General features: G+C 59.4%; 155 protein-coding genes and 45 pseudogenes (2 of these 200 only partly in view). 135 read left to right on the top strand and 65 right to left on the bottom strand.

What is annotated here, in order from left to right:
• From P6U29_RS34920 to P6U29_RS34900, 5 genes and pseudogenes are all read left to right on the top strand, one after another.
• Window positions 1–560 carry the 3' portion of an amino acid adenylation domain-containing protein gene (locus tag P6U29_RS34920; RefSeq protein WP_407119503.1) on the top strand. 3,847 nt of this gene lie to the left of the window's left edge, so the window shows 560 of its 4,407 coding nt (coding positions 3,848–4,407); its start codon lies off the left edge, out of view; its stop codon occupies window positions 558–560.
• A gap of 29 nt (window positions 561–589) precedes the next feature.
• Window positions 590–2,661 (top strand): annotated as a pseudogene (locus P6U29_RS34915) (condensation domain-containing protein); the annotation flags it as partial.
• A gap of 15 nt (window positions 2,662–2,676) precedes the next feature.
• Window positions 2,677–10,623, top strand: coding sequence for an amino acid adenylation domain-containing protein (locus tag P6U29_RS34910; RefSeq protein ID WP_407119502.1), 7,947 nt, complete (start codon window positions 2,677–2,679; stop codon window positions 10,621–10,623).
• 23 nt (window positions 10,624–10,646) lie between these two features.
• Window positions 10,647–11,825: a thioesterase domain-containing protein gene (locus P6U29_RS34905; RefSeq protein ID WP_407114733.1), complete on the top strand. Its 1,179-nt coding sequence runs from the start codon at window positions 10,647–10,649 to the stop codon at window positions 11,823–11,825.
• Window positions 11,826–12,019: 194 nt separating this feature from the next.
• Window positions 12,020–12,490: pseudogene (locus tag P6U29_RS34900) on the top strand (integrase core domain-containing protein); the annotation flags it as partial.
• Window positions 12,491–12,591: 101 nt separating this feature from the next.
• Here P6U29_RS34900 and P6U29_RS34895 read toward each other — a convergent pair.
• Window positions 12,592–12,807: pseudogene (locus tag P6U29_RS34895) on the bottom strand (IS66 family transposase); the annotation flags it as partial.
• A gap of 76 nt (window positions 12,808–12,883) precedes the next feature.
• On the opposite strand from P6U29_RS34895, the pseudogene P6U29_RS34890 reads away from it, so the two are divergent.
• The 5 genes and pseudogenes from P6U29_RS34890 to P6U29_RS34870 all read left to right on the top strand — a co-directional run.
• Window positions 12,884–13,510, top strand: a pseudogene (locus tag P6U29_RS34890) (transposase); the annotation flags it as partial.
• Between the two features lie 572 nt (window positions 13,511–14,082).
• Complete coding sequence (locus P6U29_RS34885; protein ID WP_407114732.1) at window positions 14,083–15,753, top strand: hypothetical protein; 1,671 nt, start codon at window positions 14,083–14,085, stop codon at window positions 15,751–15,753.
• A gap of 450 nt (window positions 15,754–16,203) precedes the next feature.
• On the top strand, window positions 16,204–17,517 hold the full coding sequence (locus tag P6U29_RS34880; RefSeq protein WP_407114731.1) for a Fic family protein: 1,314 nt from the start codon (window positions 16,204–16,206) through the stop codon (window positions 17,515–17,517).
• Between the two features lie 46 nt (window positions 17,518–17,563).
• Window positions 17,564–17,723 (top strand): annotated as a pseudogene (locus P6U29_RS34875) (IS66 family transposase); the annotation flags it as partial.
• 1,081 nt (window positions 17,724–18,804) lie between these two features.
• Window positions 18,805–20,424: an AAA family ATPase gene (locus P6U29_RS34870; RefSeq protein WP_407114730.1), complete on the top strand. Its 1,620-nt coding sequence runs from the start codon at window positions 18,805–18,807 to the stop codon at window positions 20,422–20,424.
• A 289-nt stretch (window positions 20,425–20,713) separates the two neighbouring features.
• Here the strand turns inward: P6U29_RS34870 and P6U29_RS34865 are convergent.
• The 11 genes and pseudogenes from P6U29_RS34865 to P6U29_RS34815 form a co-directional block, all read right to left on the bottom strand.
• Window positions 20,714–21,588, bottom strand: a pseudogene (locus P6U29_RS34865) (IS481 family transposase); the annotation flags it as partial.
• A 57-nt stretch (window positions 21,589–21,645) separates the two neighbouring features.
• Complete coding sequence (locus P6U29_RS34860; protein WP_407114729.1) at window positions 21,646–24,324, bottom strand: DUF5695 domain-containing protein; 2,679 nt, start codon at window positions 24,322–24,324, stop codon at window positions 21,646–21,648.
• Window positions 24,325–24,824: 500 nt separating this feature from the next.
• Window positions 24,825–25,025: pseudogene (locus P6U29_RS34855) on the bottom strand (IS630 family transposase); the annotation flags it as partial.
• 1,139 nt (window positions 25,026–26,164) lie between these two features.
• The gene (locus P6U29_RS34850) at window positions 26,165–26,341 is read right to left on the bottom strand and encodes a PilZ domain-containing protein (protein ID WP_407119501.1); all 177 of its coding nucleotides are present in this window, start codon (window positions 26,339–26,341) and stop codon (window positions 26,165–26,167) included.
• A 60-nt stretch (window positions 26,342–26,401) separates the two neighbouring features.
• Window positions 26,402–26,698 (bottom strand): hypothetical protein, encoded by a 297-nt coding sequence (locus P6U29_RS34845; protein ID WP_407114728.1) that lies wholly within the window; start codon window positions 26,696–26,698, stop codon window positions 26,402–26,404.
• A gap of 468 nt (window positions 26,699–27,166) precedes the next feature.
• Entirely contained in the window at window positions 27,167–27,367 is a 201-nt protein-coding gene (locus tag P6U29_RS34840) for a hypothetical protein (RefSeq protein ID WP_407114727.1), read from the bottom strand.
• A 413-nt stretch (window positions 27,368–27,780) separates the two neighbouring features.
• On the bottom strand, window positions 27,781–28,779 hold the full coding sequence (locus tag P6U29_RS34835) for a hypothetical protein (protein ID WP_407114726.1): 999 nt from the start codon (window positions 28,777–28,779) through the stop codon (window positions 27,781–27,783).
• Window positions 28,780–30,217: 1,438 nt separating this feature from the next.
• A pseudogene (locus tag P6U29_RS34830) lies at window positions 30,218–30,487 on the bottom strand (IS3 family transposase); the annotation flags it as partial.
• A gap of 40 nt (window positions 30,488–30,527) precedes the next feature.
• Window positions 30,528–31,902 (bottom strand): annotated as a pseudogene (locus P6U29_RS34825) (IS30 family transposase).
• The gene (locus P6U29_RS34820) at window positions 31,817–32,476 is read right to left on the bottom strand and encodes an IS3 family transposase (RefSeq protein ID WP_407114725.1); all 660 of its coding nucleotides are present in this window, start codon (window positions 32,474–32,476) and stop codon (window positions 31,817–31,819) included. Before P6U29_RS34820 ends, P6U29_RS34825 begins: the two are co-directional and overlap by 86 nt.
• A gap of 49 nt (window positions 32,477–32,525) precedes the next feature.
• Complete coding sequence (locus tag P6U29_RS34815) at window positions 32,526–32,840, bottom strand: transposase (RefSeq protein ID WP_407114724.1); 315 nt, start codon at window positions 32,838–32,840, stop codon at window positions 32,526–32,528.
• A gap of 992 nt (window positions 32,841–33,832) precedes the next feature.
• Between P6U29_RS34815 and P6U29_RS34810 the strand changes: the two genes are divergently transcribed.
• The 3 genes from P6U29_RS34810 (at window position 33,833) to P6U29_RS34800 (ending at window position 36,727) form a co-directional block, all read left to right on the top strand.
• The gene (locus tag P6U29_RS34810; RefSeq protein ID WP_407114723.1) at window positions 33,833–34,324 is read left to right on the top strand and encodes a hypothetical protein; all 492 of its coding nucleotides are present in this window, start codon (window positions 33,833–33,835) and stop codon (window positions 34,322–34,324) included.
• A 951-nt stretch (window positions 34,325–35,275) separates the two neighbouring features.
• Window positions 35,276–35,584: a hypothetical protein gene (locus P6U29_RS34805; protein ID WP_407114722.1), complete on the top strand. Its 309-nt coding sequence runs from the start codon at window positions 35,276–35,278 to the stop codon at window positions 35,582–35,584.
• Window positions 35,585–36,352: 768 nt separating this feature from the next.
• Window positions 36,353–36,727, top strand: a complete 375-nt coding sequence (locus P6U29_RS34800; protein ID WP_407114721.1) for a hypothetical protein — start codon at window positions 36,353–36,355, stop codon at window positions 36,725–36,727.
• Between the two features lie 174 nt (window positions 36,728–36,901).
• On the opposite strand, the gene istB (P6U29_RS34795) is transcribed toward P6U29_RS34800, so the two are convergent.
• Window positions 36,902–37,645 (bottom strand): IS21-like element helper ATPase IstB, encoded by a 744-nt coding sequence (gene istB / locus P6U29_RS34795; protein WP_407112755.1) that lies wholly within the window; start codon window positions 37,643–37,645, stop codon window positions 36,902–36,904.
• A gap of 11 nt (window positions 37,646–37,656) precedes the next feature.
• On the bottom strand, window positions 37,657–39,195 hold the full coding sequence (gene istA / locus P6U29_RS34790) for an IS21 family transposase (protein ID WP_407119246.1): 1,539 nt from the start codon (window positions 39,193–39,195) through the stop codon (window positions 37,657–37,659).
• Window positions 39,196–39,368: 173 nt separating this feature from the next.
• Between istA (P6U29_RS34790) and P6U29_RS34785 the strand changes: the two genes are divergently transcribed.
• The 6 genes and pseudogenes from P6U29_RS34785 (at window position 39,369) to P6U29_RS34760 (ending at window position 42,397) form a co-directional block, all read left to right on the top strand.
• Window positions 39,369–39,584, top strand: a complete 216-nt coding sequence (locus tag P6U29_RS34785; RefSeq protein WP_407114720.1) for a hypothetical protein — start codon at window positions 39,369–39,371, stop codon at window positions 39,582–39,584.
• Window positions 39,585–39,919: 335 nt separating this feature from the next.
• The gene (locus tag P6U29_RS34780; RefSeq protein ID WP_407114719.1) at window positions 39,920–40,228 is read left to right on the top strand and encodes a zincin-like metallopeptidase domain-containing protein; all 309 of its coding nucleotides are present in this window, start codon (window positions 39,920–39,922) and stop codon (window positions 40,226–40,228) included.
• Between the two features lie 314 nt (window positions 40,229–40,542).
• Window positions 40,543–40,752 carry a hypothetical protein gene (locus tag P6U29_RS34775; RefSeq protein WP_407114718.1) on the top strand — a complete coding sequence of 70 codons (210 nt, stop codon included), beginning with the start codon at window positions 40,543–40,545 and terminating at the stop codon, window positions 40,750–40,752.
• A gap of 495 nt (window positions 40,753–41,247) precedes the next feature.
• Window positions 41,248–41,511, top strand: coding sequence for a HipA N-terminal domain-containing protein (locus tag P6U29_RS34770; protein WP_407119500.1), 264 nt, complete (start codon window positions 41,248–41,250; stop codon window positions 41,509–41,511).
• Between the two features lie 17 nt (window positions 41,512–41,528).
• Window positions 41,529–41,891 (top strand): annotated as a pseudogene (locus tag P6U29_RS34765) (HipA domain-containing protein); the annotation flags it as partial.
• A 35-nt stretch (window positions 41,892–41,926) separates the two neighbouring features.
• Entirely contained in the window at window positions 41,927–42,397 is a 471-nt protein-coding gene (locus tag P6U29_RS34760) for a HipA domain-containing protein (protein WP_407114717.1), read from the top strand.
• Window positions 42,398–42,545: 148 nt separating this feature from the next.
• Here the strand turns inward: P6U29_RS34760 and P6U29_RS34755 are convergent.
• Together P6U29_RS34755 and P6U29_RS34750 are read right to left on the bottom strand one after the other, a co-directional pair.
• Window positions 42,546–42,921 (bottom strand): annotated as a pseudogene (locus P6U29_RS34755) (helix-turn-helix domain-containing protein); the annotation flags it as partial.
• 361 nt (window positions 42,922–43,282) lie between these two features.
• Window positions 43,283–43,516 carry a hypothetical protein gene (locus P6U29_RS34750; RefSeq protein ID WP_407114716.1) on the bottom strand — a complete coding sequence of 78 codons (234 nt, stop codon included), beginning with the start codon at window positions 43,514–43,516 and terminating at the stop codon, window positions 43,283–43,285.
• Window positions 43,517–44,964: 1,448 nt separating this feature from the next.
• Between P6U29_RS34750 and P6U29_RS34745 the strand changes: the two genes are divergently transcribed.
• From P6U29_RS34745 to P6U29_RS34670, 16 genes and pseudogenes are all read left to right on the top strand, one after another.
• Entirely contained in the window at window positions 44,965–45,207 is a 243-nt protein-coding gene (locus P6U29_RS34745) for a hypothetical protein (protein ID WP_407114715.1), read from the top strand.
• Window positions 45,208–45,295: 88 nt separating this feature from the next.
• Entirely contained in the window at window positions 45,296–45,469 is a 174-nt protein-coding gene (locus P6U29_RS34740) for an ATP-binding protein (protein ID WP_407114714.1), read from the top strand.
• 5 nt (window positions 45,470–45,474) lie between these two features.
• The gene (locus tag P6U29_RS34735; RefSeq protein WP_407114713.1) at window positions 45,475–46,464 is read left to right on the top strand and encodes a hypothetical protein; all 990 of its coding nucleotides are present in this window, start codon (window positions 45,475–45,477) and stop codon (window positions 46,462–46,464) included.
• Window positions 46,465–46,747: 283 nt separating this feature from the next.
• Window positions 46,748–47,652: pseudogene (locus P6U29_RS34730) on the top strand (Ku protein).
• A gap of 1,186 nt (window positions 47,653–48,838) precedes the next feature.
• Window positions 48,839–49,078, top strand: coding sequence for a DUF1236 domain-containing protein (locus tag P6U29_RS34725; RefSeq protein ID WP_407114712.1), 240 nt, complete (start codon window positions 48,839–48,841; stop codon window positions 49,076–49,078).
• Between the two features lie 91 nt (window positions 49,079–49,169).
• A complete protein-coding gene (locus P6U29_RS34720; RefSeq protein WP_407114711.1) occupies window positions 49,170–49,589 on the top strand; it encodes a hypothetical protein in 420 nt (139 codons plus the stop codon).
• 481 nt (window positions 49,590–50,070) lie between these two features.
• Window positions 50,071–50,418 (top strand): hypothetical protein, encoded by a 348-nt coding sequence (locus P6U29_RS34715; protein ID WP_407114710.1) that lies wholly within the window; start codon window positions 50,071–50,073, stop codon window positions 50,416–50,418.
• Between the two features lie 252 nt (window positions 50,419–50,670).
• Window positions 50,671–51,183: a PRC-barrel domain-containing protein gene (locus P6U29_RS34710; protein WP_407114709.1), complete on the top strand. Its 513-nt coding sequence runs from the start codon at window positions 50,671–50,673 to the stop codon at window positions 51,181–51,183.
• A gap of 731 nt (window positions 51,184–51,914) precedes the next feature.
• Complete coding sequence (locus tag P6U29_RS34705; protein WP_407114708.1) at window positions 51,915–52,064, top strand: hypothetical protein; 150 nt, start codon at window positions 51,915–51,917, stop codon at window positions 52,062–52,064.
• A 9-nt stretch (window positions 52,065–52,073) separates the two neighbouring features.
• Window positions 52,074–52,609: pseudogene (locus P6U29_RS34700) on the top strand (carbohydrate porin).
• Window positions 52,503–53,119, top strand: a pseudogene (locus tag P6U29_RS34695) (carbohydrate porin). Before P6U29_RS34700 ends, P6U29_RS34695 begins: the two co-directional pseudogenes overlap by 107 nt.
• Window positions 53,120–53,124: 5 nt before the next feature.
• Window positions 53,125–53,283: a carbohydrate porin gene (locus P6U29_RS34690; protein WP_407119499.1), complete on the top strand. Its 159-nt coding sequence runs from the start codon at window positions 53,125–53,127 to the stop codon at window positions 53,281–53,283.
• A 1,925-nt stretch (window positions 53,284–55,208) separates the two neighbouring features.
• Window positions 55,209–55,430: a hypothetical protein gene (locus P6U29_RS34685; RefSeq protein ID WP_407114707.1), complete on the top strand. Its 222-nt coding sequence runs from the start codon at window positions 55,209–55,211 to the stop codon at window positions 55,428–55,430.
• A 7-nt stretch (window positions 55,431–55,437) separates the two neighbouring features.
• Window positions 55,438–55,896, top strand: coding sequence for a hypothetical protein (locus tag P6U29_RS34680; protein WP_407114706.1), 459 nt, complete (start codon window positions 55,438–55,440; stop codon window positions 55,894–55,896).
• Between the two features lie 361 nt (window positions 55,897–56,257).
• Window positions 56,258–56,443 carry a hypothetical protein gene (locus tag P6U29_RS34675; RefSeq protein ID WP_407114705.1) on the top strand — a complete coding sequence of 62 codons (186 nt, stop codon included), beginning with the start codon at window positions 56,258–56,260 and terminating at the stop codon, window positions 56,441–56,443.
• Window positions 56,444–57,681: 1,238 nt separating this feature from the next.
• Window positions 57,682–61,392, top strand: a complete 3,711-nt coding sequence (locus P6U29_RS34670) for an NACHT domain-containing protein (protein WP_407114704.1) — start codon at window positions 57,682–57,684, stop codon at window positions 61,390–61,392.
• A gap of 1,008 nt (window positions 61,393–62,400) precedes the next feature.
• Here the strand turns inward: P6U29_RS34670 and P6U29_RS34665 are convergent.
• From P6U29_RS34665 to P6U29_RS34650, 4 genes and pseudogenes are all read right to left on the bottom strand, one after another.
• A pseudogene (locus tag P6U29_RS34665) lies at window positions 62,401–62,823 on the bottom strand (radical SAM family RiPP maturation amino acid epimerase); the annotation flags it as partial.
• 18 nt (window positions 62,824–62,841) lie between these two features.
• Window positions 62,842–64,031, bottom strand: a protein-coding gene (locus P6U29_RS34660) for an IS3 family transposase (protein WP_407114703.1) whose coding sequence is annotated in 2 segments (ribosomal slippage) — window positions 62,842–63,782 and window positions 63,782–64,031 — 1,191 coding nt in all. Because the reading frame shifts where the segments join, the coding sequence is not laid out codon by codon here.
• A gap of 32 nt (window positions 64,032–64,063) precedes the next feature.
• A complete protein-coding gene (locus tag P6U29_RS34655) occupies window positions 64,064–65,134 on the bottom strand; it encodes a radical SAM family RiPP maturation amino acid epimerase (RefSeq protein ID WP_407114702.1) in 1,071 nt (356 codons plus the stop codon).
• A gap of 130 nt (window positions 65,135–65,264) precedes the next feature.
• Complete coding sequence (locus P6U29_RS34650; RefSeq protein WP_407114701.1) at window positions 65,265–65,639, bottom strand: Nif11-like leader peptide family natural product precursor; 375 nt, start codon at window positions 65,637–65,639, stop codon at window positions 65,265–65,267.
• A 545-nt stretch (window positions 65,640–66,184) separates the two neighbouring features.
• Here P6U29_RS34650 and P6U29_RS34645 point away from each other — a divergent pair.
• Both P6U29_RS34645 and P6U29_RS34640 read left to right on the top strand, forming a co-directional pair.
• A pseudogene (locus tag P6U29_RS34645) lies at window positions 66,185–66,553 on the top strand (diguanylate phosphodiesterase); the annotation flags it as partial.
• 1,271 nt (window positions 66,554–67,824) lie between these two features.
• On the top strand, window positions 67,825–68,697 hold the full coding sequence (locus P6U29_RS34640) for a TauD/TfdA dioxygenase family protein (RefSeq protein WP_407114700.1): 873 nt from the start codon (window positions 67,825–67,827) through the stop codon (window positions 68,695–68,697).
• A gap of 904 nt (window positions 68,698–69,601) precedes the next feature.
• Here the strand turns inward: P6U29_RS34640 and P6U29_RS34635 are convergent.
• Both P6U29_RS34635 and P6U29_RS34630 read right to left on the bottom strand, forming a co-directional pair.
• Window positions 69,602–69,883, bottom strand: a complete 282-nt coding sequence (locus P6U29_RS34635) for a helix-turn-helix domain-containing protein (RefSeq protein ID WP_407114699.1) — start codon at window positions 69,881–69,883, stop codon at window positions 69,602–69,604.
• A gap of 107 nt (window positions 69,884–69,990) precedes the next feature.
• The gene (locus tag P6U29_RS34630; protein WP_407114698.1) at window positions 69,991–70,239 is read right to left on the bottom strand and encodes a hypothetical protein; all 249 of its coding nucleotides are present in this window, start codon (window positions 70,237–70,239) and stop codon (window positions 69,991–69,993) included.
• 269 nt (window positions 70,240–70,508) lie between these two features.
• Here P6U29_RS34630 and P6U29_RS34625 point away from each other — a divergent pair, with 269 nt between their 5' ends.
• The 4 genes and pseudogenes from P6U29_RS34625 (at window position 70,509) to P6U29_RS34610 (ending at window position 73,420) form a co-directional block, all read left to right on the top strand.
• Complete coding sequence (locus P6U29_RS34625) at window positions 70,509–70,781, top strand: DNA -binding domain-containing protein (RefSeq protein ID WP_407114697.1); 273 nt, start codon at window positions 70,509–70,511, stop codon at window positions 70,779–70,781.
• Window positions 70,782–70,939: 158 nt separating this feature from the next.
• Window positions 70,940–71,134 carry a transcriptional regulator domain-containing protein gene (locus tag P6U29_RS34620; RefSeq protein ID WP_407114696.1) on the top strand — a complete coding sequence of 65 codons (195 nt, stop codon included), beginning with the start codon at window positions 70,940–70,942 and terminating at the stop codon, window positions 71,132–71,134.
• A 46-nt stretch (window positions 71,135–71,180) separates the two neighbouring features.
• Window positions 71,181–71,717 carry a DUF2285 domain-containing protein gene (locus P6U29_RS34615; RefSeq protein ID WP_407114695.1) on the top strand — a complete coding sequence of 179 codons (537 nt, stop codon included), beginning with the start codon at window positions 71,181–71,183 and terminating at the stop codon, window positions 71,715–71,717.
• Between the two features lie 357 nt (window positions 71,718–72,074).
• A pseudogene (locus P6U29_RS34610) lies at window positions 72,075–73,420 on the top strand (IS5 family transposase).
• 75 nt (window positions 73,421–73,495) lie between these two features.
• Here the strand turns inward: P6U29_RS34610 and P6U29_RS34605 are convergent.
• From P6U29_RS34605 to P6U29_RS34595, 3 genes are all read right to left on the bottom strand, one after another.
• On the bottom strand, window positions 73,496–74,431 hold the full coding sequence (locus P6U29_RS34605) for a LysR family transcriptional regulator (RefSeq protein ID WP_407114694.1): 936 nt from the start codon (window positions 74,429–74,431) through the stop codon (window positions 73,496–73,498).
• A 137-nt stretch (window positions 74,432–74,568) separates the two neighbouring features.
• The gene (locus P6U29_RS34600; protein WP_128947477.1) at window positions 74,569–74,850 is read right to left on the bottom strand and encodes a helix-turn-helix domain-containing protein; all 282 of its coding nucleotides are present in this window, start codon (window positions 74,848–74,850) and stop codon (window positions 74,569–74,571) included.
• A gap of 645 nt (window positions 74,851–75,495) precedes the next feature.
• A complete protein-coding gene (locus P6U29_RS34595) occupies window positions 75,496–75,909 on the bottom strand; it encodes a hypothetical protein (RefSeq protein ID WP_407114693.1) in 414 nt (137 codons plus the stop codon).
• 3,389 nt (window positions 75,910–79,298) lie between these two features.
• Between P6U29_RS34595 and P6U29_RS34590 the strand changes: the two genes are divergently transcribed.
• The 4 genes and pseudogenes from P6U29_RS34590 to P6U29_RS34575 form a co-directional block, all read left to right on the top strand.
• The gene (locus P6U29_RS34590) at window positions 79,299–85,769 is read left to right on the top strand and encodes an amino acid adenylation domain-containing protein (protein WP_407114692.1); all 6,471 of its coding nucleotides are present in this window, start codon (window positions 79,299–79,301) and stop codon (window positions 85,767–85,769) included.
• Window positions 85,766–87,193: an MATE family efflux transporter gene (locus P6U29_RS34585; protein WP_407114691.1), complete on the top strand. Its 1,428-nt coding sequence runs from the start codon at window positions 85,766–85,768 to the stop codon at window positions 87,191–87,193. Before P6U29_RS34590 ends, P6U29_RS34585 begins: the two co-directional genes overlap by 4 nt.
• A gap of 1,479 nt (window positions 87,194–88,672) precedes the next feature.
• Window positions 88,673–89,767, top strand: coding sequence for a KamA family radical SAM protein (locus P6U29_RS34580; protein ID WP_407114690.1), 1,095 nt, complete (start codon window positions 88,673–88,675; stop codon window positions 89,765–89,767).
• 506 nt (window positions 89,768–90,273) lie between these two features.
• A pseudogene (locus tag P6U29_RS34575) lies at window positions 90,274–90,538 on the top strand (transposase); the annotation flags it as partial.
• Between the two features lie 131 nt (window positions 90,539–90,669).
• Here the strand turns inward: P6U29_RS34575 and P6U29_RS34570 are convergent.
• Window positions 90,670–91,035 carry an S-adenosylmethionine decarboxylase gene (locus tag P6U29_RS34570; protein ID WP_407114689.1) on the bottom strand — a complete coding sequence of 122 codons (366 nt, stop codon included), beginning with the start codon at window positions 91,033–91,035 and terminating at the stop codon, window positions 90,670–90,672.
• A 1,556-nt stretch (window positions 91,036–92,591) separates the two neighbouring features.
• Between P6U29_RS34570 and P6U29_RS34565 the strand changes: the two genes are divergently transcribed.
• The gene (locus tag P6U29_RS34565) at window positions 92,592–94,103 is read left to right on the top strand and encodes a porin (protein ID WP_407114688.1); all 1,512 of its coding nucleotides are present in this window, start codon (window positions 92,592–92,594) and stop codon (window positions 94,101–94,103) included.
• A gap of 265 nt (window positions 94,104–94,368) precedes the next feature.
• Here the strand turns inward: P6U29_RS34565 and P6U29_RS34560 are convergent, their stop codons facing one another.
• A complete protein-coding gene (locus P6U29_RS34560) occupies window positions 94,369–94,710 on the bottom strand; it encodes a hypothetical protein (protein ID WP_407114687.1) in 342 nt (113 codons plus the stop codon).
• Here P6U29_RS34560 and P6U29_RS34555 point away from each other — a divergent pair.
• Window positions 94,597–95,527, top strand: a pseudogene (locus tag P6U29_RS34555) (putative bifunctional diguanylate cyclase/phosphodiesterase); the annotation flags it as partial. The gene P6U29_RS34560 and the pseudogene P6U29_RS34555 overlap by 114 nt on opposite strands.
• 124 nt (window positions 95,528–95,651) lie before the next feature.
• Here P6U29_RS34555 and P6U29_RS34550 read toward each other — a convergent pair.
• Window positions 95,652–96,482 (bottom strand): polysaccharide deacetylase family protein, encoded by an 831-nt coding sequence (locus P6U29_RS34550; RefSeq protein ID WP_407114686.1) that lies wholly within the window; start codon window positions 96,480–96,482, stop codon window positions 95,652–95,654.
• Between the two features lie 407 nt (window positions 96,483–96,889).
• On the opposite strand from P6U29_RS34550, the pseudogene P6U29_RS34545 reads away from it, so the two are divergent.
• Window positions 96,890–97,739, top strand: a pseudogene (locus P6U29_RS34545) (type IV secretory system conjugative DNA transfer family protein); the annotation flags it as partial.
• Here P6U29_RS34545 and trbB read toward each other — a convergent pair.
• Window positions 97,727–98,453: pseudogene (gene trbB / locus P6U29_RS34540) on the bottom strand (P-type conjugative transfer ATPase TrbB); the annotation flags it as partial. The pseudogenes P6U29_RS34545 and trbB sit on opposite strands and share 13 nt — an antisense overlap.
• 772 nt (window positions 98,454–99,225) lie before the next feature.
• Window positions 99,226–99,739 (bottom strand): annotated as a pseudogene (locus tag P6U29_RS34535) (MFS transporter); the annotation flags it as partial.
• Between P6U29_RS34535 and P6U29_RS34530 the strand changes: the two are divergent.
• Together P6U29_RS34530 and P6U29_RS34525 are read left to right on the top strand one after the other, a co-directional pair.
• Window positions 99,728–99,913 (top strand): hypothetical protein, encoded by a 186-nt coding sequence (locus P6U29_RS34530; RefSeq protein WP_407119612.1) that lies wholly within the window; start codon window positions 99,728–99,730, stop codon window positions 99,911–99,913. The pseudogene P6U29_RS34535 and the gene P6U29_RS34530 sit on opposite strands and share 12 nt — an antisense overlap.
• Before the next feature lie 8 nt (window positions 99,914–99,921).
• The gene (locus P6U29_RS34525; RefSeq protein ID WP_407114685.1) at window positions 99,922–100,215 is read left to right on the top strand and encodes a hypothetical protein; all 294 of its coding nucleotides are present in this window, start codon (window positions 99,922–99,924) and stop codon (window positions 100,213–100,215) included.
• 575 nt (window positions 100,216–100,790) lie between these two features.
• Here the strand turns inward: P6U29_RS34525 and P6U29_RS34520 are convergent.
• The 4 genes from P6U29_RS34520 to P6U29_RS34505 all read right to left on the bottom strand — a co-directional run bounded on the left by P6U29_RS34520 (window position 100,791) and on the right by P6U29_RS34505 (window position 102,711).
• Window positions 100,791–101,129, bottom strand: a complete 339-nt coding sequence (locus P6U29_RS34520; RefSeq protein WP_407114684.1) for a hypothetical protein — start codon at window positions 101,127–101,129, stop codon at window positions 100,791–100,793.
• 382 nt (window positions 101,130–101,511) lie between these two features.
• A complete protein-coding gene (gene tnpB / locus P6U29_RS34515; RefSeq protein ID WP_091880705.1) occupies window positions 101,512–101,865 on the bottom strand; it encodes an IS66 family insertion sequence element accessory protein TnpB in 354 nt (117 codons plus the stop codon).
• A 34-nt stretch (window positions 101,866–101,899) separates the two neighbouring features.
• Window positions 101,900–102,280 carry an IS66-like element accessory protein TnpA gene (tnpA, locus tag P6U29_RS34510; protein ID WP_407114617.1) on the bottom strand — a complete coding sequence of 127 codons (381 nt, stop codon included), beginning with the start codon at window positions 102,278–102,280 and terminating at the stop codon, window positions 101,900–101,902.
• A 41-nt stretch (window positions 102,281–102,321) separates the two neighbouring features.
• The gene (locus P6U29_RS34505) at window positions 102,322–102,711 is read right to left on the bottom strand and encodes a type IV secretory system conjugative DNA transfer family protein (RefSeq protein ID WP_407119498.1); all 390 of its coding nucleotides are present in this window, start codon (window positions 102,709–102,711) and stop codon (window positions 102,322–102,324) included.
• A gap of 33 nt (window positions 102,712–102,744) precedes the next feature.
• Between P6U29_RS34505 and P6U29_RS34500 the strand changes: the two are divergent.
• Together P6U29_RS34500 and P6U29_RS34495 are read left to right on the top strand one after the other, a co-directional pair.
• Window positions 102,745–102,897 (top strand): annotated as a pseudogene (locus P6U29_RS34500) (P-type conjugative transfer ATPase TrbB); the annotation flags it as partial.
• Window positions 102,898–102,910: 13 nt separating this feature from the next.
• Window positions 102,911–103,082 (top strand): annotated as a pseudogene (locus P6U29_RS34495) (TrbC/VirB2 family protein); the annotation flags it as partial.
• A gap of 403 nt (window positions 103,083–103,485) precedes the next feature.
• Here P6U29_RS34495 and P6U29_RS34490 read toward each other — a convergent pair.
• Both P6U29_RS34490 and P6U29_RS34485 read right to left on the bottom strand, forming a co-directional pair.
• Complete coding sequence (locus P6U29_RS34490) at window positions 103,486–105,168, bottom strand: MFS transporter (protein WP_407114683.1); 1,683 nt, start codon at window positions 105,166–105,168, stop codon at window positions 103,486–103,488.
• A gap of 626 nt (window positions 105,169–105,794) precedes the next feature.
• The gene (locus P6U29_RS34485; protein WP_407114682.1) at window positions 105,795–106,268 is read right to left on the bottom strand and encodes an Lrp/AsnC family transcriptional regulator; all 474 of its coding nucleotides are present in this window, start codon (window positions 106,266–106,268) and stop codon (window positions 105,795–105,797) included.
• Between the two features lie 500 nt (window positions 106,269–106,768).
• Between P6U29_RS34485 and P6U29_RS34480 the strand changes: the two genes are divergently transcribed.
• The 21 genes and pseudogenes from P6U29_RS34480 to P6U29_RS34380 all read left to right on the top strand — a co-directional run bounded on the left by P6U29_RS34480 (window position 106,769) and on the right by P6U29_RS34380 (window position 133,969).
• Window positions 106,769–108,172, top strand: coding sequence for an aspartate aminotransferase family protein (locus P6U29_RS34480; RefSeq protein WP_407114681.1), 1,404 nt, complete (start codon window positions 106,769–106,771; stop codon window positions 108,170–108,172).
• Between the two features lie 226 nt (window positions 108,173–108,398).
• Window positions 108,399–109,838: an NAD-dependent succinate-semialdehyde dehydrogenase gene (locus P6U29_RS34475; protein WP_407114680.1), complete on the top strand. Its 1,440-nt coding sequence runs from the start codon at window positions 108,399–108,401 to the stop codon at window positions 109,836–109,838.
• 237 nt (window positions 109,839–110,075) lie between these two features.
• Window positions 110,076–111,338: a methylaspartate ammonia-lyase gene (locus P6U29_RS34470; RefSeq protein WP_407114679.1), complete on the top strand. Its 1,263-nt coding sequence runs from the start codon at window positions 110,076–110,078 to the stop codon at window positions 111,336–111,338.
• Window positions 111,339–111,348: 10 nt separating this feature from the next.
• Entirely contained in the window at window positions 111,349–112,503 is a 1,155-nt protein-coding gene (locus P6U29_RS34465; RefSeq protein WP_407114678.1) for a CaiB/BaiF CoA transferase family protein, read from the top strand.
• 652 nt (window positions 112,504–113,155) lie between these two features.
• Window positions 113,156–114,094 (top strand): bifunctional methylenetetrahydrofolate dehydrogenase/methenyltetrahydrofolate cyclohydrolase FolD, encoded by a 939-nt coding sequence (gene folD, locus P6U29_RS34460; RefSeq protein ID WP_407119497.1) that lies wholly within the window; start codon window positions 113,156–113,158, stop codon window positions 114,092–114,094.
• A 331-nt stretch (window positions 114,095–114,425) separates the two neighbouring features.
• Window positions 114,426–114,827 (top strand): IS66-like element accessory protein TnpA, encoded by a 402-nt coding sequence (gene tnpA / locus P6U29_RS34455; RefSeq protein WP_407114677.1) that lies wholly within the window; start codon window positions 114,426–114,428, stop codon window positions 114,825–114,827.
• A gap of 23 nt (window positions 114,828–114,850) precedes the next feature.
• Entirely contained in the window at window positions 114,851–115,099 is a 249-nt protein-coding gene (gene tnpB, locus P6U29_RS34450; RefSeq protein WP_407114676.1) for an IS66 family insertion sequence element accessory protein TnpB, read from the top strand.
• A gap of 7 nt (window positions 115,100–115,106) precedes the next feature.
• Window positions 115,107–116,681, top strand: coding sequence for an IS66 family transposase (tnpC, locus tag P6U29_RS34445; protein WP_407119496.1), 1,575 nt, complete (start codon window positions 115,107–115,109; stop codon window positions 116,679–116,681).
• Window positions 116,682–117,645: 964 nt separating this feature from the next.
• A complete protein-coding gene (locus tag P6U29_RS34440) occupies window positions 117,646–120,156 on the top strand; it encodes an FAD-dependent oxidoreductase (RefSeq protein WP_407114675.1) in 2,511 nt (836 codons plus the stop codon).
• A 55-nt stretch (window positions 120,157–120,211) separates the two neighbouring features.
• Window positions 120,212–121,075, top strand: coding sequence for a formyltetrahydrofolate deformylase (gene purU / locus P6U29_RS34435; RefSeq protein WP_407114674.1), 864 nt, complete (start codon window positions 120,212–120,214; stop codon window positions 121,073–121,075).
• 227 nt (window positions 121,076–121,302) lie between these two features.
• The gene (locus P6U29_RS34430) at window positions 121,303–122,055 is read left to right on the top strand and encodes an electron transfer flavoprotein subunit beta/FixA family protein (protein ID WP_407114673.1); all 753 of its coding nucleotides are present in this window, start codon (window positions 121,303–121,305) and stop codon (window positions 122,053–122,055) included.
• A complete protein-coding gene (locus tag P6U29_RS34425; protein ID WP_407114672.1) occupies window positions 122,052–122,987 on the top strand; it encodes an electron transfer flavoprotein subunit alpha/FixB family protein in 936 nt (311 codons plus the stop codon). The genes P6U29_RS34430 and P6U29_RS34425 overlap by 4 nt, the downstream gene beginning before the upstream one ends.
• A gap of 1,018 nt (window positions 122,988–124,005) precedes the next feature.
• On the top strand, window positions 124,006–125,097 hold the full coding sequence (locus P6U29_RS34420) for an ABC transporter ATP-binding protein (RefSeq protein ID WP_407119495.1): 1,092 nt from the start codon (window positions 124,006–124,008) through the stop codon (window positions 125,095–125,097).
• 82 nt (window positions 125,098–125,179) lie between these two features.
• Complete coding sequence (locus tag P6U29_RS34415; RefSeq protein ID WP_407114671.1) at window positions 125,180–126,241, top strand: ABC transporter substrate-binding protein; 1,062 nt, start codon at window positions 125,180–125,182, stop codon at window positions 126,239–126,241.
• 572 nt (window positions 126,242–126,813) lie between these two features.
• Window positions 126,814–127,062, top strand: coding sequence for a hypothetical protein (locus P6U29_RS34410; RefSeq protein WP_407114670.1), 249 nt, complete (start codon window positions 126,814–126,816; stop codon window positions 127,060–127,062).
• 10 nt (window positions 127,063–127,072) lie between these two features.
• A complete protein-coding gene (locus P6U29_RS34405) occupies window positions 127,073–128,047 on the top strand; it encodes an ABC transporter ATP-binding protein (RefSeq protein ID WP_407114669.1) in 975 nt (324 codons plus the stop codon).
• Between the two features lie 82 nt (window positions 128,048–128,129).
• Window positions 128,130–129,191, top strand: a complete 1,062-nt coding sequence (locus P6U29_RS34400; protein WP_407114668.1) for an ABC transporter substrate-binding protein — start codon at window positions 128,130–128,132, stop codon at window positions 129,189–129,191.
• 78 nt (window positions 129,192–129,269) lie between these two features.
• On the top strand, window positions 129,270–130,514 hold the full coding sequence (locus P6U29_RS34395; RefSeq protein WP_407119494.1) for an ABC transporter permease: 1,245 nt from the start codon (window positions 129,270–129,272) through the stop codon (window positions 130,512–130,514).
• Between the two features lie 5 nt (window positions 130,515–130,519).
• Entirely contained in the window at window positions 130,520–131,350 is an 831-nt protein-coding gene (locus tag P6U29_RS34390; protein ID WP_407114667.1) for an ABC transporter permease, read from the top strand.
• A 75-nt stretch (window positions 131,351–131,425) separates the two neighbouring features.
• Window positions 131,426–132,655, top strand: coding sequence for a serine hydrolase domain-containing protein (locus tag P6U29_RS34385; RefSeq protein WP_407114666.1), 1,230 nt, complete (start codon window positions 131,426–131,428; stop codon window positions 132,653–132,655).
• A gap of 344 nt (window positions 132,656–132,999) precedes the next feature.
• Window positions 133,000–133,969: pseudogene (locus P6U29_RS34380) on the top strand (IS630 family transposase).
• Between the two features lie 12 nt (window positions 133,970–133,981).
• On the opposite strand, the pseudogene P6U29_RS34375 reads toward P6U29_RS34380, so the two are convergent.
• Window positions 133,982–134,218: pseudogene (locus P6U29_RS34375) on the bottom strand (integrase core domain-containing protein); the annotation flags it as partial.
• Window positions 134,219–134,302: 84 nt separating this feature from the next.
• On the opposite strand from P6U29_RS34375, the gene tnpA (P6U29_RS34370) reads away from it, so the two are divergent.
• From tnpA (P6U29_RS34370) to P6U29_RS34345, 6 genes are all read left to right on the top strand, one after another.
• On the top strand, window positions 134,303–134,725 hold the full coding sequence (tnpA, locus tag P6U29_RS34370; RefSeq protein ID WP_407114665.1) for an IS66-like element accessory protein TnpA: 423 nt from the start codon (window positions 134,303–134,305) through the stop codon (window positions 134,723–134,725).
• Entirely contained in the window at window positions 134,719–135,072 is a 354-nt protein-coding gene (gene tnpB / locus P6U29_RS34365; RefSeq protein ID WP_407114664.1) for an IS66 family insertion sequence element accessory protein TnpB, read from the top strand. Before tnpA (P6U29_RS34370) ends, tnpB (P6U29_RS34365) begins: the two co-directional genes overlap by 7 nt.
• A 278-nt stretch (window positions 135,073–135,350) precedes the next feature.
• Complete coding sequence (istA, locus tag P6U29_RS34360; RefSeq protein WP_407114663.1) at window positions 135,351–136,874, top strand: IS21 family transposase; 1,524 nt, start codon at window positions 135,351–135,353, stop codon at window positions 136,872–136,874.
• Between the two features lie 11 nt (window positions 136,875–136,885).
• Window positions 136,886–137,626 carry an IS21-like element helper ATPase IstB gene (istB, locus tag P6U29_RS34355; protein ID WP_407114662.1) on the top strand — a complete coding sequence of 247 codons (741 nt, stop codon included), beginning with the start codon at window positions 136,886–136,888 and terminating at the stop codon, window positions 137,624–137,626.
• Window positions 137,627–137,869: 243 nt separating this feature from the next.
• Window positions 137,870–139,435, top strand: a complete 1,566-nt coding sequence (gene tnpC / locus P6U29_RS34350; RefSeq protein ID WP_407119493.1) for an IS66 family transposase — start codon at window positions 137,870–137,872, stop codon at window positions 139,433–139,435.
• 97 nt (window positions 139,436–139,532) lie between these two features.
• Window positions 139,533–140,030 (top strand): plasmid pRiA4b ORF-3 family protein, encoded by a 498-nt coding sequence (locus P6U29_RS34345; protein WP_407114661.1) that lies wholly within the window; start codon window positions 139,533–139,535, stop codon window positions 140,028–140,030.
• Between the two features lie 41 nt (window positions 140,031–140,071).
• On the opposite strand, the pseudogene P6U29_RS34340 reads toward P6U29_RS34345, so the two are convergent.
• Window positions 140,072–140,815 (bottom strand): annotated as a pseudogene (locus P6U29_RS34340) (helix-turn-helix domain-containing protein); the annotation flags it as partial.
• A 205-nt stretch (window positions 140,816–141,020) separates the two neighbouring features.
• Window positions 141,021–142,535: an ISNCY family transposase gene (locus P6U29_RS34335; RefSeq protein ID WP_407114660.1), complete on the bottom strand. Its 1,515-nt coding sequence runs from the start codon at window positions 142,533–142,535 to the stop codon at window positions 141,021–141,023.
• Window positions 142,536–142,745: 210 nt separating this feature from the next.
• Here P6U29_RS34335 and tnpA (P6U29_RS34330) point away from each other — a divergent pair, with 210 nt between their 5' ends.
• The 12 genes from tnpA (P6U29_RS34330) to P6U29_RS34275 all read left to right on the top strand — a co-directional run bounded on the left by tnpA (P6U29_RS34330) (window position 142,746) and on the right by P6U29_RS34275 (window position 156,465).
• On the top strand, window positions 142,746–143,183 hold the full coding sequence (gene tnpA, locus P6U29_RS34330) for an IS66-like element accessory protein TnpA (RefSeq protein ID WP_407114659.1): 438 nt from the start codon (window positions 142,746–142,748) through the stop codon (window positions 143,181–143,183).
• Complete coding sequence (gene tnpB / locus P6U29_RS34325) at window positions 143,180–143,536, top strand: IS66 family insertion sequence element accessory protein TnpB (protein WP_407114658.1); 357 nt, start codon at window positions 143,180–143,182, stop codon at window positions 143,534–143,536. The genes tnpA (P6U29_RS34330) and tnpB (P6U29_RS34325) overlap by 4 nt, the downstream gene beginning before the upstream one ends.
• Before the next feature lie 122 nt (window positions 143,537–143,658).
• Window positions 143,659–145,137: an IS66 family transposase gene (gene tnpC / locus P6U29_RS34320; protein ID WP_407114657.1), complete on the top strand. Its 1,479-nt coding sequence runs from the start codon at window positions 143,659–143,661 to the stop codon at window positions 145,135–145,137.
• Between the two features lie 828 nt (window positions 145,138–145,965).
• On the top strand, window positions 145,966–147,057 hold the full coding sequence (locus tag P6U29_RS34315; protein WP_407119492.1) for an ABC transporter ATP-binding protein: 1,092 nt from the start codon (window positions 145,966–145,968) through the stop codon (window positions 147,055–147,057).
• Between the two features lie 83 nt (window positions 147,058–147,140).
• The gene (locus P6U29_RS34310) at window positions 147,141–148,202 is read left to right on the top strand and encodes an ABC transporter substrate-binding protein (protein WP_407114656.1); all 1,062 of its coding nucleotides are present in this window, start codon (window positions 147,141–147,143) and stop codon (window positions 148,200–148,202) included.
• 1,128 nt (window positions 148,203–149,330) lie between these two features.
• Window positions 149,331–151,397 carry an acetate--CoA ligase family protein gene (locus P6U29_RS34305; RefSeq protein ID WP_407114655.1) on the top strand — a complete coding sequence of 689 codons (2,067 nt, stop codon included), beginning with the start codon at window positions 149,331–149,333 and terminating at the stop codon, window positions 151,395–151,397.
• A gap of 16 nt (window positions 151,398–151,413) precedes the next feature.
• Window positions 151,414–152,196, top strand: coding sequence for a carnitinyl-CoA dehydratase (locus P6U29_RS34300; protein WP_407114654.1), 783 nt, complete (start codon window positions 151,414–151,416; stop codon window positions 152,194–152,196).
• 796 nt (window positions 152,197–152,992) lie between these two features.
• Window positions 152,993–153,601 (top strand): glutathione S-transferase family protein, encoded by a 609-nt coding sequence (locus tag P6U29_RS34295; RefSeq protein ID WP_407114653.1) that lies wholly within the window; start codon window positions 152,993–152,995, stop codon window positions 153,599–153,601.
• Between the two features lie 267 nt (window positions 153,602–153,868).
• Complete coding sequence (locus tag P6U29_RS34290; RefSeq protein ID WP_407114652.1) at window positions 153,869–154,003, top strand: hypothetical protein; 135 nt, start codon at window positions 153,869–153,871, stop codon at window positions 154,001–154,003.
• A gap of 197 nt (window positions 154,004–154,200) precedes the next feature.
• Window positions 154,201–154,428: a hypothetical protein gene (locus tag P6U29_RS34285; RefSeq protein ID WP_407114651.1), complete on the top strand. Its 228-nt coding sequence runs from the start codon at window positions 154,201–154,203 to the stop codon at window positions 154,426–154,428.
• Between the two features lie 142 nt (window positions 154,429–154,570).
• Window positions 154,571–155,458: a 3-keto-5-aminohexanoate cleavage protein gene (locus tag P6U29_RS34280; protein WP_407114650.1), complete on the top strand. Its 888-nt coding sequence runs from the start codon at window positions 154,571–154,573 to the stop codon at window positions 155,456–155,458.
• 11 nt (window positions 155,459–155,469) lie between these two features.
• Window positions 155,470–156,465 (top strand): 3-hydroxyacyl-CoA dehydrogenase NAD-binding domain-containing protein, encoded by a 996-nt coding sequence (locus P6U29_RS34275; RefSeq protein ID WP_407114649.1) that lies wholly within the window; start codon window positions 155,470–155,472, stop codon window positions 156,463–156,465.
• A gap of 45 nt (window positions 156,466–156,510) precedes the next feature.
• Here the strand turns inward: P6U29_RS34275 and P6U29_RS34270 are convergent.
• A pseudogene (locus P6U29_RS34270) lies at window positions 156,511–156,823 on the bottom strand (transposase); the annotation flags it as partial.
• Between the two features lie 80 nt (window positions 156,824–156,903).
• Here P6U29_RS34270 and P6U29_RS34265 point away from each other — a divergent pair.
• Window positions 156,904–157,925 (top strand): annotated as a pseudogene (locus P6U29_RS34265) (IS110 family transposase).
• Between the two features lie 257 nt (window positions 157,926–158,182).
• On the opposite strand, the pseudogene P6U29_RS34260 reads toward P6U29_RS34265, so the two are convergent.
• A pseudogene (locus tag P6U29_RS34260) lies at window positions 158,183–159,072 on the bottom strand (IS3 family transposase); the annotation flags it as partial.
• Between the two features lie 171 nt (window positions 159,073–159,243).
• On the opposite strand from P6U29_RS34260, the pseudogene P6U29_RS34255 reads away from it, so the two are divergent.
• The 11 genes and pseudogenes from P6U29_RS34255 (at window position 159,244) to P6U29_RS34205 (ending at window position 170,781) form a co-directional block, all read left to right on the top strand.
• Window positions 159,244–160,454 (top strand): annotated as a pseudogene (locus tag P6U29_RS34255) (acyl-CoA dehydrogenase family protein).
• Between the two features lie 249 nt (window positions 160,455–160,703).
• A pseudogene (locus P6U29_RS34250) lies at window positions 160,704–160,949 on the top strand (FAD-binding protein); the annotation flags it as partial.
• An 81-nt stretch (window positions 160,950–161,030) separates the two neighbouring features.
• Window positions 161,031–161,738: an SDR family oxidoreductase gene (locus tag P6U29_RS34245; RefSeq protein WP_407114648.1), complete on the top strand. Its 708-nt coding sequence runs from the start codon at window positions 161,031–161,033 to the stop codon at window positions 161,736–161,738.
• Window positions 161,739–162,325: 587 nt separating this feature from the next.
• A complete protein-coding gene (locus tag P6U29_RS34240) occupies window positions 162,326–162,997 on the top strand; it encodes a dienelactone hydrolase family protein (RefSeq protein ID WP_407114647.1) in 672 nt (223 codons plus the stop codon).
• A 231-nt stretch (window positions 162,998–163,228) separates the two neighbouring features.
• A complete protein-coding gene (locus P6U29_RS34235) occupies window positions 163,229–163,459 on the top strand; it encodes a hypothetical protein (protein WP_407114646.1) in 231 nt (76 codons plus the stop codon).
• A 433-nt stretch (window positions 163,460–163,892) separates the two neighbouring features.
• Window positions 163,893–164,219, top strand: coding sequence for an enoyl-CoA hydratase-related protein (locus P6U29_RS34230; protein ID WP_407114645.1), 327 nt, complete (start codon window positions 163,893–163,895; stop codon window positions 164,217–164,219).
• Window positions 164,216–165,007, top strand: coding sequence for an enoyl-CoA hydratase-related protein (locus P6U29_RS34225; RefSeq protein ID WP_407114644.1), 792 nt, complete (start codon window positions 164,216–164,218; stop codon window positions 165,005–165,007). The genes P6U29_RS34230 and P6U29_RS34225 overlap by 4 nt, the downstream gene beginning before the upstream one ends.
• A 68-nt stretch (window positions 165,008–165,075) precedes the next feature.
• Window positions 165,076–166,269 carry an acyl-CoA dehydrogenase family protein gene (locus P6U29_RS34220; protein ID WP_407114643.1) on the top strand — a complete coding sequence of 398 codons (1,194 nt, stop codon included), beginning with the start codon at window positions 165,076–165,078 and terminating at the stop codon, window positions 166,267–166,269.
• 16 nt (window positions 166,270–166,285) lie between these two features.
• Window positions 166,286–167,455, top strand: coding sequence for an acyl-CoA dehydrogenase family protein (locus P6U29_RS34215; protein WP_407114642.1), 1,170 nt, complete (start codon window positions 166,286–166,288; stop codon window positions 167,453–167,455).
• Complete coding sequence (locus tag P6U29_RS34210) at window positions 167,448–169,541, top strand: acetate--CoA ligase family protein (RefSeq protein WP_407119491.1); 2,094 nt, start codon at window positions 167,448–167,450, stop codon at window positions 169,539–169,541. The genes P6U29_RS34215 and P6U29_RS34210 overlap by 8 nt, the downstream gene beginning before the upstream one ends.
• A 280-nt stretch (window positions 169,542–169,821) precedes the next feature.
• Window positions 169,822–170,781: an alpha/beta fold hydrolase gene (locus P6U29_RS34205; protein ID WP_407114641.1), complete on the top strand. Its 960-nt coding sequence runs from the start codon at window positions 169,822–169,824 to the stop codon at window positions 170,779–170,781.
• Between the two features lie 380 nt (window positions 170,782–171,161).
• Here P6U29_RS34205 and istA (P6U29_RS34200) read toward each other — a convergent pair.
• A pseudogene (gene istA, locus P6U29_RS34200) lies at window positions 171,162–172,529 on the bottom strand (IS21 family transposase); the annotation flags it as partial.
• 699 nt (window positions 172,530–173,228) lie between these two features.
• On the opposite strand from istA (P6U29_RS34200), the gene P6U29_RS34195 reads away from it, so the two are divergent.
• The 3 genes from P6U29_RS34195 to P6U29_RS34185 all read left to right on the top strand — a co-directional run bounded on the left by P6U29_RS34195 (window position 173,229) and on the right by P6U29_RS34185 (window position 176,420).
• Window positions 173,229–173,924, top strand: a complete 696-nt coding sequence (locus P6U29_RS34195) for a nitroreductase (protein WP_407114640.1) — start codon at window positions 173,229–173,231, stop codon at window positions 173,922–173,924.
• A gap of 584 nt (window positions 173,925–174,508) precedes the next feature.
• Window positions 174,509–175,804 carry an amidohydrolase family protein gene (locus P6U29_RS34190; RefSeq protein WP_407114639.1) on the top strand — a complete coding sequence of 432 codons (1,296 nt, stop codon included), beginning with the start codon at window positions 174,509–174,511 and terminating at the stop codon, window positions 175,802–175,804.
• 493 nt (window positions 175,805–176,297) lie between these two features.
• Window positions 176,298–176,420, top strand: coding sequence for a hypothetical protein (locus P6U29_RS34185; RefSeq protein WP_407114638.1), 123 nt, complete (start codon window positions 176,298–176,300; stop codon window positions 176,418–176,420).
• Window positions 176,421–177,255: 835 nt separating this feature from the next.
• On the opposite strand, the pseudogene nodU reads toward P6U29_RS34185, so the two are convergent.
• The 3 genes and pseudogenes from nodU to P6U29_RS34170 all read right to left on the bottom strand — a co-directional run bounded on the left by nodU (window position 177,256) and on the right by P6U29_RS34170 (window position 180,489).
• Window positions 177,256–178,919 (bottom strand): annotated as a pseudogene (nodU, locus tag P6U29_RS34180) (nodulation protein NodU).
• Window positions 178,920–179,835: 916 nt separating this feature from the next.
• Window positions 179,836–180,111, bottom strand: a complete 276-nt coding sequence (locus P6U29_RS34175) for a hypothetical protein (RefSeq protein WP_407114637.1) — start codon at window positions 180,109–180,111, stop codon at window positions 179,836–179,838.
• Between the two features lie 180 nt (window positions 180,112–180,291).
• Window positions 180,292–180,489 carry a hypothetical protein gene (locus tag P6U29_RS34170; RefSeq protein WP_407114636.1) on the bottom strand — a complete coding sequence of 66 codons (198 nt, stop codon included), beginning with the start codon at window positions 180,487–180,489 and terminating at the stop codon, window positions 180,292–180,294.
• Between the two features lie 738 nt (window positions 180,490–181,227).
• On the opposite strand from P6U29_RS34170, the gene P6U29_RS34165 reads away from it, so the two are divergent.
• Together P6U29_RS34165 and P6U29_RS34160 are read left to right on the top strand one after the other, a co-directional pair.
• Window positions 181,228–181,758, top strand: coding sequence for a 3-hydroxyacyl-CoA dehydrogenase family protein (locus tag P6U29_RS34165; RefSeq protein ID WP_407114635.1), 531 nt, complete (start codon window positions 181,228–181,230; stop codon window positions 181,756–181,758).
• A gap of 410 nt (window positions 181,759–182,168) precedes the next feature.
• The gene (locus P6U29_RS34160) at window positions 182,169–183,233 is read left to right on the top strand and encodes an ABC transporter substrate-binding protein (protein WP_407114634.1); all 1,065 of its coding nucleotides are present in this window, start codon (window positions 182,169–182,171) and stop codon (window positions 183,231–183,233) included.
• A gap of 42 nt (window positions 183,234–183,275) precedes the next feature.
• Here the strand turns inward: P6U29_RS34160 and P6U29_RS34155 are convergent, their stop codons facing one another.
• Complete coding sequence (locus tag P6U29_RS34155) at window positions 183,276–183,488, bottom strand: hypothetical protein (protein WP_407114633.1); 213 nt, start codon at window positions 183,486–183,488, stop codon at window positions 183,276–183,278.
• Window positions 183,489–184,107: 619 nt separating this feature from the next.
• Between P6U29_RS34155 and P6U29_RS34150 the strand changes: the two are divergent.
• A pseudogene (locus P6U29_RS34150) lies at window positions 184,108–184,355 on the top strand (IS481 family transposase); the annotation flags it as partial.
• A gap of 628 nt (window positions 184,356–184,983) precedes the next feature.
• Here the strand turns inward: P6U29_RS34150 and P6U29_RS34145 are convergent.
• The gene (locus P6U29_RS34145) at window positions 184,984–185,286 is read right to left on the bottom strand and encodes a YciI family protein (protein WP_407114632.1); all 303 of its coding nucleotides are present in this window, start codon (window positions 185,284–185,286) and stop codon (window positions 184,984–184,986) included.
• A gap of 425 nt (window positions 185,287–185,711) precedes the next feature.
• On the opposite strand from P6U29_RS34145, the pseudogene P6U29_RS34140 reads away from it, so the two are divergent.
• Window positions 185,712–185,825 (top strand): annotated as a pseudogene (locus P6U29_RS34140) (integrase core domain-containing protein); the annotation flags it as partial.
• A 257-nt stretch (window positions 185,826–186,082) separates the two neighbouring features.
• On the opposite strand, the gene P6U29_RS34135 reads toward P6U29_RS34140, so the two are convergent.
• Window positions 186,083–187,105 carry an IS110 family transposase gene (locus P6U29_RS34135; RefSeq protein ID WP_407114556.1) on the bottom strand — a complete coding sequence of 341 codons (1,023 nt, stop codon included), beginning with the start codon at window positions 187,103–187,105 and terminating at the stop codon, window positions 186,083–186,085.
• A gap of 80 nt (window positions 187,106–187,185) precedes the next feature.
• Between P6U29_RS34135 and P6U29_RS34130 the strand changes: the two are divergent.
• Window positions 187,186–187,461, top strand: a pseudogene (locus P6U29_RS34130) (transposase); the annotation flags it as partial.
• A gap of 82 nt (window positions 187,462–187,543) precedes the next feature.
• A pseudogene (locus P6U29_RS34125) lies at window positions 187,544–188,585 on the top strand (IS110 family transposase).
• A gap of 294 nt (window positions 188,586–188,879) precedes the next feature.
• On the opposite strand, the pseudogene P6U29_RS34120 reads toward P6U29_RS34125, so the two are convergent.
• Window positions 188,880–189,126: pseudogene (locus tag P6U29_RS34120) on the bottom strand (dienelactone hydrolase family protein); the annotation flags it as partial.
• A 302-nt stretch (window positions 189,127–189,428) separates the two neighbouring features.
• Between P6U29_RS34120 and P6U29_RS34115 the strand changes: the two are divergent.
• Window positions 189,429–190,226: a 3-hydroxyacyl-CoA dehydrogenase NAD-binding domain-containing protein gene (locus P6U29_RS34115; protein WP_407114631.1), complete on the top strand. Its 798-nt coding sequence runs from the start codon at window positions 189,429–189,431 to the stop codon at window positions 190,224–190,226.
• A gap of 1,101 nt (window positions 190,227–191,327) precedes the next feature.
• On the opposite strand, the gene P6U29_RS34110 is transcribed toward P6U29_RS34115, so the two are convergent.
• Both P6U29_RS34110 and P6U29_RS34105 read right to left on the bottom strand, forming a co-directional pair.
• On the bottom strand, window positions 191,328–191,798 hold the full coding sequence (locus P6U29_RS34110; protein WP_407114630.1) for a thioesterase family protein: 471 nt from the start codon (window positions 191,796–191,798) through the stop codon (window positions 191,328–191,330).
• 73 nt (window positions 191,799–191,871) lie between these two features.
• Window positions 191,872–192,651, bottom strand: a complete 780-nt coding sequence (locus P6U29_RS34105) for a hypothetical protein (RefSeq protein ID WP_407114629.1) — start codon at window positions 192,649–192,651, stop codon at window positions 191,872–191,874.
• A 1,120-nt stretch (window positions 192,652–193,771) separates the two neighbouring features.
• Between P6U29_RS34105 and P6U29_RS34100 the strand changes: the two genes are divergently transcribed.
• The gene (locus P6U29_RS34100; RefSeq protein WP_407114628.1) at window positions 193,772–194,554 is read left to right on the top strand and encodes a carnitinyl-CoA dehydratase; all 783 of its coding nucleotides are present in this window, start codon (window positions 193,772–193,774) and stop codon (window positions 194,552–194,554) included.
• Window positions 194,555–195,029: 475 nt separating this feature from the next.
• Window positions 195,030–196,177: pseudogene (locus tag P6U29_RS34095) on the top strand (IS110 family transposase).
• Between the two features lie 281 nt (window positions 196,178–196,458).
• On the opposite strand, the pseudogene tnpC (P6U29_RS34090) reads toward P6U29_RS34095, so the two are convergent.
• Window positions 196,459–197,025 (bottom strand): annotated as a pseudogene (tnpC, locus tag P6U29_RS34090) (IS66 family transposase); the annotation flags it as partial.
• Between the two features lie 676 nt (window positions 197,026–197,701).
• Between tnpC (P6U29_RS34090) and ltrA (P6U29_RS34085) the strand changes: the two are divergent.
• Window positions 197,702–198,736, top strand: a complete 1,035-nt coding sequence (gene ltrA / locus P6U29_RS34085) for a group II intron reverse transcriptase/maturase (protein WP_407114627.1) — start codon at window positions 197,702–197,704, stop codon at window positions 198,734–198,736.
• Window positions 198,737–199,211: 475 nt separating this feature from the next.
• Window positions 199,212–200,456: a group II intron reverse transcriptase/maturase gene (ltrA, locus tag P6U29_RS34080; RefSeq protein ID WP_407119490.1), complete on the top strand. Its 1,245-nt coding sequence runs from the start codon at window positions 199,212–199,214 to the stop codon at window positions 200,454–200,456.
• A 391-nt stretch (window positions 200,457–200,847) separates the two neighbouring features.
• On the opposite strand, the gene P6U29_RS34075 is transcribed toward ltrA (P6U29_RS34080), so the two are convergent.
• From P6U29_RS34075 to P6U29_RS34065, 3 genes are all read right to left on the bottom strand, one after another.
• Window positions 200,848–201,762, bottom strand: a complete 915-nt coding sequence (locus P6U29_RS34075; RefSeq protein ID WP_407114626.1) for a DMT family transporter — start codon at window positions 201,760–201,762, stop codon at window positions 200,848–200,850.
• A gap of 816 nt (window positions 201,763–202,578) precedes the next feature.
• Entirely contained in the window at window positions 202,579–203,307 is a 729-nt protein-coding gene (locus P6U29_RS34070; RefSeq protein WP_407114625.1) for a hypothetical protein, read from the bottom strand.
• 123 nt (window positions 203,308–203,430) lie between these two features.
• The gene (locus P6U29_RS34065; RefSeq protein ID WP_407114624.1) at window positions 203,431–204,609 is read right to left on the bottom strand and encodes a M24 family metallopeptidase; all 1,179 of its coding nucleotides are present in this window, start codon (window positions 204,607–204,609) and stop codon (window positions 203,431–203,433) included.
• Between the two features lie 2,071 nt (window positions 204,610–206,680).
• On the opposite strand from P6U29_RS34065, the gene P6U29_RS34060 reads away from it, so the two are divergent.
• The 15 genes and pseudogenes from P6U29_RS34060 to tnpB (P6U29_RS33990) form a co-directional block, all read left to right on the top strand.
• Window positions 206,681–207,709, top strand: coding sequence for an NAD(P)-dependent oxidoreductase (locus P6U29_RS34060; protein ID WP_407114623.1), 1,029 nt, complete (start codon window positions 206,681–206,683; stop codon window positions 207,707–207,709).
• Window positions 207,710–207,901: 192 nt separating this feature from the next.
• Window positions 207,902–208,954 (top strand): PotD/PotF family extracellular solute-binding protein, encoded by a 1,053-nt coding sequence (locus tag P6U29_RS34055; protein ID WP_407114622.1) that lies wholly within the window; start codon window positions 207,902–207,904, stop codon window positions 208,952–208,954.
• Between the two features lie 150 nt (window positions 208,955–209,104).
• On the top strand, window positions 209,105–209,917 hold the full coding sequence (locus P6U29_RS34050; RefSeq protein ID WP_407114621.1) for an ABC transporter permease: 813 nt from the start codon (window positions 209,105–209,107) through the stop codon (window positions 209,915–209,917).
• Between the two features lie 16 nt (window positions 209,918–209,933).
• Window positions 209,934–210,707: an ABC transporter permease gene (locus tag P6U29_RS34045; protein ID WP_407114620.1), complete on the top strand. Its 774-nt coding sequence runs from the start codon at window positions 209,934–209,936 to the stop codon at window positions 210,705–210,707.
• 32 nt (window positions 210,708–210,739) lie between these two features.
• Window positions 210,740–211,930 (top strand): ABC transporter ATP-binding protein, encoded by a 1,191-nt coding sequence (locus tag P6U29_RS34040; RefSeq protein ID WP_407119489.1) that lies wholly within the window; start codon window positions 210,740–210,742, stop codon window positions 211,928–211,930.
• A gap of 256 nt (window positions 211,931–212,186) precedes the next feature.
• Window positions 212,187–212,282, top strand: a complete 96-nt coding sequence (locus P6U29_RS34035) for a LysR family transcriptional regulator (protein ID WP_407119488.1) — start codon at window positions 212,187–212,189, stop codon at window positions 212,280–212,282.
• A gap of 208 nt (window positions 212,283–212,490) precedes the next feature.
• A complete protein-coding gene (gene tnpA, locus P6U29_RS34030; RefSeq protein ID WP_407114619.1) occupies window positions 212,491–212,712 on the top strand; it encodes an IS66-like element accessory protein TnpA in 222 nt (73 codons plus the stop codon).
• 137 nt (window positions 212,713–212,849) lie between these two features.
• Complete coding sequence (tnpA, locus tag P6U29_RS34025; RefSeq protein WP_074448291.1) at window positions 212,850–213,251, top strand: IS66-like element accessory protein TnpA; 402 nt, start codon at window positions 212,850–212,852, stop codon at window positions 213,249–213,251.
• Window positions 213,248–213,595 carry an IS66 family insertion sequence element accessory protein TnpB gene (gene tnpB, locus P6U29_RS34020; RefSeq protein WP_035701064.1) on the top strand — a complete coding sequence of 116 codons (348 nt, stop codon included), beginning with the start codon at window positions 213,248–213,250 and terminating at the stop codon, window positions 213,593–213,595. Before tnpA (P6U29_RS34025) ends, tnpB (P6U29_RS34020) begins: the two co-directional genes overlap by 4 nt.
• 45 nt (window positions 213,596–213,640) lie before the next feature.
• Window positions 213,641–215,302: an IS66 family transposase gene (tnpC, locus tag P6U29_RS34015; protein WP_407114618.1), complete on the top strand. Its 1,662-nt coding sequence runs from the start codon at window positions 213,641–213,643 to the stop codon at window positions 215,300–215,302.
• A gap of 120 nt (window positions 215,303–215,422) precedes the next feature.
• Entirely contained in the window at window positions 215,423–215,803 is a 381-nt protein-coding gene (gene tnpA, locus P6U29_RS34010; protein WP_407114617.1) for an IS66-like element accessory protein TnpA, read from the top strand.
• Window positions 215,804–215,837: 34 nt separating this feature from the next.
• Window positions 215,838–216,191 (top strand): IS66 family insertion sequence element accessory protein TnpB, encoded by a 354-nt coding sequence (tnpB, locus tag P6U29_RS34005; RefSeq protein ID WP_091880705.1) that lies wholly within the window; start codon window positions 215,838–215,840, stop codon window positions 216,189–216,191.
• Between the two features lie 50 nt (window positions 216,192–216,241).
• Window positions 216,242–217,807, top strand: coding sequence for an IS66 family transposase (tnpC, locus tag P6U29_RS34000; protein ID WP_091880708.1), 1,566 nt, complete (start codon window positions 216,242–216,244; stop codon window positions 217,805–217,807).
• 97 nt (window positions 217,808–217,904) lie between these two features.
• Entirely contained in the window at window positions 217,905–218,402 is a 498-nt protein-coding gene (locus P6U29_RS33995) for a plasmid pRiA4b ORF-3 family protein (protein WP_407114616.1), read from the top strand.
• Between the two features lie 204 nt (window positions 218,403–218,606).
• Window positions 218,607–218,960 (top strand): annotated as a pseudogene (gene tnpB / locus P6U29_RS33990) (IS66 family insertion sequence element accessory protein TnpB); the annotation flags it as partial.
• 218 nt (window positions 218,961–219,178) lie between these two features.
• On the opposite strand, the gene P6U29_RS33985 reads toward tnpB (P6U29_RS33990), so the two are convergent.
• The 3 genes and pseudogenes from P6U29_RS33985 to P6U29_RS33975 all read right to left on the bottom strand — a co-directional run.
• Window positions 219,179–220,099, bottom strand: coding sequence for a hypothetical protein (locus P6U29_RS33985; protein ID WP_407114615.1), 921 nt, complete (start codon window positions 220,097–220,099; stop codon window positions 219,179–219,181).
• Between the two features lie 39 nt (window positions 220,100–220,138).
• The gene (locus P6U29_RS33980; protein ID WP_407114614.1) at window positions 220,139–220,531 is read right to left on the bottom strand and encodes a transposase DNA-binding-containing protein; all 393 of its coding nucleotides are present in this window, start codon (window positions 220,529–220,531) and stop codon (window positions 220,139–220,141) included.
• 631 nt (window positions 220,532–221,162) lie between these two features.
• Window positions 221,163–221,606: pseudogene (locus P6U29_RS33975) on the bottom strand (transposase); the annotation flags it as partial.
• A gap of 72 nt (window positions 221,607–221,678) precedes the next feature.
• Here P6U29_RS33975 and P6U29_RS33970 point away from each other — a divergent pair.
• Window positions 221,679–222,993, top strand: a pseudogene (locus P6U29_RS33970) (transposase); the annotation flags it as partial.
• A gap of 79 nt (window positions 222,994–223,072) precedes the next feature.
• Here P6U29_RS33970 and P6U29_RS33965 read toward each other — a convergent pair.
• A pseudogene (locus tag P6U29_RS33965) lies at window positions 223,073–223,574 on the bottom strand (transposase); the annotation flags it as partial.
• Between the two features lie 1,439 nt (window positions 223,575–225,013).
• Here P6U29_RS33965 and P6U29_RS33960 point away from each other — a divergent pair.
• Complete coding sequence (locus P6U29_RS33960; RefSeq protein WP_407114613.1) at window positions 225,014–226,192, top strand: M24 family metallopeptidase; 1,179 nt, start codon at window positions 225,014–225,016, stop codon at window positions 226,190–226,192.
• 232 nt (window positions 226,193–226,424) lie between these two features.
• On the opposite strand, the gene P6U29_RS33955 is transcribed toward P6U29_RS33960, so the two are convergent.
• The 3 genes from P6U29_RS33955 to P6U29_RS33945 are packed head-to-tail and all read right to left on the bottom strand — an operon-like array spanning window position 226,425 to window position 227,741.
• Entirely contained in the window at window positions 226,425–227,354 is a 930-nt protein-coding gene (locus P6U29_RS33955) for an IS4 family transposase (protein WP_407114612.1), read from the bottom strand.
• Complete coding sequence (locus P6U29_RS33950) at window positions 227,351–227,539, bottom strand: hypothetical protein (protein ID WP_407119611.1); 189 nt, start codon at window positions 227,537–227,539, stop codon at window positions 227,351–227,353. The genes P6U29_RS33955 and P6U29_RS33950 overlap by 4 nt, the downstream gene beginning before the upstream one ends.
• A complete protein-coding gene (locus P6U29_RS33945) occupies window positions 227,448–227,741 on the bottom strand; it encodes a transposase DNA-binding-containing protein (RefSeq protein ID WP_407114611.1) in 294 nt (97 codons plus the stop codon). The genes P6U29_RS33950 and P6U29_RS33945 overlap by 92 nt, the downstream gene beginning before the upstream one ends.
• 125 nt (window positions 227,742–227,866) lie before the next feature.
• On the opposite strand from P6U29_RS33945, the gene P6U29_RS33940 reads away from it, so the two are divergent.
• A complete protein-coding gene (locus tag P6U29_RS33940; protein WP_407114610.1) occupies window positions 227,867–228,304 on the top strand; it encodes a hypothetical protein in 438 nt (145 codons plus the stop codon).
• On the opposite strand, the gene tnpC (P6U29_RS33935) is transcribed toward P6U29_RS33940, so the two are convergent.
• The 3 genes in view from tnpC (P6U29_RS33935) to tnpA (P6U29_RS33925) are tightly spaced (at most 54 nt apart) and all read right to left on the bottom strand, a layout consistent with a single transcriptional unit that may run on beyond the window.
• Window positions 228,305–229,933, bottom strand: coding sequence for an IS66 family transposase (gene tnpC / locus P6U29_RS33935; protein ID WP_407114609.1), 1,629 nt, complete (start codon window positions 229,931–229,933; stop codon window positions 228,305–228,307). It lies immediately after the preceding gene.
• Between the two features lie 54 nt (window positions 229,934–229,987).
• Window positions 229,988–230,338: an IS66 family insertion sequence element accessory protein TnpB gene (gene tnpB, locus P6U29_RS33930; protein WP_407112426.1), complete on the bottom strand. Its 351-nt coding sequence runs from the start codon at window positions 230,336–230,338 to the stop codon at window positions 229,988–229,990.
• Window positions 230,335–230,686, bottom strand: partial view of an IS66-like element accessory protein TnpA gene (tnpA, locus tag P6U29_RS33925; RefSeq protein WP_407114555.1) — the 3' portion only. It continues 98 nt past the right edge of the window; 352 of the gene's 450 nt are visible here — the last part of the coding sequence; its start codon lies off the right edge, out of view; the stop codon is at window positions 230,335–230,337. The genes tnpB (P6U29_RS33930) and tnpA (P6U29_RS33925) overlap by 4 nt, the downstream gene beginning before the upstream one ends.

Here is a 230,686-nt window from a genome sequence, read left to right as displayed (position 1 = left end):
TCATGGTCGAGCATCGCGGCTTGGTCAATCTCAGCTTGGCTCAGATCGGGCTTTTTGGCGTTTGTTGCAACAGCCGCGTGGTGCAGTTCGCCTCCTTCGGTTTTGATGCAAGCGCCTCGGAGCTTGTTATGGCGTTTGGTTCGGGAGCCACATTGCATTTGCCTGCGGATGAGCTCCGTCAAGCGAGTAACAAGCTATCGGATTATCTGCGAAGCGAAGCCATCACGCACGCGACGCTGCCTCCAGCCTTGCTTCAGGCAAGCCAGAAGCTGGAAGGCTTGGGATCGCAAGTTCTCATTCTTGCTGGAGAGCTGCCGAAGGCAGAACTCATCCGGAGTCTGGCTCCAGCATCCATTATCAATGCTTATGGACCTACCGAAGCAACAGTTTGTGCGGCGACCTGGAGTTGCCCCGATGGGTTTGATGGGGCCATTGTCCCGATTGGCCGCCCGATTGCGAACACGCGCGTGTATCTGCTGGATGATCATGGCGGGCTGGTGCCGTTCGGTGCGGTGGGGGAGCTCTGCATTGGCGGGGCGGGGTGGCGCGCGGCTACCTGAACCGGCCCGAGCTGACCGCGGAGCGGTTCATGGCCAGTCCCTTTGTCGACGGCGACCGGCTGTACCGGACCGGCGATCTGGCGCGCTATCTGCCGGACGGCAATCTTGAGTTTTTGGGTCGCAACGACGACCAGGTGAAGATCCGCGGCTTCCGCATCGAGCCCGGTGAGATCGCGGCGCGGCTTTGCGAGCACCCGTTCGTGCGCGAGGCGGTGGTGGTGGCCCAGCAGGATGGCGCCGGCGAGAAGCGGCTGGTGGCCTATGTGGTGTGTGCGCCTGAAGCTCAATCGGATGAGCCGGATGGCGGTGGAGCTGAGCTGGCCGCCACGTTGCGGGCGCATGTGGGCGCACACCTGCCGGACTACATGGTGCCGGCCGCGTTTGTGCGGCTGGCGGCGCTGCCGCTGACGCTGAACGGCAAGCTCGATCGCAAGGCGCTGCCGGCGCCGGACGATGAGGCGTATGCGCATCGCGCCTATGAGCCGCCGCAGGGCGAGATCGAGACCACGCTGGCACAGATCTGGGCCGAGCTGCTCGGTGTGGAGCGGGTCGGACGCCACGACCACTTCTTTGCGCTCGGCGGGCACTCGCTGTTGGCGGTGCAACTGATCGAGCGTTTGCGGCGGCGGTCGCTGGGGGTTGAGGTGCGCACGCTGTTCGCCAGGCCGGTGCTGGCCGATCAGGCCGCAAGCCTGGGCAGTCATCACGAGGTGGCGGTCCCGGCCAATCGGATCACCGAACAGAGTATGGCGATCACGCCAGAGATGTTGCCGCTCATTGAGCTGGCGCAGGGCGAGATCGACCGGATCATCGCCACGGTGCCGGGCGGCGTCGGCAACATCCAGGACATTTATGGCTTGTCGCCGCTGCAGGACGGCATCCTGTTCCATCATCTGTTGGCGACAAAGGGCGATCCGTACCTGCTGGTCTCGCAGATGGCGTTTGCCGATCGTGACCTGTTGGAGCGCTATCTTGCTGCGGTCCAGCGGGTGGTGGACCGGCACGACATTCTGCGCACCTCGTTCGTCTGGGAGGGGCTGTCGCGCCCGGCCCAGGTGGTGTGGCGCCACGCATCGCTGGAGGTGAGCGAGGTCGAGCTGGACGGGTCTGCTGGTCCTGGCGCCGCGCAGCTTAAGGCTCGGTTTGATCCGCGCCAGCACCGCATCGAGCTTGGTCGAGCGCCCTTGTTGCGGTTTGTGATCGCGCGCGAGCCCGGCAGCGCGCGCTGGCTGCTGCTGGAGCTGCAGCATCATCTGATCGGAGACCACACCACACTGGAGGTGATGCGTGCCGAGGTCCGCGCTGAGCTGGAGGGGCGGGCGCATGAGCTGACCGAGCCACAGCCGTTCCGCAATCTGGTGGCGCAGGCGCATCTCGGCGCTGATGCAAAGGCGGATGAAGCGTTCTTCCGGGAGCTGCTGGCAGACATCGACGAGCCGAGCACGCCGTTCGGCTTGAGCGAGGTGCGCGGCGACGGCAGCGGGGTTCGAGAGGCGCAGCGGATGCTGCCGCAGCAGCTGAACGCGCGGCTGCGCAGCCAGGCGCGACGGCTGGGGGTGAGCCTGGCGAGCCTGTGCCATCTGGCCTGGGGTCAGGTGGTGGCGCGCAGCAGCGGGCGCGAGCAGGTGGTGTTCGGCACGGTGCTGTTCGGCCGCATGCATGGGGGGCGGGTGGCGACCGCGCGATGGGGCTGTTCATCAACACGCTGCCGCTGCGGCTTGATCTTGACGGGACCGCGGTCGAGGCGAGCGTGCCAACCACGCATGCCCGGCTGGTCGAGCTCTTGGCCCACGAGCATGCCTCGCTGGCGCTAGCGCAACGCTGCAGCGGCGTTGCGGCGCCGGCGCCGCTGTTCAGCGCGCTGTTGAACTACCGCCACAACACGCCAATGGCGGTCTCCGCCTCTGCACCCGATGATGTGCTGTCCGGCGTGGAATGGCTGGGCGAGGAGGAGCGCACCAATTATCCGCTGACCTTGTCGGTGGAGGATTTCGGCGAGGCGCTCGGGCTGACGGCGCAGGTGGTGGAGCCTATCTCGGCGGATCGGGTCTGCGGCTACATGCAGCGGGCGCTCGAGCAGCTGTCGGAGGCGCTGGAGCATGCGCCGACCACGCCCGTGCGCGAGCTGGACATCTTGCCACCGGACGAGCGGGCGTATCTGCTGGAGGAGCTGAACCGGACGGCTGCGGCCTATCCGTCGGACGTGTGCATCCATGAGCTGTTTGAGGCCCAGGTGCGGCGTGCGCCGGATGCGGTGGCGGTGGTCCATGAGGAGGAGCGGCTAAGCTATGGCGAGCTGAATGCGCGGGCCAACCAGCTGGCGCATCATCTGATTGCAATTGGGGTGAAGCCGGACCAGCCGGTGGCGATCTGCCTGCAGCGCAGTCCGATGATGGTGGTGGGGCTGCTGGCGATCCTCAAGGCGGGTGGCGCCTATCTGCCGCTGGATCCGGCCTATCCGTCGGCGCGGCTGCACCAGGTGCTGGAGGATGCGGCGCCCCACCTGTTGCTGGCCGATGCGGCGGGGCGCGCCGCCTTGGGCGATGTGGGCGTCGATGCGAGCGTGGTGGAGCTCGATGCGGCGGCACCGGCGTGGGCCAGCCTGCCGGCGTCGGATCCGGACCCGCGTGCGCTTGGCCTCACCTCACGCCATCTCGCCTATGTGATCTACACCTCCGGATCAACAGGCACGCCCAAGGGCGTCATGATTGAGCATGCGAGCACGGTGAACCTGCTGCATTGGAGCAGCGACGTGTTTACGGCATCAGAGATCAGCCGCACGCTGTTTGCCACCTCGATCAGTTTTGATCTGTCCGTCTATGAGTGCTTCGTTCCGCTTTCGCAAGGAAGCACGCTTTACCTTGTCGAGAATGCGCTGGCGCTGGCCGAGAGGTCTTTGGATATCTCTTTGATCAACACAGTGCCCTCGGCGATCGCCGCTCTGGTCGACAGGAAAGCAGTGCCGGCTTCGACCAGCGTCGTCAATTTGGCGGGCGAGTGGCTGAGAGCGGAACTGATCGAGAAGATCTTTGCGAGCAGTCGGGTCCAGAAGATTTGTAATCTGTACGCGCCTTCTGAAACCACCACGTACTCAACCTGGATCTGCGTGCGAAGGGGGGACGTTGTCGTTGAGACGATTGGCCGTCCGATTGCGCACACGCGCGTGTATCTGCTGGATGATCATGGCGGGCTGGTGCCGTTCGGTGCGGTGGGGGAGCTCTGCATTGGCGGGGCGGGGGTGGCGCGCGGCTACCTGAACCGGCCCGAGCTGACCGCGGAGCGGTTCATGGCCAGTCCCTTTGTCGACGGCGACCGGCTGTACCGGACCGGCGATCTGGCGCGCTATCTGCCGGACGGCAATCTTGAGTTTTTGGGTCGCAACGACGACCAGGTGAAGATCCGCGGCTTCCGGATCGAGCCGGGCGAGATCGCGGCGCGGCTTTGCGAGCACCCGTTCGTGCGCGAGGCGGTGGTGGTGGCGCACGAGGGCCCCGGCGGCGAGCAGCGTCTTGTCGCCTATGTGGTGTGCGCGCCGGAAGCAGCTTCGAACGGGCTGGATGGAAGCGAGCTTGCCGGCGCCTTGCGCGCCCACATAAGTGCGCACCTGCCGGACCACATGGTGCCATCGGCGTTTGTGCGCCTGGCGGCGCTGCCGCTGACGGTGAACGGCAAGCTGGACCGCAAGGCGCTGGCTGCGCCGGACGATGAGGCGTATGCGCGCGCCGCCTATGAGCCGCCGCAGGGCGAGATCGAGATCACGCTGGCACAGATCTGGGCCGAGCTTCTGGGTGTTGAGCGGGTCGGACGCCACGACCACTTCTTTGCGCTCGGCGGGCACTCGCTGTTGGCGGTGCAACTGCTGGAGCGGCTGCGGCGGCTGGCGCTGGGGGTCGAGGTGCGCACGCTGTTCGCCACGCCGGTGCTGGCCGATCAGGCCGCAAGCCTGGGCAGTCATCAGGAGGTGGCGGTCCCGGCCAATCGGATCACCGAACAGAGTCCGGCGATCACGCCAGCGATGCTGCCGCTGATTGAGCTGACGCAGGGCGAGATCGACCGGATCGTCGCCACGGTGCCGGGCGGCGTCGGCAACATCCAGGACATTTATGGCTTGTCGCCGCTGCAGGACGGCATCCTGTTCCATCATCTGTTGGCGACAAAGGGCGATCCGTACCTGCTGGTCTCGCAGATGGCGTTTGCCGATCGTGACCTGTTGGAGCGCTATCTTGCCGGGGTTCAGCGCGTGGTGGATCGGCACGATATCCTGAGGACGTCATTTGTCTGGGAAGGGCTGTCGTGCCCGGCTCAGGTGGTATGGCGGAACGCGCCGCTGGAGGTGAGCGAGGTCGAGCTGGATGGCGCTGCTGGTCCTGGCGCCGCGCAGCTTAAGGCTCGGTTTGATCCGCGCCAGCAGCGCATCGAGCTTGGCCGAGCGCCCTTGTTGCGGTTTGTGATCGCGCGCGAGCCCGGCAGCGGGCGCTGGCTGCTGCTGGAGCTGCAGCATCATCTGATCGGGGATCACACCACGCTGGAGCTGATGCATGCCGAGGTCCGGGCCGTGCTCGAGGGACGCGAGGATGAGCTGGCAGCGCCGCAGCCGTTCCGCAACCTGGTGGCGGCGGCACGGCTGGACGTTGGAGCAAAGGCGCATGAAGAGTTCTTCCGGACGATGCTGGGTGACATCGATGAGCCGTGCACGCCCTTTGGCTTGTGCGAGGTCCAGGGCGACGGCAGCGGGACTCGTGAGGCACAACGGATGCTGCCGCAGGCGCTCAGCGCGCGGCTGCGCAGCCAGGGGCGGCGGCTGGGGGTGAGCCTGGCGAGCCTGTGCCATCTGGCCTGGGGTCAGGTGGTGGCGCGCAGCAGCGACCGCGAGCAGGTGGTGTTCGGCACGGTGCTGTTCGGCCGCATGCATGGCGGCGCCGGCGCCGACCGCGCGATGGGGCTGTTCATCAACACGCTGCCGCTGCGGCTTGATCTTGATGGGACCGCGGTCGAGGCGAGCGTGCGAACCACGCATGCCCGGCTGGCCGAGCTCTTGGCCCACGAGCAGGCCTCGCTGGCGCTGGCGCAACGCTGCAGCGCCGTTGCGGCGCCGGCGCCGCTGTTCAGCGCGCTGTTGAACTACCGCCACAACACCGCGGCAGTCGCCAGTGCAAGCGATGGCAGTCTGGTCGGCGTGGAATGGCTGGGCGAGGAGGAGCGCACCAATTATCCGCTGACCTTGTCGGTGGAGGATTTCGGCGAGGCGCTCGGGCTGACGGCGCAGGTGACGGAGGGCGTCTCAGCGGATCGGGTCTGCGGCTACATGCAGCGCGCGCTCGAGCAGCTGGCGGAGGCGCTGGAGCGGGCGCCGACCACGCCCGTGCGGGAGCTGGACATCCTGCCACCGGACGAGCGGGCGTATCTGCTGGAGGAGCTGAACCGGACGGCTGCGGCCTATCCGTCGGATCGATGCATCCATGAGCTGTTCGAGGCCCAGGTGCGCCGTGCGCCGGATGCGGTGGCGGTGGTCTACCAGGACCAGCGCGTCAGCTATGGCGAGCTCAACGCACGGGCCAACCAGCTGGCGCATCATCTGATTGCAATTGGGGTGAAGCCGGACCAGCCGGTGGCGATCTGCGTTGCGCGCAGCGTGGCGATGGTGGTCGGGCTTTTAGCGATCCTTAAGGCCGGTGGCGCCTATCTGCCGCTGGATCCGGCCTATCCGTCGGCGCGGCTGCACCAGGTGCTGGAGGATGCGGCGCCCCACCTGTTGCTGGCCGATGCGGCGGGGCGCGCCGCCTTGGGCGATGTGGGCGTCGATGCGAGCGTGGTGGAGCTCGATGCGGCGGCACCGGCGTGGGCCAGCCTGCCGGAATCGGATCCGGACCCGCGTGCGCTTGGCCTCACCTCACGCCATCTCGCCTATGTGATCTACACCTCCGGATCAACAGGCACGCCCAAGGGGGCACGGAATGAGCATCGGGCTATCGTCAATCGCCTGATGTGGATGCAAAATGCCTATGGTCTCAACGCAACTGATGTCGTGTTGCAGAAGACGCCATTTAGCTTCGATGTCTCGGCCTGGGAGTTCTTCTGGACCTTGCTTGAAGGGGCAATCCTGGTGCTGGCGCCGCCCGGTGCGCACAGAGATCCCGACGCATTGGTCGACTTGATCATCGGCCAGCGCATCACGACGGTTCACTTCGTGCCATCCATGCTGGTCAGTTTTATGGATGCGAAGAGTGTTGACCGCTGCAGGTCGCTGCGGCGTGTTTTATGCAGCGGCGAGGCGCTTCCTGCCGCCAGTGTGCATAAGGTTCGGCGCCTCTTGCCTTGGACGGGCCTGCACAATCTCTACGGTCCGACGGAAGCTGCGATCGACGTGACAGCGTGGAGTTGTCCGGATGAGTTTGATGGCGCTATTGTCCCGATTGGCCGTCCGATTGCGAACACGCGTGTGTATCTGCTGGACGGTCATGGTGCGCCGGCTCCATTTGGCGCGGTCGGGGAGCTCTACGTCGGCGGGGCGGGGGTGGCGCGCGGTTATCTGAACCGGCCCGAGCTGACCGCGGAGCGGTTCATCGCCAGTCCCTTTGTGGACGGCGACCGGCTGTACCGCACCGGCGATCTGGCGCGCTACCTGCCGGACGGCAATCTTGAGTTTTTGGGCCGCAACGACGACCAGGTGAAGATCCGCGGCTTCCGGATCGAGCCGGGCGAGATCGCGGCGCGGCTTTGCGAGCACCCGTTCGTGCGCGAGGCGGTGGTGGTGGCGCACGAGGGCCCCGGCGGCGAGCAGCGTCTTGTCGCCTATGTGGTGTGCGCGCCGGAAGCAGCTTCGAACGGGCTGGAGGGAAGCGAGCTTGCCGGCGCCTTGCGCGCCCACATAAGTGCACACCTGCCGGAGTACATGGTGCCATCGGCGTTCGTGCGGCTGGCGGCGCTGCCGCTGACGCTGAATGGCAAGCTGGACCGCAAGGCGCTGGCTGCGCCGGACGATGAGGCGTATGCGCGCGCCGCCTATGAGGCGCCGCAAGGCGAGATCGAGATCACGCTGGCACAGATCTGGGCCGAGCTTCTGGGTGTTGAGCGGGTCGGACGCCACGACGACTTCTTTGCGCTCGGCGGGCACTCGCTCTTGGCGGTGCAGCTGTTGAGCCGGGTCTCGCAGGCCATTGGCTTCACACTGCCGCTGACCACGCTGTTTGCCAAACCGGTGCTGGCCGATCTGGCCGCGAGTATCATGGATGAGTTGAGCCGCTCCGGCGCGCAAGACCTGCCAGCCATTGTGCCGGTGTCGCGTGAAGCGCCGCTTGTGCTGTCCTTTGCGCAGCAGCGGCTGTGGTTTTTGGCGCAGCTGGATCAGAGCAGCACGAACTATCACATTCCGCTCGGGTGGCGGCTCAAGGGTGGGCTCGACCGCAGCGCCTGGCAGCGCAGCCTTGACCGTGTGTTGGCGCGCCATGAGGCGCTGCGCAGCGTGTTTGTCGCGCCGGAGGGCAAGCCCTGGGTGGAGCTGCTGCCGGAGGATGCGGGGCTGCCGGTTGTGGAGCACGATCTGCGGGACAGGCCGGATGCGGACGAGGCGCTATTGGGTCTGTGCAGGGAAGAGGCGCGCACGCCGTTCGATCTGGCGCGTGGCCCGCTGATCCGCGGCCGGCTGATCCGGATCTTAGATGAGGAGCACGTCTTGCTGCTAACGCAGCATCACATTGTCTCGGATGGCTGGTCGCTGGGCGTGTTGGCGCATGAACTCAGTCAGCTGTACCGGGCGTTCGTGGCCGGAGAAGGCGATCCGCTGCCGCCGCTTGCAATCCAGTATCCGGACTATGCCGCCTGGCAACGGCAGTGGCTGTCGGGCGCGCGGCTGCAGCGCCAGGCGCAGTATTGGCGCAACAATCTGTCTGGCGCGCCGGCCCGTCTGGCGCTGCCGACAGACCGGCCGCGGCCGGCGCAGCAGTCGTTTGCGGGGGCGACGGTCCCGATCGTTATTGATGCGGAGCTGACGCGGGAGCTGAAGCGGCTGAGCCGGCAGCATGGCACGACCTTGTTCATGACGGTGCTGGCAGCCTGGGCTGCGGTGCTGTCGCGCCTGTCGGGACAGGACGATCTTGTGATTGGCGTGCCGAGCGCTAATCGCGGTCGCCGCGAGATCGAAGAGCTGATCGGCTTCTTCGTCAACACCCTGGCGCTGCGGCTGGACCTGTCGGGCGAGCCGAGCGTGTCGGAGCTGTTGGAGCGGACGCGGCGCACGGCCTTGGGAGCGCAGGAGCACCAGGACCTGCCGTTCGAGCAGGTGGTGGAGATCGTGCAGCCGCCCCGGGCTCTTGATCACACGCCGTTGTTCCAGGTGATGCTGGCCTGGCAGAACAACGCCGCTGGGACGTTCGACCTTCCTGGGCTGATGGTGGAGGCGGCGGCAGACGGCTTCGATCAGGTCAAGTTCGATCTGGAGCTGAGCCTTGGCGAGCAGGGTAAGGTGATCGCTGGGACGCTGGGTTATGCCACGGCGCTGTTCGATCAGGCGACCATCGAGCGGCAACGAGGCTATCTGCTGGCGCTGCTGCAGGCGATGGTTGCCGATGCGCGCCAAGCGGTCGGGCGGATTGAGCTGCTGGCGGCCGACGAGCGCGCGTATCTGCTGGAGGAACTGAACCGGACGGCGGTGACGTATCCTGAGCAGCAGTGCATCCATGAGCTGTTTGAGGCGCAGGTGCAAAAAGCGCCGGAGGCGGTGGCGGTGGTCTATCAGGACCAGCGCGTCAGCTATGGCGAGCTCAATGCGCATGCCAACCAGCTGGCGCATCATCTGATCGGGCTCGGGGTCAGGCCGGATCAGCCGGTGGCGATCTGCGTTGCACGCAGCGTGGCGATGGTGGTCGGGCTTTTAGCGATCCTTAAGGCGGGGGGCGCCTATCTGCCGCTGGATCCGGCCTATCCGCCGGCGCGGCTGCGGCAGGTTCTCGACGATGCGGCGCCGCGAGTGCTGCTGGCCGATGCAGCGGGGCGATCGGCGCTGGGCGACGATGCGCTAGGCGATCTGACGGTGGTGGATCTGGCGGCGACGCCGGAATGGGCAAATCTGCCGGCGTCGGATCCGGACCCGCGTGCGCTTGGCCTCACCTCGCGCCATCTCGCCTATGTGATCTACACCTCCGGATCCACAGGCACCCCCAAGGGGGTCATGGTCGAGCATCGCGGCTTGGTCAATCTCAGCTTGGCTCAGATCGAGCTTTTTGGCGTTTGTTGCAACAGCCGCGTGGTGCAGTTCGCCTCCTTCGGTTTTGATGCAAGCGCCTCGGAGCTTGTTATGGCGTTTGGTTCGGGAGCCACATTGCATTTGCCTGCGGATGAGCTCCGTCAAGCGAGTAACAAGCTATCGGATTATCTGCGAAGCGAAGCCATCACGCACGCGACGCTGCCTCCAGCCTTGCTTCAGGGAAGCCAGAAGCTGGAAGGCTTGGGATCGCAAGTTCTCATTCTTGCTGGAGAGCTGCCGAAGGCAGAACTCATCCGGAGTCTGGCTCCAGCATCCATTATCAATGCTTATGGACCGACCGAAGCAACAGTTTGTGCGGCGACCTGGAGTTGCCCCGATGGATTTGATGGGGCCATTGTCCCGATTGGCCGCCCGATTGCGAACACGCGCGTGTATCTGCTGGATGATCATGGCGGGCTGGTGCCGTTCGGTGCGGTGGGGGAGCTCTGCATTGGCGGGGCGGGGGTGGCGCGCGGCTACCTGAACCGGCCCGAGCTGACCGCGGAGCGGTTCATCGCCAGTCCCTTTGTGGACGGCGACCGGCTGTACCGCACCGGCGATCTGGCGCGCTACCTGCCGGACGGCAATCTGGAGTTTTTGGGCCGCAACGACGACCAGGTGAAGATCCGCGGCTTCCGGATCGAGCCGGGCGAGATCGCGGCGCGGCTTTGCGAGCACCCGTTCGTGCGCGAGGCGGTGGTGGTGGCGCACGAGGGCCCCGGCGGCGAGCAGCGTCTTGTCGCCTATGTGGTGTGCGCGCCGGAAGCAGCTTCGAACGGGCTGGAGGAAGCGAGCTTGCCGGCGCCTTGCGCGCCCACATAAGTGCACACCTGCCGGAGTACATGGTGCCATCGGCGTTCGTGCGGCTGGCGGCGCTGCCGCTGACGCTGAACGGCAAGCTGGACCGCAAGGCGCTGGCTGCGCCGGACGATGAGGCGTATGCGCGCGCCGCCTATGAGGCGCCGCAAGGCGAGATCGAGATCACGCTGGCACAGATCTGGGCCGAGCTCCTCGGTGTGGAGCGGGTCGGACGCCACGACGACTTCTTCGAACTGGGCGGGCACTCACTGCTAGCGGTTCGGCTTCTCAGTCGAGCGCTCGATGCCGGGTTCAAATTTACCGCCGCCGATCTCTTCCAAGCTCCTGTTCTGAAGGAGCTTGCATTGAAGGTTCATTTGGAGCCACAGCCCAGTAGTCCGGGAGTGATTTGTGTTCGCGCAACCGGATCGCAGCCGCCGCTGTTCTTTGTTCCCACAGGCTTAGGAGATTGTTCCTATATCCTCAACTTGGTGGAGGAAATGGACGCGGACTGTCCAATCTATGGTCTACCGTGGCCTTTTTTCAGTGAAGTTTGTTCACCAACTCTTGAAGCGATAGCCTCGCAAGTCATTCCGGCGATCAGGGAGATACGGTCCCGGGGTCCATATCGATTTGCTGGATACTCATCAGGCGGAATATTGGCTTACGCCATAGCCGAGCACTTACTGAGCCTCAATGAAACTATCTCATTTATGGCGTTCATTGATGTTACGCTACCCGCAAAGCCAGCCGGCATGACGCCCACCCAGATGGTATGCGAAGTGGTGCTGGAAACTCTTGAACCCCTTGAGGACGAGCACTTTAAACTATTAAAGCGCTTTGCACGGCACAGTTCAATTGCTCAACTACTTGAGAAGGCTCATCAAATAGGAGCTATACCTCCGGATCACAATGATGCTTTGATGTACGAGAGAATTGAGCAGTTTCAAAGGGCGTTGCAGCTATATCGGGCTCCGTCGCTGCCAATTGAGGTACATCAGTTTTACGCGACAGATTCTTCCGTAAGTTGTCGCGCACGACAAGACAAGAGCTCAATAGCTCCAGAGATGAGCTCGCCGATGCGAGGCTGGGACAGGGTTTTGAGTGCAGCGGCCATTGATACCACACCGATTCCAGGCAATCACGCGACGATGATGAACACTCCAGAAAACCGCAAAGTCCTGGCACGCTCGTTATCAAGAGCCTTAAATAGCTCACCGACGTGATCTGAGGCAGCCGGCGAACTGGACCATTTTTGGTTAGAGTTTTTCGCAATTTCCCGGCCGGGTGGAGCGAAGAACGATGAAGGCTCGAAGTTTTCGGGCGCCCAGAAGGCGTTCATTTTGAAGCTCCACTGAAAGTCCTTGAGGCGGCGTGCGGGTTGATCGGTCTTCTCGGCCGTAGCCGGGGCCGCAGTCAGTTCGTCCGCGATCAGTTGGCGACGGGGCATAAGCTGCGCGTGCTCACGATCGTCGATATCTTCTCCCGCTTCTCACCGGTGCTGCAGCCACGGTTCACCTTCCGCGGCAGCGACGTCGTGGCGATCCTGGAAAGGGCCTGCAAGGAAGTGGGATTCCCGGCAACGATCCGCGTCGATCAAGGCAGCGAGTTCGTGTCGCGCGATCTGGACCTATGGGCCTACCAGCGCGGTGTCACGCTGGACTTCTCCAGGCCCGGCAAGCCAACGGACAACGCGTTCATCGAAGCCTTCAACGGCCGCTTCCGGGCCGAATGCCTCAACACGCACTGGTTCCTCAGCTTTGCGGACGCCCAAGAAAAAGTGGAGACTTGGCGCAGATACTACAACGAAGAACGGCCCCATGGCGCGATCGGCAACAGACCGCCGATTTTACTGCAAAACCACGTCGGCGCATCCAGCCCGCCAACGTGATCACGGCGAAAAACTCTAATTCTGGATGGTCCAAAGTTCGGTCTCGCTGCAAAAACCCCGAGACTCTAACTGCTGCTGGATGAAAATTCAGTGGCAGGTCAGCGCGGCACCACTTCCAGCGTCAGCGTCACGTCCTCGCCAAGCTTGCGAAGGCGATTGCTGCCGCAGCATTCACAAGCTGTAGGCCCATCGATCACCACCCGCTCCCGCGGAAGGTGCTCGGGGAAGGTCTGGCGCTCGGCACGCTTGCGGGTAAACCCCCGCACCGCCGTCGTCTTGGCCACGGCCTGTTCCGCCTCCAGCTCGTCCTCGGTGGCAGCTCACGTCGGTGACCTTGCCCCACCGGCTTAATCCCGTTTGAAGTTCGTTCTGGCCCACGACAAGGACCAGAGCATGAAGCGCAGCCGCTTTTCGGAAGAGCAGATCATCGGGATTTTGAAGGAGCACGAGGCCGGCGTTTCGGTTGCCGACCTGTGCCGCAAGCATGGCGTCAGCGACGCCAGCATCTACAAATGGAGGGCGAAGTTCGGCGGTATGGAGGTGTCGGAGGCTAAGCGGCTGAAGGCGCTGGAGGATGAGAACACGCGGCTGAAGCGGCTGCTGGCGGATGCCATGCTCGACAATGTCGCGCTGAAGGACTTGCTGGGAAAGAAATGGTGACGCCCGCGAGGAGGCGGAAAGCTGTCGCCCATCTCATGGATGCCCACGGGATGAGCGAACGGCGGGCGTGTAAAACCATCGGCAGCTGCCGCATGAGCATGAGATACCGGACGACCAGGTCGGACGATGCCGGTCTTCGCCAGCGCATGCGAGCGATCCCCCCAGGAGCGCCGCCGGTTCGGCTATCGACGCCTGCATGCACTGCTCAAGCGGGAGGGATACCTAATCAATCACAAGAAGCTGTTCCGGCTCTACCGGGAAGAGAGGCTCGCGGTGCGTCGCCGTGGCGGTCGCAAGCAGGCGATCGGGACTCGGACGCCGATGACAGTGCCGATGGCACCGAACGACCGCTGGTCGCTTGTCGGCACTCCCAAATGCGCTGCTTCGTCGAGATCTGTAGGTGAGTGACACATCTAACCAGCGTCCGTTCCGTACGGAATAAATTGGAGCTGGGCGATGTCGGACCCGCAATACCCTCCAAAAATCCGCTTCGGTGTGCTACAATTTATAGGGACATCTTGAAGGATTGCTGGCGGCCCCTCGCGTTATCAATAACTCGTTGCGTTCAAGAGCTCTTTTTACCTGTCCGCGCGCACACTCATCAAAGCGGTCGCGTCGCTACAAAGGTATCGAATTTTTGCGGCCGCGTGGAGGCTGTCCTTAGCTTAGTCTTCGAGACAAGGTCCGCACAGAATTGCGCAATGCTGCCGGCTGAGCTTGCTGGATGGAATTCGCTTTAGATAGGAAGCGGTTGCATTGAGTCACCGGCAGAAGTTGAACTGTAATTGTTTGCTGCCTGCCGAGCGGAGGGGACGAATTTGAGCATTTCGACTCGTCTGCGTGAATTCTCGCAGCTGTTCGTTCTTCCAGTGATCCTGATCCCCGCTTGGCTTGCGTTTGTTGCGGGTTTTTCTTTCGTCGGATTATTGCCGTTGGGGGTTTTGATCGTCTCGGCTATCTCCGTGTTTGCGATCCGCGCATTCTGCCGAAGGCACAGCGGCAACGCGGTCCTCGCTGAGGTCGGTTCGAAACTCGCCACCTACTGCATGGTCACGGGCGCCGTTTCGACATGTTTTCTGTTGCTGCAGATCGGCTTCTATCTTTTCCTGACGGAGTTCTCACCGCGGCTGAGCACCGTATCTGCTTGGTACGACAGCCTCGAGGCTGGACACATAATTGAGCGCGTGGAATCCTTCACTCTGAAGGCGCGCCTTGCAATCATATTCGTTCTTGGTTTCAACCTGATCTTCTTCCCACTTCTCTCCTCGAGGGTAGCTCGACTTTCGAAGATGACATCGAAAGGTATAGACGTCGTCGGCGCCTTCTTCGTTGCGGTCCTGCTGTTCTCCTTCTATGGTTCTGCGCCTAGCGGTTTAAACGCTCTGCGGGTCGAACTTCGGTCCGCCCACGATGCTATAGACAATTCATACAAACGAGCCGTTGCCCGCGCGTCTATACAGTTCGCGAAGGTCATGCTGGACAAGGCGACCCTGCAGGACGACCACCTTTTCCGGACTTCGCCGCCCCCGGGGGATTGGGGTGGTCCGCGACCCGCAGGCGCTCCTCCGGGACCGCGTCCGCCGCCCTCCCCCCCGCCCACCGGTTCGGGGATTTGGGACACCGAACTCAAGGCCAGGGTCCTGAATTCCGACGAGCGGCTGAACGAGCGCATGGCGAGGAGAACGGCCGCCAACGCAACCAAGGTCGTGCGCGGTCAGTCGGACGCGTTGAACACCCCGCCTGCGGCAAGTTCGTCCAAACTGGCCGAGCTCGGATCCGCTCTAGAGGAATCTCGGGGAGCGGCACCGAGGGGAGGGGCCTCTCGCGGGGAAGACCTCGAACGACCACGGGACGGCTCGTCTCACCAGCGTGCGTTCCGAGAGATGCTCTCGACTGCGCTCGACGTTGCGAAGGTCCCCGAGCTCATCGAACCGGCAATATCCGAGTTAGTGAAGGAAACCGTCTCCGGGAAGGTGATCGATGAAATATTGAAGGCGATGAGCGACGATTTCCTGAGTGACGGCATAAGAGCGGCCGCGGTCGAATTCGTCGACGACTTCCTCAAGGGAGTGGTGTCGTCGTCGGATGCGAGATCTGAGCTCCGAAGGAGAGCATCGGCTTTGCTCGACACGAAATTGGGTGCGACTTTGAAAAGTGCCTTGAGCGGGATCCGGGGATACGGATCTATGCTCTTCGACCGTATCCAAAGTCTGCGCGAAGGCAGGAGCGATCCGGTGATTTCCCCGCTAGAGGACGGGATGGTCGCGGAGGCCAAGTCGAAGGCCTCCAGCCTTTCCGATTCCGGTGGAAGGAGCAGGATCGGCTCCGATCTCATCGAAAGGTCGAGGCTCGAAACCTCGAAGATTATCGATATTCTTTCGGTGCAAGCGAGGACCAACGATTTGGCGGCGAGATCGGTGTTGGATGTCGGATCGAACCTTTCGGACGTGGAATCCAAAGCCAGGCGGCTGGGCGAGCTCGTGAGACTGGCCCAAGTCCATGGTTACAGGACGGAGGTCGGAGTTTGCGTCGTGACAATCAGGGGCGTGGTCGTAGCGACGTTCATCTCAACTCGACAGGAATGCGAGGGTGCGGGACGCTAAACTCGAGCGAGACGCCGCTGCCTTGGCCCCTCTTCCGGAGGCCTTCCGGAGGGCAGGCTGGGCCAGCCGGAAACCCGGCAGTAGGGGCTGTCCTCCAGGGAGCAAGTTGGTTTACACTGCCTTAGCAACCAAGGCGTGTTCCCGAACTCCGGGAGGAGCACCTTTACCTCACGGGGATGAAAGCCCTTAGAAGGAGCCTTTTTCTATTCAGCTTTCTATTCGGAGGGCAAAAATCCGATGTTAAGCAATTCGATCTTTCTATGCACGACTCCCTTCGAGAACCTTTGACCTCTGAGGTCTGAAATAGAAAATAAATAAGTTTCAGTGGTTTGGCTGGATTGATCTTCAACCTTCTATTCGCATATCTATTCAAACGCTGCTTTAGCTCTTGTGCCTCTTTCGAAAAGGGCCTGAGCCCAACTCCAATCAATTCAGCGTTCAATTCGCGCCATGACTCTAGACGAGACAGACAAGGCCATTCTTGATGCCATCGAAGCCGGAGCAGATACTGCTTCCGGAATTCTCGCCGCCATGGAGCGGAAGGGAATATCGATAAGCCAGCCAACCCTTTCCAGGCGCTTATCTGCCCTTCAGGCAGATCGACATGTGCTGGTCGAAGGAAAGGGGCGAAATACCCGATACAAGGCGGACAACTACAATCAATATTTCAGCATTCCGCCGGAGCGCCGAAAGGCCGTCAGCTACAATCGGTCCATCCTCGAAGACTATGTCCCAAATCAAACGCGCTGGTTGGATCCTGAAGTTTCGCAGCAACTCTTAGCTGCTGGCGGGGGAGCGAGGCCTGAAGCGAGTACCTATTCGCGCGCTATCGCGCAAAAACTCCTTGTCGATCTGTCCTACGCTTCGTCCAGCCTGGAAGGAAACACCTACTCATACTTAGATACGCAAGTACTCATCGAGTACGGCCAAGCCGCTGAAGGAAAGGCCGTCGATGAAACTCAGATGATCCTCAATCATAAAGAGGCGATTACCTACCTCGTCGACAACATCGCTGACATTGAATTGGATGTTCGTGAAATAAGAAACGTCCACTCTTTGCTTTCTCGTGGCCTTATCGATCCAGCGCCGCGCGGAACGGTGAGAAGGCGGATCGTCGGACTCGGCAATTCCGCCTACACGCCCTTGGCGATTCCGCAAATCCTCGAAGATCAACTCACCCTCATCGTGCAGAAGCAGGCCCTCATTGACGATCCCTTTGAGCGAAGCCTCTTTCTTATGGCGATGATTAGCTACCTCCAGTACTTCGAGGATGTGAACAAGCGCACTGGACGCGTCATCTGCAACGTACCACTGCTCAAGGCAGGCCTGGCGCCCTTGTCATTTATGAGCGTCGACAAGACCAAGTACACTAAAGGCCTGCTCACATTCTATGAACTGGGCCGTCACGATCTAATCGCTGAAGCGTATGCGGAGGGCTATGCGGCATCCGCGAGTCGTTACGATGCTTATGTCGGAAGAGATCGTGAAGAAGCGGAGTTGGAGTACAAGCGACGTGCGGAAATCTACGAAGCCGTCAAACAGTACGTCCTGAAATCGATCGAGCAAGGAGCCAGACTAGACGCTCGAGAGTTTCTTTCAGATCAGTTCGAAAAGGACGAAGGCAAGACAAGAGAGATCCTAATGCGTCGGACAGGGGACATCGTCGAAAGCCTTAACGAGGGAAACCACGTCGCCTACGGAATCGGTCGAAAGACATTCGACACTTACCATAAATTAGGTGCAGACTCGAAATCCACGCGCTGACCGCATATATGGTCCTTGGCAAAGCTTTAATTGCGTTTGGGTATACGACCGGATCGAGCGGCTGACGCAGATCCTGAAGGCCTTCGACGGCGCCCGGTTCGGCCGGTGATCGGAAAAGCTCGGCGAACGGCGACGATGCACAGCAGGCCTTCGTCTTCGAGGAGATCGAGACCGGCATCGCTGCGATCAAGACGCAGGTCAGCAAGAGCCTGAGCAGGCGGATGGCAACTGTCTTTTCTGCCAGAAGCGAATCAGTCGTCCGTGAAGAACTTCCAAGTCGTTGATTTAGAATCTGGAAGTGGGATATTGCCTTGGCTTGATTTGCTGGAAATCGGGCCTTTGGAACGGGATTCCTTGCAAAGTTAATTTGTGATTCACTCGCCTCGGACTGCGTTGGCGAGGGATGGCCGTGCCTCTTCAGCGCAACTCCCGAATGCCGGCGATGTTCGGCACAAAGTACCAAAATGCCGCAGCTGTCGGTGCATTATGCGGTACCGCGTCGCCGATATTGCTAGCTCTTCTTGATTGCCGAGAGCCCACGCCCCCCCAATTATCCATGACATCAGCAGTGATGAGGCGCAGCCCAAGTCAGCGGACACCGTGGTGATCGGCGGCGCGGTTGTTAGCGCCAGTTCGGCCGAATCCTGGCGCGGCGGGGCCTATCGCTAGCGCTTATCCAAAAGGGGGCTGTCGGTTGCGAAAAGTCAGGCCGGAGTGTGGCTAGTGCCATCGGCAGAACCGCGATGCGCGTGAATTTCCGGCTCCCTAATCTAGCAATTCGCGAGCTTCAAGAAGCGAAGCTCATGCTCCTGGGCAGGTACCGATTCTCCAGCAAAGAACAGTTTGAGAGTCGCTTTCGCGACCGGCATGCAATTTGCTGAAAGATCCGGAAACGAGAGAGGCTTGATGACAGGCAGTGACATCATTCGCCAATTACACCAACACGGGTGCGTCTTTTCGAGGACTGTAGGAGAGAGCACAATTGTGAGGATACTGACAAAGGCCAAACATGCCGTCGCCCGGGTCCACGACGCGATTGTGCGTTTGGTCCGCCGGGTCCTGCGTGTCCTTACTCGGCTATCCGAATCGATTGCGCCATTCGGGCCAATCGACGCTGGCCTCGCTGGGGCGCACGGTGAGCCGCCAATGAGTCCTCTGGCAGTCCATGCGGCTGAATAGCGCCTGCACGTCAAAGCGCAAGTTCATCGAAACCACCCTACGACGAACCGAGCGCATCAAGCGAAGTAAGTCCAACGACAACCCTTTCACTCATACTAGGAGCTTCGGATGGATCATCAAGTTTACACTGTGCCCGAGTCTGTACAGCTGGTTTTTCAAGATGCCGGTGAGACGCCGCGCCGTTTCGTGGTGGATCTATTTCGGAAGGTGTTCGGCAGGAATGAGCGCGATGCCTGCGTCCTTTCCGAGTTGATCAAACGGCAGAACAAGGTGGAGTGCGGCCCCTTTCCAGCATCAGTTGCAAAGGCGCTCTTCGATGCGGCGCAGGAACGAATCCGAGCTGAAGGACAAACGTTGCAAATCACCTCCGAGCCTGCTGGAGAAACCGAGGCACCAGATCCGACCGAAATCCAGTTCGAATGGGCCCGAGACGCGCTTGCCTGGCATTTCGCCGAAATCCCGCCGAACAGCCTCGTGACTATGGTGCGACAATTTCCCGGCCACATGCGCGCGGACATCCAGATCGCAATTGACAAGCTGTTCGCTTCGCCGGTCCGCTTCTTTGGCCTGCAGCAGCGATGGACTTTGGAGAAGCTGTCATTTGCGCAGCTCCGGCGCGCCGGAGACGATCCCATCTTGGTGGTGTCGCCACAATACCACGAGATCGACATCGGCGAGGCGACCCCAGTCAAATGCCTGCACAACGGGCTGTGGCTGTGCGAGACGAACGAGTTCCGTTACGCTGTCGTGCTGTCCTATTACCGCGAGCCCATTCAACAATGCGGGACAGACCCAGAGGAGATGATGCTCATTGAGATCGCGGTGCCCGTCGGCGGGGCCGGCGAGTCTTTCGCGCAGCACTGCTTCGTTGAACTCGAGAGAGCGGTACAATCCGGCGGATCGTACCGTGGCAAGATCCTGTCCCTCGAAAGCGATCCGAATTACAGCGGCCGTTCGCGCGGCCTTACGGTCCATCGTTGGCCCCGTGTAGACCGCGCGGACGTGATCCTGCCGGAAAAGGTGCTCAAACTGCTGGATGGAAATGTATTGAGCTTTGTCGGAATGCGCGATGCGCTGCGCCGGCTCGGCCAATCGACACGCAAGGGCATCTTGCTTTATGGCCCGCCAGGCACCGGCAAGACCCACACGATCCGATACCTCGCAACTAACCTGGCTGATCAGACCACTCTAATAATGGCAGCCGAGGAGGTCGGTTCGCTCGGTGTCTATATGAACCTCGCGCGGCTGTTGCAGCCGGTATTGGTGGTGATCGAGGACGTCGATCTGATCGCGCGCGACCGCAATGAGATGCGAGACACGCGCGAAGAAGTGCTGCTCAACAAGCTTCTCAATGAGATGGATGGGTTGAAGGAGGACGCCGACATCCTGTTCTTACTTACCACCAACCGACTGGAAGAGCTCGAGGGTGCGCTCGCGGCGCGGCCTGGCCGGATCGACCAGGTCATCGAGGTGCCTTTACCTGATGCTCATGGCCGCGACAAGCTGGTGCGGCTCTATGGCAAACGCCTGCCACTCACTGAGTCCTTTGTCAATGAAGCCGTGCGACAGAGCGAGGGCCTCAGCGCCGCCTTCATCAAGGAGTTCATGCGTCGCATCGCGCAATCGTCCATCGCGCGCGATGGCGGCAAAACGGTCATCTGCGATGATATCGATCAGGCGCTGGACGATATGCTGCCGATGAGGGGGCGCGGATCGCGGGCCGAGTAAGCTGGACCATGAGCCGCGACAAAGGGCAAGAGCGGCCACAAAGTGTGCGCGCAGCTGTCCGAAATCGGTCAGTTGGCCGACGTTCAGATCGGCGGCCGCCTGATCGGCGAGTTGGCACCCCGCAGCCGCGCTCGTGCGTCAGCGGAAGCAGACGGACCATGAGCCGGCATGGTTTGAGCCGGCATGGTTTCCAGTGAACCCATGCGGGTCTCGCTCCTCCGCGCCGAAATCAGGATGAAAGCTGACATCGCTGCTACGTCGATCGACGGTGTGAGGCCATTTGAGGGTTTTTGAGTCGCTTGGCGAAGTTGTAGGCGTTGACGAAGTCTGAGAGGTGGCTGCGGAGCTCGGCGTGAATCTCGTAGTGGAAACGCTTGACAGTGGCGTCCTTGATCGTTCGGTTCATGCGCTCGACCTGACCGTTAGTCCAGGGATGTTTGGGCTTGGTGAGGCGATGTTCGATATCGTTGCGGGCGCAGGCCACGACAAAAGCATGCGCCCAGAAGAGCTCCTTCCGCTCGATCTTCTCCTTGATGTCAGCTGCGGTCCAACTGTCGCCGGGTGAAGTGAGTGCCACTGTCCGTGAGGACGGTTCAACCTTATAAGGCAGGGCCTTGATGAGATTCTGCAAGAATTCGGCGGCGACGCGCCTGGTAGCTTTCTCGTGCAACTCTGTGTAGGCGAACTTCGAGGTGCGATCGATGGCGACCAGGCAATAGAGCCGGCCTTCGGCGGTGCGGACCTCAGCTATGTCGATCTGGAAGTAGCCGATTGGATAGCTCTTGAACTTGCGTTTGATGCCTTTGCCATCTTCCACGTCCGGCAGCCGCGAGATGCTGTGGCGCTGAAGACATCGATGAAGCGATGAGCGGGTCAGATGCGGGATCGTGGCCTGAAGAGCGTAGAGACAGTCGTCGAGCGGCAACAGCGTTGCTTGCGAAAGGCCACGATGATGGCTTCGTCCTCCACCGATAGAGAGGTAGACTTAGGCTCCTTGGGTCCTGCCTTCAGATCACTGACGGAGCCGCGCCTCTTCCACTTGGCGACCGTCTTGGGATTGATCCCGTAGCGCTTAGCCAGCGCTCTTAAGCTCTCTTAACTATTTTGTATTGCTCGACGGACCGCCTCCGTCGTGGTGGCGCAGCCGTGTAAAATTTGTCCCATAGCGCTTCCTTCGAATCGTGCGATAGGGATGCAGTATCAAAGCCCGGGACTAAACATCTAGTGAAGCTGAACCCGCGGTAAGCGCGCCGCAGGCAAGCGGACGACGATCTGGCTGTCCGTGATGTCGACGACTTCCTTGCGCTTTCTCCCCTCACCGTACCGCAATTCGAACGTCACTCCCGATGCAGATGGGGCAAATGGCTCAGGCGTAAGGCTGATCCACCCCTCCCCCAAATTCAGAATGATCGGTCTATCCGCCCGGAATCGGGCGTCAAGCAGCACCAAGTCCAATCGGAGAGACTGGAGCCGCACGTTGAGCCGTCGCCGCACGCCATCACGTGGCCAGATATGTAGGGTGTGAGCGAAGGTCTCCATGATGCCACCGTGACAAACCTGCCCAAAGATGGGATCGTCGGCAACGATCGTCGCAGCAGCGCGGACCGCCCCACAAAATCCCAGGTCGATCTCGCACGAGTAATACCACGTTCCACGGTGATGCGGCTGACCGAGCCACGTGGTCCCGCTCGGCGCCGGCTCGAAGCCGCCACCGGCCGCGCCGTCATTTTCCTCGCCCGGATACCAATAGCCATGACCGGCCGACGCAGGGCCGCTGTTCAGCAAAGCCCACGCGCTGAGTTGTGACGCATAGCCGAGACGAAGGAGCGGATGCGGGTCGTCTGCATCGTTCAGCGCATGATCAAGCAGCGCCCAGCCGCCCATCTGCGCCATGTAAGTCAGCGTATAGGCGTCGCCCGCAGTGCGGCGATAATCGCTGCCCAGGTAGTAATAAGCAGGTTCCAGCCAGCCACGGCAGAACAGATTTGCAGCGATCTGACGCTCCGCGAAGGCACGCGCTGCCGTCTTCGAAACACCCATGGCGACAGGGTCGTCAAGGGCCGAGCGCGCCAGTGCCTGCGTTGATTCGAAGGCTGTGGAATCGAACGGATATTCCGATTTGAACAGGTCCGCCTTTGGATCGACGAAGGCGCGCACCTTACGCGCCCAGTGCGCCTCCAAGGTCGCTGCCTCGCGCGTCAAGCCCGCCGTCGTAAGCGCCGAAACCAGTTCGGGGATCACACATTCGTTGGTGCAGCCGGTGTGATAGGCAGACCACATCACCACGCGCATCGGCACCGTGAACATGGCCAGCGCTGTACCGTAGGCGCGTACCAAATAATCTCGTGCGCTCTGGCGGGTGGGTATCGCGGGATGGTCACGCGCGATGCGGTGCATGGCCAAATACATCGCGAAGATGTGCGGATAGTCATAAGGCCGCCAGATATGCAAGCGGCCCTTTGGGCCGGGATCGCTGCTTTCCCGGTTCTGCTTCCAATCGGGTATGCCGTAGAGGCCGTAGGCGTATGCCTCCTGTGTGCTACGTTGCAGCCCGCCCCAGACGAACGTATCGATATACCGGTCCAGCGCCGCCACTTCCGCCGCATCAGGATGCTCGGCATTCTTGATTGCGAGGTAAGCGGGCTTGCTCAGCCCGGGATCGTCGCACGTCACCTCGTAGATGCGCCAGCCCTTGATCCGGTCGTAATTGTCCGGGCCAAGCAGGACCTGCGTCTCCATGTTCCACTCGCCAAACAAACCGTCGTACCATTTGGACCGGTCACAATGCTGCCGCTTCACGATGAAGGCTGCGCGCTTCTTCATCATCGTCTCGACGGGCTCGGTAGCGAAGAATTCAAGAAAGGTCTGGCGCGCACCCGGCTGGTGCAGGGTCAGCCGGTTCTCGCCCAATCGCGAAAACCGGACCCGCCACAGTCGCCTGCCAGCCCGATCCGGCAACCGTTGCACCACCGTGTCGCGGGTAAATTCCGCTTCGATTCGCTCCACCGGAATGGAGGACGCGAGCGCGATGTCGACATGCAGGTCGTTGGGAACCGTCATGCCCGGTATTACTTCCACGTCCACCAGACCGGCGTCCGCGATAGCCCTGCGCGCCGCCCCGTAATCGGCAACCCACTGGAAGCGGAGGCGGTAACGCCGTTGCTCGGCCGGCGACAGGGACAGGGAATGGGTCGGCTGTCGCCAGCGAGTCCCGCCAGCCACTGCCTCGCCGGCGGCCGCCCCGCCCAAGATGTAGGCGCACCACGTCCCACTGGCTTCGGGAGAATCCTTGTGGACATCCCAATATTCCAGTGACGTGTCCGCTTCCGGTAAGAGCATGAGGAAGGGACCAATGCTGTTGCCGCGAATCCAGAAGATGTGCGATCCATGCCCCGAGACGAAGCTGTGCTTCAAGACAGCCACCGATACCGGTTGCCCTGCCGGAAATTCGGTGTTCATCGGCATGGGCAAATAGAGGTCGCCAACCTCCACCCTCGCCATGCCGTCGTTCCGCAGCATGATCTCCCACGTCAATCCAGCCTCGTCGACTGCGAGGCGGGTCGTGAGAAGGACGCCGGCATCGCGGGCTGCTAGTTCAAGGGCCGCGCTATGCATCGGCTTCGTTGCATCAACGCCGGTTCGAAGCGTATGCCACTCGGATCCGGCACGCCGAACTCTAGCGTGAGCCGCCCCCAGCACGGCTCCAGGCAGGACATAATCCGTGTCATACGCATCGTTACGATAACGCAACGAGGTGATGCCGTCTTGTGTGCACCCAACGACGAAGGGAGAGTCGACCGCCTTCAACACCATGGTAATCTTGCGCTGCGGCCGATTGGGTGTAGGCACCGTAACGCCCGCGAACAACGCGCTACCCAAGAAGCTACTGCCCAACAGCATGGACGCGTCCAGGCTTTGGACATGCCTTTGGTCTTCGTCATCAACCGTATCCGGTATCGCTACTACGGATGATCAAGGCGTGCCGTTTCCCGCCGTAAACGTCAACGCGACAAAGCGACATACGTTCTCAAGTACCCAGCGTTCGGTCGGCACCGCTTCGTCACCATCGGTCCTCACGGTGCCCTTGGACACCAGACGTCGCACGCAAGTAGGCCAAGCTGCTCTTGGGCCTGGTTGCCAATGGCAAACACCCGGTCGACGACAAAGTCACGGCGCGCCTGAGGCGTCTGTATAAGGACCATGATCCCAGCTTCAATCACGCTGAAGCCACCAACGACGTCGATTATCCAATCCCTCTAGGCGATCGTCTTGCCATCCGCGCTCGCGCCGTCTCCGCAACTCCGACCAGCTCCGACGACGTGAGCGCTACCAGCAGAGCACGCTGATCAGAGGGGCCCTTTTGGACGCCGATGGGGGTCCCATTCCAGTGCCAATTGACACTCAAAAACGTCGCGGTTGATGGGGCCATCGAGCACCCAAGGACCGATGATGCCATGTGTGGCGAGAGCGGCTACGCAGGTTGTCGTTTTACAGTGGCCGTGAGCGATGCTGGCCCGCAGGCGTTCGCCGCGCCTGCAGCGACCATGTGTTCGCGCCATGTTGGTCGATGCCCAGGTCTCATAAATGAAGACGATCCCGGTCGACCTTGTCCTGACTCTCGCGCGGCCTCGTGGCCCTTCAACGTTCAAAACACCGGCTGTGTTTGTGGCGCCTTGGAGTTTTCAAAGCGTAGTCAGGCGCTTGATGCGTGCTTTCCGAGATGGCACGCCTGTTGCTATTGGGATGCAGAAACACGGAGTGAGGGCTGAGCGCACACCAGATGCGCAAAACGAGTGATGCTCTCCTTCTCTTGAACGCCCGTGTTAACGCCGGACCAGCAAGCGGTGTAGTCGTAGTTGCCCTCCTTGGTAGCGCCGCCGCATAGGTGGAGGGCGCAGAGGTGATGATGAATAGGGAGAGCACAATAGTTCGCATGACCAAGTATCAATCGAAGCTCAGAACCCCCACTCAGTGGGCGAGCCAATCACACTCAGGAATTTCCGCTCTAAGTGCCGGCCGATGGCATTGACGCTGCCAGTTCAAATAACGGCGGGTTCGGTGCGCCGCCGTTTTGTGGGCAGCTATCGGCCGCTCAATTGCGACCAACTCTAGCGTGATGCGCTTGAATCGAAATGCAACAAATGTTTCGCGCGGGACGCTTCTTCCATCCCGAGCTTCCGATTCCGGCGAGCTTAGAAGAATACTGACCTACCTACCGAACACCAGTGTCCGCGCGGTGGCGTCGCAAGCTTGCAAGGACAAATGCGCCGGGCAAGGCGGACCGCGAAGAGTCGTCGCAGTGCGTTACTTCTTCACCAGTATTCCCATTGCTTGTGCCATACGCCTCATCGAGCCGGCGTGGCGGCTGAGTTCGGCAGCGATCTTCGATGCGCCAACGCCTTGCCGGGCGAGCCTGACCAATCGTCCAAGCTCCTGCTGCTGGGCGCGTGACTTGCAAAAGTCGGAGACGGTTCGCCGACGACCCTTACTCCGATATAGGAGCTATGTAGGTTCGGTCTAAGACAGTGTGTCTGGCAGCACCGTCGAACAGCACAGTTATGCCGGTGGTGCGAACACTATGTCGACAGTACCTGGTTTGTCGGCTAACTCGGGGAAATGACCCCAAGCTGGCTCATCTTAAAGCGGTTGCCGACAACAACTCTGTCAGCCGCCTGAGCGATCATGGGGAAATCCAAACTTACCTCCTTGTGAACTGACGAGACGCTTCTCGGCGTTCGCCTTACCCTTTTTTTGTAGTGACGAACTGAACCCCGACGTGAGACCCATCCACCCAAATTAATTCGCAGCGCCGAAATGCCAGACCCGTGGAGGACAGCAGCAAGAAAAATTCCTGTGCTTTGAGGGGCTCCGTTGAGCCCTCGACCTCAAGCTTGGCTCCGCTTGCGGAGGCGTCGATGAGAATGCAGCTTCGCCGCCACGTCCCATCAATACCATGATGCTGACCGTACGCTTGTGTTCAAACCGAACGCGGTGCGCCTTTCGATTGTCTTCCATCATCCGCAGCGCCCAATTTTAAATCAGTATGTTCAAATAGACCCGCCGCCTCCCTGCGCGTCTCTGCAATGAGCGAATCGATCCTCGCTGACTGGGCCAGTAAGGTCGTTCTGGTTCTTTCATTCAGTCTTGTCTGTCCCACAATCAATCGGATGCAGCCATTCGCGAGTTCAAGAAGGAAGATGGCCTGACGGATGTCGTCTGTTGTTTGAATTTCGAGCGCTTGAACCTGCGATAACAGAGCGGCGATGTTCGCCAAAATGTCAGACAGTCTTTGGCGCGAGGAGTTTCTCTGAGACTTCGCCTTGTGTTGATGTCGAAATGTGAGCACTGACGACATAATCGCAAATCTCTATTGCGGGCCGGCCATTGTGACGTGCTGTGCCGAAAGTGATCGAAGAAGAAAAATGACGAAAAATACAACGGCACGCGAGAACATCCGGACAGGCCAACTCGGATGGGCCTGGCCATCACGACCATGCGCACACCTCCTGTAGAATGTCCTTGTCCAAGACTTTAGGCCAAAGCGATTGACAAACAGTTATGGGGTTGCGAGTAGCCGGTATCGTAATATGCAAGCTGCGTCGAGAAGCGCCATCGAAATTCGGCAAAGGTTTGCTCGGGAATGGCCGGGCGCCGGCTGCAAGTTGACCGCCGGAAAGGGAGAGCATAGCGGCTGCGTGGTAGTGATGCCGTGGAGTGCAAAAGCCACTCCGAGGCGATCGCACTAAATCACTCTCTTTTTCGTGAACCGCAAGCTACGGGTGTAATACCCCTGTCGCTGAACGGTCGACCTAATCTCGTCGCTTACTTTGAGAATTCTCTTTCTGCTCTTGCGCCACTTATTTGCAGAGCAAGGCCCGGGTATCGCGGAGCCTGTGCTTAGAACGAGCAAGTCACGTTTGCCATTGCGATAGACATCAAACACTTTTCGCCCCGCTGATCATTCGAAGTAAAAACGAAATATGTTTTCGTCATTCCGGTCAACCAGCTTACTACCAAGAACGGCAGTGCGGGTTGTAAATGTGCAACGCTCCGCGACTTCTCCTTCAGTACGTGCCAAGCCAGCGAAGACGCCGTCCCAAGACGGACTGCTGGATGACGATGAAAAAAGAAGGCAAAAGCCTCCCGCATTCTTATTCGTGCTGCGGGGCGTCGGTGTTAATAGTTGGTTTAGTTCCCGGCATGATCATTGGGACCACAAGGGACCCGAGCATGCAACTGCGTCATGCCAACGCCTTGGAAAGGATCGAGACGGTCGCGGGTCGAGGCGGTATCGAGGTCGCGACGTGGGCGTGCACCGCAGGAAGAAACCAGGAGCAGGCGCGGGCGGAGCAGGCGTCAGGCCGAAAACGCATCCGCCACGTATTTCCCCGCCGCCATCGCAGGTGGCAAGTTGGGATTCGTGCTGTGCCAGGTCGGTGGCCATTGGTTCGGCCTGTGTCCCCACATGTTGAGCTGTCCCAGGGCGTCGAAAAGTCCAAGGTATTGATAGTAGCTGACGCCTTCGACATCCGTCGAAATCGGGCAGCCGAGCGTTACGACTTGGAGTTCGTGTGTTCGGTCAGGCGGAAGGGATCTGATTGCATTGCCGATCTGCAGGGCGCCCTTGCTGTGTCCAACCAGAAGCTTGAACGGCGCGTCACGATGAAAGAGGAGGGCGTGAAGAACGTCTGAGGAGCCGGAGCCGTGGCGAAAAACTGGCGCGCCGTGCAGGGTCTTCGCATTCGGCGTGGACGCGGGCAGTTGGCGGCCTATGCTCGCTGTCCGGGGCGCGGTATTGGCAAGAGCGTTCTGGATCAAGCTCTTTGCATGCAGATAGTCGTAAAGGCCGAAGCCGAACCAGCCCCCTAGCGCCTGCAGAATGACGTCAGCCATGCCATATCCCGGGACGATGGCAAGCACAGGTTTTCTCAGTACGATCGAGATGTCCCACGCCAGCGCGGCGCTGCCAAGCGCCGAGCTTCCGACCCCCGTGATTGTAGCGATGTCGACAGTGCGCGTTTCCGGGTGAGGCGAGGTCAAGAACAGCTCCACATTCGTGTATCTGTGCACGTAGGGTGCGGTATTAGCGTCGATGAGCAGAAGCGAGCCTTCGGGGTCACTGAGTGCATCGAGTTGGACGATGCGGGAGGGAGTTTTCTCCTGACGAGCTCGCGCGGGCGCGTCTTTTTCGGCGAGCTGCGCGGCCAATGTCGCTACATCGTAAAAAACGATATCCAGCGCCGTGTTGAATAGGCGGCAGGCGCGGACGGCGGGTTCAATTAACTGTGGCGGCGGCTCAAAGAGATTGAGAAAGGATCTCTCAGATTGGGGCGACAGATTGTCTCCGATTGGCATGTGAAATCTCCTCGAGGCTCAATTGAGCATGCCACGGTTCTGTAATGGCCTTGGAAGCATGAAATGCACGCGGGTCGGCGGGATCGGTCGAGTGTGGGGAGTAGAGGAACAAATAAGGCCGCGGTATTTTTTAAGTTCTTCAAGCCGTCGATTTCGCCACCGTTTTCTAGCCGTGCTAACTGTCGACCAGACGTCCCGCTCAGACTTTCTTCACGGGGCGGTCTTCGATGCGGCCTCAGACGGCGACAACAATTGCGATCTCGTGCCGCTGCGGGGTCGCTTGCCATGGATCTCCCCTTGTCACCTCGATGCGGGCCTGCCCGAATTGAACCGCACGAAACAAGATGTTGGTTGGCGGTCCGACTGGGCTCAGCACGCGGCCATCGTCCGAGAGTATGCCGGTCGAGAAGACACCTAGCAGCTCGACTCTCGCCTTCCAGAACATGACGACGTATTTCAGCAGCCCGACCTAGTTCACTTCTCGCCAAAAATGGCGTGCCCGCCAATGTATCTGCGAACGTATTTCCGAAGGTAAGTACGCTCGCGCAGTCAGAGCACTATCGTTGCCTGCCGGAGTCGAAGGTCACTGATGCTGCCCTACGACGAAATTGGTAGCTTATTCCATATCTCATCCGATAGGTAGTTCTTTTTTTCTAGGACAACTTGTCGCGTAATGGTTGTCGTACTCATCTTGTCGTGCTCATGATGGCTCGCCGCTTCCAGCTCGCCGGATGCTGAGAGCATTTTGTCTCGCGAGCATCGCACGGAGCTCAGAATCAAGAAAGCCGTTTTGGTGCAGGGCATTGGCCTTCGGGAATTTGCATGGCAAGGACGCCGGTTTGAACGTCACCCTATTACCTTGAGCGCAACCGCGCTCTTCGTCGATCTTGTTATACATTTCGTCATTCGACGATGATGCGGATGTCTGTCTATCGAGGGACGCGCCGCGCACCCGACGCCCGGCGCTCAATCTCCCCTGGCGCTCCAAAACTATGTCCCGCATCTCTCGTATGACGAGCAGCATGCAGGCATCGGAAACCCGCTTGTGCCGTTCGCCTCCAGCTTTGCTGGCGATCGATTTGAATGCGCAGAAGCGGTCCACAGTAGCAGTCGGGTCCCGCATGATTGTAAGATCAGCTTCAACTCCTTCCGATAGGCGCACGTGTAGCGGCAGCGGAAGATGCGTCCCTCTGTTGAAAGGGTCTGAAGCTGTCGCTTGAAGTGAAGCGATGATGCGCCGCGATCGCGTATACAGCAACGAGGTTCAGAGGGCGTTGCGGCTCAGGTGGGCGCAAATGAAAAACCCGCCGAAGTGGGGAAGTCGTCAGCACCTTGCGAGTCAAAAGCTCTCAGCGCGGATTCTATGAGCCCACTCTCCGCGCCAGCGTGTGCCAGTCGCTGCTCTGTTGGTGGAATTGATCTTCCCCCAAAAAGTGGATTAAGCTGCGTTTAGCTCCATCTCGATCGGTGCGGTATACCCGATGGCGGAATGGAGCCGGGTTCAATTGTAGAAGCCCTCGATGAAGGCGAAGATATCGCATTGAGCCTCGGCTCGGGTCTCATATTGGCGACGATGGACGAGTTCGGTCTTCAGGGTGTGGAAGAAGCTCTCTATAGGGACATTGTCGTAGCAGTTGGCTTTGCGGCTCATCGATGCGGTGATTCCGGCAGCCGAGAGGATCGCGCGATAGTCCTGTGAGGCGTATTGGGCGGATTCAAACGGTCGTAGCGACACCAGTTATTTTCACTCATGACAGCAAGTCGTCAAGCGCCTCCGCGGGCGTTTTCCAACCCAGTGTCTTTCTCGGTCGGGCATTGAGGGCCGCTGCCACAGCGGATATCTCGTCGGCGCTGTGGATGCTCAGGTCTGTGCCTTTCGGGAAGTACTGCCGCAACAAACCGTTGGTGTTCTCGTTAGTGCCACGCTGCCAAGGGCTTTTCCGGGTCGCAGAAGTAGACCTGGATACCCGCATCGATCTTGAGACGATCGTGCTGAGCCATTTCGGCTCCCTGATCCCAGGTTAGCGAGCGGCGCAGCTCTTCGGGCAAAGTGATGATGGTGCGCGTGATCGCGTCGCGCACGGCTTCGGCCCCATGTCCCGCGAGGGCGGGCCCATTCTTCGCGCGCGGAGCTTCGCCATGCCCCGCCAACCGTGGAAGCTGCAAGAGCATCGTGAAGCGCGTCGTGCGCTCAACCAGCGTGCCGATTGCCGAGCTGCCAAGACCGAGGATAAGATCTCCCTCCCAGTGTCCCGGCACAGCTCGATCGGCCGCTTCAGCGGGGCGCTCACTGATCATGATCTCCGGCGAGACAAAGCCTTTGCCTCGCCTGCGTACGCGCGGTTTCGGCATCCGCAACACGCGCCCTGTTCGCAAGCAGGCCGTCAGCTCGCGGCGTAGCGCCCCACGGCCCTGAACGAAGAGGGCTTGATAGATAGCTTCGTGGCTGATGCGCATCGTCTTGTCGTCCGGGAAGTCGATCGGCAGGCGTCGGGCAATCTGCTCAGAGCTCCAGGCCTTGGCCCATCGCCGATCCTTGCGCGGCCCATGCCGGCGGCCCTTCCACGGAACGGCGGGACCAGGAACGGGAGTGCCGCTCGGAGCCACGACGACACCGGCAAGTCACTCTTCCACATAAGTGCGCAAGGTGGTGTTGAGCGCAAGCTTGGTCAGCTTCGGACGACGGGCCGATCGATCTGCATGCCACTGGGCAGTCGTCGCCCGGTACTCCAACCCGCCGCTGCGGGTGGCCGCATTGCGCCGCAGTTCACGGGAGATTGTCGAGGCAGACCGCCCGAGGCGGCGCCCAATCTCCTGGATGGAATGGCCCTGCACCTTGAGGAGTGCGATCTCCTCGCGCTCACCAATGAGAGAGTACCGCCAAGAGAGCGGCGTGGCCGAAGATCTGAACATCGCTGGTGGCATGCCGCCCGCCTTTCGGAACCATCTGGTTCCGACAGATTGCGACACTCCGGCTTCGAGCGCAGCCTCCTCGCTGCTCAGACCCCTGGCGATCGTCCGGCAGAATCTATTCTGTTCATCGCGCCCTGCAGCAGACGGCCGCCCTGGCGATGGCAATGGCGCTCGTCCTGATCGTGCCGATCGCCGCTTTCGAATGCTCATCGCAACCTCCAACCTCGGAGTGTTGCGGCGACCGTTTGAATCCGCCCTGGGCGCCGCGATCGGAATGATGGATCAATCCGGCGCCGGGCCGCTGCTGGCGGATCGCCATCGTCAGCGCGGAGGAAACGAGTTCGACCCGCATGTGATTGCGCCTCGCCCAACCGCCGATCTTGCGGCTGAAGAGGTCCATGACGGCGGCCAGGTACAGCCAGCCCTCGGCGGTCGGGATGTAGGTGATGTCGGCAAGCCAGACTCGGTTGGGGGCTGCGGCGGTGAAGTCGCGCGCGATTAGGTTCAGCGCGATCGGCAGATTGTGACGACTGTGGGTGGTGCGGACCCGACGTGGCGGCGCCATGATCGCCCGAATGCCATGCCGTTGCATCAGCCGTTCGATCCGGCCTCGGCTGGCGCCACGTCCCTGCGTTCGCAGGACAGCGTGGACCCTGGGACTGCCATAGCGCTGGCCGCTCGCGCGATGGACCTGGCGAATCTCGGCAAGAAGCGTCGCATTGGCGGTCGCGCGAGTGCTCTGCGGACGCCCACGCCAAGCATAATAGCCGGCCGGCGAGACCACATCAGCCGCACCGGATAGGCGTCGCGGTGGTCCTCGATGAAGCGGAAGCTCATATCCGGGTTCCGGCAAAGATCGCGATCGACTTTTTTAAAGTGTCGCGCTCCATGCGTAGCCGTTCGTTCTCCTGGCGCAGCCGGGCGATCTCCGAAGCCTGGTCCGCCGACATCGGCGTCGCCTGCGTGGTGGGGCGCCACGCCGCCGATGCCGGCTCCTTCCGAAGCTTATCCGCCCAGCGCCGCAGCACCGAGTCGCGCAGACCGAGCTCCTTGGCCACAGATGTGACCGAGCGACCGCTCGACACCACCAGCTCAGCGGCCTGGCGCTTGTAGTCCTCCGTGAACGACCGACGTTGACGTTCTTGCATGCGACACCTCCGGGCTCTCTGAGCCTACAGGTGTCCACTCATTCGGAGGAGGTTCAGGCGAGCACGAATGCGGCCTACGTTCTCTCGCCAACGGACGGTTGGAAGGAGAATTCACTCGTGTCCTAAATTAGCAAAACGGTCGCAATTCGTGCGCGCGGTGTGGAAGTCGGCGCTGAAATGCCGGCTTCCTCCAAGCGCGACCTGACACGAGCGCCATCTGCATGACGCGGAGCGTCAATAGCAGCCGGGACAAAGTTCCGTTCGTATTGCCTCACCTGAGGATGTAACAGTCCGCTCGACCGGTGTGCTCCAGCTGTCAGTCTGAGGTTGCAGCATGGTGCGCAGGATCGGCGGCCCTGGGGACGTCGCGGAGTGCCCATTACACGCATTGGCAGCCGCAGTCCCGGGACCAGCGGCACCGCCGCAACCTTTAGCCGTACGCGGGATGATCGTCTCGGCTGCTTTGGGTGTGAGCGATTTCGTTGTTCATCTAATCAGGTGAACAGTTCGCTCCACGGTTGCCGGCCTCTCGTAGGTCGCGCTCTCGTCTGTTCTCGCGCTGGCGAGGCTACGGTTAGCGGCCCGAGCGTAGGCTCGAGGTGTAAGCCAGGACGACTGGTCGAGAGCAGAGATCGAAACGTAGATGTTCGGTGCAAGACTAGGGCTCGCCGCGGTCCACATCGCCTGGACCTCCTAACCAGCTATACCGCCAGGTGAATGCGATGCACGACGCAGACCTGCGCGCCGACTGGGAGGTCAGGCGGAATGAGACTTGGCGCCGGAGATGATCGCATCCGACGTGGCAGATGCGGCCGCGGGTTTGTCTCCCTTCTTTGAGCTTTGTCAGCTTCTCGAAAGCCAGCCTCTTTAACACTCGAACTTGGCCTCTCGATGACGAAGCCGCCCATGTCTGAATTCGTGACGAACTTCAGCTCACTCCCTGGGGGAGATCTTCAAGAGGCCTTTGTTCTCATGATAGAAAGGAGAGCTTTATGGATCCGAACCCGATCGATAATGCCCGTTCACCAGAATCACCAACGGCGCACGTCTGGACACAGGAAGATCATGATTTGTTCAGTCAGATCATGAATGAAGCTGGACCATCATCATCTGCCGCACCTGAGGAAGCGGTAGATGTCTCATTCGCCGCTCCCCAGAGATTTTCACACCGCTCGCAAATCGCCCCTGACTTCATGGTCGAGAGGCTGTTCCACCAGGGTCTCTTGCCGGACTCGGACCAGCCGACGATGACCTATGAAATCCGAGGTCACCGCTACACGGCCGGTTTGGATGGGTCCAATCGCGTTCTTCTTGTTCATAACCCTGCGGAGGACCAAGTGGTTGGGGTCGGCCGGGCGGGGGTACCGGGACTTCGGAGCATTCTTCACGGAGCACCGGCGCTTCGGAACGCCGCTACCACAGCAATGGGCCACACCTGCCCTGATGGACAAGCTGCGCGAAGAAGGTTTCATGCCGACCGCTAATAACCCCACAACAATCCAGCTTAACGGGCAGGCCTACAAAGCCGAATTAGCCGAAGGAGGGTTCGTTAAGCTTACCCGGGTATGAGACGCAACCCGACGTGAAGCGCTCGCCCCGGACTGGAGCCCTGCGGTCGCTTAGGTTGTCCTTACCTGGAGAGACAATTCACCGCTTAGCAGTGGATTGCTCGCGCCGCCAGTGGGTACGCATCATCGGACCCGCTGTCGACCCACGAGATGCACGGTCATCCTGGCCATTTCGTCTGGGTGGTGCCGCACCCGTCATCCGGCTGCAATATTGCCCCCCGTGCTGCCTCACCTGAGGATGTTACTTTCACTTAACCGATGTAGCTCCGGCGGTCGGCTAGTCCGAGATTACACCATGGCGCGCAGGATCGAAGGGACTGGAGACGTCGCGGAATGTCCATTACACGCGGCCAGCCCCGCACCTTTAGCCGTGCACGGGAGGATCGTCTCAGCTGCTTTGCGTCTGAGCGATCCCAACAAGCGCTGCACGATGGTGTGCTGCGGCGGGCCAAACTGTCCGGGGTGTTGCTCAGCGAGGCGGAGACTTGCCAGCGAGGCCAGACGGGGCTCGGTCGCCAACCAGCGCTCGATGTCGGGTGGGATCGCGCAAATTGGGCAGCGAAACCGCTGACCGTGCAATACTCGGGAGCGGCGTAGCCAGTGCCTGTGCGAGCCTACATAGTCTTGGCAGACGCGGAGGTATTCTCAAGGAGATGCCAGCAAAGGTCGCGTAGCTGCAACGATCGTCGCAAGTGGCGCAGTCGCTTTGCGTAGCAGTCAGATTGGGCGAGGTTATCGGATCGGAATCCTGTTAATTGGCACTACCAGATCTGGGCGTCTTGCGAGCAGTACCTTTATCGTAGGATCACAGCAGATTGCATGCACATAGACGTGTGCAACTAGCTTCGAAACGCGGAAAAGAACGTGATGGCGAACATCAATCTCACCTCCCCATCTATTGCAGGTGCACGCGGCGAACAGCGAGCCATCACCAACCAAAAAGTCTTTAAATGGAGAGCGCTGGCCCCGAGACGTCGGGGTTTCCAGATAATGCGAGGAATGAAGCCGATGGCGCGGATGGTCGTAGCAATAAGGCCCGCGCTCGCCCTGTACGATCTCGACCGGTGCTGCGCAATCTGGTGGCTCTATCGTCTCCATTTCGGATTCACCGGCGACGTGATGTTGGGGCTCGCCGCGGTCACGGTTGCTCAGGAGAGATCCCGCTGCGGAATTTAGGAATCGTGGCGTCGAGCGCCTTCCATACAGGCTCGGCCACCGAACCTGCCGCAGGTTACGCCTTTGGCTGGCGGACAAAGGCGTTGCCCAACGCAATCGCCTCAAGTCTCTCCCAGCCAACAGGCCGCAAATCAATGGAGTACCGGCGGCCTGCGCCGGGGCACTGATGGTGCCGGCCAACGCGATCAGCAGGCAGCGAAGATCGGACTTGTGCTCGCACTTCACACCTAAAATCGAAACTGTCGACGGATGATGCTGCCCATAGCCGAGTTGTGAGCGACCGAATGGTGGCGTAAGCGATCGTGGAGGATTTACGTACTGCGACGATAAGCAAGGCGGCCGCTGCGCAACATGCTCCCCTTACTAAGAACCCGATTGTCAGGTTTGAGACCGACTCCAGAAGACGACACTTACATCAGGTTGAAAGCGCCTGGAGAACCTCCAATTTTCAAGCGGCACGCTGCTTGCACCATCGAAAGCCAGCGGACGCAATTCCCGCATGCCCGCTCTTTGAAGCCGAGTATGCATCTTCCGAATGCTTCCACTCACCTAGCAAGACGTCCGAGTCCGGCTGACTAACTTCGAGGACAACTCCCATGAAAAATTCGTTGTTTCTCGCAGCGTCGCGATCCATGGGCTGTTTGATGTCCGCGGGGCTGTCCCAGGCGCTAGCGCCTGCGACCGGGGCTGAGGATCCTTTTCTTTAGCTTGAGATCGAAGGGTCGCGCGCATTAGCTTGGGCTCACGCCGAGAACGACAAGACACTCGGTGCGCTCCAATCCGATCCACGTTACCAGCGCTTCTACGGGCAAGCGCTCCACGTTCTTCAGGCCAAGGACCGGGTTCCGTACGTTTTCGTTGGGACGGCGCGGTCTCAATAATTTCTGGCAGGACGAGGACCAGGTGCGTGGCGTCTTGCGGCGTACCACGCTTGAAAGCTATCGAACCCAAAGCCCACGGTGGGAGACCATCCTCGACATGGATGCTCTCGCGGACCCGGAAAAGAAGAACTGGTTTCTTGAAGGGGTGAGCTGCCTTCCGCCCGAAGAGCGCCTGTGTGCTGATTCCGATGATCTCGCCCGGGTGTACCGATTTGATCTCGCCCAGGATTCCGAGATGATCTCGCCCACCATTCCGATTTGATGTCGCCCGGGGCGCGAGGCGTTCTGGCTGTCTGGTTTCTGGCATCGGCGAAGCCGCGTGGTCAATCTTGAATCGCGGCTCGACGGGTTGGTTTTTCTGTTGCTCCTGCTGTGGGCATGTGGGCGACGCTCTTGCGTTGTCCAAGCGTAGCGGCATGTCCACAGCGCCACAGGCTCAAGCCTTTCGGTCGGGTTTGCGGGTTCGCCGCATGCTTTCGCCGTTGAGATCGATCCGGTGGGCGTTATGGACCAGGCGGTCGAGGACGGCGTCGGCGTAGGTGGGATCGCCGATCAGCGCGTGCCATTGATCGACCGGGAGCTGGCTGGTGACGATGGTGGAGCGGCGGCCGTAGCGGTCCTCGAGGATCTCCAGGAGGTCGTGGCGGGCGGCGGCGTCGAGCGGCTCGAGGCCCCAGTCGTCGAAGATGAGGAGATCGACGCGGCCAAGCGCGCGCAGCAGGCGGGAGTGGCGGCCGTCGCCGCGCGCCAAAGCGAGATCGGTGAACAGCCGCGGGACGCGCTGGTAGAGCACGGAGCGATTGTCACGGCAGGCCTTGTTGCCGAGCGCTGAGGCGAGCCAGCTCTTACCGACGCCGGAGGGCCCGCAGATCAGCAGGTTAGCGTGGTCATCGATCCAGCGGCCTTCGACCAGCTTCGTCAGCAGGCTGCGGTCGAGGCCGCGTGGAGTGCGGTAGTCGATGTCTTCGACGCAGGCCTCCTGGCGCAGCTTGGCGTATTGCAGCCGCTTCGACAGCCGCTTGTCGCGTCGTAATGACGCTTCGCGTTCGAGCAGCAGCGCAAGCCATTCGGCGTGGCCGAGGCTTGCGGCCTCGCCGCCGGCTTCGATGTCGGCGAAGGCCTTGGCCATGCCATGCAGGCCGAGCGCGTAGAGTTGATCGAGGGTCGGATGCGTGAGCAAGATGTGATCTCCTAATTGTAGTAGCGCGGCCCGCGGATGTTGGGATGAAGGATCGGCGCGTCGTCCGCGGAGCGCTTGGGTGAAGGACGCCGATCGAGATTGTTGGCAAGGATCGATTTGACCGAGCCGTACGTGCGCGCGCCAATATCGATCGCCCGCATGGCGGCGGCATCGAGCCGCTCGTGCCCGTAGGATCGGGCGAGCCGGATGATGCCGAGACAGGCGCGGAAGCCCTGTTCCGGATGCGCCCGCTCGTCGAGGATCAGGTCGCACAGCGCCGCGGTGGCCGGCCCGATCGAGGCGGCGTCCTTACGGATGCGCTCGATGGTCCAGCCAGCGTAGCGCCGATGACTGGAGGCCATATGCTCCGGCACGGTCGTGTGCTTGTGGTTGCCGCTCATGCGCTGATGCGCGGCGATCCGCTCACCCTTGTGGAAGATCTCGACGGTGCGAGCCGTGAAGCGCACCTCCACCTCGGCGCGGACGAAGCGATGCGGAACGCTGTAATAATGCGCCTCGACCTCGACGTGATAATCGATGCTGACCCGGCAGATCCGCCACTCGGCGAACTCGTAAGGGTTCTCCGGCAGGGCCTTCAGCGCTGGCCGGTCGATCTCCTCCAGCAGCTTGCGGCGGGTGACACCGAGCCGCCTAATCGGTCGCTCCTCGTTGAGCCGGATCATCAACTCGGCGATCGCCGCGTTGACGTCGGCGAGGCTGTGGAAGGTGCGGTGGCGCAGCCGCCCGAGCAGCCAGCGTTCGACCATCAGGACCGCCTGCTCGACCTTGGCCTTGTCCCGCGGCCGTCGCGGCCTGGCCGGCAGAATGGCGGTGCCGTAATGCGCCGCCATGTCGGCATAGCTGCGATTGATCCTGGGATCGTAGAGACAGGCTTTGATCACAGCGACTTTGGTGTTGTCCGGCACCAGCAGCGCCGGTACGCCGCCGATCGCCTCGAAGGCGCCGACGTGGCCGCTGATCCAATCGGCGAGCCCCTGCGTCCAGGTCGCCTGCGCGTAGGTGAAGCTCGATGCGCCGAGCACCGCGACGAAAATCTGCGCACTGCGCCGCTCGCCGGTGCGCCGGTCGATCACCACCGGGACGCCGTCGCCGGCATAGTCAACGAACAGCTTGTCGCCGGCCGCATGCGACTGGCGCATCGTCACCGACAGCCGGCCTTCCCAGGCGCGGTAGAGCTCGCAGAAACGCGAATAGCGATACCCGCCGGGCTCGCCCGCGATGTACTCCTCCCACAGGATCGACAGCGTCACGTGCTTGCGCCGGAGCTCGCGGTGCACCGCCGCCCAGTCCGGCTCGGCCTGCCGGCGATGGCCCCGCCGGGTGCCGGGACCGGCTCCCGCGCTGGCGAACAGCCGGGCTTCCAGCACAGCGTCGGTGATGGCGTCGGGCAATGGCCAGGTCAGCCCCGCCGCCTCGAACCGGTGGATCGTCAACCGCACCGTCGAAGGGGCTGTCCCCACCCGCCGCGCAATCTCGCGGGTCGGCATCCCGGCCGACTTCAATCTGATCACATCGCGCACATGGCGCATCGCAAACCTCTCCGTCGGCATCCAGGTCCCCCTTCGCAAAGCCGAAAGGCGGACCGTATCGGAGCCAGAAGAGGCCTCGTCACCCCGGGCGACATCATCCCGGAATGGTGGGCGAGATCATCTCGGAATGGCGGGCGAGATCAAATCGGAACGGTGGGCGAGATCATTCCGGAATGGTGGGCGACATCGAGCGGAATCAGCACCTGTGCTTGCTCAACCTTTCAGAGGGCGGAAAAGACGCTGTGTTCGTTCGGGAGTTCGACGCAGTCGCCAAAACCTTCGTCACGAACGGCTTCGAACTTCCCGAGGGAGAACACCTCGTGCGCTTCCGCGAGCGACTGAGCGCGCTTGAGCTCCTTCACAACGAAGGGATAGCGCCTTTCTCATGAAGTCGTGACAGAACAGCACTGAGAGCATGTCTGCGTGGTTGCAGGAATTTCCGTGGCAGATTGAGCCGGTATTGATAGCCCACACGTACCATTGACCGACTGCGCAAAGGCCCGTCAGCTTGCGGTAAGCTATCACAGATACAGAGCCCTTTGGGGTTAACGGGATGTGGCAGGGACAGCGCTATTGCTCCAGACCGATCGCGCCGAGTCACCTTTCCGCTAGTCTCAACGGCAGTGCGGATGTGGTAGGGACTAGTTGGCCTGGTTTCAGCCCCCGGGTCGGTTAGCACCGGGCCACGCCCGCACTGTTTTACATCTCCTCCGACCGGATCGCGGTGGCTATCTCGACAAGCTTCGCAGGTACTCCGGCGAAGGTGGGTACACCACCTGAAAAGGTGAGGGGCACGTACTTCCATTTCGCCGCGACGCGCGCAATGAGTCGCGTTGGACACTACCGCAAGCCCTTCGGCGATGAAGGCTATGCCATGGAAGAGTTGGTCCCAGAGCCTGGCGCGGCCTGCCTGTCCGCTGATCTCGGCCTGACACCGGAGGTGAAGGGAGGGTCACGCCTCCTATATCCCTCTTGGATCAAGGTGCTGAAGAACGACAAAGGCGCGATCTTCACGACCTCGTCCAATGCCTAGCGGGCGGCGGACTTTCTGTATCGGTTTCAGGCCATTAATTCCGCCGCGGCCTGAGCCGCGGCGCGCCTTGTTCTCCCTGAGAACCGGCCTCGCAAGTAAGGGGCGACCTTGAGTATCGGAGTAGTTGTGCGCCTTGTCCACAGGTCAGGGTTGTGGGCTCTGCTTGGCCGGTACAGGTGAATCCCCGAAGCAGTGGGTTGCAGCCACGCATCGTGCGGGGAGGGGCAGCATGGCTCGTAGCGTCATCATCTTCTCAGACCGGCAAAAGCGGTAAAGAAGCCCCGCAAGTATTGAGCGGCCGGAAGGAAATACTCATGCCGATTGATCCGCACGCACATGAGCGCGCGCGGCTCATGACCGGCGAGGAGCCGCCATTCGGTGTCACATCCGAGCACGGAGACATTGAACAGGCTAGGAACTTGCCGCCGCGCGGAGCGGGCATTGCTTGGGTAATGCCGGGTTATCTTATTTATGTCTCTGAAAAAGTTAATACTTCCCGGGCCGCCAATGTCGACGATCGATGACATCCTGGAATGTTGGCGAACGGCGACATTCTCCTCTGTCAGCCAACGGCGACATAGAGTAATGTAAGCGATCGCTGACATTTGGAGTTGCCATGCTTATCCGTACAGCTGCCGACCTCGGCGCCGTCATTCGCGACAGACGCAAACGCCTCAAACTGGACCAGTCGACACTGGCCAAGCGGATTGGCCGTTAGCCGTCAATGGGTGATTGACGTCGAGCACGGTCATCCCCGCGCAGAGCTGGCCCTTGTCCTCCGTGCTCTCGACGTTCTCGGGATCCCGGTGGACGCCAACAGTGGAGCGCCCACCAGCCGCGGGTCTACCTCCGCAGTTGATATCAACGCCATCGTCACCAAAGCCAAGAAAGGCAAGACATAATGGCCGAGCTCATTGACTCTTGGATGGCACCGAAGCCGGTCGCGTCCGCAGTGACGCACGCGGCCGGCTGACTTTGTCTATGAGAATGCATGGCGCAACGCGGAGGGGGCCTATCCCCTGTCGCTATCGATGCCGCTTGCCGCGGAGGAGCACGGTCCAGCCACCGTTCAGGCCTTCTTGTGGGGGCTGCTTCCTGACAACGAGCAGGTGCTCGAGCGCTGGGCCAAGAAATTTCAGGTATCGGCGCGCAACGTGTTTGCCCTCATCTCTAACGTCGGCGAGGATTGCGCCGGGGCCGTCCAGTTCGTCACGCCTGATCGATTGGAGGCTCTGAAAACAGGCAAAGACGACAAGATCGAATTGCTGGATAGCCGGCAATAGCAAACCGGCTTCGAGTTTTGCGCGAAAATCACGCTGCCTGGCGTCTGCCCCGCGACACGGGTCAATTCAGTCTTGCAGGCGCCCAGCCGAAAACCGCGCTTGTCCTCAAAGACAACAAATGGGGCATTCCGTCCGGGCGCATACCGACCACCCACATTTTGAAACCACCGACGGGGCATTTCGATGGCCACGCCGAGAATGAGCATATCTGCCTGCAGCTCGCACGCGAGCTCGGGCTGCCAGCCGCTGAAACCAAGGTGATGCGCTTCGAACAGGAAATCGCGATCGTGGTTGAACGCTACGATCGGCAGGTCAGCGGGAACGACCAGGAAGATATCTGCCAGGCCATGGGCATCCTGCCGACCAAGAAATACAGAACGAGGGCGGACCAACGCCTGCCGATGTTGTCGAGCTCTTGCGTACCTACTCGACAGACCGCGAGGCTGACCTTGAGACGTTCGTCAGCGCTTTGGGCTTCAATTGGCTCATTGGAGGCTCTGATGCTCACGCCAAGAACTATTCATTGCTTCTGGCGAGCGGTCCTCTCGTGCGTCTCGCCCTCCTTTACGACATCGCCAGCATTCTTCCTTACGACCATGTCGATCAGCGCAAGATCAAACTCGCGATGGAAGTCGGGGGTGAATACAAGCTCGATCAAATTGGCTTGCGCCAGTGGCAAAAATTTGCGCGCGAGACGCGTGTTGATGCGGACGTGCCCATCGGTACCCTGATCTCCATGGCCCGGCAGATCCCCGACCTGGTGGCGGACATTCGCACGCGCGCGCAAAAGGAGGGATTGGAGAACGCTGTCATCGAGCGATTCGCAACGGCTTTTGGTACGCGAGCCAAGTGTTGCGAACACGCTCTGAAAGGGGATCTAGGATAAGGATCATCCATCAGTTGAAGGGAGTCGAGCGCAAGCACGAGCTCATTCATTCCGATATTGGCGCGCTCGCCGAACGGCTGCCCGATAAGCCGTTGCTGCGCCGCCTCATGCTCGTCCGAGTTACGGTTTGCATGCACTCGGCCGGCGCTCAACTTTGCAGGTCGAAATTAGCAAGCGCTGCCCGGTCTAGAATCATGATCTCGCGTTGAGTATTGCCGATGAAATCAAGAACGCCATCACTATGCAATTGCGACACTGCGCGTGAGACGGTCTCGATGGTCAAGCAAGTAGTGCGCGATGTCTCGGCGAGACATTGGCAGTGACATAACATCAGTAGCCATGAGCCGCACATCCATTTCATGCAAGAAAGCGGCAACGCGCTCCAGAGCAGTCTTACGTCCAAGCAGCACCATTTGGTTCTCCGCGTGCTGCAATTTAGTCGTGGTCATGCTGAGCAAGGTGCGCCTGACAACTGCATCAGTGTGGGCGATCGCATCAAGAGTGTGCCTCTTGATCAGGCGAACGTGCGGGAGCTTCAGCGAAGGTCGCGCTGGGCGTACGTCAGGCGCATCGGCATCGCGTTCTCTTCAAACTGAGGAAAACATGCCACAGCTTCGAACAGACATCCGGCTGTAGCGAATCTCTCAGCTTCTTCTTCCATCATCGCGGCGCTCTGCTCTGGGTTAAGGGCGCCATAGAATAATTTCAGGCTGATCGCCTGCCTCTTTGGGCCCATGCCTATTGTGAGGCAGAGACTTATGGTGGCCGCCTCGCAACGTAACGGAAGGAATCGAATTAGAGGCTTTCACCCGTTCTGTCGACGTAAGATAATCGGGACTTCGGCCCGCGCTTTCCCAACTGCAAGCGCGTCGAGATCAGATATATTCACTCGACCTCGTGGTATTCGGCCCGGTCGAAATCCGAGCCGAACAGCGCTGCTGCGGCGTCGTAGAGCGCGACGGTATTGACGGTTGACTGCATGGCGTACCAGGCCCGCAATGCCTCGATCGCCGATGCATGGGCTAGCAACTGTCGCGAAGGGGTTTGGCAATCGAGCACCTCCAGCTTGGGCGCCTCCCGCTTCGTGCCGCTCTCGAGGATATTCCGATCGATTGTCATCTCTCTGCCTTCGCGGTCCTAGTTGGTCCGCCAGACTCTATGCGCTCGGTCCCAGCCTGCCAGTCTGCGCTGTGTTGACGGATCATTTCGCGATGGGACCGTTTGATGGAGGCGCGCTCGACGCAAAAACCGGCGGTGACTGAAGCGGCTACTGCTAGGCCGCAGGCGAGGTAGTCATCCAGCAAACTCCAAAATATGTTACTGCCGGCGACGACGACAAAAGTGAGTGCCATGACGGTATTTCGAAGTGCTTTAACCATGCTTGTTCCCCCCAAGCCGATCGGCGAGAGATGTTAACATTGCAGCCAGGACGTTCCGCGGCGTTTGAGGGGCATGATCCGTTGAATTTCTGCCTGATCAGCTTGTGGTCGCGCGGCTAGACGGCACTCAGCGGTGCGCCAGTTCGCGCCAGGAGATCCTTCGCCGGCTTTAACTGCACGATGCTCCATGTAGCCGCAGACCAGACGAACGACTGGAAAGAACTGGTGGCCGACACGGAATGTGATCGCCCGGCACGAGGTCTGTCGGGCCGAAGCAGCATCAGCTGCTCAGAGCAATCCACTGCAATTGCTGTGGGGCAGTGGCCTTCAGCGGCTGCGACGTTGGCCGTGGCTTGATAAGACTCGTGGGAGGACCGGTTGCTCCGACGACATGTTAGGAGAGCCGCATGGTATGAGAGAACGTCAATGACAAAGCCTCCGGAGGGGGCGGAATTGAACACGCTAATCTGATGAAATCCTGCAATGTGAGGCTGCTGACCAAGCGATCATAGCGCGTGAATCGCGCTAACATCGTGAGAGCGATGATGTTTTCGTCCGGCGCATAGCAATGATGCGAGGGCGAACGCAACCCGGGCGTCCAAAGTTCCCTTGAGTCATCAAGGCCGGTGATGATGCGCGAGCAACGAATCCCATTCCGAATTTTATATGACGGCGAGTGCTTCATCTGCTCTCGAACTGTGACTGGCATCAGAAAGTTGCGTCAGACGATTGCTGTCCCTGGGTTTGGCGTCGAGGTGGACTTGGCCGTTTATAGTGAAAACAACGCTCATCCAATCTCGAGCATGGAGAACGCGGCGATCCTTATCGCTATCCAGATGGTCGCGCGGGCCAGCCATGCTCGTGTTGCGCGGCGCCGCGCCGCCCCAGGCGCATAGTTGTCTTTGCTATGCTCGGAAAGTTCCATCGTTTGCCCCGCTGCGCCCCCAGCCGATGGCCGCATTTGACAACATGACGACGCAAGGGTGCTTGGAGGCCGGCTCGGACGACCAATGCGGTCGCTTGGAATTCATTCTATACGAAACGTACAAAGGACGTGCTGTGCGAGGTTGATAACGCGCTAACCGTGTCGAAGTGAGCGCCGAATCTCTTGGCGCGAACCGTGAAAAAACCAAATGTGCTTGCGGTTCCGAGATGAGATGATGGAAGACGATGTGCTGAGGGACTATAGTGGCCAACAATGAAATTCCTTTTGGGATCGATGACAACGATACCGTTGATCAAAACATCTCGGCGCTCGCGGCCGCGCTGAAACGAATCGACGATCCGCTAGCGGACGTTCTGTCAGGGGCACTTGCAAAGCTCAGCCTGGAAATCGCCGTGGATCAGGAGGCGCTCCTCGATGCGTTGTACGCAGCGACTGCGCCGGTGCAACCGCATCAGACCTCCCCTGAGGAAAGCTCTGCCCAATGAGCGGCTGGTATCTTCAGAAGGTTTCAATCGAAGGCTTTCGCGGCATTAACAATGAGGGTGCTCCCCTCGTTGTCAAGCTCAAGCCGGATTGCTCAACTCCATCTCCGCGCCGAACGGCGTCGGGAAAACGTCGATTTTCGATGCGGTGGTCTATGCGATTACCGGTCGCATTCCCAAGCTCGACGAGCTGCCGGTAGCCGAAAAAGGCTCGTCCTACTACCTCAACCGCTTCCATGCGGGTGGTGTTGGAACGATCACCTGACCCTTGTGCCCGCCGGCGGCGGCGCCGAGGTCGATGTGACGGTCCGGCGCGATGCGGCCGGCGGGCGAACCGTAGCGGCAACTACGGGGGCAGACGGAAATGCGATTCTGGCCGACCTCAATCGCGAGTTCGTCCTTCTCGATGGAAAAACATTTCAGAACTTTATCGATCTAGCGCCCCAGAAGCGCGGCCGATCGTTTGCCGGGCTGCTCGGCCTGAAGCGGTATTCGGCACTGCGACAGGGGTCCTCGCAGACAAATACGAGAGCATTCAACAATCACTTTGGCGTCGCCACCAAGGAAGCCAAGCAGAACACTGCGACTGTCTCCCTCCAGCGAGCGCAGGCCAACATAAGGGAGGCCTTCACTGCGCTTGTCGGTGACGAGTACGATCCGGCAGAAGCCGAAACATCTGTGCTTGCGAAGGCGCATTCCGCTCTCAGTAGCATCGAACTGCTCAAGCCCCTCTGTGAGGGGCGGACGCTCGAGGAGATCGACCCCACGAGTTGCGTCGATGCAGCGAAGGCCGCGGAAGGAGGTGAGGCGAGAGCAGAGCTAGCAAAAATCTTGCGGGACGAGGCGAGATGGTTGGAGGCAGTGAAAGCCGCGCCGAGCGAAGAGGATGCCAAGCGCCTCGTGGAGCTGGCCGATGCTCGTGATACCGCCTTAAAGCTTACTCAAGGCGATCTTTTCCGCCAGCTCTACGGCCTCAGCGAAATCATCATCGCGGAAGACGGTTGGGTGGATAAATGTGTCTGCCCGACATGTGATCGATCTGGTGCCGGTTCGCTACTCGACCATGTTCGCGACATGGAGGGCAACATCCTGTTCAAGTGTTCGCGCACCGGCATGAACGTCCAGCACCGGCTCGATGATGATCGGCCCGACGCGCCGTCTGAAAAAACCGCTCGTACCCGTGCGGTGTCCGGCCTGCATGGCGCTGCACTTCGTCAACAGCACGACGGGCAAGCTCCTCGGAGAACGCAGCAGTGGTGAGCCCGATCGAGGTCAGCGCTCCGCCCGACTCGTACATCCACGATCGCACAAGGACTTGCAAGTTCGTCGGCGGCGCACCAATTCGTTTATAGGTGCCAAACGCGAGGGTGCGATGTCGACCCGTGGCAAAGCTGCTTGCGCGCAAGCGGGCGCTCCTGGAGCGGCTTGAGAGCGATCCCGGACCGAGCGAACGCGAGGAAATCGAACGGCTGCTCGCGTAGATCGACACCGCGCTCAGCCTGCTCGAGCCCGGAAATGCTGCGCCGAGCGAAGAGTGGCAGCCCTGAACGGAGTTCCGCGTAAACGGCCCCCGCGCGCCAATTGGAAAGGTTTTTTGCGTCTGTCCCTGGTCACCTGTCTCTCTACCCGGCGACGTTGGAGAGCGAAAAGCTCCTTCAATCAGCTCAACCGGCAGACTGGGCATCAGATCAAATATCTGAAGGTGGATGCCGACACGGGCGATGAGGTTCCTAACGGGGATATCGTCAAGGGTTACGAGTTCCAGAAGGGCCAATATATCGAGATGACGAAGCACGAGCCTGAGGAGATCGCGTTCGAGTCCACGCGCACCATCGAGATTGATGAGTTCGTCGGCAGGGCGGATATCGATCCTCGCTATCTGATCCGCCCGTACTACCTGCGGCCTACGGAAAGGTCGGTCATGATGGCTTTGCGGTGATCAGGGAGACCATCTGTGAGATGGACAAGGTTGCGATCGGGCGGGTCGTGTTGACCAATCGTGAGCACATCATCGCGCTCGAGCCGCTGGACAAAGGCCTTGTCGGCGCGCTGCTGGATATCCTTATGAGGTGCGTAGCGAGCAGGAGTATTTCGACGAAATCCAGGATGTAAAGGTTACCAAAGATATGCTCGACCTGGCCAGGCACATCGTTAATCAAAAGGCTGGGGCGTTCGAGCCGAGAAGTTCGAGGACCACTACAAAGCTGCATTGATCAACAAGAAGCGAGCCGGGAAGCCGGTCACGCCGAAGGCGCGTCCAGCAGCGACCAACGTGGAGGCCGCTCCGGCGAAGGTGGCAAGCCTGCCAAGAAGCCGCGGAAGGCAGCGGCTGACCAAAAGAAGATGCTGATGCCGATCACCGGCAACAAGCCGGCGAAGGCCGCGGCGAAGAAGCCGCCGGCAGGAACGCGCCGGAAACAGCGTAACTTACGGCCTTCCGGAATATAGGAACCAGGAGGAAGGAGGCCGAGTTGCTCTGTCCTCGACCAGCGGAGAACGCTCATGGACATGAGGGAAGCCTCGGCAATGACGGAAGCCTCGGGACTGATCAATGAGCAGGGCGGTGTCGAGCAGAATTCAGCCCAGAGGTCGGGCTCCAGGCCAGAGACGAGAGGAAGCGCTCACGCGCAGCATTTGCCTTCAGCTGATTCCGCTGTGCACTGGGTGAACCAGTTGCGGGAGGTGACCACCAAAGCGCCCTTGCGATCGCTCTTTGTTGCGTTTCTACTCGGGGCCTGGTTCGCACGCCGGCGATAGAAATTGCGAGCTTGTGCGCGCTTCGTGGCGAGGAAGGTCCAGACATTGCGAAACTTGCTGGGCGCCGGAAGGAGAGAGAGAAATGAATCGTTTAGGGATCGCGGTGACCATCCTGCTGGGCGCCACCTCGTGTCCCTGGCGCAAAGCTCCGGAGGCAGCTCAGACGGTTCGTCATCACTGGCGGCGCGAGTGCTACTGGTTCCGCCGGCGTAGCTGGCGCGACGCTGTCGAACGGGACGACGCTCAGCGGAACAGGCGGTTCGCCCGGCCCCAACACCTACAATGCCAAGAGTCACGGAACGACAGGTGAGAAATTCGGCGCAAGGACTCCTGATCAGGACGGCGGTGGACCTCGACCGACGGACAACACGCCAGCCGCAAACGCGCCCATCCAGCAACTTGGAAATACCAACACCGGCATCTTGAAGGAGTGACGTCCATCGAAGCGATGTCCCCGAATGCACCGATGAGAGCAGTTGGAAGTAGAGCGACCCCGCGACCCCACTCAATGAATGCCGATTACCGTGTACCGCTCGCCTGACGAGACAAGCCGCGATTTTCCGGTCGCGTCCGGGATGCGCTTTTCGCACCGGAAAGCCATTGACGAGATCGGCCGGGCCGATTGCAGAAGGTTGTGCCCGAGCCGGTGATGGCAGGCGGCCGTTAATTCCGGACGAACTCGGGACAAAGAGGAAGCTCTCCTGCCGTGCTCCTGGAACGATTGTCGCAATTCCGGGGTTCACGCAGCGCCGCATTCAGCGGCAAGGAGATGCTCATGAAGAAGCTGTGCTGCTGTCCGCGGCCGCCGTGCTGATCCCGACGGGCGCGATGGCCCAGTCCACGGTTCGTCACGACCACCGGCGCCGGCCACGCCGCCGTGCAGATCGAGCCGGAATACCGGACCAAGATCGGTAGCTATGTAACCGAGCACAAGATCCGCCCGGTGCAGACCCGTGAGAAGATCGTCGTCGGCCAGCCAGTGCCGCGCGACGTCGAGCTCGAGGCGGTCCCTGCCGAGTGGGGTCCCTCGCTCACGAAGTATCGGTACGTCTACGCCGGTGATCGCGTAATGCTGGTCGATCCGTCGACGCGCACCGTGGTGCAAGAGCTGGACTAAGTCCGCCAGGCGGGCCGCCCGAGGGAGCGGCCCTCTTCTTCGACATCCGGCACCGCCGAAACACAACTCATTGATTTGCGAGCGGGGTCTCATGCCGATCATCCGTTACTTCGTATTTGTGGGCGGGGTTCTGCTCGCGCTGCTCTTCGCGGCGGACTGCTACCTGCCGGCACCTCTTGAGAGTGCGGGCACTACCGATCCCGACAGGACGACGATGCGGATCCGGTCGGCGAGGAGCCTTCCGGAGAAGATCGTCTTCGACAGGAGTCCGCGCACGCTCGTTCCGAAGACGGCGCAGGCAGATCCAATTCCGGAAGAACCGCAGCAATCGGCTCGCCAGGCGATGGCCTCCATGCCTGCAGCACCACCTCTCGAAGCCAAGAAAGAGCATCCTGCGCGAAAACGCGCGGAAGCTTGTCCACAGGCAAAGAGTTCGGCGAAATTGGCGAGAAGGCCGGCCGAACCACGGCTCGCTTTTGATCGGCAGGGCTTCTTCACCGGCGGATGGTAGTGACCTAGAATATGCGGTGCCGACCGTCGCCGCCGCCATGCAATCTTCTTCATGGGACAGCTCGGCGCCAGGGCGGCGTCATTAGAAAACTGTCGAGCTTGGAACAAACGTTTCGACCGAAGATGGGTTCAATCCGCGTGCGGTGCGGCGACTTCGGAGCTTGCCGAGCTGGACTTCGAGTGTACACTTGGCGAGATATAGGACGCTTAACATTGTTGAGGCACCCGTGAGATTGCCTTACGATAATTGTTCTTGTGGGGGTCTCCCATGTTCGATCCGGCAACCGCTGTTTTGCGGGCCGTTCTCGACGAGGTCTGCGACGACTTTTCGCGCTATGAGACCGGCGCACGTACCCGCGTGGCTTCAAAGGATTTTGGAAGCAGCGACGAATGGCGACACGTCGCCCGAGAGGCGGAACGAGATCGGCCGCAGGCCCTTCACGACGCGCCGACGATATGGCGATAGGGGAGGGAGCGGGGGCGTGAACTTCCAGGTCACCGTGCTCAAGATCCTGGTGAGCTATCACGACGGCTTCGCCGTCATGGCGGACCTCAAGCGCGACATGGCGTTTCTTGCGACGAGTGGACGGGACTGGGCCGAGCGGACCAAGCGCCTGGCCGCGCGCGTGCCTGATCTCAACATCTTTTCGCAAGGACTGGTCGAGCGCCTGAACGGGGGGTGGCGGATCACAGAGAAGGGCCGCACGGTGCTCGATTTCATGGAGGCCAGGTCTTCCGAGCCGCGGACGGGACGTGAGGCTCCCGTCGAACAAGTGTCATCCGCAGAATCTGCGCCTCGACTTTGCGCTTCCGCCAGGGCTAGCCGCTAACGCCTGCAGCGCCGCCCAGCGGCACGTGCACGGCCTCCCGCGAAGGCGTCCTGATCCTCTAGCCGCTACTCCGGCTTACCTCCGGGTAAGAGATTCCCGTCAGACTTGTGACCAGCGTCGGGAGTGGACGCTTGAGCGCAGCGCGATTAAAGCCTTGGCGGCACCATTCTGAGAGTGCGGGAACGAGTGGCAATCGCGGGCGTTGGGCCCGGCATCTGAACGGGTGCTGGCTCACGTTGGAGGAGATCATCGATGAAAAGCATTCTTACCGTCGCTCTGCTTGGCACTGCCGTGATCGGCGGCGCTGCGTTCGCCCAATCCACTCAGCCGGCTGATCGCGCCGCGCCCGCGGCCACCGCCCAGCCGACTGACGCCAATATGGCCCTCAAGGGCAGTTGGCGCGCCTCGAAGCTCATCGGCCTGAACATCTACAATGAGGCGAACGAGAAGCTCGGGGATATCAATGAGCTGCTCGTCGATAAGAGCGGCAAGATCGATGCCGCGGTGATCGGCGTCGGCGGCTTCCTCGGCATGGGCGAGCACGACATTGCCGTCTCGATGGACAAGCTGAAGTTCGTTGAAGACCCGGTTCGGACCAGTTCGACTAGCACCTCGACCACCTCGCGCGACACAACCACCGGCGCGGCTTCGACGAACACGACGAACCGCAAAGCGAACGATTGGGTCCCCGACCATGCAGTCATGAGTGCCAACAGGGAGCAATTGAAGGCACTCCCGCAGTTCAAATACTCGGATTACAATTAGGACGACGAGAGCTCACGGAAAATGGGCCCCCTGTGGGCCCTTCTTTCAACCCGGAGAAGGCGGTCACCGCAGCATCAATTCAAAATTTGCCCGCCGGTTGCGGGCGAGCCTTTCATCCGAACTACTACGCTCAGTGCATGTGAATTAACCAATAGCCGACGCCGCCAACAACGAGCACGGCGGGAACGGCCCCTCAAACCAGGACAGGCATCTTCTCCTTGCTGTTAGACGTCTTCGCGAGGCCGGCTTAGCCTGCAATAGCCGTTTACTGTTCGGTGCAGACCTTATGGTCTTCACGGCGGACTCGGCTTCCGTCATGGTCTTAGAGCCGAGAACGTCCTGGTGGTTGTCGTTGGCTTCGTACCGACGACGGGTGGTTGCGTTGCCAACGATGTAGAACTCGGCGGCGCTGGCCGTCTGGCGCGACGGCAAAGGCGGCGAGAGCACGGCAGACGATCAGCCTTCATCTAGTTTTCTCCATTTCTGGTCCCAATCAGTCGAACGATCGTCGAGCCAAGTTCCGTTGTTCCCGGGCTGCTGTGATTGCCAAACCACGGCTTCGTGTTCGCGCTGCCGCAATCACGGGCTTGCACCTTCCGCATTCACGCATCGAAGCGGAACAGGCAATCGTGCGCACTCTTGAGTTTGCCGCTCGACCGTGTCCCAATGCGCCCGTGTTGCGGAGGCCCCGGTATGCAGTTCGATTGAGCATGTCCGTTAGATGCTTGGCAGTGGCGGTATTAGTCGCGGAGCTTCTCGCAGGCTCCCACGCTTTCGCGCAGGGGGACAAGAAGACCGACGAAGATAAGCCTGCCGATCCGGACACCGGCGAGAGCACCGTCGAGGAGAAGACCCTTGGGCTTCTGCCGAACCCATTCTAAAAATACGGGATCAAGTTCGCCGCGACCTACATCGGCGAGACGCTCGGAAACGTCTCCGGCGGACTGAAGCAGCGAGCGATTTACGAAGGCCGGCTGAACCTCGCGATCGATGTCGACCTGCAGAAGCTCGCGAGCATCGACAAGCTAACCTTCCACGCCAATATGTTCCAGATTCACGGCGAGGGACTGTCGCGCAACTATTCGACAACCTTTTCGTCGTCAGCGGCATTGAAGCGTTGCCGTCGACGCGTCTTTACGAAGCCTACTTCGAAAAGCAGTGGGGCGACAAAAAGGTCTCTCTGAAGTTTGGGCAACTCGCCGCCGACAGCGAGTTCTTCAACACGAGATACACCGATGTCTTCACCAACGCCTCGATGGGATGGCCGGCGATCACATCGCTCGACCTGCCCAGCGGCGGTCCATCGCCACTTGGCGGCAATGGGCACCCGGCTGCTGGTCAACATTACGCATCAGCTATCCGTCCTTGCAGGCATCTTCGACGCCAATCACGCAGGTCCAGGCCCAGGCGACCCGCAAGAACGTAACCGATATGGCGTCAACTTCCGGATCAACGATCCACCTCTCCTGCTCGGCCAAATCCAGTACGCCTGGAATAACAGGAAGGGCGATCCCAATCTGGCGGGCCAGATCAAGTTCGGCGGATGGCGTCACTTCGGCCATTCTCCGATCTCCAACTCGCCAGCAGCGGCGTTTCGCTTGCGGCGCCGACCAGCAGTGGCACTCCGCTCATGTTGGCAGGCGACGTCGGCGCATGGGCAGTGTTCGAGCAGCAGATCTATCGCGTGCCCAGAAGCGATGACCGCGGAATTGGCGTGTTCGCTCGCGTCTCCGGCGCTCTCGCCAACCGCAACCTGATCGATCTCTACGCCGACGCCGGCCTCGAATTCATCGGCCTCAGCGACAAACGGCCGGACGACAAGTTCGGCGTCGCGGCCGCCTATGCGCACGTCTCGAAACGAGCTCAGGCGCTCTATGCCGACTATCGTACACTTGTCAGTCCGTCCTGGCCGGTGCGCAGCTTCGAAGGCCTTTGACGGCGGTGTATCAGTACCAGCTGAGAGACGGCTGGACGCTCCAGCCCAACTTCCAATATGTCATCCGCCCCGGCGGCGGAGCGACGGATCCGGCAGGGCCGATGCCGGGCAAGGCGCTCAAGAACTCAGCAGTCTTCGGCCTGCGTACGACCCTAAAATTCTAGGGGCGACGTCCGACGGAACTCGCCACGGCCTCGCGAAGCTCACCTGGCACTGCGAAGGCGTCACCGAGCTGAACGCCAGTCGAGGTTCAGGTGGTTGGCTCGCCGTCCTCACCGATCGCGCGCGACCTCTCCTCCGCTCAGCTGAGCCAAGACGGGACGCGGGCCTGCGCATTCGTGGAAGCCGTTTCGGTCATTTGGGCCAACACTTCGGACGTCCGATCCTGAGTGATCTCGGAGCGCCGCCGCGACGGTCAAACGTGGATACGCGCCCTTCTGTCGACACGATCATCGTCGTGTCGACGGCTGTGAAGCACGTTGAAGTCGCTGATCACAGCCTCGCCGTCGATCACAAAGCGCTTCTGCCGGTTCTTCAGCGCCGCCTCAGCAATCCAGCGATAGCGCTTCGTCCGGTCGGTGCCGTTACGAGAGAGCGGTGGTTGTCCTGCCGGATGACCAGCATTCGCTAGCCGTCGTGCTCTACTTCGTGGATCCACTCGGGCCGCGAGGGGACTTGCTTAGCGGCAATAGCCAAGCAAAGCTCGTACGCCATACGCGTCTGCCGAAGATAAGATTTCCCGCTGGTTTTACGAGTCGGGAACAAGTGGCAACTTGGCGAATTGGCTCTTTGCTCCGGTGTCCCCAAGACCCCCCAGAAGCCGGAGCAGACCCCAACGGCCTCAGCTGCTGCCCAGCTGGGGCCGCCCTTTTGTAAGGCCGTCCCGGGTCACACTGGCCGGGCCACTGTCATTTCGCAGAGGGCGGCTTCTCCGCAGGAGAAGAAGTAAGCAAACGTAGCACTTGTTCAGCTCGTTCTTGGGTCAAATTGGCCGCCCAGCCTGTCCCGAGCAGTGCTGGGCCCCTGCGTTCCCGGTCGTACACCATCCAACCTTTTCTTCCCATGCGAATGAAGAATCGGCTCGGTATTCCGTCAGTCAATGAAGCATGCTCCCATTTACCGCCTAGCAGGCAGAGCATTCAGCTTTGAAGTTCATTAACGTATGTAAATCGGGTCGGGAGAAAGTGGCGATGCCCGAACTTTCCTTACAGCCGCCCAGTGGGGCTTAGTGGGAAATTGGCCCCAGCTCCGGGACAATGGACGGTGGAGCTGAAGCCAAGTGGAGCTGAGGCCAATCGGGGTCGCCCTTGGGGAAGGGCATCGGGAAAATTCGCACTGGTCCAAGGTTCCGATTGTGGGGGGCGCCCAGTGGGTTCGCCTCTCCTCATGTAGGACGGCCAGCGGATGCAAATTGCAGTGGTCTGCCAGTTTCAAATCCGGCCTGACGTCAGCTCCGCGACTGCCACAACTCTCACAGACAAAGCGCGGCTCAATATCGGACAACCGGACATCGTCCGGCCACCGATCAGTCTCCAAAGTTATGTGGTGGCCGCAGTGGCAGTAGACCAGGATGCTGCACAAGCCCATCCCGCGCATCTCACCAAATGTGATCTTGAGGAGCCGGCCGTCGTGCGTAGGCGTGTGGCGTCGAGCGGAGCGAGGCATGCGCCATCAAAGCGGCATAGTTAGTACCCTGCAAATTATCGATTGCAAGCGTCTCAAGAGGGCGGCAGCTGATGTCTCCGGTGGGTGTGGACGTTCACGGGAAATGCTGATTGGCAGATTCCAGGCTTGAGAGGTGAACAAGAGCTATCGACCTAATGCTGCAAGACACCCGAGCGCCGAGAAATGAGAACAGCCGTTCGCTTGAGAACCACTCCGCCAAGCTGCCGCCAAATCGCAGATTCCGACATTCAAACCGAGCAGTACCCGGGCGTCGGGAGGATCGTTCGACGCGCGCTGATCAGGCGGATACAGTGTCCTGCGCGGATGATGCAGCGCGATGGAAAGTCTCACGGGTGTGTTAGCGAAGTTAGGAACTGGGGCTCGGCTTCCACATTCCTTCTGAGGTGCAATCGGGAGCCTCAGCATGGCAGTGCAAATCGTGATGGATCACAGCGGCGACAGCCGGCACTTCTTCGACAACTCCAATGCAGATGCCTTGGCAGAAGCGGAGAGGCTTTTTCTGAAATTTACCGGCAAAGGATACACCGCTGCGGTGCGGAGCGGGCCGGGTCAGGTAATCAGGATCACCACGTTCGATCCGACCGCTGAAGAAACATTGTTCTTCCCGCGGCTTGTTGGCGGGTGATCACCAAGTGAAGAGAAAGTTTGGTCGGGTGGGCAGGTGGCCCCTTCGAAGCCTGGCTGTTGGTAGGCTTTATCAAGCAGCTAAGGACGAAAGAACGATTCAGACTCGTGCGCTGCGACTGCTGCGTTCTTGGCTTTCGCCACAGCAAAGGACCGAGTTCGATAGGAAGGGCCATTTCGACGTCGTAGGATGCGATACCGGGAAGCGGTACCGCATCCAGCGGGGAACGTCCGCTAACGTCCACGAGATCGACGAATACGGGCGGCTCGGAACCGGGTGGTGCTTCATCCCGCTGGGTGGCTTAGTCGAGGGTGACGTCATGCTCGCGCAGAAAATAGCTCTGGAAACGGACGAGGAGCGCGCCCTGAGCGTCGCGAACAGCTTCCCGGGGCCGGTGCGGTGCCGGCTGCCCGGTCGTCGTCCCTCAGAGGAGAGAAATTCGCGCGTACGCCTTTATCCGAGCTAGAGCCCGCTCGAGAGGACGAAATCGATGACTATGAAAAGCGCCAAGGCTCGCCCGAACGCTGCTTGCCCGCTCACTCCTGACGATTTCGCTGACCGCTTGCAAAATCACGGAAAGCGTCAGGCCGTCGCCCGAGTTCGCTCCCTCACGAATCCACGCTCGTGTTTGACGAAGTGCCCGCCGAAGACTGGCCCCGGCATGGACGCGCGTGTTGCTTGGAAGCTCGAAGAGCAGGCTCGCAAGAAAGCCAACAAGCGCCTCCGTATCTCACGCAAAAACGTGCGCATCAAAGCATCGGCCCGAGTCAAATGATCGCTATGGAAGAACGCGCAGCACTCACGTTGTTGGGCTCGTTGGCTCGGCGGTGGGCTATGTCATTCGTAACGCCATCGCGCACACGAAGAACGAGGCGTCGGCAAAGGCCGGGGAGGCCATTGCCAATGAGGCGAAGGCCGTAGCGGTCGAAGCCGAACGCCTGGCTGCCGCACCGAGCGCGAGCTTTCTCAGTTTCGCGAAAAGGTCGCGCAGGAATACGCGACCATTCATCTGATCGAGCGTCTCGAAGAGAGGTTGGTGCGTGCGCTCGACCGGATCGCCGAGCGCTTCGACAAGCTTCTGACTCAGAACGATAGTCGTCGGCTGTGAATAGTGCTTGTCGTTCCTGAGCGTTAGCGGCTATGTGCATCGCGCGAACCGCTCAGGAACGAGCGATTGCAAGAAGTAAAGAAGCCGTGTTGTGCGCCCCAGGGTGAGCTGTAAGAGCGCGAGAAGCGGAAAGCCATCCTTATCGGCACGTCTTATCGGATAGCCTTAAGCCAATCCGCGGTTTATTCAGAAGAGACTCACTTTGAGCCGCACTTCGGGCCGCCTTGCAGTCCTCATGAGATGCAAATGCATTTTTCGAGCGGGCCGTCCCATAAGCGAATCTCAAGAAAGCGCCCTCGAAGATCCTTTGTGATCAACGCTGATGGTAGCCGCGGGTTGCTGACGTATGACTCCCCTGAGGCGGCTGGCACAGCCTGATCACAAACGCTCAGTACGAACCGCACCGTTGCCTGTAGGAAGAATACGCGCTTGCCAGGCACAGGGTGCGAGATGGTCCGCGACGAAGTTGCGATGGAATGGCCTCCGATAGCGACGTCTTGTGGCTGAAAACAGGAGATCGCGCTCTTGTTCAGCGTGACTCCGGGCGGAAACGCAAGAAAACGGCGACGTTGCTGCTGTAGTCTGTGGGGCTGCGAAGTTTGGGAGCGTCGTGTGCTGCGCACCCTGCGACGGCATCGCTGAAGACCGACAGCGATACGAGGAGCGATGCTCACTAGGATCGAGAACGGGCTGCTGCGACTGGCAGGACCGCCCCCGGAATGGCTGACACTATCGAAAGGCTGTAGAAAGTTGACCAGAGATTAAGCGCGGTGAGATCGGTTGGGCATCACGGGTTGAATGGGATCGCCGCGAAGAAGAGCCAGGTGAAATGAGCTGCGGCCCAGCCCTAGCTCGTTTCTCGGCAAGTAATACGGTAGTCCAAGCAAAGCTTGGAGATTGCGTTCGTCGTCTTAGAACGCAGATTGAGGATCGATCAGCACCTCCACCGCTAGCCCACCTCGGCCCCATTTGCGTGCCGTCAGCAGGCGTTGGGAAAATCCGGTCTTGATCAAGCAGCTACGCTGTCGGCGCCTTGTTGAGGCGCAATGCTTGCTGAACGAAGCCTTGCAACTGCTTGCAGGGAAAAAGCAAGAGTGATCAACTATCAGTTGCTGATTCACCCGAAGTACTTTGGCGGAAGCGATGTACCACTACGAAGCTCTTGGCGATGAACGATTTCAGGAATTTTGTCAGTCTCTCCTGACGTCCAGTTTCCCAAACGTACAGTGCCTGCCAGTAGGTCAGCCCGACGGAGGCCGCGACGCTTACCTCATTCACAGAATAATAAGTGGTTCTGATCACTCCGAAAGCGACCTCCTCGTCTTCCAGGTGAAGTTCATTAAGAGCCCCGCCGATACTCGCGATGAACGTGACCTGATTGAGCAGGTCGTGAAGTCGGAGAAATCGAAGGTGGAGAAGCTCCGCGCAGCGGGTTTACGCAAGTACTACCTACTCACGAATCTCAAGGGCACGGCGCATCTTGGCACCGGGTCCATCGACCGAGTGAATGCATTGCTTTCGAAGGAATTGAACATCGACGCCTACTGTTGGTGGCGCGATGATCTTGATCGTCGTCTTGACCTAAATGTGGGCCTGAAGTGGAGCTATCCAGAGATACTAAAGGCGACCGATCTTCTGCAGAAGCTAGTCGCTGGCCAGCTAGGGGAAGATGAGGAGCGGCGGAGAAGCGCGATACGGGCGTATCTAATAGATCAATTCAACGATGATCGCGAACTTAAATTCAAACAAACAGAGTTGCGAAGCACGATGACGGATTTGTTCGTCGATCTCCCGATGAGGCCTTCGCCGGAGTTGCTCGAAGGGTCAGAACGTGTGCAACGTCACTACCTTTACAGAACACGCTGGGTTCAGCCTGGATTTGCGCACGTCTATCACCTCCAAGAAGGAGAGCCGTCGGCTTCCTACTTCATCAAGGAGATGTCTCGCTCAAAACTTCAAAGAATGGTTCTTGAAGGTGCACCGGGGCAGGGCAAGTCGACAGTAACGCAGTACGTTTGTCAGGTAATGCGAATGCAATTGCTGGACATGACTGAAGCGGTGGCCGCCTTGCCGGAAACGCATAGGCCCACGCAAGTTCGCATACCCTTCCGGGTAGACCTTCGCGACTTAGCGAAATGGCTCTCTGGGATTGATCCGTTCCAATCCAAAGTTATCCAATTGGATGAAAAGGAGGCCAAGTCGCTCGAAGGTCTACTTGCGGCCCAGGTAAGATACTCGTCAGGGGGGCATGAGTTCAATGTGTCCGACCTGACGGCCATTGCAAAAGTCAGCCATCTTTTTCTAGCTCTCGATGGTTTTGATGAGGTTGCAGACGTCGAGCTTAGGAAACGTCTAGTCGAGGAAATATCGAAAGGCGTGAATCGTCTGGCAAATGCAGGTGGATACTCAGTACAAACCGTCGTGACGAGCCGACCTGTTGCATTTGCGAAATCGATCCGATTCCCTCGCGAGCAATGGGATTATTTTGAGCTGTTGCCTTTAGAGCGCCGCCAAGTTGACGAGTACACATCGAAGTGGATGCATGCAAAAGGACTGAAGGAGAGTGAGAAAAATCAGCTTCGGCGCCTGCTCGATACGAAGCTGAAGGAGGCGCACACGCAGTATCTTGCTAAGAATCCGATGCAGCTAACGATACTGCTTTCTTTGATCCATAATCGTGGTGCATCCCTGCCCGAAAAGCGCACGGCTATGTACGACGCTTACATGGACATGTTCTTCAGCCGCGAATCAGAGAAAAGCGATGTCGTTAGGGACAATCGAGACGTTCTTATAGACATACACAGATTCTTAGCGTGGAAGCTGCAAACAGCCGCAGAGGCGGGCGGTAATGGCAGTATCGAGTACAGTGATCTTCGGGCTACGCTGTTCTCCTATCTTGATAAAGAGGGTGAAGATACGACGATTGTCGATGCGCTATTCAACGGGATTATCGAGCGAGTAGGGGCCTTAGTGTCCAGGGTGCAGGATACTTACGAGTTTGAGGTTCAGCCCCTGCGCGAGTATTTCGTTGCTAAATTTCTCTACGAGACATCGCCCTATCCGTCGGGCGAAGGGGACTCCACGGGTGACAAATTCGATCGGTTTAACGCCCTTATTCGCAATCCATATTGGTTAAACGTCACAAGATTCTACGGAGGCTGTTTCAACAAAGGTGAGATCCTCACGTTGGTGAATGAGCTTGTCGAGCTGGCGAAGACGTCACCCTACGACCGCACGAGCCATGTTCGATCGATCGCGCTGATGCTCCTTGGTGATTGGGTGTTCACCCAGTATCAGCCTGGCGTGAAAAGCGTCGTCAATTTTATAACGGACTACCCGCAACTTCGGCAGTTGCTTGCTTCCGTCGATGAGCCCGGCACCGGCTTATGGGGTGTGTTGCCCGAGCGAAGCGGTAGGGCGGACTTCATCTCTATTCTGTTCGATCGAATCGTCAGGACGCAACATGTTGATGAGCGTCGCGCTCTCGCTCAGATTATTAATCAAAATGCGACAGCAGAAGAGCGCTTTGACTATTGGCAGCAGGCGCAGTCAAAGATGCTCCATCTCGAATGGGCGCGGCTAGGTGCACTGTTAGATGTTTACGCAACCGCAAACGAGGTCCGAGCGGGCGCGCTGCTCGCCACAAAGAGTGAGGCAATCCTTAGCCGGTTCGTGGAGTCTCGTTGCTTCACTCTCCTGGAGAAGTCTGATTACGTAGATGAGGCGTGCAAGCTCATCTTTTTCGATGCGAAGTTTAGTGCTGTCGCTTTTGACGGCTCTAATCCCCATAGGCTCAGCTGGCTGGCATTGATTTGCGGCGCGTTTCAGTACGGTTCTGTGTTCGATGTAGGTGCTGTTTCGCTGCGATCCTTCCTTGAGTCTAGAGCTGGGCGCGATAAATTTCTTCCGCGTTCTGCGACGCCTGAGAACCTCAAGCTGGATGAGCTTCCTGAAACTGAGCGCGGGGTTGTCTTGGCGTATCTCGCCTTTATCGATAATAGTACGGAACTACTGTCGAGTACGATAGCCCCGTGGATAGAGTTGGTGACCGCCTTGAGACGGGCTTTTGGAGATAGCCCAGCGTTCGATCGAATCGCGGTCATTAGTGCGGGCATCCGGTCTAAGACAGATCTAGGAAGCGATGGCGACTTAAGCGCCACGGATGATATTGTCTCGACCGCTCGGTTTGCGAGATTGAAATCTGGCGCCCATCAATGGTGGCGCGACCGCCTAAGCGGCGTTGAGAATGTTGATACACGGGTTAGATGGTTGTTGCTGTTGTGGTTTTGGGCAACGCCACGAACATTGATGAAGCTTGCCTCCTTTCTTGATGGCTTGCTCGCCGATTTGTCTAACAGAGAATGGACGAGCCTGAGCCGTGAGTTCTATTTTCTTTCCACATACGTTCGGCGGCCGGACGAGGCCTCTCCCAGCCAGAGTTATGATCTAACCGAGTTTGAAAGCTTGAGTTCTCGAGTCTGTAGCTTCGTTGGACAGCGTCTTCCACCCAAGCCGCAGCTGAGGCTTGCACAGAACGTCGCTAACGATCCGTCTGCCGAAGCTCCCGAGGTGCAATTTGCGTTGGAGGCCGTAGTTAGGTCTTGTCTAGGCGAATCCAGCTGGCAAGGCGAGCTGGGGACCATTAAGGCGTTGTATTTGAGGGGGGCTTACATCCCCCCAGGAATACGTAGAAATTTCGAAATTCCTCCAGGCGTGGCGAATGAGGTGTCGCGCGAGCCCGAAAGCTTTCCTTTGCCGCTAGTCGCGGCCGCGGACGGAGCTTTGCGGGCAGAGGCAGGATCAAAATCGGTAAGCCTGCAAGCGATCGCGGTCCGAGACAAATGGTTCCGCTAAAGGCAGCTAGGACCTCGGTATTTGCCGCGACCTGAGATCGATGAACTCAACGAATGGCAAGGTAACTGGATAGCTCCAGAGCGCGGCTCTGGTCACTGCCCGCCAAGGCCCTAAGCACGCTCCCCGGCCGGTCGCTTCGCGACGTTCTGGCAGTACAACTACCGCGGAACCGCCGCAAACAGGCGTGGCAGGACGGCAAAATCAGTGAAGTCATTGGGACTACGGTGTTACGACCTGTCCCGCCCTTGTCATCAAACTGTTCTGGCTCGCAACCGTGTACGGATCGTGGTGATCATTTCGTGGATAGATCCGGTAGGTGGCCCAGCCGTTCGCTAGGGGCGTCTTGTGGATCACGATCCTGAGGTACGCTTAGCTACTGGATTGGGAAACGCGAACAAATCTGTCGAGCCTTCGACGAACATATTTGCTCCGACGGGCGTGAGGGACGGCAGATAATCTTCAAGATCATCCACATGAGGTCGATTTGGAGGCAAGCCGGTCCGACGGATAGAACGTGTAGCGCCCGCACAAATCGGCCGCTATAATCTCAACCGCTACAAAGTACGTCCCGACCCGGTGAACATCCTGGGTAGCACCCGGCGCGACTGCAGTATCTTTAAAATGCTCCCATTTCCAGCGACCAGGAATCAGTTCAGTCTCTCAGGTAATTGAGCATACTGTCGCAGGCGTCCTTGGCCTCAGCGAAGCTCTGCATCGGCGAGCCGAGCACTCTGATTGAGCCACGGCTCTGGTCAAGCGGACGCCACGAAGCGACGTAGCCGAACCTTCCGCGAAAGCCAGGACCGGTCGGGCTCTGCAAGCTTATAACGAACGAGTAGCCGCCGCTGCGTGCACTCCAAATTTCCATGTTTTCGATAGCGCGGTGGAACTGCAGGGGCATCACGCACCGTTCGTCTGGGCAACCCGACAATGAAATTCTTCCGGCGGACCCACTGGCCTACAAAATCCGAGACTCTAACCGCTGCCGGATGAAAGGGCAGCAACAGGTCAGCTGGTCTGCCAGGCGAAGCTGTCGTCTAAGTCCTCTTCAATCACCCCGGCCGCGTATAACTGATCGAGCAGGTCGGCTACTGCGAGCACGCTCGTTCCGTCAGTCGTGACCTGCCTAACCAGCTCCGACGCTGTGCAGTTGCCGTACGCGATTAGATGGCCAACGGAAGTCGGAGCGATGTCGTCGAGTACCCGGTGTTCCATGTTGCGTGAGCGGAGATGAAAGGAACGGTCCCCGGGCTTGTATTGCAGGTCCCTGCGGAAGCGGATCGGCAGTTCGGGAGCCGGACTCTCGAGCATGTGCTGGTCGATCATGCGCTGCAGCCCTTCGCGGAACTCGTCAGGCGTCCTGAAGAAGCGTTCACTCAAGACGCGGTAGCCGAGAGGCCAGCGTTTGCTACCCGGCACCGGCGTCACCAATGACCTTGCCCCCAAGTTTTATCCATTCCTGAGTTCGCCCCGGTCGTTGGATTTGTCCATTTGGGCGGTGGTAGCGACGGGAGCTGGCGCGGAGCCCTCAGCATAGCGCAGCGCCAGATCCCGTCGCGGGTTGCAGGTGATGGCGAACTCGGACGGCGTCCTCCATCCGAGCCGTGAGTGTGGTCGTGTGTCGTTGTAATCCGCGCGCCAGCATCCGAGCGCGACGCGGGCCTGGGCCAGCGAGGTGAACAACGTCTCGTTCAACAATTCATCCCGCAGCCGGCCGTTGAAGCTCTCGATGAAGGCGTTCTGCATGGGCTTGCCTGGCGCGATGTAGTGCCAAGCGACGCGGCTCTGATCGGCCCACGTCAGAATGGCGTTGCTGGTGAGTTCGGTGCCGTTGTCGCTAACCACCGTCTTGGGCTTGCCGCGCTCGGTGATCAGGCGGTCCAGTTCCCGCGCCACCCGGGCGCCCGAGAGCGAGGTATCGGCCACCAGCGCCAGACACTCGCGGGTGCAATCGTCGACCACGGTCAGAATGCGGAAGCGACGGCCGTCGGTGAGCTGATCCGACACGAAGTCGAGCGACCAACGATCGTTGGGGGCCATCGGCGCCATCATCGGTGCCCTGGTCCCAATTGCCCGCTTGCGGCCACCACGGCGGCGTACCGCGAGCCTCTCTTCCCGGTAGAGCCGGAAGAGCTTCTTATGGTTGACCAGATAACCCTCCCGCTTGAGCAGCACGTGCAGGCGGCGGTAACCGAAACGGCGACGTTCCTGGGCGATCGCCCTCATGCGCTGGCGAAGGCCGGCATCATCTGCGCGGGTCGCCTTGTATCTTATCGTCATGCGGCAGCAGCCGATGGCTTTACACGCCCGCCGTTCGCTCATTCCGTAGACGTCCACGAGATGGGCGACAGCTTTCCGCTTGGCAGCGGGCATCACCATTTCTTTCCCAGGAGATCTTTCAAGGCCGCATTGTCCAGCATGGCGTCGGCCAAGAGCCGCTTCAGTCGTGTGTTCTCGTCCTCCAGGGTCTTCAGCCGCTTGGCCTCCGACACCTCCATCCCGCCGAATTTTGCCTTCCATTTGTAGATGCTGGCGTCACTGACGCCATGCTTGCGGCACAGATCGGCGACCGAAACGCCAGCTTCGTGCTCCTTCAAAATCCCGATGATCTGCTCTTCCGAAAAGCGGCTGCGCTTCATGCTCTGGTCCTTGTTGTGGGCCAGAGCGAACTTCAAGCTGGATTAAGCCCGTGGGGCAAGGTCACCAATTGTAAACGTCCCTGCAGCATATTTACGAGAAAGCCGGAAACACAGGCGATCGTCGTGTGATCGCCCTCGAGCAAGCCGATTGCATCATTTTTGTTGGCGGCCCTAAGTTTCTCGCTCCGCTCGCGCGCGCGCCCGGTAAAAGCCTTTGCAGTCAGCGCCTCCTTGCCCTGCAGGACGAGTTCGACACCGATCAGCTCCTCAGGCGAAAACGCCATGTGAATCTGGTCGAGATGTGTTGTGCTCAGCACGGAGAAACGATTCGTCACGGTGCGATAGCGTTTGAACAGTTCGAGCACGCGCGTGGTGAGGGCGCGATCCTTGAGCGGGGCCGCCGTCGTTGTTTGTGGCAATGCGCCCGTGATCTGATAGTAGTCGAATAGAAAGCGGTCGTAGTGTGGGTTGTCCATAGGCTCTGTGGCCCAGTAGCAGAAACCAGTACGAGCTGCCGAACCAAACATCTCGCTCGCGATACCGACCACGCCGCGCCAAAGCGCTGCATGCTCTTCGCTATATTCGTAATAGCCTTTGAAGCGATCGGCCGAGAGGCCGCAGAACCAGCAACCGACGGTGCAGCCGTCGCTCAGCTCGAAAGCGATGATGGGGTATGTGACCGACGCCGCCGTTCCGCCCAATTCGTCGTTGCAGCGCCGGATCTGGCGCTCGCGCCAAGCATGAAAGCGAGGGTTGATCGTCGACATTTCGCCCTCTTCGCGCAGGAGGTCGCGATGGCGCAACATCTCGCGGATAAACTCGTCCCACATCATAGCCAGCGGCCAGGGCGTAGACTCCGGCTTGAAGCGGTGTTTCAGGTAGCCGCCGCGCCAGAGCGGCAGCATCTTCATTGGGTCAACTTCGATGCCGTAGCGCTTTGTTACCGCTCGAGGAGAATCAACGTTCTCCGAAAGCGCCCTGCGGAACTCCAAGTCACCGGCCAGCCGCTCCATGAAGCGCTTGACGTGTGACAACGTGCGCAGTTGCTCGGGGGTGCGCCGGTCAAAAATGTGTCGGCAGTGTTCGGTGGCAGTCTGCGTCATACGTTACGGGCGAGCCCTGAAGCCGCATCTCTAGGCCTGAAAGCAATGATCTCTGAGGCGTGCTTTCAGTTCTCTTCGCACCGGATCGTTTCCTTGAGGACGAGCCAATGCGATCAGAGAAAAAAATATGTCAGGCCGCGACCGCGACAACAACTACGATAAGTAAAACGATGGCGACGAGGTCACGGCCCGCTTCCGCGGCTTGCACGGCGCTCGTGGGTGCCTCCGACGTGGAACTAGCCAACGCGGTGGTATGCACAATCCTGCTCGAGCCCGCACCGCTCAAATCCTGCCCGCCGCCGACAATCGCGTCGAGCTGCATCAACTCGTGTCGGCCTGGCACTCGGATGCAGGTCCTAACCTCGTCAAGCGTGAAATCGTAACCGTGGCTCTTTCCGACCGCTACAATCGGTGCAAGACCTGTAGCACTCTGTTTAAGGTTTTCGAGCAGACTACCCTCTTTCGCTAGATCCTTGACAAACCGTTCTACCTCAGCCTGCGACATAGCCGGGCCTCTGCTAAATGTTGCTACCTATCCGTCGTCTTGGAAGCGATCGGTGATGACGTCGTAACAAGGCAATCGGCATGCCAAACTGAAATTGCTGATTTTGCGCTTTGTCTGACCGTGCGTATCGTCAACTTGCCGACATTGGTCTCGAACCTAACAAGCGCTCAGTAGAGCGGGATGAGATCTCGTTGTCGGTAGCTAGCCCAGCAGCGCAAACGGTTGCCATCTACAAAAGCTCGGTCAGAACCGTGCTCAGCAGCGTCTGTTCGCGGATTAGAGACGGCGCGCATTCCGTCCAATACGCCCGGTTCTGCGCGAGGCTGGAGGTGAAATCCCGCCGGCCTACTCACCACACCATCCGTACCCTGGCGAAGGGCAAATGTACAACCGGGCGCTTCTGCACTTGTGTGCGGGCTGGCCGGCCACAAGGCTTGCGCCGCCGGCGGCAGTCTCTCGGCCGTACCCCCTCCTGCGGGTCGAGCAGTAAGACAGGTATGACATATTGAAGGTTGTGGTAACCCTCGGAAGTTCGCTGATAGCAGGTGAGCAGCGCACCACGCTTCGTTACCAGCGAATGCAGCAGTGCGAGCGAGCTGCAAGCCGTGCTCGCCGCCGATCTGCCGGACCTGATCCTGCTCGGCATCGCCGCCGACCGCATCGAGCTCGGCCAATTCCTGGAAATTCTTGTGCGGGGAGGCCTTCGAGGGCAAGGTGCTCGCCATGGGCGCGCGCGATTCAATCATCGCGGAGGCGGTGCAGCAGGTTGGCGAGGAATACGGCCTTGCGGTGCTGCCGCCGCTCACACGCCCTTTGCCGCCGACACTTCCGTGAGCGCGTGCCGATGCTGCTGCCCGAAGCCGATCCTGAGCCCGGCGGTGCATGTCCCCAACGAGCTGCATGGGGGCTGGGTGTGCCCCGTTGCCGAAAATGCCTGCGCTGCTCTCGGTTACCGCGCCGCCACTAAAACGAGAATGGACTTGTCCGCCTTCAGTGGAAGGTCTCGGCGACGCCGCTGATGCGTTCAAGCCAGCTGGTCGACCAGCAAGAGCAGCGATGGTTCTGAAACACCGACGCGGTATTGAGCTGCCTGGTCCAACGCTCGTCGAACCGCGTCCGGCAAAGTTCACGCGAGAACTCAGGGAGCTTGATCGTGTGTGATCATTTACGTGCTTCACAATCAGAGGTGAGTAAGAGAGTGCGATCGTGAGGAAGTTAACCCCCTCTGATCTGAAATCCTGGCGTTCAGTGTCTTGTCGCTCTTAGTGAGGCAAAAAGAGCCCGCCGGAATTTGCGGCTCGCAGTCTGAGAGCGCAAAGATGTCTTGTTGTCTCAGGGGAGCGATATTCCTGGGCGGTCGGCGCTCTGTTCCATTGTGTGTGCTCAACTGCGAGAAGCCATACGGCATGCACGCAGTAACGAAAATCTACGTCTCCGGGCAGAACCAAGGGCAGATCACCGCCGGGACACCTGCATTCGTGCCAAGTGCAATTTCGAAAATGGAGGGATTAAGTCCGTTGTTAAGCTGCATCGGAAGTTGCAGCCTTCTTATTTTGCGCTCCTGCCGCTAGTCCAGGCATGACAACAAGTGATCAGCTGATGAAACAAGTTGCGCATTGAACAACTCCAAGTCGCAAAAATATGATCGTGAACCCGTTGAAGTAGTTTATGTAATAATATACATCTTCGGGTAGATTTTGCTTTCGAGGCGATGCGCGAGTGCATGCCGCGATACCAGTTCTAATCTTCATCGTGCGCATGAGGCCGTGCGGGATGAATGAGGTACGACGCAGTCGTTGTTCGAGGATTTTCCAAGCATGAGTTCTGCGACGAGGCGAACGTTGCGCGAGCTCAAAAAGAAAGCTGGTTTCGTTTCATGGACTGGACATGGATTGCCTCTATGATCTGCACTGTTGATCAGGCTGCAAATCGATCTGGTGGCCTCACGTGCGAGTGTCCTTCGATGAGAACGGCACTAGCCGTGTCGACACGCAGAGGGATTCTGGTTCTAAGATGCTGGTGCTGTGTATCAGAATTCAGCCGCCTAATTGAGCGGCGCAGTGACGCACGCTCAGACAATTCGGTGTGTAGCATCAAGATTGTTTTGCAGGGTTTGTGGCCAAACGCGACTGCCACCGAGCCTGTTTAGACATCCACAGAAAGAGGCGCCATTATGAATGGAACTATGGCTATTGATAACGTCATTCCGCGAGCAGACATCGTCAAGCATGCGGACCGGCTTGGTGCCGAAATTAAGAACATTGCGCTGTCGGACGATTTGCCTGACGATGTCATCGTAGCGTTCAACCGGCTGCTGCTAGAGCATAAGGTCATCTTCTTCCGTGATCAGGGACATCTCGATGATGCCCAGCAACAGCGTTTTGTGCTCCGGCTCGGCTCGCTGATACCGAATCCCACAATGGCGGACACAATGGGCGGTTTAATGATCCGGCAGGAACTGTCTGATCGCGCCTGTGGTCATCTCAACCAGATGAACGATGAGCGGATCCGCACAGCCATTTCGGTGCTGCGGCTCGCAGCGGTCCCGCCTTTTGGCGGCGACATTGCTTGGTCGAGCAGGGCGGCCGCTTATCATGATCTTCCCGATCCCCTGCGGATGCTCGCAGATAACCTCTGGGCTGTGAGCTTCGTCGCATCTGATCTCACCGCGACAGAGAGGGCCACCGAAGCCAACAAGCGGCATGGGTGGGGCGTATCCACTGGAACGATCTACGAAACGACACACCCGATTGTTCGTGTTCATCCCGAGACCGGCGAACGCATGCTATCGCTCGGTCGTTCCGTGAACAACTTCGTCGGCCTGCAGCGCTATCCCAGCCAAAGACTGTTTGAACGGCTGCGATCCTATCTCATTGCGCCCCGGAACACCCTGTGCTGGAACTGGAAATCAGGCGACGTCGTAATCTGGGACAATCGCGCGACTGAGCCGTACCCTGTCAGCAAAACCAGCAGCGCTCACTGGATGGACCAGCTTGCGATTAACGCCCGCGTACCGCACGTGAAGAGGCCAAAATCAAGAGCGGCAAAGGCTGCCTGACTTGTCGGCACCTCCCGGATCGCGTCAACGCGTGGAGACCGAAGACTAAGTTGCGGCCCTGCAATGTCGAGCGGAGCGGCCGGTCTTATGCGCGAGGACCGGCTAACGGCCGCAGCTGCCACATGATAGGCTTCTTCCAGGCCCAACAGCATCAATCTTCAGGCATCGTCTCTGCTCGCCGGTCAAACCGATAACGCTGCATTTTTGATGATCTGATGCATCCGTTGGCTCTCGCTCGGCGAGCACATCCCCTTCATCGTATCGGGATAGTCGGGTCCGGCGTAGCTCACACCCATTTTCAGAGCATATTCGCCACCATCTCGCGACGCGTCGGATGGCCTTGATTCACAGAGCCCGGCGTTGGCTGAAACTATCCCGCTCGCGAGCGTGCCTGCGTCTTACGTGTCCCATACCGTCAGTCGAGTCTTTCCAGCAGGCCCTAAATTGCGCCACTGCATGGGCACCACACCTTCCCGATCTTCGTCTAGCGGAAAGGTCGCATCCTCGAGGCGCACACCAGCTTGATTCTCCAACCGAAGGCTCTGGAGGACGGATCTGCTCTCATGCTCTTGCGCACCAGGATAGCAAAGTCCCTCCATACCCTCGCGGACTCCCGGTTGGGGCGCTGCCATCACCCGAACCGCGCCCGTCGACCCCAAACAGGCTCTTCGAAAACGTCGGGTTCAAGCGGCCGTCGGTAGGTTTACGCGGAGCGGTGCAACCTCATTTCGAAGATGCTCGGCCTTATAACAGGCCGCTCCGAGGGAGCGCTAGGCTGAACCGTGCTGGGGCTACATCGGCTGGAGCAGGAGATCGGAAGCGCCGGCTGTAGATTCATGAAGCACGTAGGCCGCTCCGGCTCGATTCCGCCCAAGCGTTAGCCGAAACATGGCTCCCTCAATAATTACGTCTTGTTTCGGCGAAGCCGTGCCGGCTTGCGCCCTCTGGACATCGGCTTGGGGGGCATTGCACCTTTAGCCGGCTGTGTGAATAATTCGGACAAGTGAACACCCAAGGTCGCGGCGATCCGTTCGAGGAGATCAATAGTCGGGTTCTCTTTCTTCTGCTCAATGCGGCCCATGTATGAGCGGTCGATCCCGGCATCATAGGCCAACTGGTCTTGCGGAATGCCGCGATCTACGCGGATCCGGCGCACATTCCAGGCCACAAGCGCACGAGCGTTCATGCGCAGAGGCAGCCATTCCGATGATTATGAAACCACTGGTTATAGCCAGATTATTACGATAAGCTCGCACCCAGTTAGTGGCTGTCCTCTCCAATTGCTTCGAAAAATCAGGCAACGGTGAGATGCAGACGCCGGTAGCGCGTGCCGTCTTCTCGTTGACCATCACAAGCGTTCTGGCGAGGCAATAGCTTGCCATTAGCGGCAGAGAAGGAATCGCGCTCAGAGGTACCTGCGGCGTTTTCCGACACCGCGATTAGATAGGACGGATGTTCAACTGAGGGTCGAAACGGAAACGAATATTCTCCAGTTGGCCGGTTCTGGTTATTGCCTTTCAAGAGTGCGACCGGGCCGGTCACCACGGACCCCTATGCCTTCCGCCAGGAACAGAACAGCAAGGACAACCTAGTTACAGGGCACATCTGCACTCGCTTCCAGTGTGGACTACGATGAAAAAGAGAAAGCGCAGGATGGAGCCACCAGGTCAATGTGAGACGATATGCGATTGCCATCTCAGCGCGAAAAGGAGGTCGGCGTGCGACCATTGAGCAGGTACCAAAACGACCTGAGATTAGTTATCGTTGCTCCGATTTCGGTAGATTTTTCAGGTCGGTAGGAGTTTCAGGCAGTGCCAACCGAGCCGAAGATCGCAGAATTGGCGCCCAGCGTCGACGAGCTCACGTCATATGACAAGGAGCACGCTGTTGCCTACATGCGACTGCTTGATGCGGACGCGGACAAGGCAGATTGGCGCGAAATCGCGCGAATTGTGCTTGGGCTTGACCCCAGCGTTGAACCGGATCGTGCGCGACGCACGTTCGAAAGTCATCTGACTCGGGCCAAGTGGCTAGCGGGCCACGGCTATCGCGATCTGCTACGTAGCGGTTGGCCAAAACAATGATCAGCGCGGATGTAAGGGTCGTTCCTCGCAATCGCAAAAGTTGATCATTCCATCGATTAAGTGCGTTCAAGGCGCGCACACGGTAAGCAAACAACCGGAAATGGCCACAATCATCGGCTGCATTTCGCCGCGTCTGAATATTCTGCGGGAAAGGTTCGATGCCGGATACTGACTGGAGATCTGAGGAAGCGTACAGCGGCCTGAAGAAGGCGGATGCTGCCGACCTGGCCTGGGAGTGGTTGCGCCGGGATTGCGACTACCAAGAGGATTATAAGCGGCTATCTCGCCGCGAACGTTCAAGCGCAGCGGCGGGCCAGTTCCGACGCAAGTGGGGGCTCTCGTTTTCCTGCTGATCCGCAAAAGACTTTCGACAAGCAAGCAGTCTTCTGGGCACCCGAGGTGCTGCCGACCGTACTGGCTATACGGGCGGCCAACTGCATTGCGCCCAAAAGCTATCAGCTCGATTTCGACAATCTGCCGGGCGGCGAGCTTCGCCGTGCGCCGGATGGATGGCATGCGATCGTGCCGCTCGGGGGCACGAAGCATCGCCTTTGGCTAAGAGAGCTTCCGGCGAGCGGATATGCTGTCGTCGTTGATCTGCCGCTCGACGCCGATTTCGAGCTTCGCCTGGGGGCCGCACGTCGATTTTGGCTCGCCCTTGAGCGTCGGGCGCTCGGAATGCCTCCTCTTGCTTTGCCTGCTTTGAAGCAGCGTCGGCTAATCCTTGCGTTGCGCGCAGTGGATGGATGGCAGGAAGGAAACAGCTACCGCCAAATCGCGCAAGGCCTGTTTGGAAGCCATCGTATTGCCGAGCGCGCCTGGAAAACAGACGATTTACGCAGCCGAACCATTCGACTTGTTAAACTGGGGCGGCGCCTCATGCGCCTTCGCTGGCGAGCATTGCTCAACAAACGCAAGGGCAGGGATGACAAGTAAAGGGTTGGCGGCGCGATAAACGGCCTGCCTTCCGTTCTGCCTGCCAATTCTTCTGCTGCCATAGCACGGTGTCGGACAGGATAAAGTCTTTGCGCTCAGATCTCTCATTGTTGGCGTCTTGATTACTGCACCAGAGCGGCGCCATCTCCGTAGGCTTTGACGACTGTGCTCGATTAGTTTTCTTAAGTTGTCGTCCGTTAAGAGCGACCAAGTGACTGATGTGGAATCGTAATCTGGCAGACCGGCTTTTTTGCGATTGCAGGGTTTTGATGCTTCGGGGATCGGAACCTTGCATTTTCATTTTCAGGATTCCGTCGAATCGCCAGTCATGATTCCGTGGTCGCATCGGAGGGGGCGATGCGGCCGAAGAAGCAGAAGGCGACGGGATCGGGCGATCTGTTCCGGGCCAGGCTGGACCAGATCATCAATATGAAGCACGAGCTGGTTCAGCTCGCCGGCAGGGTCGACTGGGACTGGATCGATGGGGAGATCGCGCCGCTCTACAGCGAGAACGGCCGGCCAGGCATCGCGACCCGCTTCGTGATTGGGCTGCTGCTGCTCAAGCAGATTTACGGCCTGTCCGACGAGGGGGTGTGCGAGCGCTGGGTCCACGACCCGTATTTCCAGTACTTCACCGGCGAAGAGTTCTTCCAGCATTCATTTCCGCACGAGCGCTCGGATTTGAGCCACTGGCGCAAGCGGCTCGGCGACAAGCTGGAGCTGCTGCTGGCCGAGAGCTTGCGGGTGGCGCACGAAGCCGGCGCGTTACGCAGCCAGGACCTCAAGCGTGTCACGGTCGATACCACCGTGCAGCCGAAGGCGATCACCTTCCCGACCGATGCCAAGCTGCTGCACGCAGCGATCAAGGGGCTCAACCGCCTGGCGAGGAAGCACGGGGTCAAGCTGCGGCAGTCCTATCTGCGCGTCGCCAAGACCGCGGCAATGATGGCGGGACGCTACGCCCATGCCAAGCAATTCAGGCGGCATCAGCGGCAGTTGCGCATCCTGCGTAGCCGGCTGGGCCGGATCATCCGCGATATCGGCCGCAAGATCGAAGGTCGAGCTGTGCTCGAGAACGCCTTCGTCCTCCCGCTCAGCCGGGCTTCGCAGATCCGCTCGCAACAGCAGCGTCAGCGTGGCTGGAAGCTTTATTCCTTCCACGCCCCGGAGGTGGAGTGCATCGGCAAGGGCAAGGCAGCCGCGCCTTACGAGTTCGGTGTCAAAGCCTCGATCGTCACCAACAACCGCCGTGCTCCCGGTGGCGTGTTCGTGCTGCACGCCAGGGCGTTACCCGATAACCATATGACGGTCACACCTTGCGGGACGTCATCGACCGCACCGAGACACTCACCGGCTGCGCGATCGAGCGGGCCTATGTCGACAAGGGATACCGCGGCCACGACGCACAAAATCCCCGCCGCATCTTCATCTCCGGCCAGAAGCGCGGCGTCTTTGGGGTCATCAAGCGCGAGCTGCGCCGCCGCTCCGCCATCGAACCCATCATCGGACACCTGAAGACCGATGGTCACCTCGGCCGCTGCTATCTCAAAGGCCGCGCCGGCGATGCGGCCAACGTCATCCTCTCGGCCGTCGGCCACAACTTCCGCCGCATCCTCGCCTGGCTGAGAGCTTTTTGGCGCCTGATCCTGACCACCCTCATCGCAGCCACGAGCAACCCCTCACCGCTGAAATCGCGTTCTTAACGGACGACTAAGTTGAGCGCTCTCGACTTGAGCATTGATCTCCTGCTGTACCGGATTGAGGGACACCGCTAGACGTCAGGCAGCCTGCGCAAGTGCGACCTTTTTGCAAAGACGAACCAGCCATCGGCAAAAAGAACGTGCGATCTCGGGGTGCGCGCTGCGATCCACGGCATAGGCGCGATATTGCATGCCGCTTGGAGCGCGTGAGCCGGGTATGATTTGCAAAGCGCCCCCTCGCACTAGGTCACTGACGATGATTTCCGGTGCGACAAGAAAGCATTTTCCTGTCATGACGGCCGGCAGAGCAAGATAGTTGTGATCATAACGCGCGCCCTCTCGTATGTCGGTTGGAGATAGGTTCATGGCCCTCAGCCATGTCGGCAGGATGTCGGGACGTGATGTGATGTTCAGTATCGGGGTTGAGCGAACAATCGAGAGCTCTCTGCCCGCGACCAGATTTGGCGGGCCGACGCATACCAGCTCCTCATTGTAGATCTCCCAACTGTCGGCGGGTTCGGTGACGGAAAGGTCGCGCGTAATCAAAATATCGAAATGATCCGAAGATGTCGGCGGCGCTAGCGAGCTGACGATGTCCACGATAACGCCACCAGCTTCAGAAGAGAAAGCCTGCAGATTTGGAATAAGAAGAGAGAAAGCAAACGTCGATAGTGACGTGCGGACGACAATCCGATTGACTCCTGCGCCAGCACGCCGTCGCATTCTCTTGGCGGTGAAGCTGACGGTTTCGAGCGGTTCAGACACTGCGTTTGCGAATAGCCTCCCGAACTCAGTCAAATCACTGCGCCGTCCACGCCGCTCCATGAGGTCCGCACCCAGATAGTCCCGCAGTACGGACAAATACCGGCTGACCGAACTCTGCGTTGTTCCTAAAGTGGTAGCCGCGCGCGTGACGCTGCCTTCGCGTGCGACGGTCACAAAAGCACGGATGGCATTTAAAGGAACTTCATCGTCTTGAGCCGCCATTGTCTGCTCCGGCGCCAGAATGAACATCCATCACATTATTGGATGTCCATTGCGGGATTGCTGCGTATCAACTATGGGTTGCGCACAAAGGCCGCGTGGGCGCGCATTGATATTGATCCAGTACCGCACAAGATCTGCGTCAACAGCTCGGTGCTGTCAGAGGACTAGGTCCTTTTGCGGCGTGCCGGCTTCGGCTTGCGACCTTTAGGTAAGGTGGCGGGTGGCGGCGCACCCTTGGATGGCCGAACAAACAGCTCGGAAACAGCAACGCCGAGCGTCTCGGCCAGGCGATCGAGAAGATCGATTGTCGGGTTGGCCTGTTGGCGCTCAAGTCCGCTCATATAGGAGCGATCAACACCTGCATCGTACGCCAATTGCTCTTGCGGAATACCGCGCTCGACGCGGATCCGCCGCACATTGTAAGCCACAAGCGCACGAGCTCTCATGCGCGAAGGCAGCCATTTGGATGGCCAGCAAACCACTGGCTATAACCTACGTAAAAACATCACAAAATTGGAGGTTTTCGATCTAATTGTTCGATGAGTGTCGCCGAATCGTTGCTCCCCGACGCTACTGGGCCGGCCCGCACGAGCGCTGGTATGTCGACCGTCTATCAATTCGCGGCGGCGCACGTTTTCCGGGTGCTGGCCGAAGCGCACCCGAACTGCTGCCTCGGCAGCGGTTCGGTTCCGCTGCCCAATTCGCACGAACGGCCTCGAGGTATTCAAAGATGCTGACTCAGAGAGGCGATGGTCCTCCATTCAACGAATGAAGTTGCAGCTCCGATGAAATGAGCCGGCGCAAACATCGAGATTGCACTGACAGCCGTTCAGGCGAGGTTACAGGGGTCTTTATGCCTGCATCAGCGCAGAACGCGCGTTTCAGCGACCCTAATCTCGTTGATTCTCTGGACTCTGAGAATTTCCTCTGCCGGTACAACATCTTTGTGGACGTTCCGCACGCCGCCATCAGCCGTGATACGTCATTTTAGGTGTGTCCCGTCCGCTCAAGAGGCACGACGGCGAACTCTCTTAGCTGAGGCTCAAGGAACGCGCGCCGGTCGGGTTATCAAGTATAACGACCAGTTCAAATCAAACGCGGTACGGCAACTCGTAACCTACTTTGGCAGCAGCCATTGACTGCACAAGACTGGTGGCGAGAGCAAAGTTCCGCAGTGTCGACTTGGAACGCGCAGGCGATAGTGCGACGGCAAGCGGTGAGACGTCGCGAATTGGATCCGCCACTATCAAGTCGAACAGATGGTCACGCGTATCGTTGCCCATGATGTCTGAGCCCGAACGAATTGGGATTCGGCGCGCGGTTGAGACTAGCTGAGCGATTTCGGCTTGGGCGTCGTCCGGACCATTCGAACGCCGCGCGCCGGCATACCCAAGGTCACTCAGCTGAGAGACTTCGATGTTGCCCAGCGGTGCCAAGGGCGAGGAGGGTGTCAGGAAAGAGTTGTTGCAGAACACGGAGAGCAGCGCGGACGCGACTGGCGCCATGTGAAAGAATCCGGTGCTGCTCCTGCTAGCCGCTATGCTAGCGAAACTAGCGGGTGGCTCGGCGATCGGGTAGTGAACCCCTGAAAGAGCTATTCCTGGCAGATGCCGCATGCGTATCTGGCCGCTGGCCACCTTTGCTCCCGCTACGTCAAGCCCCTCACGGTGCTCGCAAATGGTATTGTTGAGAGGTATCGCAGGGCACCTGCCTGGACTGGTGGGCAAGCCTTCAAAGCCGACGCTGTCCCTACCGTGCCAACGACGTCAAAGGTTAACGGCGACGTGACTCGGCGCTCAATCCCTGGAAAGCGCTGTCCCTGCCACGCGCCGCTAACTTTCGTGCCAGCCTTGCCCGATTCGGGATCAAGCCTGACACTTTGCCCCATCTAGGGTGCTGCCAAGTTGTAGGCTTAGTACGACTGCCAATCACCTACCTGAATTGGTCAGATCGTCTGGTAATTCTAAGCTGGTCCGCTGCGTTGTGAAGAAATTGGAGATGCCCGGCATGCAAAAGTTGCGTGAAAAGGGCTGGCACGCTGCCGCTCATGAGAGCGTTAAGAATGTTGGAGGGGTAAGACGGGAGGAGATGCAAGCGATCACTTGAAAGAGTATCCGCTAACTTCAACACGGTCAGCCTCCATCGGCACAAACTGACCGGGGTTCTATCACCGGGAAACGCATGACACTCCTGCCAGAAGCGGTCGTGTCTCAGCGGCCGGAAGCAGCGCGGGCGCGACTCGGCGCCGATCGGTTGCATCGGGCGCTATCCCTGCCGCGCCTGCGCTGCAGATTGAGGTTAGCAGGAACGTGACTCGGCGCTGTCCCATTCTGGTAAGGCGCTGTCCCTACCACGCCTCGCTTACCCTAACGGCCCTGTACTCAGGCTAGCTTTCCAAAAGCTGACGAAAGCCGTGCGGCAATTCATAAAAGCAGCTCTTGTGGCCGCTTGCCGACATGCTCACTGAGCGGCGCTGAACAGAGTCATGAGAGATTACCTCGCGCAGCCAAAAACGGAACCGATCGCTCCCAAGTCTGGCACAAAGTATTTTCTGTGCGGTATAGGCGGGGCAAGTACAGACTTCAACGAATCCGGTCATCGCGACCAGAAAATTGGTCTTAGAGCATGCGTGTGCGCACAGCATGATAATGCATTGGTAGTCTGTTCAGTTGAAGGATCGGCCTCAGAGAGTGGGTGGTGCGCGCCAAATTCGTATTCGCTTGGCCTCAATATTCGTGAGGCCGCATCAGGCTGCGCAACGTGCTGTCGACCGTACCGGACCAGTGTTGTGGGCGGGCAGCTTTGCCGTATACCTGGCTATATCGCGTGTCCAATCGGTTAGCTGGTCGGCCGGCGAGTTGTTCAAATGACGAATACACATTCGTTGACCGCATCTCCACAGCGGCAGGAAGTCGCAGTGGATCACCGTCTCCAAATAAGGGTCCAGTCGCGAGGAGCGGGTTCATCAGGCTCGAATAAAGCTCAGGATCGTCAACCGGCCATCGATGAGTCGAGGCGACATCACATGGCTCCGGGCCCGCGCCGTCAGAGCCTACACCGTTTTCCGAGGTGCAGCCAACGCCGTCGACTCCGATCGGTTCGATACGCCAGCATCGGGTCTGCGAACTAACGCGCGCCGCCGCGTAACTATCGCATAAGAGTGCTGTCAATTGTCACTACCAGATCTGGGTGTTTGGGGAAGCAGTACTTGCATCATAAGGTTACGGAAAGGTCGGATGCACATATGCGTGTTCCCATCAAGCTTCGAGACGCGCAATGCCATGGCAAACATGAACCTCAGCTCCCAATCCTTTGCCGACGCATGCGCGCGACAGCGGACTGTCACCGACCAAAAACTCACCAAATTTAGAGCACTGGTCCCGAGACGTTCAGGTTTCCAGATGAGACGTGTCATGAAGCCAATAGCGCGGGTCGCAGCAGCAATAAAGCGCGCTCGGGCACTCTCTGATCTCGACCGGTGCTGCGCAATCTGGTGGCTCTATCGTCTCCATTTCGGCATCAACCGCGACGCGATGTTGGGGCTTGCCGCGGTCACGATCGCCCAGGAGAGATCCCGCGGCGGCATTTAGGCCTCGTGACATCGGCCACCTTTCATGCGAGCGCTGGCACTGCCCCACCAAACCTGCCACCAGGTTGCGCGTTGGCTGGCGGACAAAAAATCTCAGCCTAACGCCAAACGTCTCAAGTCTCCCCCAGGCCACTAAGGCCGCAATCACATCCAGTACCGGCGGACTGCCCGGGGGGCACAAATGGCGCCTGGAAATACGGTGAGCAGACCGCACAAGCCGAACTAGTGCTCGCCGTTCGCAGCATCAGCAGGCTGAGATTTGTGGCGCGGATGATGCTGCTCATGCAGTCCAGCATCGTTGAATTGACGGGCCCGAATAGCTGACCGGAGAGCGCCAAAATCGGACCACTTGATTTGTAATGTCTGCCGACCGGGAGCAAGGACGCGAGGCTCGCATTTCACCAGATGATCTTAAGCGGAAAGGAATATGCCGCGCCCGAGACCGCAAAAGCCGTGGGAAGTGGTCGAGTAGCTCATCAAGCAAGTCTGGCGAGCGCATCGCGATGGATTAATCCTGCCGCAGAGGCCCGTGGGCAGGCTGCGTCTCTGTCGATCGAAGTCTCCGTGAGGCATACGTCCCTGCGGACGGCCAGCCGTTCAACCGTGCGCCGCCCAAGAAATATGCCCTCGGCGCCTATCCACAGCGGTTTGTGCTCGCCCCCGGAGCACTACGCGATGACACGACGCCTCAGTTTCCAGCTCGCGCTATCCATAGTCATAAATCAATCTCCGTTGACTAACGGCCAAATAAGCGGAGCTATTCGGATTAGGTGACGAGGTGATCGGGCGCTTTGTTGGCCGTTGCCAGCACTTGGAGGACCTCAATGCCATGCTTGGGGCTGCTGCTGCGAGCTTCGATAACTCGTTGTAATGTTGAGCGCCGCGGGGTCCTTGATGCGACGATCACGGGCTTGAACACCATCGGCCTGGCGGTGGTTGCGATAAGGAGCCTTCCCGAACAAACTGTATACCGGGTGGCGAACACGCTCTCGACGGCATTGGTGGTGCCGGCTCAAGTGCCGCGAAATCGGACAATTACGCTAATCACAAGCCGTAACGAGCCTGTGGGCGCGTTGATTGCGGGTGCCATGCAGGCGATGGCAGGTCCACGACAAGAGTAGGTAGGTGCCAAATTGGATGCGGGGTCATAGCGTCCTCCTGTTCCTCTGCCGATCATCGAGCCAGAAGCGAACACGAGAAGGTCATACGGACAAAACCTTACGACGTGCGGAATCAGGGTGGCTGCGATGCACACCTCGATGACGAGCTCCGGCGTTCCGATTTGGGCGCCGAAGAAGGCGACGAATGGCGGGGCGCGTGCCTACGGAAAATCAATCAGGCAAGAAGCAGTCTATGGAACGTCAACCGGTTGACGCGGTCTCGGCGATCAATCGGCTTGCAGGTTCGAATCCGGAGAGAGTTGCGCTGAGGCACGGCGCAGACGAACTCACATATGAGGCGCTACGATCACGATCGGATGCCCTTGCAAGGACCTTACGAGAGCAGGGTGCTCGCGGCGCGGTTGTCGGCTATTGGGGAGGGCGGGACCTCGACTGGGCGACGGCGGTCATTGGAATTTTGAAAGCTGGATCAACGTACCTACCGCTCGATCCATCGCTGCCGGCTTCCCGTACATCATTCATGATCGAGCAGAGCCGCTGTGCTTTGTTGATGGGCCGAGACCGCCCGGATTCGCTCAGCCTATTCCAGGAGAGCAGCAAAGCAGCTCCTCAATTCGTAGCTATAGAAGCGGCACTGCGCCGGGTGCAGAGCTCGTCTGTTGTGCCATCGCCGAACGTGGATGGACTTGCCTATATTCTGTTTACGTCTGGTTCGACCGGGCAGCCTAAGGGCGCAATGATCGAGCGCGCCGGCCTAAACAATCATTTGGCGGCAAAGATCGATGCTCTAAGTCTCACTCGGACAGATTGCGTCGCGCAAACGGCATCGCACTGCTTTGACATCTCGCTTTGGCAGCTTCTTTCTGCGCTTTGCATCGGAGCCTCTACATCAATCATCGATGATGCGACACTGAGATCGCCGTCATCGCTCCTTCAAGCAATTCAAGGATCCGGCGCTACGGTCGTCCAACTCGTTCCGTCGATGCTGGCAGTGTTTGTTGAATATCTGCAATCGCTTGCCGCGGCAGAGCGAGCCATGGACGGCTTGCGGATTATTTCTACCGTCGGAGAACCTCTAACGCCCGGATTGGCGCGCGCGTGGCTTGCCTTGTATCCCCGCGTTTCCATTCTCAATCATTACGGGCCGACCGAGTGCGCCGACGGCGTGACGCATCATCTGGTTTCTGTGCCGCCTGCGTTGGCTGAGCCTTATGTGCCGATCGGCAGGCCAATTCAGAAAGTTGAGGTTTATGTCGCGGACGGACCAAGGCTCTGCAATGTAGGAGAAGTCGGCGAAATCTGTGTTAGCGGCGTCGGTGTCGCTGCCGGTTACGTCAATGACCATGTCCGCACCAAGGATGCGTTTGGGCCAAACCCGTTCTCAAACGACCTGTCCTTCCGGCGCTTATATCGGACAGGTGATCTTGGGCGCCTCCGTTCCGACGGCCTTTTAGAATGTCTAGGTCGACGGGATCGTCAGGTCAAAATTCGCGGGCACAGAATCGAGTTGGGGGAAATCGAAGCTCGTTTGTCCGCTCATCCCTTGGTGCATGGTGCCGTCGCAGTCGCCTCTGCCTGCGCAGGTGTAAAGCTTACGGCGCGAGATATAGCTGGGTCGGAGGCACAAGCCGAATCGCGGCGGCTGGTTGCGTATGTGTCGGCTGCAGCTGAACTGGCGGAAAGCGATCTTCAGAAGTTTCTTGCTGAGGCACTCCCCAGCTACATGCTTCCGGAAAGAATCATTCACGTCAGCGGTATTCCACTGACCAGGAACGGAAAGGTCGACTTTTCAGCATTGCCTGACCCGGGGAGTGTTCGGCCGGTATTGTCAACGCCCTTCGAGGAGCCGCAATCAGACCTCGAAGTCCGGCTACGTCAAATCTGGTCCGGCATTTTGCATATTGAGAACATAGGTGTGAATGACCAATTCATAAGCCTTCGCGGAGACTCGCTCCGCGCAATGCTTATATTGGGACAGTTGCAGACCTTGCTCGGAGTGAGAGCGGATTTCAGACTGGTCCTGAATGGGACGATTCGATCCCTTGCCGCTTCGATCGAGGCTCGCGCTGAGCCAAATCCATGCACAGCCTTGATATACCGAAAGCTTAACCGATCACCTCTGACGCGACTCCAGGAGCACCTTTGGTTTCTGGCGCAGCTCGATCCATCTGCCCGGAACTACATCATTCAAGGTGGGCTGCGGATTAAGGGAGACATCGATTTAGCTCGGTTCAATCGCGCCTGGACCGAGGTCATTCATTGCCACCAGGCACTTTCGGCGCGCTTTATCGACGAGGACGGTCCGGTTCAATGCTTTGATGCTCCGCCATGCACCAATCTTGAATTGATCGATGCATCTCATCTCACCTCCTCCGAGGCTGAGGAGTTCACGGCACAGCTTCGGCGAACGGAGCTGAAAGACAATTTCGATCTCGGGCAGGGCCAGTTGTTTCGCGCGCGCATGGTCCGGTTTGGTCCTGACAATCATCTCATATTGATCACCGCTCACGAAATCATCCTCGATGCCTGGTCGATTTCTGTTTTGCTCAGAGATCTTCAGCAGAGATATTTAGATGCCGCGGCGCCTTGGCCAGAGAACCGTGCGTCACTCTCGGGCCACGCGGCGTGGGAAAAACAGCACATTTCTCCAGAGGCGCTGGAGAACCAACGACACTATTGGCGTCGTCAGATTGGTGATGATCCGCCGGTGCTTTCGCTTGGAAGGGCGCGCCCGCAAACAGATTCATACCGAGGCGCCTCGCATCCAGTGCTGCTTGGCAGCGATCTCTCCAGTCGGGTAAGAGAATTCGCGCGCCAAAATAGCTGCACCACTTCGACAACACTACTGGCGTGCTTCCAGCTGCTGCTACGAATGTATAGCGGTCAGGACGATATTGTCGTCGGCATGCCACACGCTGTACGGGATCAACCTGGCAGCGCCGACATCATTGGCTTTTTCCTGAATATGCTGCCGATCCGAGCCGCGATCGATGCCGGTCAGTCCTTTGCTGCTCATGCCAGGCGCATCCAGAGCCTGGTCAGCGATGCCATCGCAAATTCGGCCTATCCATTCGGATGGATGGTCAGGGATAGTAGGTTATGTCGCGAACCGGGGCGATCACCGATCTTCCAGGTCATGTTCAACATGTACTCCGAAGCCGCCGAACCCGTTGGTCGGGACGAGTTGGCTCTGACATTCCGCGAGTATGACACAGGCTATGTCAAATTCGACTTAACACTGTACGCGCAAGATCACGGCGATGAGATTGCGCTCCAGCTGGCGTATGCGGAAGACATAATCTCGAGTGATCTGGCTGTCCGCATGGCCAACAATCTACGCTGTCTGATTGCCGCCTGCGTTGATAAGCCGCTTGTGCCCATTGAGGAACTAAGCTGCCTCAGCGCCTCAGACCGCACTATCCTGGATTCGCTGGATGGATCAATCCAGCGATATGAATCTGAATGTCCGCTTGTTGAAGCCTTCGAGCAGATCAGCGTCTTTAATCACGCCAAAGTAGCATATTGTGGCGAGTTCGGGGAGGTCACGTTTGGCCAGCTGCGTGAGCGCGTAGCAGCTATCCGCTCGTTACTGCGGGATATGAAGGTGGGGGCCGGCGATCTGGTCGCCATGCTTGTTGACCGGTCGCCGGACGTTGCCGCTGTCATGCTTGCGGCGCGAGGCTTGGATGCTGTTGTTGTGCCGATAGCGCCGGATTATCCGCGTGATAGGATCAAACATATCCTGCGAGATAGTGAGGCAAAGCTCTTGGTTCACGTGATTGCCACGGAGCCGGATTTTGACATACCTTCGATTTGTCTATCCACCTTAGAAAGGCGCAGCAGGACCGCGAATAGTGTCGCGCCTAGCGACAGACCGTTAGATCAGCGAATTGCGAACCTCATATACACGTCCTCCTCAACAGGTCGGGCGAAGGGGGTTCTTATACCGGAAGCGGCAATTCTCAACCGGCTGAACTGGATGTGGCGGTGCTTTCCCTTCGATAGCACCGACGTCATGGTTATCCAGAAGTCCGCCTGCCTTGTTGCGTCCGCTTGGGAGTATTTTGGTGGGCTTCTGAGAGGTGTGCCCACGCTGATCCTCACCCAAGGGCAGGTGCTAGATCCGGATCTGTTGTTGTGCAGTTTGGCAAAACATCGCGTGACGCGCTTTTTTGCGTCTCCGCCAGTCCTGTCCGGTCTCATTGGGTCCCAGAAACGGCAGCCGCAAAGGACCGCCTTGAGATTGGTCACAAGCAGCGCCGAACCGATGCCTTCCTCGCTGCCCGCTCGCTGGCGTGAGTCGTTTCCGGGCGTGCCGTTGTGGAACTTCTATGGTGCGACGGAATGTGCGTCCAATGCAGCCGTGCACGAAACCGAGGATGCGGATGACAACTCGACGCTTGTCCCAGTGGGGCGGCCAATCGACAACGTCAAACTCTACGTGCTCGATTCACGATTGAAGAGAGTGCCTGTTGGAGCCCCCGGCGAACTGTGCATCGCAGGCCGCTGTCTGAGCGCCGGGTACTGGCAGGACCAAGATCGGACTGACCGCTGTTTCGTGCCGAATCCGTATGATGGCGGACAATACAACGTGCTTTATCGAACTGGGGACATCGCACGCATCTCGACCAGCGGCCTTCTGGAGATTTGCGGCCGATCGGACAACCAGATCAAGGTGAGGGGCTTTCGCATTGAGCCGGAGGAGGTCGAAGTTGCCCTTGAGTCTCATCCGGCAATCGCAAAGGCCGCGGTCTTCGCAGAAGACGTCGATGACGATCGCCGCTTGACGGCGAGCGTGGTGCCCGCTCGCGAGAATCTAAGCTCTGGAGAGATTCTAGCCCACCTGCGCGACAGATTGCCATCCTCTATGATTCCGGCAGCCTTCAGGTTGGTTGAAAGTGTTCCACTGACGACGAGCGGAAAGATAGACCGTGCTCGCCTATCCTGCGTTCCTTACCACGAGATAGAAACTAGACCATCTGCTGAGCCCCGCACCAGGAACGAGCGAGTTCTTGCTCGGATCTGGGAGGATCTATTAGGCGCCAAGGGGGTGGGAATCGACAGCAGTTTCTTTGATATCGGCGGCGATTCTCTTCTGAGCGTACGTTGCGTCACGCTGGCGCGCAAAGCCGGGCTGAATCTCACCGTCAACCAACTTTATCGAACACCGACTATCAGGGACTTGGCGGCCGGGGAAGCGGAGGCGGCACCCCACAACGTCGCTTCCGCCGACGGCTTACTGCCTGTGCCCCCCGTAATATCGTTTTGGAATTCTCTTGTCGGCTTTGACGAGCATTTCAACATCGGCGATCTGTTCTTCTTGCGCGGCGGCATCCTGAACATCAAGATCCTGGACCGGGCTCTCGCCCATGTCATCGAGAGGCACGAAGGCCTCAGGCTGCGCGTTGCCCGAGCCCAAGATGGATTACGGCTGGCGATTGGGCCTTGTCCGACTGAGCGCATCGTGGAGGAGATCGATCTCGTCCGAATGACCGGCCCAGACCAGCGCAGGACAATCGAGAGCGTCTCGGCAAGACGTCAACACATGTTTCGGTTTGACGGCCACACGCCTCTTGTTCACGTCGCGGCCTTCCGTACTTCGGAAAGCGGCGATTACTATCTGCTGGTGCTGATGCATCATTTCGTAACGGATGGGATGGGCTATCGGCTATTCCTGGACGCATTGGAGGACGCATACAACGCTCTTGCTGCAGGCCATGATGTGAATGGTCCCGAGACCGTGCAAAGGCTCTCTCCCTGGTTGAAGCGCCTCGAGCACTACGCGAACAGCGAAGCACCAGGCGAACTCAAGCATTGGGAGGGCATTGACTACCATCAATTCGACTTCCGTGTCAGCGACGCGTCATCGGGCGGCACGAGTGTTGCCGAAGAAAGCGCGAGAGAGCTTCACGATGCAAGTCTTAAACGTCGTCGGGAGGATGCGAACGGCCGTTCGCTTCGGGTAGATCAGGCCAAGTACCATCTTGAGATCGACGGGGAAACGACAGCGAGTCTCCTCAGTATTGGAGCCAGATCAGCGCATTGTCAGCACTTTGATGTGTTTCTTGCTGTCCTGTCGGGTGCGTGTGGAGCCCTGTTCGGCAACTATTCGCTCTGGATTGATAGCCTGACCTCGACGCGAGGTCGACTGTTTGACGATTTCGAGTCATCTCAGATCATTGGTCTTATCAGCGAGCTCGTTCCGTTTTCATTGAATGTCACAGGAAGGGAGTCGCGTTCCGACCGTGCTCGTTTGATATACCGGCAGCGCAATGCGCTGCCGCGTGGGGGAATAGGCTTTCGGGCCCTGAAATTCCTAAACCGAGATCCAGCCGTGCGGTGTCGGCTCGATCGCCTGCCACTGCCCAGAATTGGGGTGAATTATCGCGCCGGTTTGCAGCGCCATTTCCCACGCCGTTTTCTAGGCACAGACCCTTATCCACTTTGGATCGGCGAACACATGCATCAAGCGGCGGCGATCCACGTCTTCTGGTTCGATGTCGGATATCAATCGGGGCATCTACAGATTGACACCACGTATGATCCGAGCATGGTCGACTATGGGGTGACCCGCCGTCTTTGCACGGCCTTGCAACAGGAGCTGTTGCAGACGATCAGCGAAATTCGGAAGATCTCGGGACACCTTCATCCATGAATAAGCCCGATGCGGAATTCGCCGCCGAGGCCGATCACGATGTGATGCCGAACAAGAACGCGCGCATCGATCTAGCAGACCCCGGTCTGTTCAGACTTATCCTACGGCTCGCCATTCCGTCTGTTGTTGGCCTGTCGATCAATGCGTTGCAGCAGGTTGTCAACGCAATCTTTGTTGGCGCACTCGGCGCGCAGGCGATCGCAGCTGTCAGCATGACCTTGCCGATCGTGGTCCTCCTCGCGGCGGCCGGACAGGGGATAGGTGTTGGAGCAGCGTCGTTCATATCTCGTCATCTTGGTGCTGGTGAGTACCTGGAGGCGAGTCGAGGCGCCAGTACCGCTCTCGCGCTCGCCGCGCCAGTCGGCATCACCGTCACAGTCGCTCTGTTTCTAAACATGCGAGAGATCTTCCTGGCGCTCGGAGCAACTCCAACCATCATGCCCCTGGCGCTCGACTACGCGACGACACTTTTGTTCGGATGCACCTTGATGCTTATGAACATCGTCAACGGCTTCATCGTCCGAGCCGAAGGCAACACACGATTCAGCATGTGGACGATGATGACCGCCTTCATCCTGAACGCTGGCCTTGATCCGGTGCTTATATCCGTGCTGGAGCTCGGTGTGCGAGGCGCCGCTCTCGCAACGCTCGTGTCTCAGACTGCGGCTATTAGCCTCTATATCGCGTATTTTACCAAGCGACACGGAATGGTCCTCGTCAGGATATCTCACATCTCGTTGCGAGCGGATCGCATCAGACAGATCGCTTTCGTGGGGGCGCCAGCGACCATGACCAGCATCTTATCTGCTATTGCCGTTATGCTCTTGTACGGAGCAGCTGCGCCCTTCGGCGAAGAGTCCATCGCGGCCGTGGGAATAGCCGTGCGACTCTTAACGATTGGCGCACTGCTTATCAGCGGTTTCTGTATGGGTTCTCAAGCTATCCTGGGTTTTGGCTGGGGCGCACGCGATTTTTCTCGTGTACTGAGGGCTGCAAAGGTCATGCTCTCTATGACTGTCGCTCTTTCGGTGACATATTCCGCGGCCGTTGTGATTTTTGCCCGACCTTTGGTCAGGCTGTTCAGCGATAGCGATAGCGTCAGGGAAATTGCCGTTTCTGCCTGCACCGTCTTCCATCTCTTTTTTGGACTGTATGGTATTGAGTGTGTCGTCACGGCGATGCTTCAATCGCTCGGGAGAGCGCGTCTCAGCGCGGTTGTGTGTTTCGCGAGGCATTATCTCTTCATTCCGGCTGTACTGTTGTTTCCGGCGATATCGGGTTTCAACGGACTGTTGGCTAGCCAAGCAATCGCAGAGTTGGGTGCCGGAATGATCGCGCTGCTCGTCATGTTGCGCCAGTTCGCTGAGCTCAGGCGAGGAGGACCAGCACATTCAGCCAGGAATCGAGAGCAATCGTTCACTTGATCAGGCATCATCCCGACCAAGTGATACATTCCTCGCGGGCGAAACAGCCAGCCGTCATCCGTTCCGGGCTGCGTGGTTGCCGAAGTCGTTGCCCCCGTAGGCGAGAACGAAGTCGGTTGGTTCCTTGGAATGATTAAGCGAAGAGTTCGTGTCGACTGCGCGCTTGTTTGCGGCCGCAAGATTCGCGCTATTCTTGTCGATGCGGTTGGTCGATGCGGTTGTGTTATTTGTGCGGGAGTTGTGAAGCCGCGCTGTAATAGAAGTTCTCGCTGCTGCGGGTCGAACTCGTCCCTGTCGTACGAGACGGATCCCAGAAAATAGGCCAGGATAATTGGGATCCTCGAGGCGATCCCATTCCTGCGACAAGGCTCTAAACTGCTCGGACTGATAGCAGGCCATATAGCTCTTGCGATATGGCGGACCGGGTGGACAGGCCGGCGAATGATCTTTGCTACATTCACTTAACTGGTGCTCGTAGGCGGCGACTGTTTCCTGATATTCATCATAACCGCGCCGCTGGCATCTGTCGTCTTGAACAATAGGGCCGGGCAGCAACAAGGGGAGCGGCTATCGCTAAGGGCTGACTTTCAGTCCCATTGGGCGCCGGCAACAACATGCAAGGCGCGGGCGCGCTTGTCGCACACATTAGGCATGCTGCGCGATTCGCTGGAGCCTGTCGCGAGCAAAGCGATTGTATCCGCGAATGACGGACGTAGTTGGCACATTCCTTCAAAAGTGAACATGTTCAAGGTGCGTCCGATGAGATTCCTGGGGGCATCGACGGTTCTGGCTTGGGCTTGCCCCAGAAGTTCTTTGATTGTGGCGACTGCCATCTCAATCGGACTAAGATCGGGGCTGTAGGGCGGCAGGAAGTAGGCGCGCGCCGTCGAGCACGAAAAATGCAATCACCCCTCGCAGGTGAGGCCCGCAAGGAACGTCGTCGTGTTTCAATGGCCGTTTGTGCGCATCGCCGATGGCGCGTGTGCTGACATCGGCCCATGCGTAACGACGTGCCATGGCGGTTGTCGTCAAGTGCCACCAAACAAAATCAAGGGCGACCAAAGTCCTTCACGCGGCCACGCTTCCCGGCGCTCAGTGACTTCGATCCTGTTCGTTGCGCTGCACCGCTTTATTTAAAGCTGGTCTCCTCAGCGGCGAAAAACCGAGACAGCATCGACTTCTTCGTCTTACGCCCGTTGCGCGGAGACGCTCGGCCATCACATCGAGCGTCAGATAGTCCAGGAGCCAACCTAGAGCCGCTTCAACGCGGAGCCTCGCTCCGCGCTAGGTCCGCAAAGCTGCTGTGCTGCGCGTTTCCTCGAACCCTCACCAAATGCATCGCGCTCGCAATCCGCCTCAACTCTCGAAACCGATAGTCCTCACCACACTAGGTAGGTATCGACCCACTGTTGATGCTGTATTGTAGACCAGGAAGATCGCATTGAATCAAACGCGCTGGTACGGCAAGACGAGGGCGCAATGGAAACAACAGCTAATCCGCTGAATTGCAAAGCACACGTGTTGAAGTTCATTGAAGAAACTCGCTTCGTTAGCGAGAGTGAACTGCAAGTCAACAACATTACACCTTATCACGTCACAAAGACGTATCGCGAACAGATCATCAAAAGCGGTTACTACGATCAGCTGAAGTACATCGTCGAGCCATCAATCAAGGAGTTCGAGAGCCCCGGCACCTTAGATACGAGCGGCGAGCACGACAACACAGTCGTACCGGGGCTCCAGCACAAGTACGCCCAGACCGGTTTATTGCTGGTGACGGAACGCTGCGGCTCATATTGCCGTTACTGTTTTCGCAAGCGCATTGTGGGCAGGGTTTCGGATGAAGTCGCGCCGGACTTCGATCAAGCCGCGCAATATATTGCGCGCAATCCCCAGATGACGAACGTACTCCTTTCCGGAGGCGACCCATTCGTGCTCAGGACCGCCAATCTGAACAAGATAGTTGACTACCTGCTGCCAATAAATCATTTGAGTTCGATCAGATTTGGCACAAAGATGCTGGCCTATGAACCAAAGCGGTTTGAAGATTCCGCTTTACCAGCGCTATTCCAGCGTATCCACAAGGCGGGTAAAACCCCAATCATCGTCACGCACTTCGACCACGTAGGTGAGATCTCATCCGACGCGGAGCACAAAGTTCGCACTTTGCGAGCACAGGGCGTGCAATTCCTTAATCAGTCCGTACTTCTCGCCAAAGTCAACGATGATCCCGAAATACTGGCCGCTACCTTCGCCAAATGCCACGAAATCGGAGTGCGACCTTACTACTTATTTCAAGCAAGGCCGGTGAAGGGTGCATCGCACTTCCAAGTCGCACTTCGGCGTGGACTAGAAATTGTACGCGGCATCAACCAACGTCTGAGCGGGATCGAGAAGACATTCAAATACATCATGTCCCATTACACAGGAAAAATAGAGATATTGGACTTAGGACAGGATGGCCGCGTGTATATGCGATACCACCAGAATAAGGTTCCTGAGAAGATCGGTAAGATCTTTTCCCGACCGCACGTCGCGACAGCCTGTTGGCTTGATGATCTGCCCGCACAATGAAATCTACCCCACGCTCTGCAGCCCACGAAACTCGGAGGGCGTACGGTGCCCCTGCCGCCCCACGAAGCGATTCAAGTTGAGCCGCTGGAGGCGGGCCCTGAAGCGACCCAGATTCACGGAAGAGCAGATTATCGCGTCTTGAAGGAGCATGAGGGTGGGGCGAAGACGGCTGACGAGGCTCGCAAGCATGGGATCTCCGAAGCGACGATCTACAATTGAAAGGTTAAATTCGGTGGCATCGATGTCTCTGAGGCCAGGCGTTAAAGCTGCTGGAAGAGGAGAACGCGGAGCTGAAAAAGCTTCTGGCGGAGCAAATGCTCGGCGCGGCCGCCCTTCTCGAGCTGCTTTCAAAAAGGCAGGACCCGCCACCAAGCGCTGCGGTTGCGCATCTACAGGCCGTCATGAGCTTGTCGGAAGGCCAGGTCTGCTCGATCATCGGCGCGGATCGGAAGATGATTCGTTACCATTCCAACCGCTCTGCGGACGCGGCTCTGCGCGGCCGGTTGCGCGATCTGGACCTGTGGGCCTACCAACGCGGTGTTATGCTGGACTTCTCCAGGCCCGGTAAGCCAACAGACAACGCGTTCATCGAAGCCTTCAACTTCCGGCCCGAATGCCTCAACACGCACTGGTTGCTCAGCCTTGCGGAGGCCCAAGAAAAAGTGGAGACTTGACGCAGACACTACAACGAGGAACGGCCCCTGCGCCATCGGCAACAGACCGCCCATTTTGCTGCATAACCACGTCGGCGCATCCAGCCCGCCAACGTGATCACGGCGAAAAACTCTAGTTCTGAATGGTCCAAAGTTCGGCCTCGCTGCAAAAAAGCCCGAGACTCTAGCCGCTGCTGGATGAAAATTCAGCAGGTCATCTTGGATAGAAGCGGTTGCTGCGACTTAATGTCAGTGCGGCCACGAACGAGAAGTCAGGATGACGCGATGACCGCTTTGACAGCTCCGACCTGAGCGATGTTCGCGCAGTCGCCGAGTGATCTTACGATATGCCGCCTTTCCGCCGTCACCCACCTTCAGAGAGGCCCGCAGTGGGAGATAGAACCGGCTGTACCACTCTCCGGAAGCGACGACCGTATCAGACCGTCTCGAGGCATCGAGCACAACTGGCGCGGCGATCGCAGGATCACTGTCGCCACATACGAAAACATCGGCAGCCGCGTACGACCTCTCAGCCCAATTGTGTAAGGTCATGTGCGATTCAGCCAACAAGACTATTGCAGAGACGCGACGGCGGGGGACAAAACTTATGAACATGAAGGTGGAGTAGGTGTCACCCTCGCTGCAGGAATGGCTTTTCGTATTGCGTCTTCCGCAGACCCCGGATCGTCGAGAGTCTTCGTTCGCCAGACAGAGCCGGTGGGGTGTCCTTCTCGTTATGCATAGTGCCGGCTCAAGTTTCGCGAAATTAATCGTGCCAATTCCGCTTTCACGAGGAGAGCACCGAACCAGTGCCAACGCGCCTACAAATGCGAGAAATCACTCGCCGGAACCAGCCTCTAGGCGCGGGCGCCATGCAGACGATCCCGAGGCGACCACAAGATCAGGTAGGCGCCAAAGCGACCCCGCGGTCCTAGCGTCCCCTCTTCCTGCCGATCATCGAGCAAACAGAAGTGAACCCGAACGACGAAGAGCAACGACGAAACGTTATTACATGCGGAATTAGGGTGGCGACGCTCAAGTGCTTTGGCGTTCTGATTTGAGCGCCGCAGAAGGCGACGAATGGCGGGGCGTGTGCGTAGGGAAAATCAGTCAGGGAAAAATCAGCCTGGGGAGCGTCAACCGGTTGAACCGACCACGACGATTGATCGGCTTACAGGATCGGATCCAGAGAGGGTTGGGCTGAGGCGCGGCGCAGACGATCTTACATATGGGGCTAAGCTTGAGATCTGATTCCCTCGGACGGACCTACCGGAACAAGGTGCTCACGGGGCGGTTGTCGGCTTTTTGGGGGAGCGGGGCTTCGACTAGGCGAGGGCGGTCGTCGCAATTTTGAAAGCTGCATCAACGTACCGCTCGATCCATTGTTACCGGCTTCCCGTACATCATTCGTGATCGGGCCGAACCGCCAATTCATTTTGGGTCTCCGCGACACGTCATCGCGCGGCACGAGCTTTGCGAAAGTAACCGCGAGACAGCCTGAGTATGCAAGTCTTGAAGGTCGCAAGAAGGATGCGAACTGCCGTTTCCTTTGGGAAGATCAGGCCAGGCGCCATCTGGGCGAAGATGTCCCGAATATTGTAGGCGCTCTACTGTGAGCAATTTAAGGATCGATGGTTGTCGCCCGTTTGCGCTGCGGATCTGGTGCGTCGATCTGCTGACGGAATCGAAGGCGCGACTGGCGTTCTCCAATGATCCGCGCCTACGATAGTGCGGTTGCTACAGCTTGGTCATATCCTCCGATCATGGGTTGGGCCGCGAGCTTTCGCCTAGTTGAGTCGGGAGCGAAGTTGACCTCACGCCGCCGGCGTATCCTAGCAAGAGCTACGGGATTGCTAGGCATAGAGGCTCGTACAAAGGTATTTGCATCCGCGCGGGACTGTACGGATTGTACGGAAGTGACGCAGTTTAAACACGTCGCCGCTGTGGCGATCGTGCGTTGGTTCGTTTCGAACGAAGTTTTCACACCGCTGACTAAGCCGATCTGCCAACGTAATCGGGCGAGCGGCGGAATGGTCCGCACCGCGACGCCAGTGGTTGAAATCTTCAGTTGGCGTTCGAGGAAGGCCCTGGTGGTCGAGAATGATTGGGGGCGAAGGTGGCTGGTCTCTGGGGTGAGCGGCCACCTGAGATGAAAAGTTTGGAGGGTTTTTATGAAGATGGCGAAGCGCCTTTTTCTAGGTTCGGCGGCGGCTCTGATCGCCACGGGGGGAGCGCAAGCAGCCGATCTCCCGGTCAAGGCCAAGGCGATCGAGTACGTGAAAATCTGCTCATTGTACGGTGCCGGCTTTTACTACATTCCGGGCACTGACACTTGCATCAAGTTAGGTGGCTATCTACGCGCCGAAGTCACGCTAAACACGAGCTACCATTTCCTCGGCGCCGACAGTGGCGTAGGTGGCGCTAACAACCGTTTGAGCGACTACTACAGCACGCGTTCTCGCCAAGGTCTCAATATCGATACGCGCACCGTGACTGAATATGGCGTGGTCCGCACGTATTGGGAGGGCGCCTTCACTTGGACCACAGGTACCTATAGCGGTGCCGGCACCGGCGGGACGACCTATACGTCTTCGCTAGGCTCTCAGGTCGCGACGGGTACCCTCGGTCTCTACCACGCCTTCATCCAGTTTGCTGGTTTCACGTTTGGCAAAGCATATTCGCAGTTCACGACGCCTTGGGCGCAATATCCGGCGAACTCTTACGAGCTGCCGGGCGCCGGTGGCTGGGATCCCGTGAATCAGTTCTCTTATACTTTTGACTTCGGTCAGGGTGTGACGGCCTCCCTGTCGGCTCAGGACCAAGTCGCCACTCACCAGCTCGCTGTATGGAACGTCAGCAGTGCAACCCCTGTTGGCATGGCGACGGGCCTGTACGGAGCAAACGACTTCGGGGGCACGCGGAGCCCAGACTTCGTCGCGATGGTTCGCGTTGACCAGGCTTGGGGTCTTTTCCAAGCGTCGGTCGCCGCGCATGACAATCACGCTGCCTACTATGGTGCGACCGAGCTCACCGGTCATCCGGATGACAAGTGGGGCTGGGCTGGTCAGCTCGGCTTGTCGATCAAGAACATCCCGACTGGGCCGGGTGATACGATCAACATGTCGGCTGTGTATACGAACGGCGCAAGCCGTTACAATTTCCACGACTATACGGCGGCGCCTGCCTTCGCCATGTATGGAAGCACCGGTCTCGCCGGTGCTTACCAGAGCGTCGGCCTCGCCGGCGTATCTGATTCGGTGTTCGTGAGCGGCTCCAGCCAGCAACTGACTACGACGTATGGCTTCCAGGGTGGCTACAGCCACAACTGGGATCCGCGCTGGGTTACCAGTATCTTCGGCGCGTGGAGTGCTGTCCGCTACAACGGCACGGCCAAGGGCTATGTCTGCGGCGCGTTCGTAGCCAACCTCGCACTTTCGAGCGGTGTTGCAGGTTGCAATCCTGACTTCAACTACGCGGTTATTGGTACAAGGACGGGATGGACTCCGGTCAAAGGTCTGACCTTCTCGGCTGAACTCGCGTACACAATGCTAGACCAGAAGTTCGCGAGCGGAAGCACAGTCACCCTTCCAACGCAGTCGTCTATTGCCAAACCAGCTACTGCATATGAGCTGAAGGACCAGGGCAGCCTATCTCTGTTGCTCCGCGCGCAGCGCGTCTGGTGAATCTCCGTAAACTAGCAGAAGGAGGAAGGAAGCGGCTCTATTCAACTTGGTTTGACCTCCAAGAAGGCCTCCGGCATGCCCGCCGGAGGCCTTTCCGCGTTCAGGTACGCGAAACGAGCTGACAGGCGGGCGACAGCCGGGCACGGAAACGTTGGCGAACGGCTCCGCGCAATGAGCAAATTTGGTCGGGATAAATCCCACTAAATTCCCCGTGTGGCTATGCTTCCTTGTAATGTGTGCCGAAGAAAGCGGTTCACCAGCGGAATCATGAGACGAGCGGCGGCCAGCGTACCAGGTCAATGCGGTGTTCGCAGAACCAACGTGCCATTTGCGACGGATTGATCCCGCACCGGGCAAGCAGGCCCTGAACAATCGAGCGCTGCCGTTTTCTTGATGTTGAAGTAGCGATTGCGACGAGCTTGCGCACGATGATCATGGCAGTGATCTGCGCCTCGACGCAAACCAGTTCTCGATATGCGACCGCGCTGCTCGCGGCGACGAATTTTCGATCATTCTCACGGACGATACCTCGCCGACGCATGTGAGCCAATTCGCGGCTGAGCTGATCAGGACGTTGAGTGCGCCTTATGAGATTGAGGGCAACCAAGTCATTATCGGTGCCTCGGTCGGCATCGCGTTGTCACCAGGCGACGGCACCAGCAGCGCCGAGCTGATGCGTAATGCCGATATGGCGCTCTATCGCGCCAAAGAGGATGGCCGCGGAACGCATCGCTTTTTCGAGCGGGAGATGGATCAGCAGGTGCAGCGGCGGCGCGAGATGGAGCTTTATTTGCGCCGCGCCTTTGCCAGCAGCGAGTTATCAGCCGTTGATTGACATCGCGAGCGACAAGATCTCAGGTTTTAAGGCCCTTCGGCACTGGCCGCACCCAGGGAAGCGCATGAGCCTTCGGAGATCATGCTCGCGGTCAACCTGTCGCCGGTGCAATTCCGTAGCCGCAATCTGGTTCAGGTGGTGATTTCAGCGCTGGCGAATTCCGGCTTGGGGCTCGAGCTTGAAATCACCGAATCGGTGTTTCTGGCGGAGACGGAAGCAAATCTCTCGATCCTGCACCAGCTCCGCGAGCTCGGCGTCTCCATATCGCTGGATGACTTTGGAACGGACTATTCGAGCCTCAGCTACTTGCGCAGCTTTCCCTTCGACAAGATCAAGATTGATCGCTCCTTTGTGAAGGATCTGGCGAAACGCTCCGATTGCGGGGCCATCGTGCGGGCGATCTCGGGCCTCGGCCGGAGCCTCAACATCACGACGATAGCGGAAGGGTGGAGACCACGGAGCAGCTCGATTGGCTTCGTGCCGAGGGCTGCAACGAGGTGCAAGGATTCTTGTTCAGCGGCGCCAGGCCAGCCGCCAAGTGGGGCAGCTCTTGTTTCGCTTTGGCGCAAGGGCGTCCAGGGCGGCATGATCGCCGTGCCGCAGGAACAGCTTCGTCACGTTGAGGCTTCGCAAATCAAACCCGATCAGGCCACGAGGTCGCCCGTAGCCGTCTCTGCCCCCAGGAGTTGATCTCCAACACTTCTCGCGCGCCTTCACTGCGGGAAGGCGTGGTGCCAAGACGTCAATGGGGCTTCAGCGCTCTTGGCGGCAGCCGGCACCAGATGCACGATCCGATACCCGTTCTGACGCACGTAGCGCAGGAACGCAGGCAGCATGGCCGCCGTCCGCGTCTGCGCATCATGCAGCAGAATGATGCCCTTACGAGCGGCCTCGAGCCGCTCGATCAGGATTGTGAGCTCCTGCTCTGGAGTTATGTTCTCCCAATCGCTCGCCCAAAGGTCAGCTCCGAACACGACAATTCCGCGCGCCTGCAAGAGATCGAGCGTCGCAGGTGTCGCGTCGAAGTAGGGGAACCGGAAGAACGGTGTCGAGGGCATTTTGGTTGATACACCGTTTAGCGCTATTTCGACGGCGGCGATACCGCGCTCGATGTCCTCTTTCGCCTGCTCGAACGAGATTTTCGACATCATCGGATGCGACCAGCTGTGGTGCGCTACGGTGTGGCCCTGGGCGGCCATACGCCGCACGAGTTCGGGAAATTCCGCCGAGGATCTGCCGACCAGAAAGAACGTGGCTCGCGCGCATTCCTGTGCGAGCGCAGCCAGCACGTTATCCGTGTTGGGCATCCGCGGTCCGTCATCGAAGGTAAGGACGACTTCATGGTCCGCCAGAGGAAGCGTCTCGGGGAAGTTCTTCAGCCCCACCCGCGGGAAGAGTGCGGCATCTACAGCGAGCACCCGCGCCGTGCCGAGCGCATCCCGCCGATTGCAGCTAGAGGCGTCTGTCACGGCAGTACCGGCGAGCAGCGCCAGCACAGCGCAGCCGATGCCAAAAGCTATTCTGGTTAGGCGCAACTCTGTCATTGCGCTTTAGTGCCACCTAGATTGTTGGTGAGGCCGTAGTGCGCTCAGCAGACTATCTGATCGGCATGCGGGATTTCGGCGGATCGAGGCTCTGTCGTGCGCAAAAAGGTTGTCGAACGTCCGTTATCCGCTTGAACCGCTCCTGCTGCCTGTGTTGCTAAAGCTTGGGGTAGACTGTTCGTCTTTCGCAAGATCAGTGTCTTGGCGCACGCCCGGCAGCAAGGCGCATCGCGCACGTCCGCAGCGTCCGTTGGAGGTTCGAGAGCCAATTTTTCAGGGCGGCTCCGCCGATCCTGCGGGGCGACGCGCGTGATTGCGGCCTCGCGGCGCCTTTTCTTGTGTGCAGTCCGCGGTCATGACCACATTTCCAATCCATGTCAGCGACGAAAATCATTTAGCATCAGGTCATTCTGGTTTGTCAGGTCGTGCTCGCCTTGCTGTGGGCTGCGACCAAATGGACCGCGTGGCGGCTTGCGTTTCAGCCTCAACTTGGACCTGCTTGGTTCAAGCTCGGGGAGCTGGCCGGTCTACCAGCCGGCAGCCTTCTTCGTCCGGTGGTTCCAATTTGTTGCCTACGCACCTATTCTCTTCCTGCAGGGCGGGGCGATTGTCTTAGCCATGGCGCTGTCGGTCCTTCGCGCAGAAGAGGCGAGGGACGTCACCACCGACGGCCCGGCGCGCTGGGCCGACGCGCGGGAGGTCCGGCGCGCAGGCCTCTTAGGGGATGAGGGCGTCGTGCTCGGCCGGTTTCAAGGTCATTATCTGCGGCATGATGGTCCCGAGCATGTGCTCTGCTTTGCCCCGACCCGCTCAGGCGTCTTGTCATCCCAACCCTTCTGACATGGCCGGCATCGACCTTGTTCATGATATCAAAGAGGAAAACTTCCAGCTGACCTCCGGCTGGCGCGCGTTTTAGCCCGGTACTGGGGTTCGACCCCAACAAGCCCGGGAGCGCCGTTTATAATCCGCTTCTCGAGATCCGCCGCGTGGATTGCGAGGTCAGAGACGCCCAAAACATCGCCGATATCCTCGTCGACCCCAAAGGAGCGCTCGAACGGCGCAATCTTGGGAAAAGACCGCCATCCGCTGCTCGTCGGCGCCATCCTGCATGTCCTCAACGCTGAAGCTGACAAGACGCTCGCGGGCGTCGCGAACATTCTGTCCGACCCTGCCCGCCCAATCGAGGCGACGCTGAACGCCATGCTGGCAGCGGCGCATCTTGAAACCAGCGTCCATCCTGTGGTTGCCCCAAGCGCAGTGCCGGCGTGAATCGTGCCGATGCCGCCAGGATGGCCCGTGCCCCAGGCTTTCAGGAGATCGAGCGCCTCGTCGCCGCGCACCTCGCCGACCAGGATGCGGTCAGGCCGGAGACGCAGCGAGGAGCGCACCAGGTCGGACAGCGAGACGACGGCGTCCTTGGTTCGCAGCGCCACAACGTTTGACCCCTGGCACTGAAGCTGACGGGTATCTTCAATGAGGACGACCCGGTCTGACGTCTTGGCGACCTCGGCAAGAAGCGCATTCGTCAGGGTCGTCTTTCCGGTCTACGTGCCGCCAGAGACCAGGATGTTCTTCCTTGCGGCAATCGCCTCGCGCAGCGCGCTCGCCTGCTCTTGCGTTCATGATGCCGCGAGCGACGTAGTCATCGAGGCCAAAGACAGCGACTGCGGGTTTGCCGATCGCGAAGGTCGGCGCGGCAACGACGGGCCGCAGCAAGCCTTCGAAACGCTCGCCTGTTCCGGGAGCTCGGGCGAGATCCGGGGTGAGCCCGGGTGAACTTCGGCGCCGACATAATGCGCGACCAGGCGGACAATGCGCTCGCCGTCGCCCGGAGGCAGGCTCTCGCCGGTATCCGTGAGCCCGCTCGACGACCGCTCGATCCACAGCCGGCCATCAGGGTTGAGCATCACTTCGACGACGGATGAACTCAAGGAAACCTGCGATCGCAGGTCCGAGCGCCATGCGGAGCATGCGTGCTCCGCGTAGCTCAGCTTCTGAATGAAATGAGTGGATAACCACTTCTGCCCCCAAAATAAACGAGGCGGCGGACGATCAGCGACCTCTGATGGGACAAGTAGAAAAAGCAGAACCCGCGCTATCGCAACAATGGGTCCATGCCGTTCGTAGCCTGGCGTAAAAGAAGAAAGTTCGGGATAGATTGTTTCGACAGACAGAAGAACGGGGTGTTATGACGTCAGCCCAATGATAGCCCGGCGTTCACGCCTGATCTTCATCCGCCCGCAGGACGACAGAACCCGCGGCTTGACCAACGCCCTCCACCGAGCTCGAGCGCCCGCATCGCGGAAGCCGCAGCCGTTCCTGTCAGGCCCAAGAGCGACGGCATAGCAGTCGAACGGTAGACTCGTCTCACCACTCTCCGCTTCACCCGTCTCCAGGATGACCAGCTCAGCGGCCGGAACGATCACCTCATCCAGGATCCATAGCCCAGATCCCTCACGGGTGAGCAATGCCCGGGTTTTCCCTTTCAGGCGTTCGAGCCACGGCACGGGAACCCGAGAAGCGCTGCCAGCTGCAGCGACAGGTTCACTCCGAAAGCGGTCTGGTAAGCAATCAAGGGATAGTGCCCAGCGTCGAGAGGCCATTGCTCCAGAATCAGTCCCGTTCCGTATTGCACGATTAATGCCTAGCCAGTTGCAAGACGTTCAAAGCGCCGTTCGCGCCAGTGCAATCGGGAAATAATCTCCTATGATGGCGTAGGTCAGAGCTGTCGCTGACAAGGCGACCAGCCGATCCATTCGAAGACCAACTCGGCAGGCGCTGTTGCTGTCACCGCCCCCAATGAGCCCAGCATAATCATGAAGCCATTGAGAAGAGCCATACGCTCTTTCGGAAACCACAGGACGATGACTTTCAAGCCTGCCATCAGGGCGGCTGCGGTTCCCAGGCCGATCATGGCACGGCCAACGAGGAGCGACAGGACGCCTGGAGACAGTGAAAACCGCGCTGCACCCGCAGCCACAACGCCAAGGAGTGCGCTCTGCACCCGCGCGGCCCGAAGCGGTCCAGACACATCCCGATAGGAACCTGGACCGCCATGATGATCAGGAAATAGATCGACGTAAGCAGCCCAATATCGGCAACGCCATGCCCAAGATCAGTGTGAGGCGTCCAGCAATCAGCGTGTTGATCGTCCGGAACAGGTAGGACAGGTAGTACCCGGCCGCGAAGGGAAGAAACACGCAGGCTGTGAGCCGCCAAGTCCGATGGCTCCGAGGCCGGCAGGCGTGCTGCGCCATGAGATTCAGATGCAGGCGGGCTTGTCCTCAGCCGATCGATGGTTTCCCGTATCAATGGCTGCCGAGCCGGACCCGGCGCTCGACCTGCTCGACCAAGACCTTGAAGCGCCGCTCGCCAAGCAGGCAAGCCTCCGCTGCTCCGATGGCGGCATGGGAGGTGTCACCGTGAGGTGATAGCGCGCATGCAGACCGACCGTCTCGGCAATGATCGCAATATCGCGCTCGAGCCTCTCGATCTGGCCAATTATTCGGTCGAGAGCCTCATGAACGACCCGGTCGGCCGCCGGCACAGGATTGAGGAAGCCCTCAAGTGCCGTCTCGACCACCATGCTTTTTTTACTCCCGGGCGATCGCCGGCTGCTTCAAGGCGCTGGAACATGCTCTCGGAAAGCTCACCAGCTTCATTCAACATCGAGCTGGGCTGGCTTTCGAGCTCTTCATGGCCTTGCAATTTTTCTGCCTTGTCCACTTTGTGACCGCACAGAGCCACGACACGGCGCCTGCACCGCGCGGTAGACCCGATTGATCCCGGTGAATCGCCCCCAGCGATGACGGCTCACAAAAGCGGCAGGCCGAACGCCACATCAACCGCAGAGACAGACTTGTCGTACTCTGGCGCAGGCAAAGAAAGGATTGGACGGCCCGGTCAGATCCGGGCCTGTTCGGCTCGCGCGCCAACATCACAAACGCGCCTGTGAATGCGCTGGACTTGAACAAGGCGCCCGCCCCTCTCTTCCTTCACGGGCAGGTACCGCTGCAGGAACCACCTATCTCTGGAATGGGGCCTTCTAAAATGTAGAGCCGTTACAACGCCCCTCGATCGCGCGGATAAGTCTTTTCACCCAGGCTTCTCAGAGGCATCAACGTCCATACTCACTTCTTTGAGAAGGGTCGAGTCGATCCGCTGGACAGCCGCCGTCCGAGCGCTTCAACAAAGCGGCTGTAGCGCTCAGCTCATTTGGCGCGCGCGGCCGCACCTGACTGTTCGAAGGGCCGGGTCGAGGTCAGCCACAAGCGGATGAACAGCGCGACAGTCTCGAGTGTCACGGCGTCATTGCGCTCGAGCCTTTCGAGCACGCGCGATCCGGTCGACAGCTTCGTAGCGCTCGGAATCATCAGGCGAAAGGAACGAAGCGATCGTGGCCTCCGCAACCAGCGACTTGGGCTGGCTGCGATGATTTGCGAAGGTGTCGAGGCTCTTGAAGATCGCCGGATCGAGATAGATGCTGAGCTGAACTTTCTTCATTTGGACGGGCTCAGAGGTCATGCCATCGTCAGGATCGAGGCCGACGTTTCGCGCAACGCCCTGCATAGACTGGCTGAAGGCTTGCGCCTGGACGGCATCGGCGTCGCCCGCATCGAACTCCTGTTCGACAAGCGGCACCGTCACCTCGATCTCCTCATGCTGCGGCAGTTCCGGCTCCCGGCGAAGGCCCCCGTTCGGGTCCTAGCTCCTGCGCTTATGGCTCGTGAGCAGCTTGGCCGAGGGAGCTATGGGCGCTCGCGATGACCCAGTCATCGCCCTGCGCAGCCAAGGTGACACTTTTGGGCCCTGGTGGCTTCAGCACCCGCCGCTGGAACTGCGGATCCTCGTAGTAGCGGACTTTGGTGGCCCGCACCGGGTGCCCCCCGCTCGAGCCTGGCGCAGCGATCCAGCAGAGCCGCGGCAAAGACACGCAACTTGGCCGGATCGCTCGGCAGCTCATCAGGCAAATCACTCATTGGCCCAACTCTGCCATGCTTCGCGCCCCGATGCAGCGAGATTTGTATCTTTACGCAAGCGCTTTCGGCTGCGGGATCCGAGGCGCGTGCATCCGCGTCCAATCCATGCCGGCCAGAAGCGCCGACAACTGCGCGGCATTCATCCGCATCACGCCGGCCACGATGGGAGGCCATTTGAAGCCGTTGCTATCGAGCCGCTTCCAATACATCACAAGGCCGCTGCCATCCCAGACGACAATCTTCACCCGATCGGCGCGCTTCGCGCGGAACACCACCGCCACGCCCTTCATCGGATCATGGCCCAGCGTCTCCTTCGCCAAAAGCGCCAAGCCCTCCGCACCTTTTCTGAAGTCCACAGGTTGCGTCGCCACGTAAATCGTAAGGTTCGCAGGCGGCGTCAGCATGAACGTGTCCGTCGAAGCGCCAAGAACACATCACTCAACACAGCAAGGCCAGGCGCCCCCGCACCTCCACTCGTGCCCCCTGGAGCTCAACCGTCACAACGGCTGCTTCCGGCGACCCGGTGGGCTCTGCGGCCGCCGGTAGCGCCGATTCCGACACCACCGGCACGAACGACAGCGTCTCCGCCGAAGCTGGCAGCACCAACTGGCCCAAACGCGCCCGGCGCCGCCAGTCATGCACCTGCTGGGGCCGGCAGCCATGGCGACGGGCGACGTCTGTGACAACCGCCCCCGGCTCGAGGCTTTCCGCGGCAATCTGTGCCTTCAAATCATCCGGCCAGCGCTTTCGACCTGCGCCAGCGAACACTTCAATACGCGGTGACAACGGTCGTCTTATGTCGTCAGAATGGTCGTCCATTGTGAGCACCCTTCCAGAAGATGACTCTTCTAACGGTGCTCTCAAGACTCCGCACAAACAATCCAAAGGGCCTCGGCGCTACGCTTACGTTCGAGCTGATTGCGGCTTGAGTGATGAGAAAGCTGCGGATGCCATAGCCGGCCAAAGGCAAGCTGGCTCTCGAAGAAGTCGAGCCGGCCAAGAGCTGCGAACTGTTCGAGCATCAGGAGCAGGATCTGCTGGCGTCGGTCGGGATCCAGGCTCTCGGTCGGCGCCCGATCTGATTGAGGATGAGCCGCATCAATGGCTTCGTCCGGGACGATATCGGAAGGCGGAACGACCAGGTAGAGTGAGACGGGTCGAGGTCCGTCGACGAGATCGCGGACGCGCCAGGCGCTCCGTGCGGTGATCTTGGCAACGACTGGATCGCGGCAGAGCCCCAGGAAGCTCATCGCGGTTGAGAGAACGCCGGAGCGCTCGTTCTGGTTGTGACTGTCCCGCGCGCGCTGATCGCGGAGACCATCAACGTCATCGCCGTGCTGTCTGGCCGCGGTGCCGAGCGGCACTTGAGCGAGCTCGCTTGTGTGACCGGGCTCGGACCATCGGGTGATTACAGCCTGTCGCAAATCCGAGATTAGTCATGACCGCACGATCAAAGGAGGTTTCTTTTCCGCCACCGCATTCGCGGCGCTTTACCTGGCAACCCAACCGGCATGGGCTGCCGGCTCGAACAATGCCGTGGGAGCAGCCGCTCAACCAGATCCTGCAATCGGTTGAAGGCCCGGTCGCAAAAATCATCGCGGTCATCATCATCATCGTCACCCTCTCTGCCACAGCCAGCTGGCCTCGATAAACGTTGAGACCTGCGCGCAGATGCAGAAGTCTCTCCTTGGGACGTTTCGTTCCTGACTGGGGGCCACTCCTTCGAGTGGGCTCCTTTTTTTGTGGCATCTTTAGGCAAATTACGGAAAGCGGAGAGCAAGTGCGCACGACAACGGGCGCTCGCGGGCGCTAGAGCCGTGTGCGATGCCATCTGTACTCGTCCTCACGATCTTGAAGGAGACAGCCCGCTTCGCCGCGGCTCACAGTCGCTGGCTTGTACGAAGATGCTGGACACCTGGAGAGCGAACAGTTGTGTCCGAAATCCGAGCACACGATCGTGACGCATTAGAATTCTCTCGGAGCTGAGTCTCGCTTTGGTCAGAAACCCTACTGGGAGAATAGCGCTATCCGCCGCGTAGCTTGGAGGTGTCGTGCATTGTTTCGGACGCAGGGCGGTCCGGCACGTCTTCCTTCCATCGCACTGATCCAAACGGACGCTCCAGCATGCGGCGGACCCGCAGCGGGGCAGGACCGACATGGAAACCTGCGGCGCGCCGATCTAGCTCGCGCTCCGACTTGGTCGAGCGATTGCGCTGGCGCAAATAGTCTAGCCAAGTGGGGCAGTGATAGCGCTCAGTCCATAGTTCGGGGTCGGCGATGTCGCGCGCAATCGACCAGCCATAGGCGCCGTTGCGTTGTCGCAATAGCTGCACATCCTGCATGACCTTGTGAAAGGTCCGCGCATTTTCTTGCAAGATGCGATATTCGATCTCGACCACCAGCGGCCCACTTCGCGCGGTGAGCGCAAGCCGTACCTCAGGATCGGCCAGCGACTCGGCATCCTGGTCACTTGCTCCGACGGAGGGCATTCGAAGCCAGAGCCCTAGGAGTGGAGAGAGTAGCATAAGCGTCGAGGAAACCAGCAGCGCGACCTCGACTCCGGCAACATCAGTGAGGCGCCCCCAGCCCCAGCTACCAATCGCTATCCCGCCAGAGATTGCCGCCTGATACGCCGCAAGCGATCGGGCAGCCACCCATCGGGGGGCGGAGAGCTGTACGCCAATGTTGAACAACGTCAGCGACATCGTCCACACAGAGCCGGCCAAAAGCAGTGCGGCCGCTGTCATAACTGGGCTGCCACTCAGGGCGACGGCAGCGATTCCGCTCCCCATAGACAGAGCGCAGGCACGCACTGCGGCCTCGCCGCTCATTCGTTCGCGCACCTTCCCTAGAGCGATCGCTCCAACTACCGCTCCTAGACCGAATGAGCCAAGCATGACGCCATAAGTCTGTGCACCTCCATGTAGGAGATCACGCGCGACCAGGGGCATTAGCGCCAAAATCGAACTGCCCATCACGCCAGTTAGGAACGTGCGCGTCAGTACAATTTTAATGGAAGGGGAGTTGGTGATATAGCGTACGCCGGACACAATAGCGCGGCTCAGTTGCTCGCGCGGCAATCGCGATGGTTCGGCGACTCTCTTCCAGAGAAATAGGGCGACCAGCAGTGGCAGATAGAGCCATGCATTCAGCGCGAACGCTGCAACTGCACCCGTGGTTGCAACAACAACACCGCCGATTGCAGGTCCGAAGCTGCGCGCGATGTTGTAGCTGATCCCGTTGAGAGCAACCGCAGCGGGCAATGCCGCGGGCGGCACTTGCTCGCTGACAGAGGATTCCCAAGCCGGCGCCCTCAATGCCATGCCCCCGCCCATCACAAAGCAAAGCAGCAGCAACACAGCTGGTGTGGTGGAGCCTGAACATTCGACGATAGTTAGAGCGACCGCACCGCATAGCTCAATCGAGAGCGCAACCAAAGCCACGATACGACGGTCGTGCATGTCAGCAATAGCGCCAGCCGGCATCGCGGTCAGCATGATAGGTAGCATCAGCGCTGTCTGTACCAGTGCGACCTGGTCCGCGGACGACGTCATCTGAGTCATCGCCCAGGCCGATCCGACGCCTTGCATCAGGATGCCGAGGTTTGCGAGCAGGCTCGCAAGCCAGACGCGTCGATAGGTCCGAAAGCGTAACGGGGCGACGACCCCCTCGGAGCTGAATGTCTGTGGCCTAGATGGATCGATCATTCCTCTCGATCTCGCCCGTTCCTGCCTGATTTCCGGATCAAATCTGCTCGGTCAAGCTTGATCGCAACCCATCGTGCAAGCGCCTTCCAACTCGGCTTGCATGTTCCCCGTATCAGGGCAGCGCCAAGTTCTCAACGAAACTTGGTGAGGGAGCAAATCTAGTGAGAGACTTGTCTCATCTCGCAAGCGAGATCGACCTCTCGCTCGGAGCATCGAGGCTCCCGAGTATTGCGGGTTGCTTGGGCAGAGCAGGGCTATCGTCCGCAAGAAATGCCATGATGTACCGCGAATGAAGCTGGATCGCTTCGCGAGAATGCGGCGCGTCTCCAGGGTTAGGCGCCTAGGTTGAAAAAAGCTTCTGCCTATGTCGCAACCTTGTGAACGTGACATTGAGGTCACGGTGAGTCTATCTGATATCGCAATCTTTGTGTCGCATCGGACGAGACGCGATTCTCGCTTGTTGAAGCTCGCTGCCACCGGCGAATCTGACGAAACTTATCAGCCCAACGACAGTAGCGGAAAGTACAGCAGCGAGATTGCTGAATTTTTGCGTTCTGTGCCCGTGAGCGGCGAAAAAGTGCACAAGCGCGCCACTTTGTGGAGTAAGATGCCCAGACTATCCTTGCTCAATCATCTGCAGGCTCGATTGGAATTGCAAAGCCGACCTTAACGCGGTCGACGATAACCATCGTCTTAAAACCTTTGATGTTTGGATTTTCATAGAAGAAGCGACGCGTGAACTGCTCATAATCGTCCATCGTGCGCGCCGTAACGTACAGAACGAAATCAGCATCGCCTGTGACGTAAAATCCGTTGACGACTTCAGCTGACGATTTGATGGCCTTCTTAAATCTGTCGATTATATCAGTGCGCTCCCGCTCGAGGCTCACCAGTACGAGCATCTGAAGAGGTCTTCCTACAGCTTTTGGTGAGACGATGGAGACGTCAGCCTCAATAATGCCGTCTGAACGTAGCCGCTTTAGGCGTCGTTGACACGCAGTGGCAGAAAGCCCGGCCATTTCGCCAATTACCTCGGATGTCAGACGGTTGTTCTTTTGCACGATCTCGAGGATGCGGGCGTCTGTTCGATCATACTGCATAACTTCTCCAGCCTTCGGGTGAATCGCCGCGCCAACTGCCTGTACGATGCAGGAAATCTTCTGAACGACAGGAGATACGACGCAAATATGTGCGTCACATCAGTATCCTGAATGCATAGGCATTTCAACAAAAGGGCGCGTTGGACTTACAGATGGTCTTTCAAACTATTCAGCAGTCGGTGCCTGCGCCGTCTGAACGAGCAGGCCTGCGCAGATCAAGTGTTGCCGTACCTGTCGTACTTGCGGGGGAGGGTGAAGATCTGCTGATTGGGAGGGGCGTGCGGCCGTCGTCTATGTATACGGCGAAGACGGGCCCCTGCGTCCCGACGCTTACGTGAAGACAGGCGCGCAGATGATCGCCGCCTGAAGGTTGTTCGCTCCCATCCCTCTACGCTGATGGAGGCGGCCGACCTAGTCCATCAAGTCTCAACGTGCGGTCTCGATGAGCTCAAATGCGTCTGCTTCGCGAACCTAGCAGCTTCAACAGAGAGTGGTGCACAATGGCAATCAATATCAAAGAAATCAGCGAAAAAGACAAAAACAGCGTTCTGCATCCCTTCACCCATCTCAAGGACTTTGCGACCGGTAAGCTCGGCGAGCCGACGATCGTCGAAGCTGGCAAGGGTATCCGTATCCAGGACGCCAACGGCAATCAACTCATCGACGGCTTTGCCGGCATGTACTGCGTCAATGTTGGTTATGGCCGAACCGAAGTCGCTGAGGCCATCTCGCGTCAGGCCTATCGCCTCGCGTACTACCACTGCTATGCAGCGCACACGACCCACGAGCTCGCGATCCTTTCCGATCGCCTCGTCAAGATGGCGCCAGGAAAGATGAGTAAGGTGTTCTATGGCATGTCCGGTTCGGATGCCAATGAGACGCAGGCTAAGCTTGTCTGGTACTACAACAATCTTCGCGGAAAGCCCCAAAAGAAGAAGATCATCGCGCGGGAGCGTGGTTATCACGGTTGCAGCGTGCTTTCCGGTTCGATGACCGGGATGAGCTTCTATCATGACTATATGGATCTCCCGCTGCCGCAGATCGTGCGCACCGGCGCTCCGCATTATTATTGGGGTTCCAATGCTGAGGAGACCGAACGCGAATTCTCGGCGCGTCGCGCCATGGAGCTCGACGAGCTCATCGAGCGCCTCGGTCCGGACAATGTGGGCGCCTTCATCGCCGAGCCGGTGCTCGGCACGGGCGGTATCACGCCGCCCCCGGCGGGTTACTGGGAGGCAATCCAGGCTGTGCTCAAGAAGCACGACGTTCTCTTGATCGCAGACGAAGTGATCACGGGGTTCGGCCGCACTGGCTCGATGTTTGGCTCGGAGCACTACGGAATCCAGCCGGATCTGATAACGATCGCGAAGGGCCTTACGTCGGGCTACTTCCCGCTCTCCGCCGCGATTGTCGGTGATAAGGTCTACAAAGTTTTGGAAGACGGCGCTGATAAGGTTGGCGCATTTTCGCACGGCTACACGTATTCGGGTCACCCGATCGGTGCTGCAACGGCAAACGCCGTTCTCGACATCGTGGAACGAGAGAATCTGCCTGCCAATGCGCGCGACGTCGGCGTTTACTTCCAAGCCCAGCTTAAGGAAAAGTTCGCGCAATTGCCGATAGTTGGTGAAGTGCGTGGAGTCGGGCTGATGGCGGCTATCGAGTTCGTTGCCGATCGCGATAAGAAGAGGCGCTTTGATGCGTCTCTCAAAGTCGGAGCTCGCATTTCCAAAGCGGCACGCGATCGGGGGCTTATTGCCCGGCCCATGCCTCATGGCGACATCCTTGGCTTCGCTCCGCCGCTCGTGATCACCAAGGCGGAAGTTGATGATATCGTTTCGATAGCCGAGAGTGCCGTTCGCTCCGTGATGGACAACCTCGTGCGCGAAGGGGAGAAGGTCTAGAAGATAGCAGCCGGATACTTCGGTCACCACTTACCTAAGTCTGCGGCCGTGATGAGTAGCATCTGCTTGTCGCGCATATGCACCGATGAGGTCATAAGCTTCTCATCACAATCGGCGAAAGGGGGCACCGATCTAAAGAGCTCCATAGTCCCCTGCGTCCGAGCGGTAACTCGGGCACCAAACGGGTAAACGACACAAACAATGAACGGCAGGGCGGCGACCACGTATGTCCGATAGCATTAACTACAAACTATTTATCAACGGTGCGTGGCGCGTAGGAAATAACGGCGCCGATCTGCCCCTTCTCAATCCTGCCACCGAGCGTGCAATCGGGCGTGTTGCTGTTGCCTCAGTGCCGGATCTCGACGATGTATTGACGTCGGCACAGGCGAGCCTGCTGCAATGGTCGAATACGTCGGCCGAAGAACGCGGGGCACTTCTTGTTCGCGCTGCCCAAATTCTAAAAGGCAAAATCGATACTGCGGCGGCAGCGCTTTCCATGGAACAAGGCAAGACCCTGGCCGAAGCGAAGGGGGAGTATGCCCGCGCGGTGGAAATGCTCGAATGGAATGGTACGCACGCAGCGAAAACATCGGCTCCCTATCCGATAGACGAGAGAAGGGTCGTCGTGCCAGAGCCGATTGGTGTGGTTGCCGCATTTACGCCTTGGAACTACCCGGCAGTCCTTAACGCCCGAAAACTTGGCGCGTCTATCGCGGCTGGCTGCTCGGTCATCCTGAAAGCGGCGGAGGAAACTCCAAGCGCTGGAGTCTATATTATCGAAGCTCTACAGGAGGCGGGGCTTCCACGGGGCGTTGTGAATCTGGTCTTCGGAAATCCACCTATGATCTCTGAACACCTTCTCGCCTCGCCTGTCGTTCGGGCTGTGTCTTTTACCGGCTCTACGCCCGTCGGCAAACAACTCGCGAAAATCGCCGCGGGAAATCTGCAGCGATGCGTTCTGGAGCTTGGCGGGCACTCTCCCGTCGTCGTTTTTGAAGACGCGGATCTCTCGAAAGCCGCTTGGGCCATATCGGAATACAAGTTTGAGTGCGCAGGCCAAAGCTGCAACGCTCCTAGCCGTATTCTAGTAGCGAGATCAATTTATAAGGAGTTTCTGACGAAGCTTGTTCGCGCGGCAGAGAAGATCAGAGTTGGTGCTCCGGACGATCCTGAGACGGATATGGGGCCAATGGCGAATGGCAGGCGCATCGATGCCATGGAACGCCTGACGAAGGATGCTGTCGATCGCGGGGCGAAGCTTGAAACCGGCGGTACACGCATCGATCGAGCGGGCTATTATTGGCCTCCTACCATTCTGACCAACGTGCATCCTGAGTCAAAGGTGCTTTGCGAAGAACCATTTGGGCCCATTCTTACAGTGGCCGCGTTTGACACAATTGAAGAAGCGATTGCGGAGGCGAATGATACAGAATATGGCCTCGCTTCCTATTTCTTCACCGAGTCTCCGGAAATCCAGAAGCGAATGGTCCGCAGCCTTGTCGCGGGGGCTATAAGCATGAACCACCTCAAAGGTGTGTCTGCTGATGCACCAAATGCCGGAGTCAAACAGAGCGGCTATGGGTACGAAGGTGGTGTGGAAGGGATAAGGGCTTTCCAAAATCTGAAGCTCGTCAACGGGCTTAAAGCTGCGTCTGTCGCATGAAGGTCAAAGTCCAGAAAAACGGTAACTGGCCTGGACTTGCTCCTGGAGCAGCAATCAAACTGTTCTTCAGGCAAGAGAGACTCGCAAAGTGAGATGTTTATCAAATTCGTCCGTGCGCGGAAGCCAAGGCTGCTCCTACTTCTGCCGATGGCTACTGGAATACGATGAGCGGCTTGAGGTCTGCGCTCTTCGAGGCGATGGCAGGCCACATGGCGCAACGCTTAGATTGAGTACGCAATGAAAAACTCTACGGTCAAAGATGTGATTCTTGCTCCCGGAAACGGAAGCTTCTTTTATGACGATCAAGCTGCAATACGCGCCGGCGCTGCCCAGGATGGCTTTCGCTATGTGGGCGCGCCTCTGACGCGGGGTTTTACGACCATCCGCATGCCCTCGCGTTCACTCAGCATCGGCCTCGTCATGTCGGACGATACGATTGTGTGGGGCGACATGATGAACGTACAGTACTCAGGCGCAGGCGGCCGTGATCCTGTTTTTCAGGTCGACACAATCGAAGCGCTCACGAGATCCGTTGTGATCCCGCGGATTCTGGCTTGCGACGCTTCCAATTTCGTTGGTGCTTGTGAAAGTGTTCTCGCATTCCACGAGAACAAGCGTCTACCGCTCGCCATCGAATATGGCGTGAGCCAGGCTCTGCTTCGAGCCGCGGCGCATATTTCACGGATAACGCTCGCCGAAGTAGTCTGCTCCGAATATGACCTGCCACTACCACAGAAGCCAGTCCCACTTTACGCTCAGAGCGGGGATGCCAGAGAAATCAACGTCGACAAGATGATTCTCAAGTCTGTGGATGTGCTTCCGCATGGCTTGATCAACTCGCGTGAGAAATTCGGCGCCTCCGGCGAGAGGTTTCGCGACTTCGTCAAGTGGGTTGTTAGACGCACCAGGGAGATCGGCGAGCCTGGCTATCATCCTGTTCTACATTTCGACGTGTACGGTTGGATCGGGCTTGAGATAGGGCTGGACACACAGAAAATTGCCGATTTCATCGCGCGCGTAGCAGATGACGTGCCAGGGTACCGGCTTCATATTGAATGCCCGGCGGACTATGGATCAACAGAAGCTCAGCTAGTAGAGTACGCTAAGATTGTCGAAATTCTTGATAGGCGTGGCACCGAGGCCCGGGTGGTTGTCGATGAGCAATGCAACACGCTGGCTGACATCCGGCTCTTTGCCGAAGCGAAAGCGGCTCATCTAGTCCAGATCAAGATGCCTGACGTGGGCTCGATCACTGACTCTGCCAGAGCCGTATTGGTCTGCAGGGAAAATGGCGTCGGCGCATATTTGGGTGGGAGCTGCACGGAAACCGACCTGTCGGCTAGGGTCGCAGTCAACATTGCAGTGGCGACACAGGCTGACATGATCCTTGCAAAGCCCGGGATGGGCGTTGATGAGGGCATTTCTATCGTCGGAAACGAGCAAAGCAGACTACTTTCTGTTCTTGCCTACCGACGGTCGCAGGCTCCTGTCAGAATCTAGCGGCGACGTCGTGAGGCAGGCACTCGAAGGTATCACGGTTGTCGCCGTCGAGCAGGCGGTAGCGGCACCTTATGCATCTTCCCGCCTTGCCGACGCTGGTGCGCGTGTCATTAAAGTCGAACGCCCGGAGGGCGACTTTGCGAGGAATTACGATAAGTTCGTTCACGGCCAAAGTGCATATTTCGTATGGTTGAATCGTGGGAAAGAGAGCATCTGCCTTGACCTCACGCTCGCGCAAGATCGGTCAGTTCTTGAGTCGATGGTCGCTCAGGCTGATGTTTTCATTCAAAATCTTAAGCCCGGCAGCATCTCAAAACTCGGATTCGGATCGGCGGATCTTCGAAAGCGCCATTCTCGCCTAATAACCTGTGACATTTCCGGGTTTGGCGACGGGGGGGCCTTCTCGCACTTGAAAGCGTACGATCTGATAGTGCAAGCCGAGACCGGGCTTTGTGCGATCACGGGAACCGCGCAAGGCCCGGCGCGCGTCGGAGTTTCTGTATGTGACATTTCAGCCGGTATGACAGCTCTTAGCGCCATCTTGCAGGCGCTGCTTCTGAGGGAGCGAACCGGGGAAGGAACGGCCATCCAGGTCTCACTATTTGATGCCATCGCAGACTGGATGAATGTTCCGGTTCTTCAGTTTGACTACAGCGGCTATCACACTGCGCGCGCGGGCGTAAATCATCCGTCTCTCGCGCCGTACGGAGCCTACTGCTGTATGGACGGCAAAGACGTTATCTTCTCCGTTCAAAACGACCGCGAATGGGTCAACTTCTGTACCAAGTTCCTTAAGCGGCCCGAACTCGTGCGCCGTCCCGGCTTCGCCGACAACATGGAACGGATTGCGAATAGGGCAAGTTTGGATGCAATCATTCTTGATCGGTTTGCACAGCTCACGAGCGACGAAGCGATGAGTGAGTTGGAAGCTGCGGGGCTAGCGTATGGGCGGGTCAACCTGATTGAAGACGTGTCGAAGCATCCGCATCTCCGACGTGTGCCAGTGTCAACGCAGGGAGGCGATATTTACGTGATCGCGCCTGGCGCAATCTTCGATGGAGGAACGGCTCCGGAATTGCGACCAGTTCCGGCTCCCGGCGCCCATTCTGAGGCACTGCGCAAGGAGTTTGGGAGCTTCGTGCAACAGCGAACAGCGGGCTCGTAGGGATCACTTCGCAACGTCAGGGCATCTGCGAGTCTCAAGTTGATGAATATAGACAGGCGCCGTCTCCCGCGCTGGATTGCGGCTAGCCCGAGCGCGCCAATACGGGTTCTCGAGTATTTTGAAGCGCAATAGCTTGCGGCAATATTGATCCTGGTCGCTCTCTCTAAGCGTCCTATGCCGGAGAAAAAGTCTCCATAGAGGCGCAACGTGGGCGTTCAAAACGGCCTGTTTTCAATGAGTGCCGAAAGAGCTTCCTGTAAGCGTGGTCGGCGCTGCTTAGCCGAAATCCGCCGGAAGGGAGGCTGAAACGCGGGATTTAATCGTGACGTGCAACTCATTGCATTAATTAAGATGAAAATGACACTAGAACAGCCAGCACGGCCTTGCCCAGGAAGCGCAGTATGGCAGGGCACGAGACGCTACATCCGCGCGCGTTTCATGTCGAATATGCTTCAGCGACGTCCAATGCAAGGAGCCTCGCAATGCGGAGTGGAGCAAATCAGCGAAGTGGCGGTATGAAGCTTATGCTTGCGAAACATAGGACATCGCGCGAAGAGCCTGAAACGATCATCATCGGTGCTCAATTGCTGATTACACGCAATGTGTAGTTCTTGTCTGGACCAATTGTTGCGCAACCCCCAGGAATTGATTGATGAATGCCGTCCGAATTGATGGAAAGGCCATCGCCGAGGCTCTTCGGGCTCGCGTAGCTCGCGAGGTGACTTCTCTCCAAGTCCAATGCAACATCACGCCCGGCTTGGCCGTAGTGCTAGTAGGCGAAGATCCGGCGAGTTCATTGTATGTAAAGACGAAAGCCAAGCAGGCGCAGGCGGTTGGGTTCAAGTCAAGACAATTCTTGCTGCCGAGCAATGTCGACCAAGCCCAGCTGCTCGAATTGATCGAACAGCTCAACACGGATGTATCCATCGATGGCATACTGATCCAGCTTCCATTGCCCGGGCACATTGATCATTGGCGCATACTGGAGGCGATCGATCCGGCGAAGGACGTCGACGGCTTTCATCCGTACAACATCGGAAGGTTGGCCGCGGGGCGACCCATTCTCGCTCCTTGCACTCCCCTTGGGGTCGTCCATCTCATCAAGACAGTCGTGAGCGACTTGAACGGGCTCGACGTTGTTGTGATTGGTCGCTCTAACATCGTCGGAAAGCCATTGGCTGTTCTCCTCGGCGATTTCGGATGTACCGTCACAGGTGCGCAGCTCCAGACGCGAAACCTGCCGAACCTCTGTCGAAGGGCGGATATTGTGGTTTCCGCGGCTGGTTGCGCAGGATTGGTACGCGGCGATTGGCTCAAGCGAGGCGCGGTTGTCATCGATGTCGGCATCAATCGCACGGTCGACCCAGCCGGCGCCGTCAAAATCGTGGGTGATGTGGCTTTTGCCGAGGCCAGTGAGCGCGCGAGCTATATAACGCCTGTGCCTGGCGGTGTAGGGCCAATGACTGTTGCATACTTGCTAGCGAATACGGTTGATGCAGCAGTCTCGCGACGAGCTTTGGCGCCGATGACGAGGCTCGAGGCACGCCAAATTGGCACATCTCGTGTCGTGGAGAAGGGTCTTGCAGGTTAGAGGCAAGGCGGATCTGGGCGTGCTCTGTTTGAAAGACCGCCAATTCAACGTCGATCGCGGTCCTGCATCTTAATCGGCTTTCTCGAAAGCTCAAGGCCCTACGCGAGACACCTGTTCCTCGATGTACAGCCGCACTCGTCCGAACCTTCTACGGTTCACCGATCTACACCTCTCTCACAGCAGAACTGCGAGCCTTCCGCTGAGTTCGATGATATGTGGCAGCGTCTCACCTGCCATCTCGTCCGTACGCATCCGACGGGGGCCGTCTTGCGTGACGGATGGTAATTCGCGAAGCGTGTGACCTTAAGTCTAGCTTTAAGGTCATCAGGTGATGCGGGTCGAGGTTTTGGGCGGGCTGGAGCGTCGGCGGCGCTGGTCGCAGGACGACAAGGCACGGATTGTCGAGGAGACGTTGGCGCCGGGCGCGAAGGTGACTGAGGTTGCGCGTCGCAACGGAGTAGCGGCCAGCCTGGTGTTTACCTGGCGTCGACAAGCACGGACATCGGAACAAGTTGTACCATCTTTTACGCCGGTGCAGATCGCCGCCGTAACGGCATCGGCTGAGGAAACTCCGAAGCTTTTGCCTACGGTTGATGGCCGAGTTCGCTCCGTGGCGGCCGCGCGTACTGGATTGATAGAGATCGATCTCGGCAACCGACGGTGCATCCGGGTGGATGCGCACGTCGATCCGGAGGCGCTGGCGCGGGTCCTCGATGTGCTTGGACGCCGATGATTGCGATACCGGGGAATGTGCGAGTGTGGCTCGCGACAGGCTACACGGATATGCGCAGAGGCTTTCCGTCGCTGGCACTCCAAGTGCAGGAGGTGCTGCACAAAGACCCGCTCAGCGGTCATCTGTTCGTCTTCCGCGGTCGCCGAAGCGATCTTGTGAAGGCGATCTGGCACGATGGCCAGGGAGCCTGCTTGTTCACAAAAAGACTCGAGAGAGGAAAGTTCATCTGGCCATCGGTTGCCGGTGAATCGGTAACGATCGCCGGAGCGTGAGGCGCGGCTGCGAGCCGAGGCGGTGGCTGCCAGTGCGCAGGCGGAGCTGTCGGACAACGAGGCGCTGATCGCGCATCTCGAGCTGCGGATAGAGAAGCTCAAACGCGAACTGTACGGGCAGCGCTCCGAGCGCTCGGCACGGCTGCTCGAGCAGCTGGAGTTGGAGCTCGAAGAACTCGTCACCACGGCGAGCGAGGATGAGCTTGCCGCGCAGGCCGCAGCGGCGAAGACGCAGAACGTCCGCCCCTTCATGCGCAAGCGGCCGGTGCGCAAGCCATGGCCGGACGACATCGAACGCGAGCGCGTCGTCATTGAGGCTCCAACGACCTGTGCCTGCTGCGGTGGATCGCGGCTGGCGAAGATCGGTGAGGATGTGACCAAGACGCTGGAGGAGATCCCGCGCCGCTTCAAGCTGATCGAGACGGTACGCGAGAAGTTCACCTGCCGCGATTGCGAGAAGATCAGCCAGCCGCCCGCGCCGTTCCACGCCACGCCGCGCGGCTTCATCGGTCCGCAATTGCTGGCGACGATCCTGTTCGACAAGTTCGGCATGCATATCCCGCTCAACTGCCAGAGTGCGCGCTTCAAGGCCGAGGGGATCGACCTGCCGTTATCGACGCTGGCCGACCAGGTCGGCCACGGGAACTTCGCCGTCATGCCGCTCTTCCACTTGATCGAACGTCATGTGCTCGCGGCCGAGCGCCTTCATGGCGATGACACCGCCATCCGTATCTTGGCGAAGGGCAAGTGCACGACCGGGCGGATCTGGACTTATGTGCGGGATGACCGGCCCTTCGCCGGTCCTGCGCCGCCGGCGGCGGTCTATTACGCCTCGAGCGACCGACGAGGCGAGCATCCCCAGAAGCATCTGGCCGCCTTTGCCGGTATCCTGCAAGCCGATTGCTACAACGGCTTCGAGCCGCTGTTCGATCCGCAGAAGAAGATGCTGCCGATCACGCCGGCGTTTTGCTTTGCCCATGCGCGGCGGGGCTTCTTCGAGCTGGCTGACATCGAGAAAAATGCCCGGGAAGGCAAGAAGGGCAAACCGGTCTCTCCGATCGCGCTGGAGACGGTCAGACGCCTCGATGCGTTGTTCGAGATCGAGCGCGCCATCAACGGCCGCGGCGCCGACGAGAGGCGCGCCGTGCGCCAGGAAAAGAGCAAGCCGCTTCTCGAGGACATGCACGCCTGGTTGTTGCGCGAGCGCGAAACCCTCTCGCGCTCCTCCGAGGTCCTGAAGCCGATCAACTACATGCTCAGGCGCTGGGGCGACTTCGCCCGCTTCCTCGACGATGGCAGGATCTGCTCGACCAATAATTGCGCTGAGCGCGCATTGAGAGGCATCGCCTTGGGAAGGCGCAACTGGACCTTCGCCGGCAGCCAGCGCGGCGCTGACCGGGCCGCCATCATGCTGACGATGATCACGACCTGTCGCCTCAACGACGTCGATCCCAAGGCCTGGCTCGCCGACATCCTCGCCCGTATCGCCGATCTTCCCGCGTCGCGTCTGCACGAATTGCTGCCCTGGGAATGGAAGCTCCTGCGCCAAGGCGACAAGCCCGCCGATCAGCAGGCCGCCTGATCTTCACGCAACGCCATCATAGAGCTCGCCGTGCCCGCGCGCATGCGTCAATCAGGCGGTCTTCGTCGTATGCGTACTCTCGTCCTGCCTCAGGTAACCTCGCTCAATTAAATTTCGATGACCTCATCATACGCTACAACTCAGCGGGCGTTCGAACGTCGCTTATCCTGGTCCGGAGTCCCTCGTACGAAAGAGCGCTGATGGAAATGGGTGTGATCGATTCCAGCCTTCATGAATGTTCAGGCGCGGAAACTCGCTGTGGTTTCTCACTCGTTTGAGGCCAGATCAGACGAACTTACGCGATGATTTGCGCTTTGCAGAAAACTGGAGGTGCTAACAGCAGCCATCGTTAGAAACAAAGCCGATGTCCTGATGACGGCAATATGGACAGCGATAAACACCTCGGTCGGTAATGTGCAGTAAGTCCTCCAGTAGGAGAAGGCATTGCTCTGACCGATCTTGAGTTCAGCTAAGCTTTTTCGATGTCCTCGCGCCAGCGCCGCAATTAAAGCCTTCGCGTTTTGGCATTTGGACGCAGAATTGCTGCGCGATGCACGCTCATATCAACTTTATTTGGATCGGATGCTGGCTACTATGCGGAAGAAGGTGGTCCTTCCGGTTCGCAGGGAAGGGAATTCGCATACGCGGGAGGGGATCGGGTGTTGCATACTCCGCTGCACGCCACGCGCTTCAATGTGCTTGATGCATTGATCCGTGTGTCGGCGCGAGCAATCGTGCGAAGACCTGTATCGCGCGAATGGCTCATGCCCTATGTGCCGGGTGCGGCATCATGACCATGATGCGCCAGCCGCTAACTTCCTATTCCTTCAGGGGCAACGAAATGCTGCGCGTCGTCGTCGCGTATTGAGTTGCGCGAGGTAGATGCTGGTGCCGGTGGCGATCACATTTACGAATTTGATCGCGGTATACGCCCTTCCCCTCAGTCTAATCTTTGAGTTGTAGAATGCAAAACAAGCTGCCCTCCCACGCGGAATACGTCATTGTCGGCGGTGGTATCATTGGCCTGTCGATCGCCTATCACCTCGCCCGGCTTGGGCATCGCGACGTTCTGTTGCTTGAGCGTGACCAACTTACCTGCGGTACTACCTGGCATGCGGCAGGCTTAGTCACTCAGCTTCGAGCCACGGAGAACATGGCGAAGTTGGCCCAGTACACAGCGCAATTGTTTGGTGAACTTGAAAAAGTGACGGGCCAGGCTACCGGGTTTCGCCAAACTGGGTCCATCACCATCGCGGCCACACCCGAGCGGCTTGAGGAGTTGAAGCGGGGGGCGTCGATGGGCCGCTCTTTTGGACTCGAGGTCGAGTTGATCGACGCCGCTGAGGCCAAAAGGCGTGTGCCTTTGCTCGAAGTGGCGGATGTGCTTGGCGCAGCTTGGATCCCTTCCGATGGCATGACGAGTCCTGTAGACACCGCGCGCGCGTTTGCGGCCGGTGCTCGGCAAGGTGGAGCAAAAATCCTCGAACGCACTCCGGTGACGCGGATCATCGTGGAGGAGGGGCGAATTGCGGGTGTCGAGACCACGGAAGGCGTCGTGCGCACCGAAAAAGCTGTCATTTGCACGGGAATGTGGACTCGCGCGATGGCCGCTCATCTTAATTGGACAGTACCTTTGCAGGCGGCAGAACATTTTTATGTCGTAACCGAGTCTATTGCGGCCTTGCCGTCCGATCTGCCCACCATTCGCGATATGGATGCCGGCTTCTACGCAAAGCCAGATGCAGGCAAGCTGTTGGTGGGCTTCTTCGAATACAACAACGGCAAGCCTTGGGGCATGAACGGAATCCCTTGTGATTTCAGCTTTGATTCACTGCCTGACGACTTCGACCACATCGAGCCTTACCTTCTGAATGCCATGCGCCGCATGCCGTCCCTCGAAAACGTGGGTCTACAACTCAATTTCAATGGTCCAGAGAGCTTCACGCCGGACAATCGATTCCTTTTGGGGCCTTCCTCCGATATTGCGGGCCTTTATGTGGCCGCCGGTTTCAATTCTTGCGGGATCGAATCTTCCGGCGGGGCTGGCAAAGTCATGGCCGGGTGGATGTCGACGGGTGTGCCTGCCAGTGATTATTGGGAAATGGACGTGCGGCGTGCCATGCCCTTCCAGCGCAATCGCAGATACCTGCGCGATCGAACCGTCGAGTCAGTAGGAAACCTTTGGGCACTGCATTGGCCACATAAATCACCTGCGACGGCGCGAAATGTGCGTGTGTCACCGCTGCACGATCGTCTTGCGGCCGCTGGCGCGACGTTCGGCGAAGCTGCTGGATGGGAAAGGGCGCAATGGTTTGGCAGACCTGGCGCGCAGACGGTCTCCCATGCCACTTTCGGTCGCGACGATTGGTTTAGGGCAAGCGGTGCAGAACATGAGGCGACGCGATCTGGGGTCGCACTATTTGATCAGACGTCCTTCGCGCACCTGTTAGTGCAGGGCCGTGACGCGCTCTCCTTGCTTCAGCGGCTCTCGACCAACAACATCGACGTTCCCGTAGGCCGTATCGTTTACACCCCATGGCTTAATGAACGAGGTGGCATGGAGTCGGACGTTACAATCGCGAGAACGGGCGAAGATGAATTCTTGGTGGTCACGGCGGCCGTGCAGCGCATCCGAGATCTGGCCTGGCTGCGAAAGCATGCCAAAGGTGCGGGGCACGTGTTTGTTGCAGACGTGTCGTCGGGCTACGCTTGCCTCTCTGTCATGGGTCCGCGTTCGCGAGAGCTGCTCATGCGCGTGAGCCCTACGGATTTCTCCGATGCTGCATTTCCGTTTGCGACTTTCCAACAAATCGAGATCGGCTATGGTTTGGCTCTGGCGTTCCGCATGACCTTCGTTGGGGAGCTTGGATGGGAGCTACACATTCCCGTCGAGCAGGCGCTCGGTATCTACGATGCGCTTGTCGCGGCAGGCCGGGATCTTGATCTGCGTCATGCTGGCTACGTGGCACTAAACACGTTGCGCCTGGAGGCGGGATACCGCGATTGGGGCTCCGACGTTAGTGATGAAGACTCGCCACTCGAGTCCGGCTTAGGATTCACAATCGCGTGGAAGAAGGGAGATGATTTCATCGGTAGAGCGGCCCTCGAATCGCAGCGCGCGCAAGTTCCGTGCCGCCGTCTCGTTCAGTTAGCCGCCCCGAGGGCCGTACCGCTCATGTTCGGAACTGAACCCGTCTGGCGGAATGGATCACTGGTCGGCTATCTGCGCTCCGCGGGCTTCGGGCATACTCTCGGCTGCGGCGTCGGCATGGGCTATCTGCGTTCCGAAAGCGGAGTGAGTGCCGAGTGGTTGGCTCAAGGAAGCTTTGAGATCGAGATCGCCGGCGAGAGGCACGCGGCGATCGCATCTCTTCGTCCCTTCTACGATTTGAACCGCACGCGTGTGAAGGGCGAGTGGCGGAAGGCGGAAGAACTCATTGCACCGGAACTCATGTTAGCACGCTCCAAGAAATGATCTACGTGTCGTTGTTTTCCACGCAGCTTACTGAAGAGTGACCGATTTGTGTGTCATGTCTGATCGTTCGATGATCCTCGTATTGTCCTGCCCCGACCGGCCGGGCATCGTTTCGGCGGTCTCAAGTCGTCTGTTCGAGGCTGGCTGCAACATCCTTGATGCTCAGCAGTTCGACGATACAGAGACTGGTCAATTTTTCATGCGCGTGGTGTTCGATCCCGGCGAGCAAGCGCAATCGGCGTCCGAAATCAAAACATCGATTGCTGAGCTCGCCGAGCGCCTCTCGATGAAATTCACTCTACGGGAGAGCGTCACAAGAAAACGTGTGATGCTGCTGGTCTCTAAATTCGATCATTGCCTGGCCGATCTACTTTATCGTTTGCGTATCGGCGAACTGCCGATGGAGGTGACTGCCATCGTTTCCAATCACGGCCGCGAGCATTTATCTTCGACCGATTTAGCCGACCTGCCATTCTACCACTTGCCTGTTACTAAGCAGACGAAGATGGAGCAAGAAACTCGCATTTGGGATCTCGTGCAGGAGACCAATACGGATCTCGTTGTCCTTGCGCGTTACATGCAGATTCTATCGGATGGGTTCTCCGCTAAGTTATCTGGGCGTTGCATTAACATTCATCACTCCTTCTTGCCGGGTTTCAAGGGCGCTAAGCCTTATCATCAGGCTCACGAGCGAGGCGTCAAGTTGATCGGCGCGACTGCACACTATGTAACCTCCGATCTCGATGAAGGCCCCATCATCGAGCAGGATGTTGAGCGGATCTCACATCGTGATACGCCGGAGGATCTGGTCCGCAAAGGTCGCGACATCGAGCGCCGCGTACTTGCCCGCGCCGTGCGTCATCACCTTGAGGATCGCGTGGTGCTGAATGGCAGAAAAACTGTGGTCTTCACTGGATGATCAAAAGGCTGAGCAGTCCAAGCGGATTTGCTCGATCAGTCATGTGTGGCGCTTGAGAAACCTGAGGGAGCAGTCTCGGTCTGGCGAGTTTGCATAACCGTGACTGAGTCTTTACCCATGCACCGGATGATCGTCATGCCGTAAATGAACTCTCGACATAAATCGCGCAACTTCCATTGGGTGACGGGCTAGGCGCTAGCAGTGCGAGCCAAACTGAAAGAGGATCGATGAAGGTCTTAGTGCCGGTAAAGCGGGTGGTCGATTACAACGTCAAGGTCCGCGTCAAGGGCGATGGATCGGGCGTTGAACTCGCCAACGTCAAGATGTCGATGAACCCGTTCGATGAAATCGCGGTCGAGGAAGCGCTGCGCCTGAAGGAAACCGGCAAGGCGACCGAAGTCGTGGTTGTTTCGATTGGACCGGCGCAGGCGTCGGAGACGATCCGCACCGGCCTCGCCATGGGCGCCGATCGCGGCATCCTGGTGAAGGCCGAAGGCAATGTCGAGCCGCTCGCGGTCGCCAAGATCCTGAAGAAGGTCGCGGAGGAAGAGCAGCCCGGCCTGATCATTCTCGGCAAGCAGGCGATCGACGACGACAGCAATCAGACCGGCCAGATGCTGGCCGCGCTGCTCGGCTGGTCGCAGGCGACCTTCGCCTCCAAGCTCGAGGTCGAAGGCTCTGACTTCAAGGTCACCCGCGAGGTCGATGGCGGCCTGCAGACCGTGAAGCTGAAGGGACCGGCGATCGTCACCACCGACCTGCGTCTCAACGAGCCGCGCTACGCCTCGCTGCCCAACATCATGAAGGCGAAGAAGAAGCCGATCGCGGAAAAGACCGTCGCCGATTACGGCGTCGACATCGCCGCGCGTCTCGAGGTTCTCAAGACGGCGGAGCCGGCGGGCCGCAAGGCGGGCGTCAAGGTCAAGGACGTCGCCGAGCTGGTGTCGAAACTCAAGAACGAAGCCGGGGTGCTCTCATGACGACGCTTCTGATTGCCGAACACGACAATGCGTCGCTCAAGGATGCGACCAACAAGGCCCTGACCGCAGCTAGCGCGCTCGGCGCGGATGTCGAGGTGCTGGTCGCCGGAAAGAACGCCAAGGCCGCGGCGGATGCCGCTGCCAAGCTTGCCGGCGTGAAGAAGGTGCTGCTCGCCGACGGCGAGCTCTATGCGCAGGATCTCGCCGAGCCGCTGGCTGCACTGGTCGTGTCGCTGGCGTCCGGCTACGACGCGATCGTCGCGCCGGCGACCTCGCGCTTCAAGAACGTGATGCCCCGCATCGCGGCTCTGCTCGACGTCATGCAGGTCTCGGAGATCATCAAGGTGGTCGCGCCCGATACCTTCGAGCGCCCGATCTATGCCGGCAACGCCATCCAGACGGTGAAGTCGAAGGACGCCAAGAAGGTCATCACAGTGCGGACCTCGACCTTCACTGCTGCGGCTGAAGGCGGCAGCGCGCCGGTCGAGAACGTGGCGGCGGCCGCTGATCCGGGCCTGTCGACTTTCGTCGGCGAGGAGGTCGCCAAGAGCGACCGTCCCGAGCTGACCTCAGCCAAGATCATCGTCTCCGGCGGCCGCGCCATGCAGAGCCGCGAGAATTTCGCCAAATACATCGAGCCGCTCGCGGACAAGCTGGGCGCCGGCGTCGGTGCCTCGCGTGCGGCGGTGGACGCCGGCTATGCCCCGAACGACTGGCAGGTCGGCCAGACCGGCAAGGTCGTGGCCCCCGAGCTCTATGTCGCAGTGGGCATTTCCGGCGCGATCCAGCATCTGGCCGGCATGAAGGACTCCAAGGTGATCGTCGCGATCAACAAGGACGAGGACGCGCCGATCTTCCAAGTTGCCGACTACGGCCTGGTCGCCGACCTCTACCAGGCGGTTCCGGAGCTGACGGACGAACTCGGCAAGTAGATGCCCAATGAGCTGAATAACCAGCTGCGGCTCTCGGTGGCAGAGGCAAGCGAGTCCTGAGCGATGGGACGATATTCTCGCGACGTTCTAGCCGAATTGTTCGCGCCGCGTGAGATGACTACCCGGCATTCTGCTAGCAGGACGAGATCTAGATGACAATGACCGGAACCGACGTGTTCTAACGCGGCTCAGAACGATTGCCGTTTGGCCGAGGCGACTTTCCGTTCGCCTCGGCGGACCTCGCCTACCTTTGAGACGTTCAGCCCGGACTCCAAAAACAGGGTGGTTTTTTCCGCGCTAAGAATGGCTACGCTCAGCCGCAGTCGGTGCCGTGCTATGGCTTGAGCAGCAGTGCGCCTGAGCGTGCGGCAAAGCTGCGCCGATTCTGCTGCAAATCGTTGGCGTGCGCTCAATGAAGGGAATAATCTGCCGATAACGAGCCGAATACGGTCGATGCGCAACGAAAGTTAAAGGTGGTATTCAAGCTCGACGCGGGCACGTTTCGCTCTTTGCACTGCGTTCGCGAGTCTGACCATTGCCCACCTTGCTCTGCGTCTTGGACGTCGCGCGCTACGGGAGTAAGAGGATTGCGCAGTTTCGGTGTTCGTCTTTGCGAGCTTACGGTTTCTGAGCGCATACTGCTGTGCTGTGAGTTTATCATCAGTCGCCAACTGTTGTGCTTCGTGCCTCTCACGAACGGGTGCTGGCATAAACCTTCGCATTGTCCTTATCGGCGCAGGATTTCGGCTTCGGAAGCGGCTACATTGATGAAATTTGGCTTTAGCAGGCCGATAATATTTCCGTGAACGACGAAAATTCTGCCGACACCAAGGTCGCGGAGAGAAGCGCGGGTGGGGAAACAATGCACCATGTGCTTGATCGCAGATGCCTCATGCAGGCCTGTCCGGGTCGTTTTGGCCGTGCGCTGACGAAGCTCCAATCTTTCAAGAAAGAACATCATGATCCGGTAGTCGGCAACGCCGCAGTAGCGAGAGAAGCGTCGGGATCGGCGAGAGCGATGCCAGGCACGAACAATGCCTTTGTGCAGTTTTCCAATATCCAGAAGACCTACGACGGCGAAACGCTGGTCGTTAAGAATCTCAACTTGGAGATCCCCCGGGGTGAGTTTCTGACGATGCTGGGGCCTTCCGGCTCCGGCAAGACGACGACGCTCATGATGCTCGCGGGCTTCGAGGCGCCCACCCATGGCTCGATCCTACTGGGGGGGCGCTCTATCGACAACATTCCCCCGCATAAGCGCGACATCGGTATGGTGTTCCAGAACTACGCGCTTTTTCCCCACATGACCGTGGAGGAGAACCTCGCCTTCCCACTCAAGGTCCGCAAAGTCGGCAAGGCCGAGAGCGAGGCCAGGATCAAGCGGGCGCTCGACATGGTCCGGCTCGGCGCCTATGGCAAGCGTCGGCCTGGTCAGCTCTCCGGTGGCCAGCAGCAGCGCGTCGCGCTCGCCCGCGCCCTCGTGTTCGATCCCAAGCTCGTGCTGATGGACGAGCCGCTCGGCGCACTGGACAAGCAGCTGCGCGAGCAGATGCAGCTCGAGATCAAGCATATCCACCAGGATCTCGGCGTCACCATGGTCTATGTGACCCATGATCAGAGCGAAGCGCTCACCATGTCGGATCGCATAGCCGTGTTCAACGACGGGGTCATCCAACAGCTCGCCGCGCCCGCCGAACTGTACGAGCGGCCGCAGAATGCTTTTGTCGCCCGCTTCATCGGCGAGAGCAACCGGCTGGACGGCAAGGTCGTGGGGATGAATGGCACGACCTGCAAGGTGGAGATTGCGGGCGGCAGCGTGGAGGCGCTGGCGATCAATGTCGAGGCGGTCGGTGGGCCGACCGTGCTGTCGTTGCGGCCGGAGCGGGTGAAGCTGAACCCGGCACCGGGATCGCTGCCCAATATCTTCAGCGCGAACGTTGCGGAGGTGATCTATCTGGGCGACCACGTGCACATCCGGGTTTCGGTCTGCGGCCATGATGACTTTGTGATCAAGCTGCCGAATTCGGAAGGCGAGGTGCAGGTCGAACCAGGTGCCGCGATCACCCTCGGCTGGAAAACGGAGGATTGCCGGGCGCTCGAGGCGTCCTGACGACAATTCGGGCCGCAGGGCAGGTCGGGTTTTTGATGATGCCGCTTCCATCCTGGAACGGCATAGCAAGGAGTGATTAAAGATGACGAGGAAATCCTTGATGATGGTCAGCGGCCTGGCCGCCACAGGTTTGGTGGCGGGCGCGTTGATAATGATAAGGCCCGCGTTAGCGGGCAATGAGCTGAGGGTCGTCTCCTGGGGTGGGGCCTATCAGGAGGCTCTACGCAAGGCCTATTTTGAGCCTTTCACGAAATCGACCGGGATCAAGATTACCGAAGACGCGTACAGCGGCGAGAGCGGCAAGATCCGCGCCATGGTTGAATCGAAGACCGTGAGTTGGGACCTGGTCGAAGTCGGGTTCGACACAGACGCATTGTGCGCCGCGAATATCGTCGAGAGGATGGACTGGAACAAGCTGGGCCTCGATCGCTCCAAGTTTATGGGCGACAAGAATGATTGCGGGATACCGTTTGTAGCCGCTGCTAATATCGTCGCCTATGATAAGGACAAGCTGGCGAACGGTCCGAAGACTATTGCCGACCTGTTCGACATGAAGAAGTTCCCCGGCAAGCGCGGTTTGTATAAGAGTCCCAAAAGCACTCTCGAATGGGCACTGATCGCAGACGGGGTGCCCGTAAAGGACGTCTACAAGGTGCTCGGGACACCGGAAGGTGTGGATCGTGCTTTCAAGAAGCTCGACACCATCAAAAGGGACGTCGTGTGGTGGAGTGCCGGTGCCGTGCCACCGCAGCTCCTGGCCGATGGTCAGGTCGTCATGACCGCGGCCTTCAACGGCCGAATCTCCGATGCCATCAAGAAATCCGGCAAGAATTTCGAGATCATGTGGGACGCCTCGATACTGGGTTGGGGTATTTGGGTCATTCCTAGGGGCAGTCCACGAATCGAGGAGGCGTACAAGTTCATCGCCTTCGCCTCTTCGCCACAGGTGCAGGCCGACCTAACTCACTACATCCCCTATGGGCCCGCCAACAAGGATGCGATTGCGCTTATTGATCGGGCGATCCTGCCCGACCTTCCCAATGCGCCCGCCAACATGACCAACGCTCTGGAGTTCGACTACGCCTTCTGGGGCGAAAGGGGCCCTGATCTGGATAAGCGCTTTGCCGCTTGGCTGGCAAGGTAGCGCAGGGAAGCGCCGGCGAGGAGGATCTCCGTTCTCCTCGCGGCAAACGGGTGGCCTAGAGAATTCGTTAGAGAGAGTTCGACGGTGACACGGTCTCTCCAGTCGCCGGTAGTCGCGATGGAGCAAGCACGAGGAGTCTATCCCACTCCTGCCGCTCCTCCCTTTCATCTTCGTTTAATCCTGATTGCCTTTTGCACTGCCGGTCGCGCGGATCGATATTGAATGCGGTCCCTAACGATACCCTGCTGACGACAACGCCGCGGAGAATGGCGGTGCTCAGCGAAGGACTTGCCTGACGCGAGCGTCTATGTCTGCGGTCGGGTTGAAACATGGGCTCCTCACGCTTTACCTACAATGTACAAACTCCGGACAGCTTCTCGTGCTTGCAGGTTAAGTCCATACCTTCTGTCGCTATCAGCGCAGGATTTCGGCGACAGGGGCGGCCACATTGAACAATTTAGCTCGAGCAAGTCGATAATGTTTCCGTGAAAAAACCTCTGTCGATACCCAGTGTCGCAGCGCCAAACCTAGGTTGGGAAGGAATACGCCTTTTGGTTAACTCAAGATCCCTCATGTCCGCCGATTCCTGCGGTTTCAACCGCGCGCTCGCGAAGCTGCAAGCGCTCACGAGAGTGCAATCTTTCAAGAAAGAACATCATGATCCGGTAGTCGGCAACGCCGCAGTAGCGAGAGAAGCGTCGGGATCGGCGAGAGCGATGCCAGGCACGAACAATGCCTTTGTGCAGTTTTCCAATATCCAGAAGACCTACGACGGCGAAACGCTGGTCGTTAGAATCTCAACTTGGAGATCCCCGGGGTGAGTTTCTGACGATGCTGGGGCCTTCCGGCTCCGGCAAGACGACGACGCTCATGATGCTCGCGGGCTTCGAGGCGCCCACCCATGGCTCGATCCTACTGGGGGGGCGCTCTATCGACAACATTCCCCCGCATAAGCGCGACATCGGTATGGTGTTCCAGAACTACGCGCTTTTTCCCCACATGACCGTGGAGGAGAACCTCGCCTTCCCACTCAAGGTCCGCAAAGTCGGCAAGGCCGAGAGCGAGGCCAGGATCAAGCGGGCGCTCGACATGGTCCGGCTCGGCGCCTATGGCAAGCGTCGGCCTGGTCAGCTCTCCGGTGGCCAGCAGCAGCGCGTCGCGCTCGCCCGCGCCCTCGTGTTCGATCCCAAGCTCGTGCTGATGGACGAGCCGCTCGGCGCACTGGACAAGCAGCTGCGCGAGCAGATGCAGCTCGAGATCAAGCATATCCACCAGGATCTCGGCGTCACCATGGTCTATGTGACCCATGATCAGAGCGAAGCGCTCACCATGTCGGATCGCATAGCCGTGTTCAACGACGGGGTCATCCAACAGCTCGCCGCGCCCGCCGAACTGTACGAGCGGCCGCAGAATGCTTTTGTCGCCCGCTTCATCGGCGAGAGCAACCGGCTGGACGGCAAGGTCGTGGGGATGAATGGCACGACCTGCAAGGTGGAGATTGCGGGCGGCAGCGTGGAGGCGCTGGCGATCAATGTCGAGGCGGTCGGTGGGCCGACCGTGCTGTCGTTGCGGCCGGAGCGGGTGAAGCTGAACCCGGCACCGGGATCGCTGCCCAATATCTTCAGCGCGAACGTTGCGGAGGTGATCTATCTGGGCGACCACGTGCGCATCCGGGTTTCGGTCTGCGGCCATGATGACTTTGTGATCAAGCTGCCGAATTCGGAAGGCGAGGTGCAGGTCGAACCAGGTGCCGCGATCACCCTCGGCTGGAAAACGGAGGATTGCCGGGCGCTCGAGGCGTCCTGACGACAATTCGGGCCGCAGGGCAGGTCGGGTTTTTGATGATGCCGCTTCCATCTTGGGACGGCATAGCAAGGAGTGATTAAAGATGACGAGGAAATCCTTGATGATGGTCAGCGGCCTGGCCGCCACAGGTTTGGTGGCGGGCGCGTTGATAATGATAAGGCCCGCGTTAGCGGGCGATGAGCTGAGGGTCGTCTCCTGGGGTGGGGCCCTTCAGTCGGCCCAGCGCAAAGCGCTTTTCGAGCCCTTCTCTCAGGCGACGGGGATCAAGATCACCGAGGACGAGTACAATGGCGAGGCTGCAAAGATCCGCGCCATGGTCCAAGCCAAGACAGTAAGTTGGGACGTGATCGCCAGCCTCTCTGAGTGGGTCACTCTATTATGCGACGAGGGCATACTTGAAACGCTTGACTGGAACAAGCTGGGTCTCGATCGAACCAAGTTCGTGGGCGCGTCTGATTGCGCGGTGCCTGCGGAAATTTCCGGTACGGTCGTGGCTTATGACAAGGACAGACTGCCGAACGGCCCGAAGACCATCGCTGACTTCTTCGACCTGCAAAAATTCCCCGGCAAGCGCGGGCTGTGGAAGACTCCCCGGGGCAATCTCGAGTGGGCACTAATCGCCGATGGGGTCGCCATCCCAGACGTCTACAAGATCCTAAATACGCCCGAGGGCGTTGACCGCGCCTTCAAGAAGCTTGAGACGATCAAGAAGGAGATCGTCTGGTGGACGTCGGGGGCCCAGCCGCCGCAGCTTTTGGCTGATGGTCAGGTCGTCATGACATCGGCTTGGAACGGCCGCATTTACGATGCCGTCAAGAACTCTGGCAAAAATTTCGGGATGATGTGGGACGCTGCGACCTGGTCTGCAAGCTCGCTCTGGACCATTCCTACGGGCACCCCGCGGCGGGAGGAGGCGTACAAGTTCATCGCCTTCGCCTCCTCGCCCCAGTCGCAGGCTAACCTGACGCGTTATGTCCCCTACGGCCCCAGCAACAAGGACGGAATGTCACTTGTCGATCCGGCGATCCTGCCCGAGCTTCCGAATGCGCCCGAGCATACAAACATGTGGTCGGTCGACACCAGGTTTTGGAACGAAAAGGGTGACGTATTGCGCCAGCGCTTCAATGTTTGGCTAGCGAAATAGACTGGGTGAAGAAATCGTGAGGAGGATATGGCCTCCTCACCGCTTCCAACGAACGAACTGACAGAGAAGTTGATAGTGATGACGGTCGCCCAAATAGCCGGCAGCCCCGATGGCATGCCGCTGCGCATCCAGCTGCAGCACGTCGAGCGCCGGCGTAAGCTGAGGGCTTTCACCCTAGTCCTGCCACTCCTCCTTTTTGTCCTGATTGGCTTCGCCTTGCCGATCGCTCGGATGATGTTCAATGCGGTCTACGACGATAAGCTGCTGACGATGATGCCGCGGACGACGGCGGCGCTCAGCGGGTGGGATGGCAAGAATTTGCCGGACGAAAGTGTCTATGCTGCTCTCGCCGAAGACCTCAGGCAAGCCTGGGCGCAGAAAACCGCTGGCGCGATCGGTAGGCGGATGAATTATGAGCTTCCCGGCGCCGGCAGCCAGGTCACGTCGAGCGCTCGCAAGGCAAGCACGCTTTCCGCAGGCCCCTACAAGGCGGCGCTGATCGAGATCGATCCGCTCTGGGGTCAGCACGAAGTCTGGAGCCTGCTGAAACGCGGAGGTTCGGGCTATACGGCCTACTACCTGCTGCGTTCGGTCGATTACCAATATGGCCCTGACAGCCAGATTGTTGCCTCACCGCCGGAGCAAGCGATCTTCCGTGACACGTTCCTACGCACTCTTGGCATCAGCATCGGCGTGACCACCTTGACGCTGCTGCTCGGCTTCCCGGTGGCCTATCTCCTGGCAACATTGCCGGTTAGGTCGAGCAATCTGCTGATGATCATGGTCGTGCTGCCGTTCTGGACCTCGCTGCTAGTGCGCACCACGGCATGGGTAGTGCTCCTGCAGCCACACGGCATCATTAATGATGTCCTGATGGCGCTACATATCATATCGCAGCCCGCAGAGCTCATCTACAACCGGGTCGGCACAGTGGTGGCCATGACTCATATTCAGCTGCCATTCACACTGCTACCGATCTACAGCGTGATGAAGACTATCTCGCCAAGTCATATCCGGGCTGCCCGCTCGCTTGGCGCCGGGCCATTCTACGCTTTTTGGATGGTGTACTTCCCGCAGACCCTACCGGGAATCGCCGCCGGCTGCCTACTGACCTTTATCCTATGCCTAGGCTACTACATCACGCCCGCGCTCGTCGGAGGCCCGAGCGACCAGATGGTAGGCTACTTTATCGCCCACTACACGAACGTGGAGCTCAACTGGGGGATGGCCTCAGCGCTTGGTTTCATCCTGCTCGCCGCGACGTTGTTGCTCTACTATGTCTTTAACAAGCTGGTCGGCCTCGACCAGATCAAGATGGGGTGAGGACGATGGCTGCTTCCGTCTATGCCACGCCGATGGAGAGGGGCTGGTACTATTTGCACCGGCTGATCTGCGCGGCGGTGCTGCTGTTTCTGATCGCGCCGATCCTCGTGATCATTCCGCTGTCCTTCAATTCCGTGCCTTTCTTCACCTATCCCATGGCCGGGCTGTCGCTGCGTTGGTATGAGGAGTTCTTCCTGACCATCCGCTGGCAGGGCGCGCTGCACAACTCGATCTTCGTTGCCCTATCGGTCACGATGCTGTCGACTGTACTCGGCACGCTTGCCGCGCTTGGGCTCAGTCGCCCGAACTTCCCCTTCCGTGCGGCGGTGATGAGCCTGCTGATCTCGCCTATGATCGTTCCCGTCGTAATCACCGCGGTAGCCGTGTATTTCTTTTATGCCGATGTCGGATTGCTCAATACGTATACCGGGCTGATCCTGGCGCACACAATGTTGGCCACCCCGTTCGTCGTTATCACCGTCATCGCGACTTTGACGGGTTTCGACCACTCGCTAACCCGCGCAGCCGCCGGCCTCGGCGCACGGCCGATCACCGTCTTCTTCAAGGTCACTCTGCCACTCATAATTCCTGGCATGATCTCCGGCTCGCTGTTCGCCTTTCTCACCTCCTTCGACGAAGTGGTGGTCGCACTTTTCGTCGCCAGTGCTGAGCAACGCACCTTGCCGAAGGTCATGTTTTCCGGCATCCGCGAGGAGATCAGTCCGACCATTACTGCCGCCGCCACCGTGCTGACCCTGTTCTCCGTTGCCATGTTGACCACCGTCGAGCTGCTGCGGCGGCGCTCGGAGCGCCTGCGCGGCATTCGCAGCAAGTAATGGCTCATGTCGATATTGAACGCGAAAGCGCGTGCAAGTTGTCTCTCATCCGAGTCCCCCAAAGGAAATGTCTCAATGGCAGCCCAACAACCTACCATGATCGCTACATCGGCAGTTGAGATAGAGAAGGCCAAGGAGAACCATATGCGCGATGGAGCTGCGATGAGCGAGATCGCAAGCGAAGCCAACCCCGACCTACTCGTCGGCGAGGGCAACAAAACGCGCTGGGAGCAGCCTGACCGTCGCCGGCACGGATGGCACAATCTCTATCGCCTCGCCCGCTACAGCACGAGCTATCGAGCTGGTCGGGTGATGAGGCTGCGCAAGCACATGGACCTGCGCATTGCCGAAATGGAGGCGGTGCGCCGGCTGACGTTGCTGCCCTGGTTCTCGGCTATGGTGGTGGTACGTGGCAACGATGTTCTGTTCGAGCGCTACGCGCCGGATTTCGGCCCGGATTGCCCCCACAGCATCCAGTCGATCAGCAAGACCATGATTAATCTGATCATCGGGCGTCTGCTGGAAGACGGCAAGATCGACCTGGAGCGAAAGGTCGCCGATTATCTACCCTGGATAGGAAGTGGCTATGCCGGGGCGACCGTTCAACAGGTCTTGAACATGGACGTCGCTAATGACTACAGCGAGGACTATGCCGATCCATACTCGACCGTTTACGCCCACTCCGAAGCCTACGGTTGGCGCTTGCCCGCCGACCCCGGACATGAGCACTCCCAGCGCAGCTTCCTCGCGACCATCACCTCGCGGGATACGACCAACCGCACTGGCGGCGCCGATTACAAGTCCGCCAACACGGACGTTTTGGGGATGATTGCAGAGGCCGTGAGTGGGCGATCGCTGCGCACATATTTGGCCGATATTGCTGATGCTGCCGGGATTGAGGGGTGCCTTCACATGACCACCGATCGAGAGGGCTTCCCGCTCATGTCTGGAGGGATCTGCTTCACGGCGCGCGACTTGGCTCGCTACGGCTCTCTTTTCGTGCGCCAAGGAAGGGGCATCGACGGCCAGCAGATCGGCAGCGCCTCATTCATTGAGGGATCGCTGCGGGGCGGAATCCGGTTGCCGGCGCCACGGGACGGGTTGCGCTACAGCAATCATACGTTCACCGACGGGCGCTGGCTTGGTCACGGAGGTTCCCGCGGGCAATTCATGCTCGCCGATCTGACGAGTGGCGTCGTAGCCGCGTTCTTCAGTGTCCTCGAGGTCAACGAGACCTTTACTTCGGACTATAATGTGTCGGTCATCAAGATGCTGACCGACATCGGCCGGATCGAAAAAGCCTAAGCGGCGGTAAGTTGCACCTGTCGTTTGCGCCCCAACTGCTTCCCGATGCAACGAGGCTCACCCTCGAGAGATGCTCAATTTGTGGTGCACAGAGTTGCGTCAGATAAAAGCGCGGCTCTGGTCGCTGTTTGTGCACCCCGGATGTCACCGGCTAGGCCCGCTTTCCTCAATGGACTGGTTGGACCTCAGCGGTGCAAGATCGGCTGTATCTGGGTCCGGTGACCCGGGCGACAGCACGCACTGCTGCGGCCCCAGCAGTTAGAGAAACACTGCGGGGCCTAGAGCATGATCGCCTGAGGCTGAATCGATTGGGGATTCCCAAATCAGGCGGGTTCTGATTCAAGATGCTGGCTGGGCTGGAGGCCAGCATCCCATGGGGAGCCTATTCGCTTGATTTGCGCGAGCGGGTCGTTGCTGCAGTGGCGGCTGGCGAAAGCTGCCGGTCAGTGGCGGCAACCTTCAAGGTCAGCGTTGCCAGCGTAGTGAAGTGGTCACAGCGGTATCGGGCGACTGGAAGCGCCGCAGCCCGGCCGCTGGGCGGCCATCGTCCCTATGTGCTGTCTTCCGAACGGGATTGGCTGCTCAAGCGGCTTGCCCAGCAACCGGACATCACCTTGCGCGCGCTGCTTGCAGAGCTGGCAGAGCGCGGGATCAAGGCCAGCTACTACGCGGTGTGGCACTTCTTCGAGCACGAAGGCATCAGCTTCAAAAAAAAAGCCTGCACGCCAGCGAGCAGAATCGCCCCGACGTCGCCCGGCGGCGGGCGCAGTGGAAAAAGTATCAAGGGCGGCTTGATCCCACCCGTCGGTCTTCATCGATGAGACTTGGGCCAAGACCAACATGACGCGCACCCACGGCCGCGCGCGCCGCGGCGAGAGGCTGGTCGCCAAGGCACCTCACGGCCGCTGGCGGACCTTGACTTTCCTCGCGGCGCTGCGCCACGACCGCATCAGCGCTCCCTGTGTGATCGATGGGCCGATCAATGGCGAAAGCTTCCTGGCCTGTGTCGAGCAGGTACTGGTTCCCTCACTTAAGCCCGGCGACGTTGTCATCATCGACAATCTCGGTAGTCACAAGGGAAAGACCGTGCGACGCGCTATCCGCGCCGCTGGCGCAAAGCTGTTCTTCCTGCCGCCCTACAGCCCCGACCTGAATCCAATCGAACAGGTCTTTGCCAAGCTCAAAACCTTGCTCAGAAAGGCAGCTGAGCGAACCCTAGAGGCGACCTGGAAGCGCATCGGCGCCTTGTTGGATTGCTTCACGCCGCAGGAATGCGCCAACTACCTTGCTAACGCCGGATACGCTTCAACATGAAGCAATCACGCTCTAGTTGTGGAGCCTCAAGAGGTTGTTCCCGGCTAGGCCGAGTCTGCTGATGGGTGGTTTTGACTCGAGACTGCCATGAGGGCGGTGCCAGTTGTAGCGGTGAAGCCATCGTGGCAGCTCAGCGGCTCGTTCTTTTGAGGTGGTGTAGGCCTGCGCGTAGGCCCACTCGCGCAGGCTGGTTTGAATGAAGCGCTCGGCCTTGCCATTGGTCTTGGGAGTATAGGGTTTGGTGCGTAAGCGTGGCGTTGAGGCCCTTGAGAATTTTCGTACGCAGTGCTGAGAGCGCCGCTAGAAGAGTCATCTTCTGCAAGGGTGCTCACAATGGACGACCATTCGGACGACATAAGACGACCGTTGTTGTCGCGTATCGAAGTGTATGCTGGCTCAGGTCGCAAGCAGTGGCCGGATGATTTAAAGGCCCAGATCGTCGCGGAAAGCCTCGAGCCAGGCGCGATTGTAACGGATGTTGCACGCCACCATGGCTGCCGGCCGCAGCAGGTGCATGACTGGCGGCGGCGGGCGCGTTTAGGTCAATTGGTGCTGCCGGCTCCGGCGGATACGTTATCTTTCGTGCCTTTGGTGTCGGAATCATCACCACCGGCGGTCGCGGAGTCCTCCCGATCACCGGATGCAGCCGTCGTGACGGTTGAGTTCCAGGGCGCTCGCGTGGAGGTGCGCGGGACGCCTGGCCTTGCTGTGTTGAGTGATGTGTTCTTGGCGCTTCGACGGACACGTTCATGCTGACTCCGCCCGCGAGCCTCATGATTTACGTGGCGACGCAACCTGTGGACTTCAGAAAAGGTGCGGAGGGCTTGGCGCTGTTGGCGAAGGAGACGCTGGGCCATGACCCGATCAAGGGCGTGGCGGTGGTGTTCCGTGCGAAGCGCGCCGATCGGGTGAAGATTGTCGTCTGGGATGGCAGCGGCCTTGTGATGTATTGGAAGCGGCTCGATGGCAGCGGCTTCAAATGGCCTCCCATCGTGGCCGGTGTGATGCGGATGAATGCCGCGCAGCTGTCCGCGCTTCTGGCCGGCATGGATTGGACGCGGATGCACGCGCCTCGAATCCCGCAGCCGAAAGCGCTTGCGTAACGATACAAATCTTCGCTGCATCGGGGCGCGAAGCATGGCAGAGTTGGGCCAATGAGTGATTTGCCTGATGAGCTGCCGATTCCGAGATGATGGTGCGCACCGTACCGACTTGATGGCGCGCAGGGTTCCGAAATGATCGCGCGCAGCATTCCGAGCATTGTCCGCGCAGCATTCCGATTTGATCGCGCGCAGTTTCGGATGGTGTGAGACCCGATCGTTGGGCCATTTCTCCGGCTGGAAGCAGCTGGGAGGATTGGATGCCGACGAGGAGGGTTATCATGCGCCAGGTGCGCGAGATTGTGAGGTTGAGCCTTGAGACTGGGCTCTCGACGCGCGTGGTTGGCGAGCGCGTCGGCATCGGGCCGACGACGGTACGTGACACACTGAAGCGGTTTGCGCGCGCGGGCCTAGCATGGCCGGTCCCGGAAGCGATAAGCGACGCCGAGCTGGAGCAACTGCTGTACGGGGTGCCGGGCGTGAAGCCGGGTCGCCGCAAGGTGGCAGAGCCTGACTGGTCCGTCATTGCCCGCGAGCTCAAGCGCAAGCATGTGACCTTGCAGGTGCTCTGGGACGAGTACATTGCGGAGCATCCGGACGGTTACCGGTACAGCCGCTTCTGTGACTTGTTCCGCAATTGGGAAGGCCGGCTGCCGCTGGTGATGCGCCAGCATCACGGCGGCGGCGAGAAACTGTTCGTCGACTATGCCGGCGACACGGTGCCGGTGGTTGACCGTAAAACTGGCGAGGTGCGTGACGCGCACATCTTCGTGGCGGTCATGGGCGCATCCAGCTTGTCGTTCGCGCTGGCGACGTGGACCGAGCAGCTCGGCGACTGGATCGCGGGACATAGCGCGGCCTACAGCTTTTTTGGCGGCGCGACGCAACTGCTGGTGCCCGACAACGCCAAGGTCGCAGTGATCAAGGCCTGCCTCTATGACCCTATGGTCAACCGCAGCTACAGCGATATGGCGCAGCATTACGGCACGGCGATCTTGCCGGCACGGCCGCGTCGGCCGAGAGATAAGGCGAAGGTTGAGGCCTGCGTCGGAATCATCGAGCGCTGGCTGCTGGGGCGGCTGCGGAACCGAACCTTTTACAGCCTGGCCGAACTCAACGGTGCGATCGCTGAGTGGCTGGCCAAGCTCAATGACGGACGGGTGCTGCGCCAGTATGGTCGCACACGGCGCCAGCTGTTCGAGGAAATTGACGCGCCGAATCTTAAGCCGCTTCCCGGCGAGCCGTGGGTCCATGCCGAATGGCGCCGATGCCGGGTCGGGCTCGACTATCACGTCGAGATCGAACGACACTACTACTCAGTGCCCTACCGCTTCGCCCGTCGCGAGGTAGAAGCGCGGATCTGTGCGCGAACGGTTGAGATCTTCCTGGGGGGCGAGCGTATCGCCGCGCACATGCGCGGCAGCGGCAACGGGCGGCACACGACGATCAGCGCCCACATGCCTTCCAGCCATCGGCGCTATGGCGAGTGGACGCCGGCAAAGATCCGCAGCGAGGCAAGCCGGATCGGCCCGATGCTGCGCCTGCTGATTGACCGGATCATCGAGGATCGGCCGCATCCCGAACAGGGCTATCGTTCGTGCCTGGGGATCATCCGGCTTGAGAAGCGCTTTGGCGCCGAGCGCCTCGAGGCGGCCGCGCTGCGCGCGATTGAGATCCAGGCTCGCAACTACCCGAGCGTTAAATCGATCCTCGAGAAGGGGCTCGATCGCGTTGCAACGCCCACATCCCCCGAGCGCGAGCCGATCCTACACACCAACATCAGAGGCTCGGACTATTACCACTAATAGGGAAGAAAATGCTGACACACCCCACGCTCCACTTGCTTACCCAGCTCGGACTTACCGGCATGGCCGAGGCCTTTAAGAGCCTCGCCGACAACGAGGAGGTCCATGGCCTCGCTCACGCCGAATGGTTGGCGTTGCTGCTGGACCATGAAGCGACTTGGCGTAACAACCGGCGCCTGGCACTTCGCCTTCGTAAGGCAACGCTGCGTCATCATGCCGTACCCGAGGATATCGACTACCGCGCACCCCGTGGGCTCGACCGCCGCTTGTTCGACATGCTGCTCAAGGGAGACTGGATCAAGAACCACGAGAATTGCGCCATTGTCGGGCCGACCGGCGTCGGGAAAAGCTGGCTTGGCTGTGCGCTTGGTCACAAGGCCTGCCGGGACAACCACTCTGTACTTTACACCCGGCTGCCGCGGTTGTTCGAAGAACTGGACCTTGCCCGGGGCGACGGACGACTCACTTCGCGGATGAAGAGCATCGCCGCGGTCGAGCTCCTGATTTTGGACGATTGGGGCCTCCAGGCCATCGACGCCAATGCCCGGCATCATCTGCTCGAAATCCTTGAGGACCGCTACGGCCATCGATCAACACTCGTCACCAGCCAGCTTCCAATTGCCAAATGGCATGAGCTCATAAATGACCCAACCTACGCTGATGCCATACTTGATCGGTTGCTTCACAATGCTCACAGGCTCGAACTGAACGGTGACTCCATGCGTCGCCCGCCGGTTCTTCCTCGACCTTGATTACATCGTCGGCCCGATGAAGACCGGGACTGCAGCCCGCGAAGCTGACCGGCCGCTACGGCACTGTTGGGGGTGCGCGTCCAGTCAGCTTCGCTCCATCGAGTGACGCCAGAGGTGATCTCTTCGGCCGCCGCTTGACCACCGGCTGCCGATAGTGCCAATTGCCTTTAACGATCGGGGGCTTCACATGCGCGCGATCAGATTGGAATGCTGCGCGGCATCAGATTGGAATAGCTGCGCGCGATCATCGGAATCCGCAATGAGCTGCCGAGCGATCCGGCCAAGTTGCGTGTCTTTGCCGCAGCTCTGCTGGATCGCTGCGCCAGGCTCGAGCGGTTGCTCAGGCTTGCAAAAGATGCGCAGTTCGGTCGGTCCTCGGAGAAGCTGGACGCTGATCAGCTGCAGCTTGTTCTGGAGGACATCGAAGAGGCCGTCGCGGCCCTCGAAGCAGCCGAGGATCGCGCCAATCCCAGAACCTGCGAGAAGAGGACGGCCGAGCGCAGAGCCAACCGTGGTCAGCTGCCGGAGCATTTGCCGCGCATCATCGAGACCCTGATGCCCCCTGTAACCTGCTGCCCGTGCTGCGCAGGCGTCCTTTTTGAGATCGGTCACGATGAGAGCCAGAGGCTGGACGTCGTACCGGCGCAGTATCGTGTCATCGTCACCCGCCGGCCCAAGCTGGCCTGCCGCGCCTGTCACGGCGTCGTCCTCCAGCACGCCGCTCCTGAGCGATTGATCAGGGGGGGATTGCCCACTGAGCGGCTTGTCGCGCATGTGATCGACGCCAAGTATCATTGGCATTTGCCGCTTTACCGCCAGGCGCAGATGCTGGCGACGCACGGTATCGCCATGGACCGTTCCACGCTCGCCTTCTGGGTCGGCTATGCCGCCCAGGAATTGAAGCCCCTGTGGCATCGTCTGCGCGAGCTTCTGCTCACCTCCTCGAAGCTCTGTGTCGATGAGACCCCCGCACCGGTGTTGGATCCGGGACGCGGCAGGACAAAAACCGGCTACTTCTGGGCGCTATCGCGCGATGACAGGCCCTGGGCCGGACCTGACCCACCTGGGGTGGTCTATGCCTATGCACCGGGCCGTGGGGCCGTTCATGGCTTGCGCTTGCTCGAGGGCTATCGCGGCATCATCCACTGCGACGGCTATCAGGCTTACAAGACCATGACCCGAGAGACGCGTGCGGACGCCCTGTCCGGGACGCTCGCCTTCTGCTGGTCGCATCTGCGGCGCCAGTTTGTGAAGATCGAGCGCGAGGCTGCTCCGGCGCCAGCTCCGGTTGCCCGCGAGGCTCTTGAGCGCATCGCCCAGCTTTACGCGGTCGAGAAAGCGCTCCGCGGCCGATCGGAGGCCGAGCGTCGTGCCGGCAGGCAGGCGCATGCCCGACCTCTCGCTACAGCCTTGAAGCAGTGGTTTGAGGCCAAGCTTGATCACCTTGCACAGAAGAGCGACACGGCGAAGGCCTTGCGTTACGCGCTGCGTCATTGGGACGGCCTGACGCTCTACCTTGATGACGGGCGCATCGAGATGGACACGAATGCTGTCGAGCGTGCGATGCGGCCGATCAAGCTCAATGCCAAGAACTCCCTTTTTGCCGGTTGCGACGAGGGCGCCGAGAATTGGGCAGTTCTTGCTTCGTTAATCGAGACCTGCAAGCTCAATGGCGTCAGTGCCGAGCACTGGCCCGCTGATGTTCTCGCGAAGCTCGTCAATGGTTGGCCTGCGGCGCGACTGGACGAACTGCTTCCCTGGGCGTCGACCTATACGATGCATACACACGATCCGAGGCTGGCGGCATGAGCCTGAACACGACCGGTCCGGATCAAGGTGACCCTCAAGGATGTGAAGCCGGAGGTGATGCGTCGCCTTCGTACCCGTCACCCTGCGCCTTGATCGGTTGCATCTGACGCTTCAGGAGGCATTCGGCTGGACGAACAGTCACCTCTTCGAGTTCTTCGCTGGTGAGGTCCGTTGGGGGATTCCTGATCCCCACAACGATTACGGCCACCAGCCCATGGATGCCCGCAAAGCGCGGCTTTGCGATATCGTTCGCGAGACCGGCGCCAAGACGATCCACTATCTCTATGACTTCGGCGACAGCTGGGACCATGTGATCAAGCTCGAAAAATGGTTCCAGAACACCACGACGGAGGGACTTCCCCTCTTGCTCGAGGCCACCGGCCGTTGTCCTCCGGAAGATGTCGGCGGTGCGTCAGGCTATGCCGAATACCTCGACGCCATCAGCGACCCCACCCATCCGGAGCACGAACAAATGCGCCTCTGGGGCCCCGAGCAGTTCGATCCCAACGTCGTCGACCGGAAGGCGCTCGAGGCCGCCGTCAACGCATTGTCGGAAATATGGAAGCCGCGTCGGCGCACCATACGCTCAAAATAGACGTCAAGCGCCAATCAAATGGGCCTCAGAGCTACGCTTACTTTGGTGCGGATGTGCTTGAGGCCGAGGCGCCTGCAGGCCTTCTGGAAAGCGAAGGATTTGTAGCACGAGCCGTTGTCGGTCATGACGCGCTCGACCGTCACGCCCAGGCTCGCATAGTAGGCGACGGCAGCCTTTAGGAAGGCAACGGCGCATCCCCTTTTCTCGTTCTTCAGGACTTGGCTGAAGGCGATGCGGGAAGCATCGTTGATACAGACATGCACATACTCCCAGCCCGGTCCCTTGCCACGGGAGCGCAGGTTGCTCTGTCCACGCCGATCGCCGGTGATGCGATGGCCGATCTGATTGAACTTGCCGAGCTTTTTGATGTCGATGTGGATCAGTTCGCCCGGGTTCTCGCGCTGATAGCGTCGGATCGGCTCGGCAGGCTCCAGCGCCGAGAGCCTGTTGAGGCCCAACCGCCGCAGGATCCGGCTGACGGTCGCCGCCGATACCCCGACCTGGACGGCAATATGCTTGCCGGTGTGGCGTTGCCGGCGCAATGTCTCGATCGCCGTGCATGTGGAGGACGCCGTTTGGCTTGGCAATGAATGGGGGCGTGAGGAACGATCTCGCAACCCATCCACACCTTCTGTACGGTAACGCTTGACCCATTTGGCAACAGTCTTCGGTGTTACGTTGAACTGGCGCGCGGCAGCTGCCTTGCACAGCCCTCCTTCAACAACGCTTCGCGCCATAGCCTCTCGACCTTTGGGCGTCAGAGGCGCATTCTTGTGAGTGTCCATTCGGTCCCCCGCGAATCACTGTTCGTTTGGCGACATCTGTAGCGCGTCGATCTGGATGGGAAGCGTATTGCCTCACGTATCGATGCTCCCGGGCGCGATCGGTTGCCTCATTTATTTTGCTCCTGGCTTGGGTTGAGGAGGAGGCCGGGTGCGGAGATGGCCGGGGTTTCGGAGCGCCCGGCCTCCTCCGCTGGCAGCCGCTACATCATTGCGGTGTCGTGACCTCTGACCTTGGTGGCATTTTCTCTGTAGGAGCGAACAGCAGCGCATTCGCTTGCTCGCTACGCCAGGATTTAAGCCGCCGTTGAAGCGTTCGAAGAAGCTTGTTCGGGTAGGCTCCAGGATATTCCACCTGCAGGCGGGAGAGCAGTTCGCTGCCAGTCCGCCAGGGCTCGGCTTCAAACCATTTTCGCAAATCTGGCGTTGCGCGAATGAGCGGGTCGGGACGCCGCCGGCCTCTTTTCGCCTTCACGATTGGCCGATCCGTCGGTCGCATAGCTCCGTCCTTCCAGGCCGTTCGCAGGCTTGCCAGGAAGCGATCGGTCGATTGCGATGCCGCAGCAGGATGGACGATTGGTTGGGTATCCGCGAGGGCCGCGAGGCGCTCCTGCGCGTCGCGGATGTCGCGCAACAACGCGACCGGATCGAGAGCGGCATAGATTTCTTGGAGATGGTGGCGGACTGCGTCAGGCGTGCGGGCGTCGGCGGCCAGGCGCTGGTGGGGTGTTGCCGGCGCGCTGTATGTCTTGCGCACACGAGCACCGTCGCGCTGCTTGGCTATCAGCTTGAACGAGGGTTGGAAGAAGTTTACGAACAGCCGCGCTGCTCGATAGAGTTCTGCCAGCAGCTCGGCCGCTTCCAGGCCTTCGAACCGACGATAGCCGACGATCCTGCGCACGACCGCGCCGTTCTTCTGCTCAACGAACGCCTGGTCATTCTTCCGGTAGGGGCGGCAACGCGTGAAGACAATGTTGGCTGCCTCGCAATAGCCTTTCAGCGTCTCGTTCATGAACACCGTATCATTGTCAGTATCGAGGCCGAGCAGCGCAAAAGGCAAATGTTTGCGCAATTCCGTCAGCACCGTGCTCAACAGCGTCTGTTCGCGCACGATCAGGGGAGCGCACTCTGTCCAGCCAGTAGCAATGTCCGTGAGCACGAGGGTCTGGATAAAGCTGCCGCGCGCAGATGGTCCGCTATGCGCTACAAGATCAGCCTCGACGAATCCTGGCGCCGGATCGTTCCAATCCGCCGACGTCCGTATTGGAACACTGCGACGCAGAGAATGCGCTGTGTGCCGCCGGCGCTTGCGACCCAATTTTTCTCGGATCGGCACCAGTACGCGGTCAATCGTCGCAGCGCTCATCGCCAAAAGCTTGGCGCGGATCTCGGGGGCAAGGTCGAGGTGGCCATGCCGTTCCATCGCCTCTATCAGCGCAGGCATTAACGCCTTCAGCCGCTTCCCGCAGATCCGGTCTGACGCTTCCCAAAGGAGCACGAGCGCGTTGTGTTCTGCCTCATTATAGATCCGACGTCGCGGCCGTCGGCCTGGGCGGGCGTCTTCCTGGCCTCGAAGTAGTCGCATCGGATGCTTGCGATGAAACCCAGTGATGTCGACGAACTCATCTAATATTCGTGCCTTCTTCGCGCGATCCGAATGCCGATAACGCACGCCTGCCGCCGCCGTCAGTTCCTTCCGCGTTGCCATGCTCAGCCGCCCCATCTGCGCCCCCGCTCGTCCCCGATTCAGGGGAGCAATTTACGTGAGGCAACGGCTCAGCATCCGGTAACAATTAAGGCGAGGCAATGCGCTTGGGCCTGTGCAGGATGAGCTCGGCCTTCCCAAGTAGGGCCGTAAGCGCTGTTCAGCGGCCACCTACCGGATGACGGGGTGATCTGCGAGTCTGCGGTTGTTTGAGCCGTTAGGCTTAGAATGGACACAGTGCGTAGTGCTATCGCGGAGCCGGTGCGTCGGCTTGAGGTCTTCACCGGAGCCGGCCGTCGGCGGAAGTGGAGCGACGAGGACAAGGCGCGGATTGTTGCGGAGACCGTGGCGAGCGGCGACTCGGTCTGTTCGGTAGCGCGACGGCATGGATTGTCGCCGCAGCAGTTGTTTGGCTGGCGCCGTCAGTTGCGAGAAGCAGCGGACGGTCATTCCGAAGCAGAAGAAGTACAGTTTGTACCGGCGGTGGTGGATGCCGTAGTGCCGGCGGCCGCTCTTGGCCGTGAGCGCAAACCGGTGCGTTGCAAGCCCAAGCCGGATGCCGGGATCATTGAGATCGAAGTCGACGGCATCACGAGCCGGGCCGGTCGTGGTGCGGACCCAACGATGATTGCGTCAATCGTCCAGGCGCTGAAGGCGAGCCGGTGATCGGTCCGTCGGGCGCGGTCCGGGTGATGGTGGCGACCAAACCGGTAGACTTCCGCAAGGGCATGGAAGGGCTTGCGAACCTGGTGCGCGAGAGCATGGGGGCTGACCCATTCTCGGGAGCTGTCTATGTGTTCAGGGCCAAGCGGGCGGATCGGATCAAGCTGGTGTTCTGGGACGGAACGGGTTTGTGTCTGTTCGCCAAAAGGCTCGAGGATGGGATCTTCCGCTGGCCGAAGATCGAGGACGGCGTGATGCGTCTGTCGGCGGCGCAATTGTCGGCGCTGCTGGAGGGGCTCGACTGGCGGCTTGTGCATGAAGCACGGGCGACGCCGGCGCCAACACAAGCGGGATAGTTGTTGGCGGCGCTGCGGCGAAGTGAATCAGGAGCGTCGGACGCGTCGCCAGATGGCGGCGAATATGCTCTGATTTGGGTGTGAGCGACGCCCTGCCTGACGATCTCGAGACGCTGAAAGCGATGCTGCTTGCCGAGCGGTGCGAAAGCGAACGGCTGCGTCAGATCATCAAGGAATTGCAGCGACATCGTTTTGGCCGACGGGCGGAGACGCTGCCTGAAGATCAGATGCTGCTGGGTCTCGAAGACGTCGAGCAGGTGGCAGCGTACGGCGAGACAGCGCAGGACGTCAGCGCACCTGAAGGCCGTGATGCGCGGGCTCGCAAGCGCCGCGGTAACCGTGGCGCCTTGCCGCCGCATCTGCCGCGGATCGAGGTCGTTATCGACATCGACCATAAGATCTGTCCCTGCTGCCAAGGCGAGTTACATCGGATCGGCGAGGATAGAAGCGAGCGGCTGGACCTGGTCCCGGCGCAGTTCCAGATCCTCGTGACCCGACGTCCCAAATACGCCTGCCGTGCTTGCGAGGACGGTGTCATGCAGGCGCCGGCCCCGACCCGGTTGATCGAGGGCGGACTTCCGACCGAAGCCACCGTCGCCCAGGTTCTTGTGTCCAAATATGCCGATCATCTGCCGCTCTATCGGCAGGCGCAGATTTACGCCCGCCAGGGCATTGAGCTCGATCGTTCGACGCTGGCGGATTGGGTAGGACAAGCAGCCTTCCACCTGCGTCCGTTGCATGAGCGCCTCCTTGGCAAGCTCAGGCAACGGCCAAAGCTGTTCGCCGACGAGACGACGATGCCGGTGCTCGATCCCGGCCGTGGGCGCACCAAGACCGGCCAGCTCTGGGCTTATGCGGCTGACGACCGGCCGTGGGGCGGCGCCGATCCGCCGGGCGTCGCCTATGTCTATGCCCCCGATCGCAAGGCCGACCGACCAATCGCCCACCTGGCAGGCTTCAAGGGGATGCTGCAGGTCGACGGCTATGCCGGCTATGGCAAGTTCGCCGAGCGTGGCGAGGTTCAACTTGCATTCTGCTGGTCGCACATGCGGCGTAACTTCTATGAACTTGCCGCTCCTGGTCCCGCGCCCATTGCAGGCGAGGCGCTCAAGCATATCGCCGAGTTCTATGCCATCGAGAAGGATATCCGTGGCCGTAGCTCCGAGGAGCGCCGTCTCGTTCGGCAACAGAAAAGCCGGCCACTGGCGGAAGCCTTCGAGCGGTGGCTCCGCGCGAAGCTCGCGTTGATCAGCCAAAAGGGCAAGTTGGCTGACGCCATCCGCTATGCGCTCTCACGCTGGGAGGGTCTGACGCGCTTCATCGGTGATGGCCGTATCGAACTCGACAACAACGTTGTCGAACGCTCTATCCGTCCGATTACGCTCAACCGGAAAAATGCGCTGTTCGCTGGCTCCGACAGTGGTGCCGAGCACTGGGCCATCATCGCCTCTCTAGTCGAAACCTGTAAGCTGAATGACATCGATCCGCTTGCCTACTTGACCGACGCGCTCACCAGGATCGTCAATGGCCATCCGAATAGCGACATCGATCAGTTGCTGCCGTGCGCCTATCGCAGTCACGATCTCAAAGCTGTGGCCTGAAAACAGCGCTTACGTAGGGCCGGAGCTCGGGGGAAGACGGCAGGGCACGGGATCGCCCCAGGATTAGGAACCTGCTGATCGATGTGTTTACAGCTTCTGTCTCAGGGCTGTGTCTTCATCGACTGTCAGCTTACCTGCAACGGGAGTCAATCAACAGCCCAGACCGACGTGCCATCGCTGTGCCGGACGATATTCGCTTTGCCACCAAGCCGGATCGCAGCGCAATCGGCACTCGCTGCCGATATGTCATTCGCGTGAGTGACCGCCGATGCCGGGCAAGCTCGTAACGGCCCCGTCAGTGGTGATCAGCGCCGGCGGATCGGTTGACAGCCAGCCTCGTTCGCCCGTTCGGCCACGGAGATCGGTTAGCGGCTGGGTGAGTTCAATTACGTGCGCACTACCTCCAACACGAGGGATGTCAACGCAGCCGAACGTGTTCTCCCGGCCGGCCTGGCTGAACGTGGGTCCATGACGCTTTACACAAGGTGGTAGTCGCTCGGACAGCTTCTCTTGCTTGCAGGCTAAGTCCACACCTTCTGTCGCTATCAGCGCAGGATTTCGGCTACAGCGGGGCCAGATTGAACAAATTTAGCTCGAGCAAGCCGATAATGTTTCCGGTGAATAAGCCTGTCGATGCCCAGGGTCGCAGAGCCAAACCTAGGTTGGGAAGGAATACGCCTTTTGGTTAACTCAAGATCCCTCATGTCCGCCGATTCCTGCGGTTTCAACCGCACGCTGACGAAGCTCCAATCTTTCAAGAAAGAACATCATGATCCGGTAGTCGGCAACGCCGCAGTAGCGAGAGAAGCGTCGGGATCGGCGAGAGCGATGCCAGGCACGAACAATGCCTTTGTGCAGTTTTCCAATATCCAGAAGACCTACGACGGCGAAACGCTGGTCGTTAAGAATCTCAACTTGGAGATCCCCCGGGGTGAGTTTCTGACGATGCTGGGGCCTTCCGGCTCCGGCAAGACGACGACGCTCATGATGCTCGCGGGCTTCGAGGCGCCCACCCATGGCTCGATCCTACTGGGGGGGCGCTCTATCGACAACATTCCCCCGCATAAGCGCGACATCGGTATGGTGTTCCAGAACTACGCGCTTTTTCCCCACATGACCGTGGAGGAGAACCTCGCCTTCCCACTCAAGGTCCGCAAAGTCGGCAAGGCCGAGAGCGAGGCCAGGATCAAGCGGGCGCTCGACATGGTCCGGCTCGGCGCCTATGGCAAGCGTCGGCCTGGTCAGCTCTCCGGTGGCCAGCAGCAGCGCGTCGCGCTCGCCCGCGCCCTCGTGTTCGATCCCAAGCTCGTGCTGATGGACGAGCCGCTCGGCGCACTGGACAAGCAGCTGCGCGAGCAGATGCAGCTCGAGATCAAGCATATCCACCAGGATCTCGGCGTCACCATGGTCTATGTGACCCATGATCAGAGCGAAGCGCTCACCATGTCGGATCGCATAGCCGTGTTCAACGACGGGGTCATCCAACAGCTCGCCGCGCCCGCCGAACTGTACGAGCGGCCGCAGAATGCTTTTGTCGCCCGCTTCATCGGCGAGAGCAACCGGCTGGACGGCAAGGTCGTGGGGATGAATGGCACGACCTGCAAGGTGGAGATTGCGGGCGGCAGCGTGGAGGCGCTGGCGATCAATGTCGAGGCGGTCGGTGGGCCGACCGTGCTGTCGTTGCGGCCGGAGCGGGTGAAGCTGAACCCGGCACCGGGATCGCTGCCCAATATCTTCAGCGCGAACGTTGCGGAGGTGATCTATCTGGGCGACCACGTGCGCATCCGGGTTTCGGTCTGCGGCCATGATGACTTTGTGATCAAGCTGCCGAATTCGGAAGGCGAGGTGCAGGTCGAACCAGGTGCCGCGATCACCCTCGGCTGGAAAACGGAGGATTGCCGGGCGCTCGAGGCGTCCTGACGACAATTCGGGCCGCAGGGCAGGTCGGGTTTTTGATGATGCCGCTTCCATCCTGGAACGGCGCAGTAGGGAGGAAGTAGACGATGAGGAAGACATTGATGGCGGCTGGTGCCTCTGCCGCAATCGGTCTAGCCGCCAATACACTCGCGCCGGCCAAGCCCGCCTTTGCGGAGGATCAACTCAAAGTCACCTCCTTTGGCGGCGCATACCAAGCGGCGTTGCGTAAGGCTTATTTCGAGCCCTTCACGAAGGCAACTGGCATCAAGATCACCGAAGATGAGTACAATGGCGAGAACGCCAAGATCCGCGCCATGGTCCAGTCCAATACCGTGAGTTGGGACGTGGTCGACGCTTGGCCGGTCTGGGTCCCTATACTGTGTGATGAAGGGATCATTGAAAGGATTGACTGGAAAAAGCTGGAACTCGACCCGACAAAATTTCTTGGCGGCGACATGTATGATTGCGGGGTACCCTCGGTTACGACCGCCACGGTCATCGCCTATGACAAGGACAAGCTCCCCAACGGCCCGAAGACCATCGCCGACTTCTTCGACACGAAGAGATTCCCTGGCAAGCGCGGACTGGCGAAGAGTGCGTACTACAAGCTCGAGTGGGCGCTGATCGCCGATGGCGTGGCCGTCAAGGATGTCTACAAGGTCCTCAACACGGCCGAGGGCGTCGATCGCGCCTTCAAGAAGCTTGACACGATCAAGAAAGACATCATCTGGTTTGACACCAACGCCCAGGCGCCGCAGCTTCTGGCTGATGGCCAGGTCGTCATGGTCCAAGCCCTGAACGGCCGCATCTACGATGCCGTCAAGAACTCCGGCAAGCATTTCGAAATAATGTGGGATACCCAAGCGAGAGAGTTTGGCGTCTGGACGATTCTCAAGGGCAGTCCGCATCGAGACGCCGCCTACAAGTTCATCGCCTTCGCTTCCTCGCCCCAGGTGCAGGCTAACCTAACTCACTACATCCCGTATGGGCCGGCCAACAAGGATGCGATCGCGCTTGTCGACCCAACGATCCTGCCCCACCTTCCGAATGCGCCCGACCATACGAATGCCTGGACGGTCGACAGTGCATTCTGGAACACGAAGGGTGAGGAGCTGCGCCAGCGCTTTACGGCGTGGCTTGCGAAGTAGCACCAAACGAAGGAATGGCGGGGAGCACTTAGGTTCTCCTCGCCTCTCCAGCGCACGAACGGGAGAGAAGTCGGGTAGCGACAATGGCGCTCAAATCGCTGGGCTGATATCACATCGCAGCCCGCAGAGCTCATCTACAGGCCGGGGTCGGCACAGTGGTGGCCATGACACCTATCCAGCTGCCATTCACGCGGTACCGACGACTAGCTATACAGCTTGCCCGTTTTCTTCGTCGCAGCTCCGCATGTTACTTCCGACAATCGGGCCCCGCAGCAATAATCACGATTGCGGTAGCGACATCCTGTCAAGCGTCCTGCAGTGATTTCGGCGGCGCGCTCCGTAAATGAATGAAAGATCACAACCGTTTTGCCGCCGGTGCAAGGATTTCGCTGCCGATCACCGCATTATCAATGAGACGGAGAGACGCGGCAGATAGAACATGCCGGCCATCCAGGGATGACGACGATCATGTGCATCGCCTTGATCCAGGCTCCAAGAAATCACGTCCGGTTTTCGGTTCTCGTCGTTCTAGGACCACCACTATCAGGATGCCCTCTGACAAGCCACGCGCGACTTGCTGGCGTCAGCGCGAAGGCTGACGTCGTAAAGCCTCGCGCTTTGCCCATTAAGCGCAGAAGTTCTGCTTGATGCGCGGGCCCATCGGTTAAATCCGGAGTCTGCGCCGGAGTACTATGATGGGATGAACTTATTAGGGTTCTGCTCAGCTTGGCATATTCAGCCTTGAGCTAGAGGAAAGGGTGACCATAGCCCGGATGTCCAGCAGGCCACGCAATGCCCCCACGAATTCCGCAGTTGAGCCGGAGAGGGCGCCGGCGATCCACGCCGATGTGCGTGATCGCCGAACCGGCCAAGGCTCGTGGCATGCCGCGATATCGGAGCGGCGCATTCGGAGCTCGAACGTGATTGCGGCGATCAGGCCGGCCGCGAAGCTGAGCAACCTTGTATTGGGCGCAGATTCTGCTCTCGATGCAGATCCACGGCAACGTAACGGTGGAGGAACCGGAACTCAAGTGCGTTTGACGCGACGAGCGGTCGTCGGGAGGAGCGTCAAGAATCCGCCACTGTATGGTTCCGCGCTAGCTCCGGCGGCGTTCGCAGGGGCGATCAATGCATAGATTGCAACGACTTCTTCGTCCGAAATCGATCGCGGCTTTTGGCGGCCGGCAGGCGGCCACCGTCGTGTCGGAATCCATCAAGATGGGCTTTGCCGGCGCGATCTGGCCAGTGCATCCCACCAAGGACGAAGTTGCTGGCCGCAAAGCTTATCGTTCAGTGGCTGAGCTGCCCGATGCTCCCGATGCTGCCTTTGTCGGCGTCAACCGGCATCTAACCATAGAGGTGATCAGGGCGCTGGCCGAGCGCGGTGCTGGCGGAGCAGTCTGCCTTGCTGCTGGATTCCGCGAAACGGAAACATGTGAGGATGACGGCGGGAGATTGGAGGCCGAGCTCGTCGCCGTCGCGGGCCAGATGCCACTGATCGGGCCGAACTGTTACGGCCTCATCAACTATGCTACCGGCGCGGTTTTGTTACCCGACCAGCATGGAGGGATCAGGCTGGCCGAGAACGGCCGTGGTGTCGCCATCATCACACAGTCGGGAGGTATGGCCGTCAACATGACGATGCAGAAGCGCGGCCTGCCGATCGCCTTCTTGCTTTCAGCCGGCAACCAGGCGCAGACCGGAATTTCCGAAATCGCGCTCGGGATAATCGAGGACGAGCGCGTTACCGCGCTCGGCCTGCACATCGAGGGATTCGACTCCGCTTCCGGCTTTGAAAGACTGGCGGCGCGGGCGCGGGAGCTGAAAAAGCCGATCGTTGCGTTGAAGGTGGGCCGCTCCGAGCAGGCAAGAAAGGCAACGCTATCGCACACAGCTTCGCTTGCCGGCTCGGATGCGGCATCCGACGCCTTTCTGAAGCGGCTCGGCATCGCCCGCATTGATTCCATTCCATCATTCATCGAAGCGCTGAAGCTTTTGCACGTCACCGGACCTCTCCCTGGGTACCGCCTATCGTCGATGGGCGGCTCGGGCGGCGAAGTCTCGGTGATGGCTGATAGCGCCGTAGGGCGGTTAGTGCATTTCCCTCCGCTTACGGACCAGCACCGCGCCCATGTCAAGTCGGTGCTCGGGTCGCTACTGGCGGTGGGTAACCCACTCGATTTCAATACCTTCATTTGGCACGATGAGCGGGCACTGATCAAGACGTTCACTGCCATGGTGTCGGGTGGTTTCGACTTTAACATGTTGTTACTCGACTTCCCGCGTTCCGACCGCTGCTCGAATGCTGACCGGTTGATGGTTGCCCGCGCGTTCGAAATGGCACTGAAGACCAGCAGAGCACAGGGCGCGATCGTCTCCTCACTACCGGAGAATATGCCCGAGGAATATACAGCCCAAGTAATTGCCGGCGGTCTTACGCCCCTGTGCGGCTTTTCGGAAGCCATGGACGCAGCCCAAGCGGCGGCCCTCATCGGCTGTGCCTGGCGCGAGCCGTTAGCTCAGCCGATCGATACCACAGGTGCCGGCGCATCCATACTCGCACGTGTGACGCAAGACGAAGCCGAGGCCAAGGAAAGGCTGATTAGGGCGGGGCTGCCGGTGCCTAAGGGGGCGCGCGTCAGTAATGCCTTGGAGGCAGTCGCCTCGTCCACGGCTCTTGGCTTCCCGGTCGCACTGAAGGTGCTCGGCGTCGCCCACAAGTCCGAGCTGGGCGCCGTACGCCTAAACCTCACCGACGCCGAATCGGTTAGCGCCGCTGCATGCGACCTGCTGAAGATCAGTAGCGACCTGTATGTCGAGAGAATGGTGCATGGCGGTGTCGCCGAACTCATCGTCGGCTTCACTCGCGATCCGATGTTCGGTCCTGTGATGACGCTGGGCAGCGGCGGCGTGCTTGTTGAGCTCTTGCGCGACACCATCAGCCTGCTCCTGCCGGCTACGCGGGAGGACCTCGACTCCGCACTGCGCGGCCTGAAGTTCTACCGGCTGTTCGATGGCTATCGCGGCAGGCCGAGAGCCGATCTTGAGGCGGCTATCGACGCCATTGTCGGTATCGCCGAGTTCGCGCGACAGCATGCCGGCGAGATCGAGGAACTTGACATTAATCCGCTGATCGTCTGCGCGGAAGGCAAGGGCGCCTGGATCGCCGACGCGCTGCTGGTACTTGGAAAATAAAGCGGAGCAAACAGGAATGACTGACGTCATCAGCACTCGTCGCGAAGGCGCGATCCTTGAAGTCACGTTGGACAGGCCGAAGGCCAACGCTATTGACGTCAAAACGTCCCAGCTGATGGGCGAAGTGTTCAAGAGCTTCCGGGACAATCCAGATCTGCGAGTTGCGATCATACGAACTGCTGGTGACAAATTCTTCTGCGCCGGCATGGACCTTAAGGCGAGGGCCAGCAGCGACATCATAGATGATGATTGGGGCATCGGAGGATGGGGAGGCCTTCAGGAGCTGCGTGACCTCAACAAGCCGGTGATTGCCTGCGTTAACGGCATAACAGTTGGCGGTGGATTCGAGCTGGCGCTCTGCTGCGACCTTATATACGCGTCCGAACATTCCTCTTTCGCACTCCCTGAATTGCGAGCCGGAACACTGGCGGACGCGGCGACGATTAGGCTGCCCAAGCGCATCCCTTATCACATCGCGATGGGTCTTCTACTCACGGGACGATGGATGGATGCGGCGGAGGCGCACCGTTGGGGCGTTGTCAACGAGGTGTTGCCCAAGGAAAAGCTTGAGGAACGCGTTTGGGAGATCGCGAGGCTGCTCGCCAATGGCCCCCCGCTGGTGCTCGCGGCCATCAAGGAGACAGTGCGCGTGGCCGAGACGCTGTCGTTCCAGGACGCAATGAACCGAGTAGCGGGCCGTCAGCTCGCAACCATTGATGCGCTTTATGGCTCAGAAGACAGACTAGAAGGCGCCCGGGCATTCGCAGAGAAACGCGATCCGGTTTGGAAGGGCAAGTAGCCGCGTGGCGCCGGAACGCGTCCTGACCTGTTACTATTCTCGCCATCCGATCGTCTCTGGCAGCCGACGGCACGGCCGATCATACAATGCGGCTTTGCCGGGCACGCCTATCCGGCCCGTTCTGTTCGGCGGCCACCTGATTCGCGGCTTGGACCTGATCGGCCTCTTCGAGGCTGAGCCGCAATTGATCTTGGCGCCTCGGCACGCCGGCCGAAGTGGTGAAGCTGAAGCTCCTTGATATCGTAGGTAGCTGTCGGTGAGCCCCCCTTATCGCGGCGCATCTAACTTGATGAAGGGATTTCCAATGACCAGCCCATGCTAGTCGCAATGTTCGACGAAACTTCTTGCAGATAGCGCTCCTTGACTCGAATGGTCGTCCCTGCGGCCTGCGCCAACGTAGCGCTGAGCCACTTCGCCGCGGCGCAGTCGCGTTATGGCGACGCGCCGTCACCTACTCATCGTCGGCATCACTCACGGGGCGAGGTCAAGGACGTTCTGGTGAGGGAAAGGCTTGAGGGCCACGTATGGAGAGCCGCCAAGTTGCTCGCTCACATTTGCCGCGACCGAGGAGCGCCTGCATCGACTGAATACCGCGCCCGCACATCCCAAGCGTTGACGCCTCGGGACGAATTAATTCACTTAATTGTATCCGTACGCTGGATTTGAGTGCCAATTCGGCGCCAAATGCATAAAAGAAAAATCGACGCCAACTATTCTTCCGTTCGCGGGCTGCCGATATCGTTACAAAATCTCAACTTCGTTCGGCCGTCGTCCACGGACGGAGCTCTGTCGCAACATGATCCTGCATTCGTACCCGTCCTCGCCCTATACGCGCAAAGTGCATATTGCGATCCAGCTGCTCGGTTTCTCCGATCGTGTTACCGTGCGCAACGCCGATGTCAGCGATCCCGCCGACCAGCTCCGGCGGGATAATCCGCTCGGCAAGGTTCCGGCGCTTTTGCTTGGGAACGGCACTTCCGTCTACGACTCGCCAGTTATACTCGAATACCTCGACCATCTCGCTGGAGGCGGCCGCATTATTCCGCGTGAGCCCGAGGAGCGCCTTGCGGTTTTGACACTACAGGCTTTGTGCGACGGGGCGCTCGATGCGTGCCTGCTTATCTATGCCGAGAGCTATTACCGCACCCCTGAGCAGCGCGTCGCGCGCTGGGTCGATCGCCATGCCGGGAAGGTCGAACGTGCTCTTGCCGCCCTAGAGGCCACGACGCCGGCGCTGTCGGGCATGCCCAATGTCGGCCAGATTGCGCTCGCCTGCTTGCTCGGCTATCGCGATTTTCGTTTCGACAAAACCTGGCGCGACACCCATCCGCGCCTGCACGCATGGCACGATGCCTTCGCCGCGGCAGTGCCCGCCTTCGCCGCTAGCGCGCCGTTCGATTTATAGGTTGGAATGGCTTCTGCGTCCGAGATCGATCGCCGGTTTTCGGCCGCCGGCAGCTTAAGCTCGACTTTATCGGCAAACTCTGGCCCGTACACCCCTTCAGGACGTAGTCATCGGCCACAAGGCCTACTGCTCGGTCGCGAGCGGCTTTGTTACCCGACCAGCATGAACGGATCAGGCTGGCCGAGAATGGCTGTGGCATCGCCAAATCGGCTTCTTGCCTTCAGCCGGCAACCAGACGCGGACCAACATTTTCGGTATCGGCTCCCAATGATCGAGGACGAGCGCGTCACCACGCTCGACGTGCACATCGAGGGTTTCGACCCCGCTTCTGGCCTTTTGAAAGACTGGCGGCGCGGGCTCAAACTCGCGAACATCAAGTCGTCAATGAATTTATTTCGATGAGATCGCGGTCGAGGAGGCGATCCGCCGAGCTTGTGGAAGATCACGAGGCCGACGCTTCTCCGCGTCCGCGACGTGTTTGAGGATTTTTGCCCGCCACGCGCGGCTAGATGCCACCGCCAGGATTCACCTGAATGCCGCGGTCGGCTCGAGCGCGATGCAGATCGTCTCGGCTGCCTGCTGGTCCGACCGACACCACGATGAACTCGGTCGCCTTGACACGCTTCCCTCAGCCGCAAGACCAACTGCTGGCCGAGCTTCTGCTCGGCTGGTCGCACGACACCGTCGCATCCAAGATCGTGGTCTATGCCAACTGTGCATCGTCTATGTGCAACTCGATTATTGTCGGCAAACGCGCGAACGATTGCCAGCGTGTTGATAGTAGTTCGGCTGAGAAGAGATTTCACTTCGGGCACGTGAAACTCTGAGAGAAAGCTTTGCTTTTGGCGATCAAGTGCAGGATTTCTGCTTGGCTGCCGCCCGATTGGCTGATTTAAAAACCTTCAAAACGGTAACGTGCCCCGAGATCGAGCTTTGGACAGATCAAGCTCAGCGACGGAGGGGATACCAATGATTTCCGAAGTGTTCATTACCTGCGCCGTCACAGGAGGTGGTGCGGTAACTACTCCAAACGTTCCGATAACTCCGGAGGAGATCGCTGATTCGGCCATCGAGGCGGCTCGGGCGGGAGCGGCGGTGGTGCACATCCACGTCCGTGATCCTAAGACCGGTCGGGGTTCGCGTGATCCAGCACTTTACCGGAAAGTGGTGCAGCGAATACGGGATTCGAATGTTAATCCGGTAATAAACCTAACCGCTGGGATGGGTTGCGATCTTGTGCTGGGTGGCCCCGACTGCCCATTGCCGGCGGCGGCCGGCACAGACATGGCTAGTGCACAGGAGCGGCTCGTGCACGTAGAGGAATTGCGCCCGGAGATCTGTACGCTGGATTGCGGAACGATGAATTTCCGTGGCGGCCGCGAGTATGTCATGGTCAATACCGCTGGAATGCTGAGCGCAATGGCCGCGCGCGTACAAAAGCTCGGTGTCCGCCCTGAGCTCGAGGTTTTTGACTCCGGTCATCTGTTACATGTCCACGAGCTGATTGAGGAGGGAGTGATCGACAATCCACCGCTGGTTCAGCTCTGTATGGGAATTCGCTACGGTGCGCCCGACAATCTGACCAATCTCTTGGCCTTGATCCATCAGCTCCCTCCGGGCGCGATCTACTCGACGTTCTCGATTGGAAGAAAGCAGTTGCCGTATGCCGCGTTGGCGCCCCTGGTTGGCGCCAACGTGCGCGTCGGCTTGGAGGACAACCGGTATCTGGCGCGCGGACAGTTGGCTACCAATGCTGGGCTGGTGCAGAGAACAGTCGAAATTCTGGACCGGATGGGAGTGAGGGTGATGAGCCCTGATGAGGTACGACAGAAGCTGGCGCTGAAAGTGCACGCCTGAGGAGTCAGTCCATGATTGAGAAGAAGCCGCGAACCGTCGGATTGTTGGGTGGGGGGATCATTGGCAGCGGATGGGCCGCACGATTCATCCTCAATGGGGTCGATGTGCGGATCTATGATCCCGCCCCTGGCGCGTTCGATTGCGTGCACAAGACGGTCACCGAAGCGCGACGAGCGTATCGTCGATTGACCGCTGTTCCGCTACCGAGGGAGGGTACGCTTACGGTCGTGGACTCTGTGGAGGAGGCCGTTCTCGGAGCGGAGCTTGTGCAAGAATCTGCCCCGGAGCGCTTAGAAATCAAGCGGCAACTCCTGGCGGCTGCTAGCCAGGCTGCAGCGCCTGACACCCCCATATGTTCTTCGACTTCCGGATTTCGGCCGTCAGTGCTGCAGGCGGAGATTGCCCATCCAGGGCGCTTGCTCGCGGCGCATCCATTCAATCCTGTCTATCTGCTGCCGCTTGTTGAGCTGTGCGCTGGACAATGCACGGACCCCCAAATGCTAACGCGGGCTGCGGAAATCTTTCGTTCAGTAGGAATGCACCCGCTTGTGGTTCGCAAGGAAATAGATGGATTCGTTGCAAACCGGCTGCAAGAGGCAATGTGGCGCGAGGCGCTATGGTTGGTGCATGACGGTGTGGCTACCGTGCAAGATATTGATGACGCGGTCCGCTATTCCTTTGGGCTGCGCCGGGCAGTTATCGGCCCCTTCCGCATCGCAGGCGATGGAGCGGGAATGCGCCGCTTTATGGAGAAGTGGGGGCCAACTCTGAAATTCCCTTGGACGAAGCTAACTGATGTCCCCGAGGTCACTGGTGCCTTCATAGAAAAGTTAGCCGACCAATCGGATTCGCAGGCGAAGGCCGAGAACCTGACCATGGCGGAACTCGAACAGAAGCGTGATGACTGCCTTCTAGCAATACTGCAGGCGCTTCGGGGCGAAGGTTACGGCGCCGGTGAGATACTGTTGAGTTGGGAGAAAAGTCTCGCGAGCCAGAAAACGATATAGCAGATATCGCAAAGCTCCGTCTCAATGCACCGGTCGTACATCTGTTCAACGTCCTCTGGCCCGCTTTCTCGTGTTCGGTGACCTTGCCCCCAACTTGCTGAGTTCGTCCTGGCGGTTGGATTTCCCCGGTTGGGCGGTGCTAGCGACGGGAGCTGGCGCGGAGCCTTCGGCATAGCGCAGCGCCAGAATCCCGGCGCGGATGGCAGGTGAAGGCAAACTCGGACGGGGTCTTCCATCCGAGTTGCGAGTGCGGTCGTGTGTTGTTGTAATCGTCCCGCCAACATCCAAGCGTGACGCGCGCCTGGGCCAGCGATGTGAACAGCGTCTCGTTCAACAATTCGTCCCGTAGCCGGCCGTTGATGGGGAAGACGGCCCCGCTCCCTCGGCGCCGGCGATATACTGGCGATGGACGAACCCGCTAACAGGAGCAATTCACCAATGGAAGTCGCGACAATTGGGTTGGACATTTCGAAGCACGTATTTCACATCCATGCAGTTGATGGCCAAGGCCAAGTGGCCGGTCGCCAACGCCTCCGGCGAGGCGAGATCGTGTCGTTCTTCTCCTCGCTCGCACCTTGCCTAGTCGGCATTGAGGCCTGTGCGACTGCTCACCACTGGGCGCGGGAGATTCGGCAGTTTGGACACGATGTGAGATTGATCCCGCCAGCCTATGTTAAACCCTACGTACGAAGAGGAGCCAAGAATGACGCCGCTGACGCGGCCGCGATCTGCGAAGCGGTCACCCGTCCCAATATGCGGTTCGTTCCAATCAAGAGCGTGGAGAACCAGGGCTTCTTGATGCTTCATCGTGCAAGAGGCTTGTTGGTCCGCCAACGCACCATGACAGCCTGCGCCATTCGGGCTCACTTTGCTGAGTTCGGAATCATTGTCGGACAAGGCCGGCAACGGGTGGATGGTCTGGTCGACTTGTTGGATGACGAGGAACTGACACTACCGGCCCACGCCCGCATCGCACTGGCCGTCCTTGTGAACCAACTGAAGGAATTGGGCCGGCAGGTCGAGGCCATCGAGCGCGAGCTGGCTCAGATCCAGCGAGTAAATCCGATGGCGAAGTTGCTGTCGTCGATTCCCGGGATCGGTCCCATAACGGCCACGGCTCTCGCCGCGACCGTGCCGGACGCGACCATGTTCCGCTCCGGGCGGGAATTCGCGGCCTGGCTTGGCCTGACGCCTAAGCAGAATTCCACCGGCGGGAAGGATCGGCTCGGCCGGATTACGAAACAGGGCGATTCCTATCTCAGGCACTTGCTTGTCATCGGAGCGCGTAACGTCGTTCGGTACCCAAAGGTACGCTCCCGGGTTGGAGACGGCTGGATCGAAGCCCTGCTTGGACGGCGTCGGCCCATGTCGTCGCCATCGCCGTTGCCAACAAGTTGGCACGGATCGTCTGGGCGATGATGACGACCGGGGAATTCTATCGGTCTAAGCTCGCGACCTGAATGTCGCGTATGTTGGCCACCTTATGGTGTGAGGGCAGATGACAGCATGATGGACACCGGCGGAGCTGGGGATCGAGCAAGCCCGAAGAGCTTTAAGCGCAACAAGCGCGACCCGTTGATGAGGCCTCGATCCGCGATCTCCATCAGGGCCAGCGGCCATGGCATCGGTCGCACAAACAGGCCGTATACATGAACGCACCCGACCGGTATCCAAAGTGCTGCTGAAATCCCTTGCATCCGCGGGGCCGTCTATACATGAAGCTCTCGACGAAGGCGTTCTGCATGGGCTTGCCCGGCGCGATGTAGTGCCATTCGACGCGGCTCTGATCGGCCCAGGTCAGGATGGCATTGCTGGTGAACTCGCTGCCGTTGTCGCTGACCACCATCTTCGGCTTGCCGCGCTCCATCACCAGCCGCTCCAGTTCCCGCGCCACCCGGGTGCCCGAGAGCGAAGTGTCGGCCACCAGCGCCAGGCACTCGCGCGTGCAATCATCGACCACGGTCAGGATGCGGAAGCGGCGGCCATCGGTGAGCTGATCCGATACGAAGTCGAGCGACCAGCGGTCGTTCGGCGCCATCGGCACTGTCATCGACGCCCGGGTTCCGATCGCCCGCTTGCGGCCGCCTCGGCGACGAACCGCGAGCCTCTCTTCCCGGTAGAGCCGGAAGAGCTTCTTGTGGTTGATCAGATAACCCTCCCGCTTCAGCAGAACATGCAGGCGCCGATAGCCGAAGCGACGGCGCTCCTGGGCGATCGCTCGCATGCGTTGGCGAAGGCCAGCATCGTCCGACCTGGTCGTCTGGTATCTCATGGTCATGCGGCAACAGCCGATGGCTTTACACGCCCGCCGTTCGCTCATCCCGAAGGATTCCCGCAGATGGGCGACAGCTTTCCGCTTGGCCGCGGGCGTCACCATTTCTTTCCCAAGAGATCCTTCAAGGCTGCGTTGTCCAGCATGGCATCGGCCAGCAGCCGCTTCAGCCGCGTGTTCTCATCCTCCAGCGTCTTCAGCCGCTTGGCCTCTGAGACCTCCATCCCGCCGAACTTGGCTTTCCATTTGTAGATGCTGGCGTCGCTGACGCCGTGCTTCCGGCACAGATCGGCGACCGAAACGCCGGCCCCGTGCTCCTTCAAAATTCCGATGATCTGCTCTTCCTAAAAGCGGCTGCGCTTCATGCTCTGGTCCTTGTCGTAGGCCAGAACAAACTTCAAACTGGATTAAGCCCGCGGGGCAAGGTCAGGTAGCTGGTTTAAGTAAGGGCGGTCCCGGCGGAGTGCAAGCTGTTGGCCTACGCGTCCGGCAATCGGGTCGCAACTATGAATGTGAGCTTCGGCGAGGACGAGCTCGCTTTTCGGGATGAGGTCAGGGCCTTCTGCCGAACCGCTCTGCCTTCCGATCTTCGCGAGAAGTTGGTCTCGGGGAGGCGTCCCAGCAGGGAGGAAAGACTGCATTGGACGCGGCAACTGGCAGCGAAGGGGTGGGGTGTGCCGCACTGGCCTATCGAGTATGGCGGAACAGGCTGGGATCAAATCAAAAGATACATCTTCAACGATGAGTTGAGCCAGATCCCGACTCCGGATTAGCTGGCGGTGGCGCGGATCTAGTCGGACCGGTGATCTACACATTCGGCAACGAAGCGCAGAAAAGCTACTATCTGCCACGAATCGTCAATGTGGAGGATTGGTGGTGCCAGGGATTTTCGGAGCGGGGAGCTGGCTCTGATCTCGCATCACTCAAGATTCGGGCAGTACGTGACGGCGGCCGCTATATTGTTAACGGTCAAAAGACGTGGACAACTTCGGCGCAGTATGCCGACTGGATATATTGTCTGGTTAGAACCGATCCCGACGGGAAGAAGCAGCGGGGTATTTCGTTTCTGTTGGTCGATATGAAATCGCCCGGCGTCACGGTGCGACCGATCCAGCTAATCGACGGAAGTTATGAAGTAAGTGAAGTCTTCTTTGATGACGTTTGTGTTCCCGTTGACAACCTTGTCGGCGAGGAGGGCCGCGGTTGGGATTACGCCAAGTTTCTACTTCGCACGGAGCGCACCAATGTCGCGGCTGTCGCCGTGGCAAAGGAGCACATCCGGCGAGTCGAGGCCCTCGCCCGCAGAGTGCAGCTCGCCGGCCAGTCGCTATACGACCTTCCCGCGTTCCGCCAGAAAGTTGCTGCGATCGAGGTTCAATTGAAGGCGCTCGAGGTGATGCAGCTTCGTGTCGTTGCCAATCAAGAAAATCAACAAAACCGTGGGCTCGACCTTGCGAGTTCTATCTTGAAACTGAAGGGGACGGAAATTCAACAAGCTATAGTCGAACTTTTGATGGATGTAGTCGGCCCCTATGCGCTCCCCTATACATCTGAACAAGATCTTGACCTGACCAGCAAGCCGTCCATTGGTTACGATTGGGAAGCGACTATCGCGCCCGCTTATTTCAACGCGCGCAAGTTCTCGATTTATGGAGGTTCGGACGAAATCCAAAAGAACATTATTGCTAAGGCTGTTCTGGGATTGAGTTTTAGTTGAGCAACGAAGCGGCTTGCCAGCTACTTTCTTTCGGATGGGCTCCAATCCGGGTTTATCGAATGAGCTTTACGCTAACGGATGAACACCGTCTGTTGAAAGACACCGGAGAATTGCTGGTATTCGAAAGCTGCGCCTTTGATAGTCGCATGTATCAGGCGAGCAGGATCCGCTACAGCGAGGCCCAGTGGGGACCTTTTGGGGAGCTTGCATTCTTGAGGTGCTTTCGAACAACATGGTCGGCTGGGGAGAGGCGTTCCGCCAAACGACTGGCAGGTCGGCCAGAGCGGCAAGGTCCTTGCGCCGGAGCTGTGCATGGCGGTCGAAATCTCGGGGGGATCAGCTCCTCGGCATGAATGATTGCGAGCTGATCGTCGCCATCAACAAGGCGAGGACGCGCCGGTCTTCCAAGACACGGAGGATGGGCTGTTGGGACCTCTATCTGGCTCTTTGCGAATTCGTAGAGGAGCGCATACGGAGCGCGTGCTGATGAGTTAGCTTTTCGTGTAGGAGCGGAAGTTGCGTTTTATGGCAAGCATCATGAGCCTGGGCGTGGGCCAGTAGTGACAGGAGGGTCAAATGAACGAAGGGAAGCGGGTTGCAATCGTGACCGCCGCGAGCCAGGGCCTCGGAGAGGCGATAGCTCGCCGGCTGGCGGCAGACGGTTACGAGCTGGCGCTCTTTGCTCGATCGGAAAAGGTGGAAATCCTTGCTGCAGAACTGAATGCTCTTCCAATGCGCGGATCTCTTACGGATCCGCATGACCTGCAAAGGTTGGTCAGCACAACGATGGATCGTTTTGGAAGGATCGATGCGCTTGTTTGTAGTACCGGTGTTCCTGCCAAAGGTGAGCTGTTAGCCATCGATAGCGAGACATGGCATCGCGCGCTAGACTTGGTTCTGTTGCAGGCCGTGCGACTCTCGAGTCTGGTGACACCGCCAATGGTGGCTCAGGGAGGCGGTGCTATCGTGAACATATCGAGTTGCAACGTACGTGAACCTTCTGTGCTCTATCCAGTTGGTTCAGTAATGCGCGCGGGACTCTCAGCGTTCGCTAAGCTCTATGTAGAAAAGAATGCCCAATGTGGCATTCGCATGAATAATCTGCTGCCCGGATACTTCGAAAACTATGAGCAGCCAGCCGAACGCGTGGCGTCGATCCCTGCAAAGCGGCTTGGTAAGCTAAGCGAAATCGCCGGCTCTGCCGCATTTCTTTTGTCAGCAGACGCAGGGTATATCAACGGGCAAGATATTCTCGTCGATGGTGGGCTGGTCCGGGCAATCTAAGGGCAACTCGGCATCCCCGAGACAACTTCGACAAAATGCTGCTTGTTCGGACTACCTTTCGAGCGAACATTCACTCCATCTGGGAGATTCCGTTCTGACAATCGGGACCGGCTCCGCTATCAATCAGCAGAGTACCGAAGAGGCATCATCAGACGACGCAACTGCCTTCGCATTTGCTTGTAATGTGGTCCCCACAATCAGGTCGAGGCGGCGCACAACGAAAGAGGGGGCCAATGCGCCGCCGATAATGCCGGTGCTGAGGTACGCGACACGGGTCCTGAATGCGTTACTCTTCTCTGTGCTCAAGGAGTCAAGCCCTTCTCGCGTAGAGGGCTTGCGGATGCCGCCTAAGCTCTCGGAGCGGCGGCAGCAACTCGAGTCGGACGCTCTCAATCCGATCTCGGAAAGAGAAGCCGGTAATCTTTGTGGCCATACGCCGGTCCCCTACTTCTACGGCGAATTTAGACCTCTTGTTGTGTTCGCAAGGCAATTTTGCGCTGGATTCGCAGTATTGCTGCTCATTTTTTTCGAAGGCAGAGCCTCTGCAGGCGGAGTAGCTCTGCCCACCTAAGATAGCAGGAGAAAACATGGGAACTGCCCTTATTTTCAAACGTCCGGACAATGGGGACGCCTCCGGCTATCTCGCCAATGCTGCGAGCGGCAATGCACCTGGCGTGGTCGTGATTCACGCGGTGTGGGGCTTAACGGACCATATCAAAGCGGTATGCGACCGCTTCGCGCTGGCGGGTTTCGATGCGTTGGCGCCGGATCTTTACAACGGAGAGGTGGTGCCGTTTAACGACCTTCATGCCGCTGATCTCAAAATGAAGTCGCTCGACTTGATCGACGCGACCACGCAGAGTGTGCGCGGCGCCGCTCAATACCTCGCGCGCAACGGCACCAAGGTGGGCCTGACCGGTTTCTGCCTAGGTGGTGCCTTGACTATCATCGGCGCTGCTAAGGTCCCGGAGCTCGCGGCAGGTGTCGTGTTCTACGGCATTCCGGCGCGGCATGCCGCGAAGCCCATCGATGTCGGGATTCCCTTGCAGGCGCACTTCGCCAACAAAGATGATTGGTGCACGCCTCGGATGGTCGATGGCTTCGCAGAGGAGATGAATGCGGCCGGCAAGTCGCTGGAAGTCTTCCGCTATGATGCGGAGCATGGGTTCGTAAACGAGCAGCTCCCGTGCCATAATCGCACCGCCGCCGAAGTCGCCTGGGGCCGCACAACGGGCTTCTTCAAGAAGCACCTGGGGTAGACTCGGGCTCGGTAATCGGTGATCGCGACTGGAGGAGAGTCAACCGCGAGCAGATCCGGCCCGCAAAAATTCCGCTAATAAGGTAGATAGTCGGGTCCAAAGAGCCACTGAGAGTCTGGTCCTGCGCGGGGATAGTCGGCAAATCATTTACACGCAGCCGTTAGCGGCGCTAGAAGCACGGCACGAGTCTACTCGTGGTCCCGCCGGTGCGGCCATGAGAAACAGGATGGGTTGGGCGCGGCGGAGATCGTGCACGTCATTGCGGCCGATGAAGTCCGCGCAACCCTCTCCATCATCTCGCGCGTGGCAGACGAGGCGGCCGCGGCCCTGTGCGCCGAAGCGGTCGGCTGTTTCGACCGTATGCAGGATAACACCGTGGGCTATCTCAAACTGGCGCGCACAGGCTGGCAAGAGGATCGTCTCCAAGCGCTGCAGCACCAGGACGTGACGTGCAGTCCGTGAGCATGTGCGCGTCAACAATGCGCGCCCGGCTGAGCGCAACCGCGCGATGCCGGCACCGGGGGTGCAGATCGACCGCTGGGCGAAGATGATAGGTCCTGAGTCGGTGCAGTACGATCTCTCGTGGCCAGCGTCGAAAGCCCTAAAGCTTCATCGCATTTGCAGAATTTCCTCGTCGGCGGTCCGATTTTGCCGTCATTGGTCTTTGCCCGGCCCTTACAATCGCCGAGATCATGCGCGGAACGCGATCAAGTCGGTGATCGTCTGCGCCGAAGGCAGCGCGCTTGGACCGCCGACGCGCTGCTGGGTGCTCGGAGGAAGGGATTGAATGACAAATGACTGACCTCGTTACCACGCGCCGCGAAGGGACTATCCTCGAACTCACGCTCGAGCGGGCCGAAGAGGGCCGGCCCCGGTGTGGGAGTCGTTTCGCTTGATGAGCGATATCCTTGAAGCGTTCCGCGGCAATGCGGGCGTAGCTGTCCTTAGGTCGCCCAACGACAATTGCTTCTGCGCCGGATGGCTCCTCGAAGTCGCGGCTGCCTCGGAGGCGCCCCGCGCCAGCGCCGTCAACGAGGACCATAGCTTCGGCAGTTTCGGAGGGGTTCGCGAACTGCGTGACCACAAGAAGCCAGTGATCGCCCGGGTCGACGGCTGTCAGTTTGGAAGCGGCCGAGGGGGCCCCGCGCCTTCACCGAAAAGCGCGATTCGGTCGGGACTGGAAGATAGTGTCCGCCAAGACGCACAAGAGGGAGAGCAATGACATATAAGGAAGTCAAATATTCCGTGGCCGAACATGTTGCCACTATTACGCTTAACCGCCCAGATCGGCTTAACGCCTGGACGCCCCAAATGCAGTCGGAAGTGCGCGCTGCAATCATGGCTGCAACTGCTGATGACAGCGCCCGGGCGATCGTGATCACGGGGGCCGGACGTGGCTTCTGCGCGGGGTATGACATGTCGCTCCTAAGCCCGCAGTCGAGCGAGGCCGACGAGGTGGATTCAGCTGGCACCTCGGACAATTTTGACCAGAAATTTTCCTATTTGCTCGCCGTGCCCAAGCCAATCTTCATGGCGATCAACGGGCCGATCGCAGGAATCGGGCTGTGCTTCAGCGTGTTCGGCGATTTCCGCTATATGGCCGATGGCGCAAAGCTCACTACCTCTTTTGCCAGGCGCGGCCTTGTCGCCGAGGTGGGTATCGCATGGATGCTGCCTCGCCTTATCGGCACGATGAACGCGCTCGACCTCCTCTGCTCAGCGCGCGTCATCGAGGCACGAGAAGCGGAGCAGCTAGGGCTAGTACGCATGCTGCCGGCAGAAAACTTTCTCCAGACGGTGCAGGGGATAGCACGAGAGATGGTAACGGCGGCCTCGCCGCGGTCCATCGCTGTGATCAAGCGGCAAATTCACCTTTCGCAATTCCAGTCCCTTGCCGAAGCCTGTTCGTTAGCCGACGAGGAGGTGCGGGCTGCCAGCACTTCGGAAGATTACAAAGAAGGAGTTGCGCATTTCGTCGAGAAACGAGCGCCAAACTTCACCGGACGCTAACGGATGGATTGATCCACCCGGACTGCTTTGCTCGTTGCTCGGCTTAATACCGCTTAGTGGAGAATCCAATGGACCTCGCATTTACAGAAGAAGAACAGGCGTTCCGCCAAGAAGTGCGTCAGTATCTGCGCGATGCCGTGCCGGTGGAGCTGCGGCGCAAATTGGCCGAAGGCCGAAATTTATCCAAAAGCGAGTTTGCCGACGTACTCAAAATTCTGAACAGGAAGGGCGTTCCGATTTGGCCTAAGAAATTTGGAGGAGCGGGGTGGACGCCCGTGCAATATCTGATCTTCGATGAAGAGGTGCGAGCATTTCCCATTCGGATTTACAACCTAGGCGTATCTCTCGTCGGTCCGGTCATTTACACCTTCGGCAATGATGCACAAAAGAAGCATTATCTGCCGCGTATCATCAACGCCGATGACTTGTGGTGCCAAGGCTTTTCCGAGCCCAGCGCGGGGTCCGACCTCGCCTCCCTCAAGACGCGGGCCGTCCGCAACGGAGACCATTATGTTGTAAATGGCCAAAAAATCTGGACGACGTGGGCACAAAGCGCCGACTGGATCATCTGCCTCGTCAGGACCAATCCTGATGTAAAGAAGCAGCAGGGTATCTCGTTTCTCCTCATCGACATGAAGACGCCTGGCGTCACCGTGCGTCCGATCCAGCTGATCAACGGCGATTACGACGAAGTGAATGAAGTGTTTTTCGACAACGTCCGTGTTCCGATTGAGAACTTGGTCGGCGAGGAGAACAAGGGTTGGGACTATGCCAAGTTTCTTCTTGGTAACGAGCGCGTCAGCGACGGCAACTTGGGTATTGCCAAGGAGCGTATCCGGCAAGCCAAGAGGCTTGCCGCGCATTCTCCCGTCGGCGAGCGACTCATCGACGATCCGACGTTTCGCGAGAAGGTCGCGGCGGTTGAAGTCCAGCTGAAGGCGCTCGAAATAACTCGGCTCCGCGCCGTGGCTAACGCATCGAAGCAGCAGGACGGTAGGCCGGCTCCTGTAAGCTCCATCCTCAAGTTGAAGTGTTCGCAGATAGAGCAGGCGGCCGCAGAGCTCTTGATGGATGTGGCGGGACCATATGCGCTGCCCGATCTCTCGAACGAGGAGATTGTCAACAGCAATGCAGCGCCAACTGCTCTCAATGGGATGGCGCAGATTGCGTACACTTACTTTTACAGCCGCGCGGCATCGATCTATTCCGGTTCCAGCGAGATTCAGAAGAACATCATAGCCAAGGCGATCCTCGGCCTTTGACGGGAGACATTCGACAATGAACTTCGAACTATCAGACGAGCAGCAGCTCACGAAAGACAGCGTCGAACGGCTGATGGCGGACGAGTACGGTTTTGAAAGCCGGCGCAACTATCAAAAGGAGAAGCGCGGCTACAGTGAGGCGATGTGGTCGCGGTATGCTGAAATGGGCCTTCTTGCGTTGCCGTTCGCCGAGGAACATGGTGGCGTGGGCGGCGGCGCAGTCGAGATGATGGTCGTGATGGAAGCGTTCGGCAAGGGGCTGATCCTAGAACCGTATTTCGCCACCGTTGTCCTGGCCGGCAGTGTTCTGCGGCATGCCGCGAACGAAGCGCAGAAAGCCGAATTGATCTCCGCGATCGCTGAAGGGCGTCAAACGTGGGCTTTCGCCTATGCGGAGCCGCAGTCACGATACGACCTTTTCGACGTCGAAACGACGGCAAAGAAGGAAGGCGGCGGTTGGATCCTGAATGGCACCAAAAGCCTGGTATTGCATGGGGACACGGTCGACAGGGTCATTGTGTCGGCACGAACCTCAGGTCACAGGCGCGAGAAAGATGGCATCGGCCTATTCGTCGTGGACGCCAGTGCGCGAGGAGTTTCGCGCCGTGGCTATCCCACACAGGACGGTTCACGCGCGGCGGAAGTCACGCTCGATAACGTGCGCGCAACCGATGTCATTGGCGATCCGACAGGTGCATACGAGATTATCTCGCGCGTCGCGGACGAAGCGATCGCCGCGCTGTGCGCAGAAGCGGTGGGCTGCTTCGACCAGATGCAGTCAATCACGCTAGACTACCTGAAGACGCGCGAGCAGTTTGGAAAAAAAATCGGCACGTTCCAAGCGCTACAGCACCGGGCGGCAGACGTATTCGTCGAACTGGAGCAGTCGCGCTCCATGGCTATGTATGCCGCGATCATGACGGGCGAAAGCGATCCGGAGCAACGTGAGCGGGCGATGTCTGCGGCGAAGGTGCAGATCGGTCGCTCGGCTCGGTTGATTGGTCAAGAGTCGGTGCAATTCCACGGCGGCATCGGCATGACCATGGAATACAGCATTGGTCATTACTTCAAGCGTGTGACCATGATCGACAGGATGCTCGGTGATGCGGCCCATCACCTTAAGCGGCTTGCCGCCCTCGAGGGGACTGACAGCGAGCAGCAGACGTGGGGCTTGATTGATGCGTAAACTGGAACAAATTCTTCGCCCTAAGTCGATCGCCGTATTTGGCGGCAGGCAAGCGGCCACAGTCATCAGGGAAACAATCAAGTTGGGCTATTCCGGCGAGATCTGGCCGGTACACCCTACCAAGAACGAAGTTGCCGGACTGAAGGCCTATCGATCGGTGGCGGACCTTCCCGGGACGCCGGACGCCGCATGGATCGGCGTGAATAGGCATATCACCGTGGAGGTGGTCAAGGCGCTGGCCGAGCGGGGCGCCGGAGGCGCCATCTGTTTTGCCTCCGGCTTTCTCGAAACCGCCTCCTTCGAAGATGTCGGCAAGCGGCTGCATGCTGAACTTCTCGCCGCCGCCGGCGAAATGCCGATCATCGGCCCCAACTGCAACGGCATAGTGAACTACGCCGATGGTGCGCTCTTCTGGCCGGATCAGGTCGGCGGCGTCAGGTTACCTGAAGGCAGCCGTGGCGTTGCCATCATCGCGCAGTCGTCCGCCGTCGTGCACGCTATAATGATGCAGAAGCGTGGCCTGCCGATCGCTTATGTGGTGACCGCCGGCAACCAGGCGCAGATCGGCCTTTCCGAAATCGCACTCGGCCTGATCGAAGACGATCGCGTGACGGCGCTCGGCCTGTACATCGAGGGCTTCGATTCCATTGCCGGCTACGAACGGCTGGCCGCGCGCGCGAGAGAGCTTAAGAAGCCGCTTATCGCTATGAAAGTAGGGCGGTCCGAGCAGGCACAGCACGCCACCATATCACATACCGCTTCACTTGCGGGCTCCGACGCCGCATCGGGCGCCTTCTTGAAGCGGCTCGGTATCGCCCGCGTCGATTCCTTCACCTCGTTTATTGAAACCCTTAAACTCCTACACATGTCTGGACCACTCCCCGGCTTTCAGCTGTCGTCGATGAGCTATTCAGGCGGCATAGCCTCGGTCGTGGCCGACGCGGCTGTGGGGCGCCGGACGCATTTCCCACGCTTGTCCGGCGAGCACCTCGCGCGGATCCAATCAGCGGTCGGGCCGTTGGTGACGGTCGCCAACCCGCTCGACTTCCAGAATTACGTCTGGGGCAACGAGCCGGCTGTGACCGAGATCTTGACGGCCATGGTGTCCGGGGGCTTCGACTTCAACACTCTTGTCCTCGACTTCCCGCAATCCCCTGAGAGCGGGCCATTAAATGACGGCTACTTAGTACTTGTACGAGCGTTCGAAGTGGCGCTCAGAATACACGGCGCGAAAGGCGCCATCGTGTCTGGCATGCCGGAGAATATGCCGGAGCAATACAGGGCAGAAATTGTCGAACGCGGGATAGTTCCCATGTTCGGTATAGCCGAAACGATAGATGCTGCCGAGGCGGCGGCCTTCATTGGCACCACTTGGCGCGAGCCTTTCTCTCAGCCTGTTGACACCGCCGCCGCGGGCGCATCACGCGGCGGACGTATCACACTCGATGAAGGCCAAGCCAAGGCAAAGCTTGTCGCGGCTGGCCTCCCAGTCCCCGAAGGCAAGCGCGCTCGCACCGTTGAGGAGGCGGTGGTTGCGGCGCAGTCACTCGGCTTTCCCGTAGCGATGAAGGCACTGGGCGTGGCGCACAAATCGGAAGTTGGCGCGGTGCGCCTAAATCTGAAGGACGCCCAAGCCGTCGAATGCGCGGCTCGGGACTTATCGCACCTTGGCAGCGAGCTGTATGTCGAGCGCATGGTGAGCGACGCAGTCGCCGAACTGATCGTCGGCTTTACGCGCGACCCCATATTCGGCGCGGTGATGACGCTGGGTGCCGGCGGAGTGTTGGTCGAACTCTTGCGCGATACGACTACGTTGCTCCTGCCCGTAACGCGCGAGGACATTGAAGCGGCAGTACTTGGGCTGAAGCTGTACCCCCTCCTTAACGGCTATCGGGGCAGGCATAAGGCGGACATTGCGGCGGCCATTGATGCCATCGCGGGCATCGCTCAGTTCGTGCAGAAGCACGCCGGCGAACTCGAGGAGCTCGACATCAACCCGCTGATCGTCTGCGCCGAGGGGCAGGGCGCTTGGATTGCCGACGCACTGCTGGTGCTTGGAAGAGAGGAACAAAAGACAAATGGCTGACGTCGTTACCACCCGCCGCGAAGGATCGGTACTCGGGAGACGTCGCGCGGCTAGCATTGCTCCGCAGGCTCGCATCCTGTCCGCCTTGCGCTGCTCGGAGGCACCAACTAGCGGTCGGATGGCTCCAGCATTGGCGCCAAAGGTCTGGCAGCAGGAAAGCCGCGCGCGGGCGGATGTTTGCGGTCAAATGCTGCGCTGGAGCCCCTACTGGGTGAAACGCGAAGCGCCACATGGCGGTACAATGGATATCATCGGCATTCACACATAAGAGATGGCGAAAGTGGACAGCGAAAATCCAAACTACGTGCACGGCCATTTAGAGCAAATTGAAAAGAGGGAAGTGATCTCCTCGCATGCTCGCGAAAAATCAGGTGGACCTAAGATAGTCACCCGCGGATACGTTGGCGCTCCGGGCCGTCAATTGCATTACCGGCGGTCTGGACAGGGGAATGCGCTTGTACTCCTCAGCGGTACCCCGCGGTCTTCCACGTATTATCTGCCACTCATGGAGCACCTCGATGATTGCGACGTTGTGGCAATCGACACACCTGGATTTGGGCTTTCCGACCCACTAAAGGGATCCTGGGGACTGCATGATCTCGCGGTTCATATTGCAGAATGTCTTCATTCACTAGGGCTTCAGAAGTACTCAGTGCTCGGGGTCCATGCTGGCAATAAGATCGGGACTGCGTTGTGTTGTGCCTTTCCTGACCGCATCCAGAAGTTCCTCTTCGCCGGCATGACGCATAGCATCATCTTAGAGAAGGACCTGCGCAACCGGTCCATGCGTGAGTCTTACGGTGATCCCGAGGCGACGAACGATCCAGATAACCCGGTGCCTAGCGATGAGCGGCTGCCTGCAAGATGGACTCATGTACAGAAAAACCTTAATGCTCTCTGGGGCAGCTACGATCCGACTAGACCGGATTCTATTGCCGCGAGGTCTGCTGTTCGCCATAAGGTCCTAGATGAGGTGGCGGGTTTTGAAATTTACGATGACATGTACGCCGCACTCTTCTCGTTCGACCTAGAGTCGGCACTACGAAAGCTTCAGGTACCAACGGCCATTATTGAAATGATTTCTTCTGAAGAGGATCATCTTCCTCGGCAGGGGTCCCTGATAGAGGCCGCGGTGCCTAACGCTCGTAGTATGCCGATTCGGGGTGACTATGAACTCTTGAACACCCGAGTGTCTGAATTTGCTGGAGTAGTGAAGGAGGCGCTGAAGGCGAAGATCTGAGCCCACGGACGTCCTGATCTGGAATGTCTGCCGATCACTGGGTGACGTTTCATTTGTTTCTAAAGCCTCCTCGACGAACCTGACCTCCGCGTCGCCATCTCCGGTCATCCCGCGACAATTACTTCTGCACCGGGATCGGACTTCAAGGCAGCGGCTGCGTCGGAGGCGCACCGCGCTAGGGTCCGGATGATCCACGAAGTGATCGCGGCGGCCAGAAGAATTGCACGCAGGAAGATGGGCGCGCCTTTCGTATCTGGTTGCGATCCGGCGGAAGTCCTTGAGACGGCAGAACATCCGCCCGATGACGTTCGGCCTTTGTAAGCGGCCTTATCGTACCGATGTGGATGCTTGCGGGTCGGATTTGGCGGGATCACGGCCTTGATGCGGCGTACGGCCAATTCGTCGCGCTGGCTCCTGGCGTCGTAGGCTCGATCAGCCAACAGACGGCGCGGCGTGCGAACCATCGCGATCAGACCGCGTGCGCCTACGCACACCGCGCTGGTCGCCCGCCCGATCGCGGCAGTGTCTTGGCGGATGCGCGCGATTGTCCAGCCGGTGTAGCGCCGATGGCTTGAGGCCATGTGCTCCGGCACCGTGATGTGTTTGTGATTGCCACTCATGCGCTGATGCGCGGCGATCCGCTCGCCCTTGTGGAAGATCTCTACGGTGCGGGCGGTGAACCGCACCTCGACCTCGGTACGCGCGAAGCGATGCGGGACGGTGTATATGCTTCTCCACCTCGACGTGGCAATCGAGGCTGACGCGGCGGATCTGCCACTCGGCGAGCACGTCGGGGCTCGTCGGCAACGGCTTGAACGCCGGCCGGTCGATCTCCTCGAGCAGCTGGCGGCGCGTCAGGCCGAGCCGCCGGATCGGCCGCTCCTCGTTGAGCCTGGCGAGCAACTCGCCAATTGCCGCATTGACGTCGGCGAGGCTGTAGAAGATGGGATGCGCGGAGGCGACCGACGAGCCAGCGCTCGACGATGAGGACTGCTTGCTCGACCTTCGCCTTGTCCCGCGGCTTGCGCGGTCGCGCCGGCAAGACGGCCGTGCCGTAATGCGCCGCCGTCTCCACATAAGTGCGATTGATCTGCGGGTCATAGAGGCTCGCCTTGATGACTGCGACTTTGCTGTTGTCAGGCACCAAGAGCGCCGGCACGCCGTCGATCACCCCCCAAGGTGCCGACGTGGGCGCCGATCCAATCGGCAAGCCCCTGCGTCCACCTCGCCTGCGCATAGGTGAAGTTCGACGCTCCAAGCACGGCAACGAAACCTGCGCCGTCCTCCGCTCGTCGGTGAGGCGGTCGACCACCGCCGGCGCGCCGTCGCCCGCGCTGTTTGTCGCCGGCAGCGTGGGACTGGCGCATCGTCACCGACAGGCGCCTCTCCCAGGCGGTAGGCTCACAAAAGCGCGAGTACCGGTATCCGTCGGGCTCGACGGCAATGTACTCCTCCCACAGGATCGACAGCGTCACGTGCTTGCGCTTGAGCTCGCGGTGCACCGTCGCCCGGTCGGGCTCGGCGATGCGGCGGTGACCCTGCCGGTTGCCGTTGCCGGTCTTGGCGAGCAGGCGGGCCTCCAGGGCCGCGTCCGTGAGTTCGTCGGGCAACGGCCAGCTCAGGCCTGCGGCCTCGAACCGCCGGATGATCAACCGCACTGTCGAGGGCGCCGCGCCCATCCGCCGCGCAATCTCGCGGCTCGGCAGCCCAGCCGCCTTCATCCTGATCACATCGCACACACGGCGCATCGCAAGCCTCTCCGTCGGCATCCAAGGCCCCACTTAGCAAAAGCCGAAAGGTTTGACCCTATGGGAGCCAGAAGAGGCTCGTCACCTTGGCAACATCATCTCGGAATGGTGGTCATCAACTCGGAGCGGGTGGGCGACTTCAAGTCGGAATGGTGGTCATCAACTCGGAGCGGGTGGGCGACTTCAAGTCGGAATGGTGGGCGAGATCATCTCGGAATGCTGGGCGACATCGAGCGGCATCCGCAGGCTCCTTCTCGCGCCGACACGGCACAGGGGCTTCACAAGCGATTTAGAATGAACTGAGTGCCATCGTAAGAGCTTCGCGATAGTGATGCCGATTTCTCGCGTTATATGCCAAGTACGGACGAGAAAAAGTGCAAAGGCGCGGCTTCGCGGACGCCAGCATTGCTTTGGCAAACTTCGTCTGAAGCTTCACTTGGGATGGCGAAGACCGGCGTTTACACGATCCGGCGCGAATACGTTAGGATGTCGGGCATTCGTTGAAGACTTCTCTGCACGGCAGAAAAGCTGCAGCGCTGAAGAAGTTAATGCACAATTACTGCCAGATAATGCGAAAATCAGCCATTCTCTTAGAGCGGCGTCGGTCCTAAATTAAGCTCGGTTAGTTTCGAAATGTTCGTGCCTGTTCCGTATAGGTTCGGGCAGCAGGAACGCCGACTGCTTCGTGTGGAGAATCTAGTGTGCACGATTGCCGACACTCAGCGGCCGATTGAAATTCTCGATGAGTTGCTGGCCGGGCGGTTTTCCTGCCGTGCGTTTCTGCCGCGGCCTGTTTCCCGCGATCTAATAGATCAAATTCTTGCCGTCGCTCAGAGGACGGCGTCAGGATATAACACACAGCCCTGGCAGGTTGAGGTTACTTCGGGAGAGGCCACGCAGCGGTTCAGAAACACAATGTATGCCGCGGCTTCAAGTGGGAGAGCCGAAGTCCAGGATATCCCGTTTGCCCAAGAGTTTCCGGGCGTTTATCTGCAGCGAAGACGTGAGTGTGGCTATCAGCTCTACAACGCCATTGGCATTCAACGGGATGACACCGCGGCACGATGGAAACAGGCGCTTGAAAATTTCAACTTCTTCGGCGCACCTCATACCGCAATTGTTCATTATGAGGAGGCGCTCGGTGCATATGCCGTTCTAGACTGCGGCGCTTATGTGAACAGCTTTATGCTGGCGGCGCAAGCGGTCGGGGTCGCAACAATTCCGCAGGCTGCATTTGCAATGTACAGTGATGTCGTGCGCGAACATTTCAGTCTCAACGAAAATCGGCGGATTGTCTGCGGGATTTCTTTCGGGTACGCGGACGGCGCCCATAAGGCTAATAGCTATCGAACCACGCGCGTTGCGATCGATGACGCTGCGAGATTCCATGATTAATGCTGCCATACTTGGCGAGAGATATCCGTACTGGCGCTGTCGATGTGTCGGAGAAGGCATGATCTACTCATCGTCGCTGCAGTCGCAGATCACTACGCGCTTGCGCCTGCAACTGACATCCAGTTGCCTGCTGATCTCGAAAAGAAGTTGTTAGCCCCAAAATAGAACTTCCGTTGACTGGAGAAAGGTTGCGGCCAACGTCCTGGCATTGTTTTTTCAGTTAAACAATTCAGTTGACTCGCCGAGCGCAAAGGCGGCGCGACTGCTGATGTAACAGAGTGAATCCGGGGAGGAGCACTCCCCCGGAATCAATGCGGCTGAGCGCGACCGGCGGCGAGCAGCTTGAGGCCTCGCGGCTGACTGATCGAGCAGATGCTCCGCCCGAGGGGACCGAACGCGCCGCGCACTCCGTGAGCGCAGTTTCAGCGCAGTATTTCGGCTGACGAGAGCGCCACATTAAAGAAAGTCTGCCCTGACGGCCGATAATATTTCCTTGAAAAAACAGATCTTCGTCGAGGGGCTCCGTTCTCCTTGCCCCTCGAAGCGACGATCTGCCGGATTTTCGAGGGACCAAGGAAAAGACAATGACGAAATCTGACCGACAGATCACGCAATGGGTCGAAGAGACGCCGTTCGTGGACACCCACGAGCATCTAATCGAGGAAAGCCAGCGCGTCTCCGGCGTGATTGATCCGTTGCTGCCTTGCGACGACTGGACCTATTTATTAAGCTACTACGTTGCCAACGATCTGGGGGTTGCGGGGATGCCGGCCGCCGACCTGCAAAGGCTCTTCGAGCCGGATCTTTCGAGCGAGGCAAAATACCAGTTGCTCGCACCCTACTGGGACCGCATCCGCCACACCGGCTATGCTCAGGCGGTGCGACATACGCTTCGCGGCCTGTACAGTGAGGACGATCTGACTGCCGAGAGCCTGCCACGCATCGCCGAAAAATACCGCGAGACCGTGCGGCCCGGCTTCTACGCAAATATCCTGCGTCTTGCGAACATCGAGAGCTGTCACGTCAATTCTTTGCAGCGGATCTTCCTGGAGACCGAGCAGCCGGCGCTACTCGCGCAGGATCTCAGTATCCTCGAATTTTGCCGGTGCAGCATTGCTGACCTTGCCCGCGTGGAGGGCGAAACAGGCAAGCAGCCGACGACACTTGATGAATGGCTCGATATCATAGACTTCTATTTCGCCACGTATGGTCCCAGAGCCGTGGCGGTGAAATGCCAGATTGCCTATTCGCGCCCGCTTGATTTCGCGCCGGTCGCCAAGGCGCATGCGTCGCGGCTATTTCTGCACCATGTCGGTAAAGTGCGGCACGGCCTAGGTTCTGAGGATCTCAAGGGGCTGCAGGATTTTTTATTTCGCTACTGTGTCGGCAAGGCTGGTGAGTGCGGCCTGCCGGTCAAGCTGCACACCGGCTATCTGGGTGGTCGCGGCTTAATGCAACTCGCCCGCGTTCGCGACAACGCCGCCGATCTCTGTCGTCTCCTGCAGGATTTCCCTGAGACTCGCTTCGTCATGATGCATATCGGCTACCCATACGAGCAGGAGTTTATCGCGCTGGCAAAACACTATCCGAACGCGGCGATCGACATGTGCTGGGCGTGGATTATCAACCCAGCCGCGAGCATCCGCTTCCTGAAGGAGTTTCTGCTGGCGGTTCCGACCAACAAGATCTTCACCTTCGGCGGCGATTATGCCGCTGTCGAGCCAATCTATGGCCATGCCTGCATTGCCCGCCGTGGAATCGCGCAGGTACTCTCGCAACTAGTCGCCGATGGCTGGATCGCCCGCGAGGAAGCCCCCAACCTCATTGAGCGGATCATGTATCGCAACGCACTTCATTTCTTTCCAAACCGGCGGCGATAGCAAGCGGCGCATCGATAAATGAATGCGAGATCATCGGGACCAGCGCGCTTCAGTGGAGCGTGGGCGTTGAGCGCCGGAGTAGCGAGGGTTTGCGACTCACATCGACGGTTTACTGTCCGCTGCAAGTATCCGTACGCACGTTCTATAGCCTCGAAATGAGCGGGTCGCCGATTTCTGCGATTTCGACCGCCCGCTCCTCCATCAAGAAAAACTTCGTGATCCGGTAGTCGACAGCGCCGCAGTAACGAGAGGCCTACCTAGGCATGAACAACGCCTTGTGAAGTTTTCCGACATCCGGAAGAAGCTCGGATGGCTCCTCGTGCCTTACAGGCTTAGTCCACACGTTCTGTCCCCATCGGCGCAGGATTTCGGCCATCGAAAATGCCCGCCGCGTGCACGATCTCCATGGCGTCGCTGTCGGCGGCCACCACCGCCGGTGAGTTGGCGCCCACCCACTCGGCCACAGGTGTAGCTCAGTCCGTGCTGATATCCCATGAACCGGATGCGGGTCTGGTCCCGGATGAAGTACCGGATTGCCGATGTGCCCGCCGGCTCGATGCTAACGCGTTTCTTCTCGGCGCTGGCATTCAAGTCGTCGATCGTGATCGCATACTGAGCCGTCAGGCGGTGTACCCCCTCAACCGAGCGATGTCGAGCAGCACGCCGCGAGACAATCCCGTGCGTGGCCGGATGATTGATCCCCACCTTCGGCGCGTCCGTATCGATCGGGTACTCGCGCGCATTACGTTATAGAGTCTTACTGTAGTGCACGAGGCCGAATACGTTCCTCAGCGGCTGAAGAGATCAGTAGCGCGGAGCAGCGGAGTGAAATGTGAGCGGCCAAGTTCTCGACCTTAGCGATTGAAGGTGAGGCTAGATCGCCGTCTCGCACTCACCGGCCGCCCGGTTGAGCACCTCGGCAAGCGGGTGCGGGCACCCGAACGCGGTGAGCGGCAACCTCGCCGCAAGTTCGCCGCAAGTTCGCCGCAAGAACCGGATGCCTTGAACCCGTCCAAACTCGAACTCTTGATTGCGGTCGCTTTGCCGGTCGTTGGCGGGTCAATGGAATCCCAGGCTGCGGGCCTTTGCCATGCCGAGAGAGCTCCAATGGGTGGCCGCAAGTTGCCGGGCTGCCATCAGATCCTCCGTCGCTGTTGCAGCCGCCACCTCTGCCACAGCGACCCGAATCTAGTGCGAATCTACAATTGCGAACTTGTGACTCGCGACACTAGTCTAGCGCCCGAGCACCAGCAGGTCCTCGCGTACGGTGAACTCGGGTTCAGGGCCGCCGAACTTGGGAGTACGCCGATGCGCCGGCATGCCCAAACGCGCGCCGGCACTGGCTGCCGGACGCAATGATTTTGTCCATGTTCGGCGCGAGCATGCCTAGACCATACGCGCAATGGCGCTCTTGCGCGCGCATTTGAAAAACACGATCGACCGGCGATAGCTCACCTGTGAGCCTTTTTGGCCCACAGCAGTCCGTCGGACCATATGTGCTCAACACATCCCCACTGGCAGGCCGATGCGACATCCGGGAAGAATCCACGTCCATGGTGGTTGGCGCTCGTATTGCAAAGCAGCGGAATGCCCGTGAGTTTTTCATACTCGACAAGGAGCTCCGCGACCTTGTGCTGAGAGGTTCTAGGAATTGTCTGCAATCGCGCAGATCCGTCAAGATGTACAACGGCGGGGATCTTGTCCCGCCATTCCGCTCGTGTCTCGTGATCAAACAGCATATAAGGATCCGGCGTTCCTGGGCTGAAAATATCCGGCGCACGATCCTCTAGGCATATAGGCGCCACTGGCCGGAAGCGCTCGCGAAGTTTGATGTCGTTGAGATGATCCTTCATTTCCGCCGATGTCGCGGCTGCCAGAATGCTTCTGCCACCCAATGCCCGTGGTCCAAGCTCCGCGCGGCCGGCGAGGAAAACCACGGGCTTATTGCTCGCGAGGATGGTCGCAAGTTCAGGCATGCTGCACGGCGCAGCCTCCCATTCGGACGGCACATCGCTGCGTATCAGGGCGGGGCCACTGTAGACCGACCATTCCAGCGGGACGAAGCCGCTGCCCGCCGCCATTGCGGAGCAAGCGGCACCGATTGCCGCCCCGCTGTCATTCGGAAAGGGCGGCACCCAGACAGCATCGAACAGGCCGGTACCACGTAGTGCGCTGTTCCATTTGATATTAAGGCCGCAGCCTCCGGCTATACACAAATTGCGCGATCCCGGAAAACCCGAATGCCGCTGCAAAATGGTCGTCATCTCGTGGATGAGGAGACGCTCGACGAAAGAATGAAAAGATGCAAGTACATCTTCGGGGCGTCTGGCCTTCAATCGCAGCGCGCTCGCGCGGAAGAAGTTGTGGATAGCCGCAAGTGAGGCTTCCACGCTGCTCTCCGCATGGTAACGGCGAGCGTGCTCTGGGTCGGCAGCCAAGCCCTCGTCGTAGAGCTCCCGAAACATAGCTATGATCTCTTCATCAGCAGATCCCAGAGCGATATAGGCCATCAGCTTGCCGGCAACACCTATGTCGTCCCAGCTGGAGCGGTCCGTATAGGGTCCGAAGTGATCGCCCGCGGCGGCGTAGACCTGCCCTATCAACGGAAACAGGCATTCAATGAACCGAGCGCCGCAGGGGTCCACGTAGTAGAGACGTGGAAAAATGATGCCATCCCATACCAGGCAAAAGGCAGATTGACCGGCTTTGGTAAATGGCTGGTGCAGTATGCTGAGGCCAAATGGCCTGTGACGTGCGGGTAGCTTCTATAAGGGAAGGACCTGCCGTCGAGCATCAGGCCAATGCCGTCGCGTGAAGTAAGAACGTCCTCGGCATGTCGTTCAACATACGGCGCCCACTTGAGACTGACAGGTTCCGCCCCGCTGAGGACCTGAAAACCCTCCCTCCACCACCCACCGTCGACGACGAACTGATCAACTTCGCGCGGATCTAGACCGTGCTCAGCCAAGGCGGCGACAATGGCGTCGAGATTATCGATGGCTTGATATCGTCGATTGTTGCCCCGCTTCTCCTGCTCGACACAAAAGATAAGCCGTCCGTCCTCGACAAGCGCGATCGCTCCGTCATGCCTCAGTTTGATACCGCAGATGCGCATAGTGCCTCCATGTCAAACGTCGGCAGTCAATTGATTCAAGATCAATCCGACTCCTAAAGCGGGACTAACAAATAGCCGCCTTCGTTGATGACGCAGCCTTGTGTACTGAGGCACAAGTTCGCTTTATTAGATTTCGTTAGTGTCGCATCGTTTTGCCATGTCTTTCGGGACAACAGTAATGGGGCATTCGATGGCGCAGCAACTTGCACTCCTAATCGTAAGCGATGAGGAACGGGCTGAGCTGAAGGCATTGGCTGGCCCGCCGGAAGACGGCCCAAGCCACGGCGCTGAGATCCCGCAGCCGGCCGCCTACATGGGCTCCTTGACGACATCAAGCCCAACTGGAGGTTCTGTACAAATCTTACGGGGCAGCTCAATCGTTCCTCTTGGTTCAAACAAGCTAAAGCACTTGCTACGTCGCTAAGGCAGCTACCAAATCGGATAGGCTGGAGCGCGACAGAGTAGAGTGAGACGCATCCATGTTGGCGGCGCCCCGCGTGACGTAGCCAACGAAGGGATAGCCGACCGGTTCGTTCCCTGACCGGCGGAGCCTTTATAGCTGTACCGATGCTGCACGCAGATCACAGTTTTGCTCAGGAGATCAGATCGCGATGCTCACGGGGGAGCCCTGCGAGCGCACGCCAACGGTCCGGCCGGAATTGAGCTCCGCTCCCACTCGAAGACGAGTGCGGAGATCCTGCGCCCTGACCTAGAACGAGAGGAGCTCCGGTGCGGGAGCCGGTTGGCGCTTCCGACTCACCTGCGCGGTGTCGTCGACCTGCTTGATCTTGAGACACTGGAAATACGCACGACCTAGTGTCCTGAACCAAAAGTTCGAACATTGCGTCGTGTTCTGCCGGGGCATTGCATCGGCAGAAGCGCTCGATCCAGGCAAGGATATCATTGCGGATTTGGTCTATCGGAACGGCTTGGGATCGGCGTTGTGTCGGTCGATGTCACCCCTGAGGGCGGCGACACTGCGATAGACGCACGCCGCGCCTGATCTTCTTGTGAGAAGCGCGAAGAAGCGCTCGACCTGATTGAGCCATGACGAGCTGGTCGGAGTCAGGTGCACATGCCAACGCGACTTTTTAGCCAGCCATCGCCGGATCAACCGGGTCTTATGCGTGGCATACATCCATGACGAGATGGAGTTGAATTCGCGCGGCACGGCGGCGTCGATCTCATCCAAGAACTTGCGAACCTCGGCGGCGCGGTGCCGCCGGAGCACTTGCCCATGACCCGTCCCGTCGCGATGACGAGGGCGGCGAACAGCGATGTAGTGCCGCGCCTTTTGTAGTTGTGGCTTCTTCGGGCCGGCTGGCCGGGACGCATCGGCAACATCGGCTGACTGCGGTCCAGCGCCTGGATCTCAGACTTTTCGTCGACACACAGAACGATGGCATGCTCCGGCGGCGGCGAGACGTAAAGCCCCCACGATATCGCGCACCTTGGCCACGAACTTCGGATCGGTCGAGAGCTTGAATTTCCCCAGCCGGTGCGGCTGGAGCCCGAAGGCCCGGCAGATGGGTTGCACCGTCGACACCGACAGGCTGCGGGCCTTCGCCATGCCGAGAGAGCTTCAATGGGTGGCGTTTTCGGGGCAGCTTTCCAGCGTCCTCATGATCACGGTTTCGATACGGGCATGGTCAATGGTGCGCGGCGGCCCGAGCGCGGTTCATCGTGCAGCCCGGCCAGTCGCTGCTCCACAAAACGCCGCAGCCCTTTGCTCACGGTCTGCCGGTCCAGCCCCCAGCCCCCAACCTCATTGAGCGGATCATGTGTCGCAACGCACTTCACTTCTTTCCAAACCGGCGGCGAGAGCAAGCGGCGCATTGAACCGCCCAGAGTGGCTTCGTCGGTCCACGCAGAAGTCAATTAACTGATGAGCGCAGAAGTACGCTTCTACCGACCCTGCTAAGCCCCGCCTATGGCGGGGCAAGATAGGAAGTCCGATGTCATGAAATCTCCTTGGGGAACCGCCAAAAACTCTCAACGAGACCATGATGGAAGCAGAGTTCAATCTCTTAGTCACGCGAAGTAGAGTGCGAGTACCATGTCGTGTTTGAGCCGAAGTACCGCAACAACTTGCTGCTCGGCAAGACAAAGCGGCATCCGGGCTAGGTGTTTCATGAACCGGCCAACATCCGATCTACCGTTCTAATCATCGCTTAATACCAACTTTGGCGGTTCCCATTCAAATTTCCAGCTTTGCTGGAGGTTATTGGCTAAACATCGACGGGATCGCCTCGGTGACCAAGCGGCCGCAGGACGTCATCGGCCTTCACTTCTTCTCCCCGGCCAAATCATGAAGCTCGTCGAGGTGAGACGCGGTCACACGGCCAGCGACGTGATTGCCGCTTCAACGAAACTAATCAAGCGGATCGGCGAGGTAGCAGTTCTGGAAGGCGTCTGCTCCGGCTTCATATCCAAGCGGGTGCTCTCAATCCGCGGGCGCGACGCGAACAAGACGGTTCTCGAGGGCGCAATGCTCTGCGACGTCGATCGCGCGCTATACGACTTCGGCTTCCACATAGGGCTGTTTCAGATGAACGAGCTCACGGGCCCCGATATCGGGTGGGTGATGGAGGAGATCGAAAAACTCCGCAGTTCTCGAGGTGCTCTGCGTGGTGGAACGCTTCGCCAGAAAAATGGTGCTGGCTACCGCGACCGACGAGAACCGCAACCCAAATGCCAGCCTCTGACCGAGAAGATTCGTTTCAGTGATCGGATGGGCAATGAGGCCACTTGCTCGCTGCTTGGCCCTCAACGAGGGCCCATCATGCTGAATAACGACTTTCCCGTCGACCGCCATGCCGTCTGCTTCTGCCTGCCATGAGAGCGTGGCCGGCATATACCTTCGCATTGACCCGAGTTGGCGCAGGATTTCGGCGACCGGAGCAGCCACATTGATCAAATTCAGCTCTAGCAGGCCGATAATGTTTCCATGAAAGATAAAACTTCTGTTGACTCTCGCAGAAAGAAGCGCGGGCGGAGAAATAATGGACGATTTGCTCGCAGGCCTCATGCAGGCCTGTCCAGACACTCGTGCCCGCGCGCGCTCAACAAGCTGCAATCCGTCAATATGATCCGGTGGTCGGCGACGGCGTAGTAGCGGGAGAAGCACCAGCGAGAGGAGCCTATGCCAGCACTCGATGCGTGCTGACGGCAACATTGGCGCCGAGACACGGGGAGCGGCATTCTGACAACGCCGTTTCCACTGGAAAGGCATAGCAGGGGATGATTAAGATGACGAAATTTTCGAAAATGCTCAGCGCCATGACCGCCACAGCCTTGGTGGCGGGCGCATTGGTGACGTTAAAGCCTGCGTTGGCAGACGATCAGCTTAGGATCGTCTCCTGGGGCGGGGCCCTTCAGTTGGCCCAGCGCAAGGCGCTTTTCGAGCCCTTCTCTCGCGCGGCCGGGATCAAGGTCACGGAAGACGAGTACAACGGCGAGATCGCCAAAATCCGCGCCATGGTCGAGTCCAAGACCGTGAGTTGGGACGTGCTCGACACCGATCCGCGCTCGGCGATGCAAATGTGCGCCGAGGGCATCATTGAAACGCTTGACTGGAAGAAGCTGGGTCTCGATCGAACCAAGTTCGTGGGCGGCGACAAGTATGACTGCGGGGTGCCGGCGAGCATCTCTGCCACGGTCATTGCCTATGACAAAGACAGGCTGGCGAACGGTCCGAAGACTATTGCCGACCTGTTCGACACGCAGAAATTTCCCGGCACGCGCGGACTGTGGAAGAATCCCTATGGCAATCTCGAATGGGCACTGATTGCCGATGGGGTGGCCGTCAAGGATGTCTACAAGGTCCTCAACACGCCCGAGGGCATCGATCGCGCGTTCAAGAAGCTCGACACGATCAAGAAGCACGTCGTCTGGTGGACCTCAGGGGCTCAGCCGCCGCAGCTACTAGCTGACGGCCAGGTCGTCATGACTTCGGCTTGGAACGGCCGCATCTACGATGCGGTCAAGAACTCCGGCAAGAATTTCGGGGTCGTGTGGGCTGGCCACACGTGGAGCTCGGACGTCTGGACGATTCCCAATGGCAGTCCGCATCGGGACGCTGCCTACAAGTTCATCGCCTTCGCCACTTCAGCCCAGGCGCAGGCCCACTTTTCGCGCTACATTCCCTACGGTCCTAGCAACAAGGACGGGATGTCACTTGTCGATCCGGCGATCCTGCCTAACCTTCCCAATGCGCCCGATCATGCGTTCAGTGCTCTAGAAAGCGACACCGCCTTCTGGGCTAACAAGGGCGACGAGCTGCGCCAGCGCTTCAACGTCTGGCTAGCGAAATAGACTGGAGCGAAAAGCGGTGAGAAGGATATGGACTCCTTACCACTACCCCAATAAACCAAAAGAGAGTGAGAAGTCGATGGTGCCGATGGCCGTCCAAATTGCTGGCAGCCCTGATGGAGTGCAGTGCGGATCAAGCTGCAGCAGATCCAGCGCCGGCGCAAGCTGAGGGCTTTCAGCCTTGTCCTTTCGCTGCTGCTGTTGGCCCTGATTGCGCTCGTCCTGCCAACCGCCTGGATGACGTTCAACGCGGTTCATGACGATATGCTCCCGGCGCTGCTGCCGCAAACCGTGGCAGCGCTCAGCGCTTGGGGGCAAGGACCTGCGCGACGAAAATGTTTATGCTGCACTCGCCAAAGACTTTAATCACGCCCCGGCGCAGAAGTGCGCGGGGGCGATCGGCAGGCGGATCAATATCGAGTTGCCGGGCGTCAGATAACGTCGAGGGCCCGCGAGCCGATCAGCTTTCCGCCGGTGCCTATAAGGCAGCGCTTATCAAGATCAATCAATTCTGCGTCAGCGCCAGGTATGGAGCATGTTGAAATGCGGAGTTCCAGCCGATACGGCCTATAGGCTGCTGCGTTCGGCCGATTACGATATGGCCCGATAGCCAGATCATCGCCTCGCCGCCGGAGCAAGCGATCTCCGCGACGCCTTCCTGCCCGCCCTACATATCAGCATCGATGTGACTGCCTTGACTGCTGCTCGGTTTTCCGGTGGTCTATCTCCTGGCGAGATTACCGCCCAGGATCAGTACTCTGCTGATGATCATGGTCGTGCTGCCGTTCTGGACGTCATTGTTGGTGCGCACACCGCCTGGGTGTTTGATCCCCATCTTTGATGGTGCGATCCTTTCCGCAGGATACAAGAAATCCCTATGGGACAGGTTCTACACGGCCGCGCCACTATGACAGAGACGATGCGTCGAGCAATACAAAATAGTCAAGAGAGCCTCAAGAGGCTCGCCAAGCGCTATGGCATCAATCCGAGGACGGTCGCGAAGTGCCGGCACCGAACCTCGACCGCCGACCGGACCCAGAGAGCCGCGCTCGACGGTGCTGTCGCTCGAAGAGGAAGCAGACATCGTGGCCTTTCGCAACCGTATGCTGGCCACTGGATGATTGTTTCTAGGTGCGGACCTGATCCAGCAGAGGTGAGGACGCTGGATGGCCAGCGTATCTTCGCCATCGCGCTCGGACCTGAACGACCATGACGAGTTGCGACATGATCCGGTGATGGCCTGCAAGCTCGAAGCGCCGTCACAAGAAAATGCGCGGCCTCGGCAAGTCGACGCTCAACCGGCTGGGGCTGAGCCGTCCGCAGCCGTCGCGCTATCACAAGATCAGCCACGACCGGCGGCGATCGAGGCGCTGTTCGTCGAGGGTACACAGCGGCTGCGCCCGAAGAGATCGTGCTCGACCTCGGACGCGACGGACGATCCCCTGGGGCAACCAGGAGGGGCGCTTCTTCCGCGGCTACTATTGCAACCTACCTGCCGCTCTAGATCTTCTGCGGCGATCACTCGTTTTGCGCCAAGTTGTGGCTGGCACTCGAAACCAATTCGGGCAGGTGCTCATAACGATACTGCCGCGAGCTTTTGCAGCCGCTCGAATTGTAAGCGCCACCGAGGGTGAGGCCCAGTCGACGCAATCGCTCCGCGCAATTTGGTCTGTTCTTTGCCGGCGAACTTCTTGATCCAGCCAAAGGCTCTCTATGAATTGCTGCTCCGCATCCCGGAGGGTTCGCGCCGCCCTCACCGGTTGTCGGTGGTTTTCAGGAAAGGTCGGATGCTGACCGTCTTCCACACTCCATTCCGATGGAATGGATCATTTCGCGTAAAGTCGATAGCTTCCGTCAGCGAGTTGGCCTCGATCAACAGCATGCTACCGATCCGCTTTTTGCCATCTTCAGTAGTCATTGGACCCGCAATCAAGAGCTTGACTGGCGGAAACCGAAAATACTCGTTGACGCGATAATACTCGTTGTGAGCTGGGTAATGCGCATCGCGCCCGCCTGCGTTTTCGGAGTCATCCAAGCAATAGATAATAAAATGCATCGGTGCATCTCAAGGTGTCCATGTGTGCAAACCCAGCGAGTAATTGCGGATCGAGTCACGGAGTGGGAGCAAATACATTAGCTCAGCTTAAATGTGAAGTTCCTGATTTCACTCTGCTTCAGCCGAAATGCTGCGCGGGGAAACGTCACGCCAAATCGATGCAGAAACTGGCTCGGCAAACCGTAAGGGACTTGCGCGGCGTCAGGGTCCCATCCATCCGCACGTCAGTACTCGCGCGTATCATACCTACCAGCGAACTCCGGGACTTTGGCGGCGTCCATGATAGTCAGGTCGTGTCCCCATTGATGGTGTAGCTCGGTAGAGCAAAGCCGCCCGCACGCGCGCCCTCACATAGCGCCGTAGCGGGCGGGCGGCTTTGCGGTGGTCACCGGCGGTTCGCCGGTAGGGTCGGGTTGCTGACACCAACCGGCAGCGAGCTGACCAGCAACGCCATCCTGACATGGGCGGATCAGAGCCGCGTCGCCTGGCACTACATTGCGCCGGGCAAGCCCATGCAGAATGCCTTCATCGAGAGCTTCATGTATAGACGGCCCCGCGGATGCAAGGGATTTCAGCAGCACTTTGGATACCGGTCGGGTGCGTTCATGTATACGGCCTGTTTGTGCGACCGATGCCATGGCCGCTGGCCCTGATGGAGATCGCGGATCGAGGCCTCATCAACGGGTCGCGCTTGTTGCGCTTAAAGCTCTTCGGGCTTGCTCGATCCCCAGCTCCGCCGGTGTCCATCATGCTGTCATCTGCCCTCACACCATAAGGTGGCCAACATACGCGACATTCAGGTCGCGAGCTTAGGCCGATAGAATTCCCCGGTCGTCATCATCGCCCAGACGATCCGTGCCAACTTGTTGGCAACGGCGATGGCGACGACCATGGGCCGACGCCGTCCAAGCAGGGCTTCGATCCAGCCGTCTCCAACCCGGGAGCGTACCTTTGGGTACCGAACGACGTTACGCGCTCCGATGACAAGCAAGTGCCTGAGATAGGAATCGCCCTGTTTCGTAATCCGGCCGAGCCGATCCTTCCCGCCGGTGGAATTCTGCTTAGGCGTCAGGCCAAGCCAGGCCGCGAATTCCCGCCCGGAGCGGAACATGGTCGCGTCCGGCACGGTCGCGGCGAGAGCCGTGGCCGTTATGGGACCGATCCCGGGAATCGACGACAGCAACTTCGCCATCGGATTTACTCGCTGGATCTGAGCCAGCTCGCGCTCGATGGCCTCGACCTGCCGGCCCAATTCCTTCAGTTGGTTCACAAGGACGGCCAGTGCGATGCGGGCGTGGGCCGGTAGTGTCAGTTCCTCGTCATCCAACAAGTCGACCAGACCATCCACCCGTTGCCGGCCTTGTCCGACAATGATTCCGAACTCAGCAAAGTGAGCCCGAATGGCGCAGGCTGTCATGGTGCGTTGGCGGACCAACAAGCCTCTTGCACGATGAAGCATCAAGAAGCCCTGGTTCTCCACGCTCTTGATTGGAACGAACCGCATATTGGGACGGGTGACCGCTTCGCAGATCGCGGCCGCGTCAGCGGCGTCATTCTTGGCTCCTCTTCGTACGTAGGGTTTAACATAGGCTGGCGGGATCAATCTCACATCGTGTCCAAACTGCCGAATCTCCCGCGCCCAGTGGTGAGCAGTCGCACAGGCCTCAATGCCGACTAGGCAAGGTGCGAGCGAGGAGAAGAACGACACGATCTCGCCTCGCCGGAGGCGTTGGCGACCGGCCACTTGGCCTTGGCCATCAACTGCATGGATGTGAAATACGTGCTTCGAAATGTCCAACCCAATTGTCGCGACTTCCATTGGTGAATTGCTCCTGTTAGCGGGTTCGTCCATCGCCAGTATATCGCCGGCGCCGAGGGAGGGGGGCCGTCTTCCCCATCAACGGCCGGCTGCGGGATGAATTGTTGAACGAGACGCTGTTCACGTCACTGGCCCAGGCGCGCGTCGCACTCGGATGCTGGCGGGCCGATTACAACGATGCCCGACCCCACTCGCAGCTCGGATGGAAAACGCCGTCCGAGTTCGCCTTCACCTGTCACCCGCGCCGGGATCTGGCGCTGCGCTATGCCGAAGGCTCCGCGCCAGCTCCCGTCGCTCCCACCGCCCAACCGGGCAAATCCAACGACCGGAGCGAACTCAGGATGGATAAAACTTGATGTGGTGGAACGGCCCGCTCCAACAGCATCAAAGTGCTAGAACGTGGTCGTTGTTCGAACGCCACAAAGGAGGGACCGTTCCGTGAAACAGGTTAGTACCATCGGGTTAGATTTGGCCAAGCACGTTTTCCAGGTTCACGGCGCGGATGCGGAGGGCTCGCCCGTGTTCAACAGGAAATTGCGGCGCAGCGAGGTTCTGCGCTTCTTCGAGAAACTGCCACCATGCCTGGTGGGGATGGAAGCCTGCGGTAGCGCCCACTATTGGGCGCGCGAGATCGCAGCTCTCGGTCATGAGGTGCGGCTCATTCCGCCGGCTTATGTCAAACCCTTCGTCAAGCGTGGTAAGACAGATGCGGCGGACGCGGAGGCCATCAGCGAAGCGGTGACCCGAAAGACTATGCGCTTCGTGCCGATTAAGACGGCTGAGCAACAGGCTGCCGCGATGGTGCTGAAGACCCGCGCTCTTCTAGTGCGGCAGCGAACGCAGGCGGTCAACGCGTTGCGCGCGCATCTGGCAGAATTGGGGATCATCGCCACCGCCGGCCTGGCAAAGGTTGAGGCGCTGGTCGCAATCATACGGGATGAGACAGATGCTCGCCTGCCCGCAGCAGCGCGCTTCGCGCTGAGGGCTATTGCCGACGAGATTGAAGCTTCAGCCGACCAGATCGAGAGGCTCGAGCGCGCAATCGTCGTGGAGGCCAAGCGCGACGAGGACATGCGTCGGTTGACCACAATCCCTGGCGTCGGCGCCATTACGGCGGCGACCATCAAGGCGCTTGTGCCGGATCCCGGCGGGTTCAAGTCGGCTCGCCACTTTGCCGCCTGGCTGGGATTGACGCCGCGGTCTCATTCAAGCGGAGGCAAAGAGCGGCTGGGACGAATATCGAAGATGGGAAATCCGGAACTCCGCTCTCTGCTCGTTGTCGGGGCAACGGCCGTCTTGCGGGTTGTCCGAAACGACGCTCGGGCGCGGCCGTGGCTGAAGGCGGCTTCTCGCCAGACGGCCCTTCAAGGTTGCCGCGGTCGCGCAGGCCAACAAGACGGCGCGGATCATCTGGGCGCTTCTGAACAAGGGCGGGACGTACCGACGTCCCGACCCGCTGACTGCCGCGGCCGCCGTCTGATGGACGCAGTGACCGCCAAAGCGATCTGACCGGCGCAGGCCGGCAGAGGGCAAGGTGCAACAACAGCCGATGACCCCATGGGACGACATCCCGAAACGAGTGAAGCTACTGCCCCCAATGCGCTCAAACGCGTAAACTTGATTTAGCTCCTCGTTCCGCGGATCTCATCGAGGCCAGCGGCCATGTGCCGCGCGCAAAGGCCGGACATATGACCGCACCGTCCCAATGTGTGAAATCGACTGAAGAAGCTCTTGCCTCGCGGGCCGTTCCACATATGGGGGCAAGGTCACGAGGTTGAGCGGCGCCGCGCACCGCTGCATCAAGGTCATGAAACGGCACCACGTTGCCCTTGTAGAGATCCGGTGCCAACGCATCAAAACCCGCCAGCGCAAAAGTCCACACAGGCCTTTGATATGGTCCGTTAAGCCCCCGTCACCGCGTGAATGACGACTACGCCTGACGCGTCGCCGCTCGCAGCATTGGCGAGATAGCCGGAGGCGTCCTCATGATCCGGGCGGTTGAAGATAGCCGCAGCTCCCATGTCTTCTCCTGCTTTTGCGGCGAATAGAGCTAGTCCTCTGGCGGAGTTTCTGCGTAACACGAAACACGAGAGCAGTAATCCCTGGGGCTAGTGCAAGAATGCGCCGTACGAACCAACGGCAGGTCTAAGTTCGCCATAGAATTAGGAGACAGCGAATGGCTACAGAAGTACTTCACTCATTGAGCGCTCAGAAGAAGAACGCATTCAGGGGCCTGACCGAATTCGCCGCGTCGGGTGCCTCGGCACCGGCCTGATCGGCGGGGGGGGGGGGGGCCGCGCTTTTTCTCGCGCGTGGTCTCGACGTGATCGCATGGGACCCCTCAGCCGAGGCCAAGGATCGCCTCAACAAGCTTCTCGCCATGGCCTGGCCTGTCCTGGAGCGACTCGGCGCGCGCCCCAACGATCGCGGCACTCTAACCTGGGCAGCGACAGCGGTCGAGGCGGTCTCGAAGGCTGATTTTGTGCAGGAAAGTGCTATTGAGCGAATTGCGGAGAAGCGCGACCTCTACGCCGAAATCGAACCTCATACACCGGCTGATGTGGTCATCGCTACGTCTACATCCGGCTTCACTATCGCCGACCTTCAGGCCGGCGGCACGAAGTCAAGTCGCCTCGTCATTGGCCACCCCTTCAACCTGCCGTACCTCATTCCGCTCATCGAAGTCGCCGGCGCGCCTTACACGAACGATGAAGCACTCGACGCCACGGAGGCATTCTACGAGTCCATCGGAAAAATCGTCATCCGCATGGTTCATGAAATTCCCGGGTTCGTCGCTAACCGTCTGACGGCTGCTCTTGAGCGCGAGGCCATGCATCTCGTCGCCGAAGGCATAGCCACGCTCGAGCAGATCGATGCTGCAATCGTCCACGGCTTGGCTCCCCGCTGGACTGCAATCGGCCCCTGCATGGTGCGCCAACTCTCGAAGGATGTCGGAATCGACCATTATTTCGAGACTTTTCATCTGAACAGCGAAAGATCCCTCTCGCACCAGAAACCACCGGATTTCACGCCGGAACTCATCCGGGCGATGAAGGACGGCTGCAATACCATGGCGGCTGGCCGCAACAACCTGGAAATCGCAGCGGCACGGGACGCATGATGATTGAGACGCTGCTTGCGCAGCGGAAGATGGGGCTCATGAAGCACGGTGTCTGAGCGTAGCGGCATGGAGGCGTCCTTACTTCGTCCAACATCCATCTAGCTCTAACGCAAGGCGCTGAGCGTGAGGCAGCGAGCAGCTTATAAGTGTCGCGGCTGGCTAATTTATCAGCTGCTGCGCCCGAAGCAGCCGGTCGTGCCGCGCGCTCCGCCAGAAGTATCCGCGGTCGCCCGCGTGCCACGCTAGCAGTGGGGAGCGTACCCGCGCTCAACCAAGCAAAGCATTCCCGGGCATCGGCCGGCGTGCCGACACTCGCTGACGGGATCCTCATTCGAAGCCAACACACCTCGGCGGAGATAGACGACGCCAAAGGCTTCGTCCAAGTTCACGACCTGTGCCTGTATTCGCATTTCCTCCCGGCTGCAATCCAATCCCGCCCAGCTGGAAGTTTCCGGCAGGCAATCCTTCATTGCCAGTAGAACAAAAGAGGGGTCGAGAGCGCGATACCCATGCCCAGGCAGAACTGGAGAACCGTATTCCTGTCTTTGCTTTCCTTGAGGAGCTTTTTTGGACGACTTCGACTCGAGATCGAAGCATTCAAGCTTGGTCTTAACGGCAGCATCCTGGATCGGCTTCGCCGCTCGCGTATGTCGGATCTAACATAAATCCGTTCACCCATGAGCAGCATGCTAGAATTCAATGTTGGAACGGCGGGCTGCAGTTTGGCCGCGTGGAGAGTGCGTGTGTCGCATCTCAAAGTGTGGCGCCCTGGCTGACTAACAAGAATCCAAGACGACATCTGCATCCATTCCGCACGTCAAGATCGACGCGCCGGCAAAGCCGCTTCACGATCTGCTCATACAGCTCGAGCCTATTCGAATGGCTGGCGGACGTAAATGTGAGCACCGTAGACCCGGCATTTGCTGCCTCAAGTGCGGCCTAGTTACTTTCGGCGGCGACTTAGGAAGATCAGATGCTTAACGTCGCAACGTTCGCGCCGGGAACTGCGCATGTGCGGCTTTTCGAGACGTCAAGAGCTCCTGTGTTGCTATTGGTCAGCCTAAGCCCGCTCGGTAGCTGGAAAGATGTTGCACCGATTGCTCACCGGGCTGGCGCCCCTGACGTAAGAGTTGCCGCGCGACCGACATTACGTGGCACGCTCCCGCCTTGCTCGCGCTGCGCTTTGCGCAGACGCTCCAGGACGTCGGCGCGGAACGGCTCGACCTTGCGGCTTGCCACGCCAACATTGAGCTGCAGGTGCTCGGCAGTCGCGGCCAATGCGCCGTCACGATCGTCGATCATTTCCTGGTGGAAAACGAAGCGCTTAATGTCGATATCGAGGATGCGCGTCCTGACGGTGAGAGTGGCACCTGCACGGACTTCGCGGACGTAAGTGATGTGAATATCGCCCGAGAAAATGGAGTAGCCTTCGTCCAAATAGGAGAGGCCCAAGCCGAGGTCGCGCCCGGCGAGATTGCTCGCAGAGCAAAACACTTCGAAGTACGGGATGACGTTCATATGCCCGTTGAAATCAAGCCAAGACGATGGGACTGGGCAGCGATAGATGAACATGGTGTTTGGAGCTTCAATCGCGATGGGTGTGTTCCGGGTTGAGCGTCAAGGCAAATAGAATGTTACATGAGGCTTAGCCCCTGTCGGCCGCTGTCACGGCCAAGCTTCCATCGCCTCGCCAGCAGGATGATCCTTGCGGCGCGTGCACTAGCCCGATGGATACGGCTGATTCCAACGCGAGCCGACAGGCGGTCGAGATGTCGTAGACCGGCAAACCGAAGCGGTCGCGGATCGCTGGCGTGATCACTGGAAAGCTCGTGCATGAGAATAGCAACGCGCGAATCCGCGGATGGGCCATACGCAGCCGCTCGACGCAGGAAGCAACGTCCTCCTCAAGCTCCTCAGGTTCCGTCGGTCGGTTCATAGACGCGTTTCGCGACATGTTGCCGCCCTCGATCCCGCCGACGACAATCCTGGCTCGCTCGGCGGGATCATTGATCCCGAGAAGGTCCTCGGCAAACAGAGTCGCGTCTGCCGTGCAGACGCCGATCTGGGCGTCTGGAGGGAATTGCCGCAGCAATGACGGAAGTAGGACCAGAGTCGACAACATCACGGGAACGTTCACAGCAGCGGCAACAGCCGCCTGGTAACGAATCGCAAAGCCGCAATTCGAACCAACGGCGATAGCGCCTTGTTTGACGAGCTTGCGCGCAGCTGCGATGTAGGCCGGCACGATCTCGGGGGCGCCCCTCAGGGTGGCGTCGATAGTTGCTCCCCTGACATTCTCGATGAGGACAGGACAGCCGTAGGTTTGCGGGCTCATCAGGGAGCCGGGACGCGGCGTGGGACGCACCCAGCCCGGCTCGCGGTCGAAATCCAGGATTCCAAGACAGCTTTTGTCCTGCGATGCCATTATGGTGCCTGGAAAGTAGCGATTAACTCACTCACTATATTTAAGCCTCCTGATGAATTTACTCGAATCCAGTCGCGCGGCGGCCGAAATTGCTAGTCTGGTCGAGAGCTTGCGAAGGTTTCCCGCATTGGATTCATTTAAGAATATTCTAGCGTGGCACAAAGATTGATCGCCGCTTCGAAAGCGAGGTACCAAACTGCCATCGCTCCGCTCCACGTGCATTCTACATGTTTCGGCTCGCAAGCATATGGATTGCATTTACAAGACGGAGTGGGCTCGAGCGACGTCCGTTTGGATATCGAAGGTTACTGAGCCGGTGATGCGTGGACGCCGCTGGTTAGTATGAATGGTGTCAATAACTTATAGCAGTTCTTACTCTCCTTCGCACGAATCAAGCTGCCGTATTTCGATAAAATCGGAGAAATGACGTGCGATATGGCGCGCCGACGCAACGTGGCTCGCATTAGGCAGCTGGGGTCTTTCTGATCGTATGTCGGCCTGATTCGTCGAACTTGCCGCTGGGCGCCGTCCGTTTTTCATCGAGCGGTGCGGTCCTGGCGAAGGTGGGCGCTGCCGCGGCTAAGACGTCGTGTCATGGCGCGCAGATGGGCGTCGTGCTAGGTTCTGTCGAGACGAAAATCGCGATGGACGAGCAGGCAGACGAGCGCAATTTTGGCGGCATTGGGCATGTCCGACAGCGCCCTCCAGCTGCTATTTCGAACAGCCGCTCCCGCCGAAGCAAGCGTCCACTCGACAGGTTCAATGCTGCCTCTCAAAACTCAAGTGCGTCGATACGAAATGAGGACCCGAAATGCCTGTCCATTGTCGCGCGCAACTCTGCTCTGGCTAAGGTAATTGTTCAACCGTGCCAATGTGCGGCTCTCGGCCAGTGGTTGGCCGATCGAGAGAGAAGGCGCAGAAAAGCTTCCAACGAGAAAGAATGGCACAGGATTGCAGCAAAAAATGCACAGAATTGCCTGCTGGCGAGGGGGGCTGCTTGATATCGTAGTCACGCGGATAGCACTTGCTCGGGTAGCTGCGGTGACGCAACCGGTCTGTTCCGTGCGGAGCCGGCGTCCGAGTTTAGATCTTTGCGTTGCCTGTATTGGGAAAGAACGAAATGACTGAGTTACTATCTACCCGTCGCGAAGGCGCGATCCTCGAAGTCACGTTGGACAGGCCGAAGGCCAACGCTATTGACGTCAAAACGTCCCAGCTGATGGGCGAAGTGTTCAAGAGCTTCCGGGACAATCCAGATCTGCGAGTTGCGATCATACGAACTGCTGGTGACAAATTCTTCTGCGCCGGCATGGACCTTAAGGCGAGGGCCAGCAGCGACATCATAGATGATGATTGGGGCATCGGAGGATGGGGAGGCCTTCAGGAGCTGCGTGACCTCAACAAGCCGGTGATTGCCTGCGTTAACGGCATAACAGTTGGCGGTGGATTCGAGCTGGCGCTCTGCTGCGACCTTATATACGCGTCCGAACATTCCTCTTTCGCACTCCCTGAATTGCGAGCCGGAACACTGGCGGACGCGGCGACGATTAGGCTGCCCAAGCGCATCCCTTATCACATCGCGATGGGTCTTCTACTCACGGGACGATGGATGGATGCGGCGGAGGCGCACCGTTGGGGCGTTGTCAACGAGGTGTTGCCCAAGGAAAAGCTTGAGGAACGCGTTTGGGAGATCGCGAGGCTGCTCGCCAATGGCCCCCCGCTGGTGCTCGCGGCCATCAAGGAGACAGTGCGCGTGGCCGAGACGCTGTCGTTCCAGGACGCAATGAACCGAGTAGCGGGCCGTCAGCTCGCAACCATTGATGCGCTTTATGGCTCAGAAGACAGACTAGAAGGCGCCCGGGCATTCGCAGAGAAACGCGATCCGGTTTGGAAGGGCAAGTAGCCCGCTGCTGTCGAAAGGTCGAAAAACGACCTGGCGGTTGGCAAAGTACTGCCGGACGGAGTTCTGGAGCGGTCGATTAGGACAGCAAATATAGCATGTTGGCGCCGGCCAGGTGATCCAGCGCCAACAGCTTCGCCGGGCCCGGGCGCGTCATATCGGTCGAAGCAGGGTCTTTGTCAAGCAACATGAAGCCCCGCATCCAAGTAGCGCGCGTGGCAACTAAGTCACCGGTTGAGCCTAAGTATTGCCAGTAGCCGGCCGGCAGGTGGAAAAGAGATCCGCATTAATTGCTTGCGCAGCGCCGGGACACCCGCAGAGGCATCGAGGTGCGTATCACAAAGGTCTCCCGTCTCATTTCCCGCTCGCATTGGCGGCGAGCTACCCTGATCGTTGCAGTGTAGTAGATTCCATGGGGCGGTAAGCGAGCCCCTTCCGGTAGGTTTGGGTTTCCACACTCGAATCATCGGTGAGTCTGATGCAAGCATCGACCGAGAGCACGCCCACCGCCGGCCATATTGGCACAATCTTGATTGCGATCGAACTGAGTCAGAAGACTTGGCTGGTGACGCTGCACAGTCCGGATCGTGACCGGGTCTCGCGTCACAAGCTCGCGGGAGGCGATCACGCCGGACTGCTGGTGCTGATCGAGAAGATCAAGGCGCGGGCGGCCGAGAAGCCGGGATCGGCGCCGAGGGTGGTGAGCTGCTACGAAGCTGGCTATGACGGCTTCTGGCTGCATCGGCTGCTGCAGGCGGCCGGGATCACCAACCTCGTGTTCGATGCGGCCAGTATTGCGGTCGAGCAGCGATCACGACGGGCGAAGACCGATCGGATCGATGGCGAGCTCATGCTGCGCACCTTGATGGCCTATTTGCAGGGGGAACCGCGGGTGGTCCGCATCGTCCGCGTCCCGAGTGTGGAGGAAGAGGATGCCCGGCGAGCCAGCCGCGAGCGCGATCGTCTGGTCAAGGAGCAGACAGCCCACAGCAACCGGATCAAGGCGCTGCTGCGCCTGCTGGGGGTAGATGTCGGCACGCCGCGACGGAAGAACTGGCTGGCCTGGCTGGAGCAGCAGCGCGATTGGCAGGGGCAGCTGCTCCCGCCGCACCTTCTGGCCGAGATCAAGCGCGAGCATGCGCGCCTGATGCTGGTGCGTGAACAAATCGCGACGCTGGAGCAGGCCCACCTTGCGGAGGTTCCTGCTGCTCCTGCCAGGATGAACGAACGGCGCCAGCTCCTGCAACGGCTCAAGGCGCTTGGTCCGGCCTTCAGTGCAACGCTGGTGAACGAGCTGTTCTACAAGGATTTCCGCAATCGCCGAGAGGTCGCGGCCTATTGCGGCCTATCACCCAGCCCGTGGAAGAGCGGCGGCATCGATCTCGAACAGGGCATCAGCAAAGCGGGCAATCATCGCGCCCGCCTGAGGCGATCGAGCTGGCCTGGCTGTGGCTTTGTCATCAGCCGGACAGCGCGCTCAGCCTCTGGTTCCGCAATCGCACGGCCCATGCTGGCAAGCGCGCCAGGCGTATCGCCATCGTCGCGCTGGCCCGCAAGCTGATCGTGGCGCTGTGGCGTTATCTCTCCACCGGGCTCGTTCCCGATCAGGCGACGATGAAGGCTTGAGCACCAAACCTCGCAGTCAGGTGTAGCCGCAGCTCAAGCTGCGGCCCCTGAGGATGGATGATGACCGTGCCACCCAAGGGTCAACCAAATCGTTTTGTAGATGGGTCTCATCCCCTCGGCTTCCTCACCGCAAGCATGCGGAATGTGGGTCCGGATCAGACGATCCGACCGGATATGAGGTGATGCAGTGAACAGCTGCAATCGTTGGAAGCCAATCCTCGCCGTACGCATCCGGCTAAGGCCCCGGCTAGGGCCGTTCTAGGGCGGAAGGCTGATGGTGCTTAAGCGGCGTGGGCGACGCTTTGAGGCTGCCAATTCCAAGGCAGCAGTGCATTGATGCGCTTGGCAGGGTGATCTGGTAGGCGCGCCAGCACGTCGGCAAGCCAAGCCTGCGGGTCGATATCATTGAGCTTGGCGGTGGCGATAAGGCTGTAGATGGCAGCCGCACGCCGACCGCCCTCATCGGAGCCGGCGAAGGTCCAATTCTTTCGTCCCACGGCAACAGCCCGTAGCTCACGCTCGGCAGCATTGTTCGACATGCAAAGCCGTCCGTCATCAAGGAAGCGGCTAAATGCATCCCAGCGGCTGAGGCAGTATTTGATAGCTTTGGTCGTGTCGTTGTTCCTGGAGAGCTTGGCGCGCTGCTCGCGCAACCACGCCTCCAGCTCGACGATCAGGGGGCGGCTACGCTCCTGGCGCACACGCAAACGCTCCTGCGCAGTAAGACCGTTGATCTCGCGCTCGGTGGCGAACAGAACATCGACGCGCTTGACCGCCTCGGCCGCAATCGGCGCCTTGCTGAGCCGTGCCAGATCAAAGAACTTGCGCCTGCCGTGCGCCCAGCTTGCGTCAGGACAAGTCCTGGAAAGGAGGAAGAATGTGATCTGAAACCTTTCATCGTGACCCAGAGGGTTCGACCCCCTCCCGGCAAAGGCGGAGCCCGCCAGCCGGAAGCGAGTCTTGCATGGGTGACGGCAACGTCGCTCGTGAAGGTAGACAGCGGGTACCGAAGCCCTGTGGCTAGCCTCGAAATCATGGTCGTGCTGAAGCCTTCGCCGTGTTGGATCCGGGGGCAGCACTGGGAAAGCCGCTATGGCCAGGCTGACCGGTTCGGCCGGGGGTCTCTGAGCAGGGCAAAGGTACGGGATGGGCCACCAGGAAACCTGAGAGGTCCCGTTTGTGCCCACATGGAAAGCCGGCACGGAGCACCGGCCACAACAACGCTCCAGGCCTGATGACCGACTTGGCGAGCATCGGGAGCGCGCACGCGAACACGAAACTCCAAGGCATGTGGAATCCCGAGGTGAAGACATAAGCTGACGGACGCGCGCGGCGGGAAGTCGTAGCGGCTTCGTAGTACCGAGGAAGGCGGGGAACTGGGCTCACCGGGACCCACTGGAGGGAAGGGAGCCGCCACGCGTTAAGACCCATTGACGAGAAACACGGGAGGGAACGCTGAGTCCCACGAACCTGTCCACGAAACGACAATGGATAGCCGATCTGGCGAGGAAAAATGCCAAGCGGGTGCTGACCTCGCTGCATCACCTGATCGACCGTGAATGGATGCTCGAGGCCTATCGCCTGACGCGCAAGGATGGCGCGCCCGGCATCGACGGCGTGATGGCGACGGACTATGAGGCGAAGCTGGAGGGCAATCTTGATGATCTTCTGGCGCGCATCAAATCCGGTCGATACATCGCGCCGCCGGTGCGTCGGCACTACATCCCGAAGGCGGACGGCACGGAACGGCCACTAGGCATTCCAACGCTGGAAGACAAAGTGGCGCAGCGGGCGATTCTCCTGCTGCTGGAGCCGATCTACGAGACGGACTTCCTGTCCTGCTCGTATGGCTTCCGACCGGGACGATCGGCCCATGATGCCCTGCACGCTCTGCGCAATGGGTTCATGGAGCAAGGGCTGCGTTGGGTGGTGGACGTCGATATCTCGAAATACTTCGACACCATCGACCACACGCACCTGCGCCGATTCCTCGATCAGCGAGTCACGGACGGCATCGTCCGGAGGATGATTGATAAATGGCTGAAGGCGGGGGTGCTCGAAAAGGGCATCCTGCGCCGCACGACTGGTGGAACGCCCCAAGGCGGTGTGATCTCGCCACTGCTTGCAAACATCTACCTGCATTATGTGCTGGATGAATGGTTCGAGCAGGTGGCGCGACCTCGGCTCAAGGAGCGATGCCAACTGGTCCGATACGCTGATGACGCGGTGATCGCCTTCGAGGACCATTTGTCCGGCAAGCGATTGCTGAGTGTGCTGGGTAAGCGGCTCGGTCGGCACGGGCTTCAACTCCATCCGACCAAGACCCGCTTCGTAGACTTCCGGTTCAAACGCCCGGGTGGGCGTCGTCCCGCGACGGCGGGGACCACATTCAACTTCCTTGGCTTCACCCATGTGTGGGGTCAATCGAGGAAGGGTAAGAATGTCGTCCGACAAATAACGGCAAAAGACCGTTATGCCCGCGCGCTGGCTTCCGTGACGGAATGGTGTCGGCTCAACCTGCATCGTGAGGCGTTCGTGAGGACGACTTCGAAGCGTTGACAGGGGAAACCGCAGGCCAGCCATTGAGCCGCGAAATCGGAAGTCTGGAGCGCCGACGCTGTTATCCTAAGCGGAAGGCAACACGTTGGGCGGCGCACATCGCGAGCGCTCAACGGCTCCACGCGGTCGGAGACCCTGAGCATGCGGGGAAATCCTTCGCACAGGAACTGGGAGATCTCGTCGTCGCCCGAGGACGAACAGCCTTTCGGGCAGGCTGGGGAAAGGCGAATGCCATAAGCCTAGCCTCACCGTCGACGAGAAGTCGGATGTCCGCATAGTACCAATGAACGACCTGAACAAAAGCGACGGGTCCACACCGTTGCTCGCGGAAGGTCCGGAGGGAAGGCGGGCAGCCAAGGGCAATAGCAAACATCCTCCCGCGCCCCGGACACAGAGCCGGACCAGCGCATCGACGAGGCTGGGCGCTATACGTGAACTGGCAAGACGGGATAGGAAGACACGGTTCACGGCGTTGATGCATCACGTGACGCGCGAATTGCTGACGGAAAGCTTCAGTCAACTGAAGCGCTCCGCGGTGCCCGGCGTCGACGGGATGACATGGCGTGACTATGAGGAAGGGCTCGACGAGCGAATAGCAGTGCTTTGGGACGCGGTCCAATCAGGCCGCTACCAGGCGCTCCCGTCTCGCCGAGTGTATACCCCCAAGTTGAATGGCAAACGCAGGCCGCTCGGAATCGCTGCGCTGGAGGATAAGATCGTCCAGCACGCGGTGACGACGGTCCTGAATGCAATCTACGAGGCGGACTTCCTCGGCTTTTCCTACGGATTCCGGGAGGGGCGAAACCAGCATCAAGCGCTGAACGCACTCTGGATCGGCATCCATCAGAAAAGAGTGAACTGGGTGCTTGACGCAGACATCCGCTCGTTCTTCGACATGATCGATCACGAATGGATGATGCGGTTTCTCGAGCACAGGATTGCAGACCGCCGGCTCTTGCGATTGATACGCAAGTGGCTGACCGCTGGCGTTGTCGAAAGTGGATCGAAGTCCGTAGCGCGGTTAGGTACGCCGCAAGGCGCGGTGATCTCGGCGCTCCTCGCCAATATCTATCTGCACTACGTCTTCGACCTCTGGACCCACCAGTGGCGAAGCAAAACGGCGAAAGGGGATGTTATCGTCGTCCGCTATGCGGACGACAGCGTCGTGGGCTTCGAAACAAAGTCCGAGGCTCTACACTTTCTCGACGCACTGCGTGAGCGGATGGCGAAGTTCGGTCTCTCGCTGAATGAGGAGAAGACGCTGATTCTGGAATTTGGACGGTACGCGGCCGAGCGCCGCGCACGCCGGGGGCAACGCCGCCCGGAAACGTTCGACTTCCTCGGGTTCACGCACATCTGCGCGGTGACCCGAATGAATCCGCACTTCACAATCCGGCGCGTGACAATCGCCTCCCGCATGCGGGGGACGCTGAGGGCGATACGACACGACCTGATGAAACGCCGCCATGCGCCCATCGCTGAGATCGGCGCCTGGCTCCGTCGCGTGGTGCAGGGGTACCTGAACTACCACGCGATTCTAGGGAATCTGAAACGGCTCGGCATGTTCCGCGCCGAGGTCTGCCGGGCATGGCTGCGCTCGCTTCGCCGACGCAGTCAGCGCTCTCGCATGACCTGGGATCGGTTCCAGCGTCACGTTGGGCGATACATTCCGAAAGTCCGCGCCTGTCATCCGCATCCCAATCCACGGTACACGTCATGACCCAAGGCAGGAGCCGTATGCGGTAGCTCCGCACGTACGGATCTGAGCGGGGGGCGCTGGGAAACCAGCGTCCCTACCGCGACCTCCTCGCCCGGGGCCCGGTTTCGCGCTGCGCTACGCCGGCTCCGCGCGCCGCCCTGACATCCCCAAACCCTAACCCGCACCTACACAAGAGCCTTGACTCAAAAAGGCCGGGCAGAAAAGCTGCTGAACGCTAACGCAGCATAGAACATCACCCCACGAGAGGCGCATCGCCATCGGGGCTCCGTGCCGGCGCATCGCTACGAACTGCGCGGGCGCGATCACAAGATCTGACCAAATCCTGAAGAGTTTATCAGCGGCGACCCGCATAGTCTCGAGCTAGCGCAGTCAGCCCGACGTGTAGCTGCGGCTAATCGGGCCGATCTGATACGCCTTTAGAGGCGGGCTGTGTGTTTTGCGTCTGACCAGTGACTGCAAGATCCTGGGGGCGCAGACGAAACTCGTCGAGCCGCAGCTTTCGTTCGCGCAGAAAAATGTACAGGCCCGCACCGATAATGATTACCGCGCCGGCCAGCGTTGCAGGTGAGGGGACATCGCCGAACGCCACAAATCCAAAAATCACGGCCCAGAAGATCTGGGAATATTGGTAAGGCGCCACGGCGCTCGCCGGTGCCAGCTTGAGCGAGCGACTAATGCACACGAGCGCACACACGGAGATCATTCCTGCTGCGGCGAATAGAAAAAGGCTTCGCGGTGTCGGAGTCAGCCAGCCGAAGGGGGCGAGCAGTGCGCCCAATAAGAACGAGCCTATGAATTGCAAGGTAACAATCACGACATCCGGCGTCTGTCGCAATTGCCTGGTGGTCAGCATCAACCCCGCAAAAGAGAAGCTTCCGTTGAGCGCGATCAACGCCGACCAGCTGAAGGTTTGTGCCGAAGGCCTGAGTGCGATCAAAACGCCCACAAATCCAACTAGAATCGCAGTCCAGCGACGCCGGCCGACCGGCTCGCGTAGCACAATCGCTGATAACGCTGTGACGAATATAGGGCATGCAAGATAGTAAGTCACAACGTCGGTAAGCGGTAGATAGGAAGTGGAAAGGAAAAACGATGCCACCTCAGATGTTGATAACAGTACACGGACAAACTGCAGGCGTGGCTGCTCAATTTTTGCGAAGCTGTTCCTATTGCGCCAGATCAATGGCGCGAGTAGCAAGAGCGCGGCGCATGCTCGTAGCCACAGCAACTGTCCTACCGAATAGGTCGCAACGATGAACTTTCCAGTTGCGTCTCCAAAGGAGAACATGAACACTGCCAGAAGCATCAGGCCGACTCCGGCCGAACGATGGGCACGTTCGTCGACTTGAGACGAGATATTTGTCACTGTAGACACTTAGAGCGCCTTTTCATCTTCTGCAGCGTGATCGCGGCTCCATTGCGAGCCGACCGAAGCGGGCGTCGCGGCGTTCCGCCCACTACGACCTGGGCAAGCCAGCGCGATGGTAAACGTTGCAGGACATCTCGGATCGCACTCGAGGATTCCTGAGTAGCGAGTTTATCGAGTCAAATGCGTCGAACGTGATGCATACCGCACAGAAATGCTGCGCCCGTGAGTAAGGTTGCGAGGTTTAAACGCAATCAACGTTCTGGCCAGCCAGGCGAGCCGAGGCCGGGGCGATATGTTGAAGGCTCTCGGTCAGGTCGATTGGGACGAAAACGAAGTCTATCCAGTTTGCCACTCGTGTAGAGCGCAAGGAGCGGGCCGCCCGCCAGGACTGAAGGATGCAATCATCCCGCGATATGGTCGCGCTCATGGCTGACTTCAGCTGCTACAGGGGCCCCTTCGCGCCTCTACAAGGGATTCCGCGAGCTCGATTGCACGGTGGGCAACCAGTCGAGAAACATACAGCTCATGCAGCGCTTGCCCTTACTATCAAGCACGCAACAGAGCGGGGGAGTTTCAATCATATCAAGGCGGGTAGCCGAGACAGCTATCGTGATGGTGATTCAGGGCTAAGGAGTTCCGGCCAAGCAGCCAAATCGTGGATATGCCACATACCCGGGCGGTATGCGCCAAATTAACGTCTTACTTGTTCAGCCGCGGGAGAGAACGGTTACACTGTGGTCCGCCTCGGCGACCTCACTGGCAACCTCTCGCCGTCCTTTCGTTAGCAACTTGAGTGGACGAGCGTGCGGGACTCATTCCAAAGACCATATTTGTGAGGGTCAAGACGTCTGCAACCCGAAGCCCGGTATCCTGCATCACGGCGTTCGCCGCCAAGGGGAAGGCGGTGCATTCGAAAACGAACGCTCCAATCTCTGGGTTAGCGTCTAGAAGCTTCCTAGCGGCAGCTCTCACGTCTTTGATCAGTATGGAGGCATCAATGCTTGGGGCGGGGTTAGCAAACTCGTACCACAATTCAGTCCCCTCAATACCTCCCACAGCAACACTTATGTCCTCGGATGACCAGCCAGCGCAGGCGAAATGGTCCTCAGTAAGCTTAGGTGCGTCATACGTAAGAATGCCGACCTTGCGCCCGGCCTTTAGTGTCCGCGCTACGAATGGAACTAGTAATAGGCTCGACATCGCAACAGGAACAGACACCGCCTCGGACACCGCAGCTTGGAAGAGCCCAGTGAACCCGCAATTAGATACGATTGCGGATACTCCTTCGCTCTCGAGCTGACGAGCAGCCGCGACGTATTTCTTTTCTACGGACTTGTCACCGTCGACGATGTTGCGGGTAAATGCGCCAGGAACCTGCAATCGCTTGGTCGGAAATGCAAATGTCCGTGGTCCGGCCATGAAGCCCGGGAGTTCAATCGCTTTTGTCTCCAGTTCTAATATACCCAAGGTCTTGCCAGTCATATCTTAAAGCTCCTTCGACGCTGCGTCCTCTCAACAATGCGTTGAAAGACCAATATATAGCGATTTGCATCTTTCGCGGTGCGCATGGCCATCAACTCATGTCCGACTTCTTGCCGCCTCTGGCTATTTCACAACGAGCGTGCGCGGCGTGAGAGTCAATGGCTCATAACCGCGTTCGGTGACCGCGAAGGGCTGCGTAACGGTTATTGCCTGATCTCCTAGCCACAGGCCTGTCATCAGATGGAAGCACATGCCCGGCAGGAGGACAGTCTTCTCCTCCTTCCGTATACTCACGGTGCGCTCTGCCACACTAGGCGGGTATCCTATTCCGATTGAGTAGCCAATCCGCTGATCTTTTTCGATCCCATGACGGGCCAAAATCTTGTGAAACGCTCCAAACACTTCCGAGCAAGCACGCCCGGGGCGCACGCTTTCAAGACCGACTTCTAAGGCTTCGAGAGCTATTCCGGCGAGCTTCTCGTAGGCAGCGGAAGGCTTGCCGATGCAGATCGTGCGGCTGACATTGATCTGGTAACGCAAACGGTTTCCGTGCACTTCGAAATTAATGATTGTCTTCTCCGGTAGTGGCTTGTCCGTCCAAGCCGAATGCGGTGCGAGTGCTCGCTCGCCCACGCAGAAGTGGAGGGCAGACGAGTCGTAGCTTCCTCCAAAATCAGGCGTCCCCGAGAGCTGTTGGTGGTAAATAGCGGCCACCACATCGCATTCGCGCACCCCCGGCTGGGCGGTTTCGATTCCGCGCTTGAGCATCAGGTCACCAATTTGGCCTGCCTGGCGCATCAAGGCCAGTTCCGCCGGACTTTTCACAAGTCGAATCCAGTTTATCAGCAGGTCGGCGTCCACAAACGTCGCTTGCGGTAAAGCCTTGACAAGGTCGGCGTGCGCCCTTGCTGAGTAGTAGTACCCACCCATTTCCACCCCAACTGTGGCCTTCTCCCCGCCGATCTCTTTTACGACCCGCGCGACGTATTCGTAGGCTGACTGTTCCGAGGAATTAACGTAGTTATCCGGGAAGCCACGGATGCTGTCATCCGACAAGTAGGTCGTCATTTTTGCTGAAGTTGTATCCATGCCTCGCGTGATGAAGATTGGTTCTTCACTGTCGAGCGCCACAATTGCCATTTGTGGGGTATAGAATGAATAGGCATCATATCCGGTGAGATAGTTGAGGTTCGGAGGTTCCGAAACGAGGAGGATATCGAGCCCGCGCTTTGCCATCTCGGCCTTGACGGCTCCCAGGCGAATGTTGAATTCGGTTAGCTCGAAGTGAAGTGTTCTTTCCATGTTCGCCTCCTACTTCAGGTACGTTCTAACACGGGCCACAAGATCGCTAGGCTTACTTTGCCCATCGTTGCGGCTCGCTCTGGCCGATGGAAGCCGCTTACCTGCTTGGGCAAATTGGTTGTTCTTTCGAGCATACGCCAGCACTCCGCAGAAAGTGTGCGTTTCCTGCGCGAAGTCTGCAGCGCTCTGCAATTTTGTGCATTTCATGCAGAAAATGTGCGGCTAACTGTCGTTGGAGCCCAGACTGGCTTCCTGGTTCAGTATTCGGCGAGGGCCCACATCTTCAAAGACGCTGGGCCGCTATCGTCAATTGCGGCAAAAGCGCCAAGAGTCTCACCAAGTATCAACTTTTCTAGACGTCGATAAACAGCGTGACGAGCGGGTCGGGTCCGACCTGACGAGACGCGTGGTCATGGATTTCCCGATTGAACACCGCGCCCGGCGGGAGAGAGTTTTCCGCAAAGAAACAGTCCCCAGGTTTAAAAGCCGCGAGGTGCCGTCCTGTAACGTTATCTCCATGTGCCCCTGCAGGATGATGACCCACACCGGAGTATTCGAACAATGAAAGTCGTAGCTCAATTCCACAGGACTGTGGAGCAATCAATATGTCTTGCACGGGACCGGCGAAGATTTCTGGATCTGCGGCGTTCCTTCCGTGAGTTCAATTGTTTCCTCGCGAAAACGACTACGCCCCGTTCCATCAGAGTAGAGAATGACCTTTTCGAAAGTGCTCATTGTGTGTGGCCCTTCGCTCGTGTCGGCATTGAGAGCCCGGCCCCGCTTTTGCAGAGCGGTCGTCGGTCAAGTGCAACTGTAGCTAACCCAGATGCCGAAAACGTGTGGTGAACATTCTCTCTCGATTGAGATTCTGCATCGGTCATTCGGTTTTGGCCTGAATCATCTCTGACGCGACGAACCAACGGGCCGGTCTCGGTGGCTTGCCTGGCCGCTATGGTGACTGCGTTCCATTTTCTGCACGAGCAGATCGCCAACGTAAGGCGCGCTCCAGTTCGACGCGGCAATAGTGGAGGGATCGATGTGGAGTCATCGCCTCCGATCCTGAAGATTGGGTGCCAAGGTTAAGCCGGCGGTCCACATAGGGGACGCCTCGACCGCGCCGCGACCAACTCACAATTATCACGATGGTTTTCAAGACGGTTCGTAGCGAATGGGTTGAAATCGAACGCGGCCTGAAGGAGAACAGTGAAAGCCGGCTGGGCGGACTTCCTTTGCGTTCCTGTCACCGGATTCCGTCAACTGTCCACCAACCAGAGCAGAATTTCTGCGGCTGTGTGGCTTCTTTGAGGAATTTAGACCGTCGAGACCCGTACTGTCGCTAGGTGAAGCTCGGTAAAGAGTGGCTTAGGGCTCTTGGGATCCAGCGAGCTTATCATAGCGACGGCGAGATGGACGATGGAAGGGAAGCCTTGATCGGCTTTGTCAGCAGCCATCGCGACACGTTCGAGCTCCTTAGAACTTGAAGGACTTTCGATGAGATGTCGCCATTTGTACATCCCCTCGTCGATGGCGAGCGGCATTGCGCGACGCGGATACCGGAAGATGGCCGCTTGGCACCGCGCGCGTCGCATTCTGCAACGATGGCGTTGCTGGCGAGCGCTCTGTCAGCGGTCAGCGCGTGGAAGGTCGATCGCTTGATGAGCGGCGGCGCGCCCACAGCTTTGAAACGGTGTCCCGGCACAAGCAGGGGGCGCATGGCGATCGCGTTGGTGAGCTCCAGGGGAGGGCGGCGATCATCCCGCTTTCGGGCTTTGAGTCGTCCTCTTGCGCCCGGTCCGTGGCGGTGGAGCTTGACGATGGCAGGAAATTTCCGTGGCTGAACCAGGTAGTAGACTTCGAGCGATCAATAGTGTGGTCTCGACAGATAGTCGGTTCTCTTAACGCGGCGACCGTAATCGCCCGGTTTGCAAAGACGAAGAGGTTCCATCTTCGCCTATTAAGATCCAGTCAAGGCGAATTTGGTCTGACCGCAACTTGAACACAACCGAGCCCGGATGAGAATCCTGACACCAGCGACCGAATCCAGGGTGTGCGAGCAAGGAAGGTAAATGAGATGAAAGTTCTGTGTCTGTGGCATGCCACAAGAGATGAAATTGATGGCATCAAGACAGCGATGCCGGCAGGGACGGAAGTGGTCGCACCAGAGCCGACGGACTATCTTTCGCGTTATGAAACCACATACAAGGATCTCGAGCGCCACGCTCGCAATGCCGATGCGTTCATTGGTTGGACTGTACCCGAAGGCATCCTCGAAATTTCAGAAAAGCTCAAGATACTCTCTTGGCTGCATGTTGGCGTCGACGATCTCAGACAGATAGGTGCCTTCACGCTGCTGAAGCAGCGCGGGGCGAAGTTGACCAACATTGCCGGTGCCAATGCGGCCGCAATCGCTGAGCAGGGCATGATGTTGATGCTCGCCCTCGCAAAGAATGCGATCGTCAAACATCATCTAACGATTGACGGCAGATCGCCATTTCCCCTTTGGGGAGACGAGATGCGCTCGGCGATTTTAGATGGCCGCACGCTTGGAGTGATCGGGGTGGGCAACATCGGAAGCCGAATTGCCAAATATGCCCAGGCGTTTAGTATGAATGTTCTTGGCGTGCGTCGCAGCAAAGATAAACCTGCCGAAGGGGTCGATTCAATGCACGGGCCGGATGAATTGCATTCGGTTTTGGCGAGAAGCGATTTCGTTATCGTCGCCGCGCCGAATACGAAGGAGACCAATGGCTTTTTCGGGCGGGCCGAGCTTGCGGCCATGAAGCCATCTGCGTTCCTGATTAATATCGGTCGTGCCGCAACGATCCAAGAAAAACCTCTTTATGAAGCACTTACGTCGGGCCACCTCCGCGGCTTCGCCACAGATGTGTGGTGGAGGTATGAGTTCGGGAGAACCTTCCCGATCGGGTGGGGCTCGCGGTTGGAGATCCACCGTCTTCCAAACGTGATTTGTTCCGCGCGAGAAGCCCACAATGCGGACGGCATTCGGGAAAGGTCGATCGAGTGGGGTACCGAAAATTTGGTACAGTTCGCCAACAAGGAGCCTCTCAAGCGGGAGGTTAGTCTTGAGCTGGGCTACTGAGGAGATGCCAATCCTCAGGCGTCGGAGGGTGAGGGTCCGCGGACTCCGAATGGCAATGGGTCAGACCGCTATTTAGGCGCTCGACCGGGGGCGCCTTGGTCGGCCGCGGCCTATTCGACGAACTGAAATGCTGCCTCTGGTGGGATATCCGCGTGATGCCACGTCCACAGCAACCGTAAGGAGGAATGGGGAATGAAACGCCGAACATTTCTAAGACTTGCGACTGCCTCAGCGATGAGCATGTTGGCTGCGCCCTACGTCCATGCCGAGAACAAGAAGTTCTCGGAAATTACTCTCCGGTTTGGCGGATGGGGCGGCCTTTACGACGAAACCCTTCGGAAGAGCGTGACCGCGCCGCTCGAGGAAAGGACCGGGCTGAAGGTAGAGATCTCCGCCGGCACACAGTCCGCCGACCTCGTCAAGCTAGTGGCGAACCAGAAGAACCCGCCATTCGATGTGTACCAAGCCGACAGCGCGTACATGGTGGAGGCGCTGAAAGCCAATCTCGTTCGAGAGATCAAGGAAGCGGACGTCCCAAACATCAAACGTATCCTTCCTGGTTTTCGTGAGTACGGCGATTATGGGATCCCGTACAGCGTGTTCACATACATACCAGTCTTTAACTCCAAGCAGGTCGAAAAGCAGCTTAAGACTTACACCGACCTGGCCAGGCCCGATCTAAAGGGCCGCGTGGCTCTTCCCGCTGCAACTTTTGACACATGGAGCCTGTACCTGCTCGCGTTAGCAGAGGAGAACGGTGGCTCGATCTCCAACATGGAGCCAGCGTACACATTATTGGAGCAGGTGAAGCCCAACATTCTCGCGCTGGCGCAAAGCACGGTTGCCATGGTCCAGATGTTCGAAAACGGAGAAGCTTCCGCAGGGGTGATATCGGATGCTCGCGGACACGAAATGCGCGCGAAGGGTCTACCCATCGTAAGCGTGTATCCGCCGCAAGGCATTTACGGCGCAACATCGTACATGAACGTGGTGAAGCATACCAAATATCCGGAGGCCGCCTTCGCGTTCCTCGACCAGATGCTCTCGGACGAGGGCATGATTGGGCTGCCTCGAGCGATGAGGCTCGGTGTGACCACCGACATAAAACTACCTGATGAAATCGCAAAGGATCTGACCTTCAACTCGCCTGAGCGGATCGCGCTGAAAAAGAAGATCGATTGGCAAAAGTGGATGGCTGATCGCAGCACTCGGATCGAGCGCATCAACAAAATACTTCGTGGCTGAATTCGTTGTCTTTTTAATACAGGCGTTCGGGTCGTTGTGCCCAGCCCTGGACAGGGAACCTGATCGAGTCTGGTAACTGATATGAGCCCATCTCTCCGACCAAGCCGTACATTTACTGTAGCGCTGTTGCTAGCGCCCATGGTCCTCCTCTTGGCGGCATTCCTGGTTGTGCCGGTCGCGGGTGTGCTTCGCTACAGCTACCTCGACGGTGACTACCTTCTCGAAGGAGGCGGTTTCACCTTGAGGCACTACCTGCGATTTTTCTCGGACTCCTTCTATTCTTCGGTCTTGTGGGACACGTTTTTCGACGGTCTTGTCGTGAGCCTGATCTGTTTGTTGCTCGGCTTTCCAACCGGGTACTCCCTTGCCCGGCTGCCGCCCTTAGCGCGGAGATGGAGGACGATTATCGTCGTCATGCCGCTGACGCTAAGTCTGGTTGTTATCGTCTTCGGCTGGATTATCGTCCTTGGTCGGAACGGCCTTCTGAACTCACTTCTGGTCAATCTTGGCCTCGTCTCTTCTCCAAAGACTTTCCTATTCACCCGACCCGCCGTGATTCTTGTCCTAGTACAACAGTTCTTACCCTTCATGATTCTCTCCGTCATGAGCGTCGTGACGCAAATTGATCCGATCCTCGAGCAGGCAGCTTCTAACCTGCGGGCGAACCGGCTGATTATATTCCGGAAGGTCATAATTCCTCTTGCGATACCGGGCATCCTTGTCGGTTTCAATCTCGTGTTTGTCCTGTCAATTTCGGCGTTCATCACGCCCCGCCTCATCGGAGGCAATCGCGTCCCCATGCTGGGCAGCCTGATCTACGAGCGCATCATGTCGGAGTTCAACTGGCCTTCCGGCGCAGCGATGGCGTTCGTCCTTTTTGTATCCGGTCTCGGCTTTACCGCAGCTTTCAATGCGCTAGCCGCATCGCGCATCGTCATGGCTGGTCGTCGCTATGCGCTATGATTTCACGGACTACGTCATGAAAGTTGTGGGTGCCGTGACGCGCGCGGTCGTCTATACGATGCTGGCGATACCTGCGATTCTGGTGATCATTTCGTCGTTCACTAGCGGAGAATCAATGAATTTCCCGCCGCCCGGGTTCTCCTTGCGCTGGTATCAACGGGCGTTCGAAAATCATTCCTTTATGATGGCACTTTGGACCAGCACCTATGTAGCCGTGGTCGTCGCGCTCCTCGCGCTAGCAATCGGTTTCGCTGCGGCGTTCGCCATCAACCGCTTTTCTTTTCCTGGAAAAGGGCTACTGCAGGGACTCGCCTTTTCACCCTTGATTGTTCCTGCCGTCGTTCTAGGCATCGGCCTCTTATATCTATTTGCCTGGATGCATCTGACGCAAACAATGTTGCCCCTGTTCGTCGGCCACCTTGTTCTTGCGATTCCTTATGTGGTCAGGACGATTCTCGCGAGCCTTTCCTTGCATAACCGGGTTCTAGAGGAAGCAGCTATGAATCTCAGGGCGACGCCGTTGCAAGTCATCCGCCGGATTACGCTTCCGCTCATTCTGCCCGGTTTGCTATCTGCCGCGATTTTTGCGTTTGTTACATCGTTCGGAAATGTCACCGTCTCCATATTTCTCACGTACGGTGGGAACGTCACATTGCCTGTTCAGCTCTTTACGTATGTGGACTCGAGTTATGACCCGCTTGTTGCGGCGGTATCCAGCATCATGATCTTTGTTACCCTGGCAATTATCCTGACGATTGAGCGTTTGATTGGCGCGGAGCGACTAGCCTGACAACCGACAAAAAGGCACCAGCCGTGAAGGTTATGAATCACGCCGAGGGTCAGCAAGCGACTATGGCGTCGAAGGGCCATCGGTCGCCCAGCCCAATGCCATCGGCTTTGTTTGAAGAGTATCGGAGCACTGCGTCTAAGGAGAATGAAAACACCGTGCAAGAAGCTGCTGATTTTGTAGTCGAATTGCGCTCGGTCTCGAAGCACTACGGCGAAACAGTAGCCGTAGCGAACGTTTCCCTAGCCGCGCGTCGTGGCGAACTGGTTTGCCTGCTTGGCCCTTCTGGGTGCGGCAAAACAACGACGTTGCGAATGGTCGCCGGCTTTGTAGAGCCGACCTCCGGCACCGTAAGCATCAATAATATCGACATGACGCATCAACCGCCTTATCGGCGGGACACTGGAATGGTGTTTCAGAGCTACGCTTTGTTTCCGCATATGACGGTCGCTGAAAACATCGCATTTGGACTAGAGAACTTGAAATGGCCTCGTACGGAACGGGAGGACCGTGTCAAGGAGATGCTCAAGCTGGTAGAGCTGCCGCACGTTGCGCAGCGACTGCCGAGCCAGCTTTCAGGCGGACAGCAACAACGGATTGCTCTCGCGCGTGCGTTGGCGATGCGACCATCAGTGCTTCTTCTTGATGAGCCGTTTTCAAACTTAGATGCGCAGTTGCGGGTCCGCATGCGGGAAGAGCTTCGGGAAGTGATACGGGCCGTTAACGTAACTACGTTATTTGTAACACATGACCAGGAAGAGGCACTGACCATGTCAGATCGTATCGTGGTCATGAACGGCGGTCTAGTCGAGCAGGTTGGCACGCCGGGCGAGATCTACGAGACGCCGGCGACGTCTTTTGTAGCGAAATTTATCGGCTGGTGTTCTCTGCTGAATGGAACAGTGGGAACTGATGGCGCTTTCACGTCAGCTGCTGGCCTGCGTCTAGCGGGTAATTGGAGCGTGGGAGCTGGGACCGCAGTGATCCGACCGGAACAAATCAAGCTGTCAACGGATGGAGCTGTTGGTCAATTGTTGCCGGCGCGCGTTCTTCAGTCCCATTACTACGGTGGAGCAACCCGAGTAGTGCTTGACATCAGCGGGGAACAACTGACGATGCAGGAGCGCTTTCCCGTTGGGCACCATCCATCGCCGGGCGACCTCCTCAGCATTACTATCAATACGAACGAGATCCGTATCCTTCCAAGGAATGAGGGCAATCCCTAAAGGTGCCTCGCGAAGGCCCGGATGCACCGTGTACCGCATGTCAGTTAGTACTCGCCGGCGAGACGTAAATGTGACATGTTCGGGAGGGCTAAGCGTGCCGGGAGTTCCTTCTCGCTACCCGCCGCGCTCGGAAAAGCGCCGCCGGGTGCCCGGCAGGTCGTGCCCATGGTCGTTGAGAACTAGGTAGGCGGCCGTTAGATCCCCGTTCAGCGTCGGCCGCTAAAAGCATTCCGGCACGGTCGGAGCATCGGACGAGCTGAACCTGGCCCAAAGCGCCGTATGGCGCCAAGTACAGAAGCTGGAGAATCTGCTCGGCGAGAAGATGTTCGCGAGGAAAAAAGGTTGCTTTTGACCGATGCAGGCAACGCCTCCGCCGAAACCATCCGCCCGTTACTAGAAGGCCATTGCTTCCGCAAGCCTGGCAGTTGCAGGTAGCTCGGAAAAACATTCTGAACATAGCGGTCCTGCCGACCATCGGCCGTTACTGGTTGAGTTCCGGATGAGCTCATTCCACGAGAAGCATCCCAATATCGTCGGACGTGACGGCGCGCCGGCTGGAAGTGATCACGGAGACGGGCCGCCGTCGTTGGTTCTCCAAGGACGACAAGGCCCGGATCGCCGAGGAGACGCTGGTACCAGGCGCGGTCGTTTCCGAGATTGCCCGGCGACACGGGCTGACCCCACAACAAGTGTTCACCTGGCGCCGGCAAGCGCGCCGGCAGCCGGCGCCGGTGGCTGACGATCCGCCGTTTGTACCGGCGGTGGTAGACGCCATGGCGTAAGCGTAGCGCCGAGGCCCTTTGGATTGTTTGTGCGGAGTCTTGAGAGCACCGTACGCCTCCGACGAGGACCGTCTTGCGTGACGGGTGGTAATTCGCGAAGCGTGTGACCTTAAGTCTAGCTTTAAGGTGATCAGGCGATGCGGGTCGAGGTTTTGGGCGGGCTCGAGCGGCGGCGGCGTTGGTCGCAGGACGACAAGGCACGGATTGTCGAGGAGACGCTGGCACCGGGCGCGAAGGTAACTGAGGTTGCGCGGCGCAACGGAGTAGCGGCCAGCCTGGTGTTTACCTGGCGTCGCCAAGCACGGACATCGGAACAAGTTGCACCATCTTTTACGCCGGTGCAGATCGCCGCCGTAGCAGCCTCGGCTGAAGAAACTCCGAAGCTTTTGCCTACGGTTGATGGCCGAGTTCGTTCGGCGGCAGCTGCGCGTACTGGATTGATAGAGATCGATCTCGGCAACCGACGGTGCATCCGGGTGGATGCGCACGTCGATCCGGAGGCGTTGGCGCGGGTCCTCGATGTGCTTGGACGCCGATGATTTCTGTACCAGGGAATGTGCGAGTGTGGCTGGCTACAGGCTACACGGATATGCGCAGAGGCTTTCCATCGCTGGCCCTCCAAGTGCAGGAGGTGCTGCACAAAGAACCGCTTAGCGGTCATTTGTTTGTCTTCCGTGGTCGCCGCAGCGATCTTGTGAAGGTGATCTGGCACGATGGTCAGGGAGCCTGCTTGTTCACAAAAAAACTCGAGAGAGGAAAGTTTATCTGGCCATCGGTTGCCGGTGAAGCGGTAACGATCTCGCTGGCGCAGTTGAGCTACCTGCTGTCCGGGATCGATTGGCGCAATCCGCAAGAAACCCAGCGCCCGACGCGGGTCGGATAATCGTTTTGGGTTTGAATCTGATGCTCGATCTGATTCAATGGCTTCATGACATCGAAGCCGGACGATCTTCCGTCGGATCTCGCAAGCGCCTACCTTGCGCTGCTGGCCGAGCGCGAGGCGTTGCAGGCTGAACGCGATGTGGCAGTCGCGGATGCCGCCAACGCGCGGGCGGAGCTGTCGGACAGCGAGGTGCTGATCGCTCATCTTGAGCTACGGATCGAGAAGCTCAAACGCGAACTGCACGGGCAGCGCTCCGAGCGCACGGCGCGGCTACTCGAGCAGTTGGAATTGGAGCTCGAAGAACTCGCCACCACGGCGACCGAGAATGAGCTGGCTGCGCAGGCTGCCGCGGCAAAAACCCAGAGCGTGAGCGCCTTCACGCGCAAGCGGCCGGTGCGCAAACCGTGGCCGGACGACATCGAACGTGAGCGCGTCGTCATCAAGGCTCCAACGACCTGCGCCTGCTGCGGCGGATCGCGGCTGGCGAAGGTCGGCGAGGATGTGACCAAGACGCTGGAGGAGATTCCGCGTCGCTTTAAGGTCATCGAGACGGTACGCGAGAAGTTCACCTGCCGCGATTGCGAGAAGATCAGCCAGCCGCCGGCACCGTTCCATGCGACGCCCCGCGGCTTCATCGGCCCACAATTGCTGGCGACGATTTTGTTCGACAAATTCGGCATGCATATCCCGCTCAACCGCCAGAGCGTGCGCTTCAAGGCCGAGAGGATCGATCTGCCGCTGTCGACGCTGGCCGACCAGGTCGGCCACGGAACCTTCGCCGTCATGCCGCTGTTCCAGCTGATCGAGCGTCATGTGCTCGCGGCCGAGCGCCTTCATGGCGACGACACCACCATCCGCGTCCTGGCGAAGGGCAAATGCACGACCGGCCGGATCTGGACGTATGTGCGGGATGACCGGCCGTTCGCCGGGCCTGCGCCGCCGGCGGCGGTCTATTATGCCTCGGGCAATCGACGGGGCGAAAATCCTCAGAGGCATCTGGCCGCCTTCGTCGGCATTCTGCAGGCGGATTGCTATGGCGGCTTCGAGCCGTTGTTCGACCCAAAAAGAAAAGCAATGCCGATCACGCCGGCATTTTGCCTGGCCCATGCGCGGCGGGGATTCTTCGAGCTGGCTGACATCGAGAAAGTCGCCCGGGAAGGCAAGGGCAAACCGGTCTCTCCGATCGCGCTGGAGGCGGTCAGGCGTCTGGATGCGTTGTTCGAGATCGAGCGCGCCATCAACGGCCGTAGCGCCGACGAGCGGCGTGCCGTCCGCCAGGAGCGGAGCAAGCCGCTGCTCGACGACATGCACGACTGGCTGCTCCGCGAGCGAGAAAGCCTCTCGCGCTCCGCCGAGGTCCTGAAGCCCATGAACTACATGCTTAAGCGCTGGGACGACTTCGTCCGCTTCCTCGACGATGGCAGGATCTGCTTGACCAACAATTGCGCTGAGCGTGCATTGAGAGGCATTGCCTTGGGAAGGCGCAACTGGACCTTCGCTGGCAGCCAGCGTGGCGCCGATCGTGCAGCTATCATGCTGACGATGATCACGACCTGTCGCCTCAACGACGTCGATCCCAAGGCTTGGCTCGCCGACGTCCTCGCCCGGATCGCTGATCTTCCCACCTCGCGTCTGCGCGAACTGCTGCCCTGGGAATGGAAGCTCCTGCACCAAGCCGGCAAGTCCGCCAATCAGCAAGCCGCCTGACCCTTCACGCAACGCCATCGTAGAACTCGCCGTGCTCGCGCGCATGCGTCAATCAGGCGGCCTTCGTCGTATGCGTACAGAGCACCGTTAGAAGAGTCATCTTCTGGAAGGGGGCTCACAATGGACGACCATTCTGACGACATAAGACGACCGTTGTCACCGCGTATTGAAGTGTTCGCTGGCGCAGGTCGAAAGCGCTGGCCGGATGATTTGAAGGCACAGATTGCCGCGGAAAGCCTCGAGCCGGGGGCGGTTGTCACAGACGTCGCCCGTCGCCATGGCTGCCGGCCCCAGCAGGTGCATGACTGGCGGCGCCGGGCGCGTTTGGGCCAGTTGGTGCTGCCAGCTTCGGCGGAGACGCTGTCGTTCGTGCCGGTGGTGTCGGAATCGGCGCTACCGGCGGCCGCAGAGCCCACCGGGTCGCCGGAAGCAGCCGTTGTGACGGTTGAGCTCCAGGGGGCACGAGTGGAGGTGCGGGGGCGCCTGGCCTTGCTGTGTTGAGTGATGTGTTCTTGGCGCTTCGACGGACACGTTCATGCTGACGCCGCCTGCGAACCTTACGATTTACGTGGCGACGCAACCTGTGGACTTCAGAAAAGGTGCGGAGGGCTTGGCGCTTTTGGCGAAGGAGACGCTGGGCCATGATCCGATGAAGGGCGTGGCGGTGGTGTTCCGCGCGAAGCGCGCCGATCGGGTGAAGATTGTCGTCTGGGATGGCAGCGGCCTTGTGATGTATTGGAAGCGGCTCGATAGCAACGGCTTCAAATGGCCTCCCATCGTGGCCGGCGTGATGCGGATGAATGCCGCGCAGTTGTCGGCGCTTCTGGCCGGCATGGATTGGACGCGGATGCACGCGCCTCGGATCCCGCAGCCGAAAGCGCTTGCGTAAAGATACAAATCTCGCTGCATCGGGGCGCGAAGCATGGCAGACTCGGGCCAATGAGTGATTTGCCTGATGAGCTGCCGAGTGATCCAGCTGAGTTGCGTGTCTTTGCCGCGGCTCTGCTGGATCGCTGCGCCAGGCTCGAGCGGTTGCTCAAGCTTGCAAAAGATGCGCAGTTCGGTCGGTCCTCGGAAAAGCTGGACGCTGATCAGCTGCAGCTTGTTCTGGAGGACATCGAAGAGGCCGTCGCGGCCCTCGAAGCAGCCGAGGATCGCGCCAATCCCAGAACCTGCGAGAAGAGGACGGCCGAGCGCAAAGCCAACCGTGGTCAGCTGCCGGAGCATTTGCCGCGCATCATCGAGACCCTGATGCCCGCTGCAACCTGCTGTCCGTCCTGCAAAGGCGATCTCTTTGAGATCGGTCACGATGAGAGCCAGAGGTTGGACGTCGTACCGGCGCAGTATCGCGTGATCGTCACCCGCCGGCCCAAACTGGCCTGCCGCGCCTGTCACGGTGTCATCCTCCAGCATGCTGCTCCCGAGCGACTGATCAGGGGAGGATTGCCCACCGAGCGGCTGGTCGCGCATGTGATCGACGCGAAGTATCATTGGCATTTGCCGCTTTATCGCCAGGCGCAGATGCTGGAGACCCACGGAATAGCGCTGGACCGTTCCACGCTCGCCTTCTGGGTCGGCTACGCCGCCCAGGAATTGAAGCCCTTGTGGCATCGTCTGCGCCAGCTTCTGCTGGCCTCCTCGAAGCTCTGTGTCGATGAGACCCCGGCGCCGGTGCTGGATCCGGGGCGCGGCAGGACAAAAACCGGCTACTTCTGGGCGCTGTCACGCGATGACAGGCCTTGGGCCGGACCTGATCCGCCTGGGGTGGTCTATGCCTATGCACCGGGCCGCGGCGCCGTTCATGGCTTGCGGCTGCTTGAGGGCTATCGCGGCATCATCCACTGCGACGGCTATCAGGCTTACAAGACCATGACCCGAGAGACGCGTGCGGACGCCCTGTCCGGGACGCTCGCCTTCTGCTGGTCGCATCTGCGGCGCCAGTTTGTGAAGATCGAGCGGGAGGCTGCGCCGGCGCCAGCTCCGGTTGCCCGCGAGGCGCTCGCGCGCATTGCCCAGCTCTACGCGGTCGAGAAGGCACTGCGCGGCCGCTCTGCTTCCGAGCGCTGCGCCGGCCGACAAGCGCATGCCCGGCCTCTGGCTACAGCCTTGAAGCAGTGGTTTGAGGCCAAGCTTGATCACCTTGCGGGGAAGAGCGACACGGCGAAGGCTTTGCGTTATGCGCTACGCCATTGGGACGGCCTGACGCTCTACCTTGATGACGGGCGCATCGAGATGGACACGAATGCGGTCGAGCGTGCGATGCGGCCGATCAAGCTCAACGCCAAGAACTCCCTTTTTGCCGGTTGCGACGAAGGTGCCGAGAATTGGGCATTGCTGGCTTCGCTCATTGAGACCTGTAAGCTCAATGGCGTCAGTGCCGAGCACTGGCTCGCTGACGTTCTCGCCAAGCTCGTCAATGGTTGGCCTGCGGCGCGACTGGACGAACTGCTTCCCTGGGCGTCGACCTATACGATGCATACACACGATCCGAGGCTGGCGGCATGAGCCTGAACACGACCGGTCCGGATCAAGGTGACCCTCAAGGATGTGAAGCCGGAGGTGATGCGTCGCCTTCGTACCCGTCACCCTGCGCCTTGATCGGTTGCATCTGACGCTTCAGGAGGCATTCGGCTGGACGAACAGTCACCTCTTCGAGTTCTTCGCTGGTGAGGTCCGTTGGGGGATTCCTGATCCCCACAACGATTACGGCCACCAGCCCATGGATGCCCGCAAAGCGCGGCTTTGCGATATCGTTCGCGAGACCGGCGCCAAGACGATCCACTATCTCTATGACTTCGGCGACAGCTGGGACCATGTGATCAAGCTCGAAAAATGGTTCCAGAACACCACGACGGAGGGGCTTCCCTTCCTGCTCGAGGCCGCCGGCCGTTGTCCTCCGGAAGACGTCGGCGGTGCGCCAGGCTATGCCGAATACCTCGCCGCCATCAGCGACCCCGGCCATCCCGAGCACGAACACATGCGCCTCTGGGGCCCGGAGCGGTTCGATCCCAACGTCGTCGACCGGAAGGCGCTCGAAGCCGCCGTCAAGGCGTTGTCCGACACATGGATACCGCGGCGACGCGCCACGCGAACAAAATAGGCGTCAAGCGTCATTCAGAAGGGCTGCAGAGCTACGCTTACGCCATGGCACCGGTCGCGGTTGCTGGCCATGAGCGCAAGACAGCGCAACGCAAGGCCAAGCCGGATGTCCGGGCTCGCCGTTGCGATGCCGGGGGCAACGGGTCGGCCGCGGTGCGGATGTGGCGATGATTGCGGCCATCGTCCATGCGCTGAAGGCAAGCCGGTGATCGGCCCGTCCGGAACGGTTCGGGTGATGGTGGCAACCAAGCCGGTCGACTTCCGCAAGGGAATGGAGGGGCTTGCCATGTTGGTACGCGAGCACATGAAGGCCGATCCGTTCTCGGGTGCGGTCTATGTGTTCCGTGCCAAGCGGGCGGACCGGATCAAGCTGATCTTCTGGGATGGTACGGGTTTGTGCCTGTTAGCCAAGCGGCTCGAGGAAGGCGTCTTCCGCTGGCCGAAGATCGAGGATGGCGTGATGCGTTTGTCGGCGGCGGAATTGTCGGCGCTGCTCGAAGGGCTTGATTGGCGACGTGTCCATGCGGCACGGGAGACGGTCGTTCCGACGCAAGCCGGAGAATTGTGGGCCGCGCTGCGGCGAAGTGAATCAGGGGCCTCGAGCACGTCGTCAGGCGGGCACGAATAGCCGCTCCTTCTCATCTCGCGACCACCGACGCCAGCCGCTCGACCGATGTGATCACCTCCGCCCTCGAAATCGTCATAGCGCTTCCCCTAGGATTACCCCTAGGACCTGCAGTCCTCGCGACCCTCAAACAAGACGACCTTTGGCGGCTTTCAATTACCCACAAATTCTCCTCCGACCGTAGCGCTCAGCGCGCGTGACAGCCCGCGCCACATGACCGTATTGCCGGGCGGCGGATCGCTGGCGCGGGCGAGATAACCGCCGAGCCGGGCGATCTTGATCAGGTAGTGCGAGAGCGTTTTCCGTCTTGCTTTTGGTTTATCGTTGACGGGGCGATCGAGCACACCAATTTCAGTCGCAGTCAACGCTAGGGTTGGGGCGCGTCTGGGGCGGAACGGTTGAGCATCGTCATCCAGAAAACCCGCCAACTCAGGATGCAAAAGAGCGATCTTCCTTCTTAAACCATACCATTCCAGCACCTCAATCGCGTCGGTGCGGGAACCAACAGGCAGGTCGGTGATCAGCTTCCAATCGATCTTCTTTCTGTTTTTCGGCGTCCCGCGCTCTTCGGCATGGATCACCGTCAGGGTCAGAGCGGGATAGCGCTTCTGCTTTCCGATCGGCGGTAGGGCGCGAATCTTGCGATACCTGAGCTCAAGAACGGCCTGGTCGGGATCGCCGTTACTATCTCTGACTTCGATGCGAGGGAGCCCTTTGACGGCGACCTCGTCCATTTCGTCGGCGATCGTGTGATCCCCATCTCCAGCCAAGCGGTCGACGCAGGTCCTGATCAGGAAATGAGTTCCGATCTCGTGTGCTGCGCAGAAGAGCTCATAGATGTCACTCTCGCGATCACCAATATGGATGCATCGTCCCGGATGATCCAAGGGTTGCGTAAACTGCTTGAGAGTTTCCGACCACCGGACGCTTTCTTTTTTCTCGATGGGAATCCGGGTCGGATTGATCTTCTTTTTAAGCGCTGCCGTCCCCTTGAATTTCTTCCGGGTCCAGAACTTAACGGCCGCCAACCCCAGCGGCACCCCCTCGATTGCAACCGCGAGGCTCGAATGCATCAGGTGCCGCAAACCGTGTGCGATCTGAGGCGACCTGCCTTATCCCGTCCACTGTTTATGCTCTTGGTGATGCGCTTCTGACTTCTCGCGTTGATACCTGAACTCGGTTGTATCGTGCAGCACAAGAACGAGACCTTCAGTGGCGGTGGCACGATCACGTGTCGATTGGAAATGGCCGGCCAGAATGTCCGCTTCGCTGACCCGGTCGTTAGAGAAGAAGCGGTAAGCTGCCTTGGTATTCGCCCAATCCTGGCAGACGAGCGGAATGCTTTGTCCCAGGGCGCTTCCAATCTGCGAGAGCAGTTTGCGGAATCTGTCGCCGAGCCGCGCGTCCCTAAACTCGCATCCACTACTCTCTCGATCAATCCAACATTCACCTTCCAAGGACCGCAAACAGCCTTTTGCCGATCGATCCCTAAATGTCAGCCCCATAGAGCACCCTCGCGAATCAGGTGCTCAGAAAGGAATCACAAGTGATTCTTTCGATTCAAGATTTCCCCGATCAGCGGATCAGCCCGAGCGGTCAAAGTTATGGGTAATTGAAAGCTTTGGCGGAGGGATACCAAGAAACTGCGTCCCGAGATCCTGCGCCAGGCAAAAGAGTTCGTAGATATCGCTTTCGCGATCGCCAATGTGCACACAGCGCTCGGGCGAGCCCAGAAGCGCGATGGACTGACGCAAATTCTCGAGCCAGCGATAACTTTCTTTGGTCTCGATCGGTACGCACGTTTGTTCACGAGCCGCCTGAGCGCAGCCGTTCCTTTGAACTTGCTGCGGGTCCAGAACTTCACCGCCGACAGGCCGAGTGGAGTTCCGCTGGTGGTGACGACCAGACTCGAACCATCAACACGCCGCACAAGGTGCGGGTGGTTTATAGCGCCCAGCATTGATGGTCTTTGTGTAACCGATAGTTCTGTGCGTCAAGTTCAGCAAAATTGATCATGGGGTCCGGCCGAGCCATCCCCTCGGAGCCGCCGTCGCTCGCTTGCCCAAAAGCGTAGCGCTGGCGAGCGACGGCAGCGGAGAGGGGTGGCGTGCATCCCCTTGGTGGGCCTGAGCATCGTCAGGCCGCCTGGCGTAACGCCTCCTTCTTGTGCTCCTTCAACAGATCCATGTTGAGATAGCGATGATCCTCGAGCCACGCCTTATGGCGCTCGACGGTCAGCGCCCGCACCAGCCGTAAACAGCTCTCGGCATTGGGGAAGATTCGCACCACATAGGTGCGCCGCCGGATTTCCTCGTTGAGACGTTCCAGCATATTGGTCGACTTCATGTGCTTTCGGTGCACCAGCGGCAGCCGGAAGTAGGTCAAGGTCTCCTCGATGTTGTCCTCGACCCAGCCGGTGAGCTTGGGGTATTTGCCGCCCCATTTACCAAGCCAGGCCGCCAGATCGCGCCGCACCTCGTCAAGATCGCGCCGGTCGTACATCCAGCGCAGCTCGAGCAGGCAATCGTCGTCGACCTTGCGGGGCACATAGTCGAGCGCGTTGCGCAGGAAGTGCACATAGGGGTCGTTGAAAAAGCTGCAATTGCCTGATTCCGTTCTCGTCGGCGATTCGCGATCGGCGGAGCAAACGAGATGCTGGGGCGCAAGGAGCGGGATCAGTTGGAGCTCTTCATCACTGGCACGCTCAGACAGCTCGTCCCAGATGAGCACGTGCTGGCGCGGGTCGATCGCGTGCTCGACGTGTCTTGGCTAAGGGAAGAGGTCTCCGACTGCTATTGCGCGAACGATGGTCGGCCAGGCATCGATCCGGAGGCCGCGGTCCGCCTGATGCTCGCGGGTCTGCTCACCGGCATCGTACACGATCGCAAGCTGATCCGGGAGGCTCAGGTTAACATCGCCATTCGCTGGTTTGCTGGTTAGGGCCTGCACGAGCAGCTACCGCACCATTCCAGCCTGACGCGCATCCGCCAGCGCTGGGGCGAAGAGCGATTCCGTAGGATCTTTAAACGCACGGTCCAGGCCTGTCTGAAGGCCAAGATCGCAACAGCCGAAGTGGTTCACATCGATGCGTCGCTAATCCGCGCCAACGGGAGTTGGGACAGCCTCACCGAGCAACATGTGGTGGATGTGCTGAGCGAAAATCAAAGCGAAGATAAAAGCGAGGATGAGAGAAAGGGCCGGCAAAGCGGGAAGTACAAAAAGGTCTGCACGACTGATCCCGATGCGACAATGGCTACGAATGCCCGAAACCGGCGGCTGGAACCCGCTTACAAGCAGCACACGGCCGTCGATGACAAGGTCGGTGTCATTCTGGATGTCGCGGTCACGACTGGACAAACGAACGAAGGAGAGATGATCGAGCCGCAAGTCGATGAGGTTGAAGCGATTACAGGCATCGACATAAAGGTGGTCACCGCCGATGCGGGCTATGCCTACGCTAAAGTCTACGGCGCGCTCGAGCGGCGCGGCATTGATGCCCTCATCCGCCGAACCAATCAAGAGTCGCGTACCGCTCAGACGCTTCCGGTACGATGCCAAGAACGACATCTTGAAGTGCCCGCGAGGGCGTATCTTGCGCCCCGCGCGGCCCATCAAGCACGGCCGTTTCTTTTACTCGAAGGCGAAGGATTGCACCCGGTGCCCGCTCAAGGGCGATTGCCTATCCAAAGGGCGGGTTAACAAAGCGGTCGTTGTCGGTGACCATTATCCGGCACTGCTGCGCGCCCGCCGCCGTCGCGAGCGATGGAGTAAGCAGGATCGACATCTCTATCAACGCCATCGCTGGCGCTCAGAGGGCTTCCACGGCGAAGCCAAGACCTGGCACGGACTGGCGCGCGCCATACGGCGCGGACTACCGAACATGAAGATCCAGGCCTACCTGACGGCCGCTGCGATCAACCTCAAGCGGCTGGCAGCCGCTCTCCTTGCGTTTATTTTGCCTTGGATTGTCCCTCAAGCGCGTTCGCGGCTTCAGATCGCGCCGTAGCGCGGGTTTTGACGCGAGGGCCATGGCGGTGCCGGTCGCTGCGTCGCACGAAATCTATTGGCCACTTCTTCAACGACCCCACATAACAGCGCTGCCAGAACACACCGGCCAGCACTTCGGCGATCGCCTTCTTCAGTCCGGGATGATCGTCGGAGACAACGAACTCGACGCCATGCAGGCCGCGGGCCTTCAGGCCTTCCAAAAACTCCTTCCAGCTCGACCGGCTCTCCCGGTTGGCAAGCTCGACCGCGAGCACCTGACGCCGGCCCTCCCACCCCGATCGCGATCAGCACCGCCTGGCTCGCGATGATGCCATCGTCCCTGACGCGCTCGTAGCGGGCGTCCAGGATCAGATAAGGGAATGGCTCCTTGAGCTTGCGTTCGCAGAACGCCTTCAGCGACGCATCCAGCCGCTTGTTGATCGCACTGATCGCAGAGGCCGAGAAGGCATGGCCCACCAGTTCCTCAGTGACCTGCTTGACCTTCCGCGTCGAGACGCCTTGCACGTACATCTCGGCCAAAGCCGCAACCAGCGCCTTCTCCGGCACGACGAAATTGGTGAAGCGGCGGGCGCGCCCGGAAGGAGCGGCCGAGGTGTGGTCAAAGGCGAGCTTGCGGCGATTGGCCATCGAGCCCGTGATCCGCCACATGAAAAGTGACACCCAACTCGGCCGATGCCATCTCAAGAGCCGCGACTGTAATGCCGACAATGTCGTCCCCTCCGGCCACTCCTCGCCATGCTGACAAGATGTTGCGCCTAATGCTGATCGTCGTCTTTTGGATCGCGTTCGCCCTCCAAACCGCCATCAATCGCTTCTTAACCGGCGCCGATTGATTGGCGTCACCTCAGCAGAGATAACTACTTATCTCGCAAACGATACATCAGACGTCTTCATCGGTCCGTTATGGGGTACGACGTTATGCCTGACGCGGTAAGGGCGAAAATCGGCGCGGAGAGGAGGGAGTTCTATTATTCGTGCGCACACTACGGACCTTGTCAGAGCACCGCCGATGGCGAAGGTTGTGGACGCTGACTTTGCTGGTCAATTGGATCCACCTTTCGAAGAGTCCGGCTGAGATCGCCTTAATGCGCCAAGCCGGTCATATGGCAAAAGCCAAGGTGTGCGTGACTGCCACCTTGTGGCTGACGTGTATCACCAGCCTGATGTCGAGAGCGCCGGAATTGGGCCGATGCTATGCTCATCTTACGTGAATCTTTGCGTTGGCGAACCCGCTCTCGCACCGCACTCCACTCCGACAGGCAAGCCGCTGTCGTTGCCTACAGTAATCATTTTTGAAGTTCACGGAGTTCGATATGGCTAGCAGTTATATGACTTACGCTGCCTAACAGAAGGTTCTCCAATATCGCCATCGGAGCCCTCAACGTCGGGCTGTGAGAGTGTCGTCGCACCTGCTCGGGAGGTTGTGGCGCCTTCGCACAAGACTCGCCCGCCACGGAATCGAGAAAAGCGACAGGATCGGGTATCCCATTGGCATCGGTTATCCGTCCTCGGAGCAGAGCGCAGTGCGAGTCTGCGCAAGGAATGAAACAACTCGCCAGCCAGGAATGTGTTTCCATATCATGACTGGCTTATGGCTGGACGATAGCATCATCTTCATCGCGAAACCATCGCGAATGGGCGAGGTAAGAGTGTGCGTGCGGCGCGGCCCTCAATGGTTAGGCGTGTGTAGATGTTACTATGGTGCCAGGACCCAGGCATTGCGCTGGCGCTGACTGCGCGGAATTCCTGAAAAAAGTGAATTCGCCCAGGTCAATCGCCGAAACTCTGCTCCTCTAGCGGCAAGATCGAAGAAAACGTGCGGCCGTTACGGATATAACATACGCTTCAGTCGTTCGCCGGTTACTGACGTAGGCTGCGTTTGATGATTTTTGACCCCGCCCAGACTGATGCTTCGATGCTGAATTAGCGGCGGACGAGAGAGCCGCCGTGAGTTGCATATACTCCTTGAGGTACATCCTATGAAAAAAGACTTGCATTTTGAGCGTCCTGAATTCGCTGCACGGCTAATGGCCGTAAAGAACGAGATGGCACGCCGCGGTATCGACGTTCTGCTCCTCTCGGAGCCACCTAACCAAAATTATCTGACCGGCTATGACGCTTACTCCTTCTATACTCCCCAAATGGTAGTCGTGGCGCTCAATCACGACGAGCCCATCTGGATCGCCCGACATCTGGAGCGTCCGACAGCCGTCAGAACAACTTATCTCGCAGATGAAAATATCCGCACCTACGCGGATGAATACGTAAACTCGGATACCTTGTCGCCATACGACGTTGTGGCCGACCTTGTAAAGGAAGTTGGCGGTGAAAAGTCGCGTATCGGGGTGGAGATGGGGGGCTATTACTATTCCGCGCGTGCGCACGATGATCTCGTCCGCGCGCTACCGCTTGCTAAGTTTGTAGACGCCGATTTGCTGGTCGGGTGGATTCGCCTTGTGAAGAGCGCTGCCGAACTTGCTCTCATGCGCCAGGCCGGTCGCATTGCCGATGCGATGATTAAGCGGGCGTTCGATACAATCGCGCCGGGCGTGCGAGAATGTGATGTCGCAGCTGCCATCTATCACCAGCAAATATCAGGCACGCCTGAGTTTGGGGGCGCCTATGATTCTTCATGTCTGAGATTTGGTGTAGGCAAACGCGCGCTCGAACCACATCCAGAATGGACCGACGAGCTGATTCCGTCGGCCACCACAGTCTATATGGAGGTTCACGGCGTTCGGCATCGCTACCAGGTCAACTTGGCTCGCACGGTCTCGGTCGGGAAGCCTTCCGCTAGCTACCAGAAGTTTTCTGAGATTGTTGTCGACGCAATGAATACTACCTTGGACAGCATCCGGCCAGGCCGGACTTGTGATGAGGTCCATGCCGTCTTCAGCAAAGCGCTCGCGCAGCACGGGTTGGAAAAAGAGGCGAGGCTCGGCTATCCAATCGGCCTCGGCTACCCGCCTGCCGTACCGGAGCGCACAGCTAGTCTGCGCAAAGGAGATAAAACAATTGTACAGCCAGGCATGTGCTTCCATATGATGCCTGGCTTATGGCTGGAAGATGCGAGCATCGCCATCACGCAGCCCTTCGCGGTAACTGAAAGCGGCTATGAGCCCCTTTCATCGACGCCGCGCATTTTGTACGTCAAATAATCGATGAAACACTCGCAGCTGTGAACCCTGCGGCCTGGACCGCGGAGTGATCGCTTTCGCCGGGGCAGGCAGCGGAGGGCGGCACGCCGTCCTCCATTTCCAGGGTAGCAGCTCGGGAGCCGATTTTGCGAGGTGTCGGCGATGCGAGCGGTATCGCATCCGGCGAAGCTTTCAATTACCCACATCTTCGGGGTGACCCGATAGCGATGCCGAAGGCGACATCTTGCGACTGTCAGACCTCGCCAAACGACGATGTTTCCTGGAGGATGATCACGTGTGCGGGCGAGATAGCTGCCAAGCATGGCGATCTGCCAAAGGTAAGTTGCGAGCGCTCAGCGAAGGATGCGCGGTTTGGAACGCGCCGCATCGATGCGGTCGAGTGTTTCGATCTCCGCGGGGTAAGGACAGTCTCGGGTCTCGCATCCGGTTGAGCACGCGCGGACATAGTGATCCAAAAAATGCGCCAGCTGACGACCGTAATGAGAGCGAGAAGCTTTACCAGCCGCTCGGCGGTCTGCAATCTCGCGTCCTCTGCGCGGCAACCAGATTTCATGATCTTGTGGAATACCTCGACCTTCCAGCGCAAGGCGTACCAGTCGAGCTTTTCGACGGCGGCTGCTAGGTGGTCCACAGGCAAATTGGTCACGAGCTTCCAGTCGATCGGGTTACGATTCGAAGGTGGGGCGACCTCCAAGGCATGAATATAGACGAGCGTTTGTGGCGCGTAGCGCTTTTGCTTGCCGATAGGCGGCAATGTTTTGACCGAGGCGAACTTGATCTGCAGGAAAGCAGTTTCGCCATCTTCACCGCCAATCGCGACCCGGTGGCGGCCGGACCAAGGGACCGCGGCAAGTTGAGCAAAGACGCGATGGGCCGCATTCGTCGGCGAGGCCTTCGATGGTGGCTCGGCCAGCCGATTGGTCTGAACACGCAGAAGAAACTGCGTCCCGAGATCCTGCGCCAGGCAAAAGAGTTCGTAGATATCACTTTCGCGATCGCCAATGTGCACACAGCGCTCGGGCGAGCCCAGAAGCGCGATGGACTGACGCAAATTCTCGAGCCAGCGATAACTCTCTTTGGTCTCGATCGGCACGCACGTTTGGTTCACGAGCCGCCTGAGCGCAGCCGTTCCTTTGAACTTGCTGCGGGTCCAGAACTTCACCGCCGACAGGCCGAGTGGAGTTCCGCTGGTGGTGACGACCAGACTCGAACCATCAACACGCCGCACAAGGTGCGGGTGGTGGGTTGTCCGGCTTTATAGCGCCCAGCATTGATGGTCTTTGTGTAACCGATCTTGCCGGGCGATTCGCGACTGTAGATAAACTCGGTCGTATCCTGCAGGATCATGACCGGCCCTCGCTGGCTTTGAAACGCGCTGCAGTCGCAGCGAAATGTCCCGCATCACGCCATGTTCGGTGACGCGTGGATTGTCGAAAAATCTGTAGGCCACCTTCGTCGCAGCCCAATCGCCGCATGCCGGCGGAACCAGCTTACCCCCGGAAAGCTGCTCCAGCAGCCGTCGTAAACGACGTTGCAAAGTGAGCGTCACGATAGTATCACCGGTGCCCGGGCTTGACTTGCGCGGAATGCTTTGGATAGCGCGGTCGGGATGATTGACGCCGCCGGCGCGCGGTGATGGGGTGACCCTGGTTCGGAGCGGGTAACGAGATCAGAATGACCAGCGAGTCGCAGCTGCGCGAGAAGCTTCGGAAGATCGAGGCCTTGTTCGCAGGTGCCGGAACTGCTGGTGAGCGCCTTGCGGCGGAAGCCGCGCTGCAGCGGGTGCGAGCTAGGGTCGAGGAACTCGCTCGCCACGATCCACCGATCGAACAGCAATTCTCACTTCCCGACCAATGGTCTCGGCATCTTTTTCTGGCGCTTTGCCGCCGATATGGACTGCGGCCGTTTCGTTATCACCGGCAGCGACGCAACACGGTGATGGTCCGTGCATCACGAGGCTTCGTCGATCGAGTCCTGCTGCCGGAGTTCACCGAGCTGGATGGTGCGCTGCAAGTGTATCTGCACGAGGTGACGCTGCGCGTGATCCGCGAAGAGATCTACGACGACGCCAGCGATGCGCAGGAAGTTCCTGACGCCTTGCCGTCGAACTGATCAAGCGGCGAGCTTTGCCTCCGAACCGTCGCGTTCGGCCTTCCAATTCCACGGCAGCAGCGTGTTCAGCTGATTGATCTTGGTGCGTCCAGAGACGATGCGCTCGAGAACATCGGTCAGATAGTGCCGCGGGTCGATGTCTTGCAGCTTTGCCGAGTTGATGAGCGAGGCGAGAATGGCCCATGTCTCGCCGCCGCCTTCATTGCCGGCGAACAAGTAGTTCTTCTTTCCCAGGCCTATCGGCTTGATGCTGCGCTCGACCGTATTGCTGTCTATTTCGATGCGTCCGTCATCGATGAAGCGCGTCAGGCCGTCCCAATGGTTGAGGGTGTAGCGGATGGCTTTGCCCAGACCGGACTTCTTCGAGACTTCCAGCAGTCGCACTTCGAGCCAGGGTTTGAAGTCCTCGATCAGCGGCTTGGTGTCGGTTTGCCGCACCGCAGCCCGATGCGCCGCTGGCAGACCGCGGATGCGATCCTCAATGGCGTAGAACATCGCGATCCGTTGCAGCGCTTCCGCGGCAATCGGCGACTTCGTCGCGACGTGAACGTCCCAGAACTTCCGCCGCGCATGCGCAAAGCAGAACGCGAGCTGCACCAGATGGCCGCCGTTCTTGATCAGACCCTTGTAGGCGGCATAGCCGTCGACCTGCAGGATGCCGTGGTAGTCCCCGAACAGCTGCTTGGCGCGGATCGCCTTGCGATCCTCGGCAAACATGTAGACCACCGCCGGCGGCGCCGGGCCACCCCACGGACGGTCATCGGTGGCGATCGCCCAGAACTGGCAGACTTTGGTCCGGCCACGGCCGGGATCGAGAACCGGCAGCGGCGTCTCGTCGGCAAACAGCCGCGGGTAGGACATCACTGTGTCGCGCAACAACGTGTGAAGCGGCTTCAGCCACCAGGCGGCGCGGCCCATCCACGAGGCCAGCGTTTGCCGGTCGAGCGTGATGCCTTGGGCGGCAAACATCTGTTCCTGGCGATACAGCGGCAGCTGGTACCCGTATTTCATCACCGCGATGTGGGCCAGCAACGCTTCCGTCACCATCCCACCGTCGATCGCCTGGGCCGGCGCGGGTGCCTGCAGGACACCCTGGCGGCATCCCCGGCAGCCGTACCGCGGGCGCACAATGCGCTTGACCCGGTACTGCATCGGAATGACGTCGAAGGCTTCCTTGACGGTCTCCCCGATCTTGTGCAGCTGCTCGCCGCAGCAGGGGCAGATCTGGCTCTCCATATCGATCACGACATCGATGCGCGGCAAATGCTCCGGAAGCTTCCCACGGTTGCGTCGCGCCGGTCGCTTTCCACGGTCCTCCGCTCCGTCGGGCAGCCTGCCTCCGGTCACGTCGTCGTTGGCGGCGGCACGAACCGCCTGTGCCGTGATGGTGAAGAGAGACAGCTGTCCGAGATCCAGTGTCTCGGAGCGGGGACCGAAGATCGTGCGCTTGTACTGGGACAGGATCATCAGGAGCTTGTCGTTCTCCTGGATCGCAGCGTCGCGTTGGGCGATTGCCGCATCACGCTCGGCCGAAAGCGAGCTGCATTCCGCCGACAACGCCGCAAGCCGTGACGATAGCACTATCACGGTTTGACGGAGCAATGCTGGATCGAAAGGCAAATCACTCATGCAGAGTGTTTCTACAACAACTCCGCATGAGTGACGAACGACTTCTAATAAGGATCAACCAGCTCGTGCTGGCTGATCCACAACTCGCATCGGCAGACGCTTCCAGTCCGAGCCATCGAGCAGCACCGAGAGCTGAGCATGAGATAGCGGCATGACGCCTCCCTTGATCGGCGGCCAGGTGAACTGTCCCTCAATTCTTTTGTAGTAAAGGACAAGGCCGCTCCCATCCCAGGTCAGGATCTTCACGCGATCTCGGCGCTTGGAGCGGAAGACATAAAGTCCGCCGTCGAACGGATCGGCTCCAAAGGCCTCGCTCACCAGCATCGCCAACGAGTCCATGCCGCGGCGGAAATCGACCGGCTGCGTCGCAATCCAGATCGACAACCCAGATCGAAGCCCGATCATCGACCAATCGCCCCGACTGCCGCCAGCACCTCGCACAGTGCCCGCCGGTCGATTGTCCCCCTGACACGGATCCGAACCGCGCCGACCTCGATCTCGATCGCCGCCTGCTCCCCACTCGGCAATTTGCTCCCGCAGCCGATGATCGCGGCCGGCACAAAGCCAGGTAGCATGCCTCTGTCCCCGCGCCCCGCGACTTGCGCCTGCGTTGCCTGGCGACGCCAGAGAAACAACAGGCTTGGACTGATATCGTGCCGCCGCGCCACCGCGGACACGCTCGCCCCCGGCGCAAAACTCTCCGCAACAATCGCCGCCTTCGCGTCGGTCGACCAGCGCCGACGCCGGCCCGTC

This window comes from Bradyrhizobium sp. LMG 9283 (assembly GCF_045571415.1).
Lineage (GTDB): Bacteria > Pseudomonadota > Alphaproteobacteria > Rhizobiales > Xanthobacteraceae > Bradyrhizobium.
Note: the sequence above shows the minus strand (reverse complement) of the source record. Positions and strands in the feature narration are given on the sequence as shown.

Bases quoted from the DNA above. Each gene is read 5' to 3' on its own strand.
- P6U29_RS34880 (WP_407114731.1), top strand. From the start codon at position 16,204: ATGACTCTAGACGAGACAGACAAGGCCATTCTTGATGCCATCGAAGCC.
- P6U29_RS34870 (WP_407114730.1), top strand. From the start codon at position 18,805: ATGGATCATCAAGTTTACACTGTGCCCGAGTCTGTACAGCTGGTTTTT.
- P6U29_RS34860 (WP_407114729.1), bottom strand. From the start codon at position 24,324: ATGCTGTTGGGCAGTAGCTTCTTGGGTAGCGCGTTGTTCGCGGGCGTT.
- P6U29_RS34835 (WP_407114726.1), bottom strand. From the start codon at position 28,779: ATGCCAATCGGAGACAATCTGTCGCCCCAATCTGAGAGATCCTTTCTC.
- P6U29_RS34815 (WP_407114724.1), bottom strand. From the start codon at position 32,840: ATGCAAGAACGTCAACGTCGGTCGTTCACGGAGGACTACAAGCGCCAG.
- P6U29_RS34810 (WP_407114723.1), top strand. From the start codon at position 33,833: ATGGATCCGAACCCGATCGATAATGCCCGTTCACCAGAATCACCAACG.
- P6U29_RS34805 (WP_407114722.1), top strand. From the start codon at position 35,276: ATGGCGAACATCAATCTCACCTCCCCATCTATTGCAGGTGCACGCGGC.
- istA (WP_407119246.1), bottom strand. From the start codon at position 39,195: ATGCGCCATGTGCGCGATGTGATCAGATTGAAGTCGGCCGGGATGCCG.
- P6U29_RS34785 (WP_407114720.1), top strand. From the start codon at position 39,369: ATGGTGGGCGACATCGAGCGGAATCAGCACCTGTGCTTGCTCAACCTT.
- P6U29_RS34775 (WP_407114718.1), top strand. From the start codon at position 40,543: ATGCCGATTGATCCGCACGCACATGAGCGCGCGCGGCTCATGACCGGC.
- P6U29_RS34750 (WP_407114716.1), bottom strand. From the start codon at position 43,516: ATGACAATCGATCGGAATATCCTCGAGAGCGGCACGAAGCGGGAGGCG.
- P6U29_RS34720 (WP_407114711.1), top strand. From the start codon at position 49,170: ATGCCGATCATCCGTTACTTCGTATTTGTGGGCGGGGTTCTGCTCGCG.
- P6U29_RS34710 (WP_407114709.1), top strand. From the start codon at position 50,671: ATGAAAAGCATTCTTACCGTCGCTCTGCTTGGCACTGCCGTGATCGGC.
- P6U29_RS34685 (WP_407114707.1), top strand. From the start codon at position 55,209: ATGGCAGTGCAAATCGTGATGGATCACAGCGGCGACAGCCGGCACTTC.
- P6U29_RS34670 (WP_407114704.1), top strand. From the start codon at position 57,682: ATGTACCACTACGAAGCTCTTGGCGATGAACGATTTCAGGAATTTTGT.
- P6U29_RS34655 (WP_407114702.1), bottom strand. From the start codon at position 65,134: ATGACGCAGACTGCCACCGAACACTGCCGACACATTTTTGACCGGCGC.
- P6U29_RS34650 (WP_407114701.1), bottom strand. From the start codon at position 65,639: ATGTCGCAGGCTGAGGTAGAACGGTTTGTCAAGGATCTAGCGAAAGAG.
- P6U29_RS34640 (WP_407114700.1), top strand. From the start codon at position 67,825: ATGGCTATTGATAACGTCATTCCGCGAGCAGACATCGTCAAGCATGCG.
- P6U29_RS34635 (WP_407114699.1), bottom strand. From the start codon at position 69,883: ATGAACGCTCGTGCGCTTGTGGCCTGGAATGTGCGCCGGATCCGCGTA.
- P6U29_RS34620 (WP_407114696.1), top strand. From the start codon at position 70,940: ATGCCGGATACTGACTGGAGATCTGAGGAAGCGTACAGCGGCCTGAAG.
- P6U29_RS34605 (WP_407114694.1), bottom strand. From the start codon at position 74,431: ATGTTCATTCTGGCGCCGGAGCAGACAATGGCGGCTCAAGACGATGAA.
- P6U29_RS34600 (WP_128947477.1), bottom strand. From the start codon at position 74,850: ATGAGAGCTCGTGCGCTTGTGGCTTACAATGTGCGGCGGATCCGCGTC.
- P6U29_RS34595 (WP_407114693.1), bottom strand. From the start codon at position 75,909: ATGGCGCCAGTCGCGTCCGCGCTGCTCTCCGTGTTCTGCAACAACTCT.
- P6U29_RS34590 (WP_407114692.1), top strand. From the start codon at position 79,299: ATGGCGGGGCGCGTGCCTACGGAAAATCAATCAGGCAAGAAGCAGTCT.
- P6U29_RS34585 (WP_407114691.1), top strand. From the start codon at position 85,766: ATGAATAAGCCCGATGCGGAATTCGCCGCCGAGGCCGATCACGATGTG.
- P6U29_RS34580 (WP_407114690.1), top strand. From the start codon at position 88,673: ATGGAAACAACAGCTAATCCGCTGAATTGCAAAGCACACGTGTTGAAG.
- P6U29_RS34570 (WP_407114689.1), bottom strand. From the start codon at position 91,035: ATGTTCATAAGTTTTGTCCCCCGCCGTCGCGTCTCTGCAATAGTCTTG.
- P6U29_RS34565 (WP_407114688.1), top strand. From the start codon at position 92,592: ATGAAGATGGCGAAGCGCCTTTTTCTAGGTTCGGCGGCGGCTCTGATC.
- P6U29_RS34550 (WP_407114686.1), bottom strand. From the start codon at position 96,482: ATGACAGAGTTGCGCCTAACCAGAATAGCTTTTGGCATCGGCTGCGCT.
- P6U29_RS34525 (WP_407114685.1), top strand. From the start codon at position 99,922: ATGCAGACCGACCGTCTCGGCAATGATCGCAATATCGCGCTCGAGCCT.
- tnpB (WP_091880705.1), bottom strand. From the start codon at position 101,865: ATGCTGACGCCGCCTGCGAACCTTACGATTTACGTGGCGACGCAACCT.
- tnpA (WP_407114617.1), bottom strand. From the start codon at position 102,280: ATGGACGACCATTCTGACGACATAAGACGACCGTTGTCACCGCGTATT.
- P6U29_RS34505 (WP_407119498.1), bottom strand. From the start codon at position 102,711: ATGAGCTTCCTGGGGCTCTGCCGCGATCCAGTCGTTGCCAAGATCACC.
- P6U29_RS34490 (WP_407114683.1), bottom strand. From the start codon at position 105,168: ATGATCGATCCATCTAGGCCACAGACATTCAGCTCCGAGGGGGTCGTC.
- P6U29_RS34485 (WP_407114682.1), bottom strand. From the start codon at position 106,268: ATGCAGTATGATCGAACAGACGCCCGCATCCTCGAGATCGTGCAAAAG.
- P6U29_RS34480 (WP_407114681.1), top strand. From the start codon at position 106,769: ATGGCAATCAATATCAAAGAAATCAGCGAAAAAGACAAAAACAGCGTT.
- P6U29_RS34475 (WP_407114680.1), top strand. From the start codon at position 108,399: ATGTCCGATAGCATTAACTACAAACTATTTATCAACGGTGCGTGGCGC.
- P6U29_RS34470 (WP_407114679.1), top strand. From the start codon at position 110,076: ATGAAAAACTCTACGGTCAAAGATGTGATTCTTGCTCCCGGAAACGGA.
- folD (WP_407119497.1), top strand. From the start codon at position 113,156: ATGAATGCCGTCCGAATTGATGGAAAGGCCATCGCCGAGGCTCTTCGG.
- tnpA (WP_407114677.1), top strand. From the start codon at position 114,426: ATGCGGGTCGAGGTTTTGGGCGGGCTGGAGCGTCGGCGGCGCTGGTCG.
- P6U29_RS34440 (WP_407114675.1), top strand. From the start codon at position 117,646: ATGCAAAACAAGCTGCCCTCCCACGCGGAATACGTCATTGTCGGCGGT.
- purU (WP_407114674.1), top strand. From the start codon at position 120,212: ATGTCTGATCGTTCGATGATCCTCGTATTGTCCTGCCCCGACCGGCCG.
- P6U29_RS34430 (WP_407114673.1), top strand. From the start codon at position 121,303: ATGAAGGTCTTAGTGCCGGTAAAGCGGGTGGTCGATTACAACGTCAAG.
- P6U29_RS34425 (WP_407114672.1), top strand. From the start codon at position 122,052: ATGACGACGCTTCTGATTGCCGAACACGACAATGCGTCGCTCAAGGAT.
- P6U29_RS34420 (WP_407119495.1), top strand. From the start codon at position 124,006: ATGCCAGGCACGAACAATGCCTTTGTGCAGTTTTCCAATATCCAGAAG.
- P6U29_RS34415 (WP_407114671.1), top strand. From the start codon at position 125,180: ATGACGAGGAAATCCTTGATGATGGTCAGCGGCCTGGCCGCCACAGGT.
- P6U29_RS34410 (WP_407114670.1), top strand. From the start codon at position 126,814: ATGTCCGCCGATTCCTGCGGTTTCAACCGCGCGCTCGCGAAGCTGCAA.
- P6U29_RS34405 (WP_407114669.1), top strand. From the start codon at position 127,073: ATGCTGGGGCCTTCCGGCTCCGGCAAGACGACGACGCTCATGATGCTC.
- P6U29_RS34400 (WP_407114668.1), top strand. From the start codon at position 128,130: ATGACGAGGAAATCCTTGATGATGGTCAGCGGCCTGGCCGCCACAGGT.
- P6U29_RS34395 (WP_407119494.1), top strand. From the start codon at position 129,270: ATGACGGTCGCCCAAATAGCCGGCAGCCCCGATGGCATGCCGCTGCGC.
- P6U29_RS34390 (WP_407114667.1), top strand. From the start codon at position 130,520: ATGGCTGCTTCCGTCTATGCCACGCCGATGGAGAGGGGCTGGTACTAT.
- P6U29_RS34385 (WP_407114666.1), top strand. From the start codon at position 131,426: ATGGCAGCCCAACAACCTACCATGATCGCTACATCGGCAGTTGAGATA.
- tnpA (WP_407114665.1), top strand. From the start codon at position 134,303: ATGGACGACCATTCGGACGACATAAGACGACCGTTGTTGTCGCGTATC.
- tnpB (WP_407114664.1), top strand. From the start codon at position 134,719: ATGCTGACTCCGCCCGCGAGCCTCATGATTTACGTGGCGACGCAACCT.
- istA (WP_407114663.1), top strand. From the start codon at position 135,351: ATGCGCCAGGTGCGCGAGATTGTGAGGTTGAGCCTTGAGACTGGGCTC.
- istB (WP_407114662.1), top strand. From the start codon at position 136,886: ATGCTGACACACCCCACGCTCCACTTGCTTACCCAGCTCGGACTTACC.
- P6U29_RS34335 (WP_407114660.1), bottom strand. From the start codon at position 142,535: ATGGGGCGGCTGAGCATGGCAACGCGGAAGGAACTGACGGCGGCGGCA.
- tnpA (WP_407114659.1), top strand. From the start codon at position 142,746: ATGGACACAGTGCGTAGTGCTATCGCGGAGCCGGTGCGTCGGCTTGAG.
- tnpC (WP_407114657.1), top strand. From the start codon at position 143,659: ATGCTGCTTGCCGAGCGGTGCGAAAGCGAACGGCTGCGTCAGATCATC.
- P6U29_RS34315 (WP_407119492.1), top strand. From the start codon at position 145,966: ATGCCAGGCACGAACAATGCCTTTGTGCAGTTTTCCAATATCCAGAAG.
- P6U29_RS34310 (WP_407114656.1), top strand. From the start codon at position 147,141: ATGAGGAAGACATTGATGGCGGCTGGTGCCTCTGCCGCAATCGGTCTA.
- P6U29_RS34305 (WP_407114655.1), top strand. From the start codon at position 149,331: ATGCATAGATTGCAACGACTTCTTCGTCCGAAATCGATCGCGGCTTTT.
- P6U29_RS34300 (WP_407114654.1), top strand. From the start codon at position 151,414: ATGACTGACGTCATCAGCACTCGTCGCGAAGGCGCGATCCTTGAAGTC.
- P6U29_RS34295 (WP_407114653.1), top strand. From the start codon at position 152,993: ATGATCCTGCATTCGTACCCGTCCTCGCCCTATACGCGCAAAGTGCAT.
- P6U29_RS34290 (WP_407114652.1), top strand. From the start codon at position 153,869: ATGATCGAGGACGAGCGCGTCACCACGCTCGACGTGCACATCGAGGGT.
- P6U29_RS34285 (WP_407114651.1), top strand. From the start codon at position 154,201: ATGAACTCGGTCGCCTTGACACGCTTCCCTCAGCCGCAAGACCAACTG.
- P6U29_RS34280 (WP_407114650.1), top strand. From the start codon at position 154,571: ATGATTTCCGAAGTGTTCATTACCTGCGCCGTCACAGGAGGTGGTGCG.
- P6U29_RS34275 (WP_407114649.1), top strand. From the start codon at position 155,470: ATGATTGAGAAGAAGCCGCGAACCGTCGGATTGTTGGGTGGGGGGATC.
- P6U29_RS34245 (WP_407114648.1), top strand. From the start codon at position 161,031: ATGAACGAAGGGAAGCGGGTTGCAATCGTGACCGCCGCGAGCCAGGGC.
- P6U29_RS34240 (WP_407114647.1), top strand. From the start codon at position 162,326: ATGGGAACTGCCCTTATTTTCAAACGTCCGGACAATGGGGACGCCTCC.
- P6U29_RS34230 (WP_407114645.1), top strand. From the start codon at position 163,893: ATGAGCGATATCCTTGAAGCGTTCCGCGGCAATGCGGGCGTAGCTGTC.
- P6U29_RS34225 (WP_407114644.1), top strand. From the start codon at position 164,216: ATGACATATAAGGAAGTCAAATATTCCGTGGCCGAACATGTTGCCACT.
- P6U29_RS34220 (WP_407114643.1), top strand. From the start codon at position 165,076: ATGGACCTCGCATTTACAGAAGAAGAACAGGCGTTCCGCCAAGAAGTG.
- P6U29_RS34215 (WP_407114642.1), top strand. From the start codon at position 166,286: ATGAACTTCGAACTATCAGACGAGCAGCAGCTCACGAAAGACAGCGTC.
- P6U29_RS34210 (WP_407119491.1), top strand. From the start codon at position 167,448: ATGCGTAAACTGGAACAAATTCTTCGCCCTAAGTCGATCGCCGTATTT.
- P6U29_RS34190 (WP_407114639.1), top strand. From the start codon at position 174,509: ATGACGAAATCTGACCGACAGATCACGCAATGGGTCGAAGAGACGCCG.
- P6U29_RS34185 (WP_407114638.1), top strand. From the start codon at position 176,298: ATGAACCGGATGCGGGTCTGGTCCCGGATGAAGTACCGGATTGCCGAT.
- P6U29_RS34170 (WP_407114636.1), bottom strand. From the start codon at position 180,489: ATGGCGAAGGCCCGCAGCCTGTCGGTGTCGACGGTGCAACCCATCTGC.
- P6U29_RS34165 (WP_407114635.1), top strand. From the start codon at position 181,228: ATGAAGCTCGTCGAGGTGAGACGCGGTCACACGGCCAGCGACGTGATT.
- P6U29_RS34160 (WP_407114634.1), top strand. From the start codon at position 182,169: ATGACGAAATTTTCGAAAATGCTCAGCGCCATGACCGCCACAGCCTTG.
- P6U29_RS34155 (WP_407114633.1), bottom strand. From the start codon at position 183,488: ATGAACCGCGTTGAACGTCATCCAGGCGGTTGGCAGGACGAGCGCAAT.
- P6U29_RS34145 (WP_407114632.1), bottom strand. From the start codon at position 185,286: ATGCATTTTATTATCTATTGCTTGGATGACTCCGAAAACGCAGGCGGG.
- P6U29_RS34135 (WP_407114556.1), bottom strand. From the start codon at position 187,105: ATGGAAGTCGCGACAATTGGGTTGGACATTTCGAAGCACGTATTTCAC.
- P6U29_RS34110 (WP_407114630.1), bottom strand. From the start codon at position 191,798: ATGTTCATCTATCGCTGCCCAGTCCCATCGTCTTGGCTTGATTTCAAC.
- P6U29_RS34105 (WP_407114629.1), bottom strand. From the start codon at position 192,651: ATGGCATCGCAGGACAAAAGCTGTCTTGGAATCCTGGATTTCGACCGC.
- P6U29_RS34100 (WP_407114628.1), top strand. From the start codon at position 193,772: ATGACTGAGTTACTATCTACCCGTCGCGAAGGCGCGATCCTCGAAGTC.
- ltrA (WP_407119490.1), top strand. From the start codon at position 199,212: ATGCATCACGTGACGCGCGAATTGCTGACGGAAAGCTTCAGTCAACTG.
- P6U29_RS34075 (WP_407114626.1), bottom strand. From the start codon at position 201,762: ATGCTTCTGGCAGTGTTCATGTTCTCCTTTGGAGACGCAACTGGAAAG.
- P6U29_RS34070 (WP_407114625.1), bottom strand. From the start codon at position 203,307: ATGACTGGCAAGACCTTGGGTATATTAGAACTGGAGACAAAAGCGATT.
- P6U29_RS34065 (WP_407114624.1), bottom strand. From the start codon at position 204,609: ATGGAAAGAACACTTCACTTCGAGCTAACCGAATTCAACATTCGCCTG.
- P6U29_RS34060 (WP_407114623.1), top strand. From the start codon at position 206,681: ATGAAAGTTCTGTGTCTGTGGCATGCCACAAGAGATGAAATTGATGGC.
- P6U29_RS34055 (WP_407114622.1), top strand. From the start codon at position 207,902: ATGAAACGCCGAACATTTCTAAGACTTGCGACTGCCTCAGCGATGAGC.
- P6U29_RS34045 (WP_407114620.1), top strand. From the start codon at position 209,934: ATGAAAGTTGTGGGTGCCGTGACGCGCGCGGTCGTCTATACGATGCTG.
- P6U29_RS34040 (WP_407119489.1), top strand. From the start codon at position 210,740: ATGAATCACGCCGAGGGTCAGCAAGCGACTATGGCGTCGAAGGGCCAT.
- tnpA (WP_074448291.1), top strand. From the start codon at position 212,850: ATGCGGGTCGAGGTTTTGGGCGGGCTCGAGCGGCGGCGGCGTTGGTCG.
- tnpB (WP_035701064.1), top strand. From the start codon at position 213,248: ATGATTTCTGTACCAGGGAATGTGCGAGTGTGGCTGGCTACAGGCTAC.
- tnpC (WP_407114618.1), top strand. From the start codon at position 213,641: ATGACATCGAAGCCGGACGATCTTCCGTCGGATCTCGCAAGCGCCTAC.
- tnpA (WP_407114617.1), top strand. From the start codon at position 215,423: ATGGACGACCATTCTGACGACATAAGACGACCGTTGTCACCGCGTATT.
- tnpB (WP_091880705.1), top strand. From the start codon at position 215,838: ATGCTGACGCCGCCTGCGAACCTTACGATTTACGTGGCGACGCAACCT.
- tnpC (WP_091880708.1), top strand. From the start codon at position 216,242: ATGAGTGATTTGCCTGATGAGCTGCCGAGTGATCCAGCTGAGTTGCGT.
- P6U29_RS33985 (WP_407114615.1), bottom strand. From the start codon at position 220,099: ATGCATTCGAGCCTCGCGGTTGCAATCGAGGGGGTGCCGCTGGGGTTG.
- P6U29_RS33980 (WP_407114614.1), bottom strand. From the start codon at position 220,531: ATGGGGCTGACATTTAGGGATCGATCGGCAAAAGGCTGTTTGCGGTCC.
- P6U29_RS33960 (WP_407114613.1), top strand. From the start codon at position 225,014: ATGAAAAAAGACTTGCATTTTGAGCGTCCTGAATTCGCTGCACGGCTA.
- P6U29_RS33950 (WP_407119611.1), bottom strand. From the start codon at position 227,539: ATGATCCTGCAGGATACGACCGAGTTTATCTACAGTCGCGAATCGCCC.
- P6U29_RS33940 (WP_407114610.1), top strand. From the start codon at position 227,867: ATGACCAGCGAGTCGCAGCTGCGCGAGAAGCTTCGGAAGATCGAGGCC.
- tnpC (WP_407114609.1), bottom strand. From the start codon at position 229,933: ATGAGTGATTTGCCTTTCGATCCAGCATTGCTCCGTCAAACCGTGATA.
- tnpB (WP_407112426.1), bottom strand. From the start codon at position 230,338: ATGATCGGGCTTCGATCTGGGTTGTCGATCTGGATTGCGACGCAGCCG.